Annotated in this window: 204 protein-coding genes, 3 tRNA genes and 3 pseudogenes (2 of these 210 running past the window's edge); 114 read left to right on the forward strand and 96 right to left on the reverse strand. The window is 70.1% G+C overall.

Annotated features, from left to right (window positions below; genetic code table 11):
* The 3 genes in view from WA675_RS01040 to WA675_RS01050 are tightly spaced (at most 1 nt apart) and all read left to right on the forward strand, a layout consistent with a single transcriptional unit that may run on beyond the window.
* Positions 1-295, forward strand: the final stretch of a protein-coding gene (locus WA675_RS01040) for a hypothetical protein (protein ID WP_336081106.1). 1,844 nt of this gene lie to the left of the window's left edge; 295 of the gene's 2,139 nt are visible here — the last part of the coding sequence; its start codon lies off the left edge, out of view; its stop codon occupies positions 293-295.
* A gap of 1 nt (position 296) precedes the next feature.
* Complete coding sequence (locus tag WA675_RS01045) at positions 297-1,364, forward strand: hypothetical protein (protein WP_336081107.1); 1,068 nt, start codon at positions 297-299, stop codon at positions 1,362-1,364.
* On the forward strand, positions 1,339-1,911 hold the full coding sequence (locus WA675_RS01050) for a hypothetical protein (protein ID WP_336081109.1): 573 nt from the start codon (positions 1,339-1,341) through the stop codon (positions 1,909-1,911). The genes WA675_RS01045 and WA675_RS01050 overlap by 26 nt, the downstream gene beginning before the upstream one ends.
* A 9-nt stretch (positions 1,912-1,920) precedes the next feature.
* Here WA675_RS01050 and WA675_RS01055 read toward each other — a convergent pair whose 3' ends face one another.
* The 7 genes and pseudogenes from WA675_RS01055 to WA675_RS01085 form a co-directional block, all read right to left on the reverse strand.
* Positions 1,921-2,403: a hypothetical protein gene (locus WA675_RS01055; protein WP_336081111.1), complete on the reverse strand. Its 483-nt coding sequence runs from the start codon at positions 2,401-2,403 to the stop codon at positions 1,921-1,923.
* Positions 2,404-2,456: 53 nt separating this feature from the next.
* Positions 2,457-2,690, reverse strand: a complete 234-nt coding sequence (locus WA675_RS01060) for a DUF4352 domain-containing protein (protein ID WP_336081112.1) — start codon at positions 2,688-2,690, stop codon at positions 2,457-2,459.
* A 352-nt stretch (positions 2,691-3,042) separates the two neighbouring features.
* Positions 3,043-4,527 (reverse strand): hypothetical protein, encoded by a 1,485-nt coding sequence (locus WA675_RS01065; protein ID WP_336081113.1) that lies wholly within the window; start codon positions 4,525-4,527, stop codon positions 3,043-3,045.
* Between the two features lie 25 nt (positions 4,528-4,552).
* Positions 4,553-5,497, reverse strand: coding sequence for a hypothetical protein (locus WA675_RS01070; RefSeq protein ID WP_336081114.1), 945 nt, complete (start codon positions 5,495-5,497; stop codon positions 4,553-4,555).
* A complete protein-coding gene (locus WA675_RS01075; RefSeq protein ID WP_336081115.1) occupies positions 5,490-5,900 on the reverse strand; it encodes a hypothetical protein in 411 nt (136 codons plus the stop codon). The genes WA675_RS01070 and WA675_RS01075 overlap by 8 nt, the downstream gene beginning before the upstream one ends.
* A 284-nt stretch (positions 5,901-6,184) precedes the next feature.
* Positions 6,185-6,426, reverse strand: a pseudogene (locus WA675_RS01080) (Txe/YoeB family addiction module toxin).
* Positions 6,427-6,560: 134 nt separating this feature from the next.
* Complete coding sequence (locus WA675_RS01085) at positions 6,561-6,980, reverse strand: winged helix-turn-helix transcriptional regulator (RefSeq protein ID WP_336081116.1); 420 nt, start codon at positions 6,978-6,980, stop codon at positions 6,561-6,563.
* Between the two features lie 87 nt (positions 6,981-7,067).
* Here WA675_RS01085 and WA675_RS01090 point away from each other — a divergent pair, with 87 nt between their 5' ends.
* Positions 7,068-7,892, forward strand: coding sequence for a hypothetical protein (locus WA675_RS01090; RefSeq protein ID WP_336081118.1), 825 nt, complete (start codon positions 7,068-7,070; stop codon positions 7,890-7,892).
* Between the two features lie 339 nt (positions 7,893-8,231).
* Positions 8,232-8,834 carry a TetR/AcrR family transcriptional regulator gene (locus tag WA675_RS01095; RefSeq protein WP_336081119.1) on the forward strand — a complete coding sequence of 201 codons (603 nt, stop codon included), beginning with the start codon at positions 8,232-8,234 and terminating at the stop codon, positions 8,832-8,834.
* A gap of 1 nt (position 8,835) precedes the next feature.
* On the opposite strand, the gene WA675_RS01100 is transcribed toward WA675_RS01095, so the two are convergent.
* The gene (locus tag WA675_RS01100; RefSeq protein ID WP_336081120.1) at positions 8,836-10,182 is read right to left on the reverse strand and encodes a permease prefix domain 1-containing protein; all 1,347 of its coding nucleotides are present in this window, start codon (positions 10,180-10,182) and stop codon (positions 8,836-8,838) included.
* A complete protein-coding gene (locus WA675_RS01105) occupies positions 10,182-10,544 on the reverse strand; it encodes a PadR family transcriptional regulator (RefSeq protein WP_336081122.1) in 363 nt (120 codons plus the stop codon). Before WA675_RS01105 ends, WA675_RS01100 begins: the two co-directional genes overlap by 1 nt.
* Before the next feature lie 194 nt (positions 10,545-10,738).
* Here WA675_RS01105 and WA675_RS01110 point away from each other — a divergent pair, with 194 nt between their 5' ends.
* The gene (locus WA675_RS01110) at positions 10,739-11,443 is read left to right on the forward strand and encodes an LppP/LprE family lipoprotein (protein ID WP_336081123.1); all 705 of its coding nucleotides are present in this window, start codon (positions 10,739-10,741) and stop codon (positions 11,441-11,443) included.
* A gap of 25 nt (positions 11,444-11,468) precedes the next feature.
* On the opposite strand, the gene WA675_RS01115 is transcribed toward WA675_RS01110, so the two are convergent.
* Positions 11,469-12,584, reverse strand: a complete 1,116-nt coding sequence (locus WA675_RS01115) for a metallophosphoesterase (protein ID WP_442945548.1) — start codon at positions 12,582-12,584, stop codon at positions 11,469-11,471.
* A gap of 357 nt (positions 12,585-12,941) precedes the next feature.
* Here WA675_RS01115 and WA675_RS01120 point away from each other — a divergent pair, with 357 nt between their 5' ends.
* Positions 12,942-14,042, forward strand: coding sequence for an alpha/beta hydrolase (locus WA675_RS01120; protein WP_336081126.1), 1,101 nt, complete (start codon positions 12,942-12,944; stop codon positions 14,040-14,042).
* Between the two features lie 90 nt (positions 14,043-14,132).
* On the opposite strand, the gene WA675_RS01125 is transcribed toward WA675_RS01120, so the two are convergent.
* Genes WA675_RS01125 through WA675_RS01135 form a run of 3 tightly spaced genes read right to left on the reverse strand, consistent with a single transcriptional unit; the run spans position 14,133 to position 20,141 of the window.
* Positions 14,133-18,326, reverse strand: coding sequence for an arabinosyltransferase domain-containing protein (locus WA675_RS01125; protein WP_336081128.1), 4,194 nt, complete (start codon positions 18,324-18,326; stop codon positions 14,133-14,135).
* Between the two features lie 28 nt (positions 18,327-18,354).
* Positions 18,355-19,269 carry a serine hydrolase gene (locus WA675_RS01130; protein WP_336081130.1) on the reverse strand — a complete coding sequence of 305 codons (915 nt, stop codon included), beginning with the start codon at positions 19,267-19,269 and terminating at the stop codon, positions 18,355-18,357.
* Positions 19,266-20,141: a LysR family transcriptional regulator gene (locus WA675_RS01135; protein ID WP_336081132.1), complete on the reverse strand. Its 876-nt coding sequence runs from the start codon at positions 20,139-20,141 to the stop codon at positions 19,266-19,268. Before WA675_RS01135 ends, WA675_RS01130 begins: the two co-directional genes overlap by 4 nt.
* 312 nt (positions 20,142-20,453) lie before the next feature.
* Between WA675_RS01135 and bla the strand changes: the two genes are divergently transcribed.
* Positions 20,454-21,350: a class A beta-lactamase gene (bla, locus tag WA675_RS01140; RefSeq protein ID WP_336081829.1), complete on the forward strand. Its 897-nt coding sequence runs from the start codon at positions 20,454-20,456 to the stop codon at positions 21,348-21,350.
* A 55-nt stretch (positions 21,351-21,405) separates the two neighbouring features.
* On the opposite strand, the gene WA675_RS01145 is transcribed toward bla, so the two are convergent.
* Positions 21,406-22,014, reverse strand: a complete 609-nt coding sequence (locus WA675_RS01145) for a TetR/AcrR family transcriptional regulator (RefSeq protein WP_336081133.1) — start codon at positions 22,012-22,014, stop codon at positions 21,406-21,408.
* 61 nt (positions 22,015-22,075) lie between these two features.
* Here WA675_RS01145 and WA675_RS01150 point away from each other — a divergent pair, with 61 nt between their 5' ends.
* From WA675_RS01150 to WA675_RS01180, 7 genes are all read left to right on the forward strand, one after another.
* Positions 22,076-22,483 (forward strand): RidA family protein, encoded by a 408-nt coding sequence (locus WA675_RS01150; RefSeq protein WP_336081134.1) that lies wholly within the window; start codon positions 22,076-22,078, stop codon positions 22,481-22,483.
* 366 nt (positions 22,484-22,849) lie between these two features.
* Entirely contained in the window at positions 22,850-24,277 is a 1,428-nt protein-coding gene (locus WA675_RS01155) for a sensor histidine kinase (protein ID WP_336081136.1), read from the forward strand.
* The gene (locus tag WA675_RS01160; RefSeq protein WP_336081137.1) at positions 24,277-24,684 is read left to right on the forward strand and encodes a roadblock/LC7 domain-containing protein; all 408 of its coding nucleotides are present in this window, start codon (positions 24,277-24,279) and stop codon (positions 24,682-24,684) included. Before WA675_RS01155 ends, WA675_RS01160 begins: the two co-directional genes overlap by 1 nt.
* Positions 24,681-25,025 carry a DUF742 domain-containing protein gene (locus tag WA675_RS01165; protein WP_278263565.1) on the forward strand — a complete coding sequence of 115 codons (345 nt, stop codon included), beginning with the start codon at positions 24,681-24,683 and terminating at the stop codon, positions 25,023-25,025. Before WA675_RS01160 ends, WA675_RS01165 begins: the two co-directional genes overlap by 4 nt.
* Positions 25,006-25,620 (forward strand): GTP-binding protein, encoded by a 615-nt coding sequence (locus tag WA675_RS01170; protein WP_442945528.1) that lies wholly within the window; start codon positions 25,006-25,008, stop codon positions 25,618-25,620. Before WA675_RS01165 ends, WA675_RS01170 begins: the two co-directional genes overlap by 20 nt.
* Positions 25,617-26,870: a cytochrome P450 gene (locus WA675_RS01175; RefSeq protein WP_336081139.1), complete on the forward strand. Its 1,254-nt coding sequence runs from the start codon at positions 25,617-25,619 to the stop codon at positions 26,868-26,870. Before WA675_RS01170 ends, WA675_RS01175 begins: the two co-directional genes overlap by 4 nt.
* On the forward strand, positions 26,867-28,090 hold the full coding sequence (locus tag WA675_RS01180) for a cytochrome P450 family protein (protein WP_336081141.1): 1,224 nt from the start codon (positions 26,867-26,869) through the stop codon (positions 28,088-28,090). The genes WA675_RS01175 and WA675_RS01180 overlap by 4 nt, the downstream gene beginning before the upstream one ends.
* A gap of 55 nt (positions 28,091-28,145) precedes the next feature.
* Here the strand turns inward: WA675_RS01180 and WA675_RS01185 are convergent, their stop codons facing one another.
* From WA675_RS01185 to WA675_RS01210, 6 genes are all read right to left on the reverse strand, one after another.
* Positions 28,146-29,291, reverse strand: coding sequence for an acyl-CoA dehydrogenase family protein (locus WA675_RS01185; RefSeq protein WP_336081142.1), 1,146 nt, complete (start codon positions 29,289-29,291; stop codon positions 28,146-28,148).
* Entirely contained in the window at positions 29,288-29,887 is a 600-nt protein-coding gene (locus WA675_RS01190) for a QsdR family transcriptional regulator (protein WP_336081144.1), read from the reverse strand. Before WA675_RS01190 ends, WA675_RS01185 begins: the two co-directional genes overlap by 4 nt.
* 121 nt (positions 29,888-30,008) lie before the next feature.
* A tRNA-Glu gene (locus WA675_RS01195) sits at positions 30,009-30,081 on the reverse strand.
* Between the two features lie 94 nt (positions 30,082-30,175).
* Complete coding sequence (locus WA675_RS01200; protein WP_336081145.1) at positions 30,176-31,417, reverse strand: arginine deiminase; 1,242 nt, start codon at positions 31,415-31,417, stop codon at positions 30,176-30,178.
* Positions 31,418-31,447: 30 nt separating this feature from the next.
* On the reverse strand, positions 31,448-32,887 hold the full coding sequence (locus WA675_RS01205; protein ID WP_336081147.1) for a basic amino acid/polyamine antiporter: 1,440 nt from the start codon (positions 32,885-32,887) through the stop codon (positions 31,448-31,450).
* Positions 32,888-33,023: 136 nt separating this feature from the next.
* Positions 33,024-34,151 carry a WD40 repeat domain-containing protein gene (locus WA675_RS01210; protein WP_336081149.1) on the reverse strand — a complete coding sequence of 376 codons (1,128 nt, stop codon included), beginning with the start codon at positions 34,149-34,151 and terminating at the stop codon, positions 33,024-33,026.
* Positions 34,152-34,322: 171 nt separating this feature from the next.
* Between WA675_RS01210 and WA675_RS01215 the strand changes: the two genes are divergently transcribed.
* Entirely contained in the window at positions 34,323-35,276 is a 954-nt protein-coding gene (locus WA675_RS01215; protein ID WP_336081151.1) for a DNA polymerase domain-containing protein, read from the forward strand.
* A 147-nt stretch (positions 35,277-35,423) separates the two neighbouring features.
* Here the strand turns inward: WA675_RS01215 and WA675_RS01220 are convergent, their stop codons facing one another.
* Entirely contained in the window at positions 35,424-35,981 is a 558-nt protein-coding gene (locus WA675_RS01220; RefSeq protein ID WP_336081153.1) for a GlcG/HbpS family heme-binding protein, read from the reverse strand.
* 227 nt (positions 35,982-36,208) lie between these two features.
* On the opposite strand from WA675_RS01220, the gene WA675_RS01225 reads away from it, so the two are divergent.
* The gene (locus tag WA675_RS01225; RefSeq protein WP_336081154.1) at positions 36,209-37,378 is read left to right on the forward strand and encodes a sensor histidine kinase; all 1,170 of its coding nucleotides are present in this window, start codon (positions 36,209-36,211) and stop codon (positions 37,376-37,378) included.
* Positions 37,379-37,407: 29 nt separating this feature from the next.
* Entirely contained in the window at positions 37,408-38,040 is a 633-nt protein-coding gene (locus tag WA675_RS01230) for a response regulator transcription factor (RefSeq protein ID WP_336081155.1), read from the forward strand.
* Positions 38,041-38,050: 10 nt separating this feature from the next.
* Here WA675_RS01230 and WA675_RS01235 read toward each other — a convergent pair whose 3' ends face one another.
* A complete protein-coding gene (locus WA675_RS01235) occupies positions 38,051-38,545 on the reverse strand; it encodes a DM13 domain-containing protein (RefSeq protein ID WP_336081157.1) in 495 nt (164 codons plus the stop codon).
* 395 nt (positions 38,546-38,940) lie between these two features.
* On the opposite strand from WA675_RS01235, the pseudogene WA675_RS01240 reads away from it, so the two are divergent.
* Positions 38,941-39,267, forward strand: a pseudogene (locus WA675_RS01240) (transglycosylase family protein); the annotation flags it as partial.
* An 89-nt stretch (positions 39,268-39,356) separates the two neighbouring features.
* On the opposite strand, the gene WA675_RS01245 reads toward WA675_RS01240, so the two are convergent.
* Positions 39,357-40,109 (reverse strand): dioxygenase family protein, encoded by a 753-nt coding sequence (locus WA675_RS01245; RefSeq protein WP_336081833.1) that lies wholly within the window; start codon positions 40,107-40,109, stop codon positions 39,357-39,359.
* Positions 40,110-40,203: 94 nt separating this feature from the next.
* Here WA675_RS01245 and WA675_RS01250 point away from each other — a divergent pair, with 94 nt between their 5' ends.
* A complete protein-coding gene (locus tag WA675_RS01250) occupies positions 40,204-40,656 on the forward strand; it encodes a MarR family winged helix-turn-helix transcriptional regulator (RefSeq protein ID WP_336081158.1) in 453 nt (150 codons plus the stop codon).
* A 52-nt stretch (positions 40,657-40,708) separates the two neighbouring features.
* On the opposite strand, the gene WA675_RS01255 is transcribed toward WA675_RS01250, so the two are convergent.
* Positions 40,709-41,944 carry a PucR family transcriptional regulator gene (locus WA675_RS01255; RefSeq protein WP_336081159.1) on the reverse strand — a complete coding sequence of 412 codons (1,236 nt, stop codon included), beginning with the start codon at positions 41,942-41,944 and terminating at the stop codon, positions 40,709-40,711.
* A gap of 193 nt (positions 41,945-42,137) precedes the next feature.
* On the opposite strand from WA675_RS01255, the gene WA675_RS01260 reads away from it, so the two are divergent.
* Together WA675_RS01260 and WA675_RS01265 are read left to right on the forward strand one after the other, a co-directional pair.
* Positions 42,138-43,295: an esterase/lipase family protein gene (locus tag WA675_RS01260; RefSeq protein WP_336081160.1), complete on the forward strand. Its 1,158-nt coding sequence runs from the start codon at positions 42,138-42,140 to the stop codon at positions 43,293-43,295.
* Positions 43,295-44,626, forward strand: coding sequence for a lipase family protein (locus WA675_RS01265; protein ID WP_336081161.1), 1,332 nt, complete (start codon positions 43,295-43,297; stop codon positions 44,624-44,626). Before WA675_RS01260 ends, WA675_RS01265 begins: the two co-directional genes overlap by 1 nt.
* 609 nt (positions 44,627-45,235) lie before the next feature.
* Here the strand turns inward: WA675_RS01265 and WA675_RS01270 are convergent.
* Positions 45,236-46,219, reverse strand: coding sequence for a cation diffusion facilitator family transporter (locus tag WA675_RS01270; RefSeq protein ID WP_336081162.1), 984 nt, complete (start codon positions 46,217-46,219; stop codon positions 45,236-45,238).
* Positions 46,220-46,377: 158 nt separating this feature from the next.
* Positions 46,378-46,701: a hypothetical protein gene (locus WA675_RS01275; RefSeq protein ID WP_336081163.1), complete on the reverse strand. Its 324-nt coding sequence runs from the start codon at positions 46,699-46,701 to the stop codon at positions 46,378-46,380.
* 220 nt (positions 46,702-46,921) lie between these two features.
* On the opposite strand from WA675_RS01275, the gene WA675_RS01280 reads away from it, so the two are divergent.
* The 3 genes from WA675_RS01280 (at position 46,922) to WA675_RS01290 (ending at position 51,280) form a co-directional block, all read left to right on the forward strand.
* Positions 46,922-47,458, forward strand: a complete 537-nt coding sequence (locus WA675_RS01280) for a sigma-70 family RNA polymerase sigma factor (protein ID WP_336081164.1) — start codon at positions 46,922-46,924, stop codon at positions 47,456-47,458.
* A gap of 179 nt (positions 47,459-47,637) precedes the next feature.
* Complete coding sequence (locus WA675_RS27365; protein ID WP_442945529.1) at positions 47,638-50,103, forward strand: N-acetylmuramoyl-L-alanine amidase; 2,466 nt, start codon at positions 47,638-47,640, stop codon at positions 50,101-50,103.
* Positions 50,104-50,242: 139 nt separating this feature from the next.
* Positions 50,243-51,280, forward strand: a complete 1,038-nt coding sequence (locus WA675_RS01290; RefSeq protein WP_336081166.1) for a CobW family GTP-binding protein — start codon at positions 50,243-50,245, stop codon at positions 51,278-51,280.
* Here the strand turns inward: WA675_RS01290 and WA675_RS01295 are convergent.
* The 3 genes from WA675_RS01295 to WA675_RS01305 are packed head-to-tail and all read right to left on the reverse strand — an operon-like array spanning position 51,277 to position 54,030.
* Positions 51,277-51,708, reverse strand: a complete 432-nt coding sequence (locus tag WA675_RS01295; RefSeq protein ID WP_336081168.1) for a molybdenum cofactor biosynthesis protein MoaE — start codon at positions 51,706-51,708, stop codon at positions 51,277-51,279. The two genes, WA675_RS01290 and WA675_RS01295, sit on opposite strands and share 4 nt — an antisense overlap.
* Positions 51,701-52,831, reverse strand: a complete 1,131-nt coding sequence (gene moaCB / locus WA675_RS01300; protein WP_336081170.1) for a bifunctional molybdenum cofactor biosynthesis protein MoaC/MoaB — start codon at positions 52,829-52,831, stop codon at positions 51,701-51,703. Before moaCB ends, WA675_RS01295 begins: the two co-directional genes overlap by 8 nt.
* Positions 52,828-54,030, reverse strand: a complete 1,203-nt coding sequence (locus WA675_RS01305; protein ID WP_336081171.1) for a molybdopterin molybdotransferase MoeA — start codon at positions 54,028-54,030, stop codon at positions 52,828-52,830. Before WA675_RS01305 ends, moaCB begins: the two co-directional genes overlap by 4 nt.
* A 141-nt stretch (positions 54,031-54,171) precedes the next feature.
* On the opposite strand from WA675_RS01305, the gene moaA reads away from it, so the two are divergent.
* From moaA to WA675_RS01320, 3 genes are read left to right on the forward strand one after another with little or no spacing between them, the layout of a single operon-like run.
* The gene (gene moaA / locus WA675_RS01310) at positions 54,172-55,230 is read left to right on the forward strand and encodes a GTP 3',8-cyclase MoaA (RefSeq protein WP_336081172.1); all 1,059 of its coding nucleotides are present in this window, start codon (positions 54,172-54,174) and stop codon (positions 55,228-55,230) included.
* Positions 55,223-55,465, forward strand: coding sequence for a MoaD/ThiS family protein (locus tag WA675_RS01315; protein WP_336081173.1), 243 nt, complete (start codon positions 55,223-55,225; stop codon positions 55,463-55,465). The genes moaA and WA675_RS01315 overlap by 8 nt, the downstream gene beginning before the upstream one ends.
* 2 nt (positions 55,466-55,467) lie before the next feature.
* Positions 55,468-55,827: an iron chaperone gene (locus WA675_RS01320; protein ID WP_336081174.1), complete on the forward strand. Its 360-nt coding sequence runs from the start codon at positions 55,468-55,470 to the stop codon at positions 55,825-55,827.
* A 4-nt stretch (positions 55,828-55,831) separates the two neighbouring features.
* On the opposite strand, the gene nadE is transcribed toward WA675_RS01320, so the two are convergent.
* A complete protein-coding gene (nadE, locus tag WA675_RS01325; protein WP_336081175.1) occupies positions 55,832-56,656 on the reverse strand; it encodes an ammonia-dependent NAD(+) synthetase in 825 nt (274 codons plus the stop codon).
* A 6-nt stretch (positions 56,657-56,662) separates the two neighbouring features.
* On the reverse strand, positions 56,663-57,277 hold the full coding sequence (locus WA675_RS01330; protein ID WP_336081176.1) for a TetR/AcrR family transcriptional regulator: 615 nt from the start codon (positions 57,275-57,277) through the stop codon (positions 56,663-56,665).
* Positions 57,278-57,414: 137 nt separating this feature from the next.
* On the opposite strand from WA675_RS01330, the gene WA675_RS01335 reads away from it, so the two are divergent.
* The 4 genes from WA675_RS01335 to nrdE all read left to right on the forward strand — a co-directional run bounded on the left by WA675_RS01335 (position 57,415) and on the right by nrdE (position 61,245).
* On the forward strand, positions 57,415-57,984 hold the full coding sequence (locus tag WA675_RS01335; RefSeq protein ID WP_336081177.1) for an NAD(P)H-dependent oxidoreductase: 570 nt from the start codon (positions 57,415-57,417) through the stop codon (positions 57,982-57,984).
* Positions 57,985-58,376: 392 nt separating this feature from the next.
* On the forward strand, positions 58,377-58,610 hold the full coding sequence (gene nrdH, locus WA675_RS01340; protein ID WP_336081178.1) for a glutaredoxin-like protein NrdH: 234 nt from the start codon (positions 58,377-58,379) through the stop codon (positions 58,608-58,610).
* A 23-nt stretch (positions 58,611-58,633) separates the two neighbouring features.
* Positions 58,634-59,104 (forward strand): class Ib ribonucleoside-diphosphate reductase assembly flavoprotein NrdI, encoded by a 471-nt coding sequence (nrdI, locus tag WA675_RS01345; RefSeq protein WP_336081180.1) that lies wholly within the window; start codon positions 58,634-58,636, stop codon positions 59,102-59,104.
* Positions 59,105-59,163: 59 nt separating this feature from the next.
* Positions 59,164-61,245: a class 1b ribonucleoside-diphosphate reductase subunit alpha gene (gene nrdE / locus WA675_RS01350; protein ID WP_336081834.1), complete on the forward strand. Its 2,082-nt coding sequence runs from the start codon at positions 59,164-59,166 to the stop codon at positions 61,243-61,245.
* 81 nt (positions 61,246-61,326) lie between these two features.
* Here nrdE and WA675_RS01355 read toward each other — a convergent pair whose 3' ends face one another.
* The 5 genes from WA675_RS01355 to WA675_RS01375 all read right to left on the reverse strand — a co-directional run bounded on the left by WA675_RS01355 (position 61,327) and on the right by WA675_RS01375 (position 65,765).
* Entirely contained in the window at positions 61,327-61,662 is a 336-nt protein-coding gene (locus WA675_RS01355) for a hypothetical protein (protein ID WP_336081182.1), read from the reverse strand.
* A gap of 151 nt (positions 61,663-61,813) precedes the next feature.
* Positions 61,814-62,266, reverse strand: a complete 453-nt coding sequence (locus WA675_RS01360; protein ID WP_336081185.1) for an RDD family protein — start codon at positions 62,264-62,266, stop codon at positions 61,814-61,816.
* A 99-nt stretch (positions 62,267-62,365) separates the two neighbouring features.
* Entirely contained in the window at positions 62,366-63,868 is a 1,503-nt protein-coding gene (locus WA675_RS01365) for an endoglycoceramidase I (RefSeq protein WP_336081187.1), read from the reverse strand.
* A gap of 164 nt (positions 63,869-64,032) precedes the next feature.
* Complete coding sequence (locus WA675_RS01370; protein ID WP_336081188.1) at positions 64,033-64,677, reverse strand: TRADD-N-associated membrane domain-containing protein; 645 nt, start codon at positions 64,675-64,677, stop codon at positions 64,033-64,035.
* A gap of 95 nt (positions 64,678-64,772) precedes the next feature.
* Entirely contained in the window at positions 64,773-65,765 is a 993-nt protein-coding gene (locus WA675_RS01375; RefSeq protein WP_336081190.1) for an LLM class F420-dependent oxidoreductase, read from the reverse strand.
* A gap of 125 nt (positions 65,766-65,890) precedes the next feature.
* Between WA675_RS01375 and WA675_RS01380 the strand changes: the two genes are divergently transcribed.
* On the forward strand, positions 65,891-66,289 hold the full coding sequence (locus WA675_RS01380; protein WP_336081192.1) for a hypothetical protein: 399 nt from the start codon (positions 65,891-65,893) through the stop codon (positions 66,287-66,289).
* A 426-nt stretch (positions 66,290-66,715) separates the two neighbouring features.
* Positions 66,716-68,065: a magnesium transporter gene (mgtE, locus tag WA675_RS01385; protein WP_336081193.1), complete on the forward strand. Its 1,350-nt coding sequence runs from the start codon at positions 66,716-66,718 to the stop codon at positions 68,063-68,065.
* Between the two features lies 1 nt (position 68,066).
* Here the strand turns inward: mgtE and WA675_RS01390 are convergent, their stop codons facing one another.
* The 3 genes from WA675_RS01390 to WA675_RS01400 all read right to left on the reverse strand — a co-directional run bounded on the left by WA675_RS01390 (position 68,067) and on the right by WA675_RS01400 (position 71,147).
* A complete protein-coding gene (locus WA675_RS01390; protein WP_336081195.1) occupies positions 68,067-69,035 on the reverse strand; it encodes a peptidase in 969 nt (322 codons plus the stop codon).
* Between the two features lie 139 nt (positions 69,036-69,174).
* Entirely contained in the window at positions 69,175-70,176 is a 1,002-nt protein-coding gene (locus WA675_RS01395; RefSeq protein ID WP_336081197.1) for a hypothetical protein, read from the reverse strand.
* A 14-nt stretch (positions 70,177-70,190) separates the two neighbouring features.
* Positions 70,191-71,147 carry a hypothetical protein gene (locus WA675_RS01400; protein WP_336081198.1) on the reverse strand — a complete coding sequence of 319 codons (957 nt, stop codon included), beginning with the start codon at positions 71,145-71,147 and terminating at the stop codon, positions 70,191-70,193.
* Between the two features lie 362 nt (positions 71,148-71,509).
* On the opposite strand from WA675_RS01400, the gene nrdF reads away from it, so the two are divergent.
* Positions 71,510-72,472, forward strand: coding sequence for a class 1b ribonucleoside-diphosphate reductase subunit beta (nrdF, locus tag WA675_RS01405; RefSeq protein WP_336081199.1), 963 nt, complete (start codon positions 71,510-71,512; stop codon positions 72,470-72,472).
* A gap of 125 nt (positions 72,473-72,597) precedes the next feature.
* Complete coding sequence (locus WA675_RS01410; RefSeq protein ID WP_336081201.1) at positions 72,598-73,224, forward strand: DUF4203 domain-containing protein; 627 nt, start codon at positions 72,598-72,600, stop codon at positions 73,222-73,224.
* A gap of 27 nt (positions 73,225-73,251) precedes the next feature.
* Here WA675_RS01410 and WA675_RS01415 read toward each other — a convergent pair whose 3' ends face one another.
* A complete protein-coding gene (locus WA675_RS01415; protein WP_336081203.1) occupies positions 73,252-74,961 on the reverse strand; it encodes an AMP-binding protein in 1,710 nt (569 codons plus the stop codon).
* A 26-nt stretch (positions 74,962-74,987) separates the two neighbouring features.
* Positions 74,988-76,265 carry a lipase family protein gene (locus tag WA675_RS01420; protein WP_336081204.1) on the reverse strand — a complete coding sequence of 426 codons (1,278 nt, stop codon included), beginning with the start codon at positions 76,263-76,265 and terminating at the stop codon, positions 74,988-74,990.
* A gap of 95 nt (positions 76,266-76,360) precedes the next feature.
* On the opposite strand from WA675_RS01420, the gene WA675_RS01425 reads away from it, so the two are divergent.
* On the forward strand, positions 76,361-77,029 hold the full coding sequence (locus WA675_RS01425; protein WP_336081205.1) for a TetR/AcrR family transcriptional regulator: 669 nt from the start codon (positions 76,361-76,363) through the stop codon (positions 77,027-77,029).
* Here the strand turns inward: WA675_RS01425 and WA675_RS01430 are convergent.
* Positions 77,014-77,823 (reverse strand): glycosyltransferase family 2 protein, encoded by an 810-nt coding sequence (locus WA675_RS01430; RefSeq protein ID WP_336081207.1) that lies wholly within the window; start codon positions 77,821-77,823, stop codon positions 77,014-77,016. The genes WA675_RS01425 and WA675_RS01430 overlap by 16 nt on opposite strands.
* 73 nt (positions 77,824-77,896) lie before the next feature.
* Between WA675_RS01430 and WA675_RS01435 the strand changes: the two genes are divergently transcribed.
* Positions 77,897-79,108, forward strand: coding sequence for a hypothetical protein (locus WA675_RS01435; protein ID WP_336081209.1), 1,212 nt, complete (start codon positions 77,897-77,899; stop codon positions 79,106-79,108).
* On the opposite strand, the gene WA675_RS01440 is transcribed toward WA675_RS01435, so the two are convergent.
* Together WA675_RS01440 and WA675_RS01445 are read right to left on the reverse strand one after the other, a co-directional pair.
* Positions 79,100-79,738, reverse strand: a complete 639-nt coding sequence (locus WA675_RS01440; protein WP_336081211.1) for a HEAT repeat domain-containing protein — start codon at positions 79,736-79,738, stop codon at positions 79,100-79,102. The genes WA675_RS01435 and WA675_RS01440 overlap by 9 nt on opposite strands.
* Positions 79,739-79,806: 68 nt before the next feature.
* A complete protein-coding gene (locus WA675_RS01445; protein WP_336081213.1) occupies positions 79,807-80,244 on the reverse strand; it encodes a DoxX family protein in 438 nt (145 codons plus the stop codon).
* 113 nt (positions 80,245-80,357) lie between these two features.
* On the opposite strand from WA675_RS01445, the gene WA675_RS01450 reads away from it, so the two are divergent.
* Positions 80,358-80,927, forward strand: coding sequence for a TetR/AcrR family transcriptional regulator (locus WA675_RS01450; protein ID WP_336081214.1), 570 nt, complete (start codon positions 80,358-80,360; stop codon positions 80,925-80,927).
* A gap of 125 nt (positions 80,928-81,052) precedes the next feature.
* Here WA675_RS01450 and WA675_RS01455 read toward each other — a convergent pair whose 3' ends face one another.
* From WA675_RS01455 to WA675_RS01490, 8 genes are all read right to left on the reverse strand, one after another.
* Positions 81,053-81,958 carry a dioxygenase family protein gene (locus tag WA675_RS01455; RefSeq protein ID WP_336081215.1) on the reverse strand — a complete coding sequence of 302 codons (906 nt, stop codon included), beginning with the start codon at positions 81,956-81,958 and terminating at the stop codon, positions 81,053-81,055.
* A gap of 92 nt (positions 81,959-82,050) precedes the next feature.
* A complete protein-coding gene (locus WA675_RS01460; protein ID WP_336081216.1) occupies positions 82,051-83,139 on the reverse strand; it encodes an ABC transporter substrate-binding protein in 1,089 nt (362 codons plus the stop codon).
* Between the two features lie 45 nt (positions 83,140-83,184).
* On the reverse strand, positions 83,185-83,973 hold the full coding sequence (locus WA675_RS01465; protein ID WP_336081217.1) for an ABC transporter permease: 789 nt from the start codon (positions 83,971-83,973) through the stop codon (positions 83,185-83,187).
* Complete coding sequence (locus tag WA675_RS01470; RefSeq protein ID WP_336081218.1) at positions 83,973-84,791, reverse strand: ABC transporter permease; 819 nt, start codon at positions 84,789-84,791, stop codon at positions 83,973-83,975. The genes WA675_RS01465 and WA675_RS01470 overlap by 1 nt, the downstream gene beginning before the upstream one ends.
* A complete protein-coding gene (locus tag WA675_RS01475; RefSeq protein ID WP_336081219.1) occupies positions 84,788-85,789 on the reverse strand; it encodes an ATP-binding cassette domain-containing protein in 1,002 nt (333 codons plus the stop codon). Before WA675_RS01475 ends, WA675_RS01470 begins: the two co-directional genes overlap by 4 nt.
* Entirely contained in the window at positions 85,786-99,456 is a 13,671-nt protein-coding gene (locus WA675_RS01480; protein ID WP_336081221.1) for an amino acid adenylation domain-containing protein, read from the reverse strand. Before WA675_RS01480 ends, WA675_RS01475 begins: the two co-directional genes overlap by 4 nt.
* A gap of 72 nt (positions 99,457-99,528) precedes the next feature.
* Positions 99,529-99,930 carry an AMP-binding protein gene (locus WA675_RS01485; RefSeq protein ID WP_336081223.1) on the reverse strand — a complete coding sequence of 134 codons (402 nt, stop codon included), beginning with the start codon at positions 99,928-99,930 and terminating at the stop codon, positions 99,529-99,531.
* A gap of 142 nt (positions 99,931-100,072) precedes the next feature.
* A complete protein-coding gene (locus WA675_RS01490; protein WP_336081225.1) occupies positions 100,073-100,876 on the reverse strand; it encodes a VOC family protein in 804 nt (267 codons plus the stop codon).
* A gap of 306 nt (positions 100,877-101,182) precedes the next feature.
* Between WA675_RS01490 and ctaD the strand changes: the two genes are divergently transcribed.
* The 9 genes from ctaD (at position 101,183) to WA675_RS01535 (ending at position 110,867) form a co-directional block, all read left to right on the forward strand.
* Entirely contained in the window at positions 101,183-102,928 is a 1,746-nt protein-coding gene (ctaD, locus tag WA675_RS01495) for an aa3-type cytochrome oxidase subunit I (protein WP_278263629.1), read from the forward strand.
* An 83-nt stretch (positions 102,929-103,011) separates the two neighbouring features.
* Positions 103,012-104,238: a phosphoserine phosphatase SerB gene (gene serB, locus WA675_RS01500; RefSeq protein WP_336081835.1), complete on the forward strand. Its 1,227-nt coding sequence runs from the start codon at positions 103,012-103,014 to the stop codon at positions 104,236-104,238.
* An 81-nt stretch (positions 104,239-104,319) separates the two neighbouring features.
* On the forward strand, positions 104,320-104,742 hold the full coding sequence (locus WA675_RS01505) for a protease inhibitor I42 family protein (RefSeq protein ID WP_336081227.1): 423 nt from the start codon (positions 104,320-104,322) through the stop codon (positions 104,740-104,742).
* A gap of 33 nt (positions 104,743-104,775) precedes the next feature.
* Positions 104,776-105,546 (forward strand): peptidyl-tRNA hydrolase, encoded by a 771-nt coding sequence (locus tag WA675_RS01510; protein WP_336081229.1) that lies wholly within the window; start codon positions 104,776-104,778, stop codon positions 105,544-105,546.
* A 101-nt stretch (positions 105,547-105,647) separates the two neighbouring features.
* Entirely contained in the window at positions 105,648-106,487 is an 840-nt protein-coding gene (locus tag WA675_RS01515; protein WP_336081231.1) for an ABC transporter ATP-binding protein, read from the forward strand.
* A 353-nt stretch (positions 106,488-106,840) separates the two neighbouring features.
* Positions 106,841-107,647: an NUDIX hydrolase gene (locus WA675_RS01520; protein WP_336081232.1), complete on the forward strand. Its 807-nt coding sequence runs from the start codon at positions 106,841-106,843 to the stop codon at positions 107,645-107,647.
* Positions 107,648-107,656: 9 nt separating this feature from the next.
* Complete coding sequence (locus WA675_RS01525) at positions 107,657-108,433, forward strand: enoyl-CoA hydratase-related protein (RefSeq protein WP_336081233.1); 777 nt, start codon at positions 107,657-107,659, stop codon at positions 108,431-108,433.
* Positions 108,434-108,521: 88 nt separating this feature from the next.
* Positions 108,522-109,499 carry a class I SAM-dependent methyltransferase gene (locus WA675_RS01530; RefSeq protein ID WP_336081234.1) on the forward strand — a complete coding sequence of 326 codons (978 nt, stop codon included), beginning with the start codon at positions 108,522-108,524 and terminating at the stop codon, positions 109,497-109,499.
* Positions 109,500-109,604: 105 nt separating this feature from the next.
* Positions 109,605-110,867 carry a THUMP-like domain-containing protein gene (locus WA675_RS01535; protein WP_442945549.1) on the forward strand — a complete coding sequence of 421 codons (1,263 nt, stop codon included), beginning with the start codon at positions 109,605-109,607 and terminating at the stop codon, positions 110,865-110,867.
* A 202-nt stretch (positions 110,868-111,069) separates the two neighbouring features.
* Here the strand turns inward: WA675_RS01535 and WA675_RS01540 are convergent, their stop codons facing one another.
* Positions 111,070-111,471, reverse strand: coding sequence for a RidA family protein (locus WA675_RS01540; RefSeq protein WP_336081237.1), 402 nt, complete (start codon positions 111,469-111,471; stop codon positions 111,070-111,072).
* A gap of 106 nt (positions 111,472-111,577) precedes the next feature.
* Between WA675_RS01540 and WA675_RS01545 the strand changes: the two genes are divergently transcribed.
* Positions 111,578-112,558 (forward strand): helix-turn-helix transcriptional regulator, encoded by a 981-nt coding sequence (locus tag WA675_RS01545; RefSeq protein WP_336081239.1) that lies wholly within the window; start codon positions 111,578-111,580, stop codon positions 112,556-112,558.
* Positions 112,558-112,869 (forward strand): hypothetical protein, encoded by a 312-nt coding sequence (locus WA675_RS01550; RefSeq protein ID WP_336081240.1) that lies wholly within the window; start codon positions 112,558-112,560, stop codon positions 112,867-112,869. Before WA675_RS01545 ends, WA675_RS01550 begins: the two co-directional genes overlap by 1 nt.
* A 28-nt stretch (positions 112,870-112,897) precedes the next feature.
* Here WA675_RS01550 and WA675_RS01555 read toward each other — a convergent pair whose 3' ends face one another.
* Both WA675_RS01555 and WA675_RS01560 read right to left on the reverse strand, forming a co-directional pair.
* Positions 112,898-113,437, reverse strand: coding sequence for a DUF1697 domain-containing protein (locus WA675_RS01555; RefSeq protein WP_336081241.1), 540 nt, complete (start codon positions 113,435-113,437; stop codon positions 112,898-112,900).
* Positions 113,438-113,484: 47 nt separating this feature from the next.
* Entirely contained in the window at positions 113,485-114,234 is a 750-nt protein-coding gene (locus WA675_RS01560; protein WP_336081242.1) for an acyltransferase, read from the reverse strand.
* A gap of 134 nt (positions 114,235-114,368) precedes the next feature.
* Here WA675_RS01560 and WA675_RS01565 point away from each other — a divergent pair, with 134 nt between their 5' ends.
* A complete protein-coding gene (locus tag WA675_RS01565; protein WP_336081243.1) occupies positions 114,369-115,661 on the forward strand; it encodes an outer membrane protein assembly factor BamB family protein in 1,293 nt (430 codons plus the stop codon).
* Positions 115,662-115,663: 2 nt separating this feature from the next.
* On the opposite strand, the gene WA675_RS01570 is transcribed toward WA675_RS01565, so the two are convergent.
* Entirely contained in the window at positions 115,664-116,650 is a 987-nt protein-coding gene (locus tag WA675_RS01570) for a polysaccharide deacetylase family protein (RefSeq protein ID WP_336081244.1), read from the reverse strand.
* A 109-nt stretch (positions 116,651-116,759) separates the two neighbouring features.
* On the opposite strand from WA675_RS01570, the gene WA675_RS01575 reads away from it, so the two are divergent.
* A complete protein-coding gene (locus tag WA675_RS01575; protein WP_336081246.1) occupies positions 116,760-118,121 on the forward strand; it encodes a putative glycoside hydrolase in 1,362 nt (453 codons plus the stop codon).
* Here WA675_RS01575 and WA675_RS01580 read toward each other — a convergent pair.
* The 5 genes from WA675_RS01580 to WA675_RS01600 all read right to left on the reverse strand — a co-directional run bounded on the left by WA675_RS01580 (position 118,118) and on the right by WA675_RS01600 (position 123,847).
* On the reverse strand, positions 118,118-119,527 hold the full coding sequence (locus WA675_RS01580) for a DUF1254 domain-containing protein (protein WP_336081247.1): 1,410 nt from the start codon (positions 119,525-119,527) through the stop codon (positions 118,118-118,120). The two genes, WA675_RS01575 and WA675_RS01580, sit on opposite strands and share 4 nt — an antisense overlap.
* 288 nt (positions 119,528-119,815) lie before the next feature.
* Positions 119,816-120,178, reverse strand: coding sequence for an STAS/SEC14 domain-containing protein (locus WA675_RS01585; protein WP_336081248.1), 363 nt, complete (start codon positions 120,176-120,178; stop codon positions 119,816-119,818).
* Positions 120,179-120,279: 101 nt separating this feature from the next.
* On the reverse strand, positions 120,280-121,533 hold the full coding sequence (locus WA675_RS01590; protein ID WP_336081249.1) for a glycosyltransferase family 4 protein: 1,254 nt from the start codon (positions 121,531-121,533) through the stop codon (positions 120,280-120,282).
* On the reverse strand, positions 121,530-123,062 hold the full coding sequence (locus WA675_RS01595; RefSeq protein ID WP_336081250.1) for a glycoside hydrolase family 57 protein: 1,533 nt from the start codon (positions 123,060-123,062) through the stop codon (positions 121,530-121,532). The genes WA675_RS01590 and WA675_RS01595 overlap by 4 nt, the downstream gene beginning before the upstream one ends.
* Complete coding sequence (locus WA675_RS01600) at positions 123,059-123,847, reverse strand: class I SAM-dependent methyltransferase (RefSeq protein WP_336081251.1); 789 nt, start codon at positions 123,845-123,847, stop codon at positions 123,059-123,061. Before WA675_RS01600 ends, WA675_RS01595 begins: the two co-directional genes overlap by 4 nt.
* Before the next feature lie 183 nt (positions 123,848-124,030).
* On the opposite strand from WA675_RS01600, the gene WA675_RS01605 reads away from it, so the two are divergent.
* From WA675_RS01605 to WA675_RS01635, 7 genes are all read left to right on the forward strand, one after another.
* Positions 124,031-124,816, forward strand: coding sequence for an electron transfer flavoprotein subunit beta/FixA family protein (locus WA675_RS01605; protein ID WP_336081252.1), 786 nt, complete (start codon positions 124,031-124,033; stop codon positions 124,814-124,816).
* Between the two features lie 36 nt (positions 124,817-124,852).
* A complete protein-coding gene (locus WA675_RS01610; RefSeq protein WP_336081253.1) occupies positions 124,853-125,809 on the forward strand; it encodes an electron transfer flavoprotein subunit alpha/FixB family protein in 957 nt (318 codons plus the stop codon).
* 118 nt (positions 125,810-125,927) lie between these two features.
* Complete coding sequence (locus WA675_RS01615) at positions 125,928-126,578, forward strand: Uma2 family endonuclease (protein ID WP_336081254.1); 651 nt, start codon at positions 125,928-125,930, stop codon at positions 126,576-126,578.
* Positions 126,579-126,697: 119 nt separating this feature from the next.
* On the forward strand, positions 126,698-126,925 hold the full coding sequence (locus WA675_RS01620) for a hypothetical protein (RefSeq protein ID WP_336081255.1): 228 nt from the start codon (positions 126,698-126,700) through the stop codon (positions 126,923-126,925).
* A 119-nt stretch (positions 126,926-127,044) separates the two neighbouring features.
* Positions 127,045-128,010: an aminoglycoside phosphotransferase family protein gene (locus tag WA675_RS01625; RefSeq protein WP_336081256.1), complete on the forward strand. Its 966-nt coding sequence runs from the start codon at positions 127,045-127,047 to the stop codon at positions 128,008-128,010.
* A 31-nt stretch (positions 128,011-128,041) separates the two neighbouring features.
* Positions 128,042-128,692, forward strand: coding sequence for an ankyrin repeat domain-containing protein (locus WA675_RS01630; protein ID WP_336081257.1), 651 nt, complete (start codon positions 128,042-128,044; stop codon positions 128,690-128,692).
* Positions 128,693-128,744: 52 nt separating this feature from the next.
* Complete coding sequence (locus WA675_RS01635) at positions 128,745-130,418, forward strand: serine/threonine-protein kinase (protein WP_336081258.1); 1,674 nt, start codon at positions 128,745-128,747, stop codon at positions 130,416-130,418.
* Between the two features lie 81 nt (positions 130,419-130,499).
* Here WA675_RS01635 and WA675_RS01640 read toward each other — a convergent pair whose 3' ends face one another.
* Entirely contained in the window at positions 130,500-131,354 is an 855-nt protein-coding gene (locus WA675_RS01640) for a LysR family transcriptional regulator (RefSeq protein WP_336081260.1), read from the reverse strand.
* A 134-nt stretch (positions 131,355-131,488) separates the two neighbouring features.
* Between WA675_RS01640 and WA675_RS01645 the strand changes: the two genes are divergently transcribed.
* From WA675_RS01645 to WA675_RS01660, 4 genes are all read left to right on the forward strand, one after another.
* Positions 131,489-132,826, forward strand: coding sequence for an NAD(P)/FAD-dependent oxidoreductase (locus WA675_RS01645; protein ID WP_336081261.1), 1,338 nt, complete (start codon positions 131,489-131,491; stop codon positions 132,824-132,826).
* Positions 132,827-133,016: 190 nt separating this feature from the next.
* Complete coding sequence (locus WA675_RS01650) at positions 133,017-133,841, forward strand: GNAT family N-acetyltransferase (protein WP_336081263.1); 825 nt, start codon at positions 133,017-133,019, stop codon at positions 133,839-133,841.
* A 5-nt stretch (positions 133,842-133,846) separates the two neighbouring features.
* The gene (locus tag WA675_RS01655) at positions 133,847-134,791 is read left to right on the forward strand and encodes a lysophospholipid acyltransferase family protein (RefSeq protein WP_336081264.1); all 945 of its coding nucleotides are present in this window, start codon (positions 133,847-133,849) and stop codon (positions 134,789-134,791) included.
* Between the two features lie 368 nt (positions 134,792-135,159).
* Positions 135,160-141,318 carry a non-ribosomal peptide synthetase gene (locus WA675_RS01660; RefSeq protein WP_336081265.1) on the forward strand — a complete coding sequence of 2,053 codons (6,159 nt, stop codon included), beginning with the start codon at positions 135,160-135,162 and terminating at the stop codon, positions 141,316-141,318.
* Between the two features lie 9 nt (positions 141,319-141,327).
* On the opposite strand, the gene WA675_RS01665 is transcribed toward WA675_RS01660, so the two are convergent.
* Together WA675_RS01665 and WA675_RS01670 are read right to left on the reverse strand one after the other, a co-directional pair.
* Complete coding sequence (locus tag WA675_RS01665; protein WP_336081266.1) at positions 141,328-141,927, reverse strand: TetR/AcrR family transcriptional regulator; 600 nt, start codon at positions 141,925-141,927, stop codon at positions 141,328-141,330.
* Between the two features lie 80 nt (positions 141,928-142,007).
* Positions 142,008-142,859 carry a 3-hydroxybutyryl-CoA dehydrogenase gene (locus WA675_RS01670; protein ID WP_336081267.1) on the reverse strand — a complete coding sequence of 284 codons (852 nt, stop codon included), beginning with the start codon at positions 142,857-142,859 and terminating at the stop codon, positions 142,008-142,010.
* Positions 142,860-143,119: 260 nt separating this feature from the next.
* Between WA675_RS01670 and WA675_RS01675 the strand changes: the two genes are divergently transcribed.
* On the forward strand, positions 143,120-143,998 hold the full coding sequence (locus WA675_RS01675; RefSeq protein WP_336081268.1) for an LGFP repeat-containing protein: 879 nt from the start codon (positions 143,120-143,122) through the stop codon (positions 143,996-143,998).
* A gap of 273 nt (positions 143,999-144,271) precedes the next feature.
* On the opposite strand, the gene WA675_RS01680 is transcribed toward WA675_RS01675, so the two are convergent.
* Together WA675_RS01680 and WA675_RS01685 are read right to left on the reverse strand one after the other, a co-directional pair.
* A complete protein-coding gene (locus tag WA675_RS01680) occupies positions 144,272-144,484 on the reverse strand; it encodes a hypothetical protein (RefSeq protein WP_336081269.1) in 213 nt (70 codons plus the stop codon).
* A gap of 97 nt (positions 144,485-144,581) precedes the next feature.
* Positions 144,582-145,766 (reverse strand): NAD(P)/FAD-dependent oxidoreductase, encoded by a 1,185-nt coding sequence (locus tag WA675_RS01685; protein WP_336081271.1) that lies wholly within the window; start codon positions 145,764-145,766, stop codon positions 144,582-144,584.
* 120 nt (positions 145,767-145,886) lie between these two features.
* Between WA675_RS01685 and WA675_RS01690 the strand changes: the two genes are divergently transcribed.
* Positions 145,887-146,294, forward strand: coding sequence for a hypothetical protein (locus tag WA675_RS01690; RefSeq protein ID WP_336081272.1), 408 nt, complete (start codon positions 145,887-145,889; stop codon positions 146,292-146,294).
* 33 nt (positions 146,295-146,327) lie between these two features.
* Here WA675_RS01690 and WA675_RS01695 read toward each other — a convergent pair whose 3' ends face one another.
* Together WA675_RS01695 and WA675_RS01700 are read right to left on the reverse strand one after the other, a co-directional pair.
* Positions 146,328-147,311 (reverse strand): hypothetical protein, encoded by a 984-nt coding sequence (locus tag WA675_RS01695; RefSeq protein WP_336081273.1) that lies wholly within the window; start codon positions 147,309-147,311, stop codon positions 146,328-146,330.
* 70 nt (positions 147,312-147,381) lie between these two features.
* Positions 147,382-148,005 (reverse strand): TetR/AcrR family transcriptional regulator, encoded by a 624-nt coding sequence (locus WA675_RS01700; RefSeq protein ID WP_336081274.1) that lies wholly within the window; start codon positions 148,003-148,005, stop codon positions 147,382-147,384.
* On the opposite strand from WA675_RS01700, the gene WA675_RS01705 reads away from it, so the two are divergent.
* The 6 genes from WA675_RS01705 to ligA all read left to right on the forward strand — a co-directional run bounded on the left by WA675_RS01705 (position 147,974) and on the right by ligA (position 154,478).
* The gene (locus WA675_RS01705; RefSeq protein WP_336081275.1) at positions 147,974-148,252 is read left to right on the forward strand and encodes a hypothetical protein; all 279 of its coding nucleotides are present in this window, start codon (positions 147,974-147,976) and stop codon (positions 148,250-148,252) included. The genes WA675_RS01700 and WA675_RS01705 overlap by 32 nt on opposite strands.
* 90 nt (positions 148,253-148,342) lie before the next feature.
* Positions 148,343-149,569, forward strand: coding sequence for a cysteine desulfurase family protein (locus tag WA675_RS01710; protein ID WP_336081276.1), 1,227 nt, complete (start codon positions 148,343-148,345; stop codon positions 149,567-149,569).
* A complete protein-coding gene (mnmA, locus tag WA675_RS01715) occupies positions 149,569-150,684 on the forward strand; it encodes a tRNA 2-thiouridine(34) synthase MnmA (protein WP_336081278.1) in 1,116 nt (371 codons plus the stop codon). Before WA675_RS01710 ends, mnmA begins: the two co-directional genes overlap by 1 nt.
* Before the next feature lie 362 nt (positions 150,685-151,046).
* On the forward strand, positions 151,047-152,063 hold the full coding sequence (locus WA675_RS01720) for a methionine synthase (RefSeq protein WP_336081837.1): 1,017 nt from the start codon (positions 151,047-151,049) through the stop codon (positions 152,061-152,063).
* Positions 152,064-152,121: 58 nt separating this feature from the next.
* Positions 152,122-152,286 (forward strand): AbrB/MazE/SpoVT family DNA-binding domain-containing protein, encoded by a 165-nt coding sequence (locus WA675_RS01725; RefSeq protein WP_336081839.1) that lies wholly within the window; start codon positions 152,122-152,124, stop codon positions 152,284-152,286.
* A gap of 74 nt (positions 152,287-152,360) precedes the next feature.
* On the forward strand, positions 152,361-154,478 hold the full coding sequence (gene ligA, locus WA675_RS01730) for an NAD-dependent DNA ligase LigA (protein WP_336081280.1): 2,118 nt from the start codon (positions 152,361-152,363) through the stop codon (positions 154,476-154,478).
* A gap of 27 nt (positions 154,479-154,505) precedes the next feature.
* On the opposite strand, the gene WA675_RS01735 is transcribed toward ligA, so the two are convergent.
* Positions 154,506-154,859, reverse strand: a complete 354-nt coding sequence (locus WA675_RS01735; RefSeq protein WP_336081282.1) for a hypothetical protein — start codon at positions 154,857-154,859, stop codon at positions 154,506-154,508.
* 331 nt (positions 154,860-155,190) lie between these two features.
* Between WA675_RS01735 and WA675_RS01740 the strand changes: the two genes are divergently transcribed.
* The 3 genes from WA675_RS01740 to WA675_RS01750 all read left to right on the forward strand — a co-directional run bounded on the left by WA675_RS01740 (position 155,191) and on the right by WA675_RS01750 (position 157,337).
* Positions 155,191-156,375, forward strand: coding sequence for an AAA family ATPase (locus WA675_RS01740; RefSeq protein WP_336081284.1), 1,185 nt, complete (start codon positions 155,191-155,193; stop codon positions 156,373-156,375).
* Positions 156,376-156,394: 19 nt separating this feature from the next.
* The gene (locus WA675_RS01745) at positions 156,395-156,742 is read left to right on the forward strand and encodes a hypothetical protein (RefSeq protein WP_336081286.1); all 348 of its coding nucleotides are present in this window, start codon (positions 156,395-156,397) and stop codon (positions 156,740-156,742) included.
* Positions 156,743-156,815: 73 nt separating this feature from the next.
* Entirely contained in the window at positions 156,816-157,337 is a 522-nt protein-coding gene (locus WA675_RS01750) for a GNAT family N-acetyltransferase (protein ID WP_336081287.1), read from the forward strand.
* Between the two features lie 4 nt (positions 157,338-157,341).
* On the opposite strand, the gene WA675_RS01755 is transcribed toward WA675_RS01750, so the two are convergent.
* Entirely contained in the window at positions 157,342-157,992 is a 651-nt protein-coding gene (locus tag WA675_RS01755) for an amino acid-binding protein (RefSeq protein ID WP_336081288.1), read from the reverse strand.
* Between the two features lie 279 nt (positions 157,993-158,271).
* On the opposite strand from WA675_RS01755, the gene gatC reads away from it, so the two are divergent.
* Together gatC and gatA are read left to right on the forward strand one after the other, a co-directional pair.
* Entirely contained in the window at positions 158,272-158,568 is a 297-nt protein-coding gene (gatC, locus tag WA675_RS01760; protein WP_067493225.1) for an Asp-tRNA(Asn)/Glu-tRNA(Gln) amidotransferase subunit GatC, read from the forward strand.
* Positions 158,565-160,052 (forward strand): Asp-tRNA(Asn)/Glu-tRNA(Gln) amidotransferase subunit GatA, encoded by a 1,488-nt coding sequence (gatA, locus tag WA675_RS01765; RefSeq protein ID WP_336081291.1) that lies wholly within the window; start codon positions 158,565-158,567, stop codon positions 160,050-160,052. The genes gatC and gatA overlap by 4 nt, the downstream gene beginning before the upstream one ends.
* Before the next feature lie 55 nt (positions 160,053-160,107).
* Here gatA and WA675_RS01770 read toward each other — a convergent pair whose 3' ends face one another.
* Together WA675_RS01770 and WA675_RS01775 are read right to left on the reverse strand one after the other, a co-directional pair.
* Positions 160,108-160,548 (reverse strand): SRPBCC domain-containing protein, encoded by a 441-nt coding sequence (locus WA675_RS01770; protein ID WP_336081292.1) that lies wholly within the window; start codon positions 160,546-160,548, stop codon positions 160,108-160,110.
* A gap of 40 nt (positions 160,549-160,588) precedes the next feature.
* The gene (locus WA675_RS01775) at positions 160,589-161,350 is read right to left on the reverse strand and encodes a hypothetical protein (RefSeq protein WP_336081293.1); all 762 of its coding nucleotides are present in this window, start codon (positions 161,348-161,350) and stop codon (positions 160,589-160,591) included.
* Positions 161,351-161,516: 166 nt separating this feature from the next.
* Here WA675_RS01775 and WA675_RS01780 point away from each other — a divergent pair, with 166 nt between their 5' ends.
* Positions 161,517-162,686: a sensor histidine kinase gene (locus WA675_RS01780; RefSeq protein ID WP_336081295.1), complete on the forward strand. Its 1,170-nt coding sequence runs from the start codon at positions 161,517-161,519 to the stop codon at positions 162,684-162,686.
* 61 nt (positions 162,687-162,747) lie between these two features.
* The gene (locus tag WA675_RS01785; RefSeq protein ID WP_336081296.1) at positions 162,748-163,413 is read left to right on the forward strand and encodes a response regulator transcription factor; all 666 of its coding nucleotides are present in this window, start codon (positions 162,748-162,750) and stop codon (positions 163,411-163,413) included.
* A gap of 10 nt (positions 163,414-163,423) precedes the next feature.
* Here the strand turns inward: WA675_RS01785 and WA675_RS01790 are convergent, their stop codons facing one another.
* Positions 163,424-164,320: a hypothetical protein gene (locus WA675_RS01790; RefSeq protein WP_336081298.1), complete on the reverse strand. Its 897-nt coding sequence runs from the start codon at positions 164,318-164,320 to the stop codon at positions 163,424-163,426.
* A gap of 196 nt (positions 164,321-164,516) precedes the next feature.
* Here WA675_RS01790 and WA675_RS01795 point away from each other — a divergent pair, with 196 nt between their 5' ends.
* Positions 164,517-167,516: a serine/threonine-protein kinase gene (locus WA675_RS01795; RefSeq protein WP_336081299.1), complete on the forward strand. Its 3,000-nt coding sequence runs from the start codon at positions 164,517-164,519 to the stop codon at positions 167,514-167,516.
* Positions 167,517-167,577: 61 nt separating this feature from the next.
* Here the strand turns inward: WA675_RS01795 and WA675_RS01800 are convergent, their stop codons facing one another.
* Genes WA675_RS01800 through WA675_RS01810 form a run of 3 tightly spaced genes read right to left on the reverse strand, consistent with a single transcriptional unit; the run spans position 167,578 to position 171,150 of the window.
* Entirely contained in the window at positions 167,578-170,070 is a 2,493-nt protein-coding gene (locus WA675_RS01800; protein ID WP_336081301.1) for an FtsX-like permease family protein, read from the reverse strand.
* Positions 170,067-170,792, reverse strand: coding sequence for an ABC transporter ATP-binding protein (locus tag WA675_RS01805; RefSeq protein WP_336081304.1), 726 nt, complete (start codon positions 170,790-170,792; stop codon positions 170,067-170,069). The genes WA675_RS01800 and WA675_RS01805 overlap by 4 nt, the downstream gene beginning before the upstream one ends.
* A 34-nt stretch (positions 170,793-170,826) precedes the next feature.
* A complete protein-coding gene (locus WA675_RS01810) occupies positions 170,827-171,150 on the reverse strand; it encodes a hypothetical protein (RefSeq protein ID WP_336081306.1) in 324 nt (107 codons plus the stop codon).
* A gap of 156 nt (positions 171,151-171,306) precedes the next feature.
* Between WA675_RS01810 and WA675_RS01815 the strand changes: the two genes are divergently transcribed.
* From WA675_RS01815 to gatB, 9 genes are all read left to right on the forward strand, one after another.
* The gene (locus WA675_RS01815) at positions 171,307-172,629 is read left to right on the forward strand and encodes a sensor histidine kinase (RefSeq protein ID WP_336081308.1); all 1,323 of its coding nucleotides are present in this window, start codon (positions 171,307-171,309) and stop codon (positions 172,627-172,629) included.
* The gene (locus WA675_RS01820) at positions 172,626-173,315 is read left to right on the forward strand and encodes a response regulator transcription factor (protein WP_336081310.1); all 690 of its coding nucleotides are present in this window, start codon (positions 172,626-172,628) and stop codon (positions 173,313-173,315) included. Before WA675_RS01815 ends, WA675_RS01820 begins: the two co-directional genes overlap by 4 nt.
* Positions 173,316-173,415: 100 nt before the next feature.
* On the forward strand, positions 173,416-176,625 hold the full coding sequence (locus WA675_RS01825) for a protein kinase domain-containing protein (protein ID WP_442945533.1): 3,210 nt from the start codon (positions 173,416-173,418) through the stop codon (positions 176,623-176,625).
* Between the two features lie 111 nt (positions 176,626-176,736).
* Positions 176,737-177,969, forward strand: a complete 1,233-nt coding sequence (locus tag WA675_RS01830; RefSeq protein ID WP_336081311.1) for an FUSC family protein — start codon at positions 176,737-176,739, stop codon at positions 177,967-177,969.
* Positions 177,970-177,987: 18 nt separating this feature from the next.
* Positions 177,988-178,797, forward strand: a complete 810-nt coding sequence (gene fdhD / locus WA675_RS01835; protein WP_336081312.1) for a formate dehydrogenase accessory sulfurtransferase FdhD — start codon at positions 177,988-177,990, stop codon at positions 178,795-178,797.
* 110 nt (positions 178,798-178,907) lie between these two features.
* Positions 178,908-179,795: a hypothetical protein gene (locus tag WA675_RS01840; RefSeq protein WP_336081314.1), complete on the forward strand. Its 888-nt coding sequence runs from the start codon at positions 178,908-178,910 to the stop codon at positions 179,793-179,795.
* 28 nt (positions 179,796-179,823) lie between these two features.
* On the forward strand, positions 179,824-180,858 hold the full coding sequence (locus WA675_RS01845; protein ID WP_336081315.1) for an ATP-dependent 6-phosphofructokinase: 1,035 nt from the start codon (positions 179,824-179,826) through the stop codon (positions 180,856-180,858).
* A gap of 9 nt (positions 180,859-180,867) precedes the next feature.
* Positions 180,868-182,247 carry an alpha/beta hydrolase family protein gene (locus tag WA675_RS01850; protein WP_336081317.1) on the forward strand — a complete coding sequence of 460 codons (1,380 nt, stop codon included), beginning with the start codon at positions 180,868-180,870 and terminating at the stop codon, positions 182,245-182,247.
* A 21-nt stretch (positions 182,248-182,268) separates the two neighbouring features.
* Positions 182,269-183,774 (forward strand): Asp-tRNA(Asn)/Glu-tRNA(Gln) amidotransferase subunit GatB, encoded by a 1,506-nt coding sequence (gatB, locus tag WA675_RS01855; RefSeq protein ID WP_336081319.1) that lies wholly within the window; start codon positions 182,269-182,271, stop codon positions 183,772-183,774.
* A gap of 61 nt (positions 183,775-183,835) precedes the next feature.
* Here the strand turns inward: gatB and WA675_RS01860 are convergent, their stop codons facing one another.
* On the reverse strand, positions 183,836-184,957 hold the full coding sequence (locus WA675_RS01860) for a PQQ-dependent sugar dehydrogenase (protein WP_336081321.1): 1,122 nt from the start codon (positions 184,955-184,957) through the stop codon (positions 183,836-183,838).
* Between the two features lie 90 nt (positions 184,958-185,047).
* On the opposite strand from WA675_RS01860, the gene WA675_RS01865 reads away from it, so the two are divergent.
* Positions 185,048-185,905, forward strand: coding sequence for a DoxX family protein (locus WA675_RS01865; protein ID WP_336081323.1), 858 nt, complete (start codon positions 185,048-185,050; stop codon positions 185,903-185,905).
* A gap of 183 nt (positions 185,906-186,088) precedes the next feature.
* Here WA675_RS01865 and ilvD read toward each other — a convergent pair whose 3' ends face one another.
* Complete coding sequence (ilvD, locus tag WA675_RS01870) at positions 186,089-187,930, reverse strand: dihydroxy-acid dehydratase (protein WP_336081324.1); 1,842 nt, start codon at positions 187,928-187,930, stop codon at positions 186,089-186,091.
* A 297-nt stretch (positions 187,931-188,227) separates the two neighbouring features.
* Complete coding sequence (locus WA675_RS01875) at positions 188,228-188,992, reverse strand: PH domain-containing protein (protein ID WP_336081326.1); 765 nt, start codon at positions 188,990-188,992, stop codon at positions 188,228-188,230.
* 306 nt (positions 188,993-189,298) lie between these two features.
* Between WA675_RS01875 and WA675_RS01880 the strand changes: the two genes are divergently transcribed.
* The 6 genes from WA675_RS01880 (at position 189,299) to WA675_RS01905 (ending at position 196,647) form a co-directional block, all read left to right on the forward strand.
* A complete protein-coding gene (locus WA675_RS01880) occupies positions 189,299-191,236 on the forward strand; it encodes an acetolactate synthase large subunit (RefSeq protein WP_336081328.1) in 1,938 nt (645 codons plus the stop codon).
* Entirely contained in the window at positions 191,233-191,736 is a 504-nt protein-coding gene (gene ilvN / locus WA675_RS01885; RefSeq protein ID WP_019048314.1) for an acetolactate synthase small subunit, read from the forward strand. Before WA675_RS01880 ends, ilvN begins: the two co-directional genes overlap by 4 nt.
* 50 nt (positions 191,737-191,786) lie before the next feature.
* The gene (gene ilvC, locus WA675_RS01890; protein ID WP_189025019.1) at positions 191,787-192,788 is read left to right on the forward strand and encodes a ketol-acid reductoisomerase; all 1,002 of its coding nucleotides are present in this window, start codon (positions 191,787-191,789) and stop codon (positions 192,786-192,788) included.
* Positions 192,789-193,047: 259 nt separating this feature from the next.
* Positions 193,048-194,289, forward strand: coding sequence for a DUF2252 domain-containing protein (locus WA675_RS01895; RefSeq protein ID WP_336081333.1), 1,242 nt, complete (start codon positions 193,048-193,050; stop codon positions 194,287-194,289).
* Between the two features lie 23 nt (positions 194,290-194,312).
* Entirely contained in the window at positions 194,313-195,200 is an 888-nt protein-coding gene (locus WA675_RS01900) for an AAA family ATPase (RefSeq protein WP_336081334.1), read from the forward strand.
* Between the two features lie 64 nt (positions 195,201-195,264).
* Positions 195,265-196,647 carry a vWA domain-containing protein gene (locus tag WA675_RS01905; protein WP_336081336.1) on the forward strand — a complete coding sequence of 461 codons (1,383 nt, stop codon included), beginning with the start codon at positions 195,265-195,267 and terminating at the stop codon, positions 196,645-196,647.
* A gap of 2 nt (positions 196,648-196,649) precedes the next feature.
* Here WA675_RS01905 and WA675_RS01910 read toward each other — a convergent pair whose 3' ends face one another.
* From WA675_RS01910 to WA675_RS01920, 3 genes are all read right to left on the reverse strand, one after another.
* The gene (locus WA675_RS01910) at positions 196,650-197,222 is read right to left on the reverse strand and encodes a hypothetical protein (protein ID WP_336081338.1); all 573 of its coding nucleotides are present in this window, start codon (positions 197,220-197,222) and stop codon (positions 196,650-196,652) included.
* A gap of 193 nt (positions 197,223-197,415) precedes the next feature.
* Positions 197,416-197,844 (reverse strand): nitroreductase family deazaflavin-dependent oxidoreductase, encoded by a 429-nt coding sequence (locus WA675_RS01915; RefSeq protein WP_336081340.1) that lies wholly within the window; start codon positions 197,842-197,844, stop codon positions 197,416-197,418.
* Positions 197,845-197,877: 33 nt separating this feature from the next.
* Positions 197,878-198,333, reverse strand: coding sequence for a carboxymuconolactone decarboxylase family protein (locus tag WA675_RS01920; RefSeq protein ID WP_336081342.1), 456 nt, complete (start codon positions 198,331-198,333; stop codon positions 197,878-197,880).
* Positions 198,334-198,515: 182 nt separating this feature from the next.
* Here WA675_RS01920 and WA675_RS01925 point away from each other — a divergent pair, with 182 nt between their 5' ends.
* Positions 198,516-200,996, forward strand: coding sequence for a helix-turn-helix domain-containing protein (locus WA675_RS01925; protein ID WP_336081344.1), 2,481 nt, complete (start codon positions 198,516-198,518; stop codon positions 200,994-200,996).
* On the opposite strand, the gene WA675_RS01930 is transcribed toward WA675_RS01925, so the two are convergent.
* Positions 200,956-201,480, reverse strand: a complete 525-nt coding sequence (locus tag WA675_RS01930) for a DinB family protein (RefSeq protein ID WP_336081346.1) — start codon at positions 201,478-201,480, stop codon at positions 200,956-200,958. The two genes, WA675_RS01925 and WA675_RS01930, sit on opposite strands and share 41 nt — an antisense overlap.
* Before the next feature lie 87 nt (positions 201,481-201,567).
* Between WA675_RS01930 and WA675_RS01935 the strand changes: the two genes are divergently transcribed.
* Positions 201,568-202,527, forward strand: coding sequence for a helix-turn-helix transcriptional regulator (locus WA675_RS01935; protein WP_336081348.1), 960 nt, complete (start codon positions 201,568-201,570; stop codon positions 202,525-202,527).
* Positions 202,528-202,614: 87 nt separating this feature from the next.
* Here WA675_RS01935 and WA675_RS01940 read toward each other — a convergent pair whose 3' ends face one another.
* Positions 202,615-203,886: a hypothetical protein gene (locus WA675_RS01940; protein WP_336081349.1), complete on the reverse strand. Its 1,272-nt coding sequence runs from the start codon at positions 203,884-203,886 to the stop codon at positions 202,615-202,617.
* Positions 203,883-204,068 (reverse strand): hypothetical protein, encoded by a 186-nt coding sequence (locus tag WA675_RS01945; protein ID WP_336081351.1) that lies wholly within the window; start codon positions 204,066-204,068, stop codon positions 203,883-203,885. The genes WA675_RS01940 and WA675_RS01945 overlap by 4 nt, the downstream gene beginning before the upstream one ends.
* A gap of 339 nt (positions 204,069-204,407) precedes the next feature.
* Here WA675_RS01945 and WA675_RS01950 point away from each other — a divergent pair.
* A pseudogene (locus WA675_RS01950) lies at positions 204,408-204,683 on the forward strand (ATP-binding protein); the annotation flags it as partial.
* Between the two features lie 483 nt (positions 204,684-205,166).
* Here WA675_RS01950 and WA675_RS01955 read toward each other — a convergent pair.
* The gene (locus WA675_RS01955) at positions 205,167-205,427 is read right to left on the reverse strand and encodes a hypothetical protein (RefSeq protein WP_336081880.1); all 261 of its coding nucleotides are present in this window, start codon (positions 205,425-205,427) and stop codon (positions 205,167-205,169) included.
* On the opposite strand from WA675_RS01955, the gene WA675_RS01960 reads away from it, so the two are divergent.
* Together WA675_RS01960 and WA675_RS01965 are read left to right on the forward strand one after the other, a co-directional pair.
* Positions 205,396-205,866: a hypothetical protein gene (locus WA675_RS01960; RefSeq protein WP_336081882.1), complete on the forward strand. Its 471-nt coding sequence runs from the start codon at positions 205,396-205,398 to the stop codon at positions 205,864-205,866. The two genes, WA675_RS01955 and WA675_RS01960, sit on opposite strands and share 32 nt — an antisense overlap.
* 513 nt (positions 205,867-206,379) lie before the next feature.
* Positions 206,380-208,809, forward strand: a complete 2,430-nt coding sequence (locus WA675_RS01965) for a Z1 domain-containing protein (protein WP_336081352.1) — start codon at positions 206,380-206,382, stop codon at positions 208,807-208,809.
* A 27-nt stretch (positions 208,810-208,836) separates the two neighbouring features.
* Here WA675_RS01965 and WA675_RS01970 read toward each other — a convergent pair whose 3' ends face one another.
* A complete protein-coding gene (locus tag WA675_RS01970) occupies positions 208,837-209,799 on the reverse strand; it encodes an HNH endonuclease (RefSeq protein WP_336081354.1) in 963 nt (320 codons plus the stop codon).
* Between the two features lie 141 nt (positions 209,800-209,940).
* Between WA675_RS01970 and WA675_RS01975 the strand changes: the two genes are divergently transcribed.
* On the forward strand, positions 209,941-210,153 hold the full coding sequence (locus WA675_RS01975) for a type II toxin-antitoxin system VapB family antitoxin (RefSeq protein ID WP_336081355.1): 213 nt from the start codon (positions 209,941-209,943) through the stop codon (positions 210,151-210,153).
* The gene (locus WA675_RS01980) at positions 210,150-210,563 is read left to right on the forward strand and encodes a PIN domain-containing protein (RefSeq protein ID WP_336081358.1); all 414 of its coding nucleotides are present in this window, start codon (positions 210,150-210,152) and stop codon (positions 210,561-210,563) included. Before WA675_RS01975 ends, WA675_RS01980 begins: the two co-directional genes overlap by 4 nt.
* Positions 210,564-210,614: 51 nt before the next feature.
* On the opposite strand, the gene WA675_RS01985 is transcribed toward WA675_RS01980, so the two are convergent.
* Together WA675_RS01985 and WA675_RS01990 are read right to left on the reverse strand one after the other, a co-directional pair.
* On the reverse strand, positions 210,615-211,259 hold the full coding sequence (locus WA675_RS01985) for a hypothetical protein (RefSeq protein WP_336081359.1): 645 nt from the start codon (positions 211,257-211,259) through the stop codon (positions 210,615-210,617).
* A gap of 49 nt (positions 211,260-211,308) precedes the next feature.
* Positions 211,309-212,613 carry a hypothetical protein gene (locus WA675_RS01990; RefSeq protein WP_336081361.1) on the reverse strand — a complete coding sequence of 435 codons (1,305 nt, stop codon included), beginning with the start codon at positions 212,611-212,613 and terminating at the stop codon, positions 211,309-211,311.
* Between the two features lie 137 nt (positions 212,614-212,750).
* On the opposite strand from WA675_RS01990, the gene WA675_RS01995 reads away from it, so the two are divergent.
* Positions 212,751-212,954: a cold-shock protein gene (locus WA675_RS01995; protein ID WP_336081362.1), complete on the forward strand. Its 204-nt coding sequence runs from the start codon at positions 212,751-212,753 to the stop codon at positions 212,952-212,954.
* A 4-nt stretch (positions 212,955-212,958) separates the two neighbouring features.
* Here the strand turns inward: WA675_RS01995 and WA675_RS02000 are convergent, their stop codons facing one another.
* Positions 212,959-213,741 carry an MHYT domain-containing protein gene (locus tag WA675_RS02000; protein WP_336081363.1) on the reverse strand — a complete coding sequence of 261 codons (783 nt, stop codon included), beginning with the start codon at positions 213,739-213,741 and terminating at the stop codon, positions 212,959-212,961.
* A gap of 408 nt (positions 213,742-214,149) precedes the next feature.
* On the opposite strand from WA675_RS02000, the gene WA675_RS02005 reads away from it, so the two are divergent.
* Entirely contained in the window at positions 214,150-214,353 is a 204-nt protein-coding gene (locus WA675_RS02005) for a cold-shock protein (protein WP_019048280.1), read from the forward strand.
* A 74-nt stretch (positions 214,354-214,427) separates the two neighbouring features.
* On the opposite strand, the gene WA675_RS02010 is transcribed toward WA675_RS02005, so the two are convergent.
* Positions 214,428-215,237, reverse strand: a complete 810-nt coding sequence (locus WA675_RS02010) for a nucleotidyltransferase domain-containing protein (RefSeq protein ID WP_336081364.1) — start codon at positions 215,235-215,237, stop codon at positions 214,428-214,430.
* Between the two features lie 133 nt (positions 215,238-215,370).
* Between WA675_RS02010 and serA the strand changes: the two genes are divergently transcribed.
* Both serA and WA675_RS02020 read left to right on the forward strand, forming a co-directional pair.
* The gene (serA, locus tag WA675_RS02015; RefSeq protein ID WP_336081366.1) at positions 215,371-216,969 is read left to right on the forward strand and encodes a phosphoglycerate dehydrogenase; all 1,599 of its coding nucleotides are present in this window, start codon (positions 215,371-215,373) and stop codon (positions 216,967-216,969) included.
* A 118-nt stretch (positions 216,970-217,087) separates the two neighbouring features.
* Positions 217,088-218,095 (forward strand): 3-isopropylmalate dehydrogenase, encoded by a 1,008-nt coding sequence (locus WA675_RS02020; RefSeq protein WP_336081367.1) that lies wholly within the window; start codon positions 217,088-217,090, stop codon positions 218,093-218,095.
* A 104-nt stretch (positions 218,096-218,199) separates the two neighbouring features.
* Here WA675_RS02020 and WA675_RS02025 read toward each other — a convergent pair whose 3' ends face one another.
* Positions 218,200-219,333, reverse strand: a complete 1,134-nt coding sequence (locus WA675_RS02025) for an MFS transporter (protein WP_336081844.1) — start codon at positions 219,331-219,333, stop codon at positions 218,200-218,202.
* Between the two features lie 357 nt (positions 219,334-219,690).
* On the opposite strand from WA675_RS02025, the gene WA675_RS02030 reads away from it, so the two are divergent.
* The 4 genes from WA675_RS02030 (at position 219,691) to WA675_RS02045 (ending at position 222,329) form a co-directional block, all read left to right on the forward strand.
* Positions 219,691-220,464: a fumarylacetoacetate hydrolase family protein gene (locus WA675_RS02030; RefSeq protein ID WP_336081368.1), complete on the forward strand. Its 774-nt coding sequence runs from the start codon at positions 219,691-219,693 to the stop codon at positions 220,462-220,464.
* Between the two features lie 19 nt (positions 220,465-220,483).
* Positions 220,484-221,959 (forward strand): glutamate--tRNA ligase, encoded by a 1,476-nt coding sequence (gene gltX / locus WA675_RS02035; protein WP_336081370.1) that lies wholly within the window; start codon positions 220,484-220,486, stop codon positions 221,957-221,959.
* Positions 221,960-222,156: 197 nt separating this feature from the next.
* Positions 222,157-222,228: transfer RNA gene (locus WA675_RS02040), tRNA-Gln, on the forward strand.
* A 28-nt stretch (positions 222,229-222,256) separates the two neighbouring features.
* Positions 222,257-222,329, forward strand: a tRNA-Glu gene (locus tag WA675_RS02045).
* Between the two features lie 46 nt (positions 222,330-222,375).
* On the opposite strand, the gene WA675_RS02050 is transcribed toward WA675_RS02045, so the two are convergent.
* Positions 222,376-223,077: an IclR family transcriptional regulator gene (locus WA675_RS02050; protein WP_336081372.1), complete on the reverse strand. Its 702-nt coding sequence runs from the start codon at positions 223,075-223,077 to the stop codon at positions 222,376-222,378.
* A 63-nt stretch (positions 223,078-223,140) separates the two neighbouring features.
* Between WA675_RS02050 and leuC the strand changes: the two genes are divergently transcribed.
* The 3 genes from leuC (at position 223,141) to WA675_RS02065 (ending at position 226,007) form a co-directional block, all read left to right on the forward strand.
* The gene (leuC, locus tag WA675_RS02055) at positions 223,141-224,562 is read left to right on the forward strand and encodes a 3-isopropylmalate dehydratase large subunit (RefSeq protein ID WP_336081374.1); all 1,422 of its coding nucleotides are present in this window, start codon (positions 223,141-223,143) and stop codon (positions 224,560-224,562) included.
* 10 nt (positions 224,563-224,572) lie between these two features.
* Complete coding sequence (leuD, locus tag WA675_RS02060) at positions 224,573-225,181, forward strand: 3-isopropylmalate dehydratase small subunit (RefSeq protein WP_336081376.1); 609 nt, start codon at positions 224,573-224,575, stop codon at positions 225,179-225,181.
* 157 nt (positions 225,182-225,338) lie between these two features.
* Positions 225,339-226,007: an HU family DNA-binding protein gene (locus WA675_RS02065; protein WP_336081378.1), complete on the forward strand. Its 669-nt coding sequence runs from the start codon at positions 225,339-225,341 to the stop codon at positions 226,005-226,007.
* A 120-nt stretch (positions 226,008-226,127) separates the two neighbouring features.
* Here the strand turns inward: WA675_RS02065 and WA675_RS02070 are convergent, their stop codons facing one another.
* The 3 genes from WA675_RS02070 to cofC form a co-directional block, all read right to left on the reverse strand.
* Positions 226,128-227,048, reverse strand: coding sequence for an NUDIX hydrolase (locus WA675_RS02070; protein ID WP_336081379.1), 921 nt, complete (start codon positions 227,046-227,048; stop codon positions 226,128-226,130).
* A 2-nt stretch (positions 227,049-227,050) separates the two neighbouring features.
* Positions 227,051-229,219 (reverse strand): RNA degradosome polyphosphate kinase, encoded by a 2,169-nt coding sequence (locus WA675_RS02075; RefSeq protein WP_336081380.1) that lies wholly within the window; start codon positions 229,217-229,219, stop codon positions 227,051-227,053.
* Between the two features lie 73 nt (positions 229,220-229,292).
* Positions 229,293-229,973, reverse strand: a complete 681-nt coding sequence (gene cofC, locus WA675_RS02080) for a 2-phospho-L-lactate guanylyltransferase (protein ID WP_336081382.1) — start codon at positions 229,971-229,973, stop codon at positions 229,293-229,295.
* 31 nt (positions 229,974-230,004) lie between these two features.
* Here cofC and WA675_RS02085 point away from each other — a divergent pair, with 31 nt between their 5' ends.
* Positions 230,005-230,686: the 5' portion of an NAD(P)H-dependent glycerol-3-phosphate dehydrogenase gene (locus tag WA675_RS02085; RefSeq protein ID WP_336081384.1), read on the forward strand. It continues 314 nt past the right edge of the window; 682 of the gene's 996 nt are visible here — the first part of the coding sequence; the start codon lies at positions 230,005-230,007; its stop codon lies beyond the right edge, outside the window.

Consider the following 230,686-nt stretch of genomic DNA (forward strand, 5'->3'; position numbering starts at 1 on the left):
CGCCGAGGCGTCGGACAAGTATCGGGACGACGTGGTGGCCATCTTCTCGCGATTGATGGACGCGCCGATCTTCATGCCCCTCGCGTTCGATGAAGTGCGCCGGTGGGTCGACCTCGCCGAGAAGGATCGCGAACTGCGCGCACCGCTGGGGCGACTCCTGATCGACTTCGGCACCGCGACGCAAGACATGGACACACTGGCCTTTCAGCTACGGGACTGGCGCGAAGACCTCAACGGTCCGGTCGCCGCCGTCGACGACTTGCTGGTGATGCTCGATCAGAAGAGGGGAAACTGAGATGTTCACCGACGGGCCGAGTCCCTTGATCCGCTACGTGGAAATGAATCGCACGTCCTGGCGAAGGTTCCGTCCCGCCGCCGGTGGCCACCTCGTGGCCGTGTCGGTCGGACGCGGCAGTGATCTGGCGATCGTGGATCGCCGGCTCTCGGCCGCCGAGGCGTATTACAGCCCGCCGCAGGCCGTGTACTGGGTGGACGTCGGAGTACACCACGCGGTCGAGAAATTCGATCTCCCGACTGCCGAGGGAGTGTTCATCTTCGTCGCCGAGGCGGATCTGTCGTGGCGGATCAGTGATCCGGTGCGTGCGGTCGCGGACCGGACTTCCAGCGGGGAAGCCGTGTACCGTCCGTTTCTCGCGCAGGAGTTCCGTCGATTGAGCCGGGGTTTCGATCCTGATCAGTTCGTCCAGGCCGAAGAGTGCATCAATGATCACCTCGGTGGTCGCAGCTTCGAGCTCGCTTGCGGCATAACGCTACTGAGTTGCGCGGTGAGACTGCGCCCCGGAGCCAGTACCCACACCCATCTCCGGGAAACCGGTCTCGACAAGCGACGAGCACAGCGGCGCGAAGCTGTCCACAGCGCTTTGATGCACTCGGCTGGACTTCATCGGGTCGAGAACGCCACCCTGCACGATCTGGTGCGCCAGAACACGACGCACCGTCGCGAGATCACCGAGCTGGAGCAGCACCATCAGCTGATCCTCGAACAGCAGCGGATGGGTGTCTACGCGGATGCGTTGCAGACCGGCGAACTCGGCGTGCTCGCGTTGCGACTGGCGACGAACAGAGAGGACGTGAACCAGGTCATCCAATTGATGATGGACCAGAAGAAGCTCGATTTCGATTCCGCTCGATTGACGCTGAACGCGCTCCTGGAGCAGCGTTTGGTCAACCGCCGCGATGTGCAGGACATCATGGCGCACGCGACCAAGCTCGTCGCGGGACAACTCAGCCCGCGCGGGCCGGTGAGTGCCGTGCCGCCGAAGTCGCCCGAGCTGACCATTCTGGCGAAGCCTCCCGTCGAGGAGGCCGAGATCGTCGATGCGCCCGGCAACGATGATGGCTAGCCCGACGCCCGTCGGAAACGCCTTGGCGGAGCTACCTCTTATCGGTGATTTCCTCGGGCAGGTGGACCGGCTCCTGCTCGATCTGGGGTACTCGGTCTGGTGGGCGCAGACCATCGAGTTCATGATCCTGATGACCGTGCTCTTCGTCGTACTCACGACGGTGCTCGGCCGGTTCGTCCCGTGGGTGAGCAAAGCGCTGGCCCACCGGACGGACCGCCTGGTCGCACCGCTGCCGGCGCTGCTGCTGGCTCCGGAATGGGTGGCGACCACGCTGATCGTCAAATTCGGCGGTACCCCCGGCCGCGTCGTCTACGGATACGGTGACGGTGTGCTGCTGCTCGCCGACGGCGTGCAAGCGCTGCTGGCGGGCGGATTGCGGATCCTCGGCGTGATCGGCCGGTTCGGCCGACCGATCACCTGCCTTCTGATCGTGCTGGGATTTCTTTCATGGAACAGCGGATCCTGTGTCGGCGGCGAGTCGCAGACCTGCGTATCGCCCGCCCGGCACTGGAGCCAACAGCTCGACGACGCGGCCGCGCCGCGGTGAGCACGGGGGCTATCCCCACAGCGTCGCCAGGAACCAGACCACGAAGACGACCACGCTGACCGCACTCCAGCGCAACGCCACCGCGAACCGGCGGTACTTGCGCCTGGCGATCTCGGCGAGTGCGCCGGCTTGACGCCAGGCATGGTCGGCGAGCGCCGGTGCGGGTGGCCGCCTGCTGCTTTCCCCGGGAAAGGTCAGGAAGCAGAACCAGTTTCCCGCACCAGCTCCCCGCAGATCCGGTCGCAACGTGACACCGAGGTATCCCATGCACACGATCAGGCTGGTGGACAGGACGATCGCCACCGCACCCGAAGCCACGCTCATATTGCTCCGGCCCACAGTGACCAACCCGGTCAGGGCGAAGCCGTTCGCGGTCAGCAGTAGTCCGGCCTTCGTATCGGCGGCGAGGATGACCCGGTTGAACTCCGAGATCGTCCGGAGGGCGGTGTTGAGATCGTCGACGCGGCCGAGTCTTCTCGTGGGAATTGTCATGAGACCAGGGGACCATCGGGCCGAAACGGTCTCCAGGTACTAAGACACAGTCGTCAGCGGAGTGCGACTTTCGCGCCGCCGTCGTTGACGTTGATCCCGGCCATCGTGTCGTTCTCGAACTCCCGGCCCTGGTCATCGATCAGCTTCTGGTTGTTCGCCCAGTAGGACTGGGCCTTGTTGCCGATATTGGTGACCGTGGGGTGTACCAGGATGTACTGGCCCTGAGCGGTCTTCGGCGGATAGGGGTTGTCGCCGACGACCTTCACCGGAGGATCGATCGCCGTCACGACGAACTCGAATTTGCCGTCACGAACGACCGATCCGGCCGCGGCGACATCGTTGTCGGGCGCCGCCTGCGCGCCCGGAGCGGAAGGCGCGACGTGGTGAACGTCGCAGCGGCTTTGTCATCGCTGTCGCTACTGGCCACCAGCGCGAGGCAGCCGCCCAATCCGCACAGCACGAACACCCCGACGATCACCAGGATGATTTGATTGATCGACCTTGAAAATCGCTGGTATCGAGCGTGCTTCGGGGTGTTTCGGTCGATTGACTGGCGTCCTGCTGTGTGGTGACCCCCACCGTCATCGCGGGAGCTACCGAGGTAGCTGGTGGCCTATCGCGTCTACAGGCGAAGGGGAACTACTTGACGGCTTGAACGCGGAATGACCACTGGCCGCTTTCCGGGCTCTCGCAGCTGGCCACCCTGCCCGTGCTCGCGAAGGTCCCCGCCGTGGGCATGGAGCAGCTCCACCGTTCATTCGAAATCCAATTGATGTTGCCCCCGGTTGCCGGAGGGCTGGAACGGTACTCCAGATAGTAGGTTCTTGCCTCTGTGCACGTTATATCTCCCATCAGATCGGCAATTCGTTCATTCTGTCCTGTGGGGCTGACAACGTCGCACTGTGTTCTTGCTGATACAGCCTGCGCGAGCCTGGAAACCCCGGCGGCCTCCGGGCGTGGGCGGAACGCAACAACGTCATCAATTACATACTCGGTACCGCTGTAGGTAAGTGTCAAAGTTCCTGCGTCGCAATGCATCGTGTCTGCAGCGCCGAAAATGCCACAGGCTCGGACATGGCTGTATTCGCCACCTCCGTTGGTTGAACCGGCTCGTTCTATGTAGCGGGGCGACGTGTTCTTCGGAGATCGTTCCGGTTCCCACTGCAACGACTCGGTATTCAGCTGAAAGTTCCCGATGGTTCCGAATGAGTAGTCCGCTGCAGAATTCGTGCTGAGTTCGCCAGATGATTCGGTCTCTCGACAAGAAATGGATCCGAAAGACGCTCGGAATGAACCGCTTTCCCACCAGATATCGTTCACCATTATATCGGCGGTGTCTATGCTGGCTAGGCTTGATGGTTCGGGTACAGAAACTCGGGCGCCGTCGGGAGTCAGTAGTTGCACAATTGCCTCCGGCTGTTGCTCGCAGTACCAGCCCGGCAGATCGGGAGCTGGGCTGGCGGCGACGACAGTGCTATCTGCCGCAGTGCTGCCAACGGCGACCTGTCCGATGCCGTTGTCCATCGTGTACTCGATCGCATGTGAACCATCGAACGTATACAAGCCGAGCTTGAATCCTTCGTGCTGGACGTTGTGGGAGGCGATAAGGTTTGTCCAGCCACCGAACCGCAGGCGATTGTCTGTTGTTGGCACCTGTGTACTGAGATCTTCGACCACGGCGTTTTCGGCGAACGTCCAGCTCCGGAAAAGGAAGTTGAGACCCGATGAGCTTCCGGTCGTGATAACTGAACTTGTTCCGCGGGCGAAGATGTCCTGACAGTCCTCGCATCTGTATCGGTCGATTCGACCAGCTGCGGCGTGTACAACGATCAGACTACCGGGCTCATCGGAGGCCCCGTTGGTCAAGACCACGGCCTGAGACCCGTCATTTGTCCAGACGACATCCTCGGGGCTGACGGCAAGAGGAAGATTGAGTTGTCGGCCACCAGAACTTCCGACGATCACTTCATTGGTGGTCGTGTACAGCCAGTCGACCGGGAAACCCGCTTGGACCGACTCCAGCGGTTGACTACCGGTGGGTGTGGATGCTCGGTTATTCAGGTGGATGGATATCGCCGCCGCAGCAATGGCTACCACTACCGCCCCGGTCCATGCTGCGATCACCAGCGATCTTCGGTTCACCGTGCCTCTATTTCAAAGCGGACTGGGGGTCGATCGGCATAACGCCACGCGAGGGGTACGGCTCGGGTACGTAGACGGACTGATACCCCGAGTGCGGCGCCTCGGTACTGCCGGGGCTGCTGCCGGAAATTCTGAAAGGTATTCCCGAGTCGTCCAGGTCTTGGAATACGGTGGCCTGGGACGATGCGACGTACGTCCGTAGGCGAAATGAGCAATCGAATCTGTTCGTTGTGGCATACAGGGTGAATGAAACGATTTCGTGCCCACCGAGTACGACCGTCTTGGCGCGAAAGTAGTCGGCGCCGCGCGAGTCCGAGTCTTGCACGTAGGAATTCGGTGCATCCAGGTCTACGAACAGTTGAACATTCTCTACAGAGCCGCCTTGCTTCGGGAACTGGATGTAGGTTCCGCTCGCTGGGGCCGAGCATTCTTTGACGGCTGACATGCCGACAATCGAGATGGATTCCGGTAGGTTGTTCCTAACAGCGAAGGTTGCGACACCGTCTTTCAGGGGTAACGCACCATGAGCTTTTCTCCACGTGCGCAGAGTGTCCAGGTTCGACGACGTTCGATCGTTGAACTCATCGAGTTCCGATGCCGACATCTCCAGCTTGGTCGGCAGTACGAGAGGATCGGTCAAGCCGTTCTCGAGCGGCGTGGAACTGACAACCGACAGGGGGAGGTTGTCGGTTTGCGCCGGTACCGCTTCGCCACTGAATGGCTTGAGTATCTGCCCGGACGCTGGTTGCGCGGTCTCCTGGTTGGGTAACCCTGCCCAGGCGAAAGCGCCGATTATCGCGAGTATGGTCACCGTCAGGGGAAGCAAGTAGTGCCATGGAACAGGCTTCTGCGCATGGTTGACGTTCAACGTGCCGCTGTTCACGGATGCGACGAAACCCGATTCTCGGGCAACAATGTGTTGCGCGTGAGTGTCGCCCGGCTCATCAGCCACGGAAGTCTACGTTCATCGTGCCTTCGCCGAGTACCGCAATCTTGCCTTGGTCGTGGGCAACTGCGGTGATTCTTGTGCCCGCTGACTTCCCTGATTCGCGAAGGAGGGCCGCAACTTCTTCGGCGCACGCAGGATCTGCATGCAGGCGATCGGTCAGTTCCACGCGCAGCGTCTGTTGCAAGGCTGATGATCCGGGATCTGCGGCAAGCTCGGCCAAAGCGGGTGTCGTGGTTGCGCTACCAGTTCCCAGTATGCGCCGGAGGATGCGACGCCCGAGCGCAACGGTTGCATCGGCCGACTCCGACTGGACCTGGCTCAAGACATTGGCGCCGTAGGCGCCGATCGCGGCAGTCACAAAGGGCCAAGCCGTCGCGATGACCTCATTGATCTGTGGTGCCGTCATACCGACCCCTCGGGGACGCCGATTCGCATGCTGACACGATATCCGAATGGTATTCCACTACATCAGGTTTCGGCATTCCGGGCCGGTACCTCGTGGTCGATCTCGGTGCGATCTTGACTAGTAGGTCCTTCACTTGCTCTCATGGTCTACCTGATGGGCCGACTTCACCGTGAGATTCACCGCCGGATGCGGCGCTGACGGAGTCCGACCTTCGGGATCACCGCCGAACAGGCCGACGGCACCGGCGAGATGGCCTTCAACGCGGGTCTTGTCACCGAGTGCGGTCAGTAGTGGTAGCGGGCCTGGGCGATGAGAATGTTGTTCCCGGAGACGGCATAGACTAGGCGGTGCTCGTCGTTGATCCGGCGTGACCAGTACCCGGACTTGTCGCCATCAAGGGCTCGGGCTTACCCAGCCCGGTGAACGGGTCCCGTTCGATGTCGTTGATCGGGCGCGTGATTCGCAGCGCCATCTCGCGATCGGTGTGGAGATCCAGTGGCCGAGCTCTTCCGCGAGCGCTCCATATCCACCTCGATCACCTCGCCGGATTCGAGCTGCGCGATGCCCTGGGCGAGACGGGTGGCGTTGGGTGGGGAGCTCGGTTGGGCGAAGTCTCTGGTCATCCCCGGCGGGCAGGGCGGCGGTTCTCGTGGAAGGTCTTCAGTGGATGTCGTGGTCGGGGTGTGTCGCGTCGTAGGTTCGGCGGGACTCGGCGATGGTTTCGCGGTGGGCGAGGGACCAGGTGGCGAGGGCTTCTACCAGGTGGGTGAGGGAGGCGCCGGTGGCGGTGAGGCGGTAGTCGACCTGGGCGGGGACGGTGGGGTAGACGGTGCGGGTGACGAGGCCGTCGCGTTCGAGGCGGCGGAGGGTGAGGGTGAGCATGCGCTGGGAGATGCCGTGGATGCCGCGCTGGAGTTCGCGGAAGCGGCGGGGGCCGCGGGCGAGTTCGACGACGGTCAGGACGGACCATTTGTCGCCGACGCGGTCGAGGACGTCGCGGATGCCGCAGTCCGGGTGTTCGGGCAGGCCGCACGGGTCCAGGTCGGCGGGCAGGGTTACTTCGGTGTGCGTGGGTGACATGAGAGTGCCTTCTTGTGGGTCCGGCGGTGGCGGGTGAGGATTTCACTGTAGTTACCGAAGAGAACCACACGGGGAGAAGGCAATTCGATGATCATGGTCACCGGCGCACACGGTCAGCTCGGCTCGGGCATTCTGGCTCGGCTGCGGGCGGCGGGCGTTCCCGCGGTGGGTGGGAGCCGCACGGTCGCCCCGGGTATCCGCTCGCTGGACTTCGACGCACCGGAAACGCTGAACCTGGCGGGTATTTCGACGCTGGTGCTCGTCTCGGCCGGGTATGCCGAAGACGATCTGGTGATCGCGCGGCATCAGGCGGTGATCGACGCGGCCGTGCGTGACGGCGTCGGGCACGTCATCTACACCAGCCTCGCCGGTGCGGGTGACCACCTCGCCTTCGCCCTGGCCCACCGCGCCACCGAACGCCTGCTCGCGCAGAGTGGGCTGCGCTGGACCGTGCTGCGCAACGGCCTCTACGCGGAGCTGTTCGGTGCGTCGCTCCCGTGGGCGGACGCGGACAGTATCGAATCGGCATTCGGTACAGGTGCGCTCGCGGCGGTCGCCCGGGCCGACCTCGCCGAGGCGGCGGCCGTCGTCGCCGCCGCACCCGACGCCCACGCGGGCCGCGCCTATGAGCTCGTCGGCATACCGATCACCGCCGACGCGGTGGCCGAGCAGCTGGGCGTGCGGCACCGGGACATCGATCTGGCCACCCTCCGCGACCGGGTGCTCGCCACCGACGGGCTCCTGCCGTTCCAGCCGCCGATGGTCGCGTCCATCGCGACGGCCGTCCGTCACGGATTCCTCGCCGCGCCGGGTCCCGACCTGGAAGTCCTGCTCGGCCGTCCACTGACCGACCCGCTGACCGTCGCCGCCGAGACAGCCGCGCTGTCGCGTCCGGTGCCTGCCGTGCGGTGACCTGCCGCAGCGGCATCGGACGACTGGCCGCACTGGTCCGTGCGGGCCGACCGGATCCACCGGCCCGTCCTCGCCCACGCGCCACCCGGAATCGGCGATACTCGAGCTACCCCGGGCGCGATGCCCATCGAACGAGAGGCGTGCGGTGACGCCGGTGTCGGTGCTCGACGCTGGTGCTGGCGGGGGCGGGCTCGATGGGGCGGCGTGGGTGGTTCCGCCGCTGCTCGGCTGCGTCGCCCTGGTCGTCGGGTACTGACGCGCTGTTAGGATCCGGCAGTCAGCACACCCGACGAGCAGCGAAGCGAGACAGTGGACGGCCAGGACGCAGGGGATGGGCAGGTGGGGCGGCCCGCGCCGAAGAGCTCGCGTGGCCTGCGGACCAGGGCGGCGCTGGTCACCGCGGCGCGGGAGGTCTTCGAGCGCGACGGGTTCCTCGACGCCAGGACCAGCGATATCGCCAAGGCCGCCGGGGTCGCCTCGGGCTCGTTCTACACCTACTTCGACGGCAAGGACGAGATCTTCGCCGAGGTGGTGCGCCAGCTGCGTGAGGAGATGCTGCACCCGCACGTGCGCGAGCGCACGGGGGTGGACGATCCGCGCGAGCTGATCGCCGCGGCCAATACCGAGTACCTGCGTTCCTATCGTCGCCACGCGCGGCTGATGGCCGTGCTCGAACAGGTCTCGCAGGTCGACGAGTCCTTCCGCGCGCTGCGTTACGAGCGCGGGTCGGCGCTGATCGAGCGCAACGCGGCGATGATCAGGGAACTGCAGGAGCTCGGGCGCGTCGATGCCGAGCTGGATGCGAGGGCGACGGCGCTGGCGCTGTCGGCGATGGTCAGCCGCACCGCGTATCTGGTGTTCGTGGGTGGCGAGCCGGTGCCGTTCGAGACGCTGGTGGAGACGCTGAACCGGCTGTGGTTCAACGCCCTTCGCCTCACCTGACTCACGCGAAGGCGAACAGCGGCGGGATCGCGCAGACGACCGCGGCCGCCCAGATCCCGTACACCGGCAGGTAATCGGTCTGCCACCGTTCCAGAGCGGCGAAACCGCGCCGCCCCCGGAGGAAGCCGATACCCAACCACGCCGACCACACCAGATTCACCAGCAGCACCACATTCATCCCGAGCGCCACCACTTTGTTGGGCGTGGAACCGAATTCGGCGATCCGGGTGAGCATGGCCGCCAGCATCACCACGTCGACGGCCAGCGCGCTGATCACCAGCACCAGCTGCACACGATCGAACAGACCGGGCGGGGCCAGCGGGTCGCGCGCCGAGATCGAGTACAGCAGCAGGCCGAGGACCAGCACCAGGATCAGGTCCATCAGGATCAGCAGGGTGCGGTCGACATCGAGCACGCTGCGGGTGGTCGCGAAGGCCACCAGTAAGGCCAGCAGCATGAGAATGGTCAGCGGGGTGAACACCCTGGTCAGCACGGGCGCGATGTTCTCAACCACGCTCTGTTTGGCCTCCACCAGCCAGGCCGCCACGATCACCGCGCCCGCCGCGCCGAACGGCAGCACCCAGTCCTCGAAGATCGGCTCCACGTCGATGTCGAGGGTGCTGAAAGCGCCCGCGGTGAGCCCCATCAGCACGCCGCCGCCGAGCGCGAGCAGGCTCAGATAGACGACCCATTCGCCGGTGAACCGGATGAAGTCCATCCGGCGCCGTTCGCTGCGCCAGTCGCCTCCGGCATAGGCGAGGCCGACGACGAACCACAGCGCGATCGGGGCGTGGATGGCGGCGATGATCTCGGTCGCGCCGCCCGCCTCGAACGGATACAGGTTCAGCACGAGCGCCGCGAGGACGAACGAAACCACCAGCAGCGCCGCGACTTTCCCGCCGACCTGCCGCTTCCAGGCGAAATAGCCCGCGAGGAAGGGCAGGACGAGCAGGCTGACATTCAGTCCGAGATGGGGATCACCGAGGAAGGTGATGCCCGCCTTCAGCGCCAGCGCGGCGCCGACGGCGAGCCCGAGCACCACGGTGAGCTCCCGATTGCTCTGGCGCTCATCGTCTTCGGTCGCGGCGGGCAGCAGGACGAGCTGCTTCCACAGCCGTTCGGAGTGCTCGCGGGCGAACTCGCGGGAGATCGTGTCGACGGCACCCATCCGCTTGACCGCGACCAGGAACGCCTCGTCGTCGGCGAGGCCCGCGTCCCGCAGGGCCGAGATCCGTTCGCGCAGATGGTCTTCCATCTCGTCGATATCGGCGACCGAGATGGCGCGGTGACGCTGGACGTAGCCGCGCCACTGGTCGATGTGGGCCTGCAGCTGTGCGTCGGTGGTCATCACGCCCATCCTTTCGCGATGGTCGGCGGGCGGGTGGCGTCGCGCCAGACCTGCTCGAGCGCCTCGGCCACGACCTGCCACTGGGCCTGCCGTTCGGCCAGGGCGGCCCGGCCCGCGTCGGTGATCAGGTAGTGCTTGCGGCGGCGTCCGCTCTCGGCGGTGCGCCAGGTTGACGACACGTACCCGAGCCGCTCCAACCGGTGCAGCAGGGGGTAGAGCATGCCGTCGGTCCACTGCATCCGGCCGTGCGAGAGCGTGGTGACCTGCTCGAGGATGGCGTACCCGTAGGACTCGCCCTCGGCCAGGATGCCCAGCACGAGGGGTGTGGCCGAGGCCGCCACCAGGTCTTTGTCGATCCGCATGGGGCTCCTATACCTAGAAGTGCTAGGTCATAACCTAGCAGATCTAGGTATGAATGCCGGTCGTCGTGCTCAGGGGGTGTGGATTTCGCACCCTAGGGTGATAATCCGCCGGGATCGCCTAACGCTGCCTCGGAAGGTCCCGATGTTGCCTTCGTACGCGCAATCGCGCACTGGGGACTCGGAATCGAGGAAACATGAACAAGGCAGTTCGGATGGGTGCGATGGTCGCGATCGCGGCGGGCTTGGTCGCAGGCTGCACCGACACCGACGGCGTGGTGACCATGCCGTCGACCTCCCGCGCGACCACCTCGGTACCCACGACGGCGCCCGGCGGGGGCGACGTGCCGGGCGGTGGCGCACCCGGCGTGACACCCGCGCCGGATGGTGGCGCACCCGCGGTGACGCCCGCGCCGGACGGCGGGCCCGCGGTGACCCCGGCACCGGGTGGGACGGCGGCGCCGGTGGTGACCCCCGCGCCCGCCGACGACATCAGCGGCCCCGGCCGCTGCATCGACCCGTCCTCGACCGGCGTGCGGAACGCCGTCGCCGGACTGGGCGACGGCTGGGTGACCACGCAGGCCGCCACCGACGCACCGGGTGACTGCGGCCAGCTGCTGTGGGCCCGCGCGGTGGGCGGCAATTCGGCGGGGGCGCCGATCCACATTCTGTTCTTCCACGACGGGAAGTACCTGGGCACAGCCACTTCCGAGCCGTACGCGTTCACCTCGGTGAGCGGTTCGAACGGCAATTCGGTGAGTGTCGACTACAAGTGGCTGGTCGCCGACGAGCCCTTCGCCGCGCCCCAGGGTGGTCCGGCCACCATCACCTACACCTGGACCGGGTCCGGCGTCGCGATGAGTGATCCGCTGCCGTCCGAGGTCACCCAGCCGCACCGCTGAGGACCGGCCTGCCGCGTCGACGCGATCAGGCGGCCCGCTCCGGGTGCAGCACCAGGACGGTGATCTCGCTGGGGGCGAACACCCGCAGCTGCGGGCCCCAGAAGCCGGTGCCGCGGCTGGTGTAGAGCTGGGTGTGGCCCGCGTGCCTGCTCAGCCCGGCCACGACGGGCTGGTCGAGCCGGACCAGGTAGTGGAACGGCCAGATCTGCCCGCCGTGGGTGTGTCCGGAGATCTGGAGGGCCACGCCCGCCGCCGCGCTCTCGGCGATCTGCTTGGGCTGATGTGCCAGCAGCACGACCGGCAGGTCGGGGTCGGCCCCGGCCAGCGCGGCGGGTAGGTCGGGGCCGTGACCGGGCAGGCCGACGCCGGTCGGGTCGTCGATCCCGGCGATCACCAGGCGCGCGCCCTCGTGGGCGAGGGTGCGGTGCTCGTTGTGCAGGGGCTGCCAGCCGAGCGAGGCCATGTGGTCGATCCAGCCCTGGGCGTCACCGAAGTACTCGTGGTTGCCGGTGATGTAGAACCGGCCCAGCGGGGCGTCGACCTCGGCCAGCGGGTCGACCTGGGCGCGACGCTTGGCGACGGAACCGTCGGCCAGGTCACCGGCGTGGCAGGCGATATCGGGGTGCTGCGCGTTGACCACCTCGACCACCCGCTCCGACCAGCGACGCCGGTCCAGTGCCGCGAAGTGGGTGTCGGTGACGACCACCACGCGCAGGCCGTCCAGCTGCTCGGCCAGGCCGCGGATCGCCACGTCGACGGTGCGCACCCGCGGCACCCGGCGGGCCTCGTAGACACCCCAGCCGACCAGCGCGGCCGAGATCGTCAGCACGCCGATCGCCACGATCCGCGCGGCGGTCGCGCCGTCCACCCCGGCCACCGCCAGCGCGCCGCGCGCGAACACGCCGAGCACGAACCAGGAGAACACCACCCACAGCACCCCGAGCAGGGTGTCGCCGTAGATCACCGCCGGGTCGTTCTGCGCGGGGCCGTGGCCCAGGAACATCGCCACCGGCAGGGTGAGCATGCCCAGCACGCACAGGGCGGTGCCGGTCCAGAACAGGGGACCGGTGCCGCCGGTGGGTGCGGCGACCAGCGTCCACCACGGCAGCGCGAACAGCAGCGCGGGGATCAGCAGGAACATCGACAGGCGTAGCGCGAGCTTCACGGGGGTCCGTCCTTGGCAGGGCCGCCGGGGGTGTCGCGGCACGATCGACCACCCAGCCTAGCGGTCCGGCCGCCGCTGCCGGTCGGTGCGAATCCGCAGGCAGCGGCGGTGACGCGAAGCGGATTGGCCCGCAGCGCAATTGGCGGTGTTCCCCGGCTCGCCGGGCGCGCTATGCTGCCCGGCAGGATCCGCCCGCGCGACGACGGCGCTCGGCGGGTCGCGTGGGGAAGCGGCGAGGCCGCACGAACGAAAGGTCTGATCAGCATCATGCGTGGCGAAATTCGGGGAGGCGCGCAGGAGCGCCGGCACAGATCCGGACTGTCCCGGCGGACGATGATCGGCGCGGCGGTGGTCGCGCTGCTGCCGTGGGGCGCGGTGGCGGCGCCCGCGTCGGCCGATGCCGACCCCTCGGCGATCGACTTCCCGGTGGACTCGTCGATGGGCACCATCAACACCCGCATCATCCGCGCGGCCGACGGCAACACCGACCGCGTGGTGTACCTGCTCGACGGCGAACGCGCCGAGAACGACCTCAACGGCTGGGAGAAGCACACCACCATCCCGGCGCAGATGGCCAAGTTCAATATCAATGTGGTGATGCCGGTCGGCGGCCAGTCCAGCTTCTACGCCGACTGGGACCAGCCGAGCAGCTTCAACGGTGTCAATCCCGACGGGTCGATGCTGCCCAGCGCCGACTCCGGTTCGGCCATCGGCGGCTGGGAGGACACCCAGGGCAAGACCAACACCTATATGTGGGAAACCTTCATCACCGAGACCCTGCCGAACGCGCTGAAGTCGCGGCTGGGCTTCAGCGACAGCCGTAACGGCGTGGTCGGGCTGTCCAGCGGCGGCAGCGCGGCGCTGCTCATGGCGGCCTACCACCCCGAGCAGTTCACCTACGCCGGATCGCTGTCGGGCTACCTGCACATGTCCATGCCGGGCATGCGGGAGGCGCTGGCCGGGGCCATGATCGCCAGCGGCGGCTACAACATCGAGTCGATGGCGCCCGCGGGCAGCGAGAAGTGGAAGCGGATGGACCCGTACGGGTTCGCCGAGAAGCTGATCGCCAACAACACCCGTCTCTACATCTCCGCGGGCAGCGCCAAACCGGCCGACCAGGATCTGTCCTCGATCGACGCGATCACCCAGGGCATGCCGCTGGAGGCGATCGCGCTGGCCAACACCCGTTCGTTCGAGAAGCGGCTCACCGCACTGGAATACACGAACGTCACCTACGACTTCCCCGATATCGGCATCCACAACTGGGGCACCTGGGAGCAGGTCGCGATCCGGTTGATGCCGGATATGGCGCGCAATATCGGCAAGCCGCTGCCCGCCGGGGCGCCGCCCGCCGGTGGGGAGCCCCCAGCCGGTGCGCCGCCCGGGGGTGGGCCTGAGGGTGGCCAGCCGCCTGCGGGTGAACCGCCGAAGTAGGCTCTCGCACAACGAAACCGCCGCTACCTCGTGGGTAGCGGCGGTTTCTGCGTTGTGGGTGGCCGCCGCTCGCGGTGCGGCGGCTTCCGGTCACCTCGTTCTGATCGGGCCGGGAGTGGTCCAGCCCCAGCGTGATTCGGTGTGCGTGCCGATGTCCGCCGGTGGGGCGGCGACGTAGCGGGTCAGGCGCTGGAGTTCGCCCCAGTCGCGGGTCCAGTCCTCGGCCAGGTAGGCGGGGAGGGTGGTGGTCCGCATGAGCATGCCGGTCCAGCCGAGGGGGCCGCCGCCGGTGTCGCCCTGCCAGGTCTCGGAGACCTGCGCGTTGAGCTTGTCGGGGAGGATGCGCCAGATCGGCAGCTCGGCGACGCCGTCGCGGTGGTCGAACGGGCGCTGGCACGGGAAGGCCAGTCCCACATGCCAATCCGCCAGTACCGGGTCGGTGGTGCCGACCATGGTGTGCAGCGTCGAGAGCTTGGGCAGGCGCGGTGGGGTGACCGCCAGCCAGCGCATCGGATCGGGTTCTCCCGACTCGGCCATGAGCCGGACCGCGGTGGTGCCCTGTGGGATCCGGTCCAGGTCGACCGGCAGGTTCCGCCAGCCCGGTGCGCCGCCGACCGTCGGTGGGCTGAGTTCGCCCAGCGCGGTGACGGTTCCGTCCTCCGCCCGGTTCGCGAACTCGACCCGCAGCTGCTGCCCCGGCATCGGCGAGCCGTCGGGACCGGTTCCCTCGATCCGTCCCGCCACCGTGAGGATGAGCACGCGATAGGCCGGATTCTGCTGCGCGGCAGCGAGATCGAGACGGTACCACTGAGTGGTCAGCTGTGCTCGCTGTGGTGCGCCGGTCGAGTAGCTGCCCAGCACCGGGGTGCGTTCGGGGGCGAGGCCGAACGGGAGTGCGACGGTGCTGCCGTTGACGCCGGTCACCGCCGGGCCTCCGGCGCCCGGGGCGCCATTGCCGGGAGGGGCACCTCCTGGCGCAGACCCTGCGTCGCCGGGCGCGCCACCGGGGGGCGTGCCACTCCCACCAGGGGCTGCCCCACTCTGACCGCCCGGCGCTGTTCCACCGTTTCCGCCGGAGGCAGAGCCGCCTCCGTCAGGCGCGGTGCCGCCCGGTGAACCTGGCGCAGAGCCGCTCCCGGGACCGCTCGGTGCGGAGCCGCCGGGACCGCTGGGTGCGCCACCGCCGGGGCCGCCGGGTGCGGCGCCGCTGGTGCCGCTGGGTGCGCTGCCGCTGGGGCCGCTGGGTGTGCCACCGCCGGGGCCGCCGGGTGGGGCGCCGCCGGGTCCGCTGGGTGCGCCGCCGGGGGCCGGGCCGGAGCCTGATGGGGGTGCGGAGGTCTGGCCGGGGCCGGGGTCGGGCATGAGGCTGCCGACTCCGTTGGGGGTGAAACCGGTGTTCTCGGCGGCGAGTCCGTCGGCGACGGTGCCGGTGTAGGGGGTGAGGAGGGAGTCGGCGGTGTTGGTTTCGACCAGGACGTCGTTCGCCATGGCGCAACGATCGCCGGTGAGGGTGCGCAGGTTCGACAGGCCCACCGAGTAGGCGGGGTACTGCGAAACCATCGCGGTCGCCAGGGATCCCACTTCGAACAGCACCATTCCCGCCGCGGCGAGAGACAGGGCTGCGACCGCTGGCACGCGGGAAGACCGCACGGCAGAGCGAATCTCACTGCCGCCGCGAACACGATCGCTGGATTTGGTACCCGTGCTCTCGCCCGCGCCGGTAGCCAGTATCGATGTTGTCGGCTGGTTGTCCGCGTCTGTGTTCGCGGGATGGCTGGCTGATGGTTCGGGGGTCGTGAAACGGGTTGGGGTGGGGCGGTCCGGGGTGCGGTAGTACTGCCAGAGGGCGATGGCGGCCGTCAGTCCGGTGGCGGTCAGGAGCAGGGTCGAGACGGGGATGCCCGCGAGGGTGGGGGCGCGGTCGGGCCAGGGGACGCCGTAGCCGGAGACGTACCACCAGCCGTTGGAGCCGGTGAAGGTGATGGCCAGGAGGAAGAGGATGGCGGTGGTGAAGAGGGTGCGGAGGTAGCTGGGGCGGACGACGTGGCGGCTCAGGGCGACCGTGGTGACGGCCGCTAGGGCGCCCGCGAGACCGGCGTAGACGCCGAAGTGGTGGGTCCACTTGGTGGGGGTGAACATCATCAGCAGCAGGGCCAGCACGATGACGGCGAGCAGTCGGCCGACCGGGCCGCGTGCGGTGGCGGGGACGCGGCCGCCGCGGCGCACCGCGACGAGCACGCTGACCGCGAGACAGGCGAGCATGGCGAGGATGCCGAATCGGCGGGCCAGTGAGCCGTCGGGGTTCACCGACAGCAGCGAATCCCAGCGGGTGCGTTCCTCGAACCACGCCATATCGGGTCCGACGAGCTGGCGGACGCGGGTGGCCTCCCACACCGTCGCGAATGTCTGGTCCGCGAAGACGACCACCAGCACCAGGGTTCCGGCGGCGAGGATCGGCGCGACCACAGCCGCGTAGCCGAGCAGCCGCGCTCCCCAACCGCCGCCGGAGCCCCGCTCGATGCGGGAGCCCGGCCCGCCGCCGGAGGACTGTGTGTCGCCGGAGCCTGTCTCGGTGCCGGACCGCTGTGTGTCGCTGGAGCCTGTCTCGTTGCGGGAGCGCTGTCCACCGTCGGAGTTCGGCTGGGAGCCGGATGACGAAGCCGGGGTGGAGCCAGGGAAGAGGCGGGCGCGGGTGGCGATCGTGTGCAGGACGGGGCGGGCCCCGGCCAGGAGCGCGCCGACGCAGATCAGGCCGGTGGGGCCCGCGGCGAGGGAGAACGCGGCGACGAGGACGGCGATCGCCGCGGGGAGCAGGCGGCGGGTGGCGATGGCGCGTTCCATCGAGCACCAGGTGAGCAGGGCGCCCACGGCGATGAGCGGTTCGGGGCGCAGACCGTTGTTGTAGGGCAGCCAGATGGTGAGGAAGACCAGTGCGGCGGTCCAGCGTGCGACACGGTTCGAGGCGATACCGGAACCCAAGCGCGGCAGCACTTCCCGGCTCAGCAACAACCAGCACACCAGCCCCGCCAGCAGGGCGGGCAAGCGCATCCACAGGCCCGCGCCGCTGACGTGCGTCATCCAGGCCAGCACCTCGTACGGCCAGCCGAAGGGAGCCTCGGCGACCTGGAACCAGCGGTAGTAGTTGGCGGTGTACCCGGCCTCGCGGGCCGCGCGGGCCATGGTGAGGATGTAGCCGTCGTCGGAACTGTTGGCGCCGATCACATGCCAGACCACCAGCGTGCCCGCCACCACCGCGTCGAGCCCGGTGAGGCGCCACCACCGCGCGGGCAGCACCCGCCGGGAGCGCCGTCCGTCGCGGAGATCGCCGCGATGCAGGCAGATCAGCGCGATCACCGTGCACAGCAGCGCCCCGATGATCGCCGCGATCTTCCACCCGCTCGGGCTCGACGAGAACCGCGCATCGATCTCGGCGTGCAACCGGGCATCACCCATCCGCCCACGATCCAATTCGGTATAGACACCGACGATCTGCGGCCGCACATCCCCGTCGACAACGGTCCGCATCGGCGACCCGTCGTCCTTGGTCAGCCCGGTGATCTCCGCCGTCGTCCGCGTGGCCGTGGAAGTCACGGTGAATGCCACGCATCCCGCGTCCGGACCGGTACCAGCCGGAGACCCATCGCTGGGTGCGCGGTCACCGGTGGGTGCGGCGCCGGGTGGCGGGGCTGTCGGCTGTCCGCCGGGGGGAGCGGCCGACGGGCCGCTGGACGGCGGAAGTCCGGAGCCATCGGGCGAAGGCGCTCCGGAAGGACCGCCAGGTGGTGGGGCGCCCGGTCCGGCTGGGGCACCGGTGGGTGGGGCGCCGGGGCCGGTGGCGCCCGGCGGTGATCCCGCTGAGGGGCCGCCTGGTCTACTCGAGTCCGAACCCGCTGTCGCGCTGATGATCTCGGACATCGGCACGCTCAGCAGCAGGCGGTCGCGCAGGACCACCGCCAGGGTGCGTCCGGCCTCCGGGCGATCCTCGATCCGGGCGACGAGCCCCTTGGAGCCCGCGCGGGGTGCCTGGGGCGGCACGGTGGCGAGGACGGTGCCGCCGGTCAGATCACGCAGGGCGGTGCAGGGGATGCTCACATCCAGGGACAGGGGGACGTAGTCCACCAGGGGGGCGCTGAGTTGCAGCGACTGTGGCTGGGGCCAGTCCAGGCTCGCGCGGTGTTGCTGGACCGGAAGCAGCGGGACGAGAACCGCCAGCAACACTCCGAGCACCCCCGCCGCGATGCCGATCACTTTTACACGGCCGGAGCCGGAAGAATCTGCATGCACGGAAGTCGATGCTAGCGAGGGCGTCCGGTCAGCGGGGACGGCGCAGCTCGGTGACCGCGATCCGGGCCGCCTCACCGATGGCGGCATCGACCACCGGCAGTATCGGATCGGCGCGGGCCGCGCGCGTGAACACCGCGACCGCCACCGGGATCTCGTCGGGGAACTCGACCACCGCCACCTCGTTGCGGATGACCCCGATGGTGCCGGTCTTGCCCGCCACCACGACCCCGCGATGCGGGAATCCGGCGGCGATGCGGTGCGGCCAGACCTGCTTGCTCATCACCGAGCGCACGAAAGCGGTGCTGCCGGTGGACAAGACGCGCCCCGACCACAGGGCTTCGAGGAGCGCGGTCATCTCCGCGGGGGTGGTCGCGCTGGCGTAGGCGGGGTCGTAGGCGGAGACGGTCCAGGCCTCGTCGGTGTCGGCCAGGGCCGCGAACGCCGCGGCGACGCTGGGGGTGTCGGTCTCGCGGACCAGGCTGCGGTGCAGGTCGGCGGTGCCGCCGACGACGCGGGTGCCGGGCAGGCCGAGTTCGGTGACCAGTGCCGCGATCGCGGCGGGCCCGATCTCCCCGAGCAGGACATCGGCGGCGGCATTATCCGAGACGGTCATCATCGAGGTGGCCAGGTCGCGGCGGCTCAGCGTGATCGGGTCGTGCAGGGCGGCGAGGCCGGTGGGGCCGGGGGTGCAGTGGGCGGGGTCGACGGTGAGCCGGGCGGCGGGATCGAGGACGCCTTCGTCGACCTGTCGGCAGAACGCCACCAGCAGGAGCAATTTATAGACCGAGGCGGTGACCACCCGATCGCGTCCACCGACGCAGACCTCGGCAGGGGAGTCGTCGCAGCGGCGGGCGTGCAGCCAGCCGCTGCACCCCGCATCGGCGAAGACTTCTCGAATACGTTGGACAACAGAGGCATCCGCGTCGGGAATTCTTCGACTCACCGCAGTCTTTCCCGGTGCAGGACCCTGTCGACCGATTCGACGTGCGAGGCGGCATCGGCCCGGCGGATCACCCGGACCCGCAGCGCCACCGACTGGGCCGCCAGCGTCAACCACGCCACGCCCGGCGTCGGGGTGGGCGGAGTGGCGATGACGCCGAAACTCGTGCCCGCGGCCACTGCCGCCAGCACCGCCCGATCGTCGGGCGCGGCGAGAACCGGTGTGTCCAGACCCCGTTCGCGCAGCAGGTCCACCACGGCGTCGAAGGCCGGGGGATTGGCCGAGCGGGGCGGATGCGCGAAATGCAGTCCGGCCAGCATGGAGAAGATCGGCCGCTCGGTGGTGGTGCTGCGATGCCCGGCGGGAACCACCAGCCATCGCGGCAGCTTGACCACCGGCCCCGCCTCCACCCCGTCCACCAGGGCCGGATGCTCGACCACCGCCACATCGCAGACCCCGGCCCGCACCTCGGCGATCAGGTCAACCGTCGCGCCGAGCGTGGTCGACACGGTCGTCTCGGTGCTGCGCAGTGCGGTAACACAGGCGGTGACGAGCCGGGCGGGCAGCGCCGTCGTGGCTGCGAACCGCACCGTCCCGCTGCGCCGGGCGATGCGCTGGGACTCGGCCAGCAGGCGGTCGGCATCGTCGACGAGCAGCCGGGCGCGCGGCAGCAATTGCCTGCCGGCCGGGGTAAGTCGCGCGCCCCTGCTGGTGCGGTGGATGAGTTCGACCTCGAGATGCTGTTCCAGCCTGCGCAAGCCCTGGGACAGGGGCGGTTGGGTCATGTCCAGGGCCGCGGCCGCCCGCCCGAAGTGGCCCTCGTCGGCGACCGCGACAAAGAACCGGAGATGGCGGAGCAGGTCCATGACGGCCATTGAACCAGCGTCACGGCGGGGGAATCGGCGGATCGGTCGCCACCGACCACCCCGGTGTGCGTCCGCACGCGGCGCCACCTGCGCCAATGTCGGGTTCGATCCGGCCGCGCCGTGTACCGCTACCGGCGGGCTCGGGTACGCGGCGTGCCGATCGGTTCGAGGTGGCCTGCGCGGGAGAGATGACCGGACGCGGGGGCGACGCGCCACCTGCGCCGATATCGAAGGCGACTCGCCCGCCCGGCGTGCCGGTATTGGCCGCGGCCCGGTGCCGGGTGATCTGCTGCGGCCGTGACTTCCTCCACCTCGCATCGGATGCATCGATACCTCGCGGCTGTGGTTCTGGCGTCGGCCGTGACAGCCTGTTCGGCCGAACCCGCTCCGGCGCCGAGCACGACCGCACCCTCGGCGGCCGCCGGTGCCGCTCCCGTCAGCCAGCTCTTCGCGGATCTCGAGGCGAAATATGGGGCCCGCCTGGGCCTCTCGGTGATCGATACCGCCGATGATCGCGCTGTCGCCCACCGCGAGAACGAACGCTTCCCGATCGCCTCCACGTTCAAAGGCATCGCCTGTGGTGCCCTGCTCCAGGCGCATCCGCTCGCCACCGGGTACTTCGACCGTGTCATCCGCTACACCGCCGCCGATCTCGTCGACTACTCACCGGAAACCGAACAGCACGTCGACACCGGGATGACCGTGGCGGAGCTCTGCGCCGCCGCCATCACCCTGTCCGACAACACCGCGGGCAATCTGCTGCTGCGCGAACTCGGTGGGCCCGCCGGTTTCACCGCGTTCGTCCGGACCCTCGGTGACACCGTCACCCGGCTGGACCGCTGGGAAACCGACCTCAATACCGCCCTCCCCGGCGACGACCGCGACACCACCACCCCCGCCGCGCTGGCCGCCGACTACCGCGCCCTGCTCCTCGGCCCGGCGCTCGCCGAACCCGAACGCGCGCAGCTCACCACCTGGTTGCTGGCCAATACCACCGGCGCCGAACGCATCCGGGCGGGACTGCCCACCGACTGGAAGGTCGGCGACAAGACCGGAACTCCCGCCTACGGTTCCGCTCTGGACGTCGCCATCGCCTGGCCACCCGGCCGCGCCCCGCTGATTCTCGCGGTGCTGTCCACCAAATCCGAGCAGGACGCCGAACCTTCCAACGCCCTGCTCGCCGATGCCACGAGAGTCGCTGTGGCACAGCTCAGCTGACGCGCGGCGTCCAGCGGCACGGCTCAACAGAGTCGCCGCGTCGAGCGGCACGAACTCAGCTGACCTGCCACCCCGCACTCACCGATCGCGCACACGTCTGCGGATCATCCCCAGCCGCAACGAATAGTGCGGTGAGCAAAGGGATTCCGTTCGCGAGCAGCTCCCGGGGCAGGGGCCCGGTGGCGACGAGCCCGGCCAGTCCGTGCCCGATCGTCCAGCTCTGCGTCGCCAGCTCGAGCGGATCGATATCGGCCCGGAAGCGACCGAGACCGCGGGCTGACGCGGCGGCGGTGACCAGCCGCTCCAGGGTGGCATCGGCGGCCGCCGCGTCCTCGAGATCGAAGCCGGGATCGAACATCACCCGGTACAGGTGTGGTTCGGCGAGCGCGTGGGCGAGGTAGGCGCTGCCGAGCGCGGCCAGGTCACGCACCGGGTCCTCGGTGACCGGCACCTGGTCCAGACGGGCGGCCAGGCGGGTGAACCCCTCCTGGCGCACCGCGCGCCACAATCCGTCCATACCGTCGAAGTAGGTGTAAACGGCCATGGTCGACACCTCGGTACCCGCCACCAGCCCGCGCAGCGTGACCGGTGCGCGCTCGCGCAGCAACTGCGCCGCACGGTCGATCAGCATCGAGCGCACGGCGGGATTCCTCGTCCTCGCCATGGACTCAGATTACATATCATTGCTATGTTATGAAAAAGGCCACGAGAGATCGGGAGAGATCATGACGGTGGAACTGCTGAATCCGGACGGACTGCCCCAGCCGGAGGTGTACCGGCAGATGTCGATCGCGACGGGCTCGCGGCTGGTCTTCCTGGCCGGGCAGGTCGCCCGTGACGGCGACGGAAACCCGGTCGGCGCCGGGGATTTCGCCGCACAGGTGGAGCAGGCGTACCTCAATATCGGAACCGCGCTGGCCGCGGTGGGCGGCAGTTTCGACGATGTCGCGAAGCTGACCGTCTACGTCGTCGACTGGGGTCCGGACAAGTTCCCGCTGCTCGGCGAGGGCGTGGCGCGGGCGGCGGCCAAGCTCGGGGTCGACCCGGTCAAGCCGATCACCCTGCTGGGCGTCACCGCGCTGGGCGAACCGGACCTGCTCGTCGAGGTCGAGGCCACCGCGGTCTTGGACTGATCAGGACACGCCCGCGCGCCGGACACCGCTATTGGCGGGCCCGGTTCCGTCGTGACACTTTTCCGGTGCCCGGACAATCGGAACCTGTTGCAGTGGCGGAAATTCCCGCAGCCCTCGGTGGGACCATTCCCGGCATGTCACCGCCGTTGCTGGAAAGGATGTTTCGGCACGTTCGATTTTTCGAAGTCGTCGGTGCCGTCACTGGAATGAGCATCGCGGACGGCCACCGCGTCAAGTGTGTGCGAACACATAGTGAACCGGCCTCGTCCGAGTGGCAGGCGGGGCGGGGGCTCGATATGCTCGCATGCACTATCTGAACGGGCTGTCGTGCCGCGTGATTGGTTCGAGATTGGCGGTTGGGGGCCTGTGAATACTGCGGAAGTCGCGTCGATGGCGCATGTGCCGGAACCGGTGGCCGAATCCGGCCGCGACGGTGCCGGACAGACCGCACCCGTGGTGTTCGGCGCCGGGCTGGTCCTGGTGGTGATCGCCGTCGTGACGGCGATTTTCGCACCCGTCGCCATTGGCATCCCGGTGCTGGCCGGGGTGGTCGCCGCGGTGCTCATCGGCTGTCCCGCGATCTTCCTCACCCTGCGCGCTCGGGCCCAGGCCCGGATCAGCGCGGCCGCCGCCGAGCACGCCGAACGTGAATTGGCCCGCGTCGTCGCCGAATCGGCGCAGCGCGTCGCCCAGGCCGAGGAGCACACCGCCGCTTTCGCCTGGGAGGCGCAGGAGAACGGCCGCCGGGGCGCCGCCGCCCTGGCCGCCTTCGCGGGCGCCGCGGGCCGCATCCAGGCCATGACCACCTCCATGCTGGCCGAACTGCGCGAGATGGAACACCGCCACGCCGACCCGCGCGTGCTCACCGACCTGCTCCACATCGACCACCGCACCGCCCAGACCGGCCGCCTCGCGGACAGCATCGCCGTGCTCAGCGGCGCCCGCACCGGCCGCCGCTGGGCCAAACCGATTGCGATGGAGTCCATCCTGCGCGGCGCGATGGGCCGGGTCGCGGGCTATCAGCGCGTGCGGCTGCGCGCTGTCGCCGAGGTCGGCGTCGCCGGGCACGCCGCCGAGGGCGTCATGCATACCCTGGCCGAATTGCTCGACAACGCCTGCAACTTCTCCCCGCCCACCACCGAGGTGCACGTCTACGCGGCGGAAGTGCCCGCGGGCGTGGTGATCACGATCGAGGACAGCGGTCTGGTGATGAGCGAATCGGCGCTGCGCCGCGCCGAAGCCGCCGTCTCGGGCCGCGATCACAAGGGCAAGGGCGTGGACCTGGCCTCGCTGTCGGGCACCCGGCTCGGGCTGGCCGTGGTCGGCAATCTCGCCCGCAAACACGAGCTGACCGTGTCCTACCGGCCCTCGGCCATCGGCGGCACGGCCGTTGTGGTGGTGGTCCCGCGCGAACTCACCGCGCGCGCCGAACGCCGCGGCACCGGCCTGCTGGCCACCCCGACCCCGCGCCCGGTGGAACCGCCGCGCCCGGTCGAGGCGCCGCGTCCCGATCTCGGCCGCTACGACGCACCGATCCCGCGCGCCCAGCACGCCCGGCCCGCCGACGAGTACGGCAGGTCCGAGACCACCGGCCAGCACGCGCTGCCGACCGCGGACTCCTCGCCCTCGCTGCCGAAACGACGCCGGGGCAGCACCCTGGCCCAGGTCCATCCCGAAGGTCTGGCCACGCCACCGGCCGTCGAATCCGCGCCGACGAAGCCTGCGGCACTGGGCGCCTTCCAACGTTCCGCGCCGGGCCGCCGCCACGCTGCCCCCGACTCCACGGAGGACTGATGACCACCGCATCCACCAACCTCGGCTGGTTGCTCGAGAAACTGCTCGCCCGCACCCCACGCGCCAGGCACGCCCTGCTGCTCTCCGGTGACGGGCTCAAGATCTGCCACACCCCCGAACTCGATGTCGACCGCGCCGACCAGTTGGCCGCCATCGCCGCCGGATTCCAGAGCCTGTCGCACGGGGCTTCCGTCGAGTTCGGTGACGGGCGTGGCGGTGTCCGCCAGTCGATGACCGAGTTCTACGGCGGCATCCTGTTCGTGATCGAGGCGGGCCGGGGCGCGCACTTAGCCGTGGTCGCCGCCGAGGACGCCGACGCGGGCCTGGTCGGGCACACCATGCACGAGCTGGTCGAACAGCTGGGCGAGCATATGGCGGCCCAACCGAGACGGGTGGTGCCGAGTTGACCAGGGCGCTGCGCGACGACGATCCCGACCGGTTCTACACGCTGACCGGCGGCCGCGCCCCGGCCACCGAGGACTTCGACCTGGTCACCCTGGTGGTCAGCGAATCGGCGCCCTCGGCGGGGATGACCTCCGAGCAGGTGGCCATCCTGCGGATGTGCCGGGCGCCCACCGCGGTGGTGGAGATCGCCGCCGAACTGCGCCTGCCCGTCGGGGTCGCCACCGTGGTGCTCTCGGATCTGCTGCACGCGGGCAAGATCACCGTCCGCCCTCCGCTGTCGGCAGCCATGACGCTGGATCTCTCCACCCTCGAGAAGGTGCTCGTTGGACTTCGCAAACTCTGATCTCGCGCCCGAACGCGCGCAGGCACCGCTGGAGGGCACGGTCAAGCACGGCCTGAAGATCGTGGTGATCGGCGGCTTCGGGGTCGGCAAGACGACGCTGGTGCGTTCGGTCAGCGAGATCAGGCCGCTCGACACCGAGGCCACGATGACCGACGTCGGCGTGGGCGTCGACGACGCCGAGAGCGTGCCCGGCAAGTCGACCACCACCGTGGCCTTCGACTTCGGCCGCATCTCCCTCGACGGCGAGCATGTGCTGTATCTGTTCGGCGCGCCGGGGCAGCAGCGATTCTGGTTCCTGTGGGACCGGCTGTTCACCGGCGCGCTCGGCGCGATCGTGCTGGTCGACCAGCGGCGCATCGCCGACTCCTGGTACGCGATCGACCGCCTGGAACACCAGGGCACCCCGTTCGTGGTGGCCTGCAACGACTTCGGTGACTCGCACGCCCCCGAAGCCGTGCGCGACGCGCTGGATCTGGATCCGGCGGTGCCGCTGCTGATGTGTGACGCGCGCTCGCGCGAATCGAGCAAACAGGTCCTGATCGCCCTGGTCGAGCACCTGTATTCCGCTGTCGGGCAGGGGGAATCCGTTTCATGAGCACTCCGGCGGGCGCGTGCCCGGTTACCGGCGCCGTCCCGTTGAGCGGCCCGGAATTCCATATCGAACCGCACGAGGTCTACCGCAGGATGCGCCGCGAGCACGGCCCCGTGGTGGCGGTCGAGCTGCCCGGTGGGTTCCCGGCCTGGCTGATCATCGGCTATCGCGAACTGCATCAGGTGACCAGCGATCCGCTGCTGTTCCCGCGCGATGTCTCGCTGTGGAACCAGTGGGGCCGGGTGCCCGAGGACTGGCCGCTGTTGCCCATGGTGGGCAGGCCGATGCCGTCGATCTACTTCACCGCCGGTGCCGAGCATCGCCGTCATCTGGCCATGGTGGAACCCGCCCTGGACGCGGTGGACCACTTCGAATTGCGCCGGGCCTGTGAGGAACTCGCCGACCGGCTCGTCGACGGCTTCTGCGGGCGCGGCCACGCCGACCTGGTAGCCGAGTTCGCCGAACCGCTGCCGGTGCTGGCGCTGGGCCGCATTCTCGGCCTGCCCGACTCCGACGCCGCCGATCTGGCCGCCACCATGAAGGCCCTCGCCGACGGCGGCGCCGACGCCCAGGACGGGCACGTCCGCTTCGGCGAGCACATGGCCCGGCTGCTGATGAGCAAGAAGGCCAGGCCCGGCGGCGATCTCACCTCGCTCATGCTCGCCGATCCCGAGCCGTTCACCGACGAGGAATACATCAACGACCTGATGGCGATCACCGCCGCCGGTCACCTCACCACCGCCGACTGGCTGGGCAGCTCGATGCGGCTGATGCTCACCGACGACCGTTTCGCCGCGGCGCTGGGCGGCGGCAGGCGCAGCGTCGGCCAGGCGATGAACGAGGTGCTCTGGGAAGAGGGCCCCACCTCGATCCTGGCCGGGCGCTGGGCCGCCCGCGACACCCGCCTGGGCGATCAGACCATCCGCGCGGGCGACATGCTGCTGCTGGGGCTGGCCGCGGCCAACCTCGACCCGCACATCCGCCAGTCGTTCACCGACGGCGACACGGTGCCCACCGGCAACAACGCGCACTTCGCGTTCAGCTACGGCGAATACCGCTGCCCGTTCCCGGCGCAGCAGATCGCCGAGATCATCGCCAGGACCGGGATCGAGGTGCTGCTCGACCGGCTCCCCGATGTCGACCTGGCGGTCCCCGCCGACCAATTGACCCGGCGTCCTTCGGCTTTCCTTCGGGGCATGACCGCACTGCCCGTTCGTTTCACACCAGTTCGACCCGTCGGAGGTTCGTCGTGAGTTCCCAATGCCCGTTCGCCATCGACCCCATGGTCGGTGACCTCGACGGAGAAACCGCCCGACTCCGCGCGCAGGGCCCGATCACCCGCATCGATCTGCTCGGCGTGCCCGCCTGGACCGTCACCGACCACGCCACCGCCCGCAAACTGACCACCGACCCGCGCCTGATCAAGGACATCAACGCCTGGAAGCTCTACACCGACGGCGTGGTGACCAACCAGTGGCCGCTGATCGGCATGGTCGACGTGGACCGCTCCATGTTCAATGTCGACGGCGCCGAGCACCGCCGCCTGCGCCTCAAGACCGCGCAGGCGCTCGCCCCGCGCCGACTCGAGGAGCTGCGCCCGGTGATCGAGGCGCTCACCGCCGAACTGCTCGACGATCTCGCCGCCGCCGGCGCCGACGGCACGCCGGTGGACCTCAAGCAGGTTTTCGCCTACCCGCTGCCGATGCGGGTGGTCGGCGACCTGATGGGCGTCGCCCGCGAAGACCACGCCCAGCTGCTGGACTGGTACAAGAAGTTCTTCTCGGTGATGACCCCGCAGGACGAGCGTCTGCGCGTGATCGGCGAGCTGGACGTGTATTTCACCGACCAGGTGAAGCAGAAGATCGCGAACCCGGGCGACGATCTCACCTCGGCCTTCGTCGTGGCCGACGAGGAGGGCGGCGCGGCGCTGTCCGAGGAGGAGGCGATCGGCAATATCAAGGCCCTCGTCGCCGCCGGGCACGAGACCACCGTGAGCCTGATCGTCAACACCGTGCGCGCGCTGCTGGGCCAGCCCGAGCAGCTGGCCAAGGTGCTGGCCGGGGACGTGGAGTGGAAGCAGGTGATCGAGGAGTCGCTGCGCTGGGACGGCCCGGTCTCGCACCTGCTGATGCGCTTCGCCACCGAGGACATCACCGTGGGCGACACCGTGATCGAGAAGGGCGAGGGCGTGGTGATGTCGTACCGCGCGATCGGGCGCGACAATGCCGTGCACGGCGAGACCGCCGACGAGTTCGACGTCACCCGCGCGACCGCCAACCGCCACCTGGCCTTCGGCTACGGCCCGCACATCTGCCCCGGCGCTGCGCTGTCGCGGCTGGAGGCGGCCATCGCGCTGCCCGCGCTGTTCGAGCGCTTCCCCGAGCTGAAGCTCGCGGTGCCCGACAGCGAGCTCGGCAATCTGCCGGTGCTCACCCAGAACGATCTGGCCGCGCTGCCGATCATCCTGAACTGACCGGCGTCGCGTCGCGCCCGGCGAAAACCCGCCGGGCGCGACGCTCAACGTTTCCCTACAGCCCCAGATCGCGGCCGATGAGCTCCTTCATGATCTCGTTGGAGCCCGCCCAGATCTTGGTGACCCTGGCGTCCATCCACGCCCGCGCGACCTTGTACTCGCGCATGTAGCCGTAGCCGCCGTGCAGCTGCACGCACGCGTCGAGCACCTCGTTCTGCACCTGTGCCGACCACCACTTGGCCTTGGCGGCGTCGACGGCCGACAGCTCGCCGGTGGCGTGCGCGGCGATGCACTGGTCGACGAACGCCTGCGTCACCTCGACCTTGGTGACGATCTCGGCGAAGAGGAACTTGTTGTACTGGAAGCTGCCGATCTGCTGACCGAAGGCCTTGCGCTCCTTGGCGTACTGCAGGGTCTCGTCGAGCACCGCCGCCGCGTGCGCGATATTCGACACCGCCGCGCCGATGCGCTCCTGCGGCAGGCGCTCCATCATGGCGATGAAGCCGCGGTCGACCTCGCCGATCCGGTTGGCGTCGGGCACCCGGACATTGTCGAAGAACAGTTCGGCGGTGTCGGATTCGGGCTGACCGACCTTGTCGAGCTTGCGGCCGCGGGTGAAGCCGTCCATGCCGTTCTCCACGGCGAACAGGGTGATGCCCTTGGCCTTCTTCTCCGGGCTGGTGCGCGCGGCGACGATCACCAGGTCGGCGTTGAAGCCGTTGGTGATGAAGGTCTTGGAGCCGTTGATGATCCAGTCCTCGCCGTCGCGCACGGCGGTGGTCTTGAGCGCGGCCAGGTCGGAGCCGCCGGAGGGCTCGGTCATGCCGATGGCGGTGACGATCTCGCCGGTGCAGAACTTGGGCAGCCAGCGCCGCTTCTGCTCGTCGGTGGTCAGCTCCACCAGGTAGGGCGCGCATACGTCGTAGTGGATGCCGAACGAGGACGACAGGGCCGCACCGGCTTTGGCCAGTTCCTCGCCGAGCACGGCGGCGAAGCGCCAGTCGCCCGCGTCGCTGCCGCCGAACTCCTCCGGGATGCCCAGGCCCAGGTAGCCCAGTTCGCCCGCGGCCAGCCAGGTCTCACGGTCGATCGAGCGCTGTTCGATGAACTTCTCGGCGTGCGGCTCGACCGAGCGCTTGACGAATTCGGCGACCGAGGCCCGGAAGGCTTCGTGGTCCTCGGTGTAGATGGTGCGCTTCATGGCTTTCCTTTCAGCATTACCAGCGAGGCCTGGACGACCTTGGCCGCGTCGGGTTCCTCGCCGCTGATCACATCGGCGTAGATGAAGGTCTCGGTGATCCGCGCGAGCAGCAGGGCCAGTTCCGGCACCGGCAGCGGCGGATCGAGTTCGCCCGCCGAGATGGCCTCGGTGAGCAGGTCGGCGATCACGGCGACGAAGCGGCGCTGCACCGAACCCGCCGTGGTGGTGAGCAGGCGCAGCGCGCGTTCGGGTTCGCGGCGCAGGAACTGGCGGAACGCGTCGGAGTCGTTGACCGCCTGCGCGAAATCGCCGAGCACGGTGGCGATCCGGTGGGCGCCGCGGGCCTCGGTGGCGGCGGTGGCGCGGCGCAGGGTGGGTTCGGCGATCGACCAGATCACCTCGGCGAGCAGTTCGTCGCGGCCGCCGACCCAGCGGAACAGGGTGGCCCGGTTGACGCCGAGTTCGTCGGCCAGTTCCTTCATCTCCAGCCTGCGCCCGGCCAGGAAGCCGGAGCGGGCGGCCTTGAAGGCGGCGATGGCGTCGGGGCGGGCGGCGAGCTCGTCGAGGCGCTGTCCCAGTGCGGTCTGTTCGCCCACGTCACCTCCCGGTCTGCGCTTGCAACGTTTCGCTCAGTGTATTGGGCATGCAACATCTGTCAATATGTCGCACAGTGGGCACAAAAAATCCCCCGGTCTGATGACCGAGGGATTCTCGTTGTAGCCCCGACGGGATTTGAACCCGCGCTACCGCCTTGAGAGGGCGGCGTCCTAGGCCGCTAGACGACGGGGCCAGAACCACAGTTCACCAGGGGCGAACCGCGCGAGACATACGATAGCCGACGACTGGTCGTTCATCCAAAACGGCTGGTCGGGGTCCCGCGGGGCTCAGAACTCGACGGCGTCGCGGATGATCGGGCAGGTCATGCAGTGCCCACCGCCGCGGCCGCGGCCCAGTTCGGCGCCGACGATGGTGATGACCTCCACGCCCTGTTTGCGGAGTTCGGTATTGGTGTGGGTATTGCGGTCGTAGGCGAACACGACACCGGGTTCCACCGCGACGAGGTTGTTGCCGCTGTCCCACTGCTGGCGCTCGTTGGCGTAGTAGCCGCCGCCGGTGTCCACCACGCGCAGTTCCGGGAAGCCGAGTGCCTTGGCGACGACCGTGAGGAACGGGTCGGCTTCGTCGACCACCTCGATCGGGTTCTTGTCGCCGGGGCGCAGCGAGAAGGCGTGGATGCCGTGCACGATGTCGGGGAAGATGGTGACCAGGTCACGGTCGGCGAAGGTGAACACGGTGTCCAGGTGCATGGCCGCGCGCAGCTTCGGCATCCCGGCCACGATCACCCGCTCGGCGGCGCCCGCCTCGAACAGCGCCCGCGCCACCTGGCTGATGGCCTGGCGCGAGGTGCGCTCGCTCATGCCGACCAGCACCACGCCGTTGCCCACGGGCATCACGTCACCGCCCTCGAAAGTGGCCAGGCCCCAGTCACGTTCGGGGTCGCCCCACCAGATCCGCGCGCCGGTGTAGTCGGGGTGGAAGGTGTAGATGGCCTTCATCAGCAGGGTTTCGTCGTGCCGGGCGGGCCAGTAGAGGGGATTGAGGGTGAGGCCGCCGTAGATCCAGCAGGTGGTGTCGCGGGTGTAGAGGGTGTTGGGCAGGGGTGGCAGCAGGTATTCGCGGGCGCCGCTCTGTTCGCGGGCCAGGGCGCGGTAGGCCAGGTCGCTGCCGGGGACATCCGCCACGGCCAGCCCGCCGATCAGGTGGGTGGTGAGGGCGCGGTCGTCGAGGGATTCCAGGTAGCCGCGGGTCTGCTCGAGCAGGCCGAGGCCGACCTCGTTCGGGGTCATGGTGCGGTCCAGGATCCAGTCCCGCGCACCGGGCACGGCCAGGGTCTCGGCCAGCAGGTTGTGCAGTTCGACCACCTCCACGCCCCGGTCGCGCAGCTTGGCCATGAAGTCGAAGTGGTCGCGCTTGGCGTTCTGCACCCACAGCACGTCGTCGAAGAGCAGGTCGTCGCAGTTGGTCGGGGTGAGCCGTTCGTGGGCGAGACCGGGCGCGCAGACCAGGACCTTGCGCAGCGTGCCGACCTCGGAGTACACGCCGTAGGCGGATGCGGGCTGGGTCATGGGCTTACCTCCTGCGGACGACGATGGGTGTCAGATGGTGATCCAGCCTGCGGCCAGGCCGACGATCCCGGCGACCGCGCCGATGATCGATCCGGCCAGCAGCAGCGTTTCCCAGCCCTGGAAGGGTTTGCGGCCCTGCTCACGGCGGGCCAGCCAGAACAGGATGGAACCGGGGGCGTAGATGATGAGCGAGAGCAGCAGGAACTCCGGGCCTGCGGCCATGATCATGAAGGTGGTGTAGAGGGTGGCGATCGCGGCGACGATCAGTTCCTTGCGCCGGTCCTCGGGATGCAGCTCGGGGTAGGTCTCGCGGGTGTAGGCCAGTTTCAGCGCGTAGGCCGCGGCCAGCAGATAGGGCACCAGCGACAGCGAGCTGCACAGTTTCAGGGTGAAGGTGAAGGCGTCGTCGGAGAACAGCGTGGTCAGCAGCACCAGCTGGATCAGCACCGTGGTGAAGATCAGCGCCACCACCGGCACCTTGTGGGCGTTGACCCTGGCCAGGAACGAGGGCATGTCCTCGTCGGCCGCGGCGACGTAGAGGACCTCGGCGGCCATCAGTGTCCAGGCCAGATACGCGCCGAGCACCGAGACGATCAGGCCGATACTGATGAACCACGCGCCCCAGGTGCCGACGGCGGATTCGAACACCGGCGACATCGAAGGCTGCTGGACCCCGGCCAGTTCGTCGCGGGGCATGATGCCGAACGACACCATGGTCACCGAGGCGAACAGCGCCAGCACGCTGAGGAATCCGAGCACGGTGGCGCGGCCGATATCGGAACGCTTGCGCGCGTAGCGCGAATACACGCTCGCGCCCTCGATGCCGAGGAAGACGAACACGGTGATCAGCATGGTCGAGCGGACCTGCTCGAACAGTGACTCCGAGTACGCGTCGCCGCCCAGGAAATTGTCGGCGAAAACGCCGGTGTCGAAATAGAACACCAGCACGAGCACGAACACGACGATCGGCACGATCTTGGCGATGGTGACGATCTTGTTGATCGCCGCCGCCTCCTGCACCCCGCGCAACACGGTGAAGTGGAACGCCCAGATGAACACCGTGGACAGCAGCACCGCGGGCACCGTATTGCCCTCGCCGAAGATCGGAAGCACCTGGCCGAGCGTCGATTTGATGAGCACCCAGTAGCTGACATTGCCCACGCACGCGCTGGCCCAGTACCCGAAGGCGGAGAAGAAGCCGAGGTACTCGCCGAATCCGGCCTTGGCGTAGGCGTAGACACCGGCGTCCAGATCGGGCTTGCGAATGGCCAGTGCCTGGAACACCAGGGCCAGCATGAGCATGCCGGTACCGGCGATGCCCCACGCGATCAGCGCGCCGAAACCACCGGTGGCCTGGCCGAAATTGCGCGGTAGCGAGAAGACGCCCGCTCCCACCATCGAGCCGACCACCATTGCCGACAGGGTCAGCAACGGCATCGTTTTATTGGGTGCTACCTCGGTTTTCGTCATCCGTGACTCCCCGGGCGGGCCTGCTGGACGTATCGGGACGCGGCTAGCCGAATGTTAGCCGAGCGTCGGTTCTTCCGGGCCGGGGCGGACGGATGTGAGCGTGCCCGTCTTCAGATCGTGATGCGGACGGTGGTCGTCAGGGCAGTTCCCAGACGTGGAGGGTGTTGTCCGCGCAGCCCGCGACGATGACGGTGCGGCTCTCGCGCTGGGCGGTGGTGACGGCCTCGGCGGAACATCCGGTCAGGGGTTCACCCACGGGCTGGCCGGTGGCGAGATCCCACACGCGGACGGTGCCGTCGCGGGCGCCGGAGACGAGGACGGTGCGGCCCTGGTATTCGGCGGTGGTGAGGGCTCGGACCCAGCTCCGGTGGCCGGTCAGCGGTTCGCCGACAGGCTGGCCGGTGGTGAGATCCCAGACCCGGATGGTGTCGTCGTGGGCGCCCGAGACGATGACGGTGCGGCCGTCGAGCCGGGCGCCGGTGAGGGCGGCGATATCGGCGGTGTGGCCGGTGAGCGGCGGGCCCGCGGGTCGGCCGGTGTCGAGGGTCCAGGCCCGGACGATCGTGTCCGTGCCGCCCGAGACGACCACATCGCGGCCGTCGACCTCGACCGTGGCGACGGCGTCGACATTGTTGACCGTCATCGGGGCCTCGCCCTCGGTGGTGCCCGCGAAGCCCTGGCGCAGGCGTCGGCCGGTGCCGAGATCGATGAGGGCGACGCCCGAGGAGATCCCGGCCAGGACGACGGTGCGCCCGTCGCGCTGGGCGGTCGCGAGTGCTCGGGGGCCTCGGACGGACAGTTCGCCGGGTACGTCATCGCCCGCGATTGTCCCGATCGGAATGGCCGCGTCGAGGTCCCAGAGGCGGATGGCCTTCGACCCACCGGAGACGATGACGGTGCGGCCCTCGCGCTCGCCGGTGGTGAGCGCCTCGATGCGGTCGTTGCCGTCGGTGAGCGGTTGGCCCACCGGCTGACCCGTGGCGAGGTCCCAGAGGCGGATCGAGCCGTCGTCGCTGCCGGAGACGATGACTGTTCGGCCGTCGCGCTGGGCGGTGGTGAGGGTGTTGACGGTGTCGGTGTGGCCGGTCAGCGTGCCGACGAAGTGCTGGGCCGCCGTGTCGTGATCCGTTGTGCCGGAAGCGGTGTGATCGTCGCGCGTCGACACCACGATGGTGATCGCGGTGAGCAGGCCGAGTACGACGACCAGTGCGGCGGCCGCCGCCCACCAGCCACGTCCGGATCCGGCGCTGGACGGTGTATTCACTGGGCGCCCCTCCCCACTCGGTGGCATCTGCCCGCCACACGTCCCCATGCCGCCCGGCTCAGGCGGTACGGCCGAAACTCTCGACTACGAAGGAGAACCTACCTCGAACCCGGCCCGCGGGTCGGGGCATCCATGGTTGACCCCGTGCGATGCCGGGGGAAGGGTGGGGTGATGGCCGGTAAGGAAGTGCGGGGCGGGGTCGAGATGTCGAACCTCGACCAGCCGCTGTTCGACGGTGCCGAGGCGACCAAACGCGACCTGATCGACTACCTGGAATTCGCGGGGGAGCGGCTGCTGTGCGTCCTGCGCGGCCGCCCGCTGTCGGTGGTGCGGGTGCGGCCGGGGCAAGACAGGTTCATGCAGAAGAACCTGCCCAAGTACACCCCGGAGTGGGTCGCGCGCACGACGATCTGGGCGGAGAGCTCGCATCGCGAGGTCACCTACGCCCTCTGTGACGACCTGCGCACCCTGCTCTGGTTCGGCAACCAGCGCGCCGTCGAATACCACCCGACCCTGTATCTCGCCGAATCCGCCCCGGCCCCCACCCATCTGGTGCTCGACCTCGATCCCGCACCCGGCCAGACCTTCGCCGACGCGGTCGCCGGTGCCCGGCTGATCCGCGAAGCCCTGGCCGCCGACGGACTCTCCGGCGCCGTGAAGACCAGCGGATCCAAAGGCCTGCACGTCTTCGTCCCGGTGGTCGCGGGCCTCGATGTCGAGGACGCCGCCGCGGCCACCCGAGCGGTCGCCGCCAGAGCCGAACGCATCGACCCCACGATCAGCACCACCGCGTTCATCCGCGAAGACCGCCACGGCAAGGTCTTCCTCGACGCCACCCGCGCGGGCGGCGCCACCGTGGCCGCCGCCTACACCCCACGCATCCGCCCGGGCGTCACCGTGTCCTTCCCCCTGCCCTGGTCGGCCCTCGACAACGTGACCCCCGCCGACTTCACCCTCCGCACCGTCCCCGACCTGCTCGGCGACCGCGACCCCTGGGCATCGGAAATGCCCGCATCACAGGAACTTCCCGCAGATCTGGTCGAGGAGGGCCACACGATCCCGGTGGCCCGCGTCCAGGCCATGCACGAAGGCAAGCGGCGGGCGCGGGCCCGCCGCGAGGGGTGATCGGCGCACGTATCGTGGCCTGGCTCAACGGCTTTGCCGATAGGCGACCGCAGTCATCGGCTTGGTGTTCGCCGCCCCGAGGAACCCATGGTCCGGGTCGGCGGCGCTGCCCGTAGCTCGGCAGCAGGGCAGAGTCCGCCGGGTGATTCAGCCCAGCGCGGCGACGCCTGCCTGGGCGAACTTCTGGTCGAGGTCACCGCTGGGGGCGCCCGCGACGCCGATGCCCGCGATGGGGGCACCGTTGGCCTGCACCGGGGCGCCGCCGCCGAGGAACAGGGTGCCGTCGATGTCGGCCAGGTGGGGAGCGGAGTCCAGGCGCTTGGTGAGGTCGGTGGTGGGGGCGTTCCAGGAGACGGCGGTGAAGGCCTTCTGCTGGGCGGCGTCGTAGGACTGCGGGCCCGCGCCGTCGCCGCGCAGAGTGACGATCACATTGCCGTTGCGGTCGACCACCGCGACGCTCACCCGCTGGTTCTCCTGCGCGGCGGCGTCGAGGGCGGCCTGGGCGGCTTCGGTGGCGGCGGCGATCGACAGGTGCGTGCTCTGGGTCAGATTGTCGTCGGCGACGCTGGCGACCACGGGGGTGCGGGTCGCCGGGTCGGGATTCTGCGCCTGCACGGTCACCACACCGACGACGCCCGCGCCGATCACCGCGGCGGTGGCACCGGCGACGACGAGGCGGTTGCGGGTGCTGAACTTGCTGGTCATGGCTGCTCCTGCTCGGGTACTCGGCCGTCCGGCGGTTGCCGTGGCCTGCTGATATCCATCCTGTTCGCCGCGCGGCCCCGGCGGATCGGCGAAGCGGCTGCACTCCGCGACCGATCCGGACGACACCCGGGTCAACCGATCGGTTGATCCGCCGCACGCGATCGACGGGAGAGAATGGGGCAGTTTGCCGCCGCGGTGGACGGTGCCGAGGGAACAGGGAGGCGAACATGGCGAACGCGACCGGCGACCGGCGCGACGACACCCGCCTGCTCGCCGTCATCGTGCACAGCGCGTTCTATGTGCTGCTGTCGGCGTCGCTGCTGCGCTTCCTGCTCCGCCACGCCGACAGCGACCGGATCCTGTGGGTCGTCGGCCTCGCGCTCGCGCTGGCGGTGCTCTACGCGGTCAGCGAGCTGGGCCGCTCCGGGCGGGTGCTGTGGTTCGCGCTGCTGGTGGCGGCCTGGGCGGTGCTGGTGGTGCTCGCGCCGAGTTTCGCCTGGTGCGCGGTGCCGCTGGTGTACACGGGTCTGCGGATCCTGTCGGTGCGGGTCGCGGTGACGCTGGTCGTCGTGCTCACCGCGCTGGTGGTGCTCACCCAGCTGCGCTTGGCCGGGTGGGCCGATCCGAACCTGATCCTGGCCCCGCCCGCGGTCGCGGCGGTGACCACGGCGCTGTTCGTCGGCATGCGCCGCCAGTCCGAGCGCCAGGCCGCGCTCATCGACGACCTGGTCCGCACGCGCGAAGAGCTGGCGGCCACCGAACGCCGCGCGGGCACCCTGGCCGAACGTCAGCGCCTCGCCATGGAAATCCACGACACCCTCGCCCAGGGCTTGTCCAGCCAGCGCATGCTGCTGCAGGCCGCCGACCGGGTGTGGGACACCGACCCGGAGCTCGCGCACACCCACTTGCGCTCGGCCGCCGAGATCGCCGAACGCGACCTGACCGAGGCGCGCAGATTCGTCCACGATCTCGCCCCCGCCGATCTCGCCGCGGGCGGATCGCTGTCCGCCGCGCTGGCCGCGCTGGCCGAGCGCGAGAGCACCGACACACTCACCGTGCGCTGCCATATCGAAGGAACACCGGGACCGCTGCCGCAACGCGTGGAAGCCACCCTGTTGCGCATCGCCCAGGGCGCGCTGGCCAATGTGCGCGAACACGCGGCCGCCACCACCGCGACGATCACCCTGACCAGCCTCGACGACCAGATCGTGCTCGATATCGCCGACGACGGTCGCGGCTTCGACCCCGAGCGCCCGGCCGACCACGCCGACCACCGGGGACACGGGCTGCCCGCGATCCGCGCGCGGGTCCGTCAGCTGGGCGGGGACTGCACGATCGAGTCGGCGCCCGGTGACGGCACCGTCCTGTCCGCCGCGATCCCGCTGGTGGAGTCGTGACCGGGCCGGGCGCACTAGCATCGGCAGCTGTGACCTCTGTCGTGCGTTTGCTGATCTGCGACGATCACGCGGTCGTGCGGGCGGGCCTGCACGCGTTGCTGTCGAGCGCACCCGACATCGAGGTCATCGGTGAGGCGGCCGACGGCCCGGCCGCGGTCGCACTGGCCGCGAGCCTGCACCCCGATGTCGTCCTGATGGACCTGCAACTCGGCGGCGAGATGGACGGTATCGAGGCGACCCGGCGGATCACCGCCCAGCCCGCGCCCACCCCGCACGTGCTGGTGCTGACCACCTACGACACCGACGCCGACATCACCCGCGCCATCGAGGCGGGCGCCACCGGCTACCTGCTCAAGGCCGAGCGCCCCGAGGAACTCTTCGCCGCCATCCACGCCGCCGCGAGCGGCGAGACCGCGCTGTCCGCCCCGGTCGCGGCCCGGGTGATGGCCCGCATGCGCAACCCCGGCCCCACCCTCACCGCCCGCGAGCGCGACATTCTCGGTCAGCTGGCCCAGGGCCTGGGCAATCGTGAGATCGCCAAGGCCCTGCACATCAGCGAGGCCACGGTGAAGACCCACCTGGGCCGGATCTACGACAAACTCGGCGTCGACACCCGCGCCGCCGCCGTCGCGGTGGCCACCGAGCGCCGATTGCTCGCCTGAGCGGCGCGGATCAGGCCGGTATCAGCGGCGCGGCGCCGAAGGACACGTGGAACCGTTCGCACCAGATGCTGACCGAGCGCATCGTCGCGGGGTCGGTGCCGACGGGGATCTCGTAGTTCTGATTGCCCTCGTTGCCCTTCAGCGGCCCCAGATCGACGTGGTCGCCGTCGTCGAAATTGCGCCAGTCACCGGGGTCGACCTGCTGATCGGTGAGCCAGACGCGCAGGGCGGGCCCGTCGGAGGTCCGCAGATCGGTGATCCGCAGGACCAGGGTGCCCTCGGCCGTGCGCTGGAGCTGCGCGGTCCCCGAAGTCGAATGCTCGTGGGAGACGAACATGCCCTCGGCCACGACCGGCGGCGGCCCCCCGCCGACCGCGGTGACCGGGGCTTCGTCGACGGTCACGGTGGTGAACAACCGCCAGGGCTGGAACAGGTACAGCCCCACCGCCACCGCCGCCACCAGGCAGAGCGCGATGACGCCGAACAGGGAACGACGAGCGGACATCAGGACCTCCTCGGGACAATCATCCTCCCGATGCGGGCGCGGCGAAATGCCCGAATCGCCGGAGTGGCCCTGTGACCGGGGTCATGAAATCCCGGTGATCCCGGTCACGAAATGCATGATCAATGACAGTTGTGTGATTACGGATTTATTACGGTGGACCAGCGCGGAACAGCGTTCTTTTGAACAATGTGCGCTACAGAATCGTTCGTGATCGGGATGTGATCGAAGGTCGCGTAACCGCTACATTCGATCACGGCTTGCACAACAACCCGAGCCGAATCGAATCGCAGAACACCGGAAAGCCTGCCCCGCGATTCGAGGATCCCCGACATTCCTGAGGGGCAGGGACACGGCAGATCTCGTCGCCGGGCCGGTGGGCGCAGGTAGGAATCCTTATGTCTTTCAATCGCAAGTTCACCACTCGTGCCCTTGGCCTCGCCGCTGTCGCCGGTGCCATGATCGCCGTTCCGGCCGGTCTGACCACCGCCACCGCCTCGGCCAACAACTGGGACGCCGTGGCGCAGTGCGAGAGCAGCGGCAACTGGGGTATCAACACCGGTAACGGCTACTACGGCGGTCTGCAGTTCTCGCAGAGCACCTGGGAGGCCTACGGCGGCACCGGTACCGCCGACAACGCCAGCCGTGAAGAGCAGATCCGCGTGGCCGAGAACGTCCTCGCCGCGCAGGGTCCCGGCGCCTGGCCGGTCTGCAGCGCCTACCTGTAAAGCGCGCAGTCACCCGAGACTTTCCTTGTCGGGAAACGAAATACCCGTTATTCGGAGCACACGCCGAATAACGGGTTTTTTCGTTGTCAGCCGAGCTGCACCGAACGCCTTGCCATTCCGAGCCAATAGCCGTCGATGACGGTGCGCAGCGAGTCGAGGTCGTCCAGGCCCGCGCCGAGGGTGAAGAAGAGCGGCGCGAAGTGCTCGGTGCGCGGATGGGCCAGCCGGGGTGCGGGGGCGGTGTGCTCGAAATCCAGGAGGGCGTCGATGTTTCGCGCGTCGAGCGCCTCGCGGCCCCAGTCGTCGAACTCGGCGGTGAACGAGTGGACCTGCCGGTCGTCGCCGGTGAGTGCGCGCAGATTGTGGGTGAAGAATCCGCTGCCGATCAGCAGCACGCCCTCCTCGCGCAGCGGCGCCAGCTTGCGGCCGAACTCCAGCAGTTCGCGCGGATCGAGTGTGGGGACCGAGACCTGCAGGACGGGGATGTCGGCATCCGGGTACATCTGGGTCAGCGGGACGTAGGCGCCGTGGTCGAGCCCGCGCTCGGGCTCGTCGGTGACCGCGCCGCCCAGCAGCGCGCGGACCCGGGCCGCGAGGTCGGGCGCGCCGGGGGCGGGGTAGCGCACGTCGTAGTAGCGCTGGTCGAAGCCCCAGAAGTCGTAGACCAGCGGCACCGTGCGGGTCGCGCCGATGGTGACCGGCGCCGACTCCCAGTGCGCGGAGACGATCAGGATCGCCGTCGGCCGGGGTAGATCGCCCGCCCAGGCCGCCAGCTCGGCGGGCCAGGTCGCGTGGTCGATCAGCGGCGGCGCGCCGTGGGACAGGTAGAGCACCGGCATGGTCACGGTCGGCTCCTTCGGGTCGGATCTGGTGATATTCAAATTTGAACAACCAGGGTTGCCCTGCTATTCCGCCGATCGATAGGGTGGCCGCATGGACGAACCGCGGTGGCTCGACGCCGAGGAGATGCGGCTCTGGGACCGGTTCCTGGCCGCGGGCGCGCTGGTGGACCGCGCGCTCGACCAGCACCTCAAATCCGAGGGACTCTCGCACACCCAGTACGAGGTGCTGGTCCGGCTGGCCGCCGCCCCCGGCGGCGCGCTGCGCATGACCGACCTCGCCGCCGCCCTCTACACCTCCAAGAGCGGGCTGACCTACCAGGTGGGCAGGCTCGAACGCGCGGGCCTGGTCCGCCGCGCCGACGACCACACCGATGTGCGCGGGGTCAATGCCGTGCTCACCGAGGCGGGCCGAGCGCGGCTGGCCGCGGTGGCGCCCGGGCATGTGGCGCTGGTGCGCCGGGTGTTCATCGATGTCCTCGACCCCGCCCAGCGCGCGGCGATGGCCGCGGGGCTCGGCGCGGTGGTCGACCGGCTCGGCGGCTAGGCCGGGCGCTGCGCGCGTGATCGCCTCCGGCGATCGTCGTGGCGTCGCGAGGTCAGTCCTCGGGGCGCTGGGCCGCGTCGAGCCGGTGCACGGTGAGGGCGGCGGCGAGCATGCGCGAATCCGTCGGGTCGGCCGGATCGAGGCCGGTGAGTTCGGCGATGCGGCGCAGGCGGTAGGTGAAGGTGTTGGGGTGCACGTGGATTCGCCGCGAAGCGGTCTTGCGGTCGGCGCCGTGACGTAGGTGCGCCTCGAGCGCCTCGATCAGGTGCGGGCTCGACAGCAGCGGAATCACGCGCTGCGCCAGTCGTTCCCGGGCCGGGCCGGGGCGGGTGAGCTGGTATTCGAGCAGCAGGTCGTCGAGGCGGTAGCAGCCGCCGGGCCTGCCGCGCAGGCGGGCCAGTTCGGTGAGCTCGCTCGCGTCCTTGGCCGCGGCGGGGATGGCATCGCGGGTGACACCGGAGAATTCGGCCAGATACACCGTCACCCCGAACTGTTCGGCGAGCCGGGCGGCGAGCGCGTCGAACTGCTCGGCGTCGAGCACATCGGTCTCGGAGGTGTTGCTCAGCAGGGCGATGCCGCCGGTGCCGTCGAAGGTGGCGGGCGTGGTGGTTCCGGTCAGCTCGTCGAGGGCGCGTTGCAGTACCCGGATGCGGCGGCGGGTCACCAGATTGGCGGCGCTGCCCGTGCGCGCGGGCTCGCTGAGGTGGATGGCCAGCACGGTGTACTGCTCGGCCAGCACGGTGTCGGCGCGGGCGGCCAGTTCCTCGGCGGGCAGGCCGCGCACCAGCGCCGAACACAGCTCTCGACGGGCCTCGCGCTCGGCGTGATAGATCGACTGCTCGACCTCGGTGTAGGTCTCCACGACGGTCATATTGATATGGCGCAGCAGTTCGAGCAGGCGGCTGCCGACCACGACCAGTTCGTCCATCTCGGTGGGGTCGGCCAGCGCGGAGGCCTCCGCCAGCACCGACTGGGCCGAACCGTGGATCGCGCCGATCAGCATCGGCAGCGGGAGTCGGTCCTCGGCGTGCCGCTCGGCGACCGGGCCGACGAAGGCCGCCACCTCGGCCTGGGTGAACTCGCGATCGGCGGCGATGGCCTCGAGCACGGCCCGCCCACAGGCGTAGATGGTGGGCAGGACCTCGGCGGTGAAGTGGCCCGCGGGCAACTCGGCGGGCGCGGTGGCGCCCAGGCCCTCGGCGAGCATGCGCTCGGCGATCTGGGGCCAGTGGGTGAGCAGCCGCGCGGTCAGCGCGGGGCGGGTGGAGACGGGGTGTTCGGCGAGCATGACTCGATTGTGTCCGAGGACAGGGCGGAACGGGACCGACCGGTCGAAAACGCACAGAACTTGGCGTCGACGACAATCCTCGCCCGGTTTTCTCGGTTCACGGTGCAGTGACAGTGCTGTGGTGCGGGTCATAGATTCGCAGAGCGCGTCGAAGCCACCCTGCTCGTCGGCGCGGTTCGACGGAAGTGACATCATGACAACGCACACCCTGCGCCGCACCCTCTGCGGCCTCGGCATCGCCGCGGGCCTGACCGCGGCCTCGGCCCTGGGCACCACGCCCGCCACGGCGGAACCCACGCTCGAGCCGACCATCGGTTCGCTGGCCGCCTACCTCGACTCGACCATGGCCACCGCGGCCGACGGGCGCACGCCCACCGCGATCGCCGACACCGGCAGTGCCTCCGGCAGCGGCTCCGGATCGGCCGCCACCAGCCGCGCCACCGACACCCTCGGCGAGGGCCCGGCCATGACGGCCCCCCTGGCCGCCTTCGCCTACAGCCTGCTCCACCCCGACGCGGCCCCGCCCAAGGCCAACCGGTGGGACTGCGAGCCCTCGGCCGAGCACCCGAACCCGGTGGTGCTGCTGCACGGCACCTGGCTCAACGCCTTCGACACCTTCTCCTATCTCTCCCCGCGCCTGGCCGATGCCGGGTACTGCGTGTTCACCCTGAACTACGGCAAGTCCGGACTGCTCGAGGGCGGCGGTCTCGGAGCCATCCTGCCCGGCCGCAACGGCGTGGGCCCGATGGCCGATTCCGCCCGGCAGGCCGCCGATTTCATCGACCGGGTGCGCGCGGCGACCGGCGCCGAGCAGGTCGACATCATCGGCCACTCGCAGGGCGGCACCATCGCCAACCACTACCTCAAGTTCGACGGTGGCCAGGGCAAGGTCGGCAAGCTCATCACCTTCGGCGCCACCCACCACGGCACCTCGCTCATGGGCATCGCCACCCTGGGCCGGATGATCAACAACGCGGGCATCGACATCCTCGGCTTCTACCGGCCGATCATCGGCGTCAGCAATGTCGAGCAGGCGGTCGGCTCGCCGTTCTACACGACCCTCAACGCGAACGGCGACACCGTGCCCGGCGTCGCCTACACCGCGGTCGGCTCCCGCTACGACGAGGTGATGAACCCCTACGACTGGACCTTCCTCACCGCCGGGCCCGACGCCACCGTCGACAACATCACCCTCCAGGCCGGATGCGAACAGGACATCTCCGACCACCTGACCATGATGTATTCGCCGCGCGCCACCTCCATCGCCCTGCGCGCCCTCGACCCGGCGAACGGCCCGGAACTGGCGTGCACGTTCAATCCGTGGTTCCTCGGTGGCGGCGGCAGCCTGTGATGAGCCTCGACCTGCGGATGGCGGCGCCCTGGCGCACCGACCCGCTGCTCCCGCCCGCCGACCCGTTCTACGCCACCCCGCCCGCCGTCGAGCTGCTCGCGCCGGGCGCGGTGGTGCGGGCCCGGCCGGTGGAGCTGGCGCTGTTCGGGCTGGTGCCGCAGCGGATCACGGCCTGGCAGTTGCTGTATCGCACCTGCGATCTCGACGGGGCGCCGGAGGTGGCGGTGACGACGGTGCTGCTACCCGCCGACGCCGATCCGGCCCGATCGCGGCCGCTGGTGTCGTTCCAGTGCGCGATCGATGCCGTTGCCCCGCAATGCTTCCCGTCCTACGCCTTGCGCCGCGGCGCGCGGACGCTGGGCTCCATCGCCCCGCTGGAACTGCCGATCATCGCCATGGCGCTGCGGCAGGGCTGGGCGGTGTCGGTGCCCGATCACGAAGGGCTCGGCGGGCGGTTCGGTGCCGCCCGCGAGCCCGGATACCGCGCGCTCGACGGGGTCAGGGCCGCACTGGCTTTCGCGCCGCTCGGCCTGGATGCCGCCGCGCCGGTGGCACTCTGGGGCTACTCCGGCGGTGGGCTGGCGACGGCCTGGGCCGCCGAACTGGCCGCGGAGTACGCGCCGGAGCTGCGCGTGGTCGGGGCGGTGGCCGGTTCGCCGGTGGGCGATCCCGCCGCGGCGTTCGTGCGGCTCAACGGCGGTTGGTTCGCCGGGTTCCCCGCCGCTTTCGTCGCGGGCCTGCGCCAGGCCTACCCCGATCTCGACCAGATCCTGCGCGATCACCTCGACGAGCGTTATCGCGCGCTGCTCGGCGAGGCCGAACAGCGCAGCACCTTCGCGCTGCTGCTGCGGTTCCTGCGCCGCGATGTCAGCGGGCACCTGCGCGACGGACTCGACGGACTCCTCGCCGAACCAGCCCTGCGCCGCATCCTCGCCGATATCGAACCCGGCACCCGCGCACCCGCCGCCCCGCTGCTGGTGCTCCAAGGGGTGCGCGATGAGGTCATCGCCGTCGCCGATATCGACGCCCACGTCCAGCGCTACCGTCACGCCGGGGCCACCGTCCACTACCTGCGCATCCGCCGCGGTTCCCACCTGCCGCTCGAATTCCTCGTCGTCCCCGCGGCCCTCGACTGGCTCACCGCCCGCTTCGCGGGCCACGTGGCCCCCACCGGCACCACCACCGTCACCTCGGTGACCCGCAGCGGACCCGCCCTGCGCACCCACCTCGCCTTCCTCGGCGTGCTCGCCCGCATGCTCACCGGCAGCCGCCTCACCTCCACCCCGGGCGCGGAAAAGACCGCGACTGCAACGACGACGTCCACCAGGTAGGCGGCCGCGACATCCTCGAATACTGGATCCCCGCCGAAGACCTCGATACCGTCAACGCCCACCTCCTGGGCCCCCATCGAACTCGTCCACACCTTCCCGAACCCCACCACCCCGGCATAAGTGGGACGGGGTGTAGCGGGTGCCCCTATTTTTCGGGGCATTGGAAAGGGGGCCTTATCAGTTGGCGCAATGTGAATCTCATGGGGCTCTTATATTCGCCTCAGAAAGATGGTGTATCACGAGAAAAGGGCTGGTGGTGATAGGTTTTTGAGGGGGATTGTTACCGTCGTCACGAAATCGGGAAATGCGTAACCCGGGGGTGGGTCGGGGTCGATATGCCGTTCGTAAGCCAGCCTCGGCTGGACCTATCGAGAAACAGAGGAATTCTTATGATCCCCGTTATCATCGACACCGGTAGCGCCGCCCTGAACGGCCTCTTCGACACCCTCGGCGCCGCTCTCCACGGCATCGTCAACACCCTGTGGACCGGTTCCTTCGGCGGCTGATTCCAGCCCCAGGTCGATGTGACGACCAGGTCCGCCCTGACCGCGTGACCTACGAGAAGGCCCCGCACCCGGACGAGGTGTGGGGCCTTCCCGCGTCTGCGGGTCAGTGCGAATGCGAGTGGGTGCCGCTCCCGCTCGGCACGTGCTTCGGCCCGTGCGACTCGCCGCAGTGGCCCTCGTCGGGACGCCCGGCGCCGATGTCGAGCACGCTGGGATTGGCGTGGTCGACCTGCAGGGTGACGTGCCCGATGTGGTGTTCGTGGTCGAGCATGTGCGCGATATCCTCGCGCACCGCGTGGCAATCGTGCCCCGGCTGCACCAGCACGTGCGCCGAGAGGGCGGGTGAGCCGGAGGTGATCTCCCAGATGTGCAGGTCGTGCACCTCGGTGACACCCTCGCGTGCGGCCATGTCGCGACCCACCCGCGCGGGGTCGAGATAGTCCGGCGCGGCCTCGAGGAAGATGCGGCTCGACGCGCGGATCAGCCCGATGCCCGCCTTGATCATCAGCGCCACCACGATCAGGCTGGCCACCACGTCGGCCTGCACCCACCCGGTGAGAATGATGACCAGACCGGCCACCGCCGTCGCGATGAAGGCGAACAGGTCGTTGAGGATGTGCTGGTAGGCGCCCTCGACATTCAGGCTGGTCCGGTCGGCCCGGCTGATCATCCAGGTCGCCAGCACATTCACCACCACGCCGACCAGCGCGGTGATCAGCACCAGCGTGCCGTGCACCTCCGGCGGCTCGAACAGCCTGCGGATCGCCTCGTAGCCCAGCCACAGCGCCAGCAGCAGCAGGGTCAGCCCGTTGGCCTGGGCCGAGAGGATCTCCACCCGCTTCCAGCCCCAGGTCATCCGACCCGCCGCCGGGCGCTTGGCCAGCCGGATCGCCAGCAGGGCCAGCACGATCGATGCGGCGTCGGTGGTCATGTGCGCCGCGTCCGAGAGCAGGGCGAGCGAATCGGCGATCACGCCGACGATCACCTCACCGATCAGGAACGTGACGATCACTGCCAGCGCGCCGGCCAGCCAGCGCCGATCGCTGTCGACCGACACCCCGTGGTCGTGCCCGTGTCCTGCGCCCATCGCTTTCCCCTTCTGCCGCGGTTCGATCGATGGCTATCGTATGCACGCATCGCTATGTGTGCAATTCCTTCGTGGCCGACGGTGGCGCGCGCGGGCGATCGAGGCTGGTCACCGGCGGTACCAGCCTAGGCCGTGCGGGGGCGTTGTGGTGAGTTCGCTCAGTCCGGTTCGGGCCGGTCGTCGGCGACGATCAGCCGCGCCGTCGCGTAGTGCGCGGCGATCAGCGCCGGGGGGTAGGTCGGCCAGGCCGACACTGCCCCGGTCGGCTTGTCGATCACATAGACCGAACCGCCGACCGGCACCGGCGGATCCGGCGGCGCGTTCGTCCGCACCACCGCGAAGACGGCGAAACCCTCGGGGAATTCGATGATGCGGCGCTCGGTGTCCGGCGCGTCGGCGGGTAGGTGATCGGCCGCGATGCGGGCGGCCTCGGCCCGGTCGACCGGCGTCTGCGCGTCGGTCGGAAATGCATGGATGTCCACGTAACAGCTCCTCGCCGCGATTGTCGTCGCCGGGACGCCGCCGTGGGTGGGGAATCGGGGAAGCCGGGAAAAAGAGCGAGCCCGGCGGCCCTGCTCCCCCCTCCTGGAGCAGGCCCGGCCGGGCTCGCGAGAAAAGTGTCGCGCGCGGGCCCAGCAGGATTCTGAAGACCGGCTTAAGGCGGTGCGTTGTCATCGAGGGTCGCCGCGGCGATACATCGATATGACCGACACACCCTGCGGCGCGCACTGCGCGCGACTGTGCACCAAAGACGGGCTGGCGGCCGTGCTGGCCGCCGACCGCGGCCTGCTGCACTGGCGCGCGATGCGCAGCCTCGGCGATCGCGGTCTGGCCGAACACGCGGTGCAGGAGACGCTGCTGCGGGCCTGGCGCTCGTGCGCGCGCTTCGACGAGCGCAAAGGGACTGTGCGGACCTGGCTTTCGGTGATCGAGCGGCATGTCCTCATCGATATCGTGCGGGCCAGGGCCGCGCGCCCGGGCGACGTGGGCTGGGACGACATCACCGAGCTGCCCGCCTGCGGCGGACCGGATTTCGCCGACGGGCTGGTCGACGGCCTGCTCGTCGACCAGCTGCTCGCCCTGCTGCCGGAAGCGCAGCGGGCGGCCGTGGTCGAGGTGATCCTGCGCGATCGCGGATACCGGGAAGTGGCAGCGGATTTCGGCATCCCCGTGGGCACGGTGAAGACCCGCGTGCATTACGCGCTGCGCGCGCTGCGGCAGTTGCCGGACGTTGCCTGACCGGCTTCGCCTTCTTCGCATCTGGGCGCCTGACCAGCGGTTATACCTTCTTTTCGGCTGTTGCATTTCGGTAACGGTGCTTGCTCTGTGGTTACTCGCGTTGCAAGAGTGAACCAGTGGGTTTGGTGTTACCAATGGGAAGGGAGGGGTGCTCCGGTCCCGGGGCGCCGACCGAACATATGCAACCAAACATCATCAATGCCGGTCTCTGCTCCGCCGTCTCCGCCGCGGTCGTGGTGTCGCTGTCCGGGCTGATGCCCGTGACCGCCCACGCGGCGCCGCCCGGGCAGGCCAGCGACAGGCTGGTCGGGAAGACGATCTTCCTCGACCCCGGTCATCAAGGGCCGGAGCACGCGGAGAATCTGAGCCGCCAGGTCGACAACGGCCGCGGCGGTACCAAGGACTGCCAGACCACCGGCATGACCTCGCTGCACGGCATCCCCGAGCACACCATCAACTGGGAGGTCGCGCAGCTGGTCAAGGCGTCGCTGCAGGCACTCGGCGCCGATGTGGTGCTCAGCCGCGACGACGACTCCGGCTGGGGCGGTTGTGTCGACGACCGGGCCCGCGCCGCGAACGAGTCCGGCGCGCAGGTCGCGGTGAGCATCCACGCCGACAGCGCACCCGCCGACCAGCGCGGCTTCCACCTGATCGTGCCGGAACTGCCGATCCCCGACACCGTCGCCGACCACGCGCAAGCAGGCGCGGGCCGGGCGGCATCGTCCTCCGTGCGCGACGCCTACCGCGCCGCCGGTTTCCCCGCCGCCACCTACGCGGGAGTCCAGGACGGCTTGCAGACCAGGGCCGATATCGCCGGTCCGGCGCTGACCCAGGTGCCGCTGGTCTTCGTCGAGATGGGCAACGGCGCCAATGCCGAGGACGCGGCGCTGCTGGAATCGCGCGAAGGACAGCTCAAGCACGCGCTGGCCATCGCCACCGGCGTGGTCGGGTTCCTGATGAACGCGCCCGTCGCCGGGACGACGCCGGTGGACGCGACGGATCAGACCACGGGCGCGGAGGCCGAGGGGTCCACCGCGCCGGGTGAGCATCCGGACGGAACGGCCACCGACCAGGGCTCCGCTCCCGCCGACGGAACCGATCCGTCGGCTCCCCCCGCGGGCAACCCGTCGGGCACCCCCGCCGAGGGCGTGAGCCCCGACGCGCCGCCCGCGACCGGCACCGACGAGGCCCCCGGCCCGGAGGGGGCGCCCGCGAACTCCGCTCCGGCACCGTCGCCGGACCCCGCCGGTACCCCCGAGCCGGACCCCGCCGCCCCGCTCGGCGCCGACACCACCGGCCCGAACCCCGCCGGTGAACCCACGCCCGCCCCGGCGGACCAGGGACCGGCGGACCAGGCGCCCGCCCCCGCGGACCCGGCCCAGGCAGACGGTGCCGTCTCCGCCGAGCCTCCCGCTCCTGCCGACGCTTCGGCGCCCGCCCCCGCGGCCCCCGCCCCGGCAGACGGTCCGGCCCCCGCCGAGCCCCCCGCCCCCGAACAGCCCACCGAGGAAGTCTCCCCGGCCCCCGCCGCGTCCCCGATCAGCCTGTTCGCCCCCGTCCGCCACCCGGTCGCCGACCCCCCGAAGCCCCCCACCGGCTCCAGCGGCCACCTCACGGTCCCCGGCGACAAGAAGCCCGACCCCCTCACCACCGACCAGGTTGCCCCCAAGCCTCCCACCGGTTCCAGCGGCGGCCTGACCATCCCAGCCGACCCCCAGCCCCCGGCAGCCCCCGAACGCGGCGAGAACACCGCCCCCGAAGGCGTGGAAAACGCGATCCCGGGCGCCGATCCCACCCCGACCCCGGGCTCCACCCTCGCGGACCCCGGCACCGACCAGATCCCCACCCCGGGCACCGACACCCTGCCGACCCCCGACTCCGCTCCCGGCACGGGTCCGCTCCCGGTCCCCGGCGCGAACGCAGTCCCCACGCCGGGTCTGAGTCCCTCCACCGCCCCGGGGCAGGGCGCGGCGCGGACGACGACCGCCGTCCCGTCCGCCGCACCCAATGCGATCCCGGCACCGGGCACGGCGGACCAGGGGCTCGGACTCGTCCCGGCGCCCGGCGCCGGTCCGGCTGTACCACCGGCGGTCCCCGGCGGGGATTCGGTTCCGGCTCCCGGGTCGGCCCCGATCCCGGGCCCGGGATCGGTTCCCACACCCGACACGGTGCCTTCCACCGGACCGGATTCGACACCCAGTACCGGCGCCGCGCGAACCACCACCGCGGTCCCGTCCGCCCCGCCGAGCTCGTCTCCCACCCCGACGACCTCACGCGCGACAGGCGCCACCCCGGACAACTCCACGCCGATGGTCCCCCCGAGGCCGACCCCGGCCCGCGCACCGATCAACGATCCCGCCCCGGTCCCCGTCGCCCCCGTCCGCACCGCACCCCCAGGAGCCCCCGCCGCCCCGGCACCCACCCCGCGCGAACGCGGCACCACCCCGAAGTCCCAGGTGACACCCGAAGAATCCACCTCGGACCTCAGCTCCCTGAGCAGCGCCGTCGGCGGCCCGGTCCTCACGATCATGAACCTGCTCATGCCCATGGCCCAGGCCCTCGGCATGGACAACAGCGCCGCGACCAGCCAACTCATCAACCTCGCCTACACCCTCGCAGGCGTGATCTTCGGCCCCACCAAGTAGTCACCGGACCCGATCCGGCGGCCGTCACCATGACGTCCGTCGGCTCGGTCGTTTCCGGATCCGAGACCCGCCGCACCCCTGACCGCATCGACCAGCCGAGCCAGGAGTGGGCGCCGCGGGGCGTGCCGGAAATGGCACCATGGTCGGCGTGATTCCTGTCGTCGTGGTCGCGGGCTTTCTCGGGTCGGGGAAGACGACCCTGCTCAATCATCTGTTGCGCAACAATCGGGGGACGCGCATCGGGGTGGTGGTGAATGACTTCGGGGCGGTGAACATCGACGCGATGCTGGTGGCGGGGCAGGTGGACGCGATGGTGTCGCTGGGGAACGGGTGCGTGTGTTGCGCGGTGGACGTGTCCGAGCTCGATGATCTGTTCGCGCGGCTGGCGCAGCCGCGCAGCGCGGTGGATGTGATCGTGGTGGAGGCCAGTGGGCTGGCCGAGCCGCGGAATCTGATCCGGATGGTGGTGGCGAACCCGAATCCGCGGATCGGGTACGGCGGGCTGGTCGAGGTGGTCGACGCCGAGCAGTTCGGGCAGAGCAGCGCACGGCACCCGGAGCTGGTCTCGCATCTGCGCCTGGCGGATCTGGTGCTGGTGAACAAGGCGGACCGGGTCCCGGAGCAGGCGCTGACCGCGTTGCGTGGGCAGCTGAGCGAGTGGGTCGGGCAGGTCCCGGTCTACGCGACAACGCACGGCCGGGTCGACCCGGGCCTGCTCTTCGACGAACGCACCCCGGAGACGCCGACGGTCGGCCAGCAGCTGAGCTTCGACGCGCTGCTCGACGACCACGACCACGACGAGCCCGGCCACCGCCACCTGCACGACGACTACGTCACGGTGACGTTCACCAGCGAGCACCCCCTGGACCCTCGCGCCCTGGTCGGCTTCCTGGAGGACCCGCCACCAGGACTGTTCCGCGCCAAGGGATTCGTGGCCTTCGCGGTCGCGGGGGAGCGGCGCAAATTCGAGGTGCACCTGGTGGGCAGGCACATCGTCTTCACCCCGGGCCCGTGGGCGCGCGGCGAACAGCGCGTGTCCAACCTGGTGCTGATCGGCGCCGGACTCGACACCGAGCAAGCACTGAAACGCCTGCGCGACACCGCCGTCGAGCCCCCGGCCCGCTGCGACGAGCAGGCGATGCTCGGCGTCTGGCGCTACACCCCGAGCGTGGACTAACCGCAGGCGTTGACCCATTCGGAGAGCCCGTCGGCGAACAGCTGCCGCTTCCAGATGGGCACTTCGTGTTTGATCCGGTCCACCAGTTCGTGGCACACGGTGAACGCCTCGGCCCGATGCGGCGCCGCCACGGCGACGACGATCGCCAGATCGCCGATGGTCAGCGACCCGATGCGGTGGGTGGCCGCCACCGGAAGGCCGTGGGCGGCAGCGACTTCGGCGCACAACTCCCGCAGGAAGCGCGCCGCCTGTGGATGCGCGGAGTATTCGAGCGCGGTGACGGCCTGGCCGCCGTCGTGATTGCGCACCTTGCCGGTGAATACCACGACCGCGCCGAATTCCGGTCCGTCGACGGCCTTTTCGACCTCTACCGGATCCAGATCGAGCTCGCGGATCGCGCTCAGCCGGACGACGCCGTGCTCACTCATGGTCGCCTCCTCCGGCCACCTGCGCCAGCAGGTGATCCAACAACGGTTCCAGCACGGCGATGCCGTCTTTCACGCCGCCGGGGGAGCCCGGCAGGTTCACTACGACGGTACGTCCTGCCAGCCCCGCCACGCCACGGCTCAATGCCGCCAGCGGGAATTTCGCGGTGCCGCGCTGCCGGATGGCATCGGCGACACCGGGCAGCTCCCGGTCGAGCACCGCGCGGGTGGCCTCGGGGGTCGCGTCGGTGGGGGAGGCGCCGGTGCCACCGGTGGTGACCACCAGCGCGGGCCCGCCGAGCAGCGCGTCGGCCAGTCCGGTCGCGATCTCGGCATCGGCGTAGACCAGCGGCCCGCGCACCGAGAATCCCTGCGCGGTCAGCCATTCGGCGAGCACGGGTCCGGTGGTGTCGGTGCGCGTCCCGGCGGCGGTGCGGGTGGAGGCGACCACCACGACCGCCGACGGCGAACCAGCTACGGCGTCAACGTCATTCGTCCCGCCCATGCTTGCAGTCGCGCCCCCGCCTGCCCCGGCGGCCGCCGCCGAATCCGTGCCCGCGGCATCCCCCGCGGCCACAGCGGAGCCCGTCGTGGCGCCCCGCGCGGGCTCGCCGGTGGCCTGCGTACCGGGCGCCGCGACCGAGCCCGGCCGATCCTCCGGCCGCACCCAATGCCCGTGCTTACCACCCTCTTTGGTGACCAGCCGCACCCCGTTCAGCACCGCCGCCGGATCCACCGCCTTCACCATGTCGTGCAGCGTCAGCCCCGCCACGGCGACCGCGGTCAGCGCCTCCATCTCCACCCCGGTCGGCCCGGTGGTCTTGGCCGTCGCCTCGACTGTGATGGTGGTGTCGGTGAACCCGAACTCCACCTTCACCGACGACAATGCCAGCTGATGGCACAGCGGGATCAGCTCGGAAGTCTTCTTGGCACCGGCGATTCCGGCCAGCCGCGCGGTGGAGAGCACATCGGCCTTGGGCATCCCGTCGGCTCGCACCAGCGCGATCACCTCCGCGGTGGTCTGCAATTCGCCTGCGGCGACGGCGATCCGGGTGGTGTCGGCCTTGCCGCTCACATCCACCATGCGTGCGCGGCCTTCACCGTCGACGTGGGACAACTCGCTCATAGGGACAAGATTCGCACAGGGGCGCCCACGGCCAGCGAGGTGACCTCGGCCGGGATGTCGACGAGCACATCGGCCCAGGCCATGCCCGCGATGAGATGCGAGCCGGGACCGCCGATCACCTCGACACCGTCCTCGGTGCGCAGCCCGCGCAGGAACTGGCGGCGCCCGGCGGGGGAACGCAGCGGGGTGAGCAGCGTGGTCTCGGCGGTGAGGGCCGGGGGCAGCCCGCCCAGCGCGCGGAGGGCGGGACGCGCGAAGACGGCGTAGGACACCATCGTGCTCACCGGATTGCCCGGGAAACTGAGCACCGGGACGCCGTCGACCACGGTGTAGCCCTGCGGTCCACCCGGCTGCACGGCCACCGAACCGAACACCCCGCCCATCGGGGCGAGCACATCCTTGACCACCTCGAAATCGCCCTTGGACACGCCACCGGAGGTGAAGACCACATCGGCGCTCGCGGTGGCGGCGCGCAGGGCGGCGGTGAAGCGGGTCGCATCGTCGGTGCTGTGCGCGATATCGATCACCTCGACACCGTCGGCCTGCAGCGCCGCGGCCAGCGCGATCCCGTTCGAGTTGTAGATCTGGCCCGGGGCGAGCTCGCTGCCCGCCGGACGTAATTCGTCGCCGGTGGTCAGGCACACCGCGCGCGGCCTGCTCCGCACCGGGACCGTGGCCAGCCCGACGGCCGCCAGCGCGGCGATGTGCCGCGGTGCCAGCACCGTGCCCGCCCGCGCCACCAGCGCACCCGTCCGCACATCGGTGCCCGCCTCGCGCACGAACTCGCCGCGGCCGCGGCCACGCTCGACCACGATGCGGTCCGCCCCGGCCTGCACGTCCTCCACCGGGACCACACAGTCGGCGCCGGGCGGCATCGGCGCACCGGTCATCACCTTCATCGCCGATCCGGCGGGCAGCTCCGCACCGGCCCGGCCCGCCGCGATCACCCCGGCCACCGGCAGCTGCACCGGCGTGACGGCCACATCGGCGGCGCGCACCGCGTACCCGTCCATGGCGGAATTGCGGAACACCGGCAGGTCGATCGGCGAGACGACATCGGTGGCGAGCACGCGCCCGAGCGCGCCGGGCACCGGGATCTGCTCGTCCGGGCGGTCGGCGAGCGGGGCCAGCAGCGCGGCGACCGTCTCGCGGTACTCGTCGACGCTGCGTGCCGACGCGGTAGCGGGCCGGGGAGTCATGGTCCCAGCCTAATCGCCGCCGGACGTGCGGGTTCGGCTCCGTGGCTCACCACGCCCGGTAGCCGACGGTGAGCTGACGAGTTCGCGACCAATCGGCCCGCCGCACCGATTGTGCTGGGCCTTACGGGTCATACTAGAGAGATGACGTTGGTCGAGATGGGGATTCCCGCTGTGCGAACGGAGCTGCCGTCCCTCGACGGCAGGCCCGACACGCCTTTCCTCGTCGACCGCTTCGGCCGTGTCGCCCGCGACCTGCGCGTGTCCATCACCGAGAAGTGCTCGCTGCGCTGCACCTACTGCATGCCCGAGGAGGGCCTGCCGCCGATCCCGCGCCAGGAACTGCTCACCACCGAGGAGATCGTGCGCCTGGTGTCGCTGGCGGTGCGCGAGCTCGGGGTGCGCGAGGTGCGCTTCACCGGCGGTGAGCCGCTGATGCGCCGCGAACTCGAGGACATCGTCGCCGGGTGTCACGCGGCCGTGCCCGACACCCCGCTGGCCATGACCACCAACGGCGTCGGCCTCGAACACCGGGTCCGCGCGCTCGCGGCGGCGGGACTGTCGCGGGTCAATGTCTCCCTCGACACCGTCGACCGCCTCGATTTCACCCGCCTGACCCGCCGCGACCGCCTCGAATCGGTGCTCAACGGCATCCGCGCCGCCCGCGACACGGGGCTGGCCCCGGTGAAGGTGAACGCGGTGCTGATGAAACAGAACCTGGCGGGCGCGCCGGATCTGCTGGCCTGGTGCCTGGCCGAGGGCGGTGAGCTGCGCTTCATCGAGGAGATGCCGCTCGACGCCGATCACGAGTGGGCCCGCGACCACATGGTCACCGCCGCCGACCTGCTCGAGGTGCTCGGCGAGCGCTTCACCCTCACCCCCACCGCCCGCGCCGATCCCTCGGCCCCGGCCGAGAAGTGGCTGGTCGACGGCGGCCCGGCGACGGTGGGCATCATCGCCACCGTCACCCGCAAGTTCTGCGACAACTGCGATCGCACCCGCCTGACCGCCGACGGCATGCTGCGCTCATGCCTGTTCAGCGACCAGGAGTTCGACGTGCGCACGGTGCTGCGGGCGGGCGCGAGCGACGACGAGGTCGCCGAGCTGTGGCGCGGCGCGATGTGGCAGAAGTGGGCCGGACACGGTATCGACGCCGCCGGCTTCGTCCCCCCGGAACGCACGATGGGAGCCATCGGTGGTTGAGGTCCGCTACTTCGCCGCGATCGCCGACGCGGTCGGCAAGAACACCGAATCACTCGACCTGCCCGCGGGCGCCACCGTCGCCGATCTGCGCGCGCGGCTGGCCGCCACCTACGGCACCGAGGTCGACACGCTGGTGGGCGTGTGCGCCTTCCTCATCGGCGACGAACTCACCCGCGACCCCTCGGCCATGCTGGTCGAGCGGGTCGACGTGCTGCCGCCGTTCGCGGGCGGCTGAGCATGGTCCAGAGCCGGGCCACCGACGTCGCGAACTACCTCGCCGAGCTCCCGCCCGAGCGCCGCGCGCCCCTGACCCGGCTGCGCGAACTGTGCCTGGCCGAGCTCCCCGGCTTCACCGAGGTCATGGCCTACGGCATGCCCGCCTACCAGCGCGACGGCGTCGGCGAGATCGCCTTCGCGAGCCAGAAGCAGTACATCTCGTTCTACCTGCTGCGCACCGACGTCCGCGACGCCTTCGCCGACCGACTGGCCGGTCAGGACATGGGCAAGGGCTGCCTGCGCTTCCGCAAGGAACCGGACTACGACCTGGTCCGGGACCTGCTGCGGGCCACCGCGGCCGGGGAAGGCGTCATCTGCTGACGACTCAGCGCCACCAGGTGTCGAGGGGGGTGACCGGGACGGTGCGCTTGTGCCGGGTGTTGGTGAAGATCGACTCCACGCGGGCGGCCACCTCGGGGGTGACGTCCTTGCCCTCGAGGTAGTCGTCGAGCTCGCTGTAGCGCAGGCCGAGGGCCTCCTCGTCGGGGAGCGCGGGGCGGTCGTCCTCGAGGTCGGCGGTGGGGACCTTGGACCAGATGCTCGACGGCGCACCGAGTTCCTGCAGCAGCGCCGCGCCCTGGCGCTTGGTGAGACCGGTCAGCGGGGTCACGTCGACACCACCGTCGCCGAACTTGGTGAAGAAGCCGGTGACCGCCTCCGCGGCGTGGTCGGTGCCCACGACCAGCATGTTCTCCTGCCCGGCCAGCGCGTACTGGGCGACCATCCGCTCGCGGGCCTTGATATTGCCGCGCACGAAATCGCGCAGCCGCTCGTGGTCGAGCGCGCCCGCCACCTCGGCGGCCACCGCGTCGGCGCCGGGGCGGATGTTCACCACCACCGAGCGATCGGGGTCGACGAAGTTCAGGGCGATCTGCGCGTCGTGCTCGTCGGCCTGCACGCCGTAGGGCAGGCGCACGGCCAGGAACTCGGCCTCGGAGCCCTCGGCCCGCAGCTCCTCGGCCGCCAGCTGGCACAGCCGCCCGGCCAGTGCGCTGTCCTGGCCGCCGCTGATGCCGAGCACGAAACCCTTGGCCGGGGTGCTGCGCAGATAGTCCTTCAGGAAGTCGACGCGGCGGCGGACCTCCTGCTTCGGCTCGATCTCGGGCAGCACACCCAATTCGGTGATGATCTGTTCACGCAGTGTCCCCATGCCGTCTCACTCTACGTGGGCCGCAGGCGAAACCACCCGGCGAACGAGCCATTCCCAGTTGTCGCCGATCTGATCCCTGGTGTAGCCGAGCACCTCGATCTGATGGGTGACGAGAGCGGCGGTCAGGGTGGCCAGCAGGCTGTCGGCGACCAGCGGCAGGGTGCCCCGCGCCCCGGCTGCCTGTAACAGCAACAGGACGTGGGCCTTGTGCAGGCCGTAGGGACCGGTGCCGAAGCGGGCGCTGCCCTGCTCGGCGGCCCGGTGCAGGTCGCCTTCGACCTCGATGTCGAGCAGCCGGGTGCGCCCGAAGGCGATCAGCCGATCGACCGGGGCGCCGTCGGGCCCGAGCGGGGCGGGGCCGAACATGAACGCGGCCTGGAACTTCTGCTCGGAGTGGTCGAGCAGGGCCAGCATCAGGCCGGTGCGGTTGCCGAAGCGGCGGAAGACGGTGCCCTTGCCCACGCCCGCGCGTTTGGCCAGCGCGTCCATCGTGAGACCGTCGACGCCGTGCTCGCGCACCAGCTGCTGGGCCGCGTCGAGCAGCAGCGCGCGATTGCGGGCGGCGTCGGCGCGCTCGACCGGCTCCGCGCTGACCGGCAGGAGCTGACCGATCGGGAGCAACGGTGGCTCGTCCGATCTCGGTGTGCCGTAGCTCACGCCGCTCACACGACCTCCGCGGGAAGTAATCGGACCTTGGTCCGGTTATTGTCGGATGAATCTGCGAAACATCCCCACTACTGAGTACACCAGGAGTTGCCATGAGCGAGACCCGCATCCTCACTCTCGTCGGAAGCCTGCGCGCGGGCTCGATCAACCGCCGCCTGGCCGAAGCCGCCGCCCGCACCGCGCCCGAGGGTGCCGAGGTCTCGATCTACGAGGGCCTGGCCGAGATCCCGTTCTACAACGAGGACCTGGACGTGCCCGGCCAGGTACCCGCGCAGGCCGAGGCGCTGCGCGCGGCCGTCGCCGCGGCGGACGCGGTCCTGCTGGTGACCCCCGAATACAACGGCACCCTGCCCGCCGTGCTCAAGAACGCCATCGACTGGGCCTCGCGCCCGTACGGCGCGGGTGCCATCAAGGGCAAGCCGGTCGCCGTGGTGAGCGCGTCGATCTCCCCGAACGCCGCCGCCTGGGCGCACGGCGACACGGTCAAGACGGTCGGCGTGGCCGGTGGCGTCGTCGTGGAGGCGGCCGTGGCGCAGTTCGGCGGCATCGGCGAGCGCTTCGGCGCGACCCACCCGGCCGAGGATGCCGAGGCGCTGACCCAGCTCGGCGCGGTTGTGCACGAACTGGTGGCCGCGGCGGCCACGGTCGCCGTCACGGCGTAAGCTGTCCGCAGGCTCTGACAGGGGCGTCGCATCCATCGCGGATGCGGCGCCCCTGCTGCGTGTCCGGAAGGGTTTGCTGAGGACTCGCCGGGATGCGAAATCGTGATCTGGGCCACTGTTTTCCCAGCGTGTCGATCGCGCGTCCTGGGACTTACCGCGTGGGAATTACATCTGTGCGACTCGCAACACCTTGTGTTGTTCCAATCTGTCGGCCACTAGGTGTAGTGTCTTCGGTACTGGAAGACGGTGTGAAGCCACCACTGATCGGGCCCAAGGGAAGGGGTTACGAGCAGGGCTTTCTTCGCCAGATCCAGGAGTTTGCGCAGCATCACCGTTCGTGCACTGCATACGGATCACAGGCTGTGGATCAGGCATAGGAGAGAGGGACTCTAATGACCATCACCGTGTACACCAAGCCCGCTTGCGTCCAGTGCAATGCCACCTACAAGGCGCTCGACAAGGCCGGGGTGGAGTACGACATCATCGACATCTCCGAGAACGCCGAGGCGCGCGACTACGTCATGGCGCTCGGATACCTGCAGGCGCCGGTCGTCGTCGCCGGTGAGGACCACTGGTCGGGCTTCCGCCCCGACCGCATCAAGTCGCTCGCCGTCGCGGCAGCCTAGGACTTCTCCGGAAGGAGGCTCCCGTGCCCGAACGGACGACTCCGGGCGGGCTGGTCTACTTCTCCAGCGCTTCGGAGAACACTCGTCGTTTCGTCGAGAAGCTGGGTCTCCCGGCCACTCGGCTACCACTGCACACCGCTGATTCGCTGCGCGTCGACGAACCCTACGTGCTGATCACCCCCACCTACGGGGGTGGTCGGCACGTCATGGGTGGACAACGGTCCGACAAGGACCTCGTACCGCGGCAGGTCGCCAAGTTCCTCAACGACCCGCACAACCGCGCCCTGCTGCGCGGGGTGATCGCGGCCGGGAACACGAACTTCGGTGATACCTATTGCGCTGCGGGCGACATCATCTCGCGTAAATGCGGGGTGCCGTACCTGTATCGCTTCGAACTCATGGGAACCGCTGAGGACGTCGCGCGCGTCCGAGAGGGATTGGGATTGTTTTGGCAACAGCAACCACAGCACCGGCAGGCAAGTCAGCCCGTCTAGAGCAGGCCGCGGTGCGTGCCGACGCGGGCGAGGTCCTGGACTACCACGCCCTCAACGCCATGCTGAACCTGTACGGCCCCGACGGAGAGATCCAGTTCGACAAGGACCGCGAGGCCGCCCACCAGTACTTCCTACAGCACGTCAACCAGAACACGGTCTTCTTCCACAACCTGGACGAGAAGCTCGACTACCTGGTCAAGGAGAACTACTACGAGGCCGAGGTGCTCGACCAGTACGGTCGCCCCTTCGTCAAGCAGCTGTTCCAGCAGGCCTACGCCAAGAAGTTCCGGTTCCCCACCTTCCTCGGCGCGTTCAAGTACTACACCTCCTACACCCTCAAGACCTTCGACGGTAAGCGCTACCTCGAACGCTTCGAGGACCGTGTCGTCATGGTCGCGCTGACCCTGGCCGCCGGTGACGAGGTGCTCGCGAGCAAGCTGGTCGACGAGATCATCGACGGCCGCTTCCAGCCCGCCACCCCCACCTTCCTCAACTCCGGCAAGAAGCAGCGCGGCGAGCCCGTGTCCTGCTTCCTGCTGCGCATCGAGGACAACATGGAGTCGATCGGTCGCTCCATCAACTCCGCGCTGCAGCTGTCCAAGCGCGGCGGCGGTGTCGCCCTGCTGCTCAGCAACATCCGTGAGCACGGCGCGCCGATCAAGAAGATCGAGAACCAGAGCTCGGGTGTCATCCCGATCATGAAGCTGCTGGAGGACTCGTTCTCCTACGCCAACCAGCTCGGCGCGCGGCAGGGCGCGGGTGCGGTGTACCTGCACGCGCATCACCCCGACATCTACCGCTTCCTCGACACCAAGCGCGAGAACGCGGACGAGAAGATCCGCATCAAGACGCTGTCGCTGGGTGTGGTGATCCCCGACATCACCTTCGAGCTGGCGAAGAAGAACGAGGACATGTACCTGTTCTCGCCCTACGACGTCGAGCGCATCTACGGCAAGCCGTTCGCCGATGTCGACGTCACCGAGAAGTACTACGAGATGGTCGACGACAAGCGCATCCGCAAGTCGAAGATCAAGGCGCGCGAGTTCTTCCAGACCATCGCCGAGCTGCAGTTCGAGTCCGGCTACCCGTACATCATGTACGAGGACACCGTGAACCGGGCCAACCCGATCAAGGGCAAGATCACCCACTCGAACCTATGCTCGGAGATCCTGCAGGTCTCCACCCCCTCGGAGTTCAACGACGACCTGTCCTACTCCAAGGTCGGCAAGGACATCTCCTGCAACCTGGGCTCGCTCAACATCGCCAAGGCCATGGACTCGCCCGACTTCGGCCAGACCATCGAGACCTCGATCCGCGCCCTGACCGCCGTCTCGGACCAGACCCACATCTACTCGGTGCCCTCGATCGAACAGGGCAACAACGAGTCCCACGCCATCGGCCTCGGCCAGATGAACCTGCACGGCTACCTGGCGCGCGAGCGGGTCCACTACGGCTCCGAAGAGGGCGTGGACTTCACCAACATCTACTTCTACACCGTGGTCTACCACGCGATCCGGGCCTCGAACCTGATCGCCAAGGAGCGCGGCACCGCCTTCGGCGGCTTCGCCGACTCCAAGTACGCCTCCGGCGAGTACTTCGACAAGTACACCGAACAGGCGTGGGAACCCAAGACCGCCAAGGTCGCCCAGCTCTTCGCCGACGCGGGCATTCGCATCCCCACCCAGGACGACTGGCGTGAGCTGAAGGCGTCGGTCATGGAGTTCGGCATCTACAACCAGAACCTGCAGGCCGTTCCGCCCACCGGTTCGATCTCTTACATCAACCACTCCACCAGCTCCATCCACCCGGTGGCGTCCAAGATCGAGATCCGCAAGGAAGGCAAGATCGGCCGCGTCTACTACCCGGCCCCGTATCTCACCAACGACAACCTCGAGTATTACGAGGATGCCTACGAGATCGGCTACGAGAAGATCATCGACACCTACGCCGCGGCCACCCAGCACGTGGACCAGGGCCTGTCGCTGACCCTGTTCTTCAAGGACACTGTTACCACCCGCGACCTGAACAAGGCTCAAATCTACGCCTGGCGCAAGGGAATCAAGACGCTCTACTACATCCGTCTTCGTCAATTGGCCCTCGAGGGCACGACCGTGGAGGGTTGCGTCAGCTGTATGTTGTGAATGTCCGGTAACCGACTCGGCACACACCTGCCGACGAGAGCTGAACCGGAGGGAGGGCTGGCTGGGCCAGCCCTCGCCGGTCTACCAGTTGGTGCACTCGGTCTCGGCTTCGCGGCGGATGAGGCCGTTCACCTTGACCTCGCGGTTGCTGAGTTGTTTGACCGAGAGGCGGACGTCGCCGCAATCGCGGCGTTCCCAGATGGACTTGGACTGGTCGACCATCAGGGGGACGCACACGTAGTAGAAGTAGTACTTCTCGGTGGACTTAATCGACGCGCCGCGCCGGTATTTTCCGGCGGGCTGGTCGGTGACCACTCGTTCCGAGGGGACCGCGCATGATTTGGCGAGTTCTTCCGCACCGGCCTGACCTGGGCCGATGATGAGTCCGGCGAGCAAAACCGCCGGGATGGCGACCATCGAAACGATGCTGCGAAGTACTGTCACGACCGCTCCTCACAGGTAAGCCGGGCACGCTAACAGTTCTGGCGAAACCGGACGAGAGTAGCAACCGTCGCCGTGGGAGCTCGCGCGGGAATGCGGGGTGTCGACGCAACTGTGACCAGGCGGGTCAGCCAATGCTGCCGAAGATGTCGAAGCAGGTCCAGCCGCCGCGGAGCCACTGGATGATGAGTTGCCCGGTTGATGGGTAGGTGCCGTCGGCGCGGCGTAGGCGTAGGCCGAAGGAGCATTTGCCGATGGTGGTGCGGGTGAGGCGCTGGATGATCGTGCGATGCAGGAAGGATGCGCCGAGCCAGGCGGCGAGGCCGTAGAGGACGGCCGTGGGGCCGGACGCCAGGTACCACGCGGTGGCGCCGATGGCGGCGTGCAGGGCCATGTCGATGAGGAACGCGGCGATCACGCCGGTCTCCGCGCCGCTGGATGTGGTCCCGGTGAATGGGAATTCGTCCTTGGCGGGTGCCGGGGCGGCGGGTTCGTGGGGGAGGTAGGCCAGCTTGCCGTCGGCGTCGCGCTCGTATCGGCCGTTTCTCGCCGCGGGCCGGGTCGCTGCTGCAGTGGTCATGCGAGTCAGCGTGCGGGACACCGCTTAACAAGCACCGGGTGCCGACCTTGGCGTACGGCGCCGGGGCGAACGATCGCCCCGGCGCCGCGATCTACCCGATCAGCCCGCCGAGCCGGTCGACCAGGGGAAGCCCGAGGCCGAGCCGGTGCCACTGCCCGAGGACAGGTCGGCGCCCGCCGAGCCCGGGCGATGGATCTGGACGGTGACCGGGCCGGAGCCGTCGGCGTCGACGGTGACGATGCGAGCGCCGGTGGGGGAGGTGACATGACCGCCGGTGACGCGGACCTCGTACCCGTCCGGATAGGCCAGGTCGGAGACATAGATCTCGGTGGGGGCCGAGGCGGCGCGAGGACGGTAGCGGTAGGCGAAATCGCCGGTGGCGGAATCGAAGACCATCTTCTCCGGCGTGCCCGCGGTCGCCTGCGGGTAGGTGCGGACCAGCTGCCTGCCGAGCTCACCGCGGAACGGATCGCCCTCACCGGCGCTGTAATGCCAGTAGTGCCAGCCGACGAAACGTTCGTCCGCGCGGGAGACGGTGTTGTGCAGCACCGTCGGATCACCGTCGCCGAATTCGGTGACCATGGTGGGGATGTCGGTCCGGGTGGTGAAGGAATCGATATTGGCCCAGGTCTTGTCCTGCTGCACCGAGCACACCGCGCGCAGCTCCTCGGGCAGATCGAGGTAGATGGCCAGCTGGCTCGGGATGCAGTAATCGTGCGGGGAGAACACGATATTCGGGCTGGTGATCGGCGGGTTCTTCCCCAGGTGGCTGGGCATGGTCTCGTTCCAGGTGACATTGGGTTCCCAGAACACCGGCACCGTGGCATTGCGGGCCCGCACCGCGTCGGTCAGCTGTTGCAGTGCGCGTTGATATTTCGCGTCGAAGTCCGGGCAGCCGTTGGGGAAGCAGGTGAGAAACGGTGTGCCGGGCCAGGGTTCGTTGAGCAGTTCGATACCCAGCACGCTCGCCCGGCCGTTCATGCGCTCGGCCAGCGCGCCGAGCGCGGTACCGAGGTGGTCGAGCACGCCGTGGGTGTTGTTCCACACCTCGTCCCAGCCCGCGTTCATGCTCGGCATGAGGTAGTAGAGCGGGAAGCCGGGATTCGGTTCGCCCTCGCCCGGCCTGGCCGCGAGTGCCCATTCGGGAAAACCGTTGCCGCCCCAGATCTTCGACAGCCCATCCTGATGGTTGTCGAGCAGGGTGTAGATGCCGTGCGCGGCCAGGGTGTCCACCACGGTCTCGACGCGGTCGAGGTAGGCGGTGTCGACCACGCCCTCGGTGGGCATCAGCCCGTCGAAGGAGACGCCGAGGCGCACGGTGGTGAAGCCGTGCTGGGCCAGCACGGCCGCGGCGGCGTCGGTGAGTGTCAGGCCGTCGCCGGGTTGCAGGTAGGGGGCGGTCTTGTCGACATTGTTCACCCCGTGCAGCAGGACCGTGCGGCCGTGGCCGTCCACCAGTTCGGCGCCCTGGGCGCGCAGCGGAGTCAGCGCGACCCCGGGCTCCGCCGCGGCGGGCGTACACCCGGTCATCCCGAGTCCGGCGACCAGCGCCAGTGCCGTCATCCATCGCACGGCCCGGCCGTGTCTCACTGTCTCGATCATCCGCGTCCCTCGACTCCGCAGATGGACATGCGTTCAGTTGAACGCATGTCCAGTTCCATTGGCGAGTGAACATAGCCGGGGAACGGCGGTGTGGTCAAGGACACATCGTCGAAAATTTCCGCGCCGGATTGTTCATGTCCGCCAGGCTATTCCGCGAACCGCCGTCATTCGGGGTCGCCGACCGGCTCGTCGGAGTCGATGCTCTCGGCCATCCGCCAGATCTCCTGTCCGGTGAGCTCGGGGAACGCGGTGCTGATCAGGACGGCGGTGGCGAAGCGGTCGCGGGCGCCCTGATCGAGGATCATCGCCGACATGCGCAGGGCCTCGGCGCGCGCGGCCGTGGTCGAGATCTTCTCCGCGTACTTGTCCGCGCGGGCGCTCGCCTCCCGTGACTGCCAGAACAGCAGCCCGCCCGCGGCGCCGGGCAGCAGGCCCGCCGCGACCGTGGCCAGGCCCCGCGGGTCGCCGGGGTCGCCGCTGATCAGCCCGTACATGATCACGCCGATCGCGATGGCACCGCAGAGCAGGCTGGCGATGGTGGTCAGCCGCTGCTGCCGCTGGGCTCCGGCGTGATTGGCGAGGTCGAGTTCGGCGCGTTTACGGGCGGCCGCCTCGAGCCATCCGTGCTTCCCGTCGGTGCCGAGGGCGGGCGCCTCGGTGGCCTCGCCGCCGTCGGCGATCACCTGACTCAGATGCTGGACGTGCGTGCGGGAGCGCCGCGCCTCCAGGAGCTGCACGGCGGCCGCGTACAGGGCGCCGAGCGTGGTCGAGCCCGCCGCGAGCAGTTCGACGGGCAGCATGTCGGTCATCCGGAATCCCCTTCCGGGCCTGGGATCGGCAGGCCCGGAAGGAGATTCGAGCAGCGACCGGCACGGTTCGCGGCGTGTCCGGGTTCTTCGGCGTGTCAGCGCAGGGCGGGGATCACTTCGCGTTCGAACAGCTCGATGCCGGAGGTGTCGTAGGCGGCTTCGGGGAAGTTCAGGATGGCGTAGGACAGGCCGAGATCGCGCACCGCCGACAGGCGTTCGACGATCTGCTCCGGCGTGCCCGCGGCGGCGCTGGTGGCGAACTGGTCGCGCACCCTGGCCTCGGCACCCTCTGCGCCGAGGAAGGGGGTGAGGCGGTCGACGATGGCGGCCAGGCGGTCCTCGACCTCGGCCTCGGTGGAGCCGACGACGGCATTGAAGTTGGAACTGCGGGTGATGGCGGCGAAGTCGGTGCCCACCTCCGCGCAGTGCTCGGCCAGGATCGCGGACTTGCGGGCGAATTCGGCCGGGTCACCGCTGAAGTTGGTGTAGTTCGCGTACTTGGCGGCGATGCGCAGCGTCTTCTTCTCGCCACCACCGGCCACCCAGATCGGAATCCCGTTCTCCTGCAACGGCCGCGGGTGCACGATGGCGTCGTCGACCTGGTAGTACTTGCCGTCGAGGGTGGCCCGGCCGGTCTGCCAGGCCTGGCGGAAGATCTGCACCCCCTCGTCGAGGCGGCCCAGCCGCTCCCCGGCGGACGGGAAGCCGTAACCGTAAGCGCGCCACTCGTGTTCGTACCAACCGCCGCCGATGCCCATCTCGACCCGGCCGCCGGAGATGAGGTCGACGGTGGCGGCGACCTTGGCGAGGTAGGCGGGGTTGCGGTAGCTCATGGCCGTACACATCTGGCCCAGCCGCACGCGCGAGGTGGTGGCCGCGAAGGCCGACATCAGCGTCCACGCCTCGTGGGTCGCCTCGTCGGTCGGGACCGGGGTGGTGTGGAAGTGGTCGTAGACCCAGATCGACTCCCAGTCGGTGCCGCTGTCGAAGCGCTGGGCCAGCTCACGCATCACCGCCCACTGGTCCGCCGGTTCGATACCGACCAGGTCGAGTCGCCAGCCCTGGGGGACGAAGATGCCGAAGCGCACAGGTTTCTCCTCGGTGTGAGTGACGGGAACCGCTGCCCCCACTGTCCCCACTGTCGCGGCGACGGGCAACGGTTGCGCGCGCGCCGCGCCGAATCCCGGACCGGCGGATATGGGCGGAAAACCGCTTGGCGCCAGGCGCCGGGGAATGCACCGACGCCTTCGATGTCCTGGCCGCGCTGGTGCCCCGGTTCGAGGGCCGGGTCTGGGTGATCTCGAAATGCGGTCCCCGCATCGAGCAGCGCACCCGGCAATGGCTCGACCACCACGATTTCGCCGCGCGCACCGGCATCCCCCGTGCGCATCTGCGGTTCTGCCGCACCCGCGCCGGGAAGCTGCCGCACTGTACCGAGCTGGGCATCACGCACATGATCGACGACCGGCTCGATGTCCATCGCCACCTGCGCGGACACGTCCCACACCTGTATCTGTTCGGCGCGCAGAGCGCCCCGGCTCCGGACTGGGTGACCCACGCGCCGGACTGGCGGGCGGTGGAACGCGCCCTCGGCGCCGACCTCTCGGGGTGAGCGAGGCCACTGTGGCCAGTGGTACGACAGTGCCAAGGTGAAACGTCGGCGGATCGCATGTACGCTACGAAGTGAAGGATGTCCGGCCGCGGGTCGGCAGCGACGACGAGGAGGTGGTGTTGCCATGCGCAGCGAGCCCCCCAGTCGAAGGCCGCGCGGCGTCGCCCCTTCGTCCTCGTACTGATTCCCGGCCTGCTCGAGCCGGTCGTGCGTGATGGCCGTGGCGGTGGACGCCCGCGGTGTGTGCCACCGTTCCCCGATCCACACTCGTAGCATTCCCGCGGCGCGGCCGCCGGAGTGCGCGCCCGCGCGCCAGAGGACTGTCCCATGTCGCAGACCGATCTCGTCGAAGCACGTCACGTAACCGCCGATTCCGTTGTGCCCGAACCGGTTCCGGCTCAGCACCGCGGTGCCGAGGATCACTCGGTGACCGAGGCGCTGGCCATCCTGTCCGAGTCGGTGCGCGACATCGTGGAGACGCACCGGGTCGCCGGGGCGATGGACTGGCTCGACAACCGCCCACCGCACGTGATCGCCGACGCGCTGGCCCGCATGGACGCCGTGCAGGCCGGGGTGGTGTTCCGGCTGCTGGACAAGGACCGCGCGATCACCGTGTTCGAGGAACTCGAGCCGGTCGACCAGCAGCAGATCCTGCAGGGCCTGCGGGAGAAGAGCTTTCGCGATCTGGTCGAGGCGATGGACCCCGACGACCGCGCCCGCATGCTGCACGAGGCCCCGGCCAAGGTGGCCAAGAAGGTGCTGGCCGGGCTGAGCCCGCGCGAGCGCCGGATGACCGCAGCGCTGCTGGGCTACCCCGAGGGTTCGGTCGGGCACTACATGACCCCCGAGGTCGTCGCGCTGCCCGACAACCTGACCGTCGCCCAGGCGCTGACCTGGGTGCGGGCCAAGGGCGCCAATGCCGAGACCGTGTACACGCTGCCGGTGGTCGACAGCGGCCGCAAGCTCACCGGCATCGTCGAACTGCGCGAGCTGGTGCTGCACGCGCCGGACGCGAAGGTCAGCGAGCTGGTCGTCACCGAACCGGCGTTCGTGCGCGCGACCGACTCCGCGGAGAAGGCCGCCCGCCTGATGAGCTCCACCAACGACATCAACCTGGTCGTCGTCGACAGCGAGGACCGGGTGGTCGGGCTGCTCACCATCGACGACGCGATGGAGGTGCTCGAGGCCGCCGACAGCGAGGACGTGGCCAAGCAGGCCGGTTCGGCGCCGTGGGAGGGCCACTACATGGCCGCCGGGGTGTTCCAGCTGGCGCGCTACCGGGCGCTGTGGCTGATGCTGCTGCTGTTCGCGGCCACGCTCACGGTCAGCGTCACCGATGTGTTCGCGGCGACGCTCGAGCAGGCGGCCAGCCTGGCACTGTTCATCCCGCTGCTGATCGGCGCGGGCGGCAACGCGGGCGCGCAGGCGGCGACGGCGTGTGTGCGCGCGCTCGCGGTCGGTGAGGTGCGCGGGACGGACCTGTTCAAGGTGATCTGGCGGGAGTGCCGGGTGGGGCTGGTGCTGGGCGGGATGCTCGCCGCGGCCGGGCTGCTCATCGGCACGCTGTTCGTCGGCCCCAAGATCGCCGTGGTTGTGGCGATCACGCTGGTGATCATCTGCGGCTGGGCCGCGACCATCGGCGGCACCATGCCGTTGCTGGCCAAGCGGATCCGCATCGACCCCGCGGTGGTGTCGGCGCCGATGGTCACCACCCTGGTCGACGCGACCGGGCTGATCATCTACTTCACCACCGCCAAGCTGGTGCTGGGGATCTGAGTCAGCGCTGCGGGAACAGCGTCAGGGCCTGGGCCATCACGTCCCGGGCGACGTCGTCGGTGCGGGCCACCACCTCGACCACCGGGATCCGCCTGCCGAACGCGGTGGATTCCGGGGGCAGTTCCGGGCCGACGGCGGCGGTGAAGATCGGGATGGAGCTGTCGTAGACCGAGACCGAGCGGTGCACGGTGCGGCCGTCGATGTGCTCCTCGGTGCTGTTGGCGGCCAGGTACTCGGGCACCCGGTACTCATAGCTCACGGTGATCTTCTCGCCGCGGTAGCCGAACAGGCACTGGGTCAGGCGCTGTTCGGGATCGGGCACGGTCTCGGCGAGCTTGCTCCGGACCGTGCACGGGTCGGCGCCGAGCAGCACGGTGGGCACGGTGTCGGGGGAGGTGCCCTGCGGCGGCGACTGGCGCCACCGGTCGATCATCCCGGGCATCAGCTGGTCGGCCACGGTGCACGGATTGGTGCCGGGCGGGGTGGACAGGCCGAGATAGAAACTCGCGCCCGCCGGGAAGTGGGCCGTCGCGCCACAGGCGCGGGGTTCCCCGGCGTCCCGGTCGGGGACCACGCGCACCTGCACGTCGCCGATCTGGGAGAGCACGCCCTTGGCGGCGGGCGGCAGGCCGGGCAGCAGGGTCGCGTGCCAGGTGAGGGTGGTGCCCTCGCCGGGCTTGTCGCTGCCGATGATCGCCCGGCACGAATCCAGGCCAACGGTGACGCTGCGCACCTCGCCGAGATCGGCGAGTTCGTCGCGCGGCAGCACCGCGCACACGTCGACCTGACGGGTAGCCTGGGCCACCTCGTCGCGCTGCGCCGGATCCTGCGGCACCTGCGACCAGAACTCCGGGGGCTGGGCCGGGATGACGGGGGCCGGGGGCGGCGGCAGCGTGCCGTAGTCGGGCGCCTCGCCCGCATCGTCACCACACGCGGCACAGACGAGCAACGCGGTAGCGGCCAACATCATCCTGCGATACATCGGCACCCCTGTCCTCGACAGACTCCGGCCCGGACTCGCGCCCGACCACCGAGTCTGCCCGGGCGGGCAACCCGCGCGCAAACGATCCGGACGGGTCGTTCCCAGAACGTTGTCAGCGCGGATCGGGTCAGTTCAGGGTGGCGAGGGTCTCGCGCATGACCTGTTCGGCGACGCCGGGATCGGCGGTGACGGTGACGACCGGGACGCGGGGGCCGAGCAGGGCGTCGCTGCTTCCCGGGGCGAGTGCCGGGCCGACGGCGGCGGTCAGCGACATGATCGACTGCACTGTGGAGTCGAAGCGGTAGACCTGCCGGGAGCCCACGGTGAAGGCCGGGACCTCGTCGAGCAGCGAGTGCTCCTGGCGGTAGTCGAAGCTGACGATCGTCTCCTTGCCGTCGACCGTCATCGCGCACTGCACGGTCCCCTGGCGGTCCACCGGCACGCGGGTACCGATCAGCGGCGCGGCCGCGCACGGATCGGCACCGCTGAGCACCGTGCGGTCGGAGTCGGGGGAACTGCCCTGCGCGGGTTCCGCACGCCAGGTCACCAGCGCGATCCGCAGCAGCGACTCGGCCGTCGCGCACGCGTCCTGCGGCGCGCGCACGCTCAGTATCAGGGAACCTCCCGACACGAACAGGGCGTACGCGTCGCAGCTGCTGCGCAGGGTCGGGTCGGTGGCGGGTTCCTCGGCATACAGCGCCCGGACGTCGCCGAGTGCCCGCTCGGTCAGCGGCCGGTCGCCCATGTCGTACTTGCCGGAGAAATCGGTGCTGGTGGTCCAGGTGGCGTCGATGCCGCCGGGACGCCCGTCGACGGCCATGTTCGCCCGGCACTGCTGCGGACTCACATTCTCGACCTCGGTCACCGCCCCGAACTCACCCAGTGACTCCCTGGGCAGCAGCGCACACACATCGATCGCCCGCACTTTGCGCAGGACTTCGAGCTTCTGCTCATCGGAATTCGGTGCGGCAGACCAGAATCCACCGGTCGGCATGGAGTCGGCGGCCTCGGAGCTCTGGCAGGCGGCGGCCAGGACCGCGGCGGCGGTGAGCGCGATCAACCGTGCGCCCGACCTGCGCCGGGCCGGGCGGGTCTTCCCGCGCATCGGGACCGTGATGAGCTGTCGCACAGTGGTTCTCCTGGTCAGGCGGCGGGGAAGAGTTCGGCGGTGGCGGTGAGGACCTCGCGCAGGACGGCGGGGTCGCGACCGGTCAGTTTGACGACCGGAACTCGCGGCCCCAGGGACGACGGCGGGTCGTCCGATGCCAGAGGTTCACCGAGAATCGCCCCGTACCAGTAGTTTTCGGTAACGCTGCGCAGGTCGTAGCCGCGGTGTCCGTTGACTTCCAGCAGCGGTTCGCCCTGGGTCAGGATGCCCTGCTGCTCGTAGGAGTACTGCAGGTCGACGGTGGTGCCCCGGTACTCGAAGACACACCCGAACAGGAATTGCTTGTCTACCGGTGTGCTGACGCCCAGTCGCGTCGCGACCGCACACGGATCGGCCCCGGTCAGCGGGGTGACGGGGTTGTCCGGGGAGGTGCCCGCGGTGGGCTGGGCGCGCAGCTGGTCGAGCGCGCCGGGCAGGACCCGGTCGACCAGGGCGCACGGTTTGTCCGCCACCGGTGTGGAGATCTGCAGGTTGAGACCGACCGTGGCCGGATACAACGCCAGCCCCATGCACGGGTGGGTCAGGACATCCGGATCCGGTGTGGTGTCTCGCTGGGCGACGACCGAGGCATCGCCGACGCGGCTCTCGACGCTGTCGGGGAGCGGTTCCAACGGCTCGGCGGAGAGGAAGATCGACCAGCTCAGGCTCGTCTTCTTTTCGAAATCCGTCGAATTGAGTTCCGCAGCACAGGAATCGGTGGAACGCGCGGCCACGGACAGGACTGTGCCGTGCTCCTCGAGAACCGACCGCGGAATCAGGGCGCACGGATCGATGGCGCGGGCGGCCGCCAGAATCGCCAGCCGCTCCTCGTCGGTGTTCGGCGCGGTGTCCCACGCGATCGGCGCGACAGCGGCGGGCTCCGGATCGTCGCACCCCACGACACCCGTCAGCACGACCGCCGCGGCGACCATACCGGCCAGTCGACGAAGCATGATGTTCCCCCCTCGGGCTCGTTCGCCCCGCGGAACGGGCGCACGAGCCGCAGTTTGCCGGGTGCTGTCGGAGAATGCAAAAGCGTGGCGGCGGGTGACCGTGTTCACGGCGCGGAGTGGTCCCGTGCGCGGGCAGGACGGATCACGGCGATGCGATGGTGGTGTGGCGGCGCGCGTACCGCACAATAGGGGCCGCGTGTGTGGTGCGTGGGTTCGTCGGTAACGCGGATCGCGCGGGCCGCAACACAAGCTGTTGTGTTCCGTGAGGTTCCCACCCACTACGAGTAGTGTTCAGGGTGAAGGGCCTCGCGCGCGCGGCGGCGTCGGAGGTAACAGGTCTGGTGGAAAGGTGCGGAGGCGGAATGAAGCTCATCGATCGGGTACATGCCATCAACTGGAATCGGGTGCCCGATGAGAAGGACGCCGAGGTCTGGGATCGTCTGACCGGCAACTTCTGGCTGCCGGAGAAGGTGCCGGTGTCCAACGACATCCCCTCCTGGAACACCCTGACCCCCGACGAGAAGCAGCTCACCATGCGGGTCTTCACCGGCCTGACGCTGCTGGACACCATCCAGGGCACCGTCGGCGCGGTCTCGCTCATCCCCGACGCGCTCACCCCGCACGAGGAGGCGGTGTACACCAACATCGCGTTCATGGAGTCGGTGCACGCCAAGAGCTACAGCTCGATCTTCTCCACCCTGTGCTCCACCAAGGAGATCGACGAGGCGTTCCGCTGGTCGGAGGAGAATCGCAACCTGCAGCGCAAGGCCGAGATCGTCCTGTCGTACTACAACGGCGACGACCCGCTCAAGCGCAAGGTGGCCTCCACGCTGCTGGAGAGCTTCCTGTTCTACTCCGGCTTCTACCTGCCGATGCACTGGTCCTCGCGGGCCAAGCTCACCAACACCGCCGACATGATCCGCCTGATCATCCGCGACGAGGCCGTGCACGGCTACTACATCGGCTACAAGTACCAGAAGGGCCTCGAGCTGGTCTCCCAGGCCGAGCGTGACGAGCTCAAGAACTACACCTTCGAGCTGCTCTTCGAGCTCTATGACAACGAGGTCGACTACACCCAGGACCTCTACGACGAGGTCGGCCTCACCGAGGACGTCAAGAAGTTCCTGCGCTACAACGCCAACAAGGCGCTGATGAACCTCGGCTACGAGGGCCTGTTCCCCAAGGACGAGTGCGAGGTGAACCCGGCGATCCTGTCGGCCCTGTCGCCCAACGCCGACGAGAACCACGACTTCTTCTCCGGCTCGGGTTCCAGCTACGTCATCGGCAAGGCGGTCAACACCGAGGACGAGGACTGGGAGTTCTGAGCGCGTAGCACCACGTCGAACGCCGTCACATCGCTCCCGGTGTGACGGCGTTTCGCGTCTGGGCAGGGCCCGCGCGGCGGTTTACTGTGAGATAGCGGTGTCCGCGTGGCTGACGGGAGTGGACGATGAACGGCCTTGTCGTAGCGCTGGTCGGCGCGTTGCTGTGCTTCTACGGAATCCGCTCGGTGCACCTCGGGGTGATCGCCGTCGGCTTCGGTCTCGGCTGGATGATCGCCGACCTGTTCAACGCCTCGTTCACCTGGCTGCTGCTGATCGGGTTGATCGGCGCGGTGTCGTCGTGGGTGGTGACCTCGCTGGTCTTCCGGTTCGCCTCCTATTTCATCGGTGGGCTCACCGGTGCGATGGTCGGCGCGAAGCTGGCGACCGTGCTGCAACCGGGCGAGGACCGCAATGTCGCGCTGAGCTTGATCGTCATCCTGGCGGTCTGCGTCGCCGGTGCGTTCCTGGCCGAGAAGTTCCGCGCCAGGGCGCTGCTGTGGCTGACCTCCATCGGTGGCGCGAGCATGATGCTCAGCGGCATCGGCCGGATGAGCGATTCGCTGGAGTTCCTGCGTCACCCCGAGAACGGCTGGCAGCAGATCGGCTCGACGCTGGCCTGGATCGCGCTGTCGGCGGCGGGCTGGATCACCCAGCGGCACCTGTTCGCCGAGAAGCTGGGCATCCAGCACCTGGTCGGCGACGAGCCGCGTGAGGACCCGTCGGCCCGTAACGGTGGCTGGCCCAACGGCTGACGGCGGCGACCCCTCGCCGCCGCCGTCTCACCGCAGCGCCGCCAGTCCGCGTCGGTCGATCTTCCCGGTCGGGGTGCGCGGCAGGTCCTCGACGAAGATCACCTCGCGTGGCGCCTTGAACCGGGCCAGGTGGGCCTTCACATACGCCCGCACCGCCTCGGCGTCGAGACCGGTGCCGACGACGAAGGCCGCCAGCCGCTGCCCGAACTCCTCGTCGGGGATCCCGATCACCGCCGCTTCGGTGATCGCCGGATGCCGGTAGAGCAGGTCCTCGACCTCGCCGGGGAAGACGTTCTCGCCGCCGGAGACGATCATGTCGTCGTCGCGGCCGTCGATGAACAACCGTCCGTCGGCATCGAAGTGGCCGAGATCGCCGGTGCTCATCAGCCCGCCGCGCACCTGTTTGGATCCGCCGCCGGAGTAGCCGTCGAAGGCGATGCTGTTGCCGACATACACCGTGCCGACCACGCCGGGCGCGCTGATCCGGGTGCCGTCCTCGGCGTAGAGGGCGACGGTGATGCCGACCGGCGGCTTGCCGACCGTGCCCGGGGCGGCCACCCAGTCCGCCGGGGTCGCGATGGTGGCGGTGCCGGTTTCGGTGCAGCCGTAGAAGTTGTAGAGCACCGGGCCGAAGGTCGCGATGGCGCGGTTGCCCAGTGCCGAGGGCAGCGCCGCGCCCGCCACGAAGACGATGCGCAGGGCGGTCGTGTCGGCGGCAGCGAGCGCTTCGGGGCCGAGGTCGAGAATGCGGCGCAGCATGGTCGGGACGAGCACGACCATGTCGGCGCGGTGTTCGGCGAGCTGGGCGAGGGCGCGCGCCGCGTCGAATCTGCCGTGCAGTACCACCGTCGACCCGAGATTGAGGGCGAGGATGAACTGCGAGAGCGCGGTGCCGTGGAACAGGGGTGCGCACAGCAGCACCGTCTGGCCGCGGCGGAGCGGCACGCGGTCGACGAATTGCGCACCCGCCAAGGGGGACTCGATGCGGCGGGGTGCGCCCTTGGGCGTGCCGGTGGTGCCACCGGTGAGCAGGACGAACCCGCCCTGGCCGACGGGATCGGGGAGACGCGGTGCGGTGCAGACGTTTTCGCTCCCGCGTGCGGTCGTATCGACGGGATGTGATGTGGCACGAGCCTTGCCGTCTCCGCGTGCATCGGTGGACCGCGAGGTGAATCGCGCCGCCGCGAGGGCCGACGCGTCGTCGGGCCGCTGCTCGGCAATGTTGTCGTCGCCCAGGTTCGCGAGCACCGTGATCTCGTCGGGGATACCGGTCACGGCGGACAGACTCGGGTCGAGAACGAGAGCGCTCACCTGTTCGCGGACCAGGACATCACGCAACTGCTCTGCTCCGAAACCGGTATTCAGCAGCACCAGCCTGCTCCCGAGTTTGGCTGCGGCGGCCATGGTTTCGACCAGACGCAGACCGTCGGGGGCGAGCACACCGATGGTGTCGTGGGCCCGGAGCCCGGCGGCGTGCCAGCGCGCGGCGAGGGCGTCGGTGTGCTGGTCGAGCTGGCGGTAGCTGAGCCGGGTAGTGCCGTCGATCAGCGCGGTGCGATGGGGGACCCGGCGCGCCGAGGTCCGGATACCACCGGCGATCGGGCCGAGCGTGCGCATGGTGCGTGCGGTGCGGATGGTCTGCGCGGGATGGCGCAGGTCGACGAGTCCGGCGCGCTGCATGACGGTGAGTTGCCGCGCGGCGGTGCCTGCCGCGCGGAACCAGTGGGCGGTCCGCATCGCGAAATCCGCTGTGGCGCGGCTGGTCAACATACCCGCGGCCCCGGATCGGCTCCGGCGGTCACCGCGAGCAACCACGCGACCGTGCCGAGTTCGGGGACGATCTCGGCGCTGATGTGCTCCGACATCGGCACCCGGAACATCCGCAGGTTCACCCCGCGCGCGCAGTACCCGGCCACGATGTCGTCGATCGCGAGTTCGGCGGGCAGTAGCTGGTCGGTGGTGGAATGCCACATGAGCAGCGGGATGTCCGGCGTGTTCTCCGGGCGTCCGAAACTCGCCGCCGTCAGGCCGGGCCGGGCCGCTTCGAGGGCCGCTTCGGGGTCGGTGAGGTAGTCGGTGACCGGGCGCAGGAAGGCGGTGGCGACGGCGGTGTAGAGGCAGCGCTCGCGCAGATCCTCGGCGACCCGCTTGCCCTCCGGCGTCAGATACCGCTGCAATGCCCGGTCGAAATCGGGGTACTCGCGGGCCAGGCCCAGGATCGCCAGCCAGCCGGTGAAGTTGGCCTGCGGCTGCTGTCCGGAGATGGCGAACGGGGCGATGGCCACCTTGTCGCCGGGGATGCCGCCCTGCGCGCTGCCCCGGATCGTGAGTTCGGGCGCGTAGTGCTGCCGCTGTTCGGCCGCCGACGCCGAGGAGTTGCCGCCGCCGGAATAGCCCCACAGGCCCACCGGTGACGCCTCCAGCCCGAGCCCGGCGCGCTGGGCCGCGCGGATGCCGTCGAGCACCATCCGGCCCTCGCTGGGCGACATGATGGTGTTGTCCTTGCCGTCGAAATCGGTGACCACCACCGCCGCGCCCGCCGCGAGGAACTGGCCGATCAGCGCTACTTCCTTCTGGATCCCGGCGCGCAAGGTGTAGGACGGGTTGCACTGCTGGCCGAGGCTGTCGATCGCTTCCTGATACGAGATCAGCGGGCGCGCACCGGGTCCCAGCCACGGGATGCCCGGCATGAGCACGGTGGTGGCGGTGGCCAGGGGGTTGTCGTGGGTGTCGGTGCTGCGCAGCAGGAGCTGGGTGGTGTGAACCGGGACCGGGATGCCCAGCGCGTAGGTCTGCACGACCCGGCTGCGGATCACGTCGCCGTTGGCGTAGGCGGAGAAGTCCTCGGGGTCGGCGTACCAGGGGTCGTGCTGGGGCGTGGGGATCGGCACGACCGCGGGATAGACCTGCGCTTCGTTGGGCAGTGGCGGGAGCGGGAAGTCCTCGGCCGCGGCGGGACCGGCCGCGACGACCACGGTCGCGAGCAGGGGCAGGGCGCGCGCGAACCGGCGCGTTCGGGGGGTGGCCGTGCTGCGCTGCATGGCATCTCCTTCGGTAGGTGATGCCGATTACAGCATGAGCTCTTGTTAAGAACAAGAGTCCTTGTTCTTTTTCGGTGCTCGGTAGGCTGAGCTGCGTGACGTCCACCGACAAGAGCCCCGTTCGCCCCCGGCGCATCCAGGGGCTGGACGCCGAGCAGCGCCGCGCGCGCCGGCGCGAACAGATCCTGGCGGCCGCCTTCGAGCTGATCGCCGCCGACGGCTATGTCAACACCGCGATCGAACAGATCTGCCAGACGGCCTTCGTCGGCAACAAGGCGTTCTACGAGCTGTTCGAGAGCAAGGAAGCCTGCTATCTGGCGCTGCTCCAGCAGCAGAGCGAACGCGCCCAGGACATGGTCGCCACCGCCCTGGGTGAGGTCACCGGCGACCGCGACGCCGTGGTCGCCGCCGTCATCGGCGCCTTCGCGCACTCCCTCGTCGACGATCCGCGCGTCGCCCGCGTCACCTTCGGCGAGGCCAGCGGCATCTCCGCCAAGGTCGAACAGCAGCGCCGCGCCAACCGCCGCTGGGCCGCCCAGTTCCTCGAAACCCTCTGGCGCACCCACGCTTTCGTCCCCCCGGGCGACATCCCCCACCTGCACGCCATCGCCGTCTCCACCATCGGCGGCCTCTTCGACACCGTCGCCGACTGGCTGCACACCGACGCGGGCGCCACCGGCGACATCGCCACCCTCATCCGCGACCTCACCGCCTTCGCCGACATCGTCCACCGGGGGCTGTCCGCCGCCTACCCGCCGTCCTGAGCGACGGGGTTCAGCGCGCGGGCGTCAGCCAGCCCGGGCCCGCGAGGAGGGCGGCCGCACGGGCCCTGACGAGAGATATTTGCTCCCCCCCCCCCCTCGAAGATCGAGGGTCTGGTGGAGTGCTGGAGGTGGTGCTTCCGGTACCGGAGGGTGGGGGTGGAGATGACGATGCCGGGGGCGAGGGCCGAGGCGGACATGAGGAGGGCGGTGTCCTCCATGCCGCGGAGTGCGGCCCAGCCGCCCGCGGTGAGCAGGAGGTCGCGGCGCCACAGGACCCCGGCGGGGTGGACGGGGAGGCGGTAGGTGTCCGGGGTGGTGACCCAGGCGTCGAGCAGGGCGCCGCGGTCGAGGCGGCCGGGGGCCGGGTCGTGGGGGAAGGGGCGTAGTTCGCCTGAGCCGAGGAGGTCGCGGGCGGGGCCGACAGCGAATCCGGCGGTGGGTTCGGTGGTGAGCGCCGCGGACAGGTCGGCGAGGGCGGTGGGTTCGAGTTCGTCGTCGGCGTCGAGGTTCTGGATCAGCGGGGCCGTAATCCGGCCGAGCGCGACATTGCGGGTGATGCCGGGGCCCTCCCTGGTGCCGTTGAAGGCCAGGTGGACGCGGGGGTCGTCGGTGGCGCCGCAGCCGATCAGCGCGGTGGGGATCTCGGGGGTGCGGGGGCCGTCGACCTGGACGTACCAGGACCAGTCGGTGTGGGTCTGCGCGCACAGCGACCGCCACGCGGCGGGTAGGTAGCGGGCGTACCCGGCGTGTACCGCCGTGAGCACCGCGATCTCCACGAACCGACACTCTGCCATGTCGACTCGCGCCGAACCCTGTGGTAGGTAGTGACATTGATCATTCGGGTGTGGCGGCAGGCAGGGGACGTTCATGGATCACGCGCTGATCGAGTCGACGTTGGGCGGGCTGGTCGCCGCGAATTCGCGTGTGCTGGAGCGGGATTGCGAGCAGATCGCGCTGCAATACCTCGCTCAGCAGGTGGAACCGCAGTTCGATGTGGACTCGGCGGATTTCGACAGCGATCCGCATCTGATCTGTGCCGATCGGTACTGGAATCAGCGGTTCCGGGCCGAGCCGACCCTGCATACCGCGGTGCAGTGCGCGGGCTGGATGGCCGAGCACGTCGCGGCGGCGGTACACGAGCCGATCCGGGAGAAGTGGGCGCTGGGTTATGCCTTCATCACGCGGGATTCGGTGGAGTCCGCCGGGGAGATCGCGGATACGACCGGTGATATCGTCGCCGCCGACGACAGTGGGTGCGACAAAGCGTATTTCGCGACGCTGTATCACGCGGGCAAGCTGCGGGCCGACTTCTACTTCGACGAGCTCGCGCAGTTCCTCGACTCCTCACCGTTGGCGATGGCCGCCGGACCGCATCGGGAGTCGGTGCTGTTCACCGCCTTGCGGGCCTTCGCCGCGTTCGGTAGCCGCCGGGCCACGGCCGAGTACGCGCGGGAACTGTTCGATCGTGTCTGGAGCGATGCCGATCGGACCTATGCCGCCGTCGATGTCGCGGTGAACGGGCTCGCCTACAGCGTGGAGTTCGACGGGCGCGACGAACTCCTGCGCGATCGCGCGGCCGAAGCGGTCGCCGCCTATCCCGGCAGTCACATCCTGCACTTCCGTCTGGCGACCGGGCAGTGGTGGTGCGGCGAGCACGACGTGGCGCTGGTCAGCATCGACGCCGCCCTGCGATTGCTGCCCGCCATCGGCGGCCGGGTGAGTCATGAACTGCTACAGGAGCAGTACCGCGCCCGGCGCGAGGCGATCGAGGTGGCCGCGGTCAACGCCCGGCACGCGGCGACCGCACGAGCGGGTGCCGAACGCACCGAGCACGAGATCACGAAACTGGCCGAGACGGTGCGGGGTTCGGTGGTGAAGGTGATCGAAGGGGTGTCCATCTTCGCCGCGATCATCGCCTTCGCCGTAGGCTCACTCAACATCAGCCTCAACGGCTCGCTCTCCCTGGGCGACCGGCTGTGGATTCTCGCCGCGTTCGGCGGGGGATTGCTGCTGTTCGCGCTGCTGGTGGTGGGTGGGACGTGGACCATCGTGCACCGGTTGTCACGAAAGTCACGATGAGTGGGGCAGTCCTCGTGCCTGACGCTCTTGCGCGGCTAGTTCGGTGAGGTTCGCTATCGCGGTCCGTGCTGCCTGTCGTACGGTCTCGGCGGAGTCCTCGACGAGGGGACGGAGGTGCGTGATCGCGCCTACCGCGCCGAGATCGTCCAGCTCATCGATCGCGCTCTCACGAACCAGATCGCTGCGGTCCGACAGTGCGGCGATGAGGATCGCCGCTGCCGACTCTCCGCAGATTCTTCGCGCGTATTGCAGGACCGCACTCCGGACCTCGGGTGACGGGTGGTCGACGGACGCGAGCACCTTGTGCCGCACGTCCTCAGCACCGAGAAAGCCCAGTGCCACGATCGCCTCGGCCACCAGCTCCGGCTCGCGATCCTCCAACAGGGCCCGCAATTCGGCGCCGAAGATCGGATTGCTGCTGTCCACTCGGAAGAGTTTGTCGATCACAGCGAGTGCCTGTGGATGCTGCCTTCGGTCCAATTCCGCAAGGAGGCAGTTGATCCCAGCGCTGCCGAACGCGGCGATGTGGTCGACAACCTCTTCGTAGTAGTCGTCGTAACCTCCGCTGCCGCGCAGGCACTTCACCAGCTCATCCAGCGAGAGGCCCGCCAGTTCTGGATACAGATTCACGGTTCACTCCTTCGTCGCCATTGTCCGCTGCTGACTGAGGCCATCGCGCATAGATTGTCGCCGAGCGGTCAGGTGAGGATCACCACCGCGCAGGAGGCGAGGAACAGGGCCTGGAGGAGGGTGCGGGCGGGGAGGGGCATGGTGGTGATGCCCAGGTCGGCGTGGGCCGCGCGGATATTGGCCGGGAACATCGCCAGGAGCAGGACGAACAGGCAGGCGGCGGCCAGGGGGGCGGTCGCGGGGATGAGCAGGCCGAGGGCGCCTGCGAGTTCGAGGGCGCCGGTGAGGGTGACGAGGGCGGGGGCGTTGGGGAGGCGGGGTGGGACCATGGCGATCAGGGCGTCGCGGCGGGGTTGGACGAAGTGGGCGCTGGCGGTGAGGGCGAACATGGCGGCCAGGCCGACGGTGACGGCGTGCGGCCAGGAATCGAGCCAGGTCAGTGGGGTGAGCCAGCCGAGCAGGCGGGCGAGGGCGGTGACGGCGGTGAGGACGAAGAAGGGGGCCATGGACAGCTCCTGGGAGGCGGATGCCGACTGACATGATGTCAATCTTGACACTGGAAAGATTGACACCGCCGGGAGAACTTGTCAATGGCAAGTTTGTCGGTCAGGATCTTGGCATGGCCAAGGACGGGTATCACCACGGGGATCTGCGGGCGGCACTGCTCGACTCGGCGGCCGAGCAGATCGCCGCCGAGGGGGTCGAGGCGGTGTCGCTGCGCGCGCTGGCCCGGCGGGCGGGCGTGTCGCACGCGGCGCCCGCCCACCATTTCGGCGACCGCGCGGGGCTGTTCACCGCGCTCGCGATCGAGGGATTCGACCTGCTGGCAACGCGATTGGCGGCGGCGGGCGACGACATGCGCGAGGTGGCGGTCGCCTATATCCGCTTCGCCCTGACCCAGCCCGGCCGTTTCGACGTGATGTACCGGCGCGAGGTGCTGCGCGCCGACGACCCGGATCTCCTCGCTGCCCGCGAACGCTCGGGTGCGGTCCTGCGCTCGGGAATCGCGGGACTACAGGCCGATCAGCCCGCCGACCGCCAGCGTTCCACCCGTCTGGCCGCCTGGTCGCTGGTCCACGGATTCGCGACGCTGTGGCGCGAAGGGGCGCTCGAGGGCTCGGAGCTGGCGTCCTCGGCCGACCCCGAACAGCTGGCGCGGGAGATGCTGGCGACGGTGCAGTTCGACTGACGTGCGCTGGACCTGGTTGGCTGGGCGTAGGGCGTGCGGTGTCGCCGGATCGTCGAGCGGTGGACCCGGGGGCTTCGCCAGCCGTCGGACATGACCGGCGGCGGGAGCCTGATCGCCGGTGCGTGCTAGCGCGGCGGTCGGCCACCACTCGGCGGCTCATCACCCGGGCCGCCCGATGGCGGGCCGCCTTGCCCACCCGGGGGCTGGCCGGGAAAGCCGCTGTCGGACTGGGTGTTCTGCGATTTTTCGGCCACACCGATCGTGAGCGATACCCCCATGCCGGTGGCCGGTGTCCCGGTGACGGTGGCGAGTTCGGCGTCCCAGCCGTCGCCGAAGACATTGTCGGAGGACAGGGTCACCCCGGACATGTTGCGGGTGCTGGCGGCGTAACCGGAGTCGGCGGCGAAGACGGCTTCGCAGGCGTCCTGCGGGAGGGCGATCTGGGAGGTGAGGCGGGCATTGTCACCGGCGACGGCGGTGGACAGGGAGTCGTAGACCTCGAAGTGGATGTGCGGCCAGCGGCCGGTGTAGCAGGCGGGGAAGATCGAGGTGAACTCGACGGTGCCGGTGTCGTCGGCGACCTGGACGCCGCGCAGGTAGTTCTGGTCGGTGACGCCCTCGCTGTAGAGCGAGTAGCGGCCCTCGCGGTCGCAGTGCCAGACGTAGACGGCCAGGCCCGCGCCCACCGCGCCGGTCGTCAGGTCGACCAGGTTCAGGGTGAGGGTCATCGGAACACCCTCGGCGGTCCCGGAATACGCGCCGAAGCTGCCGGTGATGTCGGAGCGGACGACGCCGGATTCGATGAGCACATTGGGTCCGTTGGAGCCGTCGCCGGGATACGGGCCCGCGGTCTCGCCCGGGGCGGCGGCGGGCAGGGTGGACGGGCTCGACGAGGTCGTGGCGGTGCTGCCGGAATCGGTCGCGCAGGCCGCCGCCGCGGCGGCCACCCCGGCGATGCCGAGCGCGCCCAGCATCCGCCTGCGCGACATCACCCGCAGGTCGTGGCCCAGTCCGAGATCATGGTCGTCCATCGCGTTCCTTCCGCTTGCCCGGTGTCGAGGACGACGGTAGGAGCGGGGACTGCGCCGGAGCTGGGGACGCGCTGGGAGGTCGCTGGGAACGGTCAGTCGGTGACGTAGCCGTTGAGGCTGTTCCGCAGGTCGGTGAGGATGGCGCGGGCGGCGGTGAGGCCGGTGGTGTGCCAGATCTTGTCGTCGACGGCGAAGACGCGGCGGTCGGTGGCGGCGCCGAGTTCCTCCCACTCGGTCGAGCGCAGGACCTGTTTGCCGTGCTCCTCGCCCTGCTCGCCGTCGAACATCACGTAGACGACATCGCCCTCGGCCTTGGTGGCCAGGTCGGCGGCGGTGATGTCGTAGGACTGGCCGCGCTGGGCGGTGGGCCGCTGCACGCCGACATCGGCGAGGACCTGGGCGGCGAAGGTCTCGCTGCCCTGCACCTGGGTGGTGTCGGCGGTGAAGCGCAGCACCGAGGCCTGGGACTGGCGCGCGTTGATCTCGGGGCCGAGGGCGTGGGCTTCGGTGAGGTAGTCGCGCAGGGCGGTCGCGGCGGCGTCGCTGCGGTTCATGCCCGCGGCGTAGGCGGCGAAATCGGACTGCCAGCTGCCGCCCTGGCCGACCAGGACGGTGGGGGCGATGGCGCTGAGGGCCGCGTAACCGCCTGCGGCGGGGGCGATGTCGCCGAGGATCAGGTCCGGCTTCAGTTCCGCGATGCGGGCGGGGTCGGGCTGCCCGTTCGGGCCGACGCTGGGCACCTCGAGCACGCCGTAGCCCAGGTACATCGGCTGCGGGCGGTCACCGTCGAGGGTCACCGCGCCCGCCACGCGCTCCCACAGGCCCAGCGCGCAGGCGGCGTCGAGGGCCGAGCTGGTGAGCACCACGATGCGCTGCGGGTCGGCGGGCACCTGGGAGACACCGGCGGTGTGGGTGACCGCGCGGGGGCCGCCCGCGTCGGGGGCGCTCGGCAGCGGGCACGCGGTGGCGGTGTCGCGGTCGGCGCCGACCACACCGGCCCCGGCGATATTGGTGGTGGTCCGGATGATCGTGCTGGCGTCGTCGGTCTGGTCCGCGCAACCCGCGGTGAGCGCGACGGCGCACAGCAGCGCGGCGCCGACGGCGATGCCGCGCGAACGGGCGCGACCGGCCCGCTCGGCGGTGCGACGGAATCGGGTGCGTTCTCGGGCGCTCACCGGCATGCGCACGAGGGTACTGCGTGGCCGCCGTGCTGCTCGCCGGGGGCGTCACCGGCGGCTGGCGCGGCGGAACCCGATGGCGGCGGGGACGGCGAACAGCAGCACCGCGCCCGCCGACCAGAGCAGGGTGAGCAGCAGCGGCCGGGCGACCGGACCGTGGTCGGCCAGTCCGCGCATGGCGTCCACGGCCACCGACATCGGCTGGTTGCGCACCACCGGCTGGATCCAGGTGGGGAAGGCGACCAGCGGGACGAAACCGGTGCTGAAGAACATCATCAGCGAGGTGAGGATGGTGATGCCCTCGACCAGTGAGGCCTTCGCGGTGTAGACGGCCACGGCGGTGACGATGGTGGCGAAGGCCAGCCCGAAGATCACCGGGACCAGCAGGAACGCCAGGGCCGCCAGGGGGCCGTGGTGGAAGCGGAAGCCGAGCAGATAGCCCACGGCGATCACGGTGACGGTGCCGACCAGGATGCGGCAGCCCTCGGCCAGGATGCGCGAGGCCAGCCCGGAGGCGCGGTGCACCGGCAGTACCCAGAACCGCGCGAGCAGGCCCGCGTCGCGTTCCCGGCCGAGCAGCACGCCGCTGGCGACGGCGCCGGAGAGCGCGCCGACCAGGGCGACCATCGGGACCGAGCCGTAGAGGGCGTCCTCGCCGGTGAACCGTTCGATCTGGCCGCCCACCACGATGTCGAGCATGATCAGCAGCAGGCACGGGATGAGCAGCGTCTCCAGCAGGGTGATCGGGTTGCGGGCCCAGCGCAGCAGCAGGCGCTGGGTCTGGATGACGGTGTGCCGGACCAGCGCGGCCGGGGAGTTCTCCGCCTGCAGGGTCATCAGGTCCTCCGTGCGCTGAGCCGGACGGCGAGGGGCGCGCAGAGCAGCAGGATGGCGGCCAGCCACAGCAGCGACGGGCCCATCAGCGACCAGCTCACCACCCCCGCGTTGCCCGCGGTGTCCCCGGCCAGCGCGCGCAGCCCGATGGCGAACTGGGACACCGGCTGATTGCGGACGAACCACTGGATCCACTCCGGGAACTGGTCGGCCGGGGCCAGGCCGGTGGAGAGCATGCCGAAGATCAACGGTGGCAGCACCAGCGCCTGCGAGGTGGCCTCCGGGCTTTTGGACAGGGTGCCGATCACGTCGGCGCCGAGGGTGAGCGCGACGCCGATGAGCAGCGCGAAGGCCAGGAAGCCGAGGGTGTGCGCGGCATCGAGCCGGAACCGGAACCCGATGACGTACCCCGCCGCGATGGCCGCGGCCAGCGAGATCACCAGCCGGAACAGATTGGCCGACATCCGCGCCGCCACCGGCACCAGCGGCCGCAGGGGCATGGCGCCGAAGCGCCGGTTGAGCCCGGCGACGGCGTCGGTGGCCGAGCGGAAGGCCGCCGAGATGGCGGTGAACGCCGCGGCCTGCAGGATGACCAGCGGCATCATGTACTGCGCGTAGCTGCTGAAACCGTTGCCGGAGAACATCATCACGGTCTTGAGCGGGATGTAGAAACTGGCGGTGAACGCGGCGGGGGCCAGCACCGAGGACAGCACCTCGCCGGATTTGACGGCGGGCACGATCAGCCGGGTGGTCAGCACCCACCACTGCTGGCGGGTGTCGGGGGTGGCGCGGGCGGTGGTGTGCCAGGTCGCGGCGGTCACGGGACGGCCTGCTCGGTCGTGGCCAGATGGCCGGTGAGCTGGAGGAACACATCGTCGAGGGAGGGGCGGCGCAGGGCGATGTCGACGAGTTCGATACCGGCGTCGTCGAGGCGGCGCAGCGCTTCGGCGAGGGTCTTGGCGCCGTCGGGGGCGGGGATGGTGAGGCGGTCGGACTCGGGGGTGAGCGCGGCGAGGTTCTCCGGGGGCAGCAGGGCGCCGAGCGCGGTGGCGATGGCGGGCAGCCCGGCCAGGTCCAGGGGGACGATCTCGCAGTAGCTGCCGCCGGTGCGGTGTTTGAGTTCGTCGGCGGTGCCCTCGGCGATGACGACGCCGTGGTCGATCACGATGATGCGGTCGCTGAGCGCGTCGGCCTCTTCGAGATATTGCGTGGTGAGCAGGGTGGTGATGCCCGCGTTCTTGAAGCCCTTGACCAGGTCCCAGACGCCCTGGCGGCTGCGTGGGTCCAGACCGGTGGTCGGCTCGTCGAGGAAGACCACATCCGGGCGGACCACCAGGCCGCAGGCGATATCGATGCGGCGCCGCATGCCGCCGGAGTAGGTGCCGACGCGGCGTTCGGCGGCGCGGTCGAGATCGAACTCGGTGATCAGTTCGCGGGCTCTGGCCCGGGCCGCGGGTTTGCGCAGGCCCATCAGCCTGCCGAACATGACGAGGTTCTCGTAGCCGCTGAGCATGTCGTCGAGGGCGGCGTACTGGCCGGTGAGCATGATGCTTCGGCGCACCGCGGCCGGGTCGGCGACCACATCGTGCCCGGCGACCACCGCGCGGCCGCGATCGGGGGTGATCAGGGTGGACAGGATATTGACCGTGGTGGTCTTGCCCGCGCCGTTGGGGCCGAGGATGCCGAGGACCTGGCCCGGGGCTGCGGCGAAATCGACCCCGCGCAGGGCGTGCACGTCGCCGAAGGATTTCTCGATGCCCTCGACCAGCACACCGCCGGTGCGCGCCGGGCTGGGGGCGAGGGTGGGTTCGACGCTCATAGCCGGTCTCCTGCTTCCATGTGGTCGTCGAGCAGCGGCGAGATCACCGACAGGGCCAGGGGATTGGTCATCTCGTCGTGGGTCACGGGCACGTCGTGGCTGACGATCTCGCCGGTCACATAGGGCCGCCAGCCGTCCGGACCCATCCATTCCTGGGGGTCGACGGTGGCGCGGAAATACAGCAGATCGCCGTCGTAGGTGGGCCGCCGGTAGCCGGTTCTGGTGCGCGCGGAGGCGTTGTAGGAGGCGGCCAGGCGTTCGAGGGTGGCGGCGTCGACGAGCTCGGCGCCGAGCCGGGCGGTGATGGCGGCGGCCGCCTGCGCGGCGGTGGCGTCGGCGGGGACGTCGTCGATGCCGAAGATCGCGCCGAAGGTGTGGATGAACGCGCCCGCGGTCAGACGTTCGATGCTGTCGCCGTCGATATCGGCGGTGTCGGTGTCGAGCAGGGCGACCACGCCGACCCGCTCGCCCGCAGCGGCCAGTTCGACGGCCATGGCCTCGGCGATGAGCCCGCCGAAGGACCAGCCCAGCAGGTGGTAGGGGCCGTGGGGCCGCACCGCGCGGATCTCGCGGACGTAGCGGTGGGCGAATTCCTCGATGGAACGGGCGGAGGGTTCGCGGCCGCTGAGGTCGGGGGCCTGCAGGCCGTAGACGGGGCGGCCGGGGCGGAGCTGTTCGGCGAATCCCAGGTAGCTCCAGGACATTCCGGAGGAGGAATGCACGCAGAACAGGGCGGGCTTGTCGCCGTCGGGGCGGATGGGGAGCAGGACGTCCAGGCCGAGGCCGCCGGTGGTGGGTGTGGCGGCGGTCATGGCGGCGGCTTCCTCGGCGGATGCCGTTCGGGCGGAGGGTGTTTCGGCGTAGCGGGCGGCGGCGGTGAGGGCCTCGGTCCAGAGCTGGGCGAGTTCGGCGACCGCGTCGCGGTCGAGAAGTTCGGCGGCGTAACCGAAGTCGGCGCGCAGGCGGTCGCCGGTGACCAGGGCGTTGATGTCGATGGCGGCCATGACCGGGACGTCGGGGTGCTCGGTGGCGGCGAGGTCACCGAGGTCGGCGGTGGGGAGCCAGCCCAGGCCCTCGAGCCCGGCGGGGGTGTCGACGGAGGTGTGTCGGCCGAGGTAGTTCAGGCAGATCTGGCCGGGTAGGCCGGTCGGGAGTTGTTGTGCGGTCTCGGGATTCAGGTAGCGGAGCAGGCCGAAGCCGATGCCTTTGTCGGGGACGGCGAGGAGGTCGTGTTTGACCGTGCGGAGGACGGCGCCCATGGCCGGGCCGCTGTCGAAGGCGTCCTCGATATCGATGTCGGTGAGGTCCAGGTGCACCGGGTAGAGGGTGGTGAACCAGCCGATGGTGCGCGAGAGGTCCGCGCCGGGCACCACTTCTTCCTGTCGGCCGTGGCCTTCCAGCCGCAGCAGGGCCGAGGGTTCGCGCACGCCGCGCCGTGCGCGCCAGCGGATCAGGGCCAGGGCGAGGGTGGCGAGCAGGGCGTCGGTCACGCCGCCGTGGAACAGGCCGGGCAGGGTGGTGAGCAGGGCGGCGGTGGTGGACTCGTCGACCTCGATCTCGAGGCGGCGCACGGTGTGGCCCTGGTCGATCGCGGGATCGAGGGGGCGGGGGCCGAGCAGCGGGTCGGGGGCGCCTGTCACGCGCTGCCAGTAGCCGAGTTCGGCGCGGCGGTGCTCGCCGTGGGCTTGTTCGGTGAGCGCGTGCGACCAGCGGCGCATCGAGGTGCCGATCTCGGGGAGCACGGGGGTGGTGTCGGCGGCGACCTGGGCCCAGGCGGCGATGAGGTCCTGGACCAGGATGCGCCAGGACACGCTGTCGATCACCAGGTGGTGGGCGACCACGATCAGGCGGCCGGGCCGCGTGCGTGATCCGGCGTCACCGACCGGGTCGAGCCAGACGAACTGCAGGACCGTGCCGGTGGCCGGGTCGAGGCGGTTCATCGCGGAATCCAGGGCGGTCTGGGCGAATTCGCGCAGTTCCACCGGGTCGATGGCGGCGTCGCACTCGCTGCGGTGCACCAGCGTGTCGACCTCGACCGAGCCGGGTTCGGCCACCCGCAGGCGCCAGTCGTCCCCGTCTCGCTCCAGGCGTGCGCGCAGCATGTCGTGCCGGTCGATCACGGCGGTGAGGGTGGCGACCAGGCGCGCGCGGTCGATGCCGACGGGCAGCTCGAGCACGGCGGTCTGGACGAACCTGCCGAAATCGCCGCCGCGGTCGATCATGTACCGCACGATCGGGGTGAGCGGCAGCTCGCCGACACCACCGCCGGGCAGTTCCTCCAGCGCCGCCACGGTCTCGCCCGCATCGATGACGGCGCCGAGGGCGGCCACGGTGCGGTGCTCGAAGACCTGCAGCGGAGTGCAGTGCACGCCACGCAGTTTCGCCTGGGTGACCAGCTGGATGGCCAGGATGCTGTCGCCGCCGAGGGCGAAGAAGGAGTCGTCCACGCCCACCCGGTCGCGGTTCAGCAGGTCGGCGTAGATCTCGGCGAGGGCCTGCTCGGTGGGGGTTTCCGGGGCGCGGTAGGGGGTGTCGTCGGTGACGAACACCGGGTCGGGCAGGGCCTTGCGGTCGAGCTTGCCGACGGCATTGATGGGGATCGCGTCGAGGACGACGAAGGCGGCGGGGACCATGTAGCCGGGCAGGGTGTCGGCGGCCACCGCACGGATGTGGGCGACATCGAGGTCGGCGCCGGGCAGGCGGACCAGGTACGCCGCCAGCGCGGTGGCGCCGGTGGGGCCCGGAACGCCCAGGGTGACAGCGAGATCCACGCCGTCGATGGCGCCGAGGACGGCGTCGATCTCGCCGAGTTCGATGCGCTGGCCGCGCACCTTCACCTGGAAGTCGGTGCGGCCGAGATATTCCAGGGTGCCATGGCGGGTCCAGCGGACGAGGTCGCCGGTGCGGTAGAGGCGTTCGCCGGGGGCGCCGAAGGGGTTGGCGATGAAGCGGGTGGCGGTGAGGGCGGGGCGGGCGTGGTAGCAGCGGGCGGCGGCGGTGCCCGCGAGGTAGAGCTCACCGGCTACGCCGAGGGGAACGGGGCGCAAGCGGTCGTCGAGGACGAGGGCGCTCGCGCCGCGGATCGGGGCGCCGATGGTGACCGGCTCCGATTCCGCGAGCGGCGCGGAACCCGTTGCCCAGATGGTGTATTCGGTGGGGCCGTACAGATTCACCATGGTGCGGCCGTCCGCGCCACCGCACCAGCGGGCGACGAGATCCGGGCCGACCGCCTCCCCGGCCACCGCCAGCACCCGCACACTCGACACCTCGGCGGGATCGAGGGTGGCCAGTGCCGACGGGGTGATGACCATGTGGGTGACCTGTTCGGCGGCGATGAGCTCCGCGAGCGGGGCACCGCCGAACACGTCGGGTGGGGCGATGACGGCGGTGCCGCCCGCGCCGTAGGCCATGAGTGCCTCGAAGATGGACGCGTCGAAGCTGGGGGAGGCGACCTGGAGGACGCGGGCGTGCTCGTCGAGGGCGAGGTCGGCGCGCTGGGCGGCGATGAGGTCGGCCAGGCCGCGGTGGGTGACGGTGACGCCCTTGGGGGTGCCCGTCGAGCCCGAGGTGTAGATCATCCAGGCGGGGTTCTCGACGCGGATCGGGGCCGGGAGGTCGTCGGGGGTCAGCGGGGTGTCACTGGTGGTGGACAGTTCTTGCGTCATCGCCGGGTCGTCCAGCACCAGCCAGTGGGTGCTGTCGGGGAGTTCGGGGCGGTAGCGGGCGAGGGTGATGCCCACGCGCGCACCGGAATCGGTGAGCATGTGCTCGATGCGGTCGGCGGGGTGCTTGGGGTCGACCGGGACGAAGGCGGCGCCGGTCTTGGCGGTGGCCCAGAGGCTGGTGTGCAGGAACTCCGAGCGTGGGAGTGCCAGCGCGACCACGGTTTCCGTTCGGGCGCCCCCCGTGATCAGCAGCCTGGCCAGCTGGTTGGACCGGGCGTCGAGTGTGCGATAGGTGGTCGGCGACCCGCCGGCCGAGCGTGCTGGTGACTCGGAAACCGTGGTCGTACCAGCGGTGTTCAGGTACGGCGGTGTGCTGTCTTCGGTCTCCGCGGATGCCTCGATTCGACGGGCTTCGGGAGCTGATCCGGCGCGTTGCGGTGCCTCGGTGCTGCGGCCATTCGGGACGGCGGACGGCAGGTGGGCGGGGCGGTCCGGGAAGGTCGCGGCGGTGGTGGTCAGCAGGTGGGGGAGGGTGGTGGTGCCGGTGGTGGCGGGGCCGCGGACCGGGATCAGGTGGGCGCGTTCGGATTCGGTGAGGAGGTCGATATCGGCGAGGGGGGTGTCGATGTCGGCCAGGACGGTGGCGAGGATTTGGTGCCAGCGGGTGGTGAAGGCGGTGGCGGTGGGGGCGTCGAAGAGGTCGGTGGCGTAGGAGAGGACGCCCTCGATGCCTGCGGGGGTGGTGTCGTCGAAGCGTTCGCGCAGGTCGAAGGTGAGGTCGAAGGCGGAGGCGCGGCGGTCGAAGTCCTCGACCTCGAAGCGGAGGCCGGGGAGTTCGAGGACGGGCTCGACGAAGTTCTGGAGCGAGAGCGAGACCTGGAACAGGGGATGGTGGGCGGTCGAGCGGGTGGGGTCGAGGGCTTGGACGAGCTGTTCGAAGGGGATGTCGGCGTGGGCGAAGGCGTCGAGGTCGGTGGTGCGGACGGTGTCGAGGAACTCGCGGAAGCCGGTGCCGGGGTCGACGGGGGTGCGCAGAGCGAGGGTGTTGACGAACATGCCGACCAGCTCGTCGAGGGCTTCCTCCCCGCGACCGGCCACCGGGGTGCCGATGACGATGTCACCGGTGCCACCCAGGCGTGCGAGCAACACCGCCAGCGCGGCATGCACGACCATGAAGACGCTGACACTGTGCGCGGCGGCGAATTCGGTGAGCGCGCGGTGGGTTCGGGCATCGAGAGCGAAACCGACATCGTCGCTGCGCATCGACTGGACCGCCGGGCGGGGGCGGTCGCTGGGCAGTTCCAGGGCATCCGGTGCGTCGGCGAGAGTGTCCCGCCAGTACTGGATCTGCTGTGCCGCCAGGGAATCCGCGTCGGTGGCGGCACCCAGCACCTCCCGGTGCCAGAGCGCGAAGTCGGCGTACTGCACGGCCAGCGGTGCGCGGCTGGGTGCCGAACCGGCGACCCGCGCCGAATAGGCGGCCACCAGGTCGGCGGCGAGCGGTGCCATGGATGCGCCATCAGCGCTGATGTGATGCACCACGAGCACGACCACGTGCACCGGCGCGCCGGAAGTACGGGCAACGGTGCCCACTGTCGGCGCCGTGCTGGTGGCACCAGCGGGCGCGGTGCTTGAGGAGCTCGTTGGTGCGGTGCTTGCGTGTGTGGTGTTGGGGGAGTTCGTTGGTGCGGTGCTTGCGTGTGTGGTGTTGGGGGAGTCCGTTGGTGCGGTGCTTGCGTGTGCGCTGCTGGCGGGCTCGGCCGGTGTGGTGCGGGTGCGTGCGGTGCTGGCGGGCTCGGTCCGTGTGGTGCTGCTGGAATCGGTGTGGGCGATGGATACCTGGTCGGTGGATTGACGAGTAGCACTCTGCGCGCCGATGAGACGGGCGGGGGCAACGGTGTTCGTGGTGTCGACGCGGAACAGGGCTATGCGGAGGGGGGTTTCGCGGGTGAGGTCGAAACCGGTGGCGGTGAGTTCGTTGATGCGGGTGCGGAGTGGGGCGCCGTCTTCGGTGTCGAGGACGGGCAGCGGGAGGGATTCGGGGCTGACGACGACCTGGCGGGGACCCTCGGTGTCGGTGGGGTAGCGGGTGCGGAGGGATTCGTGGCGGGTGATGACGTCGGTGAGGGCCTGGCGCAGGGCGGGGATGTCGAGGTCGCCGGTGAGGCGGAGGGCGATGGCGATGTTGTAGGCGGCGGAGCCGGGGTCGAGCTGGTTGAGGACCCACATGCGCTGCTGGGCGGGGGAGAGCGGGAGGCGGTCGGGGCGGGGGCGGGCGGACAGGGCGGGGCGGCCGGGGGTGCCCTCGGGGGCGGGGACGAGGCGGGCCGCGAGCTGGGCGACGCTGGGGGCGTCGAAGAGGTCGCGCAGGGCGATGCGGCAGCCGAGGGCGGAGTTGACGCGGGCGACGACCTTGGTCGCGGTCAGGGAGTTGCCGCCGAGTTCGAAGAAGGACTGGTCCACGCTCACCCGGTCGCTGCCCAGGACCTCGCCGAACACCGTGGCGACCGACTCCTCGACCGGGGTGCGGGGTGCCAGGTACGCGCGCTGGGCCGACGAGAAGTCCGGTACCGGAAGGGCTTTGCGGTCCAGCTTGCCGACGGGCGTCAACGGGATGTCGTCGAGCAGGACCACATAGCCGGGCACCATGTAGCCGGGCAGCTCGGCCGCGACCTGCGCGCGCAGGTTCTCGGTGTCGAGATCGGCGCCGGGCGTGGGCAATACATAGGACACCAGCACGGTCGCCCCGGCGGGTCCCTCCCGGCCGATGGTGACCGCGTATTCGACCTCGGCGTCGCGGGAGAGCACCGCGTCGATCTCACCCAGCTCGATCCGCAGACCACGGATCTTGACCTGGAAATCGCTGCGGCCCAAGTACTCCAGCGTCAGAGCGTCGTCCGCGTCGCGGACCCAGCGCACCATGTCGCCGGTGCGGTACATGCGATCGCCGGGCGCGCCGAAAGGATCGGCGACGAAGCGGCTCGCCGTCATCTCGACCCGGCGGAAGTACCCGCGGGCCAGGGCGGGGCCCGCCAGATACAGCTCACCCTGGACACCCACCGGCACCGGCCGCAACCAGCTGTCCAGCACCACCACCGACGCACCACGGATCGGCCCGCCGATGGTGACCGGTTCGCCCGCGCGCAGCTCGGCCGGACCGGTGGCCCAGATGCTGAATTCGGTGGGGCCGTAGAGGTTCACCATCCGTCTGCCCGCCGCCCACTTCTCGATGAGCTCGGGGGTCGCGGCTTCCCCGGCGACGGCGAGAACGCGCAGCGCGGTGAGGTCGGTGGGTTCCATGGTGGCCAGGGCGGACGGGGTGATCACCGCGTGCGTCACCGCTTCGGTGCGCAGCAGGGCTTCCAGTTCGCTGCCGCCGTAGACCTCCGGCGGCGACACGACCAGGCGCCCGCCTGCCGCGTGCGCGGTGAGCATCTCGAAGACCGAGGCATCGAAGCTGGGGGAGGCGACCTGCAGGGCGCTGGCCGACGGGTCGAGATCGAGGGTTTCGCGTTGCGCGGTCACCAGATTCGCGATGCCGCGATGACTGAGCAGCACGGCCTTGGGTTTGCCGGTGGAGCCGGAGGTGTAGATGAGGTAGGCGGTGTGGTCGAGGTCGATCGGGCCGCCGCGTTCGGCGTCGGTGATCGGCGCGTCGGAGACCAGCATGGCGCGGCGGATGGTGTTGAGATCGTCGAGCAGCAGCCAATCGATGGTGCCGGGCAGGGTTTCGCCGGTGGCCGTCACGGTGACGCCGATCGGCGCGCGGGAATCGGAGAGCATGTGTTCGATGCGCTCCACCGGGTAGCTGGGGTCCAGCGGGACGAACGCCGCGCCGGTCTTGGCCAGCGCCCACACCGCGACCACCGATTCCAGCGAGCGGGTCAGCGCCAGCACGACGAATACCTCCGGGCCCACCCCGCGCCCGAGCAGCACCCGGGCGAAGCGGTTGGACCAGGCATCGAGTTCGCCGTAGCTCATGTGCAGCTCGCCGGAGCTGACGGCGACGGCCTGGGGGTCGAGAGCGGCACCGGCGGTGAGGATGTCGGGCAGGGTCCGCTGGGGCACGGGTGGGGCGCCGTGGACCGGGGCCAGGGCCGCCAGTTCGGTGTCGTCGCAGGCACGCAGCCGGGAGACCGGCAGGTCCGGGTGGTCGGCGAGCTGGGTCAGCAGGCGGACGAAGCGGTCCAGCAGGGACTGCGCGGCGGTGTGGTCGAGCTGGTCGGCGAGGTACTTCACGGTGATGCGCAGGGCGTCGCCGTCGGCGGTGTGCAGCGGAATCACCATGAGATTCAACGGATACGGTGTCGCGTCGGTGCCTTCGACATCGAGCACCCGCATGCCCGCGATGTCGAGCGCCTGGGACAGGGCCTCGCGGTCGATCGGATAGGACTCGAAAACGGTGAGGGTGTCGAACAATTCGGCCAGGCCGACGGCACGGTGGATGGCGGCCAAGCCGACGTGCTGGTGATCCATCAGCCGGGTCTGCTCGGCCTGCACGCGGCCCAGCAGGTCGGCGACCTGCTCCGCCGGGTCCAGCGTGACCCGCACGGGAACGGTGTTGATGAACAGGCCGAGCATCTCCTCGACGCCGGGCAGCTCCGGCGGCCGCCCGGACACGGTGCTGCCGAACACCACATCGGTGCGGCCGGTGAGCAGGGCCAGCAGCAGCGACCAGCCGACCTGGACCAGAGTGTTCACCGTGGCCCCGGCCGCGCGGGCGGCGGCGTCGAGCGCGGCGACGGTGGTGGCGGGCAGTTCGTGGGAGCGCAGGGCGGTTTCGGGAGTGGTGATGTCCGCCAGGGTGGGGACGGCGCGGGTGGGCGTGTCGATACCGGCGAGGGCCTGGCGCCAGGCGGTGAGGGAAGCCTCGGTGTCCTGGTCGGCGAGCCAGGACAGGAACGCGCGATAGGAGCGGGCGGGCGGCAGGGCCGACGGGTCACCGGCGGTGACGTAGAAGGCGAGCAGTTCGCGCACCAGCAGCGGGGTGGACCAACCATCCAGCACCACATGGTGATTGGTCATGACGAGGCGGAAGGTGTCGGGGCCGGTCTTGATCAGGGTGAAGCGGAGCAGGGGTGGGCGGGTGAGGTCGAAACGGGTGCGGGCGTCGAGGTCGATCACCCGGGCGAGTTCGCGGTCGCGGGCGGTGTCGTCGGTGATCGTGGTGAGATCGATGTCGTCCCAGCGGATCTCGGCGTGCGACAGGACGAGCTGGCGGGGGCCGTCATCGGTTTCCACGAAGGCGGCGCGGAGGTTCTCGTGCCGGTCGACGAGAGCCTGGGCGGCGGTGCGCAGGCGGGTGGCGTCGACGGTGCCCGCGAGGGTGAGCAGGGATTGGACGGTGTAGCCGTCGGCGGTGTCGGTGTCGTAGAGGGCGTGGAAGAGCAGGCCGTACTGGAGTGGGGAGAGGGGCCAGACATCGGCCAGGTGCGGGTAGGTGTGCTCCCAGCGGTCGATCTGGGGTTGGTCGACGGTGACGAGGTCGAAGTCCGAGGGGGTGCGGCCGCCCGCGCCGTCGGTCCCCGCATGGGTGACCAGGGCGGTCAGGGCCTGTGACCACAGGTCGGCCAGCTCGTGGACATCGTGTTCGGTGAGCAGGCGGCTCGCGTAGGCCCAGGTGACCTCGAGGCCCGCGTCGGTGAGCACGGCATTGATGTCGACGGTGGCGGCCAGGGGTGCGTGGGCGTCATTGGTGGCGGCGAAACGCTGTGGCAGCCAAGGATCTTCGCCGGTGACGGCGCGGCCGAGGTAGTTGAAGCTGAGCTGGGGTGCCGGAGTGTCCGCGAGGGTGGCGGCGGTCTCGTCGTTCAGGTAGCGCAGCAGGCCGTAGCCGACGCCGCGATCGGGGATCGCGCGCAGCTGTTCCTTGGTGGCCTTGATCGCCGCGCCCGCCGCCTGGCCGCCGGTGAAGGCGTTGTCGATGTCGATGCCGGTCAGGTCGACTGCCACCGGATACACCGTGGTGAACCAGCCGACCGTGCGGGCGATGTCCGCGCCGGGCAGCAGGGATTCGGCGCGGCCGTGGCCCTCCAGGGTGATGAGGGAAGCGGTGCGGGCGCGCCAGCGGGCGACGGCGAGCGCGAGGGCGGCCAGGAGGACATCGTCGGCGCCGCAATGGAATTGCTCGGGCAGTGTGGTGACCACGGCGTGCGCGGTAGCGGTGGGCACCGTCGACTGCCACTGCGCCATGGTGTCGACGACATCGCGCGCCGGGTCGAAAGCCGCTGTGCCGAACGGTGGGTCGGGGGTCGCCGAGATGCGCTGCCAGGTGGACAGTTCGCCCGCGCGGGCAATGGCTTCGAGCGGCTGGCCGTGCGCCCACCGCCGGAACGAGGTACCGACCGGGTCGAGGGTGCCGCCGAAGGCGGCGGTGGCCAAGTCGGGCAGCAGGATTCGCCAGGAGACGCCGTCGGTGACGAGGTGATGCAGTACCAGCCAGCACAGGGGAGCGGCATCGGCGCGCTCGAGGAGGACGAAGCGCGCGACCGTGCCGGTCGAGGGGTCCAGCTGGTCGGCGGCGCGCTGCAATGCCTGCTCGACGGTGGCGACGGGGTGAGGCGGTGCGCCCTGGCCTGCCGGGACCACCTCGAGGAGTGTCCCGGCTTCGACGGTGCCCTTCTCGGCGACCTCCCAGGTCCAGGTGCCGGGTGCGCCGCGCAGGGTGGAGCGGAGGATGTCGTGGTGATCGAGGACGACCTGGAGGGCGTCGGTGAGGGCCGCGCGATCGGTGCCTTCGGGGAGGGTGATCAGGACGGCCTGGGCGTAGCGGTGCCAGGGGGCGTCGTGGTCGAGCATGGCGTGGACGATGGGGGTGAGGGTGATCGGGCCGGTGGGGCCGTCGGGGAGTTCTTCGACGATGTGGGCCGGGGTGTCGGTGGCCACGGCGGCGAGGGCGGCGACGGTTTTGCGTTCGAAGACGTCGCGGGCGGTGAAGGTGAGGCCCGCGGACTTGGCGCGGGAGACCAGCTGGATGGAGACGATGCTGTCGCCGCCGAGGGCGAAGAAGCTGTCGTCGGCGCCGACCGCGTCCACGCCGAGGACCTCGGCGAACAGGACGGCGAGGAGTTCCTCACGCGGGGTCGAGGGAGGTCTGCCGGTGACCGTCTCGGCCCGGAAATCCGGTGCGGGCAGGGCTTTTCGGTCGACCTTGCCCAACGGGGTGAGCGGAACGGCATCGAGCACGGTGATCACGGCGGGCACCATGTAGGCCGGAAGCCGCTCGCCGACAGCGGCTTTGACCGCTTCGGGATGCAGCTCGGTACCGGCTTCGGCGGTGACATAGGACGCGAGCGCGGTGGCACCCGCCGGGGTCTTCGCGCCGAGTGTGAGCGCGAAATCGACACCGGGGAGCCGTTGCAGGGCGGCGTCGATCTCGCCGAGCTCGATCCGGTAGCCGCGCACCTTCACCTGGAAATCGCCGCGGCCCTGATATTCCAGGGTGAACCGGCCGGAATCGGCGGACCAGCGCACCAGATCGCCGGTGCGGTACAGGCGTTCGCCGGGCGCGTACGGATTCGCGACGAACCGGCTCGCGGTGAGCCCGCTGCGCCGGTGATACCCGCGCGCCAGACCGGGACCCGCGAGATACAGCTCGCCCACCGTCCCGGCCGGGACCGGCCGCAGCCACGGGTCGAGCACCAGCCCGGACACCCCGCGGGTGAGGCCACCGATGGTCACCGGGGCGCCGGGGACCAGCGGATCGCTGAGCGTGGTGGTCACCGTGGTCTCGGTGGGGCCGTAGCCGTTGAGCACGGCGCGGCCGGTCCACTTCGACACCAGCTCCGGCGGGCACGCGTCGCCGCCGACCACGATCGTGCGCAACGCGGGCAGACGCGCCGGATCCAGCGAACCGACCACGGCCGGAGTCACATTGAGATGCGTGACGCCGTGCTCGCGCAGCACCCGCGCCATCTCCTCGCCCGCGTACACCGAGGGCGGCACGATCGCCAGCGTCGCCCCGGCCGCGAGGGTCACCAGGATCTCCTCGACGGAGATGTCGAAACTCGGCGACACCGCGTGGGCGACCACGGACGTGGCGTCCACCCCGAATCCGGCGCCGGACCCGGTGGCCAGGTTGGCCAGGCCGCGATGCGATACCAGCACGCCCTTGGGCAGCCCGGTCGACCCGGAGGTGTAGATGACGTAGGCGATCTGGTCGAGACGCAGCGGGGTGGTGCGGTCGGCGTCGGTGAGCGGGGTGGGGTCCTGGGCGGCGACGCGCGCGGTGGTGGGGGCGTCGTCGAGGGTCAGCCAGTCGATCCGGCCGGGCAGGGCCGAGCGGGCGTCCGCGACCGTCACGCCGGTGACCACGCCGCTGTCGTCGAGCATGTGCTCGATGCGGTCGGCGGGATAGGTCGGATCGATCGGGACGAACGGCGCGCCGGTCTTCGCGACCGCGACGGTGGCCAGCACGGAATCCGCCGAGCGCGGGATCGCCAGCGCGACACCGTGTTCCGGGCCCGCCCCGGCGGCGATCAGGACGCGCGCCAGGCGGGTGGTGTACTCGTCGACGGCGCGGTAGCTCAGGGACTCGCCGGTGCCCCAGCGCAGCGCCACCGCCTCCGGGTCGATCGCGGTGCCCGCGGCCAGGAGCTCGGGCAGGGTGCGCGGGCTGGTTCCGGCGGGGCCCCGGGCGGGCACCGCGATGGCGTGCTCGTCGTCGGACAGGACCGAGACGGCCGCGAGCGGGGCCTCGGGACCGGCGGCCAGGAAACGGTGCAGGAAGCGCAGGAAACGCGCGTGGTGGGCGGCGAGGTCGGCGTCGCTGTAGAGATTGCCGTTGCCCTGCAGGTCGATGTGGGTGCTCTCGCCACCGACCCCCGGATACAGGTTGACGAACAGATCGTCGATCAGGCCGGAGGTGAGCACGTGCAGCCGCCCGACCACCGGGCCGAGCGCGATCCGGGTGTCGACCATCATCAGGTTCACCGCTGGCCCGAACGAGGCCGCCTCGTCCATCGCCCAGCCCAGATCGCGGACGATGTCCTCCTGGCGGTACCGCTGCCTGCGCAGCGCGCCGGTGAGCTCGCTCTGCACCGCGAGAATCGCCGCGCCGACCGTGGTTCCCGGCGTGAGTGCGACCCGCAACGGCACCACATTGGCGAGCATGCCGCCGGACCGGCGCAGCGTCGCCGAGGTCCGCGCCGACACCGGCAGGCTCAGCACCACCTCGGGCGCGCCGGTCATCGCGGCCAGGTAGGCGCCGAACGCGGCCACCACCGTCGGCGCGACACCGGAGTTCACGGCGGCCGCCACCTCGTCGAGCAGGGTCGCGGTGGCGGCGGGCAGATCGCCGGAGACACGGCGCGGATGACCGTCGACGGCGGCCGCCCGGCCCGCCAGCGTCACCGGATCGGCCAGCTCGGCCAGGTGCGCGCGCCAGTACTCGCTGTCGGCGGCGAACCGGTCGGAGCTGCGATAGGCCAGGTCGGCCTCGACGATCTTCGGCAACGGCTCGGCCTTGGCGGGCGGCGGTTCGCGGCCCTCGACGGCGGCGTTGTAGAGCTCGCCGGTGCGCTGCACCAGGGCCAGCGCGCCCATGCCGTCGAGCACGATGTGGTGCATCCGCGAGTACCAGAACCAGCGGTCCTCGCCGACGCGCAGCATGGCCAGCCGGACCAGGCGGTCGCGCAGCACGTCCAGCGGCGCCGAGTACTCCGCGCGCATCCAGGCGTGCGCGGCGCGCTCGGGGTCGGGTTCGCCGCGCAGGTCCAGTTCGGTGATGTCGGCGTCGAGGGTGGGGTCGACCAGCTGATACGGCTGCCCGTCGACCTCGACCAGGCGCAGGTAGCCGGTCCCGAACTCGCGGCCGGTGCGGCGGACCGCCGCGGTGAGCACCGCGAGGTCGACCGCGCCGCGCAACTCGACGTACTGGGCGATGGAGATGGGCGTGTCACCCGCGATGTGCTGGGCGAACCAGATGCCCCGCTGCGCCGCGGACAGTGGGAACGGACCTTCGGTGGCGTCGGCGGCCGACGCGAGCGAAGAAGTCTGGGTCATGAGCGGACCTGTGTTGTCATGGCTTTGCTCCAGATCCATTCTGAACCTGTGCGGGCCGGATCGGAATGGCTCTCAGGAGACCGCGCGCAGATCCGCGCTCGACAGCGGCGCGTCCGAACTCACCAGGTAGTGGCGCAGCGTGCCGCGATCGTCGAGCACCAGCCAGTCCACCGCATCGGTCAGCGCGGGCCGGTGCTCGCGGACGGTGATCCCGAATCGGGGCGTGGGGGCGGTCTCCGCGACCGGGATCGCGCCGATCTTGCGCACGGCGGCCTCGGCCACGATCGCCTCGATCCGGGGCTCCACCACCAGCGCGACCCGCTCGCCCGCCACGGCCCCGCGGGCCAGCAGCAGCCGGGCCAGGCGATTGGCCCAGCGGTCCAGATCGGCGTCGGCGAGCGTGCCGTCGGCGATCGGGGCGCGCTGCGGGAGCTGGATGACGTTGTCGGCGGAAGCGGTGGCCAGTGCGTTCATCGTGATTCCCCTCGGGGCTGGTGGGAGGTGTTTTTCGGTACCTCTCCACCCTCGCCGCCGGACGGGGTGTCCGACAGCGACCCCAGCGTTGGGGTCGCCACTCCCAGGGTGGGTGATTACCACCCCGAGGTGGGTGAACCGCTCAGCGCTTGTTGCCGCCGATGCTGAAATGCGCGCCGGTGGCGTCGGTGAGCCCGGCCAGGCGGCCGTAGGGGGTGTCCATCGGCTCGAAGACGATCGCGCCGCCGAGTTCCGCCGCCCGCGCGGCCGTCGTGTCCACGTCCTCGGCGCCGAAGTAGACCGTCCACGCGCCGGGCACGCCCTCGGGCAGGTGGCCGTTGGCGTCCATCACGCCGCCGAGCATGGGGGAGGTGGCGTGCAGGGTGGTGTAGCGGAACTCGTCGGAATCGGCGACGGTGAAGGTGTCGTCCCAGCCGAAGACGTCCCGGTAGAAGGTCAGCGAGGGCTCGTAGGCGCGGGTCATCAGCTCGAACCAGGACGGCACCCCGGCATGGCCGGACCAGGTGCCGTCGGCGACCGTGCCCCTGGCCTGGAAGCCGCCGAAGGTGTCGGCCTGCCACACCCCGACACCCACGCCGCCGACATCGGCGAGCACGGCCATGGTGCCGATATCGGCGACCGCCATCGGCGGGAGGAAGACCTGGCCGCCCGCCTCGCTCGCCTTGGCGGTGGTCGCGGCCGCGTCGGTCGAGGACAGGTAGACCGTCCACCGGTCGGGGTAGGGGTCACCGGCGTCTTCCTGCCGCGACATCGCGCCCGCCACCGCGCTCCCGTCCTTGCTGAAGGTGGTGTACCCACCGAACTCCGGGCCGCCGCGGTCGGCGGTCCAGCCGAAGAGCTCGCCGTAGAAGGCGATCGAACGGTCCAGATCGGCGGTGTAGAGATCGGCCCAGACGGGATCGCCGGGCTTGGGGGTGATCGTCATGACGGACTCCTCGGTTCGACAGATGGTTCGACAGAGGCGGTGGGCACAGCGCGCACCGTCATCGATCATGACGCGCCGAACCGCGAAAAGTCATCGCCGCCAACCGTTGCACCCGCTGGACCTGCGGAGGAAGATCGAGACCGGCGTCGGGCCGCCGTCTACGGCGCGCCGAATACGACACAGAGTAGGACCCGCGCGGAATGCTGCGGCAGCACGGTTTACGATCACTTCAACGCATGTCTGCTGCTGTCCTCCCGAGGCGGGGCCGACGCTGCGAGTGACGTACAGGCATCTTCAGGAGGATCAGTGACTGCGGTAGAGCCCAGGCCAGTCCCTCAGTTGGAAGCGACTCGACCGTATCCGGCTCGGACCGGGCCGAAGGGCTCGTTCCTCTACAAGGCGGTCACCACCACCGACCCCAAGGTGCTCGGCACCATGTACCTGGTGACGGCGATCAGCTTCTTCCTGGTCGGCGGTCTCATGGCGCTGCTCATGCGCGCCGAGCTCGCGCGCCCGGGTCTGCAGTTCCTTTCGCCGGAACAGTTCAACCAGCTGTTCACCATGCACGGCACGATCATGCTGCTGTTCTACGCGACCGCGATCGTGTTCGGCTTCGCCAACATCATCCTGCCGCTGCAGATCGGCGCCCCCGACGTCGCCTTCCCGCGCCTGAACGCGTTCAGCTACTGGCTGTACCTGTTCGGCGGCACCATGGCGACCGCGGGCTTCGTGACCCCCGGTGGCGCGGCGGACTTCGGCTGGACGGCCTACGTGCCGCTGACCGACATCCTGCACTCGCCCGGTGTCGGCACCGACCTGTGGATCCTGGGTCTGGCCGTCTCCGGTCTGGGCACCATCCTCGGTGGTGTCAACATGCTGACCACCGTGGTCTGCCTGCGCGCGCCCGGTATGACCATGTTCCGCATGCCGATCTTCACCTGGAACATCGCGGTGACCTCGGTCCTGGTGCTGCTGGCCTTCCCGCTGCTCACCGCGGCGCTGTTCGGTCTGGCCTACGACCGCCACCTGGGCGGCCACATCTACGACCCGGCCACCGGCGGCATCCTGCTCTACCAGCACCTGTTCTGGTTCTTCGGCCACCCCGAGGTATACATCATCGCGCTGCCGTTCTTCGGCATCGTCTCCGAGATCTTCCCGGTCTTCAGCCGTAAGCCGATCTTCGGTTACACCACGCTGGTCTACGCGACCCTGGGTATCGCGGCGCTGTCGATCGCGGTGTGGGCGCACCACATGTACGCCACCGGCGCGGTGCTGCTGCCGTACTTCTCCTTCATGACCTTCCTCATCGCGGTCCCGACCGGTGTGAAGTTCTTCAACTGGATCGGCACCATGTGGCGCGGTCAGCTGACGTTCGAATCACCGATGCTGTGGTCCATCGGCTTCCTGGTGACCTTCCTCTTCGGTGGTCTGTCGGGCGTCATCCTGGCCTCGCCGCCGCTGGACTTCCACGTCACCGACTCGTACTTCGTCGTCGCGCACTTCCACTACGTGCTCTTCGGCACCATCGTGTTCGCCACCTTCGCGGGTATCTACTTCTGGTTCCCGAAGATCACCGGCCGCATGATGGACGAGCGTCTCGCGAAGTGGCACTTCTGGACCACCTTCGTCGGCTTCCACACCACCTTCCTGGTGCAGCACTGGCTGGGTGCCGAGGGCATGCCGCGTCGTTACGCCGACTACCTGCCCAGCGACGGCTTCACCACGCTGAACACCATCTCCACCATCGGTGCCTTCATCCTGGGCTCGTCGATGCTGCCGTTCGTGTGGAACACGTTCAAGAGCTACCGTTACGGCGAGGTCGTCACCGTGGACGATCCGTGGGGCTACGGCAACTCCCTGGAGTGGGCCACCACCTGCCCGCCGCCGCGCCACAACTTCTACGAGCTGCCGCGCATCCGTTCGGAGCGTCCCGCGTTCGAGCTGCACTACCCGCACATGGTCGAGCGCATGAAGGCCGAGGCGCACGTCGGCTGGGGTTCGGGCAAGCACAAGGCGCACGCCGCCGAGGAAGTCGCGCTCGCGAAGAAGTAGCAAAACACCGTAAGACAAGGGTGTGCACCTGCTGGGGTGACCAGCGGGTGCACACTCTTTTTGTGGGTAATCGAACGGAGCAGATCGACTTGGCCGACACCACAGTTCTCGTGACCGTCACCGGCCCTGACCGGCCCGGCGTCACGTCGGTCCTACTGACGGCGCTGTCCAAGCATCAGGTGAGCCTGCTCGACGTCGAACAGGTCGTCATCCGGGGGCGGCTGACCCTGGGCGTGCTGGTGTCGTGCCCGAACGACCCCGAAGCCCTCCAGGACGACCTCGAAGAGGCGATGAACACCGTCGGCATGCAGGTCGACGTCTCCGTCGACGCGCAGATCGGCAAGCCGCCGATGTCCACGCACGCCGTCGTCGTGCTGGGCGCGCCGGTCACCGCGCACGCCTTCAGCGCCATCTCGCGCATCCTGGCCGCCCTCGGCGCCAATATCGACACCATCCGCGGCATCGCCGACTACCCGGTGACCGGCATGGAACTCATGGTCACCGCGACCGACACCGGCGCCGACACCGACTCCCGGCTGCGCACCGCGCTGGCCGACGTGGCCGTCGCCGAACAGGTCGATATCGCGGTGGAGCGCGCGGGGCTGGCCCGGCGGGCCAAGCGGCTCATCGTCTTCGACGTGGACTCCACCCTCATCCAGGGTGAGGTCATCGAGATGCTGGCCGCGCACGCCGGGGTCGAGGAGCAGGTCCGCGAGGTCACCGAGGCGGCTATGCGCGGCGAGCTCGACTTCGCCGAATCGCTGCGGCAGCGAGTGGCCACCCTCGAGGGTCTCGACGCCTCGGTGATCGACGAGGTCGCCGACCGCATCGAACTCACCCCCGGCGCCCGCACCACCATCCGCACGCTGCGCCGCATCGGGTTCCGCTGCGGCGTGGTCTCCGGCGGGTTCCGCCAGGTCATCGAGCCGCTCGCGCACGAGCTGGAACTCGATTTCGTGCAGGCCAACACGCTCGAGATCGTCGACGGGAAACTCACCGGCCGGGTGGTCGGCGAGATCGTCGACCGGGCGTTCAAGGCCACCGCGCTGCGCAAGTTCGCCGCCGACGCCGGGGTGCCGATGGAACAGACCGTCGCGGTCGGTGACGGTGCCAACGACATCGACATGCTCAATGCCGCCGGGCTGGGTGTGGCGTTCAACGCCAAGCCCGCGCTGCGCGAGGTGGCCGATACCGCGCTGTCGCATCCGTACCTGGACGCGGTGCTGTTCATCCTGGGCGTCACCCGCGACGAGGTCGAGGCCGCCGACGCCCGTGACGGGGGCGTGCGTCGGGTGCCGCTCGGTCGCTGACGCCGAAACGAGACTGCCGGGACGTAGAGTGACGACGAGGTGTTCCGAGTCGTCGTCACTGTTCGTCACTGGGAGGCTGCGGTGCGTAGAACGTTGTTCGTCCTGATCGCCGTGGCGAGTGTGGGGACACTGACCGCGGGCTGCGGCAGCGACGAGAAGCTGATCACCGAGGTGACGCTGCCGACCTACCCGCCCGCGAGCGCGGAACCGCCGGTGGTGATCGACCAGACCGTCAACGGCGGCACGGTGGTCCTGCCGGTCGGCCGTCGCCTGCACGTGCGGCTGCCGCAGTCGCCGGACTCCACCGACCAGTGGGCCGTGGTGAACTTCGAGTCGGGCATCCTGATCACCGACGGCGGTCCCCTGGCCGACGGCAATGCCACGATCTGGCAGTACCGCACGGTCCAGCCGGGGAACACCGCGCTCCAGTACAGCTACACCCCGGCCAACAAGCCCCCGGTGCTGCCCGCCCCCGCCTTCCACCTCGATGTGCGGGTGACCTGAACGGTCGTCCGGCTCGATTAGGCTGATCCGACGATGAGCGACGAATCGACCGGCACCGTGGACGCCCCCGACGACACCGACACCTTCGCCCTGCGACACGCCGAACTCGCCCGGGGCTACGGCGGCGCGGGCGATCCCGCCGATCCGGCCCTGGTGCAGGCCATGCAGATGGTGCTGCACATTCCCAAGACCGACCCGCCCGCCCGCAGTGCCCTGCTGGCCGCCGCGGCCGCGTCGGCGCTGGCGGTCTGCCTGGACCCGCGCTCGGGACCGGGCGGGGAGTGGGAGCCGCGGTATCTGGCGTGGAAGCGCTCGCGGATCCGGAAGGTCGCGCGGCGGGCCAGGGGCGCGCAGTGGGTGGCCGCCGGGGCGGTCGACGGGGTGACCGTCGAGGTCGACGGGGCGCAGGCGCGCGCGTTCGTGCCCGGGCCGGTCGGCGCGATCGACCAGCGCGTGCGCAAACTCCAGATCGGCGGCACCGATCTCGACCACGACGAGCCGGGCCCGGCCGACCCCACGCTGCCGGTGCTGTGGGTGAACGCGGCGCTGGAGATGTCGGTGGGCAAGGCGGCCGCGCAGGTGGGTCACGCGAGCATGCTGCTGGCCGGTGCGCTGCCGGTCGAGGTGGTCGAGGACTGGGCGCGCCGGGAATTCCGCTGCGCGGTCCGCGATGCCGACGCCGAGCAGTGGGCGCGGCTCACCGCCGAGGTGGCGGCGGGTCGCGCGGTCGCCGTGCGCGACGCCGGATTCACCGAAGTAGCACCGGGTTCGATGACGGTCATCGCGGTGCCCGCCGCGCACTGACCCCGGCCGACACGCGCGCACCGGCCTTCGCGCACCGCGTGACCCGGCCGCGCGAATCCGATCCGGGCCGGTCGTTCCGCAAAGGGCCCGGGTGGTCCAAGATGGAGCGCGTGTCGCAACCCGATCCCGATCCCGATCTGCTCATCGACTTCACCGACGTCACCATCCGCCGCGCGGGCCGAACGCTCGTCGGCCCGGTCACCTGGCAGGTCGAGCTCGACGAACGCTGGGTGGTGCTCGGCCCCAACGGGGCGGGCAAGACCTCGCTGCTGAGAATGGCCGCGGCCGAGGTCCATCCGACCTCCGGCGCGGCGAACCTGCTGGGGGAGACGCTCGGTCGCGTCGACGTCACCGAACTGCGCCCGCGCATCGGCCTGTCCTCGGCGGCGGTGGCGAGCCGCATCCCGGTCGACGAGAAGGTCAGCGACCTCGTCGTCTCGGCCGGGTACGCGGTGCTGGGCCGCTGGCGCGAGCGCTACGACCGCATCGACACCGAACGCGCGGTCGACATGCTGGAAACCCTGGGCGCCGAACACCTTTCCGACCGCACCTACGGCACGCTGTCCGAGGGCGAGCGCAAGCGGGTGCTCATCGCGCGCGCCCTGATGACCGACCCCGAACTGCTGCTGCTCGACGAACCCGCCGCGGGCCTGGACCTGGGCGGCCGCGAGGAACTGGTCGAGCGGCTGGGCAATCTGGCCGCCGATCCCGACGCGCCCGCCATGGTGCTGGTGACCCACCACGTGGAGGAGATCCCGCCGGGCTTCACCCACGCGCTGCTGCTCAAGGAAGGCGAGGTGGTGGGCCAGGGACTGCTCGAGGACGTGCTCACGGCGGCCAACCTCAGCGCCGCCTTCAGCCAGTCCATCGCGCTGGACCGGGTCGACGGGCGCTGGTTCGCCCGGCGGGCCCGGCGGGCGGGTCAGCATCGGCGCGCCTGAACCACCCAGCGGGGCAGTGCCACACCTGAGCTGCCGAGCGGGGCCGCTCCGGCGCGCCCGAACCGCCCAGCAGGGGCAGCACCGCCGGGCCTGAACCGCCCAGCAGCGCACCGCCACGCCGGAGCCGCCCAAGCGGGGCAAACTGCCGGGCCTGAATCGCGCCGCGTGGGGCAGCACCGCGGGCTGAACGTCCACTGAGCGGGAAGCCGGGTCGCGCGCGCCCGAACCGTTACCGTGGCGAACCAAGCGGGCGTTAGGGTGCTGACAGGCCGGTGCATCGGCGCACCGGTCCGAGCGCACCCGGCGCATGGCCCCAGGTCGGTCGTGGGTGCGCGCAGGTGGAGAGGAACGGTATGAGTGAGTCCGGGGTGCCCGTGCGGGACGCGTCGACGGTGATTCTGGTGCGCGACGGTGAGACGGGCCTGGAAGTGTTCCTGCAGCAGCGGGTCAAGGGCATGGCCTTCGCCGGTGGGATGACCGTGTTCCCTGGCGGCGGGGTCGACCGCACCGACGCCACCGCCGATATCGCGTGGGCCGGTCCCGGCCCCGACTGGTGGGCTCAGCGCTTCGGTACCGACGAACCCGGCGCGCAGGCGCTGGTCGCCGCGGCTGTGCGCGAGACCTTCGAGGAATGCGGCGTGCTGCTGGCTGGCCCGACCGCGGAGACCGTCGTCGACGACCCCACCTCCTACCGCGAGGCGCGTGGCAGGCTCGAGCGCCGTGAACTCTCGCTGGCCGAGTTCCTGGCGGCCGAGGGGTTGGTGCTGCGCGCCGATCTGCTGCGCCCGTGGTCCAACTGGATCACCCCGGTGGCCGAACCGCGCCGCTACGACACCCGCTTCTTCGTCGCCGTGCTGCCGCAGGGCCAGAGCGCCGACGGCGCCACCTCCGAGGCCGCCCGGGTGGCCTGGGCGAGCCCCAGCGCCGCGCTGGCGAGCTGGAAGGCGGGCGAACACGTGCTGCTCCCGCCGACCTGGTCGCAGCTCGACGCCCTGTGCGGTTTCGCCGACACCGCCGCCGTGCTGGCCGCCGAGCGGCCGATCACCCCGATCATGCCCACCTACACGCCCACCGGCGACGGCCCGCCGCTCACCGACTTCCCCGACAACGGCCGGTATTTCGCGGAGCTGCCGCAGCTGGGTGCACTGGGCGGCCGGTAGGTTGGCCGCATGGCCGAATTCGTCACCCTCGAGCTGCCCGCGGAGCCGACCGCCCGCGGCGTCGCGCTGCTGCGCATCGATCGCCCGCCGCTGAACCTCGTCGACGCCCAGCTGGCCAGGGAGGTGGCCGCCGCCGCGGCGACGGTCGCCCAGCATCCGGGCGTGGCCGCGCTCATCGTCTACGGCGACGAGCGGGTGTTCAGCGCCGGTGACGAGATGCGCGAGCTGGCCGAACTCGACGCCGGACAGGCCGCGGCCATGGCCGCCGATCTGCAGAGCGCGCTGGGCTGTCTGACCCGGGTTCCGCAGCCGACCGTCGCCGCGATCACCGGTTACTGCCTGGGCGCCGGGCTGGAGCTGGCGCTGGGCGCCGACCACCGGATCATCGGCGACAACGTCAAGCTCGGGCTGCCGCAGATCAAGGCGGGCCTGATCCCGCTCTCGGGCATTCGCAGGCTCACCCAGCTGATCGGCGCGAGCCGGGCCAAGGACCTCGTCTACACCGGCCGTTTCGTCGACGCCGAGGAGGCCGCGACGCTCGGTCTGGTCGACGAGGTCGTGGCCCCCGACGACGTACTGGCCGCCGCGCGCCGCTGGGCCGAACAGTTCACCGCTGCGGCCCCGCGCGCCCTCGCGGCCGCCAAGGCGGTCTTCGAGGCGGGCCCGCACGGGCACTCCGCCGCGGTCACCGAATGGTCGGCGCTGTTCGACACCGACGACGCCCGCAACGGCACCCGGACCTTCGCCGCCGAGGGCCCCAACAGCGCCGTGTTCACCGGACACTGACCGGAGTACCGGTCGATCGCCCAGTTGGAACCATCGGAAACAAGACCGCTCACCGCGTGCTGAGGGTCTCCTATTACGCTGTGCTGTTATGACGGTCCACCCCGATGACCCGGCGCCGAACCCGCATGCCACCGAGGCCGAGGTCGAAGCAGCGCTCAAGGACACCAAGCTCGCCCAGGTCCTCTATCACGACTGGGAAGCCGAGACCTACGACGACAAGTGGTCGATCTCGTACGACGAGCGCTGTATCGCGTATGCGCGCGGCCGGTTCGACCTGGCCGTGGGCGACGCCCCGCTGCCCTACGAGCGGGCGCTCGAGCTCGGTTGCGGCACCGGCTTCTTCCTGCTGAACCTCATGCAGGGCGGCGTGGCCAAGACCGGCTCGGTCACCGACCTCTCGCCCGGCATGGTGAAGGTGGCGCTGCGCAACGCCGAGCACCTGGGCCTGGACGTGGACGGCCGCGTCGCCGACGCCGAGACCATCCCCTACGACGACGACACCTTCGACCTGGTCTGCGGCCACGCCGTGCTGCACCACATCCCCGACGTGGAGCTGGCGCTCAAGGAGTGCCTGCGGGTGCTCAAGCCGGGCGGCCGTTTCGTGTTCGCCGGTGAGCCGACCACCGTCGGCAACTTCTACGCCCGCAAGCTCGGCCAGGTCACCTGGAAGGTGACCACCGAGGTCACCAAGCTGCCGTTCCTGTCCGGCTGGCGCCGTCCGCAGACCGAGCTGGACGAGTCCTCCCGCGCCGCCGCGCTCGAGGCCGTCGTCGACCTGCACACCTTCGACCCCAGCGATCTGGAGAAGATGGCGAAGTCGGCCGGTGCCGTCGACGTGCAGGCCACCACCGAGGAATTCGCCGCCGCCCTGTGGGGCTGGCCGGTGCGTACCTTCGAGGCCGCCGTCCCCGACGAGAAGCTGACCGTGGGCTACCGCATGGCGCAGTACCGCGCCTGGCTGGGCCTGAGCTGGCTCGACGAGAACGTGCTGCGCAAGGTCGTGCCCCGCGAGTTCTTCTACAACGCGATGATCACCGGCGTGAAGCCGGGCGCCGCGCAGAAGTAGGTGGGTTACCGCTTCGGCCGCGACGACATCGCCTTTCTCGGCAGCGCGGCAGGCCGTGCCGCGCTCGCCGAGGTCGACCGGCTGGAGCTGACTCCCGCGACGCACCTGCGCGATATCGAGCAGGTGCGCCGCACCCACGGTGAACACACCGCCGCCCTCATCGAAACGGTGCGGTTGCGGCGCAAGGCCGCCGCCAAGCTGCCCGGCTCCGGCGGCTGGCTGTTCACCGACGACGCGTTGCAGCAGGCCACGCCCGCGCTGGTCGCCCGGCATCGGGCTGCCCGGCTGGCGGGGCGCGCCGTCCACGACGTCACCTGCTCGATCGGCGCGGAGCTGGCCGAATTGTCGCGGACCTGCCCGAGCGTCATCGGCAGCGATCTCGACGAGGTCCGCCTCGCCATCGCCGCCCACAATCTCGCTGTCGCGCCGGTGCTGGCGGCCGATCCCGGCGGGCTGCCGGATGGCCTCGCGTCCGCTCACGGTTTCCCGGCCGCCTCGCCGGACTCGCACGTGTCCACCGCTGCTCGCGACTTGGATGGCTCCGGGCCCGGCACCGTCGCTGCCGACGACCACGCTGTGCCCGATGCGGTGTCCGGTGCCGTGTACCGCCACGGGACCATCGTGCTGGCCAAGGCCGACGCCCTCACCCCCACCTCGCGCGACACCGTGATCATCGCCGATCCGGCCCGGCGCGCCGATGGCCGCCGCACCTACGATCCGGCCAAACTCCAGCCCCCGCTGCCCGATCTCCTCGCCGTCTACGCGGGCCGCGATATCGCCGTGAAGTCCGCGCCCGGACTGGATTTCGACCGGCTCGGCTGGTTCGGGGAGATCGAGGTGGTCTCCCTCGACGGGGCTGTGCGCGAAGCGTGCCTGTGGTCGCCGGGGCTGGCCGAACTCGGTGTCACCCGGCGCGCCACCGTCCTCGATTCCCGGGGCGGCACGACCACCCTCACCGACGCCGACCCCGACGACATCCCCGAGCGCGCCCCCGGCGCCTGGATCGTCGACCCCGACGGCGCCATCGTCCGCGCGGGCCTGGTCCGCCACTACGCCGCGAAACACGGCCTCTGGCAACTGGACCCGCAGATCGCCTACCTCACCGGCGAGACCGTCCCACCCGGTGTCCGCGGGTTCCGCGTCGAAGACCGCCTCGAACTCCGCGAGAAGACCCTCCGCCAGGAACTCGCCCGCCGCGACTGCGGCTCCCTCGAAATCCTGGTCCGCGGCATCGACCTCGACCCCGACGCCCTCCGTAAGAAACTCAAACTCCGCGGCACCCGCCCCTACACCCTGGTGATCACCCGCATCGGCCGCACCGGCGTCGTCTTCCTGTGCACGACGACCGCACCCGCTCCACGTCCCTGACAGCGCCGGAGCGGACATACGCGTGCGATCAGGCCGGACTCGTCGCCGGGACCGGCCCACCGCGTCGAGACGCGCGAATTGGTCTGCACGCAGGTGGATCTCGTGGGCGGCCGGATGGCCCAGCGGCGCTGTTCGCGGGGGCGACACCAGCCCCGGCGGTGGCCTGAACGCCGCCTCCGGCGAGCGGAGGCGGCGGGACGGATCAGTCGACGGCCGTGGCCTCGAGTTCGATCAGCTGGCCGGGGACGGCCAGGCGGGTGACGCCGAGCATGGTGGTGGCCGGGGCCGCGCCCGCCGCGCCCAGGCGGGCGGCCAGGACGCCGTAGTGCTGGAAGAGCAGGTCGACGTCGGTGGTGTAGACGTTGAGACGGACGAGGTTCGTCAGCGTCATGCCCGCCTCGGTGAGGACGGCTTCCACATTGTCGAGGCTCAGTGCCAGCTGGGCGGCGAGGTCGTCGGGGTGTTCGGGCTTGCCCTCGGCGTTCATGGCCGTCTGTCCCGAGCAGTACAGGGTGCGGGTCGCCCCGGTGACGAGCTCGCCCTGGTTGAATCCCAGCTCGAGCGACCAGTCCACAGGGTTGACGGCCGTACGTTGCGCTGCCACATCAGCTCCATTCGATTCGGTGACCGACGTCCCTCGACGTCGTGGCAGCAAGCCTCACAACCAATCACGACATCCTGTGTCGTGTATTCGGTGCTAGTTTTCCGGAGTGCGCGCGGACCGATTGGTGGCGCTGGTGCTGCTGCTGCGCCAGCGCGGCAGGCTCACGGCGGCCGAGCTGGCCGCCGAACTCGAGGTGTCCACCCGCACCGTCCTGCGCGATATCGAGGCGCTGTCCACGGCCGGGGTGCCCGTCTACACCGAACGCGGCAGGCACGGCGGCTTCGCCCTGCTGCCGGGATTCCGCACGGAGCTCACCGGCCTCAATCACGACGAAGCCCTGGCCCTGCTGATCGCCGGATCACGCCGTGGCGCACAGGCTTTCGGGCTCGGCTCGGCCCTGGCCTCGGCCATGCTCAAAGTCGTCGACGCGCTGCCTGCGAGCTATCGCGACACCGCCGCCGACGTGGCCGAACGGCTGCTCATCGAACCCGAAGCGGATCTGCTCGCCCGCAAGCAGGTCGTGGAGGAGGTACCCGTCGCGATCATGGCCGAGATCCGACGCGCGGTCTTCGCCGGTCACAAGCTGCGCATCCGCTACGCGGCCCCCGGCCAGGACCCGGCATGGCGCACCGTCGACCCCATCGGCCTCGTGGTCGTCCGCGACCAGGGCTACCTGCTGGCCACCCGCGTCGGCGAGGACCGCACCTACCGGCTCGCCAGGGTCGACGCCGCCGAACAACTTCCCGAACCGGCCCAGCGCCCCGACCGCGTCGACCTCGACCGCGCCTGGCAGGACCGCAGCACGCGCTTCCGCACCGGCGGCACACAACTCACCGTCGAACTCCACCTCGCCCCCGCGCGCCGCGAAGAACTCCTCGCCACCGCGCTGGCCGTCCTCGCCGAAGTACCCACCCCCGACGGCCTGCTGCGCCTCACGGTGACCTTCCAGGACACCCGCCACGCCGAATGGGCGCTCTGGCAACTCGGCACCGACGCCGAAGCCCTCTCCCCACCGGCCCTGCGCACCGCCCTGCGCGACCGCGCCACCGCCCTCAGCACCCGCTACGAACCTCGGAAAGGCCCCTGATGACCGTGTGGAACTCCCCGGACGACGTCGACTACGGCAGCGCCGTCGCCGAACAGCTCACCCTGATGGAGACCTACGCCGACGGCGAGATGACCCGCGCCGACTTCGTCACCGAATGGCAGTCCGCCCGCCGCCTCGCCACCACCAACGGCGAACAACTCGGCAAGGACTTCGCCTGGCTCCTCGACGGCGTGGACTCCGAAGTCCGCGACTACGCCACCGACCCCGCTCCGGAACCGGACGACCCCTCCGAAGACCCCCTCCGCGCGGAAGTGGACCAGGCCCGCATCGCCCTGGGCGGGCTCTACTGACCCTCGATCCCGCGCACCACCCGCTCGCTCAGGGACCCATCTTCCTGACCACCCGCTGGATCGTGAGCCAGGTGCGGGTGGTGATGTCCTTGCCGTACTGCTTCTCCAGCCAGGCCATGAAATCGGGGGTCTTGCCGGTCGAGTTGTCGATCACGGCCAGGACGGCGCGCGCGGCCGGGTCGACGCCGACCACGCGGGCCAGGGGGTCGTCGAAGCCGGGGATCTCGGCGGGTGCCTCGGGGGCCTTGAAGAAGGTGGCGATGAGGTAGGTGCCGCGGCCGTGGGTGAGGCCGGGGAAGGGGTCGGTGTCGAGGAGGGCTCGCAGGTCCTCGCGGGATCGCACGATCGTGCCGCCGGGGATGCCCAGCTCGGCGTTGAGCGCCTCCTGGATGCGGTCCTCCAGCGCGGGGATATCGGTGTCGGCGCAGCGGAAGACGATATTGCCGCTGGCCACCACCGAGGCCACGTCGGCGAAGCCGAGGCCGGTGAACACCGCGCGCAACTTGTCGTTGGTCATCTGCGGGTTCGACGGGGCGATCCCACGCAGCAACGCCGCATAGCTGTTCATGGCTGTGACCGTACCCACCGGCACCGACACGGTGGGTATGTCCGGCCTCAGCCCGCGGTGCTCTCGGCGTTCTTCTTGCGCTCGATATCGGCCAGGGCGGCCAGGTAGGCGGCGCGTTCCTCGGCGGTGGCGTCCCAGGCGACCTTGCGGTTCTTCACGACCTTGGCGGGCGCGCCGACGGCGATGCTGTAGTCGGGCACGTCCCCGCGCACCACCGCGTGCGCGCCGAGCACGCAGCCGCGGCCCACCCGGGTATCGCGCAGTACGGTCACCTTGGCCGCGATCCAGGTGTCCGGGCCGATGCGCACGGGGCTCTTGACGATGCCCTGGTCCTTGATGGGCAGGGTGATGTCGTCCATCTTGTGGTCGAAGTCGCAGATGTAGCACCAGTCGGCGACCAGGGTGGACTCACCGATCTCGATATCGAGGTAGGTGTTGACGACATTGTCCTTGCCGAACACGACCTTGTCGCCGATGCGCAGCGAGCCCTCGTGGCAGCGGATGGCGTTGCCGTCGCCGATGTGCACCCAGCGGCCGATCTCCATCCGGGCGAAGCCGGGGGTCGCGTGGATCTCCACATTGCGGCCCAGGAACACCATCCCGCGCAGCACGATGTGCGGGTTGGCCAGGCGGAACTTGGCCAGCCGGTAGTAGCGCACCAGGTACCAGGGGGTGTAGGCGCGATTGGCGAGCACCCAGCGCAACGAGTCTCTGGTCAGGAAGCGCGCCTGCTGCGGATCTCGGCGGCGCGATCCACGCCAGCGCGCGCTCAGTGGCGCACCCCACATGCTCGTCACGAAGTACTCTCCCTCGGAAAGAACGGGCGATCCACCGGGCCTGCCACCCGGGGATTCGGTCATCGGGTACACAGAGTACTTTCGTCAGCGCACACCAACAGTGCCCTACCCCGATTACCCAGGGAGATCAGCAGGTGCGAACCCGGACTCGCGTCGTTGCCTCGCTCGCTGCCGCCGGAGTGGTGGCGCTGGCCGGATGTGGCACGGATGTGGACGACATCACCGTCGGCGCCGGAAAAGGCTGGCCCGCCGTGCATCACGACGGCGCCAATGCCGGGGCGAGCCCGGTCGAGGGCGCGAAGGCGGTGGCCCTGCGCTGGTCGCGCCCGGTCGGCGGCCCGATCGCCCAGCCGTTGACCATCGGCCCCGAGGGCCAGATGTTCGTCACCACCAGCACCGGCAACTGCGCGATCTTCTCCTTCCAGATGCCCACCGGTCGCAAGCGCTTCTGCAACCAGCTCGGGCCATCCACGATCGCGGCGCCGACCGTGGTCGACGGCATCAGCAATGTCTACGTCGGCGACGACGGCGCGGTGAACTCGTTCAACTATCTCGGGCAGCCGCGCTGGCGCACCCCGGTGGCCGGGGTGCCGGTGGCGATCCAGTTCACCGGCGACGGCAAGGTGCTCACGGTGACCCAGTCCGGCCAGGTCGACGTGCTCAGCCGCCAGACCGGCGGCCGCGAGGTCCCCACCCTGCAACTGCTCGGCGAGCCCGACTTCCTGAAGTTCCCCGGCTTGACCAGGCCCGCCTCCGGCGACGGCCTCGACGACTGCGAGACCGGCGGCCCGCGCTGCGCCGTCGCCAACACCACCGCCGTCGACCCGGCCACCGGCCGCTTCTACGTCACCGTCTGGGAGCCCGGCAAGCCCGCCGCCGCCCTGCGCGCCCTGCGCTACGCCGACGGCAAGGTGACCCAGGACTGGAGCGCGGAGATGCTCACCGGCGGCAGCGCCACCAGCCCGACCCTCTCCGCCGACGGCGCCACCGTCTACGTCGGCGACAACAGCGGCCGCCTGATCGCCGTGAACGCCGAGGACGGCAGCACCCGCTGGACCCATGACCTCGGCTGGACCCCCGGCGGCGGCATCGCCCTCGCCGACGGCCTGCTCGTCCCCGCGGGCGACGACGGCCATCTCACGGCCCTGCGTGACACCGGCGACGGCGCCGAACTCGTCTGGGAGCGCGCCGATCTCCCGCTGCGCGGCACCCCCGCCCTCACCGCGGGCGGCGTCGGCTACACCGTGGCCGCCATCGGCGCGGGCCTCAACCTCATCACCTTCGACACCGCCACCGGTACCACGTTGGACTCCGACCACCTGCCCGATGCCACCGGCACCACCGCGGGCACCTCGATCGGCCCCGAGGGCGAGGTCGTGGTGGCCAGCCGCCTCGGCGAGATCTTCACCTTCATGCCGGAGGCCTGAACTCAGTAGGCGTTGGCCCGATCGGCCCAGCGGGCGGCGAGATCCCCGGACAGCGTCCGCGGGAACGAGACGCGCGCGGGGTCGCCGTCGGCGGTGTAGCGCTGCTCGGGGTGGGCGGCCAGCCAGTCGAGCCAGTAGGCGGAGTCGAACGGGACCTCGCCGCGGCCCGAGCGGATGCGGGGGACCCCGGCGGGGTCGAGCGGGCCGAACGGGGCGGGCGCCGGATTCGCGCCGACCAGCATCACCGCGTCGAAGGCGTAGGACGTGCCGTCCCAGCTGCCGGTGCGCGCCAGGGCGTTGTCACGGGGACTGATGCCAAGGGGCAGGGCCATGGTCCGCACGGTGACCTCCGGCGCGGCCGTCGTCACCGCCCGCACATTCCGCACCAGCTGACGTTGCACGCCCTCGGCGTCCAGGCTCGCCAGATTCGCGTGATCGGCGGTGTGCGCGCCGATCTCGTGCCCGTGCGCCGCCAGCCAGGGCAGGGCGCGCGGGTCGGCGCCGAAGGGCTCGTTGTTGACGTAGAAGGTGGCGACCGGCCGGAAATCCGGGTAGCGCGCGGCGAATTCGGCGAGGATGCCCGCCGCGCTGTCGGGACGCACCGCGCCGGTGGCGGTGAAGGAGAGCTGGCTGTCGGTGGAGTCGTCGAAGGTGAGGACCACCGGGTGGGTGCCCGCGGGCAGATCGAGCTCACCCGCGATGTACTGGGCGGCGGTGACGGGGCGGTAGTTCTCGCGGTAGAGGCGTTCGAGCTCCGCGCGGAATTCCGCGGGAGTCTGGTCGTATTCGCCCGCCGGGTCCGGGGTGATCTGGTGATACATCAACACCGGGACGAGCCCGAGCTCATTGGCCGCGACGGCGGCGGGATCGGGTGGCGTGGTGGTCACCACCGGAGCGGCGACCGGTGCCTCGACCGGTGCCATCGCGTTCTGTGATGTGCACGCCGCGAGTGTCGTCGCCAGCAGGAGCACAACCCGGAGTACCGTCATCGAACCACCCGCCATCGGGGCAATGTTACGGGGCGGCAGAGGTTTTCCCGTGATCTTCGGATATCCGCGCGACGCGTGGCCGGACTGCGGGATAGTGGCCTGACACTCGATGCGGAAGGCGGTGTGGGCGTTGGGTTTGCGGCTCGGCTCGGTCGTTCGGCGGCGTGCGGCGGTCATCGCCTGCGGTGCCGTGCTGGCGGCGGTGATGGTGGCGCTGGTGGCCGGATTCGCGCTGAGCAGATCGGCCGGGATGCCCGCCGCCGACGCGGTGGCGCCGCTGCTGCAGGTGACCCCGGCCGCACCGGGGTCCTATCGCGCGCCGGTCGTGGTGCGCGGCACCGCCGCGGGCGCGGAGCGGGTGTCGGTCGGTGAGGTGAGCGCGACGCCGGGACCGGACGGGGCCTTCGAGCTGTCGGTGCCGTGGGCGCCCGCGGTCGAGGTGGTCGCGCAGGACTCGGCGGGTAATCGCAGCCGCAGCACGGTGGTCACCGCGACGACGCTGCCCCGGATGCGGGCGGTGCACGTCACCGCGCACGCCTGGTCGCACGAGGGCTTGCGGGAGGCGGTGCTCACGCTGGCCCGGGAGGGCCGCATCGACACCGTGCAGCTCGACATCAAGGATGAGGACGGCGTCGTCGGCTACGACTCGCAGGTGCCGCTGGCCCGCGAATCCGGTGCGGTGGCGGCGATCTACGACGCGCCCTCGGCGCTGAAGCAGCTGCACGACCTCGGCCTCCAGGTGGTCGGGCGGATCGTGGCCTTCCGTGATCCGACGGTGGCCGCCTGGGCCTGGCATCACGGCAGGCCCGACTGGGTGGTCCAGAATCCCTCCGGCCAGCCCTATTCCAGCCATTACGGCCCGATCGCGTTCACCAACGTGGCCAACGCCGAGGTGCGCCGGTACAACATCGATCTCGCGGTGGAGGCGGCGCGGCTCGGCTTCGACGGCATCATGTACGACTACGTGCGCCGCCCCGACGGCAGCCTGTCGAGCATGCACTTCACCGGCCTCACCGGCACCCCCACCACCGCCGTCGCGGACTTCCTGGCCCAGAGCCGCTACCCCGTGCACAGCGCGGGCGCCCACCTGAGCGCCGCCGTCTACGGCATCGCCGCCACCCGCCCCGACCAGATCGCCCAGGACATCCCCCTGATGGCCCGCAGCGTCGACTACGTCGCCCCCATGATCTACCCCTCACACTGGAACGCGGGCGAATACGGCGTCGCCAACCCCAACGCCCAGCCCTACGACATCGTCCTGGCCTCCCTCCGCGACTTCCAATCCGCTGTCGCGGGCACCGGCGCCGCCGTCATCCCCTGGCTCCAGGACTTCAGCCTGGGCGTCACCTACACCGACGCCGAGATCGCCGCCCAGATAGCCGCCACCCGAGACGCGGGCATAGACAGCTTCTTCCTCTGGAACGCCGCCACCCGCTACCACAGCGGCGGCATCCACCCGCCCGGAGACTAGCCGACCTTCACCAGATCGTCGGGGCGCCAGGTCTGGTCGTAGAAGGCGGCCTCGGTGCCGTAGAGCCGCAGGGCGACGATGAAGTGCCGCCCCGGCACGGTTTCTACGAACGCGGCGTCGACGACGCCCTCGGGCTTGGCCGGACCGAAGTAGATGTCGATCGCGCCGTCGTCGTCGGTGGGGATGTCGTAGTAGCCGTTGGTCGAGGGCAGCAGCTGCGTGGTCTCGGGCATGGTGCCGTCGGTGATGTTGTACGCGGTGGTCGCCCAGAACAGCGCGGCCGGGATGTCCGGCGGCAGATGCAGTTTGTAGGTGTGGCTGCCGTCGAGGAAGTCGCCGTCGGCGTCGTGGTAGGTGAACGGGTACTTGGATCCGGCGCCGGTCGAGTGGATGTTCATGGCCGGGGCGGAAGAGTACGCGTACTGGAAGAACCGGGCCCTGGTGTTGATGTCGAGGTAGCTCTCCTGCATCCATTCGGCCGTGCCGCCTGCCCAGGCGACTTGCCAGCGGCGATCGTCGTAGTAGTAGTTGCGGTCGTCGTCGCGGCCGAGCTGGGCCAGGGCGAGGATCATCCGTGGGGCGTCGGTCAACGCCCGCTCCAGCGCGGCCCGCTGCCAGTCCCGTGGCTCGAACGGCTCGCCCTTGATGATGCCGATCGAGGCCAGCACCCCGCGCAGTTCGGGGTCGATCGCCGACACCGGCTCGTAGTCGACGAACTCCTTCAGCTTGGTCCAGTACGCGAAATCTGTGGGGTACATCATGTTCAGGCGGCGGCCACTGGCATTGGGGAACTCCATGGCAGGCACGTCCTTCTCGGGCGTCCACAGCGGGAAGATCCGCGTGCGTTCGGCGAGTGCGACCGCCCCGGCCGGGTCGGGCGCACCCTCGCCCTGTCCCATGACCGTGCGGAAGAACAGGAACACGTTGTACGTCGCCGAGGTGACGGTGTAATAGCCACCGGGGACATGGCCGTCGTAGCCGGGAGGCAGCAGCAGGTAGAGCCCACCCCGCGCCCGGTCCGGACCGATCGCGCCGACGTCGGTGAGCGTGCGCTGGAAGAAGTCGGTGAACATCCCGATCACATTCGGCGGCGCGTTCACGACCAGTGGTCCGGTCTCCTTCAGGTTCAGGTAGTTCATCGCGTAGATGACATCCGCGTTGGGTGTGGGCACCCAGGTGCGGCTGTCCATCCGGTCCTTCCAGATCGGCAGGATGTGATACCCGCGCCCGAAGGCCTGTTCGGACCCGTCCCGCATACCGATCACGTTCAAGGCGGCCTGCATGGTCATGTACGCGTGCACCGCGCGCTGGTAGAACAGCTCCGCGCGCAGATCCTCCGCCTCCCGTGGCGGCAGCCAGTTCCCGCCGTCGATCTGCCTGACCAGCGGTGACGTCGTCTCGGTCATAGCTACCCCTCTACCGGTGGAAATCCGCCCGAACCGCAGCATTCGCCGATCGCTCGGCGCCTCCGACGCTAACCGCACCGGCCCCACGCGGCCTCACACGTACCGGGTGAAACCGGCTACTCGGGAGGGGCGATCTCGGTGTGGATCGGGGCACGAAGTCCACCCGCAAGGCGGTCGCCGATCCACGCGCTGACCCCTTGCCGCGCACCGCGATTCGACGACGGTGCCGAGGGATGCCGACGCCCACTCCCGAAGCGCTACAGCGCTCATGTGTGCAGTGGGTCGGCGTCAGGCGATCCAGGCGAGGGCGTCTGCTTCGGCGGAGGTGGGGAAGACGCGGACTTCGGCGGGGAGGAGGAAGTGGAAGAGGTGGAGGGCTTCGCCCAGGGCGCGGTGGTCGGTGACCAGGGCGACGCGGTTCCAGGCGCTGCGGGGGACGCGGATCAGTTTCGCGTCCTGCCAGAGGGCCTCGAGGGAGTAGCGGTCGAAGTCGGGGCCGAGGACGTAGACGAGGTTGATCGGCTGTTCGTGTTCCAGGGCCGCCTCGATCGCGGGGTCGAGGACGGTGGTGTAGTCCTCGGCGGTGACGGTGCCGACGGCGCGGAAGCCGAGGGTCGCGGCGGGGAGATCGGGGATCGGCTGCAGGGGCATGGCGCGGCTCCTTCGACACGGTGGGTGATACCGGCGACCCTAGGACCGTGCCGACGTGGCGGCGTCATGCGTTGTGGGTGAAATTGATCGGGAGCGGGAGACTACTTCGGGTCGCGTTCGGGCAGCGGCCGTTCGACGATGTCGGGGCGGCCGAGCGAGGTGCGGACCCGGCGTTTGGCGGCCGAGTAGACCTGGGCCGTCTCGGCGGCGACCACGTCCCAGGCGAAATCGGCGGTGAGCCGTTCGCGGGCGGTGAAGGCGCGGTCCTGGGCGGTGGCGGGGTCGTCGAGCACCGCGCGGGCCGCGTCGACGATGCCGTCCACATCGGCGGGTTCGAAGGACGCCCCGGTGACACCGTCGATCACGGCCTCGCCGAGCCCACCCGCGGTGGAGGCGATCAGCGGCACCCCGGCCGCGGCGGCCTCGAGCGCGACGATGCCGAAGGGCTCGTAGCGGCTGGGCAGCACGATCGCGTCGGCGCCGTGCAGCCAGCCCAGCAGTTCCTCGTGCCCGAGACTGCCCACGAAGTGCACCGCCCGCGCCACCCGGTGCACGCGCGCGCGTTCGCGCAGCCAGTCGAACTGGGTACCGACACCGGCGACGGTCAGCGTGGTGCCGGGATGGGCGCGGCGGATGCGCGGCAGCGCGGCGATCGCGTCCTGCACGCCTTTCTCGTATTCGAGCCTGCCCACATACAGCAGCTTCGGCGGCCCGGAACGCGGCGCGCGCGGCCGGAAGGTCCACGCGCCCACATCGATACCGTTGCGGATCACCGTGACCGGGGCGAGCTCGGGCCCGTAGAGCCGCTCCACCTCGTCCTGCATCGAGGCCGAGCAGGTGATGAGCTGGTCGGCCTCGTTGGTGAGCCACCACTCCACCGAGTGCACCTGCTTGTTGACCCGCCCCGACACCCAGCCGCTGTGCCTGCCCGCCTCGGTGGCGTGGATGGTGGCCACCAGCGGCACGTCGTAGAACTCGGCCAGCGCGATCGAGGGATGCGCGACCAGCCAGTCGTGCGCGTGCACCACATCGGGCGTCCAGCCCTCCCCGACGCCGGGCTTGCCGAGCGCGACCCCGGCCCGCACCATCGCGTGGCCCATGGCCAGCGTCCAGGCGAGCATGTCCTCGCCGAAGTCGAAGCACGGCGGGTCCTCGGCCACCGCCACGACGAGCACGCCGTCGGCGATGTAGGAGTGGGTGGGATGGGTGATCGAGTCGGTCCCCGTCGGCCTGCGCGCGAGCACGACCACCTCGTGCCCGGCCGCGGCGAGCTCCACGGCCAGGTGATGCACATGCCTGCCGAGCCCACCGACCACGACCGGCGGGTACTCCCACGACACCATCAAAATCTTCATCGGAATCCTTCAGCGGCGGCCGAGGTGACGGCGCTCGGCAACCGCCGCGCGTCCAGACCCGGGAAGAATCCGTCGGCCGCGCTCCATCCTGCCGCGAGACGGGCCGCTTTGGCGAACTGTCCGGCCCCGACGGCCTCGGCGAGCTCGCGGACGGCGTGCGCGTGTTCGTGCGCGCGGTCGCGGGCGTACCCCGCGGCGGAGTCCTTGGAGACCATGAACGCCCAGTCGCTGGAGACGGTGAGGATGGCCTCGCGCAGCAACTGATCGGCGACCGGATCGCGCAGCGCGTCCGCGCGCCGGGTCTTGTCGAGGGTGTCCAGCGCCAGCCGGACGACGTCGGCGTTGAGCTCCACGAGGTCGGCCACCTGGTCGCCCGCCCACACGCGCCAGTCCTTGCCCGAACCCCACGACGAGTCGTTGAGCTGCACGGGTTCGCCCACGAAGCCGTTGGCGCGGGCGTCGGCGAGGGTGCCCACGGTGACCCCGGCCTCGGGCAGCGCGCGCAGCACCTGCTCGAGCCACTGCGGTCCCTCGTGCCACCAGTGGCCGAACAGTTCGGTGTCGAAGGCGGCCACCACGAGGGCCGGTCGCCCGATCCGCGCGGACTCCTCGATCAGCCGCGCGCGCACCGTCTCGACGAAGTCGGCGACGTCGCGGGTGACCGCCGTGGCGGCGAGTTCGGGATCGTAAGGGGCCTTGTCAGGACCGGCCACCGTCTTGCCCGTCACGCGCGACGGCTTGAGCCCGGTGGCGTGGTCGTAGTGGTGGAAATCGCGGTACGCGGCCTGCCCCGGATAGCCCTGCTTGGGCGACCACACCCGGTAGCTCACCTGGAGGTCGCGGCCGAAGGCGACCACGTCGGCCTCGCGCACCGGCCTGCCGAGGCTGGTGTCGCCGCGCAGCGAGGGTCCGTCGACCATGAAATGCGTCACACCGGCATCGTCGTAGCCGAGCTCCATGCCGGGCGTGTACCCGCACTCGGGTGCCCAGATGCCGGTCGGGGTGGTACCCCAGCGCAGCCGCGCGTCGGCCAGGCCCTCGGTGAGCTGGAACTGGCGCAGGCGCGGGTCGAGCAGCGGCTGGAACGGGTGGGCCAGCGGACCGCCGAGCAGTTCGATGGCGTCGGCGTCGATCAGCGAGCGCCACACCGGCGAGCCGCCGTGGCGCCAGTCGCGCTCGAAATCGTCCAGCGCCGTTGCCGCGAGCCGATGTTCGTGGCTGCCCAGCGCCACATTCCCCGACATGGACGCCTCGTCGGCGCGCAACTGCCAGTTGCCCAGCCAGTGATGCATGCCCGCCAGGCAGTGCGGGTCGTCGAGCTGGGCCGCCAGCACGGGGGTGATGCCCAGACTCAGCAGATGCGAACGCCCTTCGGCGGCAAGGTTTTTCAGCACCCGGACCAGCGGCAGATAGGACGCGGCCCAGGACTGGTAGAGCCATTCCTCGCCGACCGGCCAGCGCCCGTGATGGGCCAGCCACGGCAGGTGGGAATGCAGAACGAGGGTGAACTGCCCCGGAACTTCGGTCAACGCCTTGCCTTTTCGGCGATCGCCACCAGGTCCAGGCTGGCGTCGATGTCACCGGAGCGCAGGTCGAAATCGTCGACGGTGACCGCGGCGACGTCGGCGGTGAGCTCGGCGGGCCACGGCTCACCGGCCAGCGCGCGCTCGATCTGGGCGTCGATGAACGAGCCACCGTGCTTGGCGTCCAGCGCTTTCAGGCTCGCGCCGTGGTGCACGCCGAGCATCTCCGAGACGGTGAACCCGGCCTCGACGAGCAGTTCGGTGAGTTCGGCGGCGTTGAGCTCGCGAGTGTGGAAGGGGTTGAGCGGGGTGTCGCGGCCGGGGGAGAAGGTGATCCGGTTCGGCGTGCTGATCAGCAGCTGCCCGCCAGGGCGCAGCACCCGCAGGCACTCGCGCAGGAACTGCGCCTGGTCCCAGAGATGCTCGATGACCTGGAAATTCACCACCACGTCGACGGACTCGTCCTCCAGCGGCAGCGCGGCCAGATTGCCCTGGATCATCTCCACGCGCGGGTAGCGCGCGCGGACGTGCGCGACGGCGCTCTCGTCGTAGTCCACCCCGACGACACGCGCGGCCACACCGGCGATCATGTCGGCGCCGTAGCCCTCGCCCGAGCCCGCCTCGAGCACGGTCAGTCCGGCGCAACGGTCGAGCAGGCGGGCGTAGGCGATCTCGTGCCGACGGAACCAGTAGTTCTCCTCGGCGATGCCGGGCACGGTCCGCTCGCCGGTCAACGGGAGTGGTTCATGTGTGGCGGCCGCGGGTGCGGCAGGGATCACAGCCTCGCTCATGGGTACCGACGTTACTGGTACCGCCGGTTCCCACCGGACTCAGGGACCTGTTGCGCACGTAGGTTACCCACGAGTAACTTAGTTTGGGGTAGTGTTCCGCCCTGAGCTATTTCTCACCCGGACGTACGGCTCCGCTCGTGCGGCCACCACACACGTGTCCCAGAAGGAGGTCGACGAAGACCGATGCCGAACATCGTCGTACTCATCAAGCAGGTTCCCGACACCTGGTCCGAGCGCAAGCTGACCGATGGTGACTACACCCTCGACCGCGAGGCCGCCGACGCCGTCCTCGACGAGATCAACGAGCGCGCCGTCGAGGAAGCGCTGCTGATCAAGGAGGCGCAGGGCGGCGAGGTCACCGTGCTGTCCGCCGGTCCGGATCGCGCCACCGAGGCCATCCGCAAGGCGCTGTCCATGGGTGCCGACAAGGCCATCCACATCAACGACCCGGCGATCCACGGCTCCGACGCCGTGCAGACCGCGTGGGTGCTGGCCGGTGCGCTGGGCCAGGTCGAGGGTGTCGAGCTGGTCATCGCCGGTAACGAGGCCACCGACGGTCGCGCCGGTGCGGTCCCCGCGATCATCGCCGAGTACCTGGGCATCCCGCAGCTGACGCACCTGCGCAAGCTGACCGTCGACGGCGACAAGATCACCGGCGAGCGCGAGACCGACGAGGGCGTGTTCAAGCTCGAGGCGAACCTGCCCGCCATCGTCTCGGTCACCGAGAAGATCAACGAGCCGCGCTTCCCGTCCTTCAAGGGCATCATGGCCGCGAAGAAGAAGGAAGTTCAGGTCTTCACCCTGGCCGATCTGGGCATCGACCCGTCGACCGTGGGCGTCGCCAACGCCGGTACCCAGGTCACCGGTGCCACCCCGAAGCCTGCCCGCACCGCGGGCGAGAAGATCGCGGACGAGGGCGAGGGCGGCAACCAGATCGCCACCTACCTCATCGGTCAGAAGATCATCTGATCCCGGCCCGTCCGAGACTTCCAAGGAGAAAGAACAATGGCTGAAGTACTTGTGCTCGTCGAGCACGCCGACGGTGCCGTCAAGAAGGTCAGCACCGAACTGCTCACCGCCGCCCGCACCCTGGGTGAGCCCGCCGCCGTCGTGACCGGCCCGGCCGGTACCGCCGAGAAGCTGGCCTCCGCGCTGGCCGCCGCGGGCGCCGAGAAGATCTACGTCGCCGAGGGTGACGAGGTCGAGGGCTTCCTGGTGACCCCGAAGGTCGACGTCCTCGCCGGTCTGGTCGAGTCCGCCGCCCCGGCCGCCGTGCTGGTCGCCGCCACCGCCGAGGGCAAGGAGGTGTCGGGCCGCCTCGCCGCGCGCATCGGCTCCGGTCTGCTCGTCGACATGATCGGCGTCAACGCCGACGGTTCGGTGCTGGGCTCCATCTTCGGTGGCGCGTTCACCGTCGAGGCCAAGGCCACCGGCGACGTGCCGGTGATCTCGATCCGTCCGGGTGCCATCGAGGCCGCCCCGCAGGCCGGTGCCGGCGAGCAGGTCGCCGTGGCCGTGCCCGCGCAGGAAGAGGGCGTCGTCAAGGTCGTCTCGCGGGAGCCGATCGTGGGCGGCGACCGTCCGGAGCTCACCGAGGCGAGCATCGTCGTCTCCGGTGGCCGTGGTGTCGGCTCGGCCGACAACTTCGCGGTCGTCGAGGCGCTGGCCGACTCGCTCGGTGCCGCCGTCGGCGCCTCGCGCGCCGCGGTCGACTCGGGCTACTACCCGGGCCAGTTCCAGGTGGGTCAGACCGGTAAGACGGTCTCCCCGCAGCTCTACGTCGCCCTCGGCATCTCCGGCGCCATCCAGCACCGCGCCGGCATGCAGACCTCGAAGACCATCGTCGCGGTCAACAAGGACGAAGAGGCTCCCATCTTCGAGATCGCCGACTACGGCATCGTGGGCGACCTGTTCAACGTCGCCCCGCAGCTGACCGACGCCGTGAAGGCCCACAAGGGCTGACACCGTCTCCACGCTGTACGAACGGCCCGGCTCTCCGTCCCGGAGAGCCGGGCCGTTCGGCCTTTCCGCCGCGTGAGTTGCGGCGTAGGCGCTGGATGCGGGTGCGTAGCATGAGCGCATGGCCATGCCGAGCGTCGATCGCCCCGATCTTCCCGAGTCGATGACCTGGGAGGAACTGGAAGCGCTACCCGAAGAACTCGCCGCCCGGATCGAGCTGTGGGAAGGGCGCGTGGTCTGGTTGCGGCGTGGGCCGGGCGAACATCAGACGGCCATGCGTCGCCTGACCAACGAGCTCGAACGCTGCGCTCGACAGCGGGGAGCTGTGGACCCGCACCGCTGCTGGCGGGTCAATCTGGCGACGAACGTCTTCTTCGGCCACACCGGGAAATCCGACTGCGTCACCCCGGATTTCCTCGTACATCGCTGCCTGGAGCCAGGGGCGGACGTGCGCGCCACTGATACCGTTCTGGTCGGTGAGGTGCTGTCGCCCTCGAATACGCCCTCCGAGATCGAAGCGAAGAAAGCCCGCTATGCGGGGGTGGGTATCCCGTCGTACTGGGAGGTCGAGCTGAGGCGCGATCTCACCGGCATCGCCGCACTGCGGGTATCCATCCTCGAGACCGGTCACGCCGAACTACCGCCCGGCGTGCGACCACTGCGCAACGCGAACTACCTGCTGGCGGGCGAGTGGACACCCGAATCCGCGACAGGAATTTCCTTCCCGTACCCCTTCACGATCGAGATCCCCTGGTCCGCACTGACCTTCTGACACTGTCCGGTTCGGCATGAGCCCCCGAATCTCGGGGCACCCGTTTCCGAAACTATGAACTGAATCTGTTTCAGAATGTTCGCGACGGCGCGCGGGCGCCGCGGAAAGCGAGGATTCGGATGCGCAGAACACTGACGGCGGGCCTGCTGGTGGCAGCCTTGGCAACGGGCGGCAGCGGCATCGCCACCGCGGCACCCACCGCCCAGAGCGGCTCCACCGACACCGGCAGCGCCCTCGTCGACGCCGCCCAGGTCGGGGCCCTCGTTGCCCTCTTCGGCGCCCACCTCCTGTCCTGCAACCTCCTCGGCTCCAGCGCGGCCCCCTGCAACCCGATCGGCCTGGGCTAACACCCGGCGCCCCACCTCCGCCCGGCGCGGTCACGGCTTCCCGAGGACGGCGGCCTCGTCGGTGACGATGCGGCGGGAAGTCGGTTGACGGGGCGGAGGTGGGTCGACAGGGTGGGGGAATGTCGTTGGGGCGGTTCGGGGTGGTGCTGAATTCCGAGGTCGAGGAGAACGTGCGGGAGGTGTTCGGGGTCGAGGGGGAGCGGTGGATCGCGGAGCTGCCCGGGGTGGTGGACGGCTTGAAGGCTCGGTGGGGGTTGCACATTTTCCACGGGCCTTATCGCGGGGGGACGCACGCGTATGTGGCACCGGTGTTCCGGAGCGATCGGTCACTGGTGGTGGTGAAGGTGCCGGTGGTCGACGAGGAGAACGTCGCGGAGGCGACGGCGCTGTACGCCTATGACGGGGATGGGGCGGTGCGGCTGCTCGAATACGATCCCGGCAGTGGGGCGATGCTGCTCGAATGTGCCGAGCCGGGAAGGGCATTGCTGACCCAGCCCGGTTTTCCGAGTCTGGAGGGTCGGCCCGAGAACGCCGAGAAGGTGGCGCTGGCCTGTTCGCTCTACCGGCGGTTGCGGCGGCCGTTGCCCGCGGCGCCGCCGACGTTTCCGCCGCTGCCCCGCGCGACCGATCTGATCGTGGGGCTGCGTGCGCGACTCGCGGATCCGGCTCTGGCGCCGTTGATCTCGGATCCGTTGCGCGCGCGAGTGGAGCACTGGTGCACCGAACTGGCCACCTTCGACGGGCCCCCGCTCATCGTCAATCGCGACACCCATCTCGGCAATATCGTTGCCGCCGAACGGGAACCGTGGCTGCTCATCGATCCCAAGCCCTGCCTCGGCGAGGCCGCCTTCGACGCCGGGTTCCTGCTGATGATCCAGGTGCAGTCCTGCCCGACCCGTGCGCACGCGGACGCGGTCGTGGACGCCACCGCCACGGCCCTGGCCGTCGATCCCGCCCGGGCGCGGGGCTGGGCGCTGATCCGGGTCGTCGAGGAGATGACCTGGGCGGTCGAGGACGACGATCCCGCCATGCTGGCCTTGCACACCGCCGTCGCCTACGCCCTCGCCGACCTGCCCTTCGCCTGAACGGGCCCGGCGCGCTGACTAGGCTGCGGACATGCAGTTGACATGGGAGGGAACCGGGCGGCGCTCGATGCTGCGCGAGGAGGAAGGCGAACGCCGGGACCGGCTCGCCGACGCGGCGCGGGCCGGGAAATGGGATGTCGTCTTCGAACTGATCGCGAGCGGGGGCCGCGTGAATCTGCCGCGGCTGGGCGGCTGGTCGCGTTTCGCTCCGCTGCACCAGGCGGCGTATCAGGGGGCGCCGGAGCCGATCGTCAAGCGGCTGTTGGCTTTCGGTGCCTGGCGGACCCTGCGCACCACCGACGGGGAAACCGCCGCCGACATCGCTGCCGCGCGCGGCCACGACCACCTCGCGGTCCTGCTCGAGCCGGAACTGCTGCGCGAGGTGTCCGCGAGCACCCTGGCCCAACTCGAATGTCAGGTGCGGGCCGTCATTTTCGGCCGCGCGTTCGACCTGTGCGCCAAGAGCCGGTTCCGTACCCCGCCGGTGGGCCCGCTGCTCGAATACCCGGATGCCGTGCTGTGGTGCCCGATTCCGGGCATGTACGGCGGATTCTCGATCCGGTTCGATCCCGATGTCACCGACGAACTGCTCGTCGAGAGTTCGTGCCGGGTGGTGGGCGGGTCCGGGCAGCGGCACCGGGTCAGGGCCGACGGGTTCGAGCTCATCGACAGGTTCGTCTGAGCGTGGCACGGCGGGTAACGTCGGGCGGCGAACCGGGGGACGGAAGGGACTGATGGTGCTGGATGTGGGGGCGAGCTTCGCCGGATACCGCCTGGAACGCGTGCTCGGTCAAGGCGGTATGGGCACGGTGTACCTCGCCCAGCATCCCCGCCTGCCGCGCAGTGTGGCGCTGAAACTGCTCAATCGCGAGTTCTCCGGCGACCGGGAACTCCAGCGGCGCTTCGAGCAGGAAGCCGATGTCGTCGCGCAACTGGATCATCCGGGCATCGTCGGGGTGTTCGATCGGGGCAGCGACGACGGCTACCTGTGGATCGCCATGCAGTTCATCCGCGGCACCGACGCCGCCACCTGGGATTCGCGGGCGCACGAACCGGGTGTCACCGCGCGGCTGATCGGGGAGACCGGCGCGGCCCTCGACTACGCCAACCAGCACGGCATCCTGCACCGCGACGTCAAACCGGGCAATATCCTGATCGCCGAGCCCGACCACGGCCTCCAGCAGCGCGCCGTCCTCACCGATTTCGGCATCGCCCGGGTGACCACCGCCGCCACCCAGCTCACCGCCACCGGCACCTTCACCGCCACCATCGCCTACGCCTCACCCGAACAGCTCTCCGGCGAGGTCGTCGACCACCGCAGCGACCAGTACTCCCTGGCCTGCACGCTGTTCGCCCTCTACGCCGGGCACCCGCCGTACGCCTCGACCAACCCCGGCCAGGCGGTCATGGGCCACCTCTCCCAACCGGTTCCCCGCCTCAGCGCCAGCCGAACCGACCTGCCGCCCGCGCTCGACGGGGTGATCGCCCGCGCGATGGCCAAACGCCGCGACGAACGTTTCGGCAGCGCCACCGAATTCACCGACGCCGTCCGGGATGCGCTGGAAGGCAAGCACATCGCCGCACCGCCGATGTTCCAGCCGTGGAGCGGTCCGGCGCGGGCGCACGGTTCCGGTGAGCACGCCGTGCCGGGGCAGTCGTGGGCCGGGGGCGCGCAGCAGCACGGCGCGGGTGGACAACCGTGGGCCGGGGCCACACCGCATGGCTCCAGCGGGCAGCCGGGAACCGGCGGCCAGCCTCACGGCTCCGGTGAGCATGCGCAGCAGGCAGCCGAAGGGCGGTCGCCGCAGCACCAGGGTTCCGGCGAGCACGCGCAGCAGAGTGGCACGGCGCGACCGTATGGCGCGCACGGCCAGGGTCGGCAGCAGCCGATGTGGCCGCAGCCGGAATACGGTGTTCCGGTCGGTGATGTGCAGAGGCCGTGGGCACACGGAAACCCTTGGCAGCAGGCGAGTCTCGGTCCGGAGCCGAGCAAGGCCGGGGCGATCTTCGCCGGTTCGGTCACCTTGCTGATCAGTCTGGGCATCTTCGCATTCCTGATCTACGGCATCACCGAGACGCTGAAGGAGATCGACCGAGGCGACGACCCCACCGGCTCGTTCATCGCCATCGCCGTGCTCATCGCGATCGTCGCCTTCACCGGCAGTGGCGGTCTGCTGTTGCTGCTGGCGCGGACCACCGGCCGTGTCCTGACGATCTTCACGGCGGTCATCGTGGCTGTGTTCGCGTTGATCATGGTGATCGTGCTGACGGTGCAGTCGGAGTATGTCGGCACCGCGATCAGCGCGGCGGTGTTCGTCCTCGCGGCGAGCCTGGTCGCCTGCGCGGCCTCCACGACCACCGGCCGCTGGATCAGCTACCGCAAAGCCCTGCGTACCCAGCGCTGGTGACCGCGCGGGCAGCACTCCCATCGGCGCGGAATAGGTCCGCACAACCCACGCCGCTGCTGAACGCGCGGGGTGCGCCCGGTGTCATCTTCTCCGCAACGCGTCGAGCAGCGTGTTGACGATGGTGTTCTGCCGGGCCTCCTCGCGCAGCACCGCCGAGACCGGGATACGTAGGCGGTGGTCGGTGAGGTCCAGGGTGAGCAGGCCCTTGGTGGGGCCCTCGTAGAGGATCGTCCAGGATTCGGGGCGGTTGAGCAGCTCCATGGTGGCGGTGTGGTCGGGCGGGATCGGCGGGCCGTAGGTGGGGCCGGTGGGGAGGTCGGCGAAGGCCGAGCGGATCAGGGTGTGCAGCAGCACCTGTTCCTGTTCGGGGGGCAGCAGCAGTGGGTAGGGGGCCAGGTCGGCGAGGGTGACGGCGCCGCGTTCGGCCAGCGGATGGCTGCTGGAGATGGCGATCACCAGGTCCTCCACCCACAGCTGCTCCACCGCCAGCCCGGGCTGGTCCACGCTGCCGCGGATCAGCGCCAGATCGCAGTCCCCGTCGGCGACGGCGTTGATCCGCTGCCGGAACGGCTTGATCACGTACTCGATCTCGGCGTCGGGGTGCGCGGCGCGGGCGGCGGCGATGGCCGAGAGCGAGGGCGCGGCGAAGGACATGTTCGCGGCCAGCCGCACCCGCGGCCCGGTGGTGCGCACGGCGGCCCGGATGGCCGACTCCAGGCTCAGCATCTGTTTGGCCAGCGGCAGCAGCCGCAGGGTGGCGTCGGTGGGCACCACCGCGCGGGTCGTGCGCTCGAACAGCTGGGCGCCCAGATCACGTTCCAGTCTCGCGATCTGATGGCTGATCGCGGACTGGGAGATGAAGCAGCGGTTGGCAGCGCGGCTGAAACTGAGCTCCTCACACACCGCGACGAAGTAGGCCAGTTGACGCAGTTCCACCAGGTAGCTCCCATTCATTAGTTATGCAGATAAGAGTGATCTCCAGTATGCGCCCAGGCAGTGGAAACATCTTCATTCCGCATCGCGTTTACTCATAGGAAAGGACTCATTACCGATCTTGGAGCGTTGTGATCATGGAACACACAGATGTCGTCATCGTCGGCTCGGGCTTCGGCGGGCTGGCCGCGGCGAAGCAGCTGGCCAAGTCACGAATCAACTACGTCCTGATCTCGAGCACGCCCGAGCACCTGTTCCAGCCGCTGCTGTACCAGGTGGCCACCGGCGTCCTCACCGCCGACGAGATCGCCCCGCCGATCAAGAACGTACTGCGCCGCGTGCCCACCGCCGACGTGCGCCTGGGCAAGGTCACCGCGATCGACGCCGACGCCGCCGTGCTCACCTATGAGACCGCCGAGGGCACCCGCCAGATCGGCTACAGCTCGCTCATCGCCGCCACCGGCGCCAGCCAGAGCTACTTCGGCCGCGACGACTTCGCCGAGAAGACCTATTCGCTCAAGACCATCGACGACGCCCAGCGCCTGCGCGCCCAGATCGCCCGCGTCTTCGCCGAAGCCGAGCACGTCGACGAGGTGACCCGGCGCAAGCTGCTCAGCTTCGTGGTCGTCGGTGCCGGTGCGACCGGTGTCGAGGTCGCGGGCCAGATCAAGGAACTCGCCAAGCGGCACTTCCACCAGCCGGTCTCGGTGACCCTGGTCGAGGGCGCGGGCGAGGTGCTGCCGCCCTTCGGTGGCGGCCTGTCGGAGTACGCCAAGCGCTCGCTGACCGACAGCGGCGTCGAGGTGCTGCTGGGCACCTTCGTCACCGATATCGAGGAAGGCAAGGTGACCGTCCGCGACAAGGAGGGCATCGAGCGCCGCATCGCCGCCGAGACCGTGGTGTGGTCGGCGGGCGTGCAGGTCGGCGGATTCGCGAAGCTGCTGGCCGAGGCCACCGGCGCCGAGACCGACCGCGCGGGCCGCCTGCTGATCAACCCCGACCTGACCGTCGGCGGCCACGCCGACATCTACGCCATCGGCGACATGACCTCGCTCAACGGCTACCCCGGCCAGTCGCCGGTGGCCATGCAGGAGGGCCGCCACGCCGCCGACATCATCCGCCGCAAGAAGCCCGCGGGCACGCCGTTCGTCTACTGGGACAAGGGCAGCATGGCCGTGATCAGCCGCTTCAGCGCGGTGGTGAAGCTCAACGAGAAGATCACCTTCCGCGGCACCATCGCCTGGACCATGTGGCTGGCCGTGCACCTGCTGTACCTGGTGGGCTTCCGCAACCGGTTCGCGGCGGTGGCCTCGTGGCTGGTCGCCTTCATCGGCACCGCCCGCCCGGGCTTCGCCGACACCACCCCGGCTCCGGCCGCGATCCAGGCCCCGGAAGACACCCCGAAGGCCGAGGCCGAGCAGGCCCCGGCGCGCACCGAGGACGACTCGCCCGCCCGCGAGCCCGCCACCGTCTGACGCACCCCACCGACGACCCGCCGCACCCCGCGGCGGGTCGTCGTGTTCGACGGCAATCCCGCAGGTCGGCGAACGTTTCGAGACCGTTCGGTGAACGGCCGGTATGACCGAGGTCTCGTTCACCGAGTCGGCATCGCGGCGACACTTCGCGGTCAGCCCGATGCCGATTCGGGCTGGCTTCATCAGCGGTATGACTATTACGTCAGTACTGTCGGCGCCCGCTCGTCCGACGGGCACAGGGGTGGAGAAGTCTCAGTACTCGCTGGTGGTGGCCTCGGACGCCGAACACCGCGAGGCCGCGCAGCGTCTGCGCTATCAGGTGTTCGCCAACGAACCGGGCTTCGTCATCCCCGACGACGGCACCGGCCGCGACGCGGACCGTTTCGACGAACACTGCGACCACCTGCTGGTGCGTGACGAGTTCACCCAGCAGTTCGTCGGCTGCTACCGCATGCTCCCGCCGGACAAGGTCGCCGCCGCGGGCGGGTACTACACCGCCACCGAATTCGACCTCACCCAGCTCGACCCGACCGGTCACCGGATCGTCGAGATGGGCCGGGCCTGCGTGGTGCCCGACCACCGCAACGGCTCGGTGCTCACCCTCATGTGGGCGGGCATCCTGCATTACATCCAGCTCACCGGCTACGACTGGGTGATGGGCTGCGTCTCGGTGCCCATGCGGGACACCCCGCAGGACCCGGCCGGGGTCAATGTGCGCGGCGTGCGCGACCTGCTGCTCGGCCGCCACGCCTGCGATCCGGAGCGCCGGGTGCACCCGTACCGTCCGGTCGTCGTCGACGGTGTCGCCCTCGACGACCTCACCCCGCCGAGCCGCCCCAAGCTGCCGCCGCTGTTACGCGGCTATCTGCGCCTGGGTGCCGAGATCTGCGGCGAACCGGCGCACGACCCCGATTTCGCGGTCGCCGACTTCGTCGCCCTGCTCGGCATGGAAACCATCAACACCCGGTACCTGGAGCGGTTGCAGAGCGCGGCCGCCAATTTCGACGGGAAGTAACCGCCATGGTGTTCGACGCGCCGCCCGCCATCGCCTCGCATTCGTGGATGCCGTCGAGCCCCTGCGGGCCCGCCTGCATCACGCCGACCGATCAGGTCGGCACCGCCCACACGCTGGCCCGGCTGGCCGGTGTGGTCGGGCTGGTCCTGAGCTTCCCCGTGCTCACCGTGGCCACGCCGAGGGCCCGGCGGGAGCGGATGCAGCGCCGCTACGCGCGGGTCGCGCTGCGCTGCCTCGGCCTGCGGCTGCGGATCGTCGACAACCGTCCCGGCGGCGGTGACGGCTTCGCCGCCCCGGACACCGGTGTGCTGGTGGTGGCCGGGCACATCGGCTGGGCCGATGTGGTCGCGCTGGCCGCCGTGCAGCCGGTCGGCTTCGTCGCCAGGGCCGACATGGTCGACTGGCCGGTGCTGGGCGGGCTGGCCCGGCTCACCCGGGTGATCCCGATCGAGCGCGCCCGGCTGCGGGAACTGCCGGGCGTGGTCGAGCAGGTGGCCCGGCGGCTGGGCACCGGCCAGCGGGTCGCGGTATTCCCTGAGGGCACCACCTGGTGCGGCCGCGCCTACGGTTCGCTGCGCCCGGCGCTGTTCCAGGCCGCCGTCGACACCGGCACCCCGGTGCAGCCGGTACGGGTGCGCTACCTCGACCGCGACGGAATGCCCTGCACCGTCCCGGCTTTCGTCGGCACCGACACCTTCGGCGATTCCGCCAAGCGCGTGCTGCGTAGTAGGGGCATGACCGTGGAGATCGTCCTGGAACCTCAGGAGCACCCCGGCACCGACCGCCGGGAACTGGCCCGGCGCTGCACGGCCGCCGTGCGCGGCGCCGACACCTCGCGCCACGGCCTGGCCGACACCGAGTGGATCGCGTCCAGCACCACCCGGGTACAGGATCCGTCGGTGGGGGAGCGGGCACCGGTTCGCCGAACCGTGATGGCTACTCGCTGGTAATCAGTTATGTTCGTTTTGTACATCCCGGGGGTCGCGGTCGCGGCCTCCGGGATGTGGCGTCGATGGGCATCTTTCCCTGAGGATGCGCTGGTCGGCGCCGCTCGGCGTGGTCGGTCCCGAATGTGAAAAGGCGGTGTCCGGCCGAGGGGAGCCGTGCGCGTGAATGTCCTGCGTATGGCCCGGATAACAAACCGGGCAGTCGGCTATACCCACTCATCGATACTCCGAAACATTCGGATTGCCGCTGGACGGTGATTGATGACATATTTGCCGTACCGTCCCGCAGGTTTTCGCCGATACCCCCGTGTAGCCGAGAGTCCGACCGGACGACGGGCAGGGTGATCCGAGGTGAAGGGAATCGATAACCGGTGACCGAGCAAGCTTCTGGCGTACGCCGTCCCGCCGCACGCCGCGGCCGCCGCACGCCGGTGTCCACCCTGCCCAGGCTGCTGCTGGCCGCCGTCGAACGCGCCCCCGACGCGACCGCGCTGCGCTTCGCGGGTCACGGGCTCACCTACACCGAACTCGACCAGCGGTCCTCGCAGCTGGCCCGCGTGCTGATCGGGCGCGGAGTTGGCCCCGGTGACCGGGTGGTGCTCGCGCTGACCCGCTCGATCGAGGCCGTCGTCGCGGTGTGGGCGGTGGCCAAGACCGGTGCCGCCTTCGTCCCCGTCGACCCGCGCTACCCGGCCGAACGGGTGGCGCACATGCTCACCGATTCCGGCGCGGGTTTCGGCGTGGCCACCGCCGCCGACGCCGCCCGCCTGGATGCCGGATTGCGCTGGCTCGCCCTGGATTCCGCCGAGTACGCCGCCGAGCTGGCCGCCACCTCGGACGCCCCGGTGCTCGCCGCCGACCGCACCCGCAGGCTCTACCCCGACGACATCGCCTACGTCATCTACACCTCCGGATCCACCGGCGTGCCCAAGGGCGTCGCGGTCACCCACACCGGCCTGGCCGGGCTGTGCGCCGAGCAGATCCGCCGCTTCGGCATCACCGGCGCCGCGCGCACCCTGCACTTCGCCTCGCCCAGCTTCGACGCGAGCATTCTGGAACTGCTGCTGGCCATCGGCGCGAGCTCGACCATGGTGATCGTCCCGCCGGAGATCTACGGCGGCGACGAACTGGCCGAGCTGCTGCGCGCCGAGCGGGTGAGCCACGCCTTCATCACCCCCGCCGCGCTGGCCGGGGTCGACGGGTCGGCGCTGCCGGATCTGGCGGCCATCGTGGTCGGCGGCGAGGCCTGCCCGCCGGACCTGATCGCCCGCTGGTCGGCCGGTCGCGAGTTCTTCAACCTCTACGGCCCCACCGAGACCACCGTCGCGGCCTCGATCAGCGACCCGCTCACGCCCGGCGACCTGATCACCATCGGCGCCCCCATCCCCGGCATGACCGCGCTGATCCTCGATGCCCGGCTGCGCCCCGTCCCCGACCGGGTGCCCGGCGAGCTGTATCTGTCCGGCCCCGGCCTGGCCCGCGGCTATCACGCCCGCGCCGGGCTCACCGCCGCGCGCTTCGTGGCCGACCCGGTCACCGGCGGACGCCTGTACCGCACCGGTGACCTGGTGAAATGGGAACGCACCGCCGACGGCTCGACCCAGCTGGCCTTCCTCGGCCGCACCGACGCGCAGGTCAAGCTGCGCGGCTTCCGCATCGAACTCGGCGAGATCGACGCGGTCCTCGCCGCCGACGCGGCCGTCCGCTCGGCGACCACCCTGGTGCGCACCCTGCCCAGCGGCGCCGACGCCCTCGTCGCCTATGTCGTCCCCGAGCCCGGCGCCACCATCGACACCGCCGCGCTGACCCGCCGCGCCGGGCAGCGGCTGCCCCAGCACGCCGTGCCCGCCGCGATCGTCGTCATCGACCGGCTGCCGCTGACCCCCGTCGGCAAGCTCGACCACCGCGCCCTGCCCGCACCCGAACTCACCGCCCGCGCCTTCACCGCCCCGAGCACCCCCACCGAGACCACCGTGGCCGCGACCTTCACCGAGCTGCTCGGTGCGGGGGAGGTCGGCCGCGAGGACGATTTCTTCGCCCTGGGCGGCAATTCCCTGCTCGCCACCCAGCTCGCGGGCCGCCTCGGCGCCGCCACCGGCCTGCGGGTGCCCGCCCGCACCGTCTTCGAACACGGCACCGTCGCCCAGCTGGCCGCCGCCCTCGATAAGCTGACCGGCACCGCCTCGGCCCGCCTCCCGCTGACCCGCCGCGAGCGCGGCCCCCTGGTGCCGCTCTCGCTGGCCCAGCAGCGCATGTGGTTCCTGGCCCGCCTGGACCCCGGTTCCAGCGCCTACAACATCCCGGTCGCCCTGCGCCTGTCCGGCCCGCTGGACACCGCCGCGCTCACCGCCGCCCTCGACGACGTGCTCGACCGGCACGAGGTCCTGCGCACGGTGTACCCCGAGATCGACGGCGCGGGCCACCAGCGGGTGCTGCCCACGGCCGAGGCCGGGCTCGACCTGACGTCCAGGCCGATCCACCCGACCGACCTGCGCGCCGAACTGGCCCGGCTGACCACCGGCGGCTTCGACCTGTGCGCGCGAGTTCCGGTGCGCGCGGCCCTGTTCCAGCTCGGCACCACCGAACACGTGCTCGCGGTGGTCGTGCACCACATCGCCACCGACGGCTTCTCCCTCGGCCCGCTCACCCGCGACCTGGTGACCGCCTACAGCGCCCGCGCCCGGGGCGGCGCCCCGCGGTGGCAGCCGCTGCCGGTCCAGTACGCCGACTACACCCTCTGGCAGCGCGAGATCCTCGGTGCCGCAGACGATCCCGCCTCCCTGCTGGCCCGGCAGTTGGACTTCTGGCGCACCGAACTCGCCGGTGCCCCCACCCTGCTGGAACTCCCCACCGACCGGCCCCGCCCGCCGGTCGCGGGCAGCCGCGGCGCCGCGCACCACTTCGTGCTCGACGGCGAGCTGCACCGCGGGCTGGAAACCCTGGCGCGCGAACACAACGCGTCGCTGTTCATGGTGGTGCGGGCCGCGCTGGCGGTGCTGCTGGCCCGCGTCGCGGGCACCGACGACGTCACCGTGGGCGCCCCGGTCGCCGGGCGCGGCGAACCCGAACTCGACGATCTGGTCGGCATGTTCGTCAACACCGTCGTGCTGCGCACCAGGGTCGACACCGCCGAATCCTTCACCGCCCTGCTGGACCGGGTCCGCGAGACCGACCTGGCCGCCTTCGCCCACGCCGACGTGCCCTTCGAACAGCTTGTCGCCGAACTGGATCCGCCGCGCTCGCAGGCCCACCACCCGCTGTACCAGGTGGCGCTGTCGTTCCAGAACTTCGCGGGCGCCCGGCTGGAACTGCCCGACCTGGTCGTCGCCGCGGTCGACCTCGGCGACGAGGTGGCCCCGACCGACCTGCAGCTCACTGTCGTCCCACAGGCGGACGGCGCCGGGCTGCGCTGCTCCTGGCGCTATGCCACCGACCTGTTCGACGAGTCGACCATGGCCACCCTCGGCCTGCGCCTGGCCGGGCTGCTCGCGGCGGCGGTCGCGGCCCCCGGGCGTCCCGTCGGTGACCTGCCGCTGCTGGTCGAGGCCGAGCGCGCCGAGCCCGCGGGGGAGGTGCGGCTGATCCCGGACGCCACCCTGCTCGACGAATTCCGGGTGCGGGCCCTGCGTCACCCCGACGCGCCCGCGGTGACCTTCGGCGATCTGACCCTGAGCTACGAGGCGCTGGCCGACCGGGTCAACCGGCTGGCCCGGCTGCTGGTGGCCACCGGCGTCGGCCCCGGCGGCACCGTCGGCGTGGCGATCCGCCCATCGGTGGAGCTGGTGGTGGCCATGTACGCGGTGTTCGCCGCGGGCGGCGCCTACGTGCCGATCGACCCCGACGCCCCGGCCGAGCGCCGTGCCGACATCCTGGCCGTCGCGGGCCCGGTCTGCGTGCTGACCACCTCCACCGACGCCGTCGAGGTCACCGGCACGCCGCTCATCGCGGTGGATCTGGTGGTGAATTCCGGTGCGCTGTCGGCCTTCCCGGCCCGGTGGCTGACCGACGCCGACCGGCTGCGGCCGCTGCGCACCCTGGATCTGGCGTACGTGATCTTCACCTCCGGCTCGACCGGCAAGCCCAAGGGTGTCGGCGTGCCGCACGCGGCGATCGTCAACCAGGCGGCGTTCATGGTGGGCGAGTACGGCGTCGGCCCGGATGATGTGGTGCTGCAGTCGATTCCGTTCACCTTCGACGCCTCGATGATCGGTTTCGCGGCGCCGTTGCGCGCGGGCGCGCACATGATCGTTGCCGCCGCGCACGGGCTCACCGACCCGGCCTATCTCGCGGACATCGTTGCCCGGCACCGGGTTACCGGGACCACCATCGTGCCCTCCGTCCTCCAGATGCTGCTGGCCGCGGCCCCGGCGGGCGCGCTGGGCTCGCTGCGCGCGGTCTGGGTGGGTGGTGAGGCGCTGCCCACCGCGACGATCGACCGGTTCACCGCCGCCACCACCGGCAGGCTGCACAACCTGTACGGCCCCACCGAGGCCACCGTGTCGATCACCGGCGCCGACGTGACCGAGGTGGGTGAGGGCGTCGTCCCGATCGGCCACCCGCACTGGAACTCCCGCGCCTACGTCCTCGACGCGCGGCTGCGGCCGGTGCCGCTGGGCACCCCCGGTGAGCTGTATCTGGCCGGTGCCCAGTTGGCCCGCGGCTATCTGGGCAGCCCGGACAAGACCATGGAACGTTTCGTCGCCGATCCCTACGGCCCGGTCGGCGAACGCATGTACCGCACCGGTGACCTGGTGCGCAGGCTCCCGTCCGGCGACCTGACCTACCTGGGCCGCACCGACGTCCAGCTCAAACTGCACGGCCTGCGGATCGAGCCCGGCGAGATCGAGGCCGCGCTGCGCACCCATCCGGCCGTGGCCGGGGCGGCCGTCGCGGTGCGCCACGAGCAGCTCGTCGGGTATGTCGTCCCGGTCGCGCACGCGGTCGTCGACGTCGCCGAGGTGCTGGCCGCGGTGCGGAACCTGCTGCCGCCCTACATGATTCCGCACCGGCTGCTGGTGCTCGGCGAGTTCCCGCTCGGCGCCACCGGCAAGCTCGACCGCAAGGCGCTGCCCACCCCCGCCCAGGAAGTCCGCGCCTACACCGCCCCGGCCACCGACGACGAACGGGCCGTCGCCGAGGTCTTCGCCGATGTCCTCGAACTCGACCGGGTCGGCCGCGACGACGACTTCTTCGTCCTGGGCGGCACCTCGCTCTCGGCCATCCGGGTGCGCGCGGCGCTGACCGGGCGGCTGGCCGTCGAGGTGCCGCTACGCCTGCTGTTCAGCTATCCGCTGGTCAGCGACCTGGCCCTGGCGGTGCGCGACGAGTCCGCGGCCTCGGCCACCGGACCGGACCCGGCCGCCGACATCGTCCTCGACCCCGCGATCGACCCCACCGGCTGCGCCCCCGCGCGTCCCGGTGCGCCGCGACACATCCTGCTCACCGGCGCCACCGGCTTCCTGGGCAGCTTCCTGCTACGCGAGCTGCTCGACCGCACCGGCGCCACCCTCCACTGCCTGGTCCGCGCCGCCGACGACGCCACCGCCGTGGACCGCGTCGTCACCACCGCCGCGACCTACGGCATCGACCTGTCCGGAGCTCGGCACCGGCTCGTCGGCGTGCCCGGCGATCTGGCCCGGCCGGGGCTGGGGATCGAGCCGGACCGCTTCGCCGAGCTGGCCGAGCGGATCGACGTGATCTATCACAACGGCGCGCTGGTCAACCATCTCGAACCGTATGGGCGGATGCGCGCGGCCAATGTCGGTGGCACCACCGAGGTGCTGCGGCTGGCCACCACCGCGCGGCTCACCCCGATCCACTATGTCTCGACGCTGTCGGTGCTGGCCGGAATCCCGCAGGACAGCGGCATTCCCGGCGGCCTGCCCGGCTACGCGATGACCAAGTGGGTGGCCGAACAGCTCGTGCACATCGCGATCGAGCGGGGTGTCCCGATCGCCGTCTACCGGCCCGGCCTGATCACCGGCGATTCGGTCAGCGGCGCCGCGCCCGCCGAGGACGCCTGGTGGACGATGCTGCGCGCCATGCTCGTGCTCGGCGTGGCCGTCGACGTGCGCGCGATCGGCGTCGAGATGGCCCCGGTCGACCACGTCGCCGCGGGCATCGTCGGCCGCTCGCTGGACCCCGCCGCCCTCGGCAATATCTACCGCGCCGCTGGCTCCCAGGTCCCGCTGCACCTGGTCTACGAAGAGATCCGCCGCCGCGACTACCGCTTCGAGTTCATCGACCCGCTCGAATTCGGTCGCACCCTGACCACCGCCGCCGAACAACCCGACGCCGACCCCATCCTGGCCAGGGCCTCGGCCCTGAGCGGCAACTACGCGGCCGTGCTGGCCAAGGCGACCCCGGCCACGGTCCTCACCTCGGTCGAGGCGGGCGCGCCCGCGGAGGTGTTCCGTGGGCTGCCGATCGATTTCCCGCCGGTCGACGCCGCCGTCATCAGCCGCTATTTCGAGCACTACATCGAGACCGGCTTCTTCCCGGCGCCGGGAGGTCATCTGCAACCGGCGTGAGCGGGCCGGTCAGGGACAGAAGGCGCGCAGCGTGCGCTCGACCAGCGCGTCGGCGTAGTCGTCGGTGAGCGGGCCCGTGCGCAGCAGCCAGCGCTGGAACAGCGGTGCGTAGAGCATCTCCAGCACCAGGTCGAGATCGGCGCCGGGATCGAGCTGGCCCGCCCGCTGGGCGCTGCGCAGGCGCTGCTTCTTGAGTTCGTCGACCGGGCCCGCCAGCTTCTCGCGGTACTGGGCGGCGAGCTCGGGATCGGTGATGATCTCGGTGTTGAGCGCGCGGATCGGGCGCTCGAAGTCCGGGTCGGCGAACTCGGCGACGGTCGCGCGCAGCACGAGTTTCAGGTCGGCGGCCAGGTCGCCGGTGTCGGGCAGCCGCATTTCCTGGCCGTCGGCGGACTCGCTCAGCGCGAGGAAGGCGTCGAAGATCACCGCGCCCTTGGACGGCCACCACCGGTAGATGGTCTGCTTGCCCACCCCGGCCCTGGCCGCGATGGCCTCGATGGACACCTTGCCGTAGCCGACCTCGGAGACCAGCTCGCGGGTGGCGGCGAGAATGGCCTGGCGCGAGCGTTCACTGCGCCGGGAGGCGGCCGGAGGGCGATCGTTCGTCATCAGCGTAGGTTACCACCGAAGCGAGACGATACGGTTCGTTCGACGCCCGCGGGAGCCGGACCGGCTCCCGCGGGAACCGATCACTTCGCGTAGTCGTAGAACCCGCGACCGGACTTGCGGCCCAGCCGACCCGCGTCGACCATCCGGCGCAGCAGCGCGGGCGGGGCCAGGTGCGGCTCGGCGAACTCGGCGTAGAGCGACTCCGCGGCGGCCAGCGCGATGTCCAGGCCGACGGTGTCGAGCAGGGTCAGCGGGCCCATCGGGTAGCCGCAGCCGCCCTTCATGGCCGCGTCGATGTCCTCGGCGGTGGCGTAGCCGGACTCGAGCATCCGGATGGCCGAGCAGAGGTAGGGGATGAGCAGCGCGTTGACGATGAAGCCGGAGCGGTCACCGGCCTGCACGGTCAGCTTGCCCAGGGTGTTCTTGGCGTAGTCGGTGACGGCCGCGGCCGCCTCCGGCGCGGTGACCAGGGTGGAGATGATCTCCACCAGCGGCATCACCGGCACCGGGTTGAAGAAGTGCACGCCCACCACGCGCTCGGGACGCTCGGTGGCGCCCGCGACCTTGATCACCGGGATCGAGGAGGTGTTGGTGGCCAGGATGCCCTCGGGCTTGACGATCTTGTCGAGCTTGCCGAAGATCTCGTACTTCACCGACTCGATCTCCGGGGCGGCCTCGATCACCAGGTCGCGATCGGCGAACTCGGCGATGTCGAGGGTGACCCGCACGCGCGCGAGCACGGCGTCGGCCTCCTCCTGGGTGATCTTGCCCTTGGTCACACCCCGGCCGATCGAGGTGGCGATGCGCTGCTCGGCGGCCTCGGCGAACTCCGGCTTGGTCTCGAGCACCAGCACTTCGCTGCCCGCCTTGGCGCAGACCTCCGCGATTCCGGCACCCATGGTGCCGCCACCGATCACACCGATCAACTTCACTGCTGTCACTCCCACTATCGCGTTCCGCTTCAGATCACGGAATCATTTCATGCCCGCCCGTCGCCGGGCTGATCCGGCGGTGGCGACGAAATTCACATCCGTCCGTCACCAGGGGTGCTCCGGCCCGGGCCGGGCAGACGGGCTCGCGTTGCGAGGCGATAACGGTGCTTAGCGTACGTAACGATTCCGCAGGCCCGGTAACCGCGCCCGGCGCCCCGGCGAACTGGCATGAACAGCATTCGACTCCTGGAGAGGACACCATGCAGCACAACCTCTTTCGGCACTCCGCTAGGCGGATCGGGATCGGCGCCGCCGCCGTCTCGATCGCGGCCGCCGGACTGGTCCCACTCGCGGCCGGACCGGCCGCGGCCCAATCCGGCTGGCCCCTCTGCGGGGTGACGAGCGCGCCGCAGACCCTCGCCGCGGGCTCGGCGATCGACGACCGCTACCACAGCGACCCGGCCCTGCGCGATCTGCTCGGCGCCCCCACCGGCCCCGAGCGTGAGAGCGAGGAGGGCGGGGTGTTCCTGCGTGACTACGCGGGCCCGCCCGGATGGCCCGGCATCCTGTACTCGCGCGCCGACACCGGCGTGCACGAGGTGCACGGCCTGATCAAGGAGACGATGTGGAACGCGGGCGGACACCGCGCGACCGGCGTCCCCATCACCGACGAGTGCCCCACCGCCGAATACGGCGGCAAGTACAACCACTTCAGCCGCGGCGGCACCACCCCCGAGTCCTCGATCTACTGGCGCCCCGGCGAACAGGCCCACTGGGTCCACGACTACGGCCAGAACGGCTACGGCATCCACCGCAAGTGGGCCGACTCCGGCTGGGAGACCGGCCGCTACGGCTGGCCCACCACCAACACCATGAGCCTGGAGAACGGCTGGTACACCCACTTCACCGGCGACGACCAGCAGGGCGCCTCGATCTACTGGAGCCCCGGCACCGGCCCGCACGGCGTCAACGGCCGCATCCGCGACCGCTGGGCCGCCCTCGGCTGGGAACGCTCCTACCTCGGCTACCCGGTGACCGACGAATACGACATCCCCGGCGGCAAACGCAGCGACTTCACCGGCGGCTGCGTCACCTGGAACCGCGCCACCGGCACCGTCACCGATTCGGCGACCTGCTGAGCCCGGTCCCAGCGGGGCCGGAGACCGCGGAGGGCGATGTCGGCCACGTCGTCGGCGAACGATTCGTCGTGCGGGCCGGGGGAGATCCGCTGACGCCGCGAGATCGTGGACGCGGCGGTCGCGTTCACCGAATCCCTCCAGACCACCGGGATCGCCGGGGGAGTGCTCGGTGCCGCCGCGGTGTACGCGCTGACCCCGCGCGACACCGACATCACGGTGCGGGCGCACCGAGCCGACGGCCCGGCCCCGTTACCGCGCCGTCGCCCCGTCCGCCTACTGCGCCGGAATGACGATCGGTCCGCAGGTATTGGCGCCGACGTAGCAACCGATCGCGGTGAACAGCGACTGGGCCAGCTCGGCGGAACCGGTGCCCGCGGAGCCGCTCGACGGCGACTCGGCGGCGGCGGGACCGGCGGCCGCGACCAGTGCGGCGGTGAGGGCGAGGGCGGCGGTGACGGTGCGCGCGGCGCGGGTGGTGCTCATCATTCCGGCAGCATATGGCCGATCCGCCCGCCCGGAATGCCCCCGAATGCTGGGGCTGGCGGCGACCGAAGCCCGGCCTCGGTCGACCGCCCGCGACCGCTCACGCGATCGGTACCGCGTGCTCGCGCTGGGCCAGCAGCGTGGGCCGGTACTTGCCGTCGGGGAACCACCGGTGCGAGCCCGGTGCGGTCGCCTCCTTGGCCAGGTGCTTGATCCCGGCCTCGCAGGCGAATTCCTTGAGCTTGCGGCCCACCGCTCCGGCGAAGAACAGCCGGATGCCGGTCTCGTTCCTGCGACCGAGCTGGTAGATGCCCGCGTGACGGCCGAAGCTCAGGCACATGGCGGGGAACGACATGTCGACCGGGGTGGGCTGGTCGCCCGCGAGGCGGTGCAGCAGGGTGTCGGCGGCGTGCGCGCCGAGGCAGTAGGCGGTGTAGGCGCTCATCCGGAACGGGATGTCCGAGGGGACCGACGCGTCGCCCGCCGCGACGATGCGGTCGTCGTCGACGCTGGTCAGCGTCTCGTCGGTGCGCAACCGCCCGATGGCGTCGGTGCTCAGCCCGCTGCGCGCGGCCAGCTCGGGCACGCTGAAACCGGCCGCCCACACGGTGACGGCACTGGGCAGTGACCGGCCGTCGGCGAGTTCCACCGAATCCGCCGTCACGGCGGTGACGGCCGCCTCGGCGCCCTCGATGACGCGCACACCCAGCTTCGTGAGATACCGGTGCGCCCGACGCCGCGCCTTCGGGTGCAGGAACGCGATCAGCGCGATCCCGCACACCAGCGTCACCCGGCGCCCCCGCTCGGCCAGCTCCGCGGCGGTCTCGACCCCGGCGGGCCCACCCCCGACCACCGTCACCGGCGCCGTCATCGGCGTATCCCACAGCACCGACCGCAACCGCCCGGCGGCCTCGAAAGTCGCGGCCGGGTGGGCGTATTCGGCGACGCCAGGCACCGGCGGTTCGGCATCGCCACTGCCCACCGCGTAGACCAGGTAGTCGTAGCCGATCGGATCGCCATCGGCAGTCATAACTCTGCGCTCGGCCACATCGATCCGCGTCACACTGTCGACCACCAGCCGGACATTCTCGGCCAGGATGTCCCGGTAGTCGACGACCGCGTCGTGGGTGCCGCCGACCAGTTGATGCATCCGCAACCGCGGCACGAAGACCTCGCGCGGATTGATCAGGGTCACGGTGACGTCCGCACGCTGGGTCAGGCGGTTGGCCGCCATGACACCGGCGTACCCGCCACCGACCACCACGATGTGATTCTCGGTGCTCATGTCCTGTCTCCTTCGTCCAGCAAGGGTTCGGACACAAGACGCCGCCCGCCCCATCCCCGTGACAATGTGTGATGTGGATCACATGGCGGGGTGCGATCTGAGATGTGGTGAGATGGGCGGATGAGACGTCAGGGGGACGTGGCCGCCTCCGGTGGCGCGGCGATGACCGCCGCGATCCTGTCGGCGGTCATCGCCGGTGTGTGCGCGGTGGTGGCCCTGCTGGTCGCCGCGGTCGTCGGCAGTCTCGAAGATGCCATCGGTGACGATTCGGGGGCGAGCATCGTGGTGGCGGTGGCACTCGAGGTGCCGATCCTGATCTGGTTCGGCGGTTCGGTCGCGATGCTGTTCCGCCGACGGGTGGGCCGATGGATCGTCGCGGTGTTCGCTGGAATCGGGACCTTCGGCGCGGTCTCGGTCGCGGTGGGCGGTGCGTCGGGGGCCAGGCTCTGGGCTGTGCTCGCCACTGTCGTGTTCGGGGTCATCTTCGCACTGACGGTCAGCCGCTCGACCGGCCGGTGGATGCGCTGAGGTCCGCTCGGCACCCGGTCGCGGGAGTGGTGGTCACGGTGCGACAGCCGGGTCGCCGGGGTGCGCATCGGCGTCGGGTGACGCGGGGCGGGTCCGCCCGCGAAGCCACAGGTAGCCGACGGTAGTAGCGGCCAGTACGACGAAGTGGAACACGACGTCGTCAGTCCGGCCACCATTCGCGACGAGGAACAGACCGAACAGCCACAACGCCAGCACGGCGCCGAGACAGCCATTGAGCTGATGGCGTCGGCTCCAGCCCGGTCGCGCCACCCACTGGCGCAGGATTCCGGCGACAGCGGCGGCGAAGAGCAGTGCGGCCAGCGTCCACACCAGAAACGGGGCCGGGCTGCCGATGAAGGCGACCACATACAGCATCAGCCACGCCAGTCCCGCACCGAATCCGACCCAGCCGACGGTCGCGGCCGTGGGGCACCGCTTCGTCGACATGCCGTCCCACGGTCGCCCGCACCTGCCCGCCGACCACACCAGGATGATCACCGCCGCGACCCCGCCGATGATCTGCCAGGCGGACAGGCGGAAATCGGACCGAACGAGCGAAATGAACACGAACACGGCGAACCCGACGGCGAACACCGCCGCGACGACGGTCAGCATCGAACGCGACAGCCAGGCGGTGTGTCGCTGGGCGGGAAAGATCAGGTGCGTCAACACGATCGGGATGACGATGCTCCATACCGCGTGGTATCCGGTGACCACGACCGCCCACAGCCAGTTCACCTCGAGCGCCCGCCCGTAGACGGTTTCGCCGTCCATGCCTTGCGGATTGAAGATCGTCTGTAACCCGAGCCCTTCCTCGAGGACGCCGAAGGCGACGGCGAGCGACAGCAGCCCCCACCCGTTGAGGCCCCGGCGTCGCGCTACTTCCCGGATCAGCAGTACGCCCGCACCGTAGAAGCAGAGGATCGCGACGGCTCGCAGCGGTTGGGCGAGATAACTGAATCGGAATGCCGCCCCGACGATTTCGCCGATCAGCGGTGACAGCACGAACAGCACCACGACCGGCGACACCGTCCCCGCTGTCGTGGCGGAGCGCTGGGGGCGCACCCGCGGGCCGGTCGACCGGTCCCTACCTGTCGGCATGATCGTTTTCCTCCTCTGTCACGGCGATGCCGTTGACGAACAGTGATGGCCAGTGGCGCTCGAACACGGCGCGGTCGACCTCGCCGCGGTCCCGGATCTCCCGTGGCAGGTCCGTCATCGCGTTCATCAGGACCGAAGCGGCGAGCCGGGCGTCCGTCGGCCGGAATTGGCCGCAGTCTTGTCCTTCGACGATGAACGAGCGCAATTCCGCCAGACCCTTGACCCGCTCGGCATCCTCGGCCGTCCCACCTGCCTGGTCATGCCGTTCGAACTGCGTCAGCACGAGCATGGCCGGTAGGTTGTCGAGGCAGTACGCGGCGAACCGCCGCAGCATTCCTTCCAGCGCCGAGACATAGCTGTCGTCCACCTCGACGGGCTGCATCGCTTCGTCGACTCGCTGTTGGATCGTCGCGCGCATCTGGTCGATCAGACCCTGCCGGGACCCGAAGTGATAGTTGATCAGTCCCGGGCTCACCCGCGCGCGAGCCGCTATCGCGGCGTTCGACGCCTTCGCCAGCCCCACATCCGCGATCGTCGCGATCGCGGCATCCACGAGTTGCCGTCGCCGTGCCAGCTCGATGAAGCTCGCCGTCCCCTTCGCTGATGCCATAGTCAGAATTTTAACCAGTGCATCAAAACCGGCGCTGATCGCCGCCGCTCAGGCTGTGCAGTCCGCGGCCGAAGGGGAGATCGCGCTGCTCGAAGGCCAGATCGCCGAACTCGGAGATCGCGACCCTGTTCCTGGCGAGACCGAGACCGTGATCGCGACCCGCCGAGGCGCCGTGCTGGCACCGAACGCTGAGCGAAGCAGGTGGCGCAAGATCGTCGGCCGCCGATTCGGGAATGCGGAGAGGTGATACACGTGTTGTGACCAGTGTCAAAATCGTAGAAATCAGGGGGGTACCCCGAAGATGCCCAGGTCAGCGGTGGTATAGGCTTTGTCGGTCATGAAGTCGGCTTATTCGGGTCCGGTCAGCGGAGCGCCCACAACGGTCTACCTCGATCATGCGGCGACCACTCCGATGCTGCCCGCCGCCGTCGAGGCGATGACGGCTGCGCTCGGGATGGTCGGGAACGCCTCGTCGTTGCACGGGTCGGGGCGGGCGGCGCGGCGGTCGCTGGAGGAGGCGCGCGAGTCGATCGCGGCGGATCTGGGGGCGCGGCCCTCGGAGGTGATCTTCACGTCCGGGGGGACCGAGAGCGACAATCTGGCGGTCAAGGGGATCTTCTGGGGGCGCCGGGCGGCGGATCCGCGCCGGACCCGGATCGTCACCAGCGCGGTGGAGCACCACGCGGTGCTGGACGCGGTCGAGTGGCTGGAGCAGCACGAGGGCGCGCGGGTCAGCTGGCTGCCGGTGGACGCCGACGGGGTGCTCGATCCGCAGGTGCTGCGCGCCGAGCTGGCCGCGCACGCCGACGAGGTGGCGCTGGTCAGCGTGATGTGGGCCAACAACGAGGTCGGCACGGTCGAGCCGATCGCCGAATTGGCCGCGGTCGCCGCGGAATTCGGTATTCCGATGCACAGCGACGCGATCCAGGCGGTGACCCAGCTTCCGGTCGATTTCGGGGCCAGCGGGCTGTCGGCGCTGAGCGTGGCGGGGCACAAGGTGGGCGGTCCGCACGGGATCGGCGTGCTGCTGCTGGGCAGGCAGGTGCCGTGTGTGCCGCTGGTGCACGGCGGGGGACACGAGCGCGATCTGCGCTCGGGGACGTCGGATGTGGCCGCCGCGGTCGGGCTGGCCGCTGCCCTGAGCGAGGCCGTGGCCGAGCTGCCCGCGCGCGCCGAGCGGCTGCGTGAGCTGCGCGACCGGCTGATCGCCGGGGTGCGCGAGGTCGTGCCCGAGGCGCTGCTCAACGGGCCCGCCGACGCCGCGCGCCTGCCGGGCAATGCCCATTTCACTTTTCCCGGCTGCGAGGGCGACTCGCTGCTCATGCTGCTCGACGCCGCGGGCATCGAGTGTTCCACCGGCTCGGCCTGCAACGCGGGCGTCGCCTCGCCCAGCCATGTGCTGATCGCGATGGGGGTGGAGCCGTGGCAGGCGCGCAGTTCGCTGCGGTTCTCGCTGGGTCACACCTCGACCGGGGCCGATATCGACGCACTGCTGACCGTGCTGCCGCAGGTCATCGACAGGGCCAGGGCCGCGGGCCTGGCCGGCGCTAGAGGAGGTGCCTGATGCGAGTTCTCGCCGCGATGAGTGGTGGTGTCGATTCGGCGGTGGCCGCGGCGCGGGCCGTGGACGCGGGCCACGAGGTGGTCGGCGTGCACCTGGCGCTGTCGGCCAACCCGGGCACGCTGCGCACCGGGTCGCGCGGCTGCTGCTCCAAGGAGGACGCCGGGGACGCGCGCCGCGCGGCCGACGTGCTCGGAATCCCGTTCTACGTCTGGGATTTCGCGGACCGCTTCAAGGAAGACGTGATCGACGATTTCGTCGCCGCCTACGCCGCGGGGGAGACCCCGAATCCGTGCCTGCGCTGCAACGAGAAGATCAAGTTCTCCGCCCTGGCCGACCGGGCCGCCGCGCTGGGCTTCGACGCTGTCGTCACCGGGCACTACGCCCGGCTGGAGGACGGTGTGCTGCGCCGCGCGGTCGACGCCGACAAGGACCAGTCCTATGTGCTCGCGGTGCTCACCGCCGAGCAGCTGGCGCGCGCGATGTTCCCCGTCGGGGACACCCCGAAGCCGCGCATCCGCGAGGAGGCCGCCGAGCGCGGTCTGGCGGTGGCGAACAAGCCCGACAGCCACGACATCTGCTTCATCCCCTCCGGCGACACCCGCGCCTTCCTCGGCGCCAAGATCGGCATCCGGCCGGGTGCGCTGGTCGATGCCGACGGCACGGTGCTCGGCGAGCACGAGGGCGTGCACGGGTTCACCGTGGGCCAGCGCAAGGGGCTGGGGCTGACCCACACCGCCGCTGACGGCAAGCCGCGCTATGTGACCGGGATCGATCCCGAGTCGGGGACGGTCAAGGTCGGTTCGGCCGAGGACTTGCAGGTCGACGTGATCACCGCCGACCGGGCGATCTGGACCTCCGGCGTACGGCCGGACGGGCCGGTCGAGTGCGTCGTGCAGGTGCGCGCGCACGGCGGCACCGCGCCCGCCGTGGTGGAGCCGGTGGGTGACGGGCTGGTGGCCCGGCTGCGGGAGCCGCTCACCGGCGTCGCGAAGGGGCAGGCCATCGTGCTGTATCTGCCGGATGCCGAGGGCGGGGATACGGTGGTCGGCAGCGGCACGATCAACGGCACCGATCGCTCCGGGGCCGTGGCGGACGCGGTCGACGCGTCGGCTTGATCCACCCCGGCGCGCCGGATCGTCTGCGGGCTGCCGCGCAGATCCCGTGGTCAGTCACCGCGAGCCGGGGTGTCGATGGCCCGCTCGATCGTAGTGAGCCTGGGTGCGGAGGGTCTGCTCGGTCGTAGTGAACCCGGCTGCGTAGGGTCGGCTCGGTCACGGTCGGTAGGGATGTATGGGTCAGGTGCGGGCAAGATGGCGAACAGTGGTCGCGGGCATCGCCGGATCGGCGCTGACGCCCGCGCGACACCGGGTTCGCGCCGGGACGGTGCGGGGCCGACGAGTTGAAAGGTGTTGAGCGCGTGGCATTGTGGCGGAGCGAGAACTCGCGGGAGGTCGCCGCACCGGAGCCGGTCGACCTGCTGACCGGCGGCGTCGCCACCGGCATCGGTTCCTGGCCCGGCACCGACCCGCGCGAGGCCGCCGCGACGATCATCGGTGAACTGCCCGCGCTGCCGCATCTGGTGGAGCTGCCGGAGCGGGGGATCGGGGCCGACATGATCGGGCGGGTCTCGGCGCTGCTGGTCGACCTGCGCTTCGACTCGACCACACGGGGTTACCGGCTGGCCGCGCGGCCCGGCGCGGTGTCGCGGCGGGCCAGGGATGTGCTGCGCGCCGACCTCGACGCGATCGAAGAAGCTTGGGAGACAGCGGGTCTCGCGGGGACCGGGCGCGTGGTGAAGATCCAGTCGGCGGGTCCGCTCACGCTGGCCGCCGAGGTCGAGCTGCCCGGTGGGCATCGCGTGCTCACCGATTCCGGGGCGGTGCGCGATCTGTCGGAATCCCTCGCCGAAGGGCTGGCCCGGCATGCCGCGGAGGTGCGCAGGCGGCTGGGTGCCGAGGTGATCGTCCAGCTGGACGAACCCCGGCTCACCACCGTCCTCGACGGTTCGCTCCAGGGCCCCAGCATCCTCAACACCATTCGTGCGCTGCCCGAACCGGAGGCCCTGCACATCCTCGACACGGTCATCACCGCCCAGTCCGCGCCGGTCCTGCTGCACACCTGCGCCTCCCGCCCCGCCCTGTCCACCCTGGGCCGCACCGCCGCCGCGGGCATCTCCTTCGACGCCTCGACCATCACCACCGCCGACCTCGACCCCCTCGGCGAGATCCTCGACGCGGGCAAGAAGGTCGCCCTCGGCCTGGCCCCCACTGCCGCCCCGGCCACCCCGCCCACCTGGCGCACCATCGCCGAACCCGCCGTCCGCCTCATCGACCGCCTCGGCTTCTCCCGCCGCCTCCTGGCCGACCAGATCCTGATCACCCCCACCTGCGGCCTGGCCACCGCCACCCTCCCCTGGTCCCGCCATGCCCTCACCCTCCTCACCGAAGCCGCCCGCGCCCTCACCGAGGACCCGGACTCCATCACCGCCGACTGACCGCCGCCCGCGCTATCTCTAATAGCGAGCTGTCTAATAGAGGGAGGTCGACGTGCGGATGAACGCGAACGGGCAGGTCACCATTCCCGCCGAGCTACGGGCGAAATTCAACCTGCGGGAGGGTGACGAACTCGATGTGGTCGAGGACGGCGGCACCCTGCGCATCGTGGTCCGCGGCGGTGCGGACAGCGTGACCGCACCTACTTCCCCCGGCTCGCGGTGATCGGGCCCGAATAGGGCTGCGACGTGCGGGAACGGTGGGCGGAAGTGTCGGTGGGGTCGGCTAGGGTTCGAGGGGTGAGCGACATCGGGGTTTCGACGGGTGTGGAGGTGGCGGGGGCGACCGCCGAGCAGCGGGTGCGGTGGCAGGAGCTGGCCGAGCGGGTGCGCGAGCATCAGTTCCGGTATTACGTGCGGGACGCGCCGATCATCAGTGACGGCGAGTTCGATCTGCTGCTGCGCGAGTTGCAGGCGCTCGAGGACGCGCATCCGGATCTGCGGACGCCGGATTCGCCGACCCAGCTGGTCGGTGGTGGGTTCGCGACCGAGTTCACCGCGGTGGACCATCTCGAGCGGATGCTGTCGCTGGACAATGTCTTCGACTACGACGAGCTGCGGGCCTGGGCGAGCCGGGTCGAGGCGGAGGCGGGCGCGGATCCGCACTATCTGTGCGAGGTCAAGATCGACGGTGTCGCACTGAATCTCGTCTACGAGCACGGCAAGCTGGTGCGTGGGGCGACCCGGGGTGACGGGCGCACCGGCGAGGATGTCACGCTCAACGCGCGCACCATCGAGGACATCCCGGCCGAACTCGCCGCGAGCGAGCGGTTCCCGATCCCGGAGCTGCTCGAGGTGCGCGGCGAGGTCTATCTGCGGCTCGAGGACTTCGCGACGCTCAATGCCCAGATCGTCGCCGAAGGTAAACCGCCGTACGCGAATCCGCGCAATACCGCCGCCGGGTCGCTGCGGCAGAAGAACCCGGCGATCACCGCGCAGCGCGGGCTGCGGATGATCTGTCACGGCTTCGGCCGGATCGACGGGTACCGCCCGGAATCCCAGCACGAGGCCTACGCGGCCCTCACCGCCTGGGGGTTGCCGGTCTCGGCGCACACCCGCCTCGTCCAGGGCATCGACGCGGTGATCGAGCGGGTCGCCTACTGGGGCGAGCACCGCCACGATATCGAGCACGAGATCGACGGCCAGGTGATCAAGATCGACCAGACGGCGTTGCAGCGCAGGCTGGGCGCCACCTCGCGCGCCCCACGCTGGGCCATCGCCTACAAATACCCGCCCGAGGAGGCCACCACCACGCTGCTCGACATCGAGGTCAATGTGGGCCGCACCGGCCGGGTCACCCCGTTCGCGGTGATGGCACCGGTGTCCATCGCGGGGTCCACGGTGTCCATGGCCACCCTGCACAATGCCTCGGAGGTGGTGCGCAAGGGTGTGCTGATCGGGGACACCGTCACCATCCGCAAGGCGGGCGATGTGATCCCCGAGGTGCTCGGGCCGGTGGTGGACGCCCGCGACGGCACCGAGCGCGCCTTCGTCATGCCCACGCACTGCCCGAACTGCGGCACCGCCCTGGCGCCGGAGAAGGAGGGCGACGCCGATATCCGCTGCCCCAACCAGCAGCACTGTCCCGCGCAGCTGCGCGAGCGGGTGTTCCATCTGGCCGGGCGCGGCGCCTTCGACATCGAGGCGCTCGGCGACAAGGCCGCCGACGCCCTGCTGCGCTTCGGCGCCATCGTCGACGAGGGCGACCTGTTCGGCCTCGACGAGCAGCGATTACTCGACGTCCCGCTGTTCACCAATCAGAAGGGCCGGCTCACCCAGAACGGGCACCGGCTGCTGGAGAACCTGCGGGCGGTGCGGGACCGGCCGCTGTGGCGGGTGCTGGTCGCGCTGTCGATCCGGCACGTCGGGCCGACCGCTGCTCGGGCACTGGCGGCGGAGTTCGCCAGTCTCGAGCGCATCGAATCCGCGACGGTGGAAGAACTCTCGGCCACCGACGGCGTCGGGCCCACCATCGCCGCCGCGGTGGTGGAGTGGTTCACCGTCGACTGGCACCGGGTGATCGTCGGCAAGTGGCGTGCGGCGGGCGTGCGGATGGAAGACGAACGCGACGACACCATCGAGCGCACCCTCGAGGGCCTGTCCATCGTGGTCACCGGCTCGCTGCAGGGCTTCACCCGCGACGGCGCCAAGGAGGCGATCCTGGTGCGCGGCGGCAAGGCGGCCGGTTCGGTGTCGAAGAAGACCGCGTTCGTGGTGATCGGCGAGGCGCCCGGCGCCAAGGCGGCCAAGGCCGAGGAGCTGGGCGTGCCGATCCTCGATGAGGACGGCTTCCGGCTGCTCCTGGACGCCGGACCCGCTGCGGTCACCCCCGCGCCGGAGCCCACCGAGGACGAGTAACCGGCCGCCGCGGGACGCCGGACCCGCTCAGCGTGGGGTGACGGTGACGGTGTTGCCGAGCTGCGTCCTCATATCGAAGGTCGCGCACTGCCCATTGCTGATCTCGACGTGGCGCGTGGTGGTCTTCCTGGCCTTGACCTCGACATCGACGGCCACATGCGTGCCCGACATCGAGCACACCTTCGACACCGGCGCCTCGGTATAGGACACCGACCCGGCCCCCTGACAGGAATTCGTCGAGTTCCCGAGGAACACCCGCGCGGTCCCGTTCGGGCACGGATCGGCCACCGCCGCCGGTGCCGTGACCAGTGCGACCGGCACCAGCGCACCCACCGACACCGCCGCGACGACTACGCCGCGAATCATTACCCGAACTGCCATCACGCGCACCTGTTCTCGTCACCGATCCGGAGTCCGCGCGCCGGTCGGCCGCGGTGCCCAGCATGGTAATCCGTCGGTCTCGTGCGCGCGCGGCCATCGCTGGACGGTCGGCGCCGCGGAGGTCGTGCGCGGGCAGGTGCCGACCGGTTTGTTCGTTCCCGCTGTGTGTGGTCCGCGACGCTCGCGGAGTTGCCTGCGGCGGCCACGGTCACCGCAACACCCCAGCCGTGGCGCGGCACTGGTGGGGCGGCACGTCGGGCGTGGAGCGTCCGCCGTCGCATAGTCTTGCCGGGAATCTCGGAGAGGCGGACCTTTGCTGCGCAGTTTTCAAGTGACCAACCACGGATCGTTGGCCGAGGCCCAGCAGCTGCGGCTCAGTAAGGGGACCGGAAGTCCGCTGGCCGTGCCGGTGACGGCGGTGCACGGGGTGGCGGCGGCGGGGAAGACCAGTCTGGTCGACGCGTTGGCGCAGATGCGGGACGCGGTGCTGCATTCGGTGAGTGGGTGGGATCCGTATGCGGGGCCGGTGCGCCGCCCGCATCTCGGATTCGCCGATCGCCCTTCGGAATTCGTGGCGGGGTTCATCGCCGAGGGCGTGCCCTACACCTATGGGTTCCGGCTCGACAACGCCGACGTGATCGCGGAATGGCTCTACACCCATCCGCGCTCGCGCAAGCGGATCGTCTTCGAGCGCCAGGGTGATCAGGTCAAGATCGGGCCGATGTTCGAGGCGGCCCGCTACGGCGTGACGGCGCTGGTGCCGCTGGTGCGGCCGAACGCGCTGCTGCTGAGCCTGGCCGGGCAGCTCTACGCCGAGGCGCTGGTGCCCGCCTATCGCTGGTTCGCCGCGAATCTGCGGGTGCAGCAGGGCGAGATCGGCACCGACGCGCTCGCCCACGACCTGGGTAGCCACATCTCCCGCTCGCCCGACAACGCCGCCCGCCTGCTCATGCTGCTGCGCAGCGCCGACCTGGGCATCGAGGACCTGCTCGTCGCCGAACACGACCCCATGTACGCCGACTACCTGCGCGACCTCGACGCCGAGATCGGCGCGCTGGCAGCACAACTCGACCAGGGCGGCGCCGATCCGATCCTGGTCGAACGCGAACTGAGCACCCTGCGCGCGGCCCGCGACGCGCTCTACCGACGCATGGTCGACCGCCGCGGCGCCGGGCTGAGCCTGGTGCACGAGGGCATCGATGTGCCTTTCGAGCTGGCCGACGAGTCCACCGCGACCCGCGCGCTGCTGCGGGTGCTGCCCGCCATGCTCGAGGCGCTCGACACCGGCCAGGTGCTGGCCGTCGACGATCTCGGCGCCGGGCTGCCGGTGGAGGAGACCGACCGGCTGGTGCAGCTGTTCCAGAATCCGGAGACCAATGCCCGCGGCGCCCAGCTGCTCTACACCACCGCCCACCGGGCGCTGATCGATCGCGGCAACGGGCGCTCCCAGCGAACCAGGACCGCGGTCTGGCAGCTGCGCCGCGACGCCGGGGTCAGCGCACTCACCCCGCTCTGACCGGGCCTAACATGGGGTCATGCTCGAAGTGGTGATGGCGGCGGCCATGGTGACGATGCTGGCCGTGACGATCGGCGCCGTGTTCCTGGCCCGCTCGGGCAAGGGCCGGGGTGCGAACCTCGAGCACGGTTCCCTCTATGTCACCGGGGTGAGCCCGCTGCCCGCCATGACCGGCGAGCACTACGTCACCATCACCGGCACGATCACCGGCCCTTCGGTGGGCGGGACCGTGGTCTACCGGCGCTTCGCCTGGGACGCCGCGCACTGGCCCGCCGTCGGCGACCAGCTCGTCGTCGCCTATCCGCCGCACAATCCGGACCGGTGGGTCGCCGATCACCCGGGCCTGCGGCCCTACCTCGGGTCCTGAACCGCGAGCTCACCGCGGACCCGATTTCCGGGTGAGGGCGAGCTCACAGCGGTCCGGGTGGGATCATTCGATGATGCACGGTTCGTCCGCCCCCACCCCCGGCTCCGGCCTCGAGATCCGCACCGCACACCCCAGCGAATACGCCGCGATCTCCGCCCTGACCGTCGATGTGTACGTCGGCGACGGCTATGTCTCACCCGAGGACGGATACGTCACCGAGCTCGGCGACGTCGCCGCCCGCGCCGCCGCGGCGCAGGTGCTGGTGGCCATCCACGACGAGCAGGTGGCAGGCTCGCTCACCATCGCGGAGCCGGGCACCCCGTACGCCGAGATCGCGCTGCCGGGTGAACTCGAATTCCGCATGCTCGCCGTCGCCAAGCGGGCGCGCGGCCTGGGCGCGGGGACCGCGCTGGTGCGCGCGGTGATCGAGCAGGCGCGCGCGGCTGGGTACTCCGCGATCGCGCTGACCACCATGGCGACCATGGTCGACGCGCACCGCATCTACGAACGCTTGGGTTTCGTCGCTGTGCCGGAACGCAATTGGTCCACCCACGACGGGTTACAGCTCCACGTGATGCGCCTGGCGCTGGACTGACGACTCAGTTCAGGACGGTCGCGACGATCCCGGCGAGATACCCGAGCCGCGCGACCTCCGACGGCCGGAAATCGGGACCACCCGGACGGCCCAGCAGCAGCGCCTTGCCGGTATTGCCCAGCGGGGCGGCGGCCAGCTTGGTGTCCATGTCGCGCCAGATCTGCGGCACCCACTCGGCCTCGCCGTCGAGCCACATCGGTTTCTCCAGCGGCATCCACGGCGCCGAACCCGCCTGTGTCTCCGGCGCACTCGGGCTGCCGACCACACGATAGGCCCCGGCCGGGCCGAGCCCGATGACGGTGGACCAGCCCACCCGCAGCACTCGCGGGCAGCCGTCCACCAGCACCTGGAACCGGTCGTCGCGGGCGCTGGCGACCTGGTCGATCAGCTCGAGTTCGCGGTGGGTGTCGAGCACTCCGGAGTACGGGCGGATGGAGTCGACGCTCACATCGCGCACCGATTCGGCCGCGGTGATGAGGGTGTCGGGCAGGGCGCCGGTGGGGACCTCGACCACCAGATCGTCCACCGCGAAACCGGCGCCGCGCTCCACCACGTCCAGGGAGAGGATGTCGGCGCCGACGCCGCCGAGCGCGAGCGCGAGGGACCCGAGGCTTCCCGGTCGATCCGGAAGTTGCACGCGGAGCAGGTATGACACGTGCGTTCCTTTCCTTGACGGCCGAGGTTGTTCGAGACGAATACCCGGTGACGCAATACTTACACCCCGGTACGCCGGTTCTCGACTCGAAGTATGACCCCATCCGCGCGACAAGTGCGAACTTTCGTGCGCGGTGGGTGCGTCCGACCCCGCCCGGCCACCTCGATAGGCGTACCTCCGCCTGCGCTCCGGCCATGCGCAGGGCTGCGGACTGCTGCGCAGCCGTGCCAACTAGGCTGTAGGCCATCACTGCCCACCGAAGCCGAAAGGGGTCCCGCGGTGCCCGCAATCTCCCGTGACGAGGTCGCTCACCTCGCCCGGCTGTCCCGGCTGGCGTTGACCGACGCCGAACTCGACCAGTTCGCCGGTCAGCTGGATTCGATCCTCAGCCACGTGCGGACCATCTCCGAGGTCGCCGCCGACGTCCCCGCCACCGCGTCGCCGAACCCGACGACCAATGTGACCAGGCCCGATGTGGTCGTGCCCGGTCTCACCCCCGAGCAGGCGCTGGACCAGGCGCCCGCCGTCGAGGAGCAGCGTTTCCTGGTCCCGCAGATCTTGGGAGAGGGCGAATGAGCGAGCTGACCCAGCTGTCGGCGGCGGAGCTGGCGGCGAAGATCCACGGTGGCGAGGTGTCCTCCACCGAGGTCACCCAGGCGCACCTGGATCGCATCGCCGCGGTCGACGGTGAGCTCAACGCGTTCCTGCACGTCGCGGGCGACGAGGCGCTGGCCGCGGCCGCCGTGGTCGACGCCGCGCGCGCCGCGGGCGAGACCCCGGCCTCGGCGCTGGCGGGAGTCCCGTTGGCGCTCAAGGACGTTTTCACCACCACCGACATGCCGACCACCTGCGCCTCGAAGATCCTCGAGGGCTGGATGTCGCCCTACGACGCGACGGTCACCTCGCGGCTGCGCGCCGCGGGCATCCCGATCCTGGGCAAGACCAATATGGACGAGTTCGCCATGGGCTCCTCCACCGAGAACTCCGCCTACGGGCCGACCCGCAACCCGTGGGACACCACCCGCATCCCCGGCGGCTCCGGCGGTGGCTCGGCCGCCGCGCTGGCCTCGTTCCAGGCGCCGCTGGCCATCGGCACCGACACCGGCGGTTCCATCCGTCAGCCCGCCGCGGTCACCGCGACGGTCGGCGTGAAGCCCACCTACGGCACCGTCTCGCGCTACGGCCTGGTGGCCTGCGCGTCCTCGCTGGACCAGGGTGGCCCGTGTGGTCGCACGGTGCTCGACACCGCGCTGCTGCACGAGGTGATCGCCGGACACGACCCGCGCGACTCCACCTCGCGCAACGTGCCGGTCGCCCCGGTCGTCGAGGCGGCCCGACAGGGTGCGTCGGGTGACCTGAGCGGTGTCCGCGTGGGTGTGGTGCGCGAATTGCATTCCGACAGTTACCAGCCCGGTGTGCTCGGCTCCTTCGACGCGGCCGTCGCGGTGCTGAAGGAATTGGGTGCCGAGGTGATCGAGGTGTCGTGCCCGAACTTCGAGTACGCGCTGTCCTCGTACTACCTGGTGATGCCCTCGGAGGTGTCGTCGAACCTGGCGCGCTTCGACGCCATGCGCTACGGCCTGCGCGCCGGTGACGACGGCACCCACAGCGCCGACCAGGTGATGTCGCTGACCCGCGAGGCCGGTTTCGGCCCGGAGGTCAAGCGCCGCATCATCATCGGCACCTACGCGCTCTCGGCGGGTTATTACGACGCCTACTACGGTCAGGCGCTCAAGGTGCGCACGATGATCGCGCAGGACTTCGACGCCGCCTACGAGAAGGTCGACGTGCTGGTCTCGCCGACCAGCCCGTTCACGCCGTGGAAGCTGGGGGAGAAGGTGAACGATCCGCTGGCCATGTACCTGTCGGACCTGTGCACCCTGCCCACCAACCTGGCCGGGCACTGCGGCATGTCGGTGCCCTCGGGCCTGTCGGCCGACGACAACCTGCCGGTGGGTCTGCAGATCATGGCGCCCGCGCTGGCCGACGACCGCCTGTACCGGGTGGGCGCGGCCTACGAGGCGGCGCGTGGCGCGCTGCCGGTGCCCGCGGGCATCTGAGCGAAGAACCGAGGCGGGGTGCGCCGGGCCGAAAGGGCCTGGCGCACCCCGTTTCTCAGTCGACCAGGCTGGTGGCGCGGGCGCCGACGCCCGCGGTCATGGCGGTGAAGCCCGCGCGCAGGTGCTTGCCCAGGGCCAGCTCGACGACCGGGCTGAGCCAGCCCGCGAGGGTGAAGCGGGACTCGTAGCGGCAGCGGTCCGGGCCCAGCGGTACCACGGTGTGCGAGCGCAGGCTGTGCAGCGCGCCCAGCGGCACCGGCTTCATCGCGTAGCTGAACTCGCTGCCGGGGGTGTGGGTGCGGATCCACTCGCGCTGCGGACGGCGGTTGCCGCCTAGCTGCACCCGCATGTCGATCGGCGTGCCGGGCTCCAGCGTGCTGCTCGCCTCGAAGCAGAAGGTGTTCCATTCGCCGTAGCGGTCGAAGTCGGTGAGCACCTCCCACACCTTCGCGGCGGGTGCGTCGATCTCGATCGTCTCGTCGATCACCAGGGTCATGGGTGCAAACTAGGACAAGTTCTAATTTTCGGCAAGGTGGTCAGACCAGGCGCCGACGGCGCTTGCGCAGCGCGTCGATGATCACCGCGGTCGCCGCCGTCGCCGCGAACAGACCCAGCACCGTCCTGGCCAGTGGCCACAGGTTGGGGCGGTCGGCCGGATCGGTCTCGGCGAAGACGTTCTCCACCACCGGCGCGCGGTACTCCTGCCTGCGCGAGTTCACGTCCACGGCGGTGAAGGCGATATCGGCCATCACGCCGCAGCGGGCCCGGGAGAACTCGTCGTCCCGCAGCTCGCAGGAGGCGTGGATGCGCCGGTTCAGCGCCGCGTCCACCGCCCGGCGCGCCCACGGGCCCAGCGGCTCGTCGACCCGCTCGGCGTAGCGCAGCATGTCGTAGCCCAGGTCATGGGCCTTGCAGGCCGACTGGAACTCCGCGGGCAGGGTCACCGGCGAGGAGCAGTCCCCGTTCGGGTTCACCAGCAGGCCGTTCTGTACCGCCGGGTCGTAGCCGAACTTGAAGCCGAAATCGCGCGGGATCAGCGCGGGGGCGTCCGGATCGTCGTCGGTCAGCGCTCGCACCACCGCGGCGGCGGCGGCGTTCTCCGGCAGATCCGGGGTGGTGCCCATGGCGCCCGGCGAGGACATCACGACGGCGGCGGCCATCGCCACACCCGCGGTGCACAGCGCGACCCCGCTACGACGGCGGTGCTGCGCGGCCGGGGCCGGGGCGGGAGCGGAGGCGGTGGAGTCGGCGGTACGGGCACGGCGAGCGGCGGGCACCGGGCGAAGCGGGGTGTACATGGCCTCCGACGGTAAGGAGCGGGGCGCGCGGCGGGCATCCCGCTGCGGACCGGTTCACGAGGGGCGCGGGCGGGTGACCCGGCGCCGGGGTCACACCAGGGTAGGGGGTGGGATTTCGCTCGTGGGTATGAGGTCCGCTGACCGGACGGTTCGTAGGCTCGCGGACATGTCCGGACAACTGCGCCCCGTCGCGCGCCGCGTTCCCGCGCGTACCTGGTTCGACCTGGCCACGGTGCTGGTCGCGCTGATCCTCTACAGCATCGCCTGGCCCACGCTGTTCGTCACGCACGAGGTGTCCCCGGTGCTGGCGCCGCTGGTCTCGGCGCTGGCGGTGTTCCCGATCCTGCTGGTGCGGGTCAACCCGGCGCTGGGCTGGGCGATCTCGGCGGGCTCGGCGCTGCTGATCTCGCTGGCGCTCGCGCCGAGCCAGGGCAACGACCTGCCGTTCCAGGTGGTGCACGTCATCGTGCTGTTCGTGCTGCTGTTCGCGGTGGCTCTGCGGGCGCCGGTGCCGATCGTGGTGGTGGCCTGGCTGGCGCAGTCCATGCTGTTCGCCACCACTATGCCCGGGGCCGAGTCCGGACCGGTCTGGGGCTGGGTGATCGGCTTCGGCGCGCTGGCCCTGTTCGGCTATCTGGTGCGCACCGTGCTGGCCTCGCGGCGCAGGCTCGAACAGCAGGAGGAGGTCACCGAGCTCGAACGGGCGCGGCGGGCCATCCTCGAGGAGAAGGCGCGCATCGCCCGCGACCTGCACGATGTGGTGGCCCACCACATGTCGATGGTGGTGGTGCAGGCCCAGACCGCGCCGTACCGGATCGCCGATCTGGAACCGGCCGCGCGCGCGGAGTTCGAGTCCATCGGGGCCACCGCGCGCACCGCGCTCAACGAGATCCGCGGGCTGCTCGGGGTACTGCGCAGTGACGGGCAGCTGCCCGAGCACGCGCCGCAGCCTCGCGCCGCGGACGTGCCGGAGCTGTGCGCCTCGGCGCAGCGGGCCGGGCTGCCGGTGGAATGGACCGTCACCGGGGAGCTCGAGGCGGTGCCGGAGTCCACCGGGCTGGTGGTCTACCGGGTGGTGCAGGAATCGATGGCCAATGCCGCCCGGCACGCGCCGGGGGCGCCGGTGCACGTGGCCGTCGCGGTGGGTCCCGCGCTGATCACTGTGGGCGTGCGCAACAGCGCCGCTGCCACCGTGCCGCGTCCGGGGCCCGGCGGCGGACACGGGATCGAGGGCATGCGCACCCGGGTCGGCGCGGTCGGGGGTGAGCTCGCCGCCGGGCCGCTGCCGGACGGCGGATTCGAGGTGTCGGCTCGGCTGCCGATCACCCGGGGATAGGCGCGCGACGGGCGGCGAAGTCCGGGGAACGCTTCGCGGGTGCGCGCATTAGGGTGGTCGGGTGGCAATAACCGTTTTGATCGCCGACGACCAGGCGATGGTGCGGCAGGGCTTCGGCGCACTGCTGAGCGCCCAGCCCGACATCAGCGTCGTGGGGGACGCGCCCGACGGGAAGGTCGCCGTCGCCGAGGCCAAGCGGCTGCGTCCCGACGTGGTGCTCATGGACGTGCGCATGCCCGAGATGAACGGCCTCGACGCCGCCCGCGCCATTCTCGCCGCGGGCTTCGAGCCGCCGGTGCGGGTGCTCATGCTCACCACCTTCGACATCGACGACTACGTCTACGAGGCACTGAGCCTGGGCGCGAGCGGATTCCTGCTCAAGGACGCGCCCGCCGAGGAACTCGTGCGCGCGGTGCGGGTGGTCGCCGACGGGGAGGCGCTGCTGGCGCCCACCATCACCCGCAGGCTCATCGCCGATGTCACCCGCAGGCGCAATACGGTGCGCACCCCGGCCGCCCCGGCGCTGGGCGCGCTCACCCCGCGCGAACGCGAGGTGCTCGAACTGGTGGCCAAGGGGCTGTCGAACACCGAGATCGCGGCGGCGCTGTTCGTCGCCGAGCAGACCGTGAAAACCCATGTCTCCAAGGTGTTCTCGAAGCTCGATCTGCGCGACCGCGCCCAGGCCGTGGTGCTGGCGTATGAATCCGGCCTGGTCGTCCCCGGCTGAGCGGGCGGGCTCAGCCCGGGCAGACGCCGCCGGTCAGGTTCGGCAGGTGCCGCGACAGCAGCAGCGCCAGATGGTCGAGCAGGGCGGTGGTGTCGGCGAAGGTGCCCGAATCCGCCTGCGCGGCAATGGCCACCGCCAGGCGGCCGCTGCCCACCGGTACCAGGCCGAACTGGCGCACGGTGTAGATGCCGGTGTCGTCGTCGGGGCCCCAGCCGCCCTTGAACTCGGTGCCGTCGAGCAGGCCGAGCCCCCAGGCCTGATCCGGGGTGATCTGGCCCATCATCGAGCGCACGACCTCGGTCTGCGGCAGGCAGGGCAGACGCGAGGCGAACCGCACCTGATCGGCCAGCGACCACTCGGTGCCGCCGAAGGCGGTCTCGTCGATATCGGTGTGCACCAGCTTGCCCGACGGCAGCCGCCCGGCCTCGTCGAGCACCTGCTCCACCGCCGCGCGCGCCTCGGGGGCGTCACCGAGGGATTCCCACAGGGCCTCGGCGGCGTCGTTGTCCGAGACGGTGATCGCGGCGCGCACCATCTCGAAGATCGACTGGTTCTGCTCGTGGCGCAGCGCGGCGATGGCCAGTGGCACCTTGATCGTGGACCAGGCGATGCCGGTGGTCCAGTCGCCGAAGATCGTCATCCGGCCGCCGCCGACCGGCATCAGCGCCATGCCGACCTGCCCGGGCAGCCGCGCCTGCAACTGGGTGAACTCCGCCGCCAGCGAATCGGGCAGCACGATCGACAGGCCCGGGTCCCAGGCGTCACCGCTGTCGACGGTGACGGTCGGCGCGCTCGCCGGGGTCGCGGTGCCGGGGACCGAACACGAGACGGACAGTGCGGCCGAGGCCAGCACGACAGTGTGCAGCAGCAGCCTGCGACAGGCAGCCGCCGTAGCGGTAGCGATCACCACCGAATCCTCCCCACCACCCACTGCGCGTCGGCGCCCTGCTTCGGCGGTGCAAACTACTCGTCGAGCGCGCCCGGACGATACCGGACGCATAGCAGCCAGTTTCGCCGATTTCCGGCGAGAATTCGAATGAGCGTGGTCACGCCGCCGGGCGGGTGCCATGCTGGTCCGCCACGGAGGCCGGAAGGGGGTCGCAGTGCACGACATCGGTGAGGTGTTCGCGGGGTTCACCATCGAGCGCATGCTCGGCCAGGGGGGCATGGGCACGGTGTATCTGGCGCGGCATCCGCGCCTGGACCGGTTGACCGCGCTCAAACTGCTCAACCGGGACCTGTTCGCCGACGAGCGCATTCGCGCCCGGTTCGAGCGGGAGGCCGACCTGGCGGCCGGGCTGGACCATCCCGGCATCGTCACGGTGTTCGACCGGGGGACCGAGGGCGAGCAGCTGTGGATCAGCATGCAGTACGTCGACGGGGTCGACGCGGCCACCGTCGACCCGATGACGCTGCCGCCCGAGCGGGCCGTGCAGATCATCGAAGGGGTGGCCGACGCGCTGGACTACGCGCACGGGCGCGGGGTGCTGCACCGGGACGTGAAACCGGCCAATATCCTGCTCGCGCGTTCCAGCGGCGGCCAGGGGGAGCGGGTGTTCCTCACCGATTTCGGAATCGCCCGCCTGCGCGCCGATTCCACCCACCTCACCCAGCAGGGCATGTTCACCGCGACCCTGGCCTACGCCTCGCCCGAACAGATGACCGGCGCCGAACTCGACCACCGCTCCGACCAGTACTCCCTGGCCTGCAGCCTGTACTGGATGTTCACCGGCATCGCCCCGTTCGACTCGCCCGACCCCAACGAGATCATCCGCGGCACCCTCTACCTCCCCCCACCCCCGCTGGCCCTGCGCCGCACCGGCCTGCCCCCCGCCATGGACGCCGTCCTGGCCGCCGCCATGGCCAAACACCCCGCCGCCCGCTTCGACTCCTGCACCGCCTTCGCCACCGCCGCCCGCGCCGCCCTCACCGCCACCACCCCACCCGTCCTGCCCCGCCCGACCACCCCACCCCCCGGCTACTACCCCCCGGCGACCCCGTACCCGGCCCAGGGCCAGCCGATCGCACCCCCGGGCCAGCCCGTCCCACCCTCGGGCCGTGCGCCCGCCTACCGCCCCGCACCGATTCCCCCTGCACCCCAACCAAATTGGCACCAGCAGGCACCTCTGTCGGCCCGCCCCGTGCAGCCTGGCCCCGCGCAGCCTGGCCCCGCCGCTGTCCCTCCCACCCAACACCCCGGCGCGCCCCAATTTCCTGGCGTGGCAGCTCCGCCAGCCGGTCCTGCCCAACCATCCGTGGCCACTCAGCGACCTGCCCCCGGCAGTCCAGTGCCACCTCCGGCCCAACATGCCGGTGGCGCTCAGCCTTCCGCTGCTGCCGCGTCACCCGCTGTTCCGTCGCCTCCGGGCGCGGTAGACGCCGAGCGCGCCGCCGGTGATGCTTCGGCTCCCGCCGATGTCCCGCCGTTCGCCGCGTCCCAGCCGCCGTCGCTTCAGCGACCCGATATCGGGGGATCGGTGGTCCCGTCGCCGCCGCGTGCCGGTGGCCCTCAACCCGCTGCTCCCGCTCCGGCCTCGCACGCACCAGAGGACGGTCGATCGCCATCGGTCGGCACCCGATCTGACGGAGTCGCGACATCTTCCGCCGAAGACGGCGCCCCGTCCGGCGACCTGGCAGCCGAGGCGTCGGCGGCTTGGGTCGTCGGTCCCGGTAGCTCGGATGCTCGGACAGAGGCGGGAACCTCCGAGGTTGTGCCTGCCGGTTCGTCGGTGGGCTCGGGCCAGGCGGCGCCCGGAAGTCCGGAACCAGACCGCACGGGTGCGGACCGGGATTCCGGACCCGGCGAGGACGAGGTGTCCGCGACGGCCGCAACGGATGTCGTCGCGAGGCCGGATCTCGCCGCGCAGGAGGCCGCCAACGCCAACGCCCTCACCGAGGTCGCCGGGATCGCTACGGTCGGCTCGCCGGGCGATCCCGGAGACAAGCAGATACCTGGCGCTCCGGGCTATCCCGGCTCAGCGTCGCTGGATCTGCCGGACTCCGACGACCGGACCGCGAGTGCGTCGCGGCGTGGCGATGGCGCAGTGGAAGATTCGCACTCGGTGGAATCGGCAGCACCACAGGGCGACGGGGCCATGTCGCGACGGTCCGGCACGGAAACCGGTGCCGAGGGGGCCGGATCGAGCAACGCGCCGGGAGACGGTCGGCTTTCGGAGCCCGGCGGCGACCGGACGGGAATGGTCGCCCCTGGTCCGGGTGGCGCCGCACCGGGCACGGGTGGACCTGACAACGCACCGGCGGGTCCCGGTGCGGCAGTGGGTATTCGCCCGGGCGATGCGGCTTCCGGAGCGCGGCCAGGGGGCGGGGTTCCGGACGGTCCCGCGACTGGTGGGTTGCCGATGTTGCCGCCCGGGGGCGGGCCGTGGGGGCCGCACGGGGGGCCGGTGGTTCCGCCGAAGGTGTCGGTGGTGCATCGGCTGGGGTGGATGACGTTGGTGTTGCTGGTGCTCGCGTTGCTGGCGTTGGTGGTGGCGCTGGTGGTTGTGGTGCGGCCGGGGGACGAGGACGAGGCGGCGGTGAGTTCGGGTGGGGGGATGCCGTCGAGTTCGGTGGCCGAGGATCGGGAGATCGATCCGGAGGTGCTGGACGCGAGTCGGCGGGTGTTTCCGGCGCTGGTGCCGCAGGGGTCGGTGACCGAGGGGCCCGGGTATCGGGGGACGCGGTGTGTGGCGGTGCGGGATGTGAGTGAGCTGGAGTGGAAAGAGCCTGCGCTGCAATGGAATCCGATCACGGCGGGGTGGCAGTGCGAGCGGGCTGAGAATGTGGCGGGGGCGGTGAGCTATCTGGTGCTCGAGTACGCGAGTCCGGCGCAGGCGCGGTCGGTGGTGGGTGCGATGCCGGGTGCGGTCCGGTACGAGGGGGACAAGGACGGGGTGCCGTTCTCGTTGCGGCGCTGGGTGGTTCCCGATCCCGCGAACCCGCGCGTCCAGACGGCGCATCAGGTGCTGAGTTTCCCCGAGGACGAGGATCGCGCGAATTATGTTGTCGCGGTGAGCCGCCGGGGGAGCAGCGGCCGCGACGGCGCGCCCCGGCCCTCGGCCCAGGACGAGGTGATCAGCTGGTGGGACGAGGTTCCGCTGTAGCGACGACCGCGGCGGTACACGCGCTGTGCGTGTACCGCCGCGGCGGGTTCCTCCGGGTGACTCAGTCGACCGCGAGTGCCGCGATGATCGGCATCCGGGCCGCCCGCAGCGCGGGCGGAATCGAGCCGAGCAGCGCCAGTCCCAGTGCGACCAGGCCGTAGACCAGCAGCAGCGGGCTCGGCTGGTACACGATGTCGATGGTCATCGCGTGCCCGATCGCCACCGTCGCCAGGTACTGCACCGCCGCGCCGACCACCAGCCCGATCGCGGCGCCGACGATGCCGATCCCGGCCGCCTCGGCCAGTACCGACCGCAGCAGGAACTTGCGATTGGTGCCCATGGCGCGCAGCACGCCGAGCTCCCGGCGCCGCTCCAGCACCGACAGCATCAACGTGTTGAGCAGGGCGATCGTGGCCACCAGCACGACGATCCACAGGATCATGGTGCTCATCGACGAGCCCTGTTCCACGCTCGACGAGATCGCCGCGACCATATCGGTGCCGCGATCGACATTGATCGCCTCCGGCACCACCGACCGCACCGCCGCCTGCACGGCCTCGGGGTCAGCGCCGGGCGCGTACTGCACCGACAGGATGGTCTCGCCGGGCCGTTGATACCACTCGCGCATCTGGTCCAGGCTCATCATCATCACCCCCGACACCGCGGTGAAGTACGGAATCACCTGCAGCACAGGGACAGTCCGTTCGCCCGACGGCGTGGGCATGGTGATCTCGTCACCGACCGAGAGGTGCATCGAGCGCGCCACATCGCGGGTGACGACCACGCCCTCGCCGCGCGACATCCGGTCGATCACCGCGGGATCCACCGCGCCGAGCCGGGATTCGTCGTGCCGGGCCTGGTAGCCCTGCAGCAGCACCCGGGCGCCGCCGATCGTGGCGAAGGCCATCTGCCCGGGCTGCACGCGCTCCACGCCGGGAACCGCGGCCACCTCGGCGGCGAGGTCGGCGGGCAGCACCGGACCGGTCGGGAACTGCTCGATCGGGCTCGGGCTGACATACAGGTCGGCGTCGCCGAGGCTCTCGAACGAGTCGGTGGCCGAATCGACCATATTGCTCGACGCGCCACCGAGCGCGACCACCGCGGCCACGCCGATCATCACCGTCATCGCCGTCGCCCAGACCCGGCGTGGGGCCCGTTCCAGGGTCGTCGCGCCGAGCGCGCCCGGCGCCCCGAACCAGCGCGCGATACTCCCGGCGGCCCGCACGATGGGCTTGGTCGCGGCGAAGCACAGCAGCACCGTCGCGGTGAACGCGGTGGAGATCGAGGCCAGCGAGACCCGCCCGAGGTCGAGGAAGGCCAGCGCGATCGCGCCCGCGCCCAGGCCGAGCGCGCCCACCAGGGCGGCCCAGCGCAGCACCCGGCCACCGGCGGCGGCATCGGTGGCCTCCACCGGCGCCAGCGCCTCCACGGGCGCCACCTTGTAGACCTGACGTGCGGCGAGCCCGGCCGCCAGCACGGTCGCCAGCACACACGCCACAATGGCCATCGGGATGGCATAGCTCGGGACCAGGAAGTCCGTGCGCGATTCCACCGACTGGACGATCGCCGCGGGCAGCCGGTCGATCGACATCCGGCCCATGAACACGCCGATGGCCGAGCCGATGGCACCACCGATCAGGCCCAGTACGGCCGCCTCGACGAGCAGATCCCGCACCATCGGCGCGCGCTTGCCGCCGATCGCGCGCAGCAGCGACAGCGTCGGCCTGCGTTGCGCCACCGCCATACTCATCGCGTTGTAGATCAGGAACGCCGACACGATCAGCGCCGCCGCCGAGGACATCAGCGTGGAATAGCGCATGATCTGGATGGCCCCGCCCGCCTGCGCGGTCCGCAGGCTCGGCTCAGCGACCACCGCCCGGCCGTCCACCACCTCGGTGAGCGCGCGGCGCAGCGCGGCGACGTCGGTGCCCGGCTTCGCGATGATCTGCACCGAGTCGAGCTTGTCCACCTTGTCGATGAGCAGCTGTGCCAGCGGCAGCGGCGCGGCGATCACATGGCCGCCGTTGAGCCGGTCGACGATCTCGTTCGGCAGGACGGCGGCCACGGTCGCGGTGCCCCAGCCGATCGGGATGCTGTCGCCCTCCTGATAGCCCATCGCCGCCCCGACCAGCACGCCCTTCGGGGTGCTGATCAGTTTCGAGGTGTATTCGGCCATCGGCCCGGCCAGGTCGCTGCCCAGCGCGGCGATGGTCTGGTCGGCGCCGATCAGCATGGCCCGGTCGTCGCCGGTGCCCAGGGTGGCGCGCAGCATCGGCACCGCGGTCGCCACGCCGGGGGTGGCGGCGAGGTCGGGCAGCATCGACTGTTCGAAGCCCGCGTCGGTGATGCCGGTGACCTCGAGGACGGCGTCCCCGGCCAGGCCGAGGGTGAGCCGGTCCATCGAGCCGGTCACCGAGCCGGAGATACTCAGCACCGCAACCAGCAGGGCCGCCGAGACGGCCATCACGGCGGTCGACATGACGGTGCGGCCGGGATGACGGATCAGTTCACCGATATTGAACAGCCGCAACCGATCCCACGCCGCGGCGATCACGCGTCCACCCGCGAGGTCACCACGTCGTCGGCGCCGATGCGGCCGTCGCGCAACGTGATCACCCGATCGCAGTAGGCGACCGCGCCCATGTCATGGGTCACCATCACCACCGAATTGCCTTGCGCGGTGATCTCACCCAGCAGAGTGAGGATGGCCTCGCCGGTCTTGGAATCGAGATTGCCGGTGGGTTCGTCGGCCAGGATCAGCGGCGGATCCATGATCAGCGCGCGCGCCACCGCCACGCGCTGCATCTGTCCGCCGGAGAGTTCGGCGGGCCGGTGCTGGGCGCGATCGGCCAGGCCGACCAGCTCGAGCAGCTCCATCGCCCGGGGTTTGGCTTTGCGTAATCCGGTGCCGTCCAGCAGTTTCGGCACCGCCACGTTCTCCCACGCCGACAGCGTGGGCAGCAGATTGAAGAACTGGAAGACGAAGCCCACCTGTTCGAGCCGGAACGCGGCCTGCTGGTCCTCGTCGAGACCGCCGATCTCGGTGCCGCGGAAGCGGATCGAGCCCGTATCGGGCCGGTCCAGCGCGCCGAGCAGATGCAGCAGCGTGGACTTGCCCGACCCGGACGGGCCGATGATCGAGGTGAACTGCCCCGTCTCGATGCGCATGCTCACCTCGTCGAGAGCGCGCACCTGCTGGTCACCGACGCGATACTGCTTGACCACCTTGTCCAGTTCGAGCATCGGCGGCGGCTGCGGTGATGACGTGTCCGGCATGTGTTGTCCCCCAGGGGTATTCGATGGGCGAATGTCAGCGCGCGAGCGCCCGGGCAGGGGTAGTGTGCCCGATCACCGGGCGCGCGTCGAGAATTGCCCGGAGCGCGGGCTGCTCGGCGGCCAGTTGCAGATAGGCGTCCAGGGGCGTGTCCCCGTCGATCTCGGCCAGTTCCAGTTTGACGTGCAGGTGGTTGTCCCAGCGGTTCCGCAACGCCAGCAGCAGGCCCTCGACCCCACCGAAGAGCCGGTCCAGCTCCGGGAGGCCCGCGAAGAGGCCGGGATGTTCGGGGTCGTCGGCAGCCCTGGCGAGCACGGTGTGCACGATCTCGGTGCGACGATGCTGATCGGTCCAGGTCATGAGCTTCACCTTCCGTGAGCGATGGGGCCAACGCTACGGAGCTCGCCGGGGGGAATCGTCGTGCCGCGGACCCGACTTCTTCTCCTACCCAGGTAGGAGAGCGGCACCGTTTCCGGGACGATGACCGCCGCGTACCCCGAGGGCTAGCCTTGCATCATGGAGGTGACCGACACCGTCCCCGCGAGTACGGCGGGCCGGGTGAGCAGGCTCTCGGCCCTGACCGCCGGGGTGCGGGCGCCCGTGCTGCGCTTCCGCGACGGGGTTCGCGAGCGGATCGAGGCGCTCCCGTTCGACTATCCGCCCGCGGTGATCGTCGGCGCGGATCTGGCGCTGCTGGTGATCACCGTGGCCGCCGTGGTGCAGCGGCACTCCTATTTCCCCAACCCGCTGCCGCTGATCGCCATGTTCACCGCGTTCCTGCCGATCCCGCTGTTCGCCGTCTTCGGGGTGAAACCGCACCCCGTGCTGCTGAAATTGAGCGGGATGGTCTCGTGCGCGCTGTTCATGATCCAGCCGGTGCCCGCCGACTTCGCCCCGTTCGTGCTGGTGATCGTCGCCGGGGAGGTGGCGGCCATCGCCCCGCGCGGGCTCACCATCGGCTTCAGCCTGCTCGCCATCGCCCAGCTGCTCGCCTTCGATCTGGCCGGATACCTGCACTGGGGGTCGGGCGAGCGGCTAGAGGGCCTGCCGATGTATGTGCTGGGCATCCTGCTCGGCACCTTCGCCGGGGTGATGCTGCAGTATCAGCGCCGCTTCCTCTATCAGGAGCGGGAGAACCAGTCCATCCGGGCGGTGCGCGCCGCCGACGAGGAACGCCGCCGGATCGCCCGCGAGGTGCACGACGTGATCGCGCACTCGCTCTCGATCACCCTGCTGCACCTGACCGCGGCCCGGCGCGCGTTGCAGACCGACGACGACGTCGACGAGGCGGTCGACGCGCTGGTCGACGCCGAACGGCTCGGCCGCCAGGCCATGGCCGATATCCGCCGCACCGTCGGCATGCTCGACACCCAGCCCACCCGGATCGCGCCCGAACCCAGCGCCGCCGACATCGACGAACTCGTCGGCGACTTCCGCCGCGCCGGGCTCACCGTCGACTACCGCCGCACCGGTGACCTCGCCGCGGTCGAGGGCGCGGTCGGGCACGCGCTGTACCGGATCGGCCAGGAATCGCTGGCCAATGTCGCCAAGCACGCGCCGGGCGCCGCCGCGACCGTGCGGCTCGAGGTCGGCCCCGAGCTCGCGAGCCTGGTGGTGACCAACGCGCTGCCCGCGGGCCCGCCGGTGCGCCGTGACGGCGGGATGGGCCTGCGCGGCATGCGCAAACGCACCGAACTGCTCGGCGGCACCATCAGCATCGGCCCCGGCGACGACGGCTGGACCGTGCGGGTGGAGTTCCCGCTCAAGAGCGGCGGCTGCACCACGCTGTCGACCGTGCTGCCGGGTCTGCTCCGGCCCCGACCCCAGGAGGACATGTGACGGCCGCCGCGCCGATCGACAACCCGGTGACCGTGCTGGTCGTCGACGACCAGGAACTCGTACGCGGGGGACTGCGCCGGATCCTGCGCCGCCGCGACGGTTTCACCGTCACCGAATGCGCCGACGGCGACGAGGTCGCGGCCGCCGTGGCCGCCGACCGGCCCGACGTGGTGCTGATGGACCTGCGGATGAAACGGGTCGGCGGGATCGATGCGACCCGGTTGCTGCGCGCCCGCGCGGACGCGCCACCGGTGCTCGTGCTCACCACCTTCGACGACGACCAGCTGCTCTCCGGCGCGCTGCGCGCGGGCGCGGCCGGGTTCCTGCTCAAGGACTCCCCGGCCGAGGACCTCATCCGCGCGGTGCGCACCGTCGCCGCTGGCGGGGCCTGGCTCGACCCGTCGGTCACCGGCCGGGTACTCACCGCCTACCGGACCGTGAGACCCAGCGGCACCCGCACCGACCGCAGGCTCGGCGAACTCACCGCCCGCGAGTACGAAGTGCTCGAACTGATCGGCCGCGGCCGGGTCAACAGCGAGATCGCCCGGGAACTCGGCATCTCGGAAGTCACCGTGAAAAGCCACGTGGGACACATATTCGGCAAGCTCGACCTGCGTGATCGCGCCGCCGCGATCGTGTTCGCGTTTGACCACGGCGTGGTGACACCGGGAGAATCGTCGTTCTGACGAGCAGGTCCGCTGACCTGCCAGACGTGGGAGGCGGACGCTGGTGGGTGCACCCGGGTCACGGGCGGGGAGCAGATTCGGCCCGTACGAACTGCGGTCGATGCTGGGCAAAGGCGGAATGGGCGAGGTCTACGAGGCCTACGACACCGGCAAGGACCGGGTGGTCGCCCTGAAGTTGCTGGCCGAGGAGCTCGCCCAGGACCCCGCCTATCAGGTGCGGTTCCGGCGCGAATCCCAGGCCGCGGCCAAGCTGGCCGAGCCGCACGTCATCCCGATTCACGACTGGGGCGTGATCGACGGGGTGCTGTTCATCGACATGCGCCTGGTGCCCGGCACCGACCTGCGCACCGTGCTGCACCAGGGCGGGCCGCTGAGCCCGGACCGCGCGGTCGCCGTGGTGGAACAGATCGCCGCCGCGCTCGACGCCGCGCACGCGGGCGGGCTGGTGCACCGCGACGTGAAACCGGCCAACATCCTGGTCACCCCCGCCGATTTCGCCTACCTGGCCGATTTCGGCATCGCGCACACCGAGGGCGACAGCGCGGTGACCCAGGTCGGCATGGCCATGGGCTCCTACATCTACATGGCGCCGGAACGCTTCGACGTGGGCCCGATCTCGCATCGCGCCGACATCTACTCGCTGGCCTGCGTGCTACACGAATGCCTCACCGGCGGCTCGCCGTTCCCCGCCGCCAGCATGAGCGTGCTCATCCGCGCCCACCTCTCCGAGGCACCCCCGCGCCCGAGCTCTCTCATTCCCGGCCTGCCGCCGGGCCTCGACGATGTCATCGCCCGTGGCATGGCCAAGGACCCCGCCGACCGCTACGCCACCGCCGGTGATCTTGCTGTCGCCGCCCGCGAGGTTCTGCACGCGGCCATCCAGCAGGCGCCGGGCGCGTTCCATGCCTTCGGTGGTCCCGCCGGGTCGGCGCCGGTCGCCGGGCGGGCACCGGGTACCTCCGGTGCTGGTGCGCCGGGTGCGCATTCGGGTGCGGTGCCGTTGGGTGGCGGTCGCGAATCGGGTGGTGTTCCGTTCGGTGCCGGTGCCGGTGCCGGTGCCGGTGCCGGTGCCGGTGGCCGGTCGGGGCCGGTCGCCTATGGTGCCGGGTCCGCGGCGGATGCGGGTGCGGCGACGTTCGGGGCGGCGGCTGCCGCTCGGCGTGGTGGGCCCGGGAGTTCGACGGGCGGGAATCCGGTGCCCGATGCCCCGGACACCGCGCGGACCGGGCAGGGCGGAGCCGGGCAGGACGCCGAGGCGGAGGCGGCCGAGCAGGCGCCGACGCCGACCGGGGAGTTCCGGGTGGTCGGCGCGGTCGCCGCGACCGGCGGCATCGAGACCTCGCGCAGCCAGAGCACGGCGACCGGCGCCCAGCCGACGCTGATCATCCGGCCGCCCGAGGGCAGGGCCGACACCACCGGGTTCCGGCGCGTCCCGGCCGAGGGCACCGGCGAGGCCTCCATTCCGGCCGTCATCCAGCCCACCGGCCCCGCCGAGATCCGCGCGGCCGACACCCACTTCACCCCCCTCCCACCGGCGGAGGGCGCCCCCGCCCTCGAGGCCCCCGAACCACCCCCGGCCTACACCCCGGACCAGGGCCTCCCGCGCATGCGTCCGTTCCCCGACGCGCACCTCTTCGAGGGCACCCCCGGCGACACCTCGTCCCCGATCCCCACCCAACCCCCCTTCCCGCCCCCACCCCACGCCCCCACCGAGCGCTACGTGGGCGAACCCTTCCAGCCCGCCACCCCCGAGGCGACCAGCGACCCGCGCCTCCCCGCTGGGAACCCATCGGCCCCGGGCACGCCACGATTCCCCGGCGGCCCAGCGGCTCCCGGCGCCCCCGCAACCCAGCGCTACTCCGGCGAACACCTCGCACCAGACGGTCCGGGTTCGCCCGCAGCGGGCTTCCCGGGCAACCCAGCGGGCAGCGGCGCCCCCGCGACCCAGCGCTTTTCCGGCGAGCATCCGCTGCCGGGTTTACCTGGTGCGCCGAACGAAGCCTTCCCTGGCGACCCGGCAGGACGTGGTACCCCTGCGGGCCAGCGCTTTTCGGGCGAGCACCCGCTGGCCGGAACCGCGGGTTCGCCGCCCGGGCGTTACCCCGACGATCCGTCGGCGCCGGGCGCCCCGGCGACCCAGCGGTATTCGGGTGAGCATCCGCTACCCGGTGGGGCAGAGCGGCCGCCGTTCGGGGCGCCCGGTCACGGCCCGCGATTCGGTGCTCCCACCGAGCATTTCGGTCGGCCGGAGCCGGGGGGTGAGCCCGGCCGGTTCGAGGACGACCGGGCGGCGCCGTTCGGCGCGCCTCGCTTCGGGGAGCCGACGCGGAAGTTCCCCGGTGACCCGGCCGAGGATCGATTCGGCGGTCCCGAGGAGGACCCGGAGCACGCCTTCGGTGGGCCGACGCAGATGCTCCCCGGTGCGCCCGGGGAGGATCCGCAGCGCTCCGCCGCCACCCGGCACTACGGTGGCGGGCCCGACGCGTTCACCCCGCCGACCGAGCAGTACGACCCGGCCGGGTTCGACGCGCAGCGGTCGGTGCCGACGCAGCACTTCGGGGGCGGGTTCGACGACGGGGATCCGCAGCGGTCCCAGCCGACCCATCAGTACCGCGGGGGAGCGGCACCGTTCCCGGCGCATCAGGCTCCGCCGGAGTACGAGGATCCGGCGCGCGCGGCCGAGACCAGCCAGTACGGCGGGGAGGCCGCGTACTCGCAGTACGACGACCCCCAGCAGGCCTACGGCGACCACGCGTACCGGGAGCCGGGATACGGGCCCGATCCGGGCTACGGACCGGACCCGCACTGGCAGCAGGAGGACCGCGCCCCGCGCCGCTCGCTGCTGCTGCCGATCCTGGTCGGGGTGCTCACGGTGGTCGTGCTGGCCATCGGCGGCGCGATCGGCTGGCGCCTGATGGCGGCGACCGACTCCGAGGAGACCACCACCGCCGCGCCGACCTCGCTCGCCCCGGGCGGCTCCGGCAACCCCGCCGCGACCACCCCGCGCGCGACCACCGCGCCCCCGACCACCACCGCGGGGCCGGTCACCCTGCCCGCCGGTGCGCAGCCGTGCGAATCCGGGGCCACCGGCGGCACCTTCGGCAAGGCGGCGATCGGCAACACCGTCACCAGTTGCCCCTTCGCCGAGGCGGTCCGCCAGGCCTACGCCGCGGGCGGCACGGGCACCACCACCAGGACGGTGGTGGCGGCCAGCCCAGTCACCGGCCGCACCTACACAATGACCTGCGCGCCCGAGGGCAAACTGGTCACCTGCACCGGTGGTGAGAACGCGGTCGTGTACATCTACTGAGCAACCGCTGCGACCGGGGTCACAGCGGTTTGACGTGCAGTGCAAGGGTCATAGACGATGGTTTCTCGGCTCGGGGCAACCGCCCCGTGACCGAGCTTCCGGAGGAACCCCTTGCGCACCCTGTCGGCCCCGGCGCGCCCCCGGCTCCGCCACGCTGTCACCGACATCGACCACCTGCCCGCGGTGCGGGTGTTCGTCGGCCTGGCCATTCCCGGCCTGCTGTTGATCGCTGCCGGGCGCACCGACCTGCTCATCTACGCGGTGTTCGGGTCCTTCACCGGCATGTACGGGTTCGCCGAATCGCCGCGTCAGCGGCTGCTGCACCAGAGCGAGGCCGCGGTCATGCTCACCGTGGCCGTCGGCGCGGGCATCCTGCTGGCCCGCCTGCACGCCTCGCCCGCCGCGCTGGTCGCCGCGGTCACCGTGTTCGCGGCGGTCGCGTCCCCGATCACCGACCGGCTCGGTCTGCGCCCCGAGGGCCCGTTCTTCGGCATCTTCGCCTTCGGCGCCATCGCCATGGTGGCCGGAGAACAGCCCGATCCCGGACTCGCCCTGCTGATCTGCGCGGCCACCGCGCTGCTGTGCGTGATCGTCGGCTACCTGGAATCGGCGAGCCGGGCCCGCCGGGCGGGCGACCCGATGGTCTACGCGGCGATCGCACCGCACCGCACCGGCCGGATAGCGACCGCGCAAGCCGTCCGCTACGCGCTGGCGATCTCGATCGCGGGCGGCATCGGGCTGATGCTCGGTGTCGGCCACGCCAACTGGGTGATGGCCGGTGCGGCCGTCCCGCTGGCCGCCGCGCGCGCCCGTGACCGCGTCCACCGCGGGGTGCATCGCGTGGGCGGCACCGTCATCGGGCTGGTGGTGACGGCCCCGCTGCTGCTGTCGGGTCTGAGCCCGGCCGTGCTGGGCCTGGCGATCATCGCGCTGCTGTATCCGACCGAACTGTTCATGGCCCGCCACTACGCGCTGGCCCTCGGCTTCTTCACCCCGCTGATCATGGCCATGACCGAGCTGGCCAGCCACGCCGATCCGCTCACCCTGCTGATCGACCGCGGCGTGGACACCCTGCTCGGGGCCGCGGTCGGTGTCGCCGTCGCGGTGTCGCTGCGCGATTCCGTTGTGCCCGGCTTACGGACACAGCCATGCGAACCGATGCATACTGACGACATGGCTGATGACGACCAGTGGTACTACTGCCTCAAGCATCACACGGCCGAGCACGGCAAGACCTGCTGGTTCGGCGACCGGCTCGGCCCTTACCCGGACAAGGCCACCGCGGAACGGGCACTCGAGATCGTGCGGGCGCGCAACAAGGCCGCCGACGAAGAAGACGACTGAGCCGGTCGGCTCACCCCGATGAGCAGAGTCACCACCCGGCGCAAGACCACCCGCCTGTCCCCGGGCGGGCGGATCGAGCGACCCGACACCCTGGCGGTCGAGGAACCGCTGGAGGTGCGCGTCGACGGCCGCTCGCTGACGGTCACCATGCGCACCCCGGGCGACGACATCGACCTGGTGCACGGCTTCCTGTTCGGCGAGGGCATCATCGCCACCGCCGAGGACATCGTCACCGCGCGCTACTGCGCGGGCACCGACGAGCAGGGCCGCAACACCTACAACGTGCTCGACCTGCGTCTGCGGACCCCGGTCCCGATCCACACCCGCAATTTCCTCACCACCGGCGCGTGCGGTCTCTGCGGGAAATCCGCGCTCGACGAGGTCCGCACGCACAGCCGCTTCCCCATCCCGCACGACACCGAGAAGGTCGACACCGCCGTGCTGGCCGGGCTGCCCGCGCGGCTGCGGGCCGGGCAGAAGCTCTTCGACGTCACCGGCGGCCTGCACGCGGCCGGGCTGTTCACCACCGACGGCACACTGCTGGCGCTGCGCGAGGACATCGGCAGGCACAATGCCGTCGACAAGGTGATCGGCTGGGCGGTGCGCGAGAACCGAATCCCCGCCCACGATCTGATGCTCGTGGTGAGCAGCCGCGCCTCCTTCGAACTCGCGCAGAAGGCGGTGATGGCCGGGATCCCGGTCCTGGCCGCGGTCTCGGCGCCGAGCTCGCTGGCGGTGGATCTGGCGGCCGAGGCCGAGCTGACCCTGGTCGGTTTCCTGCGCGGCGAGACGATGAACATCTACACCGGTGAGCACCGTCTGACCTGAGGTTTTCACGCTAGCGGTGGGCGATCGGCCATACTGCCCAGTACGGTGTCGCCGACGGCCACCCAGCACCGAAAGCCCGGGGGAGTTCACAAACGAAGATGCTTCACAACATGACGAAGAACCGACGACGCCGGGTCCGAACGGCGCTGTCCGCGGTGCTCGGCACGGTCGCGCTGCTCACCGCCGCCTGCGGCGCCGACCCCGAGGCGGCCGCGCCGACGACCACCACCACGACGGCCCCGGTCGTCGATCCGGGCGCGGGCACGGGCAATTTCTCGATTGCCGTCCCCGGCAGTCTGGCCGCCGATTTCGCCACCCTGCAACAGGGTTTCCGCGGCACCGCCGGGCTGGCCGTCATGCCGGTCGGCGGACAGCAGATGGTCACCTTCGGCAACTGGACCTCGGGTCCGGCCTGGTCGACGATCAAGGTGCCGCTGGCCATCGCCGCGCTGCGCAACAGCTCCGCCTACCTCACCTCGGCGACCGCGGCCATCACCGCCTCCGACAACGCCGCCGCCGACACCCTGTGGCAGTCGCTGGGTAATGCCACCGCGGCCGCCGCGGCGGTGGAGGGCGTGCTGCGCGAGGGCGGTGACGCCAACACCACCGTGCCCACCGTGCGCACCCGCTCCGACGCCTCGGTCTTCGGCCAGGCCGAATGGTCGCTGGCCGACCAGGTCCGCTTCGCCGCGCACCTGACCTGCGTGCCGCAGAGCGAGCGCGTGGTCGGGCTCATGCAGCAGATCATCCCGAATCACCGCTGGGGCCTCGGGGCTTTCGGCAGCGCGGAGTTCAAGGGCGGCTGGGGGCCCGACACCTCGGGCAAATACCTGGTGCGCCAGTTCGGCATGATCGACGCGCCGTCCGGGCGCATCGCCGTGGCCTTCGCCGCGCAACCGGATTCGGGTGCCTTCGCCGAGGGCATGACCATGCTCGACAAGATGGCCACGCTGCTGTCCGGGCACCTCGGTGAACTGGCCGGAGGTCGCTGCCCCTGATCAGCGCCGGTGCGGCAAGATGAACGCCATGCGCATCGGAGTCTTGACCGGAGGCGGGGACTGTCCAGGGCTGAACGCGGTGATCCGGGCGGTCGTCCGCACCGCGAACGGCCGCTACGGCGACGCGATCGTCGGCTTCGAGGACGGCTGGCGCGGCCTACTCGAGGATCGCAAGATCCGCATCCACAACGACGACCGCACCGATCGCCTGCTCGCCAAGGGCGGCACCATGCTCGGCACCGCCCGCACCAATCCGGAGGTGCTGCGCGAGGGCCTTGGCCGGATCGAGCAGACCCTCGACGACAACGGCATCGACGCGCTCATCCCGATCGGCGGCGAGGGCACGCTCACCGCGGCGAGCTGGCTGTCCGACGAGGGCGTCCCCGTGGTCGGCGTGCCCAAGACCATCGACAACGACATCGACTGCACCGATGTGACCTTCGGTCACGACACCGCCCTGTCGATCGCCACCGAGGCCATCGACCGCCTGCACACCACCGCCGAATCCCACCAGCGCGTGATGCTGGTGGAGGTGATGGGCAGGCACGCGGGCTGGATCGCGCTGAACTCCGGCATCGCCGCGGGCGCGCATCTCACCCTGGTGCCCGAGGAACCCTTCGACGTGGCGCAGGTGTGCGCGATGATCAAGGCGCGATTCCAGCGCGGCGACAAGCACTTCATCTGCGTGGTCGCCGAGGGCGCGCATCCGGCGCCGGATTCCGGATTCACGCTGCGCGAGGGCGGGATCGACGAGTTCGGGCACGAGCGGTTCACCGGGGTCGCCCAGCAGCTCGGCGCCGAGATCGAACGGCGCATCGGCAAGGAGGTCCGCACCACGGTGCTCGGCCACGTGCAGCGCGGCGGCAGCCCCACGCCCTACGACCGCATCCTGGCCACCCGGTTCGGCGTGCACGCCGCCGAGGCGGTGCACGCCGGGCATTTCGGCATGATGGTCGCCCTGCACGGCACCACGATCGGGCTGGTCCCGCTGGCCGAGGCCACCAAGCAGCTCAAACGGGTTCCCGCCGAACGGATGCGGGAGGCGCAGGCGTTCTTCGGCTAGCCTGGCCGTATGCGCTCCGGTCGAGTCATCGTGTCGGTTCTGTCCCTTGTCGTCGCGCTGGTGGCCGGGTGCTCCGGGTCCGGTGACGACGCCCCGCCCAGCTCGGTGCAGGGCAGCTGGCACGGGGACATCGAGGTGCCCGACCAGCCGATCCCGATCGGCGTGACCTTCGCCGAGGACGGCTCGGCCACCATCGACATCCCGATCCAGGGCGTGCGCGACGCGGCCCTGAAAGATGTTCGCACCGAGCCCGATCGGGTCGAGTTCACCATTCCGGATGTCCCGGGCGATCCGGGCTTCCGCGGCACACTCGACGGCGACCGGATCACCGGCGACTGGGTGCAGTCCGGCCAGACCCTGCCGCTCACCCTCGAGCGCGGCGAGATCGAGGGTCCGAAGCGGCCGCAGGACCCGCAGCCGCCGTTCCCGTACCGCAGCGAGGACGTCAGCTATCCCAGCGGCGATCTCACCATCGCGGGCACCCTCACCGAGCCCAGCGGCGACGGCCCGTTCCCGGCGGTGCTGCTGATCACCGGCTCCGGCCCGCAGGACCGCGACGAGAACCTGATGGGCCACCGCCCGTTCCTGCTGCTGGCCGACACCCTCACCCGCGCGGGCTACGCCGTGCTGCGCACCGACGACCGCGGCGTCGGTGGGACCGGCGGCGACCTGGACCAGGCCACCTACGGCGATCTTACCGGCGACGCGGTGGCGGGCGTCGAGTTCCTGCGCGCGCGACCGGAGATCGATCCGGCGAAGGTCGGCCTGCTCGGGCACAGCGAGGGCGGCTACCTCGCTCCCCTGGTCGCCCAGCGGTCCGGTGCTGACATCGCCTTCGCCATCCTGATGGCCGGTCCCTCGGTGGTCGGCGCCGACGTGCTGATCGAGCAGAACAAGGTGATCATGGCGGGCGCGGGCGCCGCACAAGAGGACATCGACGCCCAGGTCGACTACCTCACCCGCTGGACGTCGCTGCTGCGCGCGGGCGACACCGCGGGCGCGGCGGCCTTCGCCCAGCAGCACAACGACGCCCTGCCCGAAGGTGAACGCGCACCGCAGGAAGCCGTCGACGGCTTCAACACCCCGTACATGACCTCTTTCGTCACCTACGATCCGACCGGGGCCCTCGAGGCGCTGCGGGTGCCCGTGCTGGCGTTCTTCGGCGACAAGGACCAGCAGGTCCTGGCCACCCAGAACGAGGGCCCGATGCGCGACAAGCTCGCCGGTGCCCCGGACGCGACGGTGCACACCTTCCCCAACGTGAACCACCTCATGCAGCCCACCGACACCGGCAAACCCAGCGAGTACTCCACCATCGAGACCACCATCGACCCGGCCGTGCTCACCTATGTCACCGACTGGCTCACCCAGCACGTCCCGCCGCGCTAGGGCTTACCTAGAATCTTTCCCATGAGCGCACCCACGGTCGAGTTGATGGATTACGCCGATGTCCTCTCCCGCTACGAGCCGGTGCTCGGCATGGAGGTCCACGTCGAGTTGTCCACGGCGACCAAGATGTTCTGCGGTTGCCCCACCGAGTTCGGCGCCGAACCCAACACCCAGGTGTGCCCGGTGTGCCTCGGCCTGCCCGGTTCGCTGCCGGTGGTCAACGCCGACGCGGTCGAGTCGGCCATCCGGATCGGCCTCGCGCTGAACTGTTCGATCACCCCGTGGGGCCGGTTCGCGCGCAAGAACTACTTCTACCCGGACCAGCCGAAGAACTACCAGATCAGCCAGTACGACGAGCCGATCGCCACCGAGGGCTACCTCGACGTGGTGCTCGACGACGGCTCTACCTTCCGGGTGGAGATCGAGCGCGCGCACATGGAGGAGGACACCGGCAAGTCGCTGCACGTGGGCGGCGCGACCGGGCGTATCCACGGCGCCAGCCACTCGCTGCTGGACTTCAACCGCGCCGGGGTGCCGCTGATCGAGATCGTCACCAAGCCGATCACCGGGGCGGGGGAGCGCGCGCCGGAGGTGGCCCGCGCCTATGTCACCGCGCTGCGTGAGGTGCTGCGCTCGCTGAACGTCTCGGACGTGAAGATGGAGCAGGGCTCGCTGCGCTGCGACGCCAACGTGTCGCTGATGCCGGTGGGCGCCAAGGTGTTCGGTACCCGCACCGAGACCAAGAACGTGAACTCGCTCAAGAGCGTCGAGGTCGCGGTGCGCTACGAGATGCGCCGCCAGGCCGCCGTGCTCACCGCGGGCGGCGAGATCGTCCAGGAGACCCGGCACTTCAACGAGGCCGACGGCTCCACCTCCGCGGGCCGCCGCAAGGAGACCGCCGAGGACTACCGCTACTTCCCGGAGCCGGACCTCGAGCCTGTCGCCCCGGACGCCGCCTGGGTGGAGGAACTGCGCACCACCATTCCCGAGTACCCGTGGCTGGTGCGTGCGCGCATCCAGGCCGAGTGGGGCCTGTCCGACGAGGTCATGCGCGACCTGGTCAACGCGGGCGCGCTGGATCTGATCATCGCCACCGTCGAGGCGGGCGCCCCGGCCAACGAGGCCCGTTCCTGGTGGGTCGCCTACCTGACCGAGAAGGCCAAGGAGCGCGAGGTCGCCCTGGCCGAGCTGCCGATCACGCCCGCGCAGGTGGCCGCGGTGATCGGGCTGGTCGAGGCCAAGACGGTGAACAACAAGGTCGCCAAGCAGGTCGTCGACTTCGTGCTGGCCGGTGCGGGCGAGCCCGCCGCCATCGTCGAGGCCAAGGGCCTGGGCATGGTCAGCGACGACTCGGCCCTGCAGGCCGAGGTGGAGAAGGCCCTGGCGGCCAACCCCGATATCGCCGAGAAGATCCGCTCCGGCAAGGTCCAGGCCGCGGGCAAGATCGTCGGTGATGTCATGAAGGCCACCCGCGGCCAGGCCGACGCGGCGCGCGTGCGCGACCTGGTCATCGCCGCCTGTAGCTGAGATAGCGCGTGAGCCCCGTTCCTCGTCTCGGAGGAACGGGGCTCTCGCGTTGTCGCGCGGCCTAGTCCGGGCCGCTGCCGCCACCCTGCGGCGGCGGGATGCGGACCACGCGGTCGTCGAATTCGCCCGGCTCGCCGTCGGTCTTGTTGATCGTGGTCACCCAGACGCTGCCGTCGGAGCTGGCGGTGGCGCCGAGCAGCTTGCCGTACTTGTCCTGGGCGATCATCGCCGGTGCCGTGGTGACGGCGAAGGTGGCCGGATCGGCGGCGACCGCCGCCAGCGCCTTGCCCTCGCTCAGCGCCACCGCGACACCGTCACCGGTCGCGGTGCAGCCGCCGACGCCGGGCCGGTCCGGCCAGGTCCAGGCGACGCTGAGCGCGCCCTCGGCATCGAGATGCTGGAGCCGGTCCTCGGCGGCGGTGCGGTCGGTGATCCACATGCCGTTCTTGCCGTCGCGGCACAGATCACCGGCGGTGCCGATCCCGGAGGCCACCACCTGCGGGGTATTGGTCCCCGAGGACGGGGATTCCAGCCGCAGCAGCTTGCCGCCCAGTGAACCCGGATCGGCGGCCGCGCCGGGATTGCCCGCGTCACCGGTGAGCACCAGCAGCTGGGTGGGGCTGGCCCATTCGAGCGCACCGCGATTGCCGGTGGCGCCCTTGGGGATTCCGGTGAGGATCTCCTTGGTGCCGCCGCCCTCGGAGATGCGGACCACCCGGTTGTCGCTGCCGGTGGTGATGTAGGCGTACATCAGGCCGTCTTCGTGATAGGTGGGGGAGAGCACCAGGTCGGAGATCCCGCCGTCCCCCGAGCCGTCGACGGCCACGCTGGCCACCTCCTCCGGCGGCGGCTGCGGCGTGCTGGCGTCGACCGGCGTGACCCGCAGGATGCGGCCGGTGCGCCGCTCGGCCACCAGCGCGCCGTCGCCCATGGCGATCAGTCCGGACGCCGAATCCAGGCAGGTGGCGATCACATTGGGGTCGGGGTCGATACACGGCCCGGTCGGGCGTGGCACCTGCGAGGGCGAGTCGTCCGGCTTCTTGGGCTCGACCCCGGACCCGCCCGCCGAGGCCTCGGTGGTGAACGGGCTGGAGGCCGATTCGTCGAAGCGGGCACACCCGGCGACCAGAACGGTGCCGATTGCCAATCCGACTGCCACGCGGCCCGCGATTCCCGAACTCATGCGTCAGACGTTACCGGCAGCCCGATGCGGCTGACACGCCTGATCGCGGGAAGACCGGCACACCGTGATTCCACGTCCTAAGGTGAGAAGGTGACCGACAAGTCGAACGACACACCCGATGCTGAAGGGTCGGCGCAGGCCGGACAGGCTGCGTCGTCGGCGGGTCGCCCGGTGACCAGCCCCTACGACTCCCCGACCACCCAGATGCGCAAGCCCGACGTGCACAAGGACCTCCCGCACACCGACGAGGACCTCGACCTCGACCCGGGCGAGGACGTCCCCACCGCGGGTGCCGGGCAGCCCGGCGGCGAAGCGGGCGACTACGGCTACGCCTCGATCCCGCCCGCCACGGCGGCCTCGGCGGGCGCGGTCCGGCTGCAGCGCCGCAATCGTGAACCCCGCCGCGGCACCTTGGATCTCGGCCTGTTCGTGCTGCGGCTGGTGGTCGGCTACACCTTCATCTATCACGGCCTGCAGAAGCTGACCGGTTGGTTCCACGGCCCCGGTCTCGACGGCACCAAGCAGATGATGGAAGGCGGCGGCTGGGATTACCCCTCGCTGTCGACGGCTCTGGTGATCGCGGGCGAACTCGGCGGCGGCATCCTGCTGGTGATCGGCCTGGCCACCCCGCTGGCCGCGGGCGCGGTGCTGGCCACGATCCTCAACGCCTGGATGTGGAAGCAGGGCATGGTCCCCGGTTTCCAGTACAACGCGGGCACCCCCACCGGCGTCGAGCTCGACTCGATCCTGGCCGGGTCCGCGCTGGCCATCATTCTCACCGGTCCCGGCCGCTGGTCGCTGGACCGCACCCGCGGCTGGGCCACCCGCCCGGCCTACGGCTCCGGCGTCGTCGTCCTGCTCGCCGTCGCCGCCGCGATCCTCACCTTCTGGTTCCTGCACGGCGGTAACCCGCTGCAAGGCATCGGGCCCTTCGACAGCAAGGGCTGACCCGCACCGGCACCGAACGGCGTCCCCGAGATCCCGGGGACGCCGTTTGCGTTCCGGGACGCCGCGGCCTCGGTGATGTCGTCGTGGATGAACAGTGCGGGCGACAAGGCCCACAAGGACGCCGCCGACCGCATCAGCGACCGGCGGCGCACCTGGGTCTGGCCAGAATTCGCGGAGCGGCGGTCAGAGCACCTTGCGGACCGCGCCCTTGTCGGCCGAGGTGGCCAGGGCGGCGTAGGCGCGCAGCGCGGTGGTCACCGGGCGCACTCGGTCGACCGGCTGCCACGGGCGCTCGGAGGCCTCCATCTTGGCGCGGCGCTCGGCGAGCACCTCGTCGGAGACCAGCACCTCGAGCGCGCGGGTCTGCACGTCGACGCGGATGCGGTCACCGTTCTCGATCAGGCCGATCACGCCACCCTGGGCCGCCTCGGGGGAGATGTGCCCGATCGACAGACCCGAGGTGCCACCGGAGAAGCGGCCGTCGGTGATCAGCGCGCACACCTTGCCCAGGCCCGCGCCCTTGAGGAACGCGGTGGGGTGCAGCATCTCCTGCATGCCCGGACCACCCGAGGGGCCCTCGTAGCGGACCACGATCACGTCCCCGGCCTGGATCTTCTTGCCCAGGATCATCGAGACCGCCTCCTCCTGCGACTCGACCACCACGGCCGGGCCCTCGAAGGTGAACAGGTCCTCGTCGATGCCCGCGGTCTTGAGGATCGCGCCGTCGGGAGCGATATTGCCGCGCAGCACGCACAGGCCACCCTCGACGGTGTAGGCGTGCTCGACGTCGCGGATGCAGCCGCCCGCGGCGTCGGTGTCCAGCGAGGACCAGCGGTTGGCGGTGGAGAACGGCTCGGTGGTGCGCACGCCGCCGGGCGCGGCGTGGAACAGTTCCAGCGCCTCCTCGGAAGCCTTGCCGGAGCGGATGTCCCAGGTGTCGAGGTAGTCCTCGAAGCTCGGGGTGTGCACGGTGGTGACGTCGGTCTCGAGCAGCCCACCGCGACGCAGTTCACCGAGGATGGCCGGGATGCCGCCCGCGCGGTGCACGTCTTCCATGTGGTAGTCGGAGTTCGGCGAGACCTTCGACAGGCACGGCACCCGGCGCGAGATCTCGTCGATCGTGCTCAGATCGAAGTCGACCTCGCCCTCCTGCGCGGCGGCGAGGGTGTGCAGCACGGTGTTGGTCGACCCGCCCATGGCCACGTCGAGGGCCATCGCGTTGCGGAAGGCCTTGGCATTGGCCACATTGCGGGGCAGCACCGAGGCGTCGTCCTCGCGGTACCAGCGGTTGGCGATGTCGACGATGACGCGACCGGCCCGCTGGAACAGCGCGCGGCGCGCCTCGTGGGTGGCCAGGGTGGAGCCGTTGCCCGGCAGCGCCAGACCCAGCGCCTCGGTGAGGCAGTTCATCGAATTCGCGGTGAACATGCCCGAACACGAGCCGCAGGTGGGGCAGGCCGACCGCTCGACCGCGTCCAGACCCTCCTCGGACACGGCCTGATTCGCGCTGGCCGAGATGGCGTGCACCAGGTCCAGCGGGGCGTGCGCGACGCCGTCGGCGACCACGGCCTTGCCCGCTTCCATCGGCCCACCGGAGACGAACACGGCCGGGATGTTCAGCCGCATGGCGGCGTTGAGCATGCCCGGAGTGATCTTGTCGCAGTTGGAGATACACACCAGCGCGTCGGCGGTGTGCGCGTTGGCCATGTATTCGACCGAGTCGGCGATGATCTCGCGCGAGGGCAGCGAGTAGAGCATGCCGCCGTGGCCCATGGCGATGCCGTCGTCGACGGCGATGGTGTGGAACTCACGCGGGACGCCGCCCGCGGCGCGCACGGCCTCGGCGACGATGTCGCCCACGTTCTTCAGGTGCACGTGACCGGGCACGAACTGGGTGTAGGAGTTCGCGATCGCGACGATCGGCTTCCCGAAATCGGAGTCGGTCATACCCGTGGCGCGCCAGAGCGAGCGGGCGCCCGCGGCATTGCGGCCGATGGTGGTGGTGCGTGAGCGAAGCGGTGGCATGGGGGAGTCCTCGTGTGTCGCTGGGTGCGTCCGAGCGTGCGCGCAGGGGGCTGACCTGCGTGCCCGCGATGCGAGTGCGCGGTGCGTCCGGCAACCCTGCACGTTACTCCGGGGCGCGCTGGTCGCGTCGCGCCGGTGCGGGAGTGGACGGGTGCCGGAACCGGGCTCGAGGCGGGAGTGTCGCTCCGGAGTGTGTCGCCGCGGTGATGCCGTCGGCGCGGGGTGCCCGGTGCCGTCAGCTTACCGGTTCAACTGCCGTGCGCGCCGCCCGGATTCCCGCAGTGACCGAGCTGACTGTCACTTCCCGGAGCCGGGCTCCTCGGTCTTCGGCTTTGTGTCCGTCGCTGCCGCCGCGTCGTCGGCCTCGGCCTTCGCCGCGGCCCGCTCGGCCGCGACGCGCTCGGCCTCAGCGGTCTCGGCGGCGGCGAACACATCGGGCAGCCTGCCCCCGGACGCCTCGATCAGCTCACGCAGCCGGTCGTAGCCGACGGCGGGCAGTTTCACCTCGGAGTCGTCGGCCAGCCGCGCCCGCACATACCCGCGCTTGGGGATGCTGACGCCGCGCACCTGACTCCAGTCCAGGTGCTTCTTGCCCACCATGGTGCTCAGCTCCAGCCCGGCGTCCGAGACCGTGGTGTGCGTGCGTACCACCCACCAGATCGCGATCAGCGGGAACAGCAGCAGCCACCACAGCCCCACCGGCCAGCCGACGAACGGGAAGAACACGCAGAACGCCAGCACCAGCACGCCGATATAGGCCAGGCGCGGCACCCCGATGACGTGCACGCCCGGCGTCGGGACGCTCTCGCGGCGCGGGATCAGCAGCCACACGATCACCGCGACGGGCACGATCAGCCCGATCCGCAGCCCCAACGACCAGTCCTGCACCGTCCCGACGACGACGAAGATCAGGTACGCCAGTACCACCGCGCCGATGGCGGCGAGGCGGCCGGGACCGGCCGCGCGCAGGCCACCGGGTCGCGAGGGCCGACCCGTATCGGTTCCCCCGTCGGCGGTGTGGGACGATTTAGCCGGTGGCACGGACTGATGCGGTGATGACACCCCTCCATCCTCGCATCTCGGTATTCGGACCCACGCAACCACTCGCGTCCCACAGAATGGGAACGAAAGGTAGCCTGTTTGACTCTTCGCTCCACGCGCGCCTAACGTCGTGCGTGTGAAACGAAACGAGTTGCTCGTAATCGGCCGGCGCGTCCAGCGTTGAGCCTGACTACCTGAGTCGAATACGTCAGCTCGCGTTGCGACGCGCCACCCTCGAACAGCCCTGCGCTGGTCGGGGGCTTTTTTGTGTTCGGGCGAATTCCGCGCCAGTCCGGAGTCAGAACGACAAAGTTAGGAACGAAGACGGTGAGTGCACCAACCGCACGACCCGGGCCATCGGCCCGCAGGTCAGCGCCTTCGGCGACCCAGCCTGCCGCTGGTAGCCCGGCGACCAACCCCGCCCGCCGCCAGGTCGCGCCCGAGCGCGTCACCGGCGCGCAGTCGGTGGTCCGGTCCCTCGAAGAGCTCGACGTCGACACCGTATTCGGTATTCCCGGCGGTGCGGTCCTCCCCGTCTACGACCCGCTGTTCGACTCCAAGAAGGTCCGCCACGTGCTGGTGCGCCACGAGCAGGGCGCCGGACACGCGGCGACCGGCTACGCGCAGGCCTCCGGCAAGGTCGGTGTGTGTATGGCCACCTCCGGCCCCGGCGCCACCAACCTGGTGACCCCCCTGGCGGATGCCCAGATGGACTCGGTCCCGATCGTGGCGATCACCGGTCAGGTGCCGTCGAGCCTGGTCGGCACCGATGCCTTCCAGGAAGCCGACATCTCCGGCATCACCATGCCGATCACCAAGCACAACTTCCTGGTCAAGGACCCGATCGACATCCCGCGCATCCTGGCCGAGGCGTTCTACCTCGCCGCCTCGGGCCGCCCGGGCGCCGTCCTGGTCGACATCACCAAGGACGCCCTGCAGGCCCAGACCACGTTCTCCTGGCCGCCGGAGATGCGGCTGCCCGGCTACCGCCCGGTCACCAAGCCGCACGGCAAGCAGGTGCGCGAGGCCGCCCGGATGATCCTGGAGTCCAAGGCGCCGGTGCTCTACGTCGGCGGCGGTGTGATCAAGTCCGACGCCTCGGCCGAGCTGCTGGAGTTGGCCGAGCTGACCGGCATCCCGGTGGTCACCACCCTGATGGCGCGCGGCGCGTTCCCCGACAGCCACACCCTGAACATGGGCATGCCCGGCATGCACGGCACCGTCGGCGCCGTCGCGGCCCTGCAGCGCTCGGATCTGCTGATCACCCTCGGTGCCCGCTTCGACGACCGCGTCACCGGTCAGCTGGACTCCTTCGCGCCCGACGCCAAGGTCATCCACGCCGATATCGACCCGGCCGAGATCGGCAAGAACCGCCACGCCGACGTCCCGATCGTGGGCGACGCGCGCGAGGTCATCGTCGAGCTGATCGAGACCCTGAAGGCCGACCCGCAGTCCGGTGACGCCCCGCTGCTGAAGCTCACCGAGTGGTGGGCCTACCTCAGCGAGATCCGCGACAACTACCCGCTGGGCTGGAGCCAGCCCAGCGACGGCTCGCTCTCGCCGGAGTTCGTCATCGAGGCGCTGGGCCGCCTGGCCGGTCCCGAGGCCGTGTACTGCGCCGGTGTCGGCCAGCACCAGATGTGGGCCGCGCAGTTCATCAAGTACGAGAACCCGCGCACCTGGCTGAACTCCGGTGGTCTCGGCACCATGGGCTACGCCGTTCCGGCGGCCATGGGCGCCAAGATGGGCGCTCCGGAGAAGGAGGTCTGGGCGGTCGACGGTGACGGCTGCTTCCAGATGACCAACCAGGAGCTGGCCACCTGCGCCGTGGAGGGCGTGCCGATCAAGGTCGCGCTGATCAACAACGGCAACCTCGGCATGGTCCGCCAGTGGCAGACCCTGTTCTACGAGGAGCGCTACTCCAACACCGATCTGGGCACGCACACCCTGCGCATCCCCGACTTCGTCAAGCTGGCCGAGGCGCTGGGTTGCGTCGGCATCCGGGTGGAGAAGGAAGACGAGGTCGAGGCCGCGATCCGCCAGGCGCAGTCCATCACCGACCGCCCGGTCGTGATCGACTTCATCGTCGGCAAGGACGCCCAGGTGTGGCCGATGGTCGCCGCGGGCACCAGCAACGACGAGATCATGTTCGCCCGCGGCATCCGCCCGCTGTTCGACGAGGACGAGCAGGTCTCCGAACCTGCCGTCATCCACGAGGCGATGGAGCGCGAGCAGGCGGCATTCGAGAAGGGCACGCAGGAATGAGCACGACGCACACGCTGAGCGTTCTCGTCGAGGACAAGCCGGGCGTGCTGGCGCGAGTCGCGAGCCTGTTCTCGCGCCGCGGCTTCAATATCGAGTCCCTCGCCGTCGGTGGCACCGAGATCCCGGAGATCTCGCGCATGACCATCGTCGTGACGGTCGACGATCTGCCGCTCGAGCAGGTCACCAAGCAGCTCAACAAGCTGATCAACGTCATCAAGATCGTGGAGCAGGACGCCGACGCCTCGGTGGCCCGCGAACTGATCCTGGTGAAGGTGCGCGCCGACGCCTCGGTCCGCACGCAGGTGATCGAGGCCGTGCAGCTGTTCCGCGCCAAGGTGATCGACGTCTCACCCGACGCGCTGACCATCGAGGCCACGGGCACCCGCTCGAAGCTGGATGCCCTGCTGCGCATGGTGGAGCCGTACGGTATCCGCGAGATCGTGCAGTCCGGTGTCGTGGCCGTCGGACGCGGTCCGAAGTCCATCACGGCCACCCGCTAACTTTTCATCAACCGAAATTATCCAGAAGGGACTCCACTGTGGCAGTCGAGATGTTCTACGACGACGACGCTGACCTGTCGATCATCCAGGGCCGCAAGGTCGCCGTGATCGGCTACGGCAGCCAGGGTCACGCGCACTCGCTGAGCCTGCGCGACTCCGGTGTCGACGTGCGCGTCGGCCTGGCCGAGGGCTCCAAGTCGCGCCCGAAGGCCGAAGAGGCCGGTCTGACCGTCGGCACCCCCGCCGAGGTCTCGGAGTGGGCCGACGTGATCATGGTGCTGGCCCCCGACACCGCCCAGGCGTCGATCTTCACCAACGACATCGAGCCCAACCTGAAGGACGGCGACGCGCTGTTCTTCGGCCACGGCCTCAACATCCACTTCGGTCTGATCAAGGCTCCGGCCAACGTCACCGTCGCCATGGTCGCCCCCAAGGGCCCCGGCCACCTGGTGCGCCGTCAGTTCGCCGACGGCAAGGGCGTCCCCGCCCTGATCGCGGTGGACCAGGACCCGACCGGCGAGGGCCAGGCGCTGGCGCTGTCCTACGCCAAGGGCATCGGCGGCACCCGCGCGGGCGTCATCAAGACCACCTTCAAGGAAGAGACCGAGACCGACCTGTTCGGTGAGCAGGCCGTCCTCTGTGGTGGTACCGAGGAACTGGTCAAGACCGGTTTCGAGGTCATGGTCGAGGCGGGCTACGCCCCCGAGATGGCCTACTTCGAGGTGCTGCACGAGCTCAAGCTGATCGTCGACCTCATGTACGAGGGTGGCATCGCCCGCATGAACTACTCGGTGTCCGACACCGCGGAGTTCGGTGGCTACCTGTCCGGTCCGCGCGTCATCGACGCCGACACCAAGGAGCGCATGAAGGCGATCCTCAAGGACATCCAGGACGGCACCTTCGTCAAGCGCCTCGTCGCCAACGTCGAGGGTGGCAACAAGGAGCTCGAGGGCCTGCGCAAGGCCAACGCCGAGCACCCCATCGAGGTCACCGGCGCCAAGCTGCGCGGCCTGATGAGCTGGGTCGACCGCCCGATCACCGAGACCGCGTAAGGTTTCCCCCTCGAAGGGCCCGTTCGCCACGTGCGAACGGGCCCTTCGGCTTTCACGGGTTGCTGTGGCGGGCGGGACGACCCGGCGCGGACTTCCGTAGCGGGTCCTTGCTCCGGGCGGGCGGTAGCGACAGAATTGCTCGATGACGACCGTGGCGGATTTCGATCGGGATGCTGTCGAAGTGGGGCGGGCGGCGCGGAAGGTGGTGTCGCGGTCGGGGCTGGGGGCGTGGGGGGCCGGGCCGGGGCGGGAGGATCCGGTGACGATTCTCGAGCGGCAGGCGCGGTCGCGGGTGCCCGAGCTGGTGCCGATCCGGTACGCGCGGATGGCCATCTCGCCGTTCACCTTTCTGCGTGGGGCGCCCGCCGTGCTGGTCGCCGACCTCGCGCAGGGTCCGAACACCGGGCTGACCGTGCAGCTCTGCGGGGACGCGCACCTGTCCAATTTCGGCCTCTACGCCTCCCCGGAACGCCATCTCGTCTTCGACCTCAACGACTTCGACGAGACCCTGCCCGGTCCCTTCGAATGGGATGTCAAACGCCTGGCCGCCAGCGTCGCCGTCGCCGCCCGCGACAACGGCTTCGCCGACGACCGCGCCGCCTCGGCCGCCGAAGCCGCGGGCCGGGGCTATCGCGAGGCGATGGCGACCATGGCCGGGCTGGACTCGCTGAGCATCTGGTACGAACGCGTCGACGCCGACACCGTGACCGCCGCCATCCCGAAGGAGAAGCGCCGCCGGGTCGCGGAGAAGACGGTGAACTCCGCCCGCAGGCGCACCAGCCTGCAAGCCCTGGACAAACTCACCGAGCCCGACGCGAACGGTATCCCCCGCATCAAGAACCAGCCCCCGCTGCTGGTGCCGATCGAGTCGCTCGACGAGAAGGACATCAAGGCCGTGCTCGGCGACTATCGCCGCAGCCTGCCCGACGAGCGCCGCATCCTGCTGGACCGGCACGTGCTGGTCGACATGGCGATGAAGGTGGTCGGCGTCGGCAGTGTCGGCACCCGCTGTTTCATCGTGCTGTTCATGGACAAGGAATCGGGCACGCCACTGTTCCTGCAGGTCAAGGAGGCCGAGACCTCGGTGCTGGCCGCCCACCTGCCCGCGAGCCGGTTCCAGCACCAGGGTCATCGCGTGGTCGCGGGCCAGCGGCTCATGCAGGCCGCCAGCGATATCTTCCTGGGCTGGGCGACCGGCCCGGCGGGGCGCTGGTTCTACTGGCGCCAGCTCAAGGACATGAAAGGCTCGGCCGATATCGGCAATCTCGCCCCGCACGAACTGGCGAACTACGCGGGCCTGTGCGGGGCCGTGCTGGCCCGCGCGCACGCCCGCTCCGGCGACCGCCTGGCCATCCACGCCTACCTCGGCGGCAACGACAAGTTCGACAAGGCCATGAGCGAATTCGCCCTGGCCTACGCCGACCAGACCGCCGCCGACCGCGATTCGCTGCTGGCCGCCATCGACTCCGGCCGGATCACCGCCGCCCCGCACGCCTACTGACCCAGCCACTACACTGGTTACCGATGAGTAAGTTCTTTGCCTCGGTGGACCAGGTGACCGACCGGCTGACCGCGGCCGGGTATCTGCCGTCCCTCGACATCGCGACCGCGGTCTTCCTCGCCGACCGGCTCGGCAAGCCCCTGCTGATCGAGGGGCCCGCCGGGGTGGGCAAGACCGAGCTGGCCAAGGCCATCGCCACCGCGGTGTCGGCCGAGCTGGTCCGCCTGCAGTGCTACGAGGGCATCGACGAGGCGCGCGCCCTCTACGAGTGGAACCACGCCAAGCAGCTGCTGCGCATCACCGCCACCGACGGCGAGGGCTGGGACAGCACCCGCGACCACGTCTTCACCGAGGAGTTCCTGCTCGCCCGCCCGCTGCTGGCCGCCATCCGCAACCCCGACCCCACGGTCCTGCTCATCGACGAACTCGACAAGGCTGATGTCGAACTGGAGGGCCTGCTGCTGGAGGTCCTCGGTGACTTCCAGGTGAGCATCCCGGAACTGGGCACCGTCACCGCGGTCCGCAAGCCCTTCGTCATCCTCACCTCCAATGCCCACCGCGACCTGTCCGAAGCCCTCAAGCGCCGCTGCCTGTTCCTGCACATCGACTATCCGACGGCGGAACTGGAGAAGGCGATCGTCCGGCTGAAGGTCCCCGAACTCGACGCGGACCTGGCCGAACCGGTGGTGACGACGGTGAGCGCGCTGCGTCAGCTTTCCCTGCGCAAGGCGCCCTCGATCGCCGAGACCGTCGACTGGGCCAGAACGCTGGTCGCCCTGGGCACTCGCACACTGACCGGAAGCGTCGTCCGTTCGACCCTGGGTGTGTTGCTGAAGTACCAGTCCGACCATCGGATGGCGATCGAGCGTCTCGGCCTGGACGACACCACGCACCCGAGCGTGGCGCCGTGATCACCGGTGTCCGGTCGAGGTCCAGTCGGGACGCCGGGGCCCGACCTGTGAGCACGGTGACCCGATGACCGGCACCACCCTGCACGAGACCACCCCGACTACCGACCGCCTGGTCGGTTTCGTCGGCCTGCTGCGCGAACACGGCATCCACGCGGGCCCCAGCGAAACCGTCGACGCGGCCGCCGCGATCGTCGCCCTCGGCACCGCCGACCCGCGCGTGCTGCGCTCCGGCCTGGCCGCCTGCCTGCTGCGCCGCGACGGCCAGCGCACCGTCTTCGACCAGCTCTTCGACCTGTACTTCCTCGACGGTCATCGCCCGCTCGCCACCCCCGTCGACGCGGCGATCGACCTGCGCGACCGCCTCATCGCCACCCTGATCCAGGGCGCCGACACCGCCGAACTGGCCCGCGAAGCGCTCAACACCTTCGGTGCCTACGGCGGCGCGGGGGAGTCGGCGGGGCGCGTCACCACGGCCTCCGGCGCGGGCTGGTCGTCCTATATGACGATGAAATCGCTACGCCCGGGCGAGATCTCCGAACAGGTCGCCCAAACCCTCGGCGGTACCGGTCAATTCGACGCCGCCGTGCATACCATCGAGGCCCGCCGCCGTGTCGAGCAGTTCCGCGCGCAGGTCCAGGCCGAGGCCCGGCTGCGCTCGGCCCAGCTGCGCGGCACCGACTACATCGCCCGTCGCGGTGTCGAACCCGGCGGTGACAGCACCGATTTCCTGGGCGCCCGCGAACAGGACCTGGCCGAGATGCGCAAGCTGGTGCACCCGCTTGCCCGCAAACTCGCCACCCGGCTTGCGGTGCGCCGCAAGAAGTCCGTGCGCGGCTCGATCGATCTGCGCCGCACGCTGCGCCGGTCCATGGCCACCGGCGGCGTGCCGGTCGACCCGGTGCTGCGCGCCCGCAAGCGCGGCCGCCCGGATCTGGTCGTGCTGGCGGATGTCTCGGGCTCGGTCACCGGATTCTCCGAATTCACCCTGCAATTGGTGCAGGCCCTACAGGACCAGTTCAGCCGGGTCCGCAGCTTCGGATTCGTCGACGTGTGCGCCGAGATCACCCACTACTTCACCCCCGGCGAGCCCCCGCCGCCCGGCTTCGCGCAGAGCATCGTCCGCGAGGCAGGGGTGGTCCGTTTCGGTTCCAGCAACTACGGCGAGGCGCTGCAGGGCTTCACCGACCACTACCTCGACGCCCTCGGCCCCCGCACCTGCGTGCTGATCCTCGGCGACGCCCGCACCAACCGCACCGACCCCAATCTCGCTGCCCTGCAGACGATCACCGAGCGGGCCAAGGCGGTCTACTGGCTGAATCCGGAACCGGCGCGCTCCTGGTCGACCGGCGATTCGGCCGCCGACGCCTACACCGAGATCGTCACCATGCACGAATGCCGCAATGTGCGTCAGCTCGCCGAGGTCGTCGGCAGGTTGCTCCCCGCCTGAGCTCAGCGGTATTTCGTCGTGCCCGCCGAGCCGCGGGTATCGCTCACCAGCTTGGCGAAGCAGTCGTCGACGGGGATGGCGTGGGCGTCGCACCAGGCATTGGCGGAGTCGGGATCGGCGAAGGACGCGTCGGCCAGGGTGATCCACCAGCCTTGCAGGTCGAAGGTGCTCCAGTCGTCGCTCCAGACCAGCCGGGCGCCCGGATAGCGTTGCCGGAACCGCTGATTCTGCGCGAGGATCTCGCTGTTGGTCCAGGTCACCACCCGTCCGTCGACATCGGCGGCGACCAGCCCGGGCTGCTTGGCCGACAGCTGCGGCACCCAGCGTTCGGCGAGGTTCGCGCGCACCACCGGCCGGTCGGCGGCGGCCTGGGCCAGCAGGGAGTCGAGCGCGGCGGACTGCGGGTCGGGCGGTGCCGCGGTCGGCGCGGCGGTCACCGGCGGCGCGTACGGTCCGGTCGCGGCGATGGTGTTGCCCACCGTGTTCGCCGTGGCCGATCGGGAGTCGCGTTCGTGCTGCACGATGATGATGCCCGCGGCGATCACGCCCACGGCCAGCGCCGCGACGACCACCAAGACACCGAGAATCCACGGCCATCGGGACGGCCGGGGCGGGTACGGTCCGTTGGGCGGATACCCCGGGTATCCCGGATATCCCACGATCACCTCCGCGGTCGCGGCGCCGTGCGCCCGATCCCCCGTGCCTGTCAAGGAGTCTAGAACTCCCTGGCAGGCGCCCGAGGATTCGTTGCGCAACCGACACGCGCGCTCACCGCTGCGTCAGCCGGACCACCGCGTACTCGTGCTCGCTCTTGGCCTGGTACTTCGCGTAGCGCGGCTGGGCGGTGGTGATCTTGTCCCAGGCCGCGGCCCGCTCCTCGCCCCGCAGCACCTGTGGCCGCACCGGGGTCGGGGTGCTCGCGGGCAGTTCGATGGTGGCCTGATCGGGGTGCGCCATCAGGTTGCGCTGCCAGTCCGGGTCGCCGCCCTGACCACCCGAGGCGACCAGCAGCCAGCCCTCGCCGCCGTCGGAGAACCAGGAGATCGGGGTCTGGCGCGGCTCGCCGCTGCGGCGGCCGACGGTGTGCAGGATCAGCACGTCCATGCCCATGAACTCGCCCTTGCCCTTGCGGATCTTGCGGTTCATCCGGTCGTTCATCTTGTGCTGCATCCAGCGCGAGAAACCTGAGGTGGCCATCGGAGTCGTCCTTTCGGGTAGTCGGGGAGGGGCTCAGCCCCAGGCGCCCGCGATCTGGCGGGTGGTGGCGTTGAGCCGGTTGAACATGTTGGTCACACCGATCATCAGCACGATCGCGGCCAGCTGACGCTCGTCGAAGTAGCTGGCTGCACTGTCCCAGATCTCGTCGGTGACGGCGTCGGGACGGTCGGCCAGGCGTGTCGCGGCCTCGGCCAGCGCCAGCGCTGCCCGCTCCTCCTCGCTGAAGTAGGGGGTCTCGCGCCAGGCGGCGACGGTGGCCAGCCGCTCGTCGCTGACCCCGGCCTTGCGGGCGGTCTTGGCGCCGCCGTCCACGCAGGCGCTGCACCCGTTGATCTGGCTGATCCGCAGGTGGACCAGCTCGAGGATCTCGCCGTCGACGCCGCCGGTCCGCACGGCGGCCAGCACCTGCTGGATCGGGCCCATCGCGTCGGTGAGGACCATGGCGGGGTTCTGCATCCGGGACTGCATGTCGTTCTCCTTGTTCGAGGTGTTTCCCGCTGTTCGGGGTGTGCACTCATCACAGCCCGCGCCCCGCCGCGAAGCGATGTCTGTGGGACACTGTGGGACAGCGGAAAACGGCTCTGACCTCCGGCTCGTCGGCCGGGAAAAAGATGTTCCGGGCCGGGACAACGGAGTGGACGACGGTGGCGGTGCGACAGCGGACGACCTACCCGCAGGACGAGCTGGCGCAGCGGCTGCGCCTGCTCCAGGACCTGTCGGGCCGCGGCGTGCGCGCCCTGGCCCGCGATACCGGGCTGAGCTCGTCGTCGCTGTCGCGCTATCTCAGCGGCCAGACCGTGCCGCCGTGGCCCGCGGTGCTGGAACTGTGCCGCCTGGTCAAGCGCGACCCGCGCCCGCTGCGCCCGCTCTGGGAGCGCGCCGCCAACCCGCTGCCCGCCCCGCCCAAGACCAGCCGCCAGGTCGCCCCGCCCAGTCCGCCCGCCGACGCGCCGCCCCCGCCGCGCAACGATCTGCCCCGCGACGTCCCCGATTTCACCGGCCGCGAGCAGGCCCTGGCCGAGGTGCTGGCCGCCGTGCGCGCCGACCGCGTCGTCGCCGTGGACGGCATGGCGGGCGTCGGCAAGACCTCCCTGGCCGTGCACGCCGCGCACCGTCTCACCGCCGACTACCCCGACGCCCAGCTCTACCTGGACCTGCACGGCTTCACCGACGGCCGCGCCCCGCTGGACCCCGACGACGCCCTGCGCGCGTTGCTGTCGGCCCTGCAGGTGCCCTCGGAGAAGGTGCCCCAGGACGGCGGGGTGGAGCGCCGCGCCGCCGTCTGGCGCGCGGAACTGGCCCGGCTGCGCGCGGTGATCGTGCTCGACAACGCCGCCGACGCCGCGCAGGTCGCGCCGCTGCTCCCTGGCGCGGGGGAGTCGGTCGCCATCATCACCAGCCGCAACCGCCTGCTCGAGCTCGACGAGGTGCCGCCGGTGAGTCTCGACGTGCTCACCGAGGCGGAGAGCGCCGAACTGCTGGCCCGCGCCAGCGGCGACGCGCCCGGCGGCCGACTCGCCCGCGAACCCGAACAGACCGCCGAGGTGCTGCGGCTGTGCGGCAATCTGCCGCTGGCCCTGCGCTTGGCCGCGGCCCGGTTGCGGCATCGGCCGGGCTGGTCGATCGGCATCCTGGTCGAGCGGATGGCCGAGGGCGCCAGCGAATTCGATACCGCCTTCGGCATGTCGGTGCGGCAGCTGCCGCGCGATCAGCGCCGCCTGTTCCGGCTGCTCGGCCTGATCCCCGGCTCGACCTTCACCGACTACGTCGCCGCCGCCGTCGCCGATGTCCCGCTGCGTACCGCGCGCGCCATGCTCGAGGACCTCCTGGACGCGCACCTGGTGCAGCAGCCCGCCGAGGGCCGCTACCGCCTGCACGACCTGGTCCGCGGACACGCCCGCCGCGCCACCGCCGAGACCGATTCCGCGCTCGATCGCGAACGCGCGCTGGGCCGGGTCCTCGACTACTACGTGCACACCGCCGCGGCCGCCGACGCCGCCATGCCGTTCCTCACCCCCACCCGTCCGGTCTCGGCGGGCGCGCCCCCGGCCGACCTGCCGCGCTTCCCGCATCGCGACGCCGCGTTCTTCTGGTTCGTCACCGAGTACACCAACCTGATGGCGGTCTTCGCCGCCGCCGTCGAGGCCGGTGCCGACGTGCACGTCTGCGAGCTGCCGCGCTTCCTGCGCGCCTTCTTCGCCCGCCGCTGCGGCACCACCCACCTCAACGCCCTGTTCGAGCAATCCCTCACCGCCGCACAGCATCTCGGCGACCCCCGCCAGCTCGCCGAAGCCCACAGCGACCTCGGTTTCGCCCGTTACAACGCGGGCCGGATGGCCGAGGCGGCCGCCGCCTACGCCGCGGCCGCCCCGCTGGTCGCCGCGGCGGGCGACCCGCTGCCCCGCGCCGAACTGATCATGCGCCGCGCCCAATTACGCTGGGACGAGGGCGATGTCGAGGAACCGCTCACGCTGTTCCGGCAGGCCCGCGAGCTGTACGCCACCAGCGGCTGCCCCGTCAGCGCCGCCGACGCGGTCGCCGGGGAAGCCTGGGCCGTCCTGCAATTGGGCGAACCCGACGAGGCCGCGCGCCTGGCCCGCGAGGCCCTCGACCTCGCCGGGGACGACGCGCCCGCGCTCCAGGCCCAGATCACCCTCGGGGTCGCCATCGCCGCCGAGGAACCCGAGGCCGCGCTGGCCCATCTCGACCGGGCCCTGGCCGCGGCCCGCGCCGACGGCCACAAGCACAACGAGGCATGGTGCCTGAACTGCCGGGGCGTCGCGCTGCGCCGGATGGGCCGCTTCGCCGACGCCCTCGCCGCGCACCGCGCCGCCTTCGCCCTGCTCGACGACCTGTTCGAGGAGCACTGGAAGATCCACTTCCTCAACGGCTACGCCGCGACCTGCCTGCTCGCCGGACTGCCCGAGGACGCCCTGCGCCTGTATCGCGAAACCCTCGCCCTGGCACCGCGAACGGGCCGCCGCTTCGAGGAAGCGGCGGCCCATCAGGGGATCGCGGACGTGCTCGACGACACCGACCCGGCCGCGGCTGCCGAACATCGCGCGGCGGCGGCGACCCTGCTCGACGCGGTCAGCCCATCGACTTCGCCCCGTCCAGGGATTCCCGGATGATGTCGGCGTGGCCGGAGTGCTGCGCGGTCTCGGTCATGATGTGCATCAGGGTGCGCCGCGCGGTCCAGCGCGCGCCCGGCTCGAACCACGGCGCCTTGGGCAGCTCGTGGGAGACACCGAGATCGGGCAGTTCGCGCACGAGCTGATCGGTCTTCGCGGCCACCGCCGCGTAGGCGTCGAGGATGGCTGCGAGGGTGTCGCCCGGCTGCATCTGGAACTCCTTGCCCCAGTCCGCGATCTGTTCCTCGGTCAGCGACTCGAAATCCGGTGCGGCGGCGGCACCCTCGACGATGAACGTCGCCCAATTCCGCTCCACCGCGGTGACGTGCTTGATCAGCCCGCCCAGGCACAGCTCGCTGACGGTGGTGTGCAGGCCCGCCTGCTCGTCGGTGAGGTCGCGCACCGTGAAACGCAGGAAGTGCCGGTGCTTGGCGAGGGCGTCGAGAATGTCGGTGCGCTCGGCGTCGATCAGGGTGGAGGTCATGAGCTGGTTCCTTCCGTTGTCGGGTAAAACCCAAGGTAGACCCCATTGCGGTCAGTTTCTGTCCGCAATGCGGCCATACTGGAGAACATGGCCGACACGAGCGCACGCACCCTCCGGTTGCTGTCGCTGCTACAGACCCACCGCTACTGGCCCGGCGCCGAACTCGCCGATCGCCTCGGCATCTCCGCGCGCACCCTGCGCCGTGACATCGACCGCCTGCGCGAACTCGGCTACCCCGTCGACGCGCGCACCGGTGCCGACGGGGGCTATCAGCTCGCCGCGGGTGCCGCCCTGCCCCCGCTGGTCCTCGACGACGACGAGGCCGTCGCCATCACCGTCTGCCTGCAGGCCGGTTCCCAGGGCGCCGTCGACGGCCTGGCCGAACCCTCGGTGCGCGCCCTGGCCAAACTCGTCACCGTCCTGCCCACCCGGCTGCGCCGCCGCGTCGACGCCCTGCGCGCGATGACCGTCTCCACCGGCTGGACCCTGCCCCTGTCCGATGTCGACCCCACCGTCATCACCGCCCTCGCCATGGCCTGCCGCGCCGAGGAACGCCTCACCTTCGCCTACACCGCCGCCGACGGCGAGACCAGCACCCGCGAGGTCGAACCCCACCGCCTCGTTTCCCTGGGCCGCCGCTGGTACCTGGTCGCCTACGACCTGACCCGCCACGCCTGGCGCACCTTCCGCGTCGACCGCCTCACCGACTCCCACCCCACCGGCACCCGCTTCCGCCCCCGCGACCTCCCCGCCCCCGACGCCGCCACCTTCGTCCGCACCGGAATAGGCGCCCGCAGAAGCGGTTACATCGTCACCGCCGACCTCGAGGCCCCCACCGCCCACATCGAATCCCGCGTAGGCCGCTGGTGCACCACCACCCCCCTGACCCCCACCCGCACCCGCATCCACATGTCGGTAGACAACCTCGACTGGCCGATCCTCCTCCTCGGCAAAGCCGAAGCCGACTTCCAGGTCATCGAACCCCCGGAACTCATCGCCCGCCTGGCGGACTGGGGCACCCGCTTCACCCGCTCCTGCGACACCTGATCAGCAACCCGAGATGACACCACCGAGGGACGAAAAGCCTTGGGAGGCGGCAGCAGCTGGACCGTCGACGTACGGAATCTGCCCGGTTCAGTGCCGGTGGCGTTGCATCCGCCGCCGCTCGAAGAACAGCTGATCCACCGCCACCGGTGCCACCAGCGCCGTGATCTCGGCCAGCCGGGTGTCGTAGTTGTGGTCGTGGATGCACCGGTGCAGATGTGCCCGCCGCTCGGGACCGAGCTTCGACCACACCGCCCCGAACCGGGCCCTGGCCTCGGTTCCGGAGACCGCGACGAGGTCGAGAAGGGCTGGCCAGCAGCCGGTTTCGGTGGCGCGGGCGGGCAGGGCCGCCACGGCCGCGTCCGAGAGGGTGGCCAGGGTGTATCCCGCGCGACCGCGGACACCGTCGTCCATGCGTGACATGAGCGTGAACACCCCGCGCCAGCTCCCGGCGTCCTCCCGCCGGTCCAGCGGCGCGATCAGCCCCGCCCCGATATCCGGGTCGGCGAACACCGGATTCCCGACCAGCGACCACAACCCCAGCGGCGTGAGTTGCCCGACGATGGTGAGGAATTCGGGTACCGCCCCCACCATCAGCGCATTGCGCACCAGCTCACCGACCGCCCGCGGCCGAGCGCTGCCGAACAGGATGTCGCCCACCCGCTGCACCACATCGGCCTCGCACCGTGAGAACACCGACAGCGCCGCGTGCTGCAGCCCCGGCGCCCCTGACAGCACGGTATGGGCCATCCGCGGCACCCGCCGCCGCGGCCCGTCCAGCAGTTGCCGCACCACCGCGCTGAGAATCTCGACATCATAGGAATACGCCGCCGAGAAGATCAGCCCCGCGTCATCGCGCACCCCCGCCTCGACCGCCGCGATCAGATCCGGTGTGGCACAAGCGAGAAACGGCCCCGCCGTCACATAGTCGCGCCGCCGCAGCAACTCGTTGACGATCGCCACCACCGGCTTGGTCGGCGCCACATCCGCCAGCTGCGCGATCGCCCGCGGATCCAGATAGGGCGCGCAATCCGCCGCGTACCCCGGATCCAGCATCGTCAACGTCTCCGCCGCCTTCACCGGATGATCCACCCCGACAGCCCCCGCCGCCCGCCCGGTCATCATCGGCGGAACCAGCTTCTGCACCAGCGGAATCGAGATCGACAGCGGAATATAGGGCACCAGCGCCGAGATCCGCCGAAACGTGTCGGTGTGCTGATCGAACAGCGCCCCCGAGATCTGCTCCTGCAACTCGTGCAACCGCTGCGCCCCCAGATGCCGCAGATGCTGCACCCGCTGCGGATGCACATGCAAAGTCCGGGCCAGCAGTATCAACTGCGCCCGCGTCGTCAGATCTGTCATCGCCCCCCGAACATGATCTTCTTCGTCACCGCCCGCAACGGCCGCGGCAACGCCCCCACCATCGCATCGATCGACCGATCCAACGCCGCCGCCTCCAACGCGACCGCGGCGCCCATCAACTCGAACAGATCCCGAGCCTGCTCCGCGGGCAACCGCTCCACCGCGGGCAACACCTCGGGCACGCCACCCTCCCGCACACTCCGAACACTCATGCGACTCCTGGACAACGCGAACTCACCCCCGAGAATGCCCCCTCCACCCGCCCATGACCAGGCCTCCCCGAATATCTGTGCACGACAACCAAAACATCGGCACAGATACATGTGAACCAACGTCCCACCGACGAATTTCGGGTGACCGCGCACCGCCCTGTAACACCCGGACGCGCGGCGCGATCAACGCGGGAGGGGTTTGCCCCTCGACAACTGGGCACTGGGTGATTCGGGGTGGCGATGACGGCGGACTGGCAGTTCGATGTACCGACGGCGGGGCACAAATACCTCCCGCCGGACGCCCGGTACATGGAGGCGCTCACCAGCCAGGGCTACGGATTCGAGGCCGCCGTCGCCGACCTGGTGGACAACTCGATCGACGCGGGCGCCCACGACGTCGTCATCCACTTCCTCCGCGACGGCGACGACCTGCTGAGCCTGCTCATCATCGACGACGGCCGCGGCATGTCCGAGGAAGAACTCGATGTCGCGATGACCGTCGGTGGCCGCCGCGACTATGCCCCCGAAGCGCTCGGCATGTTCGGCACCGGCCTGAAATCGGCCTCGTTGAGCCAGGCCTCCGCGCTGACGGTGGTCAGCCGGACCCGCAAGTCCCGTCCCGCGGGCCGCCGGTGGGCGATGGAACGCGCCCGCGCGGATTTCCGCTGCGACATCGTCGAACCCCGCTACGCCCAGTCGCTGATCGACCGCTATCACGGCTGCCCGATCACCTGGCAGGGCACCGTGATCCGCTGGGACGGCATCAAGGACTTCCCGCGCAATGTCGGCGCCGCCCAGACCGGACGCTATCTGGACCGCACCATCGCCCGGCTCGGGCTCCATCTCGGCGTGCAACTGCATCGCTTCCTGTCCCGCGACGATTTCAACATCACCATCGCCGTCGAGGACATCCGCACCGGGGACATCTACGCGAACTTCGGTGTCGTGGCCTTGAATCCGTTCGGCTACCCCGTCGCGGGCCATCCCGGATATCCGCGCACCTTCGGCGCCGAGCTGGCAGGCCTCGGCCGCGTTCAGCTGACCGCCCACATCTGGCCCGCCAAATCGTCACTGAGCGAATACAAATCGTTCGGCAGCGTGCTGGATCGCCAGGGTTTCTACTTCTACCGCAATGATCGCGTCGTCCAGGCCGGTGGCTGGAACAACATCCGCCAGCCCGAACCGCACCTGGCACTGGCCCGTGTCGAGGTCGACCTGCCCGCCGAATTGGGCGATGTCTTCCGGCTCACGGTAAAAAAAGGAGGGCGTCGACGTCTCCCCGGAATTCGCCGACGCCGTGGAGCGGGCGGTCGACGACGACGGCCACACCTTCGCCGAGTTCCTCGCCGACGCCCAGCAGATCTATCGCGACGCTCGTCGCCGCTCCGGGGCGACCCGCAAACCGGTGATCCCCGCGGGTCGCGGTTTCGCCCCGGCGCTGCGCGAGACCCTCGACGACGAGCTGCCCGCCCTGCCCGGCGAGGAACCGATCGCCATCGAATGGCGCAAACTCCCCGACGACGTGTTCTTCGACATCGACCGCGACACCCGGACCATCGCGCTGAACCGGCGTTACCGCACCGCCCTCAACGGCGGCCGCCGCGGCACGGTCGACGATGCCCCGATGGTGAAGGCGCTCATGTTCTTCCTGCTGCACGAGGTGTTCGGCAAGGAATACAACGGGCCACGGACCAAGGACAACCTGCAGCTGTGGCAGTCGGTCCTGCTCTCGGCGGCCCGCGCCGAGTTCGATCAGGCCGAGGCATGAGCGGCGACCCCCGGCTGCGTCTGCACCGCCAGGTGCTCGGCGAGATGGCGGGCACCCGGCCGCGAAATCTGGTGTCCTCCATGCGGTACCAGGTCGAGGACATGCCGGAGGCCGCCCCGTTCGCCACCGAGGAGGATTTCCGCGACGCGCTGCTGTTCGTGTCCGACAACCTGGCGCTGGTGGAGATGTGGCGGACCCAGCTCTACCAGTGGGACTTCGAGTCGGCGCCGACCTGGTCCGACGCCGAGCCCCGCACCCCCGAGCGGCGCGCACATCTGCCTGCGCCTGGGCGTCGACCTGGCGACCGCGAAACTGCTGGAAGCCAACGCACCCATTCCCGCCCTCCCGAAACCGGTCGTCATCGGCACCCGCTTCGAACCGTGGTATCACACCAGGGCCGCCCAGTTCTCCCGGCACGGTCGCGAGGGCTACTGGAACAACTACCGCCTGCTGCTCGCCGGAAAGCAGTGGTCGGCCGAGGCCGTCGCCGACCTCGATGCCGCCACCGACGCCGTGGTCGAGCGCCTGGCCGACCCGACCGCGCTCACGGCGTATCAGGCCAAGGGGCTGGTGGTCGGCTACGTCCAGTCGGGCAAGACCGCGAACTTCACCGGCGTCGTCGCCAAGGCGATCGACGCCGGATATCGACTGGTCATTGTCTTGTCCGGCACCTTGAATCTGCTGCGCGCGCAGACCCAGCGCCGCCTCGACATGGAACTCGTCGGCCGTGAGAACATCCTGCGCGGCGCCGCCGAGCACGAATCCGACTACCACGACGATCCGGCGTGGATCGGGCGCCGCTTCCAGTCCTTCGGCGAGCTGCCCTCGGTCCAGGGCTGGTTCGACATCCACCGCCTCACCACCCGCGACAACGACTACCGCAGCCTCCAGCAGGGCATCTACGCCCTCGAGTTCGAGAAGCGCGAACCCGCCCTGCCGCTGTACGACCCGGTCAACCTGCACCGCGCCGCCGCCCGCCTGATGGTCGTCAAGAAGAACAAGACCGTCCTGACTCGGCTGGTCAAAGACCTCAACAAGATCAAGACCCCGCTCTCGGAAATCCCCGTCCTGATCATCGACGACGAGTCCGACGAGGCGTCGGTCAACACCACCCGCCCCAAACCCGACACCGAGCGCACCGCGATCAACCAGTCCATCGCCGACCTGTTGACCATGCTCCCGCGCGCCCAGTACCTCGGCTACACCGCGACGCCCTACGCCAATGTCTTCATCGACCCCTCCGACACCACCGACATCTTCCCCAAGGATTTCCTGCTCTCCCTGGAACGCCCCGCTGGCTACATGGGCGCCACCGACTTCCACGACATCGACGCCGCGGTCCCGGAAGCCGAACGCACCTACGCGAATTCGAACGAGAAGGCCCACGTGCGCGACGTCGTCGTGGCCGACGAGGACGACACCGAGGCGCTCCGCCGAGCCGTGGACATGTTCGTTCTGGCCGCCGCGATGAAGGTCTACCGCGAGGAGCATGGCCTCGGCGACGGCTACTTCACCCATCACACGATGCTCATCCACGAGTCCAGTTTCGTGGCCGACCACCGGGAGCTGCTGGACCGTGTCACCGAGGTGTGGTGGAACGCCGACTATTCCGGGCCCTCGGGCCACGCGCGGCTGCGCGAACTCTTCGATACCGATGTGGCCCTGGTCAGCGCCGCCCGCGCGGACGGCCACGCCGTCCCACCGGACTTCGACACCCTGCGGCGCTATATCAGCCCGGCCGTCATCCGGATCGGTGGTGACCAAGCCCCGATCATCGTCGTCAATGGTGACAAGGCGCTCGAGACCGGCGAAGCCGATTTCGACAAGCGCCCGATCTGGAAGATCCTCATCGGCGGCCAGAAACTCTCGCGCGGCTTCACCGTCGAGGGCCTGACCGTGTCCTACTTCCGCCGCCGCGCGGGCAATATGTCCGCGCTCATGCAGATGGGCCGCTGGTTCGGCTTCCGCCGCGGCTACCGCGACCTGGTGCGCCTCTACATCGGCCGTGAGGAGGCGGGCCCGGGCCGCAAGACCTTCGATCTGTACCAGATGTTCGAGGCGATCTGTCAGGACGAGGACGCCTTCCGCCAGGAACTGCGCCAATACGCCACGATGGTCGACGGCGAACCCCAGGTGACACCCGCCCAGGTCCCGCCGCTGGTGTCCCAGCACCTGCCCTTGCTCCCGCCGACCAGCAAGAACAAGATGTACAACGCGCGCCTGGTGGAGGTGCGTTCACCGGGCCGCTGGCGCGAGCCCACCGCCTACCCGACGCTGGCGGGCGACCTGCGGCACAACGTCGGCGCCTGGATGCCGATCCTCGACGAACTCTCCACCACCCCAGCGAACTTCGCCTATCACTTTCCCGACGGCGCTGCCAGCCACGAGATGACCGCCCACCACGCCGTCATCTCCGCCGACCGGCTGCTCGTGGTGCTGGAATCGGTACGCTGGCGCGCGGAACGCCAGTTCGCCCCCGATCTCGAGTACCTGCGCTCGATCACCGCCGACGGCGATGTCGCCGACTGGGCCGTCCTGTGCCCCCAGCCCAACCGCAGCGCCCCCGACCTCCGGCTCGCACACCGGACCGTCCCCCGCTGGGATCGCGGCCGCCGCCGCGACCCCCTCTTCGGCGCCATCAGCTACAACTGGCACCGCAGCATCGCCCGCCGCATCGCCGACGCCCTCCCCGATTCCGGCGACCCCCGCACCGAATCCCTGCGCGCCGCCCGCCGCGGCGCCCTCCTCCTGCACCCCGTCGTGGAACCCGCGCACCTGACCGACATCGGCCCCGACGGCAGCATCGACCCCGGCAAACTCGTCCTCACCTTCGGCTTCGTCGCCCCCTCGACCGCGGTCGGCCGGGACTCCCGCGTGGTGCGCTTCGAAACCACGGATTCGTCCACGGAGAGCGCGATCGTCGAGGCGGATCAGGCAGGCTGAACCGCCTCGACTCTTTGCAGCGCTGGGCTATTCGGCGCCCCACGGAATCGATTCAACAGAAGCGACATCCATGTTCGCCACTTTCGTTAGCGGCTGAGCGGTACGGAACTCCTCGAACCGCTCAGCCAGGCGCTCGGGCGATGGGCGATATTGTTCGGTCTCAGGAACCATCAGCTCGGCACTTTGCAGCCCACGGAGCGCGAATTTCAGGATGGGTCCTTCGTTTTCGGCAGCTCGCAGTGTTGCTCCGACGTGCACACGCAGGTCGGGCGAGAATCCAATGAGGTTCGTATCGAAAGCTGCGTGGTGGATACGGCAGAGGCTCAACCCATTCGCAATCTCGGCTGAGCCATGAAGCTTCTTGTCTGCGATGATGTGGGCGGCCTCGAGTAGTTCGGGTCTGGCGAGTCGGCAGACTGCACACCGCTTCTTGTAGGCGATGAGAACTTGGCTGCGAAACTGCGGTTGGTGGAGTCTCTGTTCGGTGACTCGCTGGGCGTACCGCTTCTCCACCGGAGACAGGTGAAGTGGATCCGCGACGTCGAGCAACTTCTTGTCGAGCGCGATGATGATCTTTCGGTTCTCCGGGTCGTCCTGAATCGCGTAGACCGGGTAGATCGGGACATACCGGATTCCGTCGACGTCGATCCATTGAAGGAAGATCATAGGCAGTCTGGTCTCGACCGAACGACGCAGTTTGCGGTTGTCGCCCTTGTTGATGTCGCCGACTGTGTACGCATACGAGTGCAGCGATTCACCCACAACTTCATCCGAGTACGGCCCGTTCGGAGTGCTCATTACGGACAGCGTGGAACTGAAGGATGCGGGATTGCGGATGCCGCGTTGGCCGTCTACAAGTGGTAGCCGGGACCCGTGCAACTCGAAGTTGAACAACTCCGGCCGTGTGAGCGCACCACCCTTTGCGGCGACCAATTGGTCTAGGGCGGAAAAGATTTCGTGACGTAGTGCCAACTCTGCATCCAGATCCACCGCTTCACCATGCCATGATTGCCGGCGTTGCGTTCGTTTGTGTTGCCGACTCGGTGCTCGGTCTCGGTGACATCTGGTGTCTCGACCTGCCATGTTGGTCATCTACATTGAGATGAACATGACCAACATGGATGCCCGGCGATGACGGTTACGCAGATCGACCTCGACGACGACGCGCTCGACCGGGTCATGTCTGCGTCGCAGGTGAAGACGAAGAAGGAAGCGGTCAACCTGGCGCTGCGGTTCTATGCCGAGCGCGCCGAACGTATCGCCAAGCACTTCGAGCGGGGTGCTCGATGGGGCGCGGTCGCTGACGCTGAGGAGCGGCATCAGGCCGAGAAGCGAACACGGTGATCTATCTCCTGGACACCTCGGCGCTGGTCAGGTTGATCGCCGACCCGGCTCTGCGGGAAGCCTGGTACGACGCTATCGACGCGGGCACGATCGCTTCGTGCTACCCGCAGCGCGCCGAGTTTCTCTACAGCGCGCGCGATCGGCGGGAGTTCGACGAGATCACCGAGAGGTACGCCGAGCTCTACCCGGATCGTTCGGTGCCTCGTGGGGCCGGGAGCTGGGTCGACGCCATGCAGTATCGGATGTCGCGAGCGGGTGAACATCGCAGTGCGTCTGTCGTGGATCTCACGATCGCGGCAACCGCCGCGCATCACGGGCTCGTCATCCTCCATCACGACGCCGACTTTCGAACACTCGCCAAGCACGTGACCGACGTCGAAGAACTGGATATCTTCGCGCCGATCCGCTGATCGTTCGGTGGCCGTGAACCCGCGGGGCGAAGTGGGGCCAGGTGTTGATTCTCAGGGGATCTGGCGGACCTTGATGGCGTCGCGGGAGATGTAGACGTCGTATTCGCCGGGGGTGGCGATGGTGGCGTTGCCGTAGGCGGAGCGGATGAAGGGGGAGGTGTACCAGCGGTTGTCGTTCATGTCTTCGAAGAAGTCTCGGTCGCCGCCGTTGAGGAAGGTGTGGTCCTGGGTGGGGGATTTGCCGTCGAGGCGCTGGCCGAACAGGCGGGTGAGCTTGTAGCCGGAGTGGAAGCCGAGGGCGTTGACCCAAGGTTCGAGTTCGACGATGTTGGCCTGGAGGGCCCACAGGTCGCCTTCGATGCGGTAGGTGGTGGGTGTGCCGGGGGTGCCGTCGTCGGCGAACTGGGTGAGTTCGAGGTCGAGGTGATGGGGTTGGCTGGCAACGGGTTTCGCGATGACGTGGGCGGCCTTGATCTCGCCGGTGAGGCCGAGGTAGGTCTGTAGCAGGGTGGCGATCCAGAGCAGCAGGATTCCGGCGACGAGCAGGGCGGTGCCGGGGAGCGCGCGGCTCAGGACGGCCTTGAGGCCGCGGCGGCGGGTGGCGAGCAGGACCGCCCAGACGAGCAGGGCGAGGGCCAGGGCGAGCAGGATCAGCAGACATACCTGGGCGAACCCGAAGGTCACCGGGAAACTCATGCTCCGGGTATACCGCGAAAAGCGCTCGCGACAGGGGGAATTCGGCAGTTCAGTCGGCGGCGGGCGGGTTCGCGGGCGGGCGGAGCCGGATCACCAGCGCGAGGGTCAGGGTGCAGGCGATCGCGATCGCGATGCCCGCGGTCGCGGGGGTGGCGCCGCGGTCGACCTCGGTGGTGCGGTACCAGGTCGGCGAGTACGCCAGGTGGCCGAATTCGGTGTCGCTCAGGGCGACTCCGGCGGACGGGACGAACAGGATGCCCAGGCCGACCACGGCCGCCGGTGAGCTCTCGGGCACCGCCGTGCCCACGCAGAAGCCGCCGATCCCGCCCAGCGCCAGACAGCCGAGGGTGGCGACGAGGGTCGCGGGTGGGTCGAGCAGGTCGGCGGCGAGGGTGAGCAGACCCAGGGCGATCACCGCCGCGGCGGCGAGCAGGACGCGCGGCGCGCGCAGTCCGAGCAGCAGGCCCGCGCCGGTCGCGGCGAGGGTGGCGAGGTCGACCCAGCCGGAGCGGGGCAGCGTGATCACCAGGCTGCCCACCACGGCGAAGGAGGCCAGCAGCGGGATCAGCAGTCCCTCGCGGCCGGGCAGCACGAAGGCGGCCGCGGTGGTGGCGACGACGACGGTGGCCGCGACCGCGATCAGGTGGCCGAGGCTGGATTTGTTGGCGGCCAGTGCGAGGGAGGTGTAGAGGATGGTCGAGTAGGCCATGACGGCGGCGAACACCGGCGACAGTGGTATGGCGGAGTCGAGGGAGAACCGCGGCGGCGGCGCCTCGGTGATCGAGAAGTAGGCCAGGGCCACGACGCTGGCGGCGATGAACCACAGCGGCAGCGCTCCGGCGAGCAGGCCGTCGAAGCTGTCGGTGCCCTCGTCGACGGGGGTCTGGGTGAGATCGCCGAGGATGGTCGCGCCGATGGCGGCGAACAGATAGACCCGGCGCAGCAGGGGCCTGCCCCACACCGCGACGGCCATCGCCCCGAAGACCATCCCGGCGAACAGCGCGTCGATGAAGTTCAGGGTGGGCAGCGACAGGCCGTCGAGGTGGCCGTCGTCGTTGATCGGGAGCAGGGCCAGATGGTTGACCAGGATCCCGCACAGCGCGGCCAGCGCGGTCCAGCGCGCGGTGCGGACACTGCCGACCGCGAAGGTGATCGCGGCGGTGATCACCGCGGCGAACGCGCCGCCGGTCATCGCGCGGGGAATGTTGAACACCAGCAGATCGAGATGACGGGAGGCGATGAGCGAGGCGAAACTGATCGGCAGCATGATCGCCAGGACGGCGACCGAGGTGGCGACCAGCACGGTCACGGCCTCGGCGGCGGTCCGGAGGCGTTGCTCGGTGAGCGGCTGCACCGAATCTCCGTTCTCGCGGACGGGCAGGTCCGGGCGGACCTGGCTCAGCTTAGCCAGGGCGACCGCGGAAAACCGGCAGCGACGTGCGACGATGGACGAATCGCCCATGGCAGGTACGGGATTGGGAAGGTCGGTTGATGCCCAGCGGGGTCGTGAGCTGGTTCGACGGTGGCAAAGGGTTCGGGTTCATCCGGCCCGATGCCGGCGGGCCGGAGGTGTTCGTGGAGTACACCGAGGTGGTCGGGGAGGGTTTTCGCACGCTGCGCGACGGGCAGCGGGTGGAATACACGGTGCGCGAGACCCGGCGTGGTCCCGAGGCGCACCAGGTGCGGATCGTGTGAGCGCTCAGTTCTGGCCACTGGGCCAGAAGCGGCTGGCCCGCTGATCACGCACCGGTCGCGCCAGGTTGGGGTCCTCGGCCTCGGTGATGCCGACCTGCATGAGCAGGATCATGGTGACCATGCTGATGCCGATGATCAGCGGGGTGAGCAGCTGGGCGGCCGAGGCGCCACTCGCGTGCGCGACGTGGGCGCTGGTGTGCGCGCTCATGGAGAACATGCCGGTGTAGTGCATGCCGGTGACGGCCACCCCCATGATCAGGGCGGCGCCGACCGTGGCGAGGATGCCGTGGATGTGCAGGGCGAACCACAGCGCCGCGATCGAGGCCACCACGGCGATCGCGAACGAGAGCGCGACCACGACCGGGTCGTAGACGATCTCGGCGTCCGAACGCATCGCGTACATGCCCGCGTAGTGCATCGCGGCCACGCCCAGACCGGTGATCGTGCCGCCCACGGGCAGGGCGGCGCTGTCCCAGCTGCGGCGCACGACGATCGAGAGCCCGAGCCACACCACCGAGATGGCGACGGCGGCGCTGAACAAGGTGATCGGGACGTTGTACCGGATGGTCGCGCCGTGGACGGAAAAGCCGAGCATCGCGATGAAATGCATGACCCAGATTCCGGTGCCACCCAGTGCCACGGCGGCCGCGATGATCCAGCCGCCGTGGTTACCGGAGGCGCGCGAGCGAACCATACAACGCAGCGCCAGCATCGACCCGAGGACCGACATGAGATAGGCGGGCAACGGGGTCGCCCAGCCATAGGTGAAATGGTCGATTTCCAGCACGCGCCGCTCCTCGAGAGAATTCCGAGCGAGGTGTGCTCTCGCCCACGAACACGGAAAATACGCTGGTAGAAAATTTGCCGTACTGGGTTTCTCGAAAATGTCTAGGGTCGCTGACGATGACCTCGCACAGTGCCATGCAGAACTCTATGGTGAAGCGTGCCGGTCGGTTTGCCCGGTGCTTCGCGGTGAATCCGGCATCCGCGCCGCAACTGTCTCGGCATACGCCGAGCATCCGGCGGATTGCGGAGGTGCGGGCTGTGTGCGGGTACCGACGGGGACCGTCGTGGCGTTGGCTTCCTCACAGTCCCCGACCTGCGGTGTGGCTGAATTCGCCGAACCGTGGCATTGTTGGTTGGCGAGACCGGGACCGGACTATTAGGACCTGGCTCGTCTACAGAAGGTTTAGAAATGGCTCAGGGCATTGTGAAGTGGTTCAACAGCGAGAAGGGCTTCGGCTTCATCGCGCAGGACGGCGGCGGACCCGACGTCTTCGTGCACTACTCGGCTGTTAGCGGCTCGGGCTTCCGCTCCCTCGACGAGGGTCAGCGTGTGGAGTTCGAGATCGGTCAGGGCCAGAAGGGCCCGCAGGCACAGGACGTTCGCGTCATCTAGTTCCTGCGCTGACCAGCGTATGAGTTGAAGCTCCGCACCGGACCGGTGCGGAGTTTCTGCGTTTCCGGGCTCGCTCAGCCCGCCGCCAGGGCCTCCGCGCGGAAGAACTCGTCGGTGATCGCCCGGGCCGCGGTGAGATCGCGGGGCCCGCGCGTGGCGAAAGTCCCGGCCGCGATGCCGAACTCGCCGGTGATGAACTCCGCGATCGGCGCGGGAGCCGGGGCGGTGCCCATTTCCCTTGTCCGCGATTTCAGCGCGGTGAGCTCGGTGACCGCGTCGACGAAGGCGGCGGGCAGCGCGCACTCGGCGAGCAGCGTCGGCAGGTGCATCGGCGCGACCGCGGCGCCCGGGTGCTCGCGCAGCCAGCGCAGGGCCATGGCGGGGCGCAGCGAGTAGAACACCTTCTTCAGGCCGCCGTGGCGCTCGAACAGGCTCCACTGGCGCGAGCCCAGGTGCAGGTAGTGCCGGGCGACCCGGTCGCGATCGGCCACCTCGGTGGCGACCGCGCGCAGCCGGGCGCGGAAATCCTCGTCGCCGCGATAGACGATGGGTGACATCAGCCACTCGATGAGCACCGCGTTGCCCTGCACGAGCAGGCGCAGCGCCTTGGCCAGATCCCAGCCGTTCACGTCGAGCAGCCCGACCAGCGGGGTCTCGATGACGTCGCGGGTGCGCCACGGTGACAGGTAGGTCTCCAGGCTCGCCACATAGACGAATCGGCAATCGTAATCGGAATCCGGAGACGGGAAACCCCAAGCCCGGCTACCGCTTTCGATGGCGAGCCGGATGGTGACGCGGTGCTCGGCGGCCACCCGGTCGAGCTCGGTGTCGACGGCGGCCACCACCGCCGGATCCATCGAAGGGGGAACGTGACGCAGGGACATGGCGTGATGGTAGGGCGCGCGTCGCACCGTGTTCACCTGGTTTTCGGCAGGGGGGTAAGGGCAGCCGAACTCCGCCGGACTATTCTGGTCGGCGGTAACTGCCGACCCCTTTCTTCTTCAGGAGTACCCCACAGTGAGCCAAGCAGGCCGTCCTGTAGTTCTGATCGCCGACAAGCTCGCCCAGTCGACCGTCGACGCGCTCGGTGACGGTGTCGAGGTTCGCTGGGTCGACGGCCCCGACCGCCCGGCCCTGCTGGCCGCGGTCCCGGACGCCGACGCGCTGCTCGTGCGTTCCGCCACCACCGTCGACGCCGAGGTGCTCGAGGCGGGCAAGAAGCTCCAGATCGTCGCCCGGGCCGGCGTCGGCCTCGACAATGTCGACGTGCCCGCCGCCACCGAGCGCGGCGTGATGGTCGTCAACGCGCCGACCTCCAACATCCATACCGCCGCCGAGCACGCCGTCACCCTGCTGCTCGCCGCCGCGCGCCAGATCCCGGCCGCTGACGCCACCCTGCGCGAGAAGACCTGGAAGCGCAGCAAGTTCAACGGTGTCGAGATCCTCGGCAAGACCGTCGGCGTCATCGGCCTCGGCCGCATCGGCCAGCTGTTCGCGCAGCGTCTGGCGGCCTTCGAGACCAAGATCGTCGCGTACGACCCCTACACCTCGCCCGCGCGCGCCGCCCAGCTGGGCATCGAGCTGCTGAGCCTGGACGAGGTGCTCGAGCGCGCCGACTTCATCTCGATCCACCTGCCGAAGACGCCCGAGACCAAGGGCATGCTGAACGCCGAGACCCTGGGCAAGACCAAGCCGGGCGTCATCATCGTCAACGCCGCGCGCGGTGGCCTGATCGATGAGCAGGCGCTGGCCGACGCGATCAAGTCCGGCCACGTGCGGGCCGCCGGTTTGGACGTGTTCGAGACCGAGCCGTGCACCGACAGCCCGCTGTTCGACCTGCCCGAGGTCGTCGTGACCCCGCACCTGGGCGCCTCCACCGCCGAGGCCCAGGACCGCGCGGGCACCGATGTCGCCAAGTCGGTGCTGCTGGCGCTGGCCGGTGAGTTCGTGCCGGGCGCGGTGAACGTCACCGGTGGCGCGGTCAACGATGTCGTCGCGCCGTGGCTGGACGTCGTGCGCAAGCAGGGCGCGCTGCTGGGTGCCATCGCCAACGAGCTGCCCGTCAGCATCGAGGTGCAGGTGCGCGGCGAGCTGGCCGCCCAGGACGTCGCCGTGCTGGAGCTGTCCGCGCTGCGCGGCGTGTTCTCGGCGCTGGTCGAGGACCAGGTCACCTTCGTCAACGCGCCGTCGCTGGCCAAGGAGCGGGGCATCACCGCCACCGTCACCACCGCCACCGAGAGCCCGAACCACCGCAGCGTCGTCGACCTGCGCGCCGTGTTCGGCGACGGCTCGACCCTGAACGTGGCAGGCACGCTGACCGAGCCCGCCCTGGTCGACAAGATCGTCAACATCAACGGCCGCAACTACGACATGCGCGCCGAGGGCCTGAACCTGGCCGTGCTGAACTACAGCGACAAGCCGGGCGCGCTGGGCAAGATCGGCACCAAGCTGGGCGAGGCGGAGATCGACATCCTGGCCGCGCAGCTGAGCCAGGATGTGGACGCCGAGGGCGCCACCGTGGTGCTGCGCGTCAACCGCGAGGTGCCCGCCGAGGTGCAGGCCTCGATCGCCGAGGCCGTCGGCGCCTCCAAGGTCGTCCTGGTCGACCTGGCCTGAGTTGTGACGTCCCGATAGCCGGGACATCGGCAGCTGCGCGCCGTCACCCCACGGTGGCGGCGCGCTCCTGTATCCGCGGCGCGGCACGATCCGCCCCGACTTCGAACGGAGCTTGTTCATGAAACTCGCAGTCATCGCCGGTGACGGCATCGGTCCCGAGGTCATCGCCGAGGCGCTCAAGGTGCTCGACGTGGTGGTGCCCGGGGTCGAGAAGACCGAGTACGACTTGGGCGCCGCCCGCTACCACCGGACCGGGGAGATCCTGCCCGAGTCGGTGCTGCCCGAGCTCAAGCAGCACGACGCGATCCTGCTCGGCGCGATCGGTGACCCGTCGGTGCCCAGCGGTGTGCTCGAGCGCGGGCTGCTGCTGAAGACCCGCTTCGCGCTGGATCACCACGTGAACCTGCGGCCGTCGAAGCTGCACCAGGGTGTCACCAGCCCGCTGGCGGGCAACCCGGACATCGACTTCGTGGTCGTGCGTGAGGGCACCGAGGGCCCCTACACCGGCACCGGCGGCGCGATCCGCGTCGGCACCCCGCACGAGGTGGCGACCGAGGTCTCCAACAACACCCGCTTCGGCATCGAGCGCGTGGTGCGCTACGCCTTCGCCACCGCGCAGGCCCGCCGCAAGCACCTCACCCTGGTGCACAAGAACAATGTGCTCACCTTCGCCGGGTCGCTGTGGCAGCGCACCGTCGACGAGGTCGGCGCCGAGTTCCCCGATGTGCAGACCGCCTACCAGCACATCGACGCCGCCACCATCCACATGGTGACCGACCCGGGCCGCTTCGACGTGATCGTCACCGACAACCTGTTCGGCGACATCATCACCGACCTGGCCGCCGCCGTCAGCGGTGGTATCGGCCTGGCCGCTTCGGGCAATATCGACGCCTCGGGCACCAACCCGTCGATGTTCGAGCCGGTCCACGGCAGTGCCCCCGACATCGCGGGCCAGTCCAAGGCCGACCCGACCGCCGCCATCCTGTCGGTCTCGCTGCTGCTGAACCACCTCGGCAACACCGAGGGCGCCGCGCGCATCGAGTCCGCCGTCGCCAAGGACCTGGCTTCGCGCACCGGCACCGCCTCCACCGTCGAGGTGGGCGACCGCATCGCCGCCATCGTCTGACGACACCGACGCGAACAGGCCCGCTCCGGATTCTCCGGGGCGGGCCTGCTTTCTTTGTCCCGCAGCCGTTTTCGCCACTGTGACGAAAACGGCTGCGGGACGGTCTACTTCGATGAATCGCGGGGGACCAGGGGGATGGCGGCCGCGGCGGCGACGGCGGCTAGAGCGTAGACGGCGGGGAAGCCGGTGGCGGTGATGAAGGCGCCGAAAACCGGGGGGATGGCGGCGATGACGAGGTTCTGTCCGGTGTTCTGGATGCCGAGGCCGCGGCCGCTCCAGAAGGGGCCGGCGATCTCGGCGACGGCGGTGAAGGCCAAGCCGTTGTCGGAGACGGAGATGGCCGAGGCGGCGACCAGCAGCGGGATCGCGGCCCACCACCAACCGGTCCAGGCGGCCAGGCTCAGCGCCGCCATGGCGACGACCGCGGCCACGGCGACCTGGCGCAGCGGGGTCAGCCTGCTGCCGACCCGGTCCGACCACGCGCCCGCGCCGATGCGCCCGGCGGCGCCGAGGAACTGGGTGACGGTCATCAGCGCGCCCGCCGCGGCCAGCGACCACCCGAGATCGCGGTGCAGCCACAGCAGCGCGAAGGTCCACAGGGTCGCCTGCGGGACCACCAGCAGGATCGAGACCGTGTGGATGCGCCACAGCGTCGAGGAGCCCCGGTAGGGGTTGGCGCGGTCGGCGGCCGCGGTCGGCGGACGCGGCGGATCGACGATGCCGGCCAGGCAGCCGATCGCCGCCAGCCCGGCCATGATCGCCGGGACCAGCAGCGCGGCGGGGATGCCGTGGTGCTCGGCGACCCACGGGATGCTCAGCGCGCCCAGACCGACGCCCAGCGGCTGCGCGGTCTGGCGGATGCCCATGGCCAGCCCACGCCGGTCGGGCGGGAACCAGCCGACGATCACCCGCCCGCTGGCGCCGTTGGAACTGGCCGCGCCCACCCCGCCCAGCAGCAACAGCGCGCCGAAGACGATCGCGTTGTCGACCAGCGCGGCGCCGATCCCGGCGGCGAACATCACCAGCGTGCCCGCCACCAGCACGACCCGCTCGCCGATCCGGTCGACGACATAGCCCCAGGCGATCAAGGTGCAGACCAGGCCGACCGTGGGCAGCGCCACCAGCGCGCCCGCGGCGGCCAGTGAGTCGCCGCGGGCGGTGAGCGCGGGCAGCAGGAACGGGGTGCCGTGGATGAACATCGAGCTGGCGGTCTGGGCGAAGACGCCGAGCGCGAGCATGAACCAGCGTCTGCCGCTACCGATTCGGGTCACCTCGGGTGCCGGGTGCGCCTGCGTCACGATTCCCACCTCGCTCGGATTGCACGATTGCGTCTCAATATATGAGATTGATGTCTCATGTTGTGAACAACGAAGATCACGCTACACCGCTGACCGTCGATTGTTGCCCCCGGAACAGGTGTCTGACAGATCACACGCGGTGCGCGCGGACAAGCGGGCGAAATTCGCAGGCGGGCAATGTCTTCGAATCACATCGATGTGAGTTCACTCGCACTCCGGTGTCGTGGCTATCGACCGGGTGGTGCCGCGTCCCGGGCGCGTTCGGGCAGGTGGGCGCGCCTCGATAGACTCCGGGGCATGCGCTTAGGTCGAGTTGCCAGTCCCGATGGAGTCGCGTTCGTCAGCATCGACGGCGACGGCGGTGACGCGGTCGCCAAGGAGATCGCCGAACACCCGTTCGGCTCGCCGACGTACACCGGGCGGAGCTGGCCGCTGGCCGACGTCCGCCTGCTGGCGCCGATTCTGGCGAGCAAGGTGATCTGCGTCGGGAAGAACTACGCCGCTCACGCGGCCGAGATGGGCGGCGAGGCGCCGGTCGACCCGGTGATCTTCCTCAAGCCGAACACCGCCATCGTCGGCCCCAACGCGCCGATCATCCTGCCGCCCAGCTCGTCTCAGGTCGACTACGAGGGCGAGCTGGCCGTGGTGATCGGGCGGCCGTGCAAGGACGTGCCCGCCGCCAAGGCCGCCGAGGTGATCCTGGGCTACACCGTCGCCAACGATGTCACCGCCCGTGACCAGCAGCGGCACGACGGCCAGTGGACCAGGGCCAAGGGCTACGACACGTTCTGCCCGCTCGGCCCGTGGATCGAAACCTCGCTCGACCCCGGCGATCTGGAGATCACCACCGAGGTCGACGGCGAGGTCCGCCAGCGCAGCCGCACGTCGCTGTTCCTGCACGACATCCCGACGATCATCGAGTGGATCAGCTCGGTGATGACGCTGCTGCCCGGCGATGTGATCCTCACCGGCACACCGGAAGGCGTCGGCCCGCTGACGGCAGGGCAGAACGTGTCGGTCACCGTCGAGGGCATCGGCACCCTCACCAATCCTGTTGCCACCAAGCGCTGAGACAGCGGAGAAGAGAGTCATGACTGAAGTACGGGTCCGTTTCTGCCCGTCGCCGACCGGGACGCCGCACGTGGGCCTGGTCCGCACGGCGCTGTTCAACTGGGCGTACGCGCGCCACCACGGGGGCAGCTTTGTGTTCCGCATCGAGGACACCGACGCCGCGCGCGATTCCGAGGATTCCTACCGCGCGCTGCTGGACGCGCTGCGCTGGCTGGGCCTGACCTGGGACGAGGGTCCCGAGGTGGGCGGGCCCTACGAGCCCTACCGGCAGTCGCTGCGCCGCGACCAGCACCTGGACGTGGTCGCCCGGCTGCTCGCGGCCGGGGAGGCCTATGAGGCGTTCTCCACGCCCGAGGAGGTCGAGGCCCGGCATCGCGCCGCCGGTCGCGACCCGAAACTGGGCTACGACAATTTCGACCGGGACCTGACCGCCGAGCAGATCGCGGCGTACAAAGCCGAGGGCCGCCCCGCGGTGGTGCGGTTGCGGATGCCCGACGAAGATCTCACCTGGAATGATCTCGTGCGCGGGGAAACCACCTTCAAGGCCGGTACCGTGCCCGATTTCGCGCTCACCCGGGGAAATGGCGATCCGCTCTACACGCTGGTGAATCCGGTCGACGACGCGTTGATGAAGATCACCCACGTGCTGCGCGGTGAGGACCTGCTCTCCTCGACCCCGCGACAGCTCGCGCTGTATGCCGCGCTGCAGCGTATCGGGGTCGCCGACTTCACCCCGGAGTTCGGTCACCTGCCGTTCGTGATGGGCCAGGGCAACAAGAAACTGTCCAAGCGCGATCCGGAATCCAACCTTTTCCTGCATCGCGATCGCGGATTCGTTCCCGAGGGTTTGCTGAATTACCTCGCGCTGCTCGGCTGGAGTATCGCCGAGGACCGCGATGTTTTCTCCATGGCGGAGATGGTGGCGGCATTCGATATCTCGACGGTGAATTCCAATCCGGCTCGTTTCGACCAGAAGAAGGCCGACGCGATCAATGCCGAGCAGATTCGCCTGCTCGAGCCGGGTGATTTCGGCCACCGTTTGCGCGAGTTCCTGACCGCGCAGGGTCATATCGGCGCGGAGATCGATGAGAAGACCTTCCTGGCCGCCGCCGAACTCGTGCAGACCCGGATCGTGGTGCTCTCCGACGCCTGGGACCTGCTGAGATTCCTGTTCGTCGCGCCCGCGGAGTTCGCGATCGACGCGGCGGCAGGCGCCAAGAACCTGGGTGCCGATGCCGATCCGGTGCTCGACGCCGCGCTGGCCGCGGTGGAGCCGCTGGGTGAGTGGACCACGGCCGCCCTGGAGGAGGCGCTGAAGAAGGCGCTGATCGAGGATCTGGGGCTCAAGCCGCGTAAGGCCTTCGCGCCGGTGCGGGTGGCGGTGACGGGCTCGCACATCAGCCCGCCGCTCTACGAGTCGATGGAACTGCTGGGCCGCGAGCTCTCGCTGGCGCGGTTGCGCGCGGCGCGTGGCTGGGCGCCCGCGGCGGAGTAGCCGGTGCCGGGCGGCCGTGGTCTCGTACCGCGTCCGCCCGGGCCGCTCAGATTGCCCGAAAACGGCCGAAAAGTGGCCTCTGACCAGGCGATTTGTAGTTTACCCCGTAGTGTTTGGTAATCTTCTTCTCGCCGCGGAACACGGCCTCGCAACACCGACAACCACTCGGTGGAACGGAGGTCGGGCGTTTCCATCCTTGGGGTATGGTGTAATTGGCAACACAGCTGATTCTGGTTCAGCCATTCTAGGTTCGAGTCCTGGTACCCCAGCAAGGTTTCACTTCGGTGAGATCGTCCTGGCCCCGTCGTCTAGCGGCCTAGGACGCCGCCCTCTCAAGGCGGTAGCGCGGGTTCAAATCCCGTCGGGGCTACAAAGAAAGACCCCCGGTCGATATTCGACCGGGGGTCTTTCTTGTTTCACAACCGCTTGTGCAGCGCCTCGGCGGCGGCGACCAGATCCGCGGCCCAGCGCGCGCCGGGACGACGGCCCATCCGGTCGATCGGGCCGGAGACCGACACGGCGGCCACCACCACGCCCGCGGCGTCGCGCACCGGGGCCGACACGCTCGCGACGCCCTGGGCGCGTTCTGCGGCGCTCTGGGCCCAGCCGCGCTTACGGACCTCGGCCAGCGCCCGATCGCCGAACACGGCGTCGGCCAGCACGGTGCGCTGTTGCTCCGGGTCCGCCCAGGCGAGCAGCACCTTGGCCGCCGAGCCCGCGGTGAGCGGCAGCCGCGAACCCACCGGCACGGTGTCGCGCAGGCCCACCGGCGGCTCCAGCGCGGCCACGCAGACCCGGGCATTGCCGTCGCGGCAGTAGAGCTGCACGCTCTCGCCGGTGATCTCGCGCAGGCGGGGCAGAATGGCACCCGCGGCCTCCACCAGTGGGTCGGCGGCCCCGGCCGAGAGCTCGGTGAGCGCGGGCCCGGGGCGCCACAGCCCGCTGCCGTCCCTGGCCAGCAGCCGATGGGTCTCCAGCCCGACCGCCAGCCGGTGCGCGGTGGCGCGCGGCAGGCCGGTCCGGGTGCACAGGTCGTTGAGGCCGCATGGCTCGTCCGCGACGGCGTAGAGCACCGCCACGGCTTTGTCGAGGACACCGATACCGCTATGCTGTCTCATAGAACGATACTAACGTCTCAAATGTTGAGATTCCAAGTATGTCCGTCGAAAGGTGATCAAGCAATGGCCGAGCGCGCCCGCACACTGGCCGAGAAGGTGTGGGACCAGCACGTCGTCGTCCCCGGCGACGGCGAAGGTTCCTCCCGTGAACCCGACCTGATCTACATCGATCTGCACCTCGTGCACGAGGTGACCAGCCCGCAGGCCTTCGACGGGCTGCGCGCAGCGGGCAGGCCGGTGCGCCGCCCCGATCTCACCATCGCCACCGAGGACCACAACGTCCCCACCGTCGACATCGACAAGCCGATCGCCGACCCGGTCTCGCGCACCCAGGTGGAGACGCTGCGCCGCAACTGCGCCGAGTTCGGCGTGCGGCTGCACCCGATGGGCGACACCGAGCAGGGCATCGTGCACGTGGTCGGCCCGCAGCTGGGCCTCACCCAGCCCGGCATGACCGTGGTGTGCGGCGACAGCCACACCTCCACCCACGGCGCGTTCGGCGCGCTGGCCATGGGCATCGGCACCAGCGAGGTGGAGCACGTGCTGGCCACCCAGACGCTGTCGCTGCGCCCGTTCAAGACGATGGCCATCACCGTCGACGGCGAATTGGCGCCCGGCGTCACGAGCAAGGACCTGATCCTGGCGGTGATCGCCCAGATCGGCACCGGCGGCGGCCAGGGCTATGTTCTGGAGTACCGCGGCGAGGCGATCCGCAAGCTGTCGATGGAAGCGCGGATGACGATCTGCAACATGTCCATCGAGGCCGGTGCCCGCGCGGGCATGATCGCCCCCGATGAGGTGACCTACGAATTCCTGAAGGGCCGTCCGCACGCGCCGCAGGGGGCCGACTGGGCGGCCGCGGTGGCCGCCTGGGACGCGCTGCGTACCGACGAGGGCGCCGAATTCGACGCCGAGGTCCACATCGACGCGAACGCGCTGACCCCGTTCGTCACCTGGGGTACCAACCCGGGTCAGGGCCTGCCGCTGGGCGAGACGGTGCCCGACCCCGCCCAGATCGCCGACGAGAGCGAGCGCGACGCCGCCGAGAAGGCCTTGCGCTACATGGACCTGACGCCGGGAATGCCGCTGCGCGAGGTCACCGTGGACACCGTTTTCGTCGGTTCCTGCACCAACGGCCGGATCGAGGATCTGCGCGCCGTGGCCGATGTTTTGAAGGGCCGCCACGTCGCCGAGGGTGTGCGAATGCTGGTCGTACCCGGGTCGATGCGGGTGCGCGCGCAGGCGGAAAAAGAAGGACTCGGCGAGATTTTCACCGCCGCGGGCGCGGAATGGCGCCAGGCAGGCTGCTCGATGTGCCTGGGCATGAATCCCGATCAGCTGGAACCGGGCCAGCGCTGCGCGTCCACCTCGAACCGCAATTTCGAAGGCAGGCAGGGCAAGGGCGGCCGTACCCACCTGGTCTCGCCCCTGGTCGCGGCCGCCACCGCGGTCCGCGGCACCCTGTCCTCGCCCGCCGATCTGTAGGAGAATCGTTATGGAAGCCTTCACCGTTCACAAAGGCATCGGGGTCCCGCTGCGCCGGTCCAATGTCGATACCGACCAGATCATCCCCGCCGTTTACCTGAAGCGCGTGACTCGCACCGGTTTCGAGGACGGCCTGTTCGCGGGCTGGCGCGCCGACCCGGAGTTCATTCTCAACACCGAGCCCTACCGGCACGGCAGCGTCCTGGTGGCGGGCCCGGATTTCGGTACCGGATCCTCCCGGGAGCACGCCGTGTGGGCGCTGTCGGACTACGGCTTTCGGGTGGTCATCTCCTCGCGTTTCGCCGACATCTTCCGGGGGAATGCGGGTAAGGGCGGTCTGCTGGCCGCGCAGATGTCACAGAACGATGTCGAAATGCTGTGGAAGCTGATCGAGGAACAGCCCGGCCTCGAATTGGTTGTCGACCTGACCGCACGTACCGTGACGGCGGGAACCGTCGTGTTGCCGTTCGATATTGACGACTACACGCGCTGGCGTCTGCTGGAGGGTTTGGACGACATCGGGCTGACGCTGCGCCGGGCCGACGTCATCGGCGAGTTCGAAAAGGGAAGGCCGTCATGGAAACCCGTGACGCTGCCGGAGCCTATTTCGCAGGCGTAATCACCGCCGAACGATTGGTGGCGCTTCCCTGGGGGCGGTAGCTGGACGTGTGCTAAACCACATGAATTTTGGCGTGGCACATAGACTCTTGCTCAAACTGGGTTTACCGTGGTACCTAGTCGGTCCGACGACGGGCCATTAGTCTGCGGAGGATTCAATGAACAAGGCGGAACTGATCGACGTTCTGACCGAAAAGTTGGGTACGGACAGGCGTACGGCTACCGCGGCTGTCGAGAACGTGGTCGATACCATCGTCCGTGCCGTGCACAAAGGTCAGAGCGTCACCATCACCGGTTTCGGTGTGTTCGAACAGCGCAAGCGTGCCCCCAGGGTTGCCCGAAACCCGCGTACCGGGGAAACCGTGAAGGTGAAGGCCACTTCGGTCCCCGCCTTCCGGCCCGGTGCGCAGTTCAAGGCGGTGATCGCGGGTAAGCAGAAGCTGGCCGCGTCCGGCCCCGCCGTCAAGCGTGGCGTGAACGCCCCGGTGGCGGCGAAGAAGGCGGCGGCCAAGAAGACCGCGGCCAAGAAGACGGCGGCCAAGAAGGCCACGCCGTCGAAGGGTCCGGCCAAGACCACCGCCCGCAAGGCAGCCACCAAGGCACCCGCCGCCAAGAAGACCACGGCGGCCAAGAAGGCAGCGGTCAAGAAGACGGCCGCCGCGAAGAAGACCACGGCGGCAAAGAAAGTGACCGCGGCCAAGAAGGCGCCGGCCAAGAAGGTCACCGCCGCCAAGAAGACCACGGCGGCCAAGAAGACCACCGCCGCCAAGAAGGCCCCTGCCAAGAAGACTGCTGCTAAGAAGACTGCTGCCCGTCGTGCTCGTTGATCCTGCCGCAGCAGGATCGGGTCGGGGAATGTGCACGTAGGCCGCATCACCCACCACTGGACCGAGAACGGCCCCGCTTTCCGCGGGGCCGTTTCGGCTTCTCGGGGGTGGTCGCGCGATTCAGGCGGTGACGATTCCCGTCGACAGCGAACGGTCCATATGGTCGGCCGCGACCAATCGGTCCGCGACGAACGACAATGCCCACACACTGCCCTTGCGATTGCGCGCCGGGGGCAGCGTCAGTCCGCTGCGCTGTGCCAGCCACTGCGTCAGATCGGGAATCACCCCGCCCTGACTGCACACCGTGGGCACACCCCGATCTGTTATCAACGACAGAAATCGTTGCCGGGCCGCGCTTTTCGCTGAATCGTAACCTTGCTCGGAAAACATTGGCTCGCAATTGATTTCGACGTTCAGCCGCTCCGCCAACGGGGTCACGGTTTGGATACAGCGCAGCGGATCGGCCGAATGGATCTCGGATGCGCCGAACGCCAACAGGTTCGGGGTGAGCGCCTCGGCCTGCTGCCGACCGGCCGCTTCCAAGGGGCGCAGGGCGTCGGGGCCGTCCCAGGCCGCGCGCTTGCCCGCCTTGCCGTGGCGCACCAGCAGCACCGTGCGGGTGCGGGCGGGCAGCCGGGCGAACATCCGCACCACCTGGCGGTCCATCGGATACGACAGCTGGTCCATCACCCGGTCGAGCGGGAACCAGCGCAGCTGGTCGACTTCGGCGTTGACGGTGAATTCCCCGGCCGCGGCCTCGGCGGCCCAGTAGTCGACCCGCTTGAGCTGGCGGTGCCCCGGGATCGGATAGGTGACATGGCCCAGATAGCGGCCCAGCGCGCACGGCAGGCCGGTCTCCTCGCCGACCTCGCGCACCGCCGCCACCACCGGGGTCTCACCGGGGTCGAGCTTGCCCTTGGGCAGCGACCAGTCGCCGTATTTGGGCCGGTGGATCACGGCGATCTCCGGGCCATCGGCGCCCGGCCGCCACAGGACCGCGCCCGCCGCGTGGATATTGGGCAGCACCTGGGGATCTCGCATGGTCACGGCTGATCGGGCCTGCGCAGGCGCATCAGGAACTGCTGGTGGTCGCGGACCTGGTCGGCCGCGGCGTCGCTCGGGCTGGCCTGCCAGGTGCCGTTCGGGCCGAGGACCCAGCAGCGGGTCATCGGGTCGAGCGCGGAATCGAAGACCGCGCCCAGCTGGTCGGTGAGCCTGCCGTCCTTGACCTGCACCATCACCTCCACCCGGCGGTCCAGATTGCGGTGCATCATGTCGGCGCTGCCGATCCAGGTCTCGTCCTGGGCCCGGAACTGCAGGATCCGGGAGTGTTCCAGGAAGCGCCCGAGAATCGAGCGCACCTCGATGTTCTCGCTGAGCCCCGGCACGCCCGGGCGCAGCCCGCAGATGCCGCGCACCACGATCTGGACGGGCACCCCGGCCTGCGAGGCGCGGTAGAGGGCGTCGATGATCTGCTCGTCGACGATGGCGTTGGCCTTCATCCGAATGCCCGCGGGGGTGCCCTGGCCCGCCAATTCGATCTCGCGGTCGATGCGTTCGACGATCCCGGCCCGCACGCCGAGCGGGGCGACCATCAGATTGCGGTAGTCCTCCTTGCGGGAGTAACCGGTCAGCGAATTGAACAGGTCGGTCAGATCCGCCCCGATTTCCGGTGCGGCGGTGAACAAGCCGACGTCCTCGTAGAGGCGCGCGGTCTTGGGGTTGTAGTTGCCGGTGCCGATGTGGCAGTAGCGACGGATGGTGGAACCCTCGCGGCGCACCACCAGGCAGGTCTTGCAGTGCGTCTTCAGGCCGATCAGGCCGTAGACCACGTGCACGCCCGCCTGTTCCAGCGCGCGGGCCCACTTGATGTTGGCCTGCTCGTCGAAGCGGGCCTTGATCTCGACCAGGGCGACCACCTGCTTGCCCGCCTCGGCGGCCTCGATGAGCGCGTTGATGATCGGGGAGTCACCCGAGGTGCGGTAGAGGGTCTGCTTGATCGCCAGCACCTGCGGATCGGCGGCGGCCTGCTCGATGAAGCGCTGCACGCTGGTGGAGAACGAGTCGTAGGGGTGGTGCACCAGCACATCGCCCTCGCGCAGCGCGGAGAAGACATTGCGCGGGGTCTCGCGCTCGCCGAAGGCGGCCGGGGTGGCCGGAACGTAGGGCGCGTCCTTGAGTTCGGGCCGGTCGACGCCGTAGACCTGCCACAGGCAGGACAGATCGAGCAGGCCCGGCACCTGGATGACATCGGCCGGGTCGACCTCGAGCTCGCGCAGCAGCAGCTCGAGCATGTGCTCGGTCATGTCGTCGGAGACCTCGAGACGCACCGGCTTGCCGAAGCGGCGGCGCGCGAGTTCGCGTTCCATCGCCTGCAGCAGGTCCTCGTCGCGGTCCTCGTCGACCTCGAAGTCGGCGTTGCGGGTGATCCGGAACGAATGTGTCTCCACCACGGTCAGACCCGGGAACAGCAGGTCCAGGTGCGCGGCGATGAGGTCTTCCATGGGCAGGAAGGCCGCGATCGCCGACGGGGCCTCGGTGCGGCGTACGCGCACGAACCGGTCGACATTGTCGGGCACCTTCACGCGGGCGAAGTGCTCGCCGCCGGTGCCGATGTCCTTGACCGTCACCGCGAGGTTGAGGCTCAGGCCCGAGATGTAGGGAAACGGGTGCGCCGGGTCGACGGCCAGCGGGGTGAGCACCGGGAAGACCTGGTCGGTGAAGTAGCCCGAAAGCCGGTGGCGTTCCTCGTCGTCGAGGTCGGCCCAGCCGATGATGTCGATGCCCTCGCGGGCCAGCGCCGGATTCACCTCGTCGAGGAAGACGTTCGCGTGGCGCACCGCCAGTTCCTGGGCGCGCGCGGTGATCATCTCCAGCTGCTCGGAGGGGGAGCGGCCGTCGGCCGAGCGCACCGATAGTCCGGTCTCGGCACGGCGTTTGAGCCCGGCCACCCGCACCATGTAGAACTCGTCGAGATTCGAGGCGAAGATCGCCAGGAATTTCGCACGTTCCAGCAACGGCAGCGAGGCGTCCTCGGCCAGGGCCAGGACCCGGGCATTGAAGTCCAGCCAGCTCAATTCGCGGTTGAGGTAGCGATCCCGGGGCAATCGGTGCGTGGCCGCGTCACCGCCCGTGGCCGCGGCGGCGGCAGGTGGCGGGGAAAGCGGGGGCTGCGGCTTGATCGTTTCCGTATCGCTCACGTCATCGATCATCCCCTACGGACCGGGCAGTCCGCAGCATGACACTTGTCCGGTTGATCCGATCCGCGCTCGGCGGGGACTCGGGTCAGCACACGGTGCGAACCGGATCACTTCGCGGATCGGTCAGGCCGAATTCGCGCAGCACGGTCGCGGTGTACGCGCCGACGCCGAGGGCGCGCACGGCGGCGAGGTCGGCGGGGGTGTCCACGTCGTGACGCAGGCCCGGCCAGTGTCCGGGCAGTGGGTGCGCGCCCTGGGCGCGGTGCGCGCGAGCGGAATCGGCGCCGAAGCGTGGGTCCAGTGCGGCGGTGGGGTCGCGCACCAGTAGTGCGGCGGTGCCGGTCCCGGTGTGATCGATCACCACCGAGCGGGCGCCGTCGGGGGCGGCGGTGAGCAGTTCGGTCAGTTCGGCCGGGCGCAGGGCGGGCAGGTCGGCCTGCACGGCGAGCAGCGCGACCGGACCGTACCGATCGCGCACGTCCCGGGCGGCCGCGGCCAGGGCGGCGTTGAGCGGATCCGCGGCGCCGGTTGGCTCGGCCAGCACGTGCGCGCCGAGTTCGCCTGCGCGCGCCGCGACGCGCGGATCGGGAGTGACCACGGTCAGCGAGAACACCTCCGGCACTGCCGTGACGGCCACGACGGTGTCGGCGAACATGGCCAGGACGAGCTGCCCGCGCTGCTCGGCGGTCAGTACCTCGGCCAGCCTGCTCTTGGCCCGGCCGATGTGCTTGACCGCCATCACGGCATGCACGGTGTGCGAACGCATGCCGTCCATCCTTACATGGCATATTGGGCTGATGACGAGGGCGGCGGTTATGGGTGCGGGGTCGTGGGGCACCGCGTTCGCGAAGGTGTTGGCAGAGGCGGGGACCGAGGTCACGATCTGGGCCAGACGCGCCGAGGTCGCGCGGGCGCTCGACACCGAGCACCAGAATCCGTTCTATCTGCCCGGGGTCCAGCTGCCGCCGGTGCGGGCCACCGACGATCACCGGGTCGCGCTGGACGGCGCGGATCTGGTGGTGCTGGTGGTCCCGTCGCAGTCGCTGCGGGCGAATCTGGAGGCGTGGAAGGGCGATATCGGCGCCGACGCCACGCTGCTGAGCCTGATGAAGGGCGTGGAGACCGGCACGCTGCTGCGGATGAGTCAGGTGATCGCGGAGGTCACCGGGGCCGAGGCGAGCCGGATCGCGGTGTTGTCGGGGCCGAATCTGGCGCACGAGATCGTCGAACGTCAGCCCGCGGCCACCGTGATCGCCTGTACCGACAGCGAGCGGGCCGGGGTCGCGCAGCGGGCCTGCGCCACCGGGTACTTCCGGCCGTACACCAATACCGATGTGATCGGGGCCGAGATCGGCGGCGCGTGCAAGAACGTCATCGCGCTGGCCTGTGGCATCGCCTCGGGAATGGGCCTGGGCGACAACTCTGTCGCCAGCCTGATCACCCGCGGGCTGGCCGAGGTCATGCGGCTCGGGGTGGCGC

Origin of the sequence: Nocardia sp. SSK8 (assembly GCF_037034205.1) — a bacterium.
Taxonomy (GTDB): Bacteria; Actinomycetota; Actinomycetes; order Mycobacteriales; family Mycobacteriaceae; genus Nocardia.

Bases quoted from the DNA above. Each gene is read 5' to 3' on its own strand.
- WA675_RS01045 (WP_336081107.1), top strand. From the start codon at position 297: ATGTTCACCGACGGGCCGAGTCCCTTGATCCGCTACGTGGAAATGAAT.
- WA675_RS01050 (WP_336081109.1), top strand. From the start codon at position 1,339: ATGCGCCCGGCAACGATGATGGCTAGCCCGACGCCCGTCGGAAACGCC.
- WA675_RS01055 (WP_336081111.1), bottom strand. From the start codon at position 2,403: ATGACAATTCCCACGAGAAGACTCGGCCGCGTCGACGATCTCAACACC.
- WA675_RS01075 (WP_336081115.1), bottom strand. From the start codon at position 5,900: ATGACGGCACCACAGATCAATGAGGTCATCGCGACGGCTTGGCCCTTT.
- WA675_RS01085 (WP_336081116.1), bottom strand. From the start codon at position 6,980: ATGTCACCCACGCACACCGAAGTAACCCTGCCCGCCGACCTGGACCCG.
- WA675_RS01090 (WP_336081118.1), top strand. From the start codon at position 7,068: ATGATCATGGTCACCGGCGCACACGGTCAGCTCGGCTCGGGCATTCTG.
- WA675_RS01100 (WP_336081120.1), bottom strand. From the start codon at position 10,182: ATGACCACCGACGCACAGCTGCAGGCCCACATCGACCAGTGGCGCGGC.
- WA675_RS01105 (WP_336081122.1), bottom strand. From the start codon at position 10,544: ATGCGGATCGACAAAGACCTGGTGGCGGCCTCGGCCACACCCCTCGTG.
- WA675_RS01110 (WP_336081123.1), top strand. From the start codon at position 10,739: ATGAACAAGGCAGTTCGGATGGGTGCGATGGTCGCGATCGCGGCGGGC.
- WA675_RS01115 (WP_442945548.1), bottom strand. From the start codon at position 12,584: ATGTTCCTGCTGATCCCCGCGCTGCTGTTCGCGCTGCCGTGGTGGACG.
- WA675_RS01120 (WP_336081126.1), top strand. From the start codon at position 12,942: ATGATCGGCGCGGCGGTGGTCGCGCTGCTGCCGTGGGGCGCGGTGGCG.
- WA675_RS01135 (WP_336081132.1), bottom strand. From the start codon at position 20,141: ATGGCCGTCATGGACCTGCTCCGCCATCTCCGGTTCTTTGTCGCGGTC.
- bla (WP_336081829.1), top strand. From the start codon at position 20,454: ATGCATCGATACCTCGCGGCTGTGGTTCTGGCGTCGGCCGTGACAGCC.
- WA675_RS01145 (WP_336081133.1), bottom strand. From the start codon at position 22,014: ATGGCGAGGACGAGGAATCCCGCCGTGCGCTCGATGCTGATCGACCGT.
- WA675_RS01150 (WP_336081134.1), top strand. From the start codon at position 22,076: ATGACGGTGGAACTGCTGAATCCGGACGGACTGCCCCAGCCGGAGGTG.
- WA675_RS01160 (WP_336081137.1), top strand. From the start codon at position 24,277: ATGACCACCGCATCCACCAACCTCGGCTGGTTGCTCGAGAAACTGCTC.
- WA675_RS01175 (WP_336081139.1), top strand. From the start codon at position 25,617: ATGAGCACTCCGGCGGGCGCGTGCCCGGTTACCGGCGCCGTCCCGTTG.
- WA675_RS01185 (WP_336081142.1), bottom strand. From the start codon at position 29,291: ATGAAGCGCACCATCTACACCGAGGACCACGAAGCCTTCCGGGCCTCG.
- WA675_RS01200 (WP_336081145.1), bottom strand. From the start codon at position 31,417: ATGACCCAGCCCGCATCCGCCTACGGCGTGTACTCCGAGGTCGGCACG.
- WA675_RS01205 (WP_336081147.1), bottom strand. From the start codon at position 32,887: ATGACGAAAACCGAGGTAGCACCCAATAAAACGATGCCGTTGCTGACC.
- WA675_RS01215 (WP_336081151.1), top strand. From the start codon at position 34,323: ATGGCCGGTAAGGAAGTGCGGGGCGGGGTCGAGATGTCGAACCTCGAC.
- WA675_RS01220 (WP_336081153.1), bottom strand. From the start codon at position 35,981: ATGACCAGCAAGTTCAGCACCCGCAACCGCCTCGTCGTCGCCGGTGCC.
- WA675_RS01225 (WP_336081154.1), top strand. From the start codon at position 36,209: ATGGCGAACGCGACCGGCGACCGGCGCGACGACACCCGCCTGCTCGCC.
- WA675_RS01235 (WP_336081157.1), bottom strand. From the start codon at position 38,545: ATGTCCGCTCGTCGTTCCCTGTTCGGCGTCATCGCGCTCTGCCTGGTG.
- WA675_RS01245 (WP_336081833.1), bottom strand. From the start codon at position 40,109: ATGCCGGTGCTCTACCTGTCCCACGGCGCGCCGCCGCTGATCGACCAC.
- WA675_RS01250 (WP_336081158.1), top strand. From the start codon at position 40,204: ATGGACGAACCGCGGTGGCTCGACGCCGAGGAGATGCGGCTCTGGGAC.
- WA675_RS01255 (WP_336081159.1), bottom strand. From the start codon at position 41,944: ATGCTCGCCGAACACCCCGTCTCCACCCGCCCCGCGCTGACCGCGCGG.
- WA675_RS01260 (WP_336081160.1), top strand. From the start codon at position 42,138: ATGACAACGCACACCCTGCGCCGCACCCTCTGCGGCCTCGGCATCGCC.
- WA675_RS01265 (WP_336081161.1), top strand. From the start codon at position 43,295: ATGAGCCTCGACCTGCGGATGGCGGCGCCCTGGCGCACCGACCCGCTG.
- WA675_RS01270 (WP_336081162.1), bottom strand. From the start codon at position 46,219: ATGGGCGCAGGACACGGGCACGACCACGGGGTGTCGGTCGACAGCGAT.
- WA675_RS01280 (WP_336081164.1), top strand. From the start codon at position 46,922: ATGACCGACACACCCTGCGGCGCGCACTGCGCGCGACTGTGCACCAAA.
- WA675_RS27365 (WP_442945529.1), top strand. From the start codon at position 47,638: ATGCAACCAAACATCATCAATGCCGGTCTCTGCTCCGCCGTCTCCGCC.
- WA675_RS01290 (WP_336081166.1), top strand. From the start codon at position 50,243: ATGGTCGGCGTGATTCCTGTCGTCGTGGTCGCGGGCTTTCTCGGGTCG.
- WA675_RS01295 (WP_336081168.1), bottom strand. From the start codon at position 51,708: ATGAGTGAGCACGGCGTCGTCCGGCTGAGCGCGATCCGCGAGCTCGAT.
- moaCB (WP_336081170.1), bottom strand. From the start codon at position 52,831: ATGAGCGAGTTGTCCCACGTCGACGGTGAAGGCCGCGCACGCATGGTG.
- WA675_RS01305 (WP_336081171.1), bottom strand. From the start codon at position 54,030: ATGACTCCCCGGCCCGCTACCGCGTCGGCACGCAGCGTCGACGAGTAC.
- moaA (WP_336081172.1), top strand. From the start codon at position 54,172: ATGACGTTGGTCGAGATGGGGATTCCCGCTGTGCGAACGGAGCTGCCG.
- WA675_RS01320 (WP_336081174.1), top strand. From the start codon at position 55,468: ATGGTCCAGAGCCGGGCCACCGACGTCGCGAACTACCTCGCCGAGCTC.
- nadE (WP_336081175.1), bottom strand. From the start codon at position 56,656: ATGGGGACACTGCGTGAACAGATCATCACCGAATTGGGTGTGCTGCCC.
- WA675_RS01335 (WP_336081177.1), top strand. From the start codon at position 57,415: ATGAGCGAGACCCGCATCCTCACTCTCGTCGGAAGCCTGCGCGCGGGC.
- nrdH (WP_336081178.1), top strand. From the start codon at position 58,377: ATGACCATCACCGTGTACACCAAGCCCGCTTGCGTCCAGTGCAATGCC.
- nrdE (WP_336081834.1), top strand. From the start codon at position 59,164: ATGCTGAACCTGTACGGCCCCGACGGAGAGATCCAGTTCGACAAGGAC.
- WA675_RS01355 (WP_336081182.1), bottom strand. From the start codon at position 61,662: ATGGTCGCCATCCCGGCGGTTTTGCTCGCCGGACTCATCATCGGCCCA.
- WA675_RS01360 (WP_336081185.1), bottom strand. From the start codon at position 62,266: ATGACCACTGCAGCAGCGACCCGGCCCGCGGCGAGAAACGGCCGATAC.
- WA675_RS01365 (WP_336081187.1), bottom strand. From the start codon at position 63,868: ATGATCGAGACAGTGAGACACGGCCGGGCCGTGCGATGGATGACGGCA.
- WA675_RS01370 (WP_336081188.1), bottom strand. From the start codon at position 64,677: ATGACCGACATGCTGCCCGTCGAACTGCTCGCGGCGGGCTCGACCACG.
- WA675_RS01390 (WP_336081195.1), bottom strand. From the start codon at position 69,035: ATGATGTTGGCCGCTACCGCGTTGCTCGTCTGTGCCGCGTGTGGTGAC.
- WA675_RS01400 (WP_336081198.1), bottom strand. From the start codon at position 71,147: ATGCTTCGTCGACTGGCCGGTATGGTCGCCGCGGCGGTCGTGCTGACG.
- nrdF (WP_336081199.1), top strand. From the start codon at position 71,510: ATGAAGCTCATCGATCGGGTACATGCCATCAACTGGAATCGGGTGCCC.
- WA675_RS01410 (WP_336081201.1), top strand. From the start codon at position 72,598: ATGAACGGCCTTGTCGTAGCGCTGGTCGGCGCGTTGCTGTGCTTCTAC.
- WA675_RS01415 (WP_336081203.1), bottom strand. From the start codon at position 74,961: ATGCGGACCGCCCACTGGTTCCGCGCGGCAGGCACCGCCGCGCGGCAA.
- WA675_RS01420 (WP_336081204.1), bottom strand. From the start codon at position 76,265: ATGCAGCGCAGCACGGCCACCCCCCGAACGCGCCGGTTCGCGCGCGCC.
- WA675_RS01430 (WP_336081207.1), bottom strand. From the start codon at position 77,823: ATGGCAGAGTGTCGGTTCGTGGAGATCGCGGTGCTCACGGCGGTACAC.
- WA675_RS01435 (WP_336081209.1), top strand. From the start codon at position 77,897: ATGGATCACGCGCTGATCGAGTCGACGTTGGGCGGGCTGGTCGCCGCG.
- WA675_RS01445 (WP_336081213.1), bottom strand. From the start codon at position 80,244: ATGGCCCCCTTCTTCGTCCTCACCGCCGTCACCGCCCTCGCCCGCCTG.
- WA675_RS01450 (WP_336081214.1), top strand. From the start codon at position 80,358: ATGGCCAAGGACGGGTATCACCACGGGGATCTGCGGGCGGCACTGCTC.
- WA675_RS01455 (WP_336081215.1), bottom strand. From the start codon at position 81,958: ATGGACGACCATGATCTCGGACTGGGCCACGACCTGCGGGTGATGTCG.
- WA675_RS01460 (WP_336081216.1), bottom strand. From the start codon at position 83,139: ATGCCGGTGAGCGCCCGAGAACGCACCCGATTCCGTCGCACCGCCGAG.
- WA675_RS01465 (WP_336081217.1), bottom strand. From the start codon at position 83,973: ATGACCCTGCAGGCGGAGAACTCCCCGGCCGCGCTGGTCCGGCACACC.
- WA675_RS01475 (WP_336081219.1), bottom strand. From the start codon at position 85,789: ATGAGCGTCGAACCCACCCTCGCCCCCAGCCCGGCGCGCACCGGCGGT.
- WA675_RS01480 (WP_336081221.1), bottom strand. From the start codon at position 99,456: ATGACCCAGACTTCTTCGCTCGCGTCGGCCGCCGACGCCACCGAAGGT.
- WA675_RS01485 (WP_336081223.1), bottom strand. From the start codon at position 99,930: ATGAACGCACTGGCCACCGCTTCCGCCGACAACGTCATCCAGCTCCCG.
- WA675_RS01490 (WP_336081225.1), bottom strand. From the start codon at position 100,876: ATGACGATCACCCCCAAGCCCGGCGATCCCGTCTGGGCCGATCTCTAC.
- WA675_RS01510 (WP_336081229.1), top strand. From the start codon at position 104,776: ATGAGCGACGAATCGACCGGCACCGTGGACGCCCCCGACGACACCGAC.
- WA675_RS01515 (WP_336081231.1), top strand. From the start codon at position 105,648: ATGGAGCGCGTGTCGCAACCCGATCCCGATCCCGATCTGCTCATCGAC.
- WA675_RS01520 (WP_336081232.1), top strand. From the start codon at position 106,841: ATGAGTGAGTCCGGGGTGCCCGTGCGGGACGCGTCGACGGTGATTCTG.
- WA675_RS01525 (WP_336081233.1), top strand. From the start codon at position 107,657: ATGGCCGAATTCGTCACCCTCGAGCTGCCCGCGGAGCCGACCGCCCGC.
- WA675_RS01530 (WP_336081234.1), top strand. From the start codon at position 108,522: ATGACGGTCCACCCCGATGACCCGGCGCCGAACCCGCATGCCACCGAG.
- WA675_RS01550 (WP_336081240.1), top strand. From the start codon at position 112,558: ATGACCGTGTGGAACTCCCCGGACGACGTCGACTACGGCAGCGCCGTC.
- WA675_RS01555 (WP_336081241.1), bottom strand. From the start codon at position 113,437: ATGAACAGCTATGCGGCGTTGCTGCGTGGGATCGCCCCGTCGAACCCG.
- WA675_RS01570 (WP_336081244.1), bottom strand. From the start codon at position 116,650: ATGACGGTACTCCGGGTTGTGCTCCTGCTGGCGACGACACTCGCGGCG.
- WA675_RS01575 (WP_336081246.1), top strand. From the start codon at position 116,760: ATGCGGAAGGCGGTGTGGGCGTTGGGTTTGCGGCTCGGCTCGGTCGTT.
- WA675_RS01580 (WP_336081247.1), bottom strand. From the start codon at position 119,527: ATGACCGAGACGACGTCACCGCTGGTCAGGCAGATCGACGGCGGGAAC.
- WA675_RS01585 (WP_336081248.1), bottom strand. From the start codon at position 120,178: ATGCCCCTGCAGCCGATCCCCGATCTCCCCGCCGCGACCCTCGGCTTC.
- WA675_RS01590 (WP_336081249.1), bottom strand. From the start codon at position 121,533: ATGAAGATTTTGATGGTGTCGTGGGAGTACCCGCCGGTCGTGGTCGGT.
- WA675_RS01600 (WP_336081251.1), bottom strand. From the start codon at position 123,847: ATGAGCGAGGCTGTGATCCCTGCCGCACCCGCGGCCGCCACACATGAA.
- WA675_RS01605 (WP_336081252.1), top strand. From the start codon at position 124,031: ATGCCGAACATCGTCGTACTCATCAAGCAGGTTCCCGACACCTGGTCC.
- WA675_RS01610 (WP_336081253.1), top strand. From the start codon at position 124,853: ATGGCTGAAGTACTTGTGCTCGTCGAGCACGCCGACGGTGCCGTCAAG.
- WA675_RS01615 (WP_336081254.1), top strand. From the start codon at position 125,928: ATGGCCATGCCGAGCGTCGATCGCCCCGATCTTCCCGAGTCGATGACC.
- WA675_RS01620 (WP_336081255.1), top strand. From the start codon at position 126,698: ATGCGCAGAACACTGACGGCGGGCCTGCTGGTGGCAGCCTTGGCAACG.
- WA675_RS01625 (WP_336081256.1), top strand. From the start codon at position 127,045: ATGTCGTTGGGGCGGTTCGGGGTGGTGCTGAATTCCGAGGTCGAGGAG.
- WA675_RS01630 (WP_336081257.1), top strand. From the start codon at position 128,042: ATGCAGTTGACATGGGAGGGAACCGGGCGGCGCTCGATGCTGCGCGAG.
- WA675_RS01635 (WP_336081258.1), top strand. From the start codon at position 128,745: ATGGTGCTGGATGTGGGGGCGAGCTTCGCCGGATACCGCCTGGAACGC.
- WA675_RS01645 (WP_336081261.1), top strand. From the start codon at position 131,489: ATGGAACACACAGATGTCGTCATCGTCGGCTCGGGCTTCGGCGGGCTG.
- WA675_RS01650 (WP_336081263.1), top strand. From the start codon at position 133,017: ATGACTATTACGTCAGTACTGTCGGCGCCCGCTCGTCCGACGGGCACA.
- WA675_RS01655 (WP_336081264.1), top strand. From the start codon at position 133,847: ATGGTGTTCGACGCGCCGCCCGCCATCGCCTCGCATTCGTGGATGCCG.
- WA675_RS01665 (WP_336081266.1), bottom strand. From the start codon at position 141,927: ATGACGAACGATCGCCCTCCGGCCGCCTCCCGGCGCAGTGAACGCTCG.
- WA675_RS01675 (WP_336081268.1), top strand. From the start codon at position 143,120: ATGCAGCACAACCTCTTTCGGCACTCCGCTAGGCGGATCGGGATCGGC.
- WA675_RS01680 (WP_336081269.1), bottom strand. From the start codon at position 144,484: ATGATGAGCACCACCCGCGCCGCGCGCACCGTCACCGCCGCCCTCGCC.
- WA675_RS01685 (WP_336081271.1), bottom strand. From the start codon at position 145,766: ATGAGCACCGAGAATCACATCGTGGTGGTCGGTGGCGGGTACGCCGGT.
- WA675_RS01690 (WP_336081272.1), top strand. From the start codon at position 145,887: ATGAGACGTCAGGGGGACGTGGCCGCCTCCGGTGGCGCGGCGATGACC.
- WA675_RS01705 (WP_336081275.1), top strand. From the start codon at position 147,974: ATGAAGCTCGCCGTCCCCTTCGCTGATGCCATAGTCAGAATTTTAACC.
- WA675_RS01700 (WP_336081274.1), bottom strand. From the start codon at position 148,005: ATGGCATCAGCGAAGGGGACGGCGAGCTTCATCGAGCTGGCACGGCGA.
- WA675_RS01710 (WP_336081276.1), top strand. From the start codon at position 148,343: ATGAAGTCGGCTTATTCGGGTCCGGTCAGCGGAGCGCCCACAACGGTC.
- mnmA (WP_336081278.1), top strand. From the start codon at position 149,569: ATGCGAGTTCTCGCCGCGATGAGTGGTGGTGTCGATTCGGCGGTGGCC.
- WA675_RS01725 (WP_336081839.1), top strand. From the start codon at position 152,122: ATGAACGCGAACGGGCAGGTCACCATTCCCGCCGAGCTACGGGCGAAA.
- WA675_RS01735 (WP_336081282.1), bottom strand. From the start codon at position 154,859: ATGGCAGTTCGGGTAATGATTCGCGGCGTAGTCGTCGCGGCGGTGTCG.
- WA675_RS01745 (WP_336081286.1), top strand. From the start codon at position 156,395: ATGCTCGAAGTGGTGATGGCGGCGGCCATGGTGACGATGCTGGCCGTG.
- WA675_RS01750 (WP_336081287.1), top strand. From the start codon at position 156,816: ATGCACGGTTCGTCCGCCCCCACCCCCGGCTCCGGCCTCGAGATCCGC.
- gatA (WP_336081291.1), top strand. From the start codon at position 158,565: ATGAGCGAGCTGACCCAGCTGTCGGCGGCGGAGCTGGCGGCGAAGATC.
- WA675_RS01770 (WP_336081292.1), bottom strand. From the start codon at position 160,548: ATGACCCTGGTGATCGACGAGACGATCGAGATCGACGCACCCGCCGCG.
- WA675_RS01775 (WP_336081293.1), bottom strand. From the start codon at position 161,350: ATGTACACCCCGCTTCGCCCGGTGCCCGCCGCTCGCCGTGCCCGTACC.
- WA675_RS01780 (WP_336081295.1), top strand. From the start codon at position 161,517: ATGTCCGGACAACTGCGCCCCGTCGCGCGCCGCGTTCCCGCGCGTACC.
- WA675_RS01805 (WP_336081304.1), bottom strand. From the start codon at position 170,792: ATGCCGGACACGTCATCACCGCAGCCGCCGCCGATGCTCGAACTGGAC.
- WA675_RS01810 (WP_336081306.1), bottom strand. From the start codon at position 171,150: ATGACCTGGACCGATCAGCATCGTCGCACCGAGATCGTGCACACCGTG.
- WA675_RS01815 (WP_336081308.1), top strand. From the start codon at position 171,307: ATGGAGGTGACCGACACCGTCCCCGCGAGTACGGCGGGCCGGGTGAGC.
- WA675_RS01825 (WP_442945533.1), top strand. From the start codon at position 173,416: ATGCTGGGCAAAGGCGGAATGGGCGAGGTCTACGAGGCCTACGACACC.
- fdhD (WP_336081312.1), top strand. From the start codon at position 177,988: ATGAGCAGAGTCACCACCCGGCGCAAGACCACCCGCCTGTCCCCGGGC.
- WA675_RS01840 (WP_336081314.1), top strand. From the start codon at position 178,908: ATGACGAAGAACCGACGACGCCGGGTCCGAACGGCGCTGTCCGCGGTG.
- WA675_RS01845 (WP_336081315.1), top strand. From the start codon at position 179,824: ATGCGCATCGGAGTCTTGACCGGAGGCGGGGACTGTCCAGGGCTGAAC.
- WA675_RS01850 (WP_336081317.1), top strand. From the start codon at position 180,868: ATGCGCTCCGGTCGAGTCATCGTGTCGGTTCTGTCCCTTGTCGTCGCG.
- gatB (WP_336081319.1), top strand. From the start codon at position 182,269: ATGAGCGCACCCACGGTCGAGTTGATGGATTACGCCGATGTCCTCTCC.
- WA675_RS01860 (WP_336081321.1), bottom strand. From the start codon at position 184,957: ATGAGTTCGGGAATCGCGGGCCGCGTGGCAGTCGGATTGGCAATCGGC.
- ilvD (WP_336081324.1), bottom strand. From the start codon at position 187,930: ATGCCACCGCTTCGCTCACGCACCACCACCATCGGCCGCAATGCCGCG.
- ilvN (WP_019048314.1), top strand. From the start codon at position 191,233: ATGAGCACGACGCACACGCTGAGCGTTCTCGTCGAGGACAAGCCGGGC.
- ilvC (WP_189025019.1), top strand. From the start codon at position 191,787: ATGTTCTACGACGACGACGCTGACCTGTCGATCATCCAGGGCCGCAAG.
- WA675_RS01900 (WP_336081334.1), top strand. From the start codon at position 194,313: ATGAGTAAGTTCTTTGCCTCGGTGGACCAGGTGACCGACCGGCTGACC.
- WA675_RS01905 (WP_336081336.1), top strand. From the start codon at position 195,265: ATGACCGGCACCACCCTGCACGAGACCACCCCGACTACCGACCGCCTG.
- WA675_RS01915 (WP_336081340.1), bottom strand. From the start codon at position 197,844: ATGGCCACCTCAGGTTTCTCGCGCTGGATGCAGCACAAGATGAACGAC.
- WA675_RS01920 (WP_336081342.1), bottom strand. From the start codon at position 198,333: ATGCAGTCCCGGATGCAGAACCCCGCCATGGTCCTCACCGACGCGATG.
- WA675_RS01930 (WP_336081346.1), bottom strand. From the start codon at position 201,480: ATGACCTCCACCCTGATCGACGCCGAGCGCACCGACATTCTCGACGCC.
- WA675_RS01935 (WP_336081348.1), top strand. From the start codon at position 201,568: ATGGCCGACACGAGCGCACGCACCCTCCGGTTGCTGTCGCTGCTACAG.
- WA675_RS01940 (WP_336081349.1), bottom strand. From the start codon at position 203,886: ATGACAGATCTGACGACGCGGGCGCAGTTGATACTGCTGGCCCGGACT.
- WA675_RS01975 (WP_336081355.1), top strand. From the start codon at position 209,941: ATGACGGTTACGCAGATCGACCTCGACGACGACGCGCTCGACCGGGTC.
- WA675_RS01985 (WP_336081359.1), bottom strand. From the start codon at position 211,259: ATGAGTTTCCCGGTGACCTTCGGGTTCGCCCAGGTATGTCTGCTGATC.
- WA675_RS01995 (WP_336081362.1), top strand. From the start codon at position 212,751: ATGCCCAGCGGGGTCGTGAGCTGGTTCGACGGTGGCAAAGGGTTCGGG.
- WA675_RS02005 (WP_019048280.1), top strand. From the start codon at position 214,150: ATGGCTCAGGGCATTGTGAAGTGGTTCAACAGCGAGAAGGGCTTCGGC.
- WA675_RS02010 (WP_336081364.1), bottom strand. From the start codon at position 215,237: ATGTCCCTGCGTCACGTTCCCCCTTCGATGGATCCGGCGGTGGTGGCC.
- WA675_RS02020 (WP_336081367.1), top strand. From the start codon at position 217,088: ATGAAACTCGCAGTCATCGCCGGTGACGGCATCGGTCCCGAGGTCATC.
- WA675_RS02025 (WP_336081844.1), bottom strand. From the start codon at position 219,333: ATGCTCGCGCTCGGCGTCTTCGCCCAGACCGCCAGCTCGATGTTCATC.
- WA675_RS02030 (WP_336081368.1), top strand. From the start codon at position 219,691: ATGCGCTTAGGTCGAGTTGCCAGTCCCGATGGAGTCGCGTTCGTCAGC.
- gltX (WP_336081370.1), top strand. From the start codon at position 220,484: ATGACTGAAGTACGGGTCCGTTTCTGCCCGTCGCCGACCGGGACGCCG.
- WA675_RS02050 (WP_336081372.1), bottom strand. From the start codon at position 223,077: ATGAGACAGCATAGCGGTATCGGTGTCCTCGACAAAGCCGTGGCGGTG.
- leuC (WP_336081374.1), top strand. From the start codon at position 223,141: ATGGCCGAGCGCGCCCGCACACTGGCCGAGAAGGTGTGGGACCAGCAC.
- leuD (WP_336081376.1), top strand. From the start codon at position 224,573: ATGGAAGCCTTCACCGTTCACAAAGGCATCGGGGTCCCGCTGCGCCGG.
- WA675_RS02065 (WP_336081378.1), top strand. From the start codon at position 225,339: ATGAACAAGGCGGAACTGATCGACGTTCTGACCGAAAAGTTGGGTACG.
- WA675_RS02070 (WP_336081379.1), bottom strand. From the start codon at position 227,048: ATGCGAGATCCCCAGGTGCTGCCCAATATCCACGCGGCGGGCGCGGTC.
- WA675_RS02075 (WP_336081380.1), bottom strand. From the start codon at position 229,219: ATGATCGATGACGTGAGCGATACGGAAACGATCAAGCCGCAGCCCCCG.
- cofC (WP_336081382.1), bottom strand. From the start codon at position 229,973: ATGCGTTCGCACACCGTGCATGCCGTGATGGCGGTCAAGCACATCGGC.